Here is a 230,686-nt window from a genome sequence, read left to right as displayed (position 1 = left end):
CCAGGTATCCTGCGTCGACATAATTTTCGGGCAGGTACGACTCGATCGTATAGCCGGCGGTAATCCAGGTTACCTCGCTACTCAATTGATCGAGAATCTGGTATTTGGCGCATTTTCCGGACCGGGTTTTTACCGGTACGTCACCATTCCAGGTGAAGTCAAGATCTCTGTCGACGACGACGAATGAATTGCGGTTGACTCGAAGCATTTCGATCGCATCCTTCGTTTCCCACTCTTCAGGATAAACGTCATTGTCTGCACCGAAATGCGATAGTACCGATCCGTCATAAAAACAGAACGCGTAGTGAACATTTTCTACCCAAAGCTCACGGCCATGTTCCTGGAGTAAGCGGTCGAGCCAGAATTTCAAATATATCCGGTCCGATGGCCCTTCGACCCAGATCAGGGCATTCGCCTGCATGATATCGGCGGCCTGAACACCGAGTTCTTCCAGAAGCCGCAGAGCTGATCCACCATCGGATGGTTTCCCGGAGCTCAGTACACTGTGAATGTTCTGACCATCTACGTGAAACACCGACACTTCTGTCTGACGGGCGAGCGTGGAGGAATTCCAGATGAAGGGATTCTGGAATACGGCCGAGTGAGACGAAATAAATAACTGCAAATTCCGATCGACGCTGATCTTTGCGAGTTCGGCCGCGAGGAGCCGTTGAAGCCTGGGATGCAAATGTGTCTCCGGCTCTTCGATCACGAGCACAGAGCCGCAAGCTTTTGAGCGAGCCCATGCCAGCAGGCCGGCAGCGGCCTTCCAGCCGGAAGGGAGCAAATCGAACTGTACCTCGTGTTGTTGATTGGCTTCCGCGTCGAAAGTCAGACCTACGGTTTTCTCGCCAAGCAGATTGATTCCAGCAACTCCATCTTTGGTCGAGATGCCTGGTAGCTCACTCGAAATGACATGCAGTTCATTCACGAAATGCTGATCGCAGACGGTTTGGGCTGGCCCTTCCCAGTAGAACACTTCGATGGGCGCCTTGCTCAACGTATTTTTCATTCTGGAAAGATCTTCCGCCGAAAAGCCGGAAGATTCGAACCGAGGGTACGCCTCTCCAATGATTTTCTCCGAGGTTGATCGATCGAAAACACGAACGATCAAGTCGGAAGCGTCGCGTTGATATTGGCAATGCACAGCGATGCTGTTTTCGAGGGTTATGTCGAACGAGTGAAACGCCTTGCTGTTCAGTACATCGCGCTTCAGTCCGCGAAAGACTTCCGGTTCACTCAGTGCACGAACTACGTCGAGCACTGTGGATTTTCCGGATCCATTTCTGCCGCAAAAGACGTTGATCTTACTGACCTGCGCAACTGGCATTTCGTGGAACCCGTCGTCGGAGCCGAATTGATCCGCGAATCGCGAAATTGAAAAATTGATACCGCGTACCGCGCTGATTTTTATTGATGTGATGTGCATCAGTTTTCAAATTAAAGGAAAGTTGACTGGCGGCGTATCTACTGTGGTTGAAGCGAAAAATCGTTTCAACATACGTTTCTTAACGGTTCGGCAGTGAAGAAGCTTTAGGCCGGCCCAGGTGATCCTTCCTCGGCGGGAAAGCGTCGTTCGCAGAGACTGCTCTTGCGCAGCGTCATAAACCGGTTTGGCTAGTCGACTCGATAACGGCCGATTCCGTCTCCCCGCAATGGAAGACCGCAGACGTATTCATCTATCCGTTTCCCTACGTCCAGCAAACATCTTCCTTGCCACAAAGCTTTCATTTTATGAATGTAATCTCGACCGGCTTCAATCGGCTCAATATAGATACGGAGATATCAAAATGCTCGACAAGAAGAAGATGTGCGTGGCCATTGGCTTGACGCTGGCGCTTGCCGCCTGCGGCAGCGACGATATTACGCCACCGAGTTCCAGCAACACCACGCCTCCCCCTGCCACGCCGCCGGCTCCCCAGGTCACTCAACTCTTTAGCGAATCCATCGCTCCGTACCCGAGCTGGGGCAACGTGCCCATCGTCGGTACGGGCTTCGGTTCAGCGATGACGTCGGCGCCCAACAAGCCCGGCTTTTTCTACGGCATGACCGATCGTGGCCCGAACGTGACCGCGCCCGACGGCACCAACAAGATCGAGCCGTACCTCGCGTTCCAGCCGGCGATCGCGCTGTTCCAACTGGTCGACGGCAAGGCGAATGTCTCGAAGGTTATCGGTCTTGCGCTCGCCGACGGTACGCCGATGAACGGCCGCGTGAACCCGGAAGCGACCACCGCCGAAATCATCTATGACGTGAACGGCAACGTGCTGCCGACCAGCGCGGCCGGCCTCGATCCCGAAGGTCTGGTCGCGATGGCCGACGGCACCTTCTGGGTCTCCGATGAATACGGTCCGTACATCGTCCACTTCGACGCAACCGGCAAGGAAATCTCGCGGCTCAATCCGTATTCGACCGCAACGACCGGCGTCGACGTTGCGCTGCCTGGTGAGCTGAAGAAGCGCAAGCCGAACAAGGGCATGGAAGGTCTGACGCTGACGCCGGACGGCAAGTATCTGGTCGGTATCATGCAGTCGCCGCTGGACAAGAACGGCACCGCCGCGGTTGCGTCGGGCAAGGGCGCGATCACGCGCGTCGTCAAGGTTTCGCTGACCGATCCGGTCAACGATGTGCACGAGTACCTGTATTCGCTGCACACCAACGGCGCGGGCAACCCCGAGGGCCAGGCGGTCAGCGAGATCACCGCGATGCCGGACGGCACCTTTATCGTCGACGAGCGCGACGGCAACTTCGAGGGCACCGTCGACGGTACGGCGACCGGCAAGGCGAAAGCCGACAAGAACCTGTGGAAGCTGGACCTGAGCAAGGCCACCGACGTCGGCCCGAAATCCGCGCTGATCGGCACGACGATCGCGGGCGGCGTGGTCGCGTACGACTCGACCAACGGCCTCACGGTGGGCGGCAAGACCGTCGAGGACATCGCCGGCACGGTCGACGCGCCTGCCGCGGTGCAAGCGCTCAGCACCGCCGGTATCACCGTCGGCACCGAGGGCCTGTTCCTCAACTACGCGGCGCTCTTCACGTCGATCGATCCGAAGGGTATGTACTTCGGCCACGATAAGGTCGAAGGCGTGGCGCTCGATCCGGCCGATCCGACCAAGGTGTATATCTCGAACGATTCGGACTTCGGCATCACCGATGAGCCGAGCACGGTGCCGATGGCCACGTCGTCGAGCCCGTTCCCGCCGAGCGAGAAGTTCCTGCCGGATGGCAAGACGCAGGACTTCGGCGAAATCGTGAAAGTCGATATGACGCAGGTGCCGGCGAAGTTCAAGCAGTAAGTTAGTCGCTGGTACTGACAGGAAAAAGCGCCTGGGGGGAAACTCCCGGGCGCTTTTTTATCCACGATTGGTGGCGCACAGGATTCGAGGCGCATAATCGGCCTTTCGAAGGATGCCGCCACGACGCCCACCTTCGTTATAACCACAAAACTTTTTCGCTGGATGTGCCGGCGCGCCGCACTGCTTCTCGCATTTCTTCCGTTATTCGCAAGGAGTGAATCATGAAGCTGAAGGACAAAATCGCACTTGTCACCGGTGGAACGTCAGGCATCGGTCTGGAAACCGCCAAACTCTTCCAGCAGGAAGGTGCGACGGTCATCGTGACCGGCACCCAGGCGGCGCATCTGAAAGACGCCGCGCAGGCTCTCGGCAACACGGCGATGGCGCTGGCAGTCGATCTGCGGGACGTCGCGCAAATCAGCCGCGCGGTCGCGGATATTGTCGATACTCATGGCCGAATCGACGTGGTGTTCGCCAATGCCGGCGCCGGAAAAGCGGCCCCTCTCGATGCAGTCACACCTGAACAGATCACCGAGCAGTTCTCACTGAATTTCAACGGTGTCTTTTTCGTCATCCAGAAGGCGGCTCCGCACATGCCGAAAGGCGGTTCGATCGTCGTCACGACGTCATTTCTGAACGAAGTAGGTACGCCCGGACTGTCGATTCTGTCGGCGACCAAAGCGGCGGTGCGCTCTCTGGTGCGATCGGCCGGTGCCGAGCTTGCGCCCCGCGGCATTCGAGTCAACGCGGTGAGCCCAGGGCCGATCGAGACGCCGTTCCATAGCAAGCTTGGGCTGTCGGAGAAGCAGCTCGCGGATACCGGCGAAGCCATCACTTCAGCGGTACCGCTGAAGCGCTTCGGCCAACCGCTGGAGATTGCGCGAGCCGCGCTGTATCTCGCCAGCGACGATGCGTCGTTCGTGACCGGCACGGAACTCGTTGTCGACGGTGGGCTGACCCAGATCTAAGGACGTGGCGCGCCATGGACGATTCAGATGTGAACCTTGACCGTTTCAGTACGCTTTCCGACGGCATTTTCGCGGTCATCATCACGATCATGGTTCTCGCGCTGAAAATTCCCACGCGCAATGATGCGGGCGCGTTGCTCGATCTGTGGCCGGACCTCGTCAGCTACGTTGTCAGTTATGCGTTCATTGCGGTCGTGTGGCTGAACCATCATCACGTGTTCAAACATGCGGATTCGCTCACGGGTTTATTGGCATGGTCGAACTTCGCGAATCTTTTCTGGATCTCGTTTATCCCCTTTACGACGGCATGGCTGGCATCGAGCAGGGTCGCCACCGTGCCGTTGACTGCATACGCAACCGTCTTTCTGCTGGTCGAATTGACGTACATGGTTCTGATGTACGAAAGCTTCCGCCAGCGTCCTTCCGACGATGCATCGACGCTGCGCCGGCGACGCATGCAATGGATCAGGGCCTGGATCATGGTGGCGGTATTCGCCTTTGCGGCACTCACTTTCTTCCTTCCCGCTCTTGTACGAATGGCTCTACTGGGAGCGTTTCTAATCCTTCATACGCAAGCGGATCTGCTCGCGAAACGCAAGCGCGCAGGTGACAGCGCTTCGAAGGAACAGGGGCGAGCAAAACGCGCTCGTCCTACTGGCGGGGACGGTCGCTGATCATTCGTCGGATCTTTACGTGCAACGTCCCCGTCTGTGACAACCAGCGCTCTGGCCAACGCTCCGCTTAGCTCATTCCAGCTCGACGCCCTTGAGTTCAGGAATCAGCGTGACGGTCGCGATCACATCGATCACATAGATGCACGCGAGTGCCGCAATGGCAGTACCGAACGAGTAGAAACTCGCGACCGCGCCGATCGCGAGCGGCCCGAACCCGCCGACTGCGCGGCCGATGCTCCACAACACGTTTTGCGCGGTGCCGCGTGCATGCGTCGGATACAGCTCGGCCATCAACGCGCCGTAGCCGCCCATCATGCCGTTCACGAACACGCCGACCACCATGCCGCCGATCAGCAGCGCATCGGGTGTCGTCAAGCGCGAGTACACGAACACCATGATGAGCGCGCCGAGCTGGTACATCACGAACGTAGGCTTGCGGCCGATGCGGTCCGCGAGTTGCCCGAAGATCCAGATGCCCACCAGCATGCCGAGAATCGAAGCGGCGGTCCACGTTGCCGACTTCGCGAGCGTGAAGCCGAACTGCCTCGTCAGATATCCGGGCATCCAGATGATCAGGCCGTAGTACCCGAAGTTCTGCACCGAGCACATGATGATCATGCCGATGCTGCGCCTGGTGGTCTGCGCATCGCGGAACAGCGTCTTCAGCGGAAACTCACGCCGCTTGCGCGCCGCGCTCTCGATGAAGATCTCCGACTCGCCGATCGCCTTGCGGATCGCGAACGACAGCACCGCGGGCGCGAGACCGACCAGGAACATGCCGCGCCAGCCGAGACGCGGCAGCAGAACCGGTGTCACCAGCGCGGCGATCAGCACGCCGATCTGCCAGCCCATGCCGACATACGACGATACGCGTCCGCGCTTGTCCGCCGGCCACGCCTCGATGGCAAGCGCCATGCCGATGCCGAACTCGCCACCGAGCCCCAGCCCCGCGACGAAGCGATACGCGAGCAGATCGTAATAGCCTTGCGCGAACGCACACAGACCCGTGAACACCGCAAACAGCAGGATCGTGTACGTGAGCACGCGTACGCGGCCGAGATAATCGCTCAGAATTCCGAAGCCGATGCCGCCCGCGACGCCGCCGACGAGCGTCCACGTGACGAGCGATCCGGCTTGCGCGGACGTGAGCCCCAGGTCCGCCGAGATCAGGCTCAGCATGAAGCCGAGGATCAGCAGATCGAAGCCGTCCATCGCGTAGCCGGAAATCGACGCGATCAGCGCGCGGATATGCGGCGGCCCGAACAGGGACTTTTCCTGCGTGCCCGGCATCGGGACGCTCTGGTCAACGTGATGATTCATCGTGTGGTCTCCCCGTGTGCGACCTAGTTGAGTGCGTCGGGATCGTGAGGTAGCGGCGCGCCGGCGCCGGTACGTTCGACGATCAGCCCGTAGTGTTCCGGACGGCGGTGTTTCGCGAAGTTGAACACGTGTTCGCGGAAGGTGTCGCCCAGCGCGAGATCGACGTTGACGAAGATCACTTCGTCTTCTTCGGTCATGCTTTGCGCGGCGATCTCACCAGAAGGTGCGACGATCACCGCGCCGCCGATCATATGAAAGCCGTCTTCCTTGCCGCATTTCGCGGCTGCGGCGATCCACATCGCGTTCTGATAGGCGCTTGCCTGCAGTGTGATCAGATGCGTATGCATGCGCAGATGCACCGGCTCCGGCCAGTGAATATTCAGCGACGGCGTGTTGTAGCCGAGTACGCCGAGTTCCGCGCCTTGCAGCGACATCGCGCGCCACGTCTCCGGCCAGCGGCGGTCGTTGCAGATGCACATGCCGACTTTGGCGCCCATCGTCTCGACAACCGGAAAGCCCGTATTGCCCACTTCGAAGAACTTCTTCTCCAGATGCTGGAACGGTGCGTCCGGCTTGTGATCGGCGTGGCCCGGCAAATGCGTCTTGCGGTACTTCGCGACGATCTTGCCGCCATCATCGACGATGATCGACGTGTTGAACGCCTCGCCCTTCGCGGTCAGCTCCGCATAGCCGAGATAGAAGCCGATGCCCGCTTCGCGCGCGGCGTCGAATAGCGGTTGCACGTCCGGGTTCGGCATCGTGCGCTCGAAGAAACGTTCGATGGCGGCTTCTTCGGTCATCCAGTAGCGCGGGAAGAATGTCGTCAGTGCGAGTTCGGGAAACACGACGAACTTCGCGCTGCGCGACTTCGCTTCCTTCAACATATCGACCAGGCGCCTGACGACGGCCTGACGATCGTCCGCGAGATGGACCGGTCCCATTTGCGCCACCGCGAGACCGATTTTGCGTGACTTGCTCATTGTTTCCTCTTTCGTTTTCAGGTTCAGTTCTGACGATCGGAGTAGCCGAAGCCTGCGTGAGCATCGGCGGTGCCGTCGGCGAGCGCGCGGAAGAACTGGCCGCGCGCGGAGATTTCACGTTGGTTCTGGAACGGCAGCGGCGTGCCGCGTGCGATGAAGCGACCGCTGCCGGGCGCCGCATCGAATACACCGTCATCGACGATCACGCGGCCCGCGCTGACCACCGTGCGCGGCCAGCCGGTCACTTTCATTCCTTCATAGGGGGTATAGCCGACGCGGTCGTGCAGGCCAGAAGCCGTGAGCACCACTTCGTGCGTGGGGTTCCACACGGCGATATCCGCGTCCGCGCCTGTTTCGATCAGCCCTTTGCGCGGCGCGATGCCGTACATGCGTGCGTGATTCGTCGACGTCAGCGCGACGAATTCCGGCAGCGTCATGCGCCCTTTGTTCACGCCCTCGGAGAACATCAGCGGCAGACGCGTTTCGAGCCCGGGCATGCCGTTGGCCATCTGCTTGAAGGTGGTCTGCTCGCCGTGCGGCAGCTTGCCGGTATGGTCGTAGCGATACGGCGCATGATCCGACGATACGGTTTGCAGCACGCCGTCTTTCAGCGCGGTCCATAGCGCTTCTTGCGCGGCCTTGTCGCGCAGCGGCGGGCTGCAGCAATACTTGGCGCCTTCGACGCCGGGCAGATCCATCGCGTCTTCGGTAAGCAGCATGTAATGCGGACACGTCTCGCCGTAGACCTGCGCGCCCATGCGCTGCGCGGCGCCGATCGTTGCGATCGCATCCGGCGCCGACACATGCACGATCAGCACCGGCACATCGAATAGCTTCGACAGTTGAATCACGCGATTCGTCGCTTCGGATTCGGCCAGCGCGACATGGCTCGTCGCGTGATACTTCGGCGCGGTGCGGCCGCTTTCGAGCAGCTTCTGCGACACCCATTTGATGACGTCGTTGTTCTCCGCATGCACCATCACGAGCGCATTCTCGCGCGAGGCGAGCGCGAGAACGTCGAGCATCTGATAATCGTCGATCTTCAACTGGTCGTAGGTCATGTACACCTTGAACGACGTGATGCCCTTGCGGATCTGCTCGACGAGGTCTTCCTGCAAGGTCTTTTGATCGGTTTCGGAGACGATCAGGTGATAGCTCCAGTCGATCACCGACTTCTCCGCGGCGAGCGCCGTGTACTCTTCTGCCACCTGCCGGAGCGAATGTCCGCGATGCTGCGCGGCGAACGGCACGATCATCGTGGTGCCGCCGCAGGCTGCCGAGACGCTCGCCGAGTACCAGTCGTCGGCACCCATGATGCCCATGCCCGAACGCTGCTCGACATGGCAATGCGTATCGATGCCGCCGGGCAGCACGTACTTGCCGGTCGCGTCGATATCGCGCTTGCCGGCGGGCAGGCCGCGCTCGACCGCGACGATGCGCTCGCCGACGATGCCGACGTCCGCTTCGAACACTTTCTTGTCGGACGCGACGAGGCCGTTGCGTATCGTCAGGTCGAATTGATCCATTGAGTTGTTCATCCGCTTGATAGTCAGAGTTGTGCCTGAAGCGACGCAGATTCGCTGCGTGCATCGAACCACCAGCCGACGCAGGCGCGTGCGAGTGCGTCGGTCGGATCGATGGCGGGCGCATCGAGCGACACGCCCGCGAGCGCCACGGGGATTTCGGTGCAGGCGAGCAGCAGCGCATCCGCGCCGGCTGCGATCAATGCGCGGGCCGCGTGTGTGAGCAGCAGGCGGGCTTCATCGATGCGTCCGCCTTTCACCGCGTCGATCGCGGCGGACACGTGCGTGGATTGCAACGCATCGTCCGGCGTGATGGCGTCGATGCCGTGCGAGGCTAGCTGGTCGTGATAGATGCGCGCCTGCAAGGTCGCCCGCGTCGCGAGGATGCCGACTTTGCGCGCGTCGGGGCACTGGTGCAACAGCGCATCGACGGCGGCTTCGCCGATATGCAGCACCGGCAGCGCGGTTGCTTTCGCGAGCCGCGCATGCCACACATGGGCGGTGTTGCAGGGGATCGCGATGGCCGCGCATCCGGCGGTTTCGAGCGTGCGCAGTCCGTCGAGCAGATGCGGCCACGGCGCGTCCGATCCGGCGAGAAACGCGCTGCTGCGATCCGGCACCTGCGGCACGTTGTGCACGATCACCGGCATATGTTCCTGATCGGATTGCGCGGGCGTTGCCTGAATCAGCTTGACGAGAAAGTCCGCTGTCGCGAGCGGGCCCATGCCGCCGAGCACGCCGAGCCGTGGCAGCGCCGTGACGGTGTCATTCATGCGAGACCTCGCTCGCGGCAGATCGAGAACGCCAGCGACGCGGCCGTCGAGCACGGATCGATGACGGGCACGCCGACAGCACGTTCGATCTCGGCGCGCAGCGGTGTCATGCCCGCGCAGCCCAGCACGATGACATCCGCGCCGTCTTCGTCGCGCAATGTGCGACCTGTTGCAATCAGCTTGTCGAGCGCGATATCTCGGTTGCCCGATTCGTCGACGCCGAGATTCACCGCGCGTTCGCCCGCCACCAGATTCGCGATACGCGCGGCATGGTAAGCGCGCCAGTGGCGCGGCATGCCGTGCGTGCTGGCCGCGATGACGCCGATGCGCGAACCGCGTGCGAGCGCCACGGCCATCGCGGCCGCACCGATGCCGATAACCGGCTTGTTCGTCACTTCGCGCGCGGCATGCAGGCCGGGATCGCTGTAGCAGGCGATCACGAATGCCGCTGCGTTTGCCTCATGGCGCGCGACGTATTGCGCGACGGCGACCGCGGCGCGGTCCGAATCGCGCTGCGTTTCGATGCCGCCTTCGACGGCATGGAGCGTCTCGAACGCGGCGGGCGCGTCCTGCTCGACGCACAGCGCGCGCACGGTTCGTTCGATCTCTCGCGTAACGTCGGCGAGGCCGTTGGGGTTCAGAAAGATGATGGGATCGGACATGGCTCGATGAAGGAATTCGACCTTTTACCGAACGATACGCACGCCAAAATCCGCCGTGAAATAGGCCAAATTTGGCATCCCATAGACTGAATGCATGGATGACTCGTTTACCTCGTTTACACTGCGAACCATGCCATTGCCACCGGTTTTCACGCTCAGCCCATGAACTACGACGAGGAAGTGCCCCACACACGCGCGATGAGCTTGCGTCAGATCGAAGTGTTCCGCGCGATCATGATGACCGGTTCGATCAGCGAGGCAGCGCGTTCGCTCTATGTGGCGCAGCCCTCCGTGAGCCGCGTGCTGCAGGTGACGGAAAGCCGCCTCGGTTTTCTGCTGTTCGAGCGCATGCGCGGGCGCCTGTATCCGACGCCGGAAGCCAAGCGCATTTTCGAGGAAGTGCTACGCGCGTATGAAGGTATCGAGCGCGTGGAGAGTCTTGTGCGCTCACTCGCGGACGGCTCCAGCGGCAACCTCAATATCGTGTGCAGCCCGAGTCTCGGCGTGCACCTGGTACCGCTCGCGATCGCCCGTTTTCATGCGGAGTTTGCGCATTTGCGCATCACGTTCGAACCGCTGACGCACAACCATCTGGTGCCGCGCGTGCTGTTCGGCAAGGGCTATATCGGCGTGTCGATGTTCGAGGTCGAACATCCGAATATCGTGACCGTGCCGCTGGAGAGTGGGCGAGTGTGCTGCGTGGCAAAGAAGGGCACGCTCGGGCGGCGGCGTACGCTCGACCCGAAGCAGATCGCAACGATGCCGTGGATCGACTACGAGCACGACACGCCGCTCGGGCGCATCGTCGGCAAGGTGTTTGCGAATACGCGCCGCCCCGCGCCGGTCGTGCGGGTGCGCTCGGCGATCAGCGCGTGCACGCTGGCGAGAGAAGGCGTGGGCGTGGCGATCGTCGATCCTTTCTGTATCGATGCGGACATGCGGGCCGCGCTCGACGTGGTGCCGCTGCACGCGGACGCCGATCACCGGCTGACCGCGAGCCTGCTGTATTCGCATGTGGAACCGCTGTCAGGCGTCGCGCGCCGCTTCGTCGAGATCCTGGATGGCGTGCTGAAGCAGCATCTCGCGACGAAGCGGTCGGCTCGGGCGATGTGACGCACGGCTTGGTGTCGCCAATCACGGCCTTGAGCTACGTCTGCTTGCGCAAATGCTCGACCAGCAACTGCGTCGGCACATTCAGCGTATGCCTGTCGCCGTTGAAACACAGATGCAGAAAACGCCGCGCCCACGGCTCGTTCAGCGGTCTCGTTTCAATGCCGGCGAAGTTCTGCTGATGACGTTCGAGCCAAGGCTCCGGCAGCACCGAAATCCCCATCCCCATCTCGATCATGCAGCAGACCGCCTCGTTGCCGCTCACCTGAACGCGCCGCGAAATCTGCTGATCGAGCCGGGCCGCCGCGGCAAACAGCAGCGTGCTCATCGAGCTTTCGCTGCGCAGACAGACAAACTCGAACGGCAGCATCTCGGCGAAGGTCAGGCTCGACCGCGCCAGCAGTTCGTGTCCCGGCGGCAGCACGGCCAGCAGCGTCTCTTCGTGGTACGGCACGGTGCTCAGGCCGGTCGCGGTGAACGGGTCGCCGAAAATGCCGATGTCCGCCTGACCGTCGGCGACCAGCTTGATCGCGTGCGGACTCAGGCTGTCGGTGAGTTCGACGCTGACACCCGGATGCAGCGCTGAAAACGCGCGCAGCTGGCGCGGCAGATACTGCGTGACGACCGCGATACTCGCGGCGATCCGGACCGTGCCGCGCACTTCTTCCGACAGGTCCGTCATTTCCACTTCGAGCTGTTGAATGTTGCGACGAATCGTATTGGCGTGGCGCAGCAGGACATCGGCGGCGCGCGTTGGTTCGAGCCGGGTGGGGCGCCGCTCGAACAGCCGCAGATTCAGCATCGCTTCGAGGTCGGACATCCGCTTGCTGATCGCCGACACCGCGATATGCTCGCGCGCGGCGGCTTGCGTGAGGCTTCGCGTCTCCATCACGGCGACGAACAGTTGCAGCGTGTAAAGGTCGATTCTCATACGGGTTCCTGCCCGAACGCCGGCCGCCAGTATCAAGGCGTCCGGATCGTTTCAATACCGGCGGCGAAACGGGGAGCGGCACTGCGGGCATCAGTGCTTTCCCCAGGCATTTCGCGCCGAAACGGTGCAATGGGCATCGCGCGGGGCCTGCAAATATCGCGCGAGCGGACCGTGCCATTTTACGCCGGCGTGTAATGCCATCAGGCGTTTGGCCGCGATATAGCGGCCGCAGGCGCGGCACGGCGCCCGGCTCGCGCGCGCAGCGAGCCTCGCCGATCGACAAGCCCCCTTCTCCAAACAGAAATAGCGAGCGCGTGTCGCTGTTTTTAATATCGATGCCAGAACACAGGCGCCCGACGGATGGCGCGAGTGCATCGAATCTAATCATGGAGACACGCGATGAAGGTTGCGGTATTGCCGGGCGATGGTGTGGGCAAGGAAATTATTCCCGAGGCCGTCAAGGTTCTGAAAGCCGTCTCGAAGGGGCGCTTCGAACTTGAACTCGAATACGGCACGATCGGCATGAGCGGTGTGGAGGCCACCGGCAAGCCGCTGCCCGATGAAACGCTCGCGATGGCGCAACGCTGCGACGCGATTCTGTTCGGCTCGGTCGGCGGTCCCGAATACGAGCAGTGGCTGCGCAAGAACAAGGTCCGCTCCGGCTTGCTGCAACTGCGCAGAACGCTGGGACTGAACGCGAATCTGCGCCCCGTGCGGCCGATTCCGGCGCTTGCGTCGGTGTCGACGCTGAAGCCCGAAGTGATCGACGGCCTCGATCTGCTGATCGTGCGCGAACTGTCGAGCGACATCTATTTCGGTGAGCCGCGTGGTCCGGTGGAAAGCGCGAGCGGCGAGCGCGAATCGATCAATACGATGCGCTACCGCGAATCCGAAGTGCGGGCGATTGCGCATGTCGCGTTCAAGGCCGCGCAGCGGCGCAACAGGAAAGTGTGCTCGGTCGACAAGGCCAACGTGCTCGAAACGATGCAACTGTGGCGCGACGTGATGACCGAAGTCGGCCGCGAGTATCCGGACGTCGAACTCACGCATCTGTACATCGACGCGGCCGCGATGGCGCTGTTGCGCGCGCCGACGCGCTTCGACGTGATGGTCACCGGCAATATGTTCGGCGACATTCTGTCCGACGAAGCGGCGATGCTGGCGGGCTCGCTCGGCATGATGCCGTCGGCGTCGCTCGCGCCGGACGGCAAGGGTCTTTACGAGCCGATCCACGGCTCGGCGCCGGACATCGCTGGGCGCGACATCGCCAATCCGCTCGCGACGATTCTTTCCGCCGCGCTGCTGCTGCGCTACACGCTCAAGCGCGACACCGAAGCGGATCTCGTCGAGGACGCGGTGCGCCGCGTGGTCGCCGCGGGCACGCGCACCGGCGACATCATGGAAGCGGGCTGCACGCAGGTCGGCACACGCGCGATGGGCGATGCGGTCGTCGCGGCGCTCGCGGGCTAACGGCCATGAACCGTTCCGCGTTGATCCAATCCGCGCTGCCCGGCGCGCGGGCGGCGCGCGCAGCTTCCGATACGCGTCGCGCCGACGCGTGGCAGGCACCGGCATCCGCGCCGGCCAGCGCCGCGCTGTCGTTCGAAAACGTCACCTGCACGTTCGTGCATGGCACCAGCAAACAGCGCTATACGGCGGTCGATAACGCGACGTTGAGCATCGCGCCCGGCGAGTTCGTGTCGGTGGTCGGGCCGACCGGCTGCGGCAAGTCGACGTTGCTGAACATGGCCGCCGGACTGCTGTTTCCGTCGTCGGGGAAGGTGCTGAGTTTCGGCCGCGAAGTGACCGGCATCAACCGCCACGCGACCTATCTGTTCCAGGGCGAAGCATTGATGCCGTGGCGCCGTGCGATCGACAACATCTGCGCGGGTCTGCAATTCGCCAACGTTGACCGCGCCGAAGCGCGGGAGCGCGCGGAACTGTGGCTGACGCGCGTCGGTCTCGCGGGACACGGTCACAAGTTTCCGCACCAGATGTCGGGCGGCATGCGCAAGCGTGTCGCGCTCGCGCAGGCGCTGATTCTCGATCCGCCGCTGATCCTGATGGACGAGCCGTTCAGCGCGCTCGACATCCAAACCCGCCAGCTAATGGAATCGGAGCTGCTCGCGTTGTGGCAGGCCGATCGCAAGTCGGTGCTGTTCATCACGCACGATCTCGATGAAGCGATCGCGCTGTCCGATCGCGTGGTCGTGTTGTCGGCGGGGCCGGGCACGCGTCCGATCGCCGAGTTTCCGATCGATCTGCCGCGTCCGCGCGAGGTGTCCGAGATTCGTAATTCGGAGCGTTTCGTCGCGTTGCATACGCAGATCTGGGACGTTCTTCGTGATGAGGTGCTGAAAGGCTATGAACAGAGCAAACGCTGAATCGATGCAAAGCGCGGAGAGCGTCGCGCAGCGCCCCCGCGAGGCGCGGCCCAAGCGCGATCTGATGCTGCTGTGGCGCCTGTTGCTGCTCGCGGCGTCGCTCGGCCTGTGGCAACTGCTGGTGAGCGCCGGCGTGATGCCGGTGTTCTTCTTCGGCGATCCGGGGCCGGTGTTCGTGCAGGTATGGGAATGGTTTCGCACCGGCGAGATCGTGCCGCATCTGTGGGTGACGCTGGTCGAAACCGTGCTGTCGTTTCTGGTGGGGACCGGCGCCGCGGTGATCGTCGGGCTCGCGCTGTCGCTGAACGACTTTCTCGCGCGGCTGCTCGATCCGTTCATCAAGGCCGCCAACGCGATGCCACGCGTGATCTTCGCGCCGATCTTCGCACTGTGGTTCGGCCTCGGCATCTGGTCGAAGGTGGCGCTCGGCACGACGCTGGTGTTCTTCATCGTGTTCTTCAACGTCTTTCAGGGCGTGCGCGAAGTGAGCCCCGTGGTGCTCGCGAATGTGCGGATGCTCGGCGCGAACCGCAGTCAGATGCTGCGCTATTTGTATCTGCCATCGGCGGCGAGCTGGGTTTTTTCCAGCCTGCACAACGCGGTCGGCATGGCGTTCGTCGGCGCGGTGGTGGGCGAGTATCTGGGTTCGGCGCGCGGCATCGGCTATCTGATTCTGCAGGCGGAAGGCACGTTCGATATCAATGCGGTGATCGCCGGCATCGTCGTGCTGACCATCTTTGCGCTACTGATCGACACGCTGGTGACGCGCATCGAGCGGCGCCTGCTGATATGGCAACCGGCGGCGGGCAAGGCTGAAAAAGCGCGCGCCGATAACTGAGTGTCGACAATTAACGGAGACCGATAGTGACCACCCCGCAAGGCAAAACCTTGTTCGAGAAGATCTGGAGCCGTCACGAAGTGGCGCGTGACGACACCGGCCAGAGTCTGCTCTACATCGATAGAAACCTGATTCACGAAGGCTCGCGCAATCCGTTCCAGGTGCTGGCCGCGAAAAATCTGAAGGTGCGCAGGCCCGATCGCACGTTCGCGATGCCCGACCACTACGCGCCGACCACCGGCCGCACGCTCGACGATGTGGCCGGTCCCGAACGGCTCGACATGGTCACGTCGCTGACGCGCAATACGCAGCGCGAAGGCATCGTGTTGTTCGGCATGGACGACCAGCGGCACGGCATCACGCATGTGGTTGGGCCGGAGCAGGGGCTGAGTCTGCCGGGCATGACGATCGTCTGCGGCGACAGCCATACGTCGACGCATGGCGCGCTCGGCGCGCTGGCGTTCGGCGTCGGTGCGTCGGACGTCGCGCATGTGCTGGCCACGCAAACCGTGTGGCAACGCATGCCACGCACGATGCGCGTGACGATCGACGGCGAACTCGGCCGCGGCGTCAGCGCGAAGGACGTTGCACTCGCATTGATCGCGAAGATCGGCGCATCGGGCGCGACCGGCCATGTGATCGAATACACCGGCAGCACGATTGCGGCGATGTCGATGGAAGGGCGCCTCACGCTGTGCAATCTGTCGATCGAGGCGGGCGGCCGGGCGGGAATCATCGCGCCGGACGAAACCACCTTCGCCTATGTGAGAGACCGGCCGTTCGCGCCGGCGGGCGACGAATGGACTCGGCGACTGGCGCAGTGGCGCACGCTGTTTAGCGATCCGGATGCCCGCTTCGACCGCGAAGTGCACCTCGACGCGAACCGTATTGCGCCGATGGTCACGTGGGGCAATAGCGTCGAAGATGCACTGCCGATCACCGGCGCGGTACCCGACCCGGCGACGGTCGACGACGCCGAGCGCGTCGCGGTGATCGACAGCACGCTCGATTACATGGGCCTGCATGCGGGAGAACCGCTCGCCGGCGTGAAGATCGACTACGCGTTCATCGGCTCGTGCACGAACGGGCGCATCGAAGACCTGCGTTCGGCGGCGGCAATCGTCAAAGGCAAGCACGTATCGGCCGGAGTCACTGCGCTGGTCGTGCCGGGCTCGGCGCAAGTGAAGCGCGCGGCCGAAGCCGAAGGGCTCGACCGCATCTTTCTCGACGCAGGGTTCCAGTGGCGCGAGCCGGCCTGCTCGATGTGCCTCGCGACCAACGGCGACACCGTGCCGCCCGGCGCGCGCTGCGCGTCGACGTCGAATCGTAATTTCGTCGGCCGGCAGGGGCCGGAATCGCGCACGCATCTGATGAGTCCGGCGATGGCCGCCGCGGCCGCGATCACCGGGCATCTGACCGACGTGCGTCAATTTCTCTAAGGAGCCGTGCATGCAACCGTTCTCGCGCGTCGAAGCCGTCGCGCTGCCTATCGCCGATTCGAACGTGAACACGGACCAGATCATTCCCGCGCGCTTTCTGCGCAAGCAACGCGCGGACGGCTTCGGCCAGTATCTGTTCCATGATCTGCGCTTCGACGAACAGGACCATGAGCGCGCCGAGTTCGCGCTGAACCGGCCGGCCTGGCGCGACGCGAAAATCATCGTGGCCGGCGCGAACTTCGGCTGCGGATCGTCGCGTGAAATGGCCGTGTGGGCGCTGTCGGACTACGGCATTCGCGCGGTCATTTCCACGAGCTTCGCCGATATCTTCTTCAATAACTGCGTCAGAAACGGCGTGCTGTGCGTGGTGTTGCCGCACGATGCGGTCGCTTCGCTGCTCGCTGCGCTCGAACACGAACCGGGCATGCAACTTTCGATCGATCTGGAGCGTCAACTCGTCAGTGCGCGGGACACGTCCTGGCACTTCGACGTCGATCCTTTCAATCGTAAATGCCTGTTGCTCGGACTCGACGGTATCGATTACACGTTGCGGTTCGCCGACCGCATCGCCGAGTTCGAAGCGCGCGAGCGCGCGCCGTCCTGACGCGCGCGGCTGTACCGCTTGCACCTACATTAAATAAAAGGAGACATTGACATGACAGGCATCTACCGAACGCTGTGCTGCGCGTTGCTGACGCTCGGCATCGCCACGGCCAGCCACGCACAGGGCGCGCTCGAGAAAACCCATCTCGCGATCGCGACCACCGGCTCCGTGATTTCCTACTATCCGTTCGAAATCGCACTCGCGAAAGGCTATTTCAAGGACGAAGGGCTCGACGTCGACCGCAGCATGTACGCGGGCGGTCCGCAGACCTTGCAGGCATTGCTCGGCGGCAGCGCGGACATGGTCGTCAGCGCCTATTCGAATACGCTGACGATGGCCGCGCACGACCAGCACGTGCAGGCGTTTGTGCTGATGATCAAGTACCCGGCCTTCGTGCTCGGCATCACGAAGCAGGGCCAGCAGAAATACACGTCGCTGAAAAGTCTCGCCAGCATGAAGATCGGCGTGACCTCGCCGGGCTCCAGCACGAACATGATTCTCGATGCAATCGCGACGCGTAACGGCGTCGATCGCAAATCGTATTCGGTGATCGGCGTCGGCGCGCAGGCGGGCGCCATCGCCGCGGTCAAGCAGGGGCGGCTCGACGCGCTGGTCGGTATCGATCCGACCATCACGATGCTGACCGATTCGAACGATCTGAAGGTGGTTGCCGATCTGCGTACCGGCAAGGGCGTGATGGATTCGGTCGGTAGCAGCACCTATCCGGAGGGTTCGGTCATCTCGACGAGCGAATTCATCAAGAAGAATCCGCATACGGTGCAGGCGGTCGTCAATGCGATGCTGCGCGCGGAGAAATTCCTGCAAACCGCGACGCCCGAGCAGATCGCCGACGCCTTGCCGAAGTCGTATCAGGTCGGTGATCGCGCAACCTATCTGAAAGCGATCGAACATACCCGCTCCGTCTATTCGACGGACGGCCGCTATGACCCGAAGGGCACCGAAGCGGTGCTGAACGTGCTGGCCGCGGCGGACCCGCAGATCGCGCAGGCACGCAGCAAGATCGACCTGCCGTCGACGTACACGAACAAGTTCGTGGACGCCGCAACGGTGAAGAATCCCTAATTCATCCATCTGGAGACGATTCGACATGCAGCATCCGAACGCATTCAAGACCGCGATCGCGGCACGCCAGCGGCAGATCGGTTTGTGGCTGAGTATGGCCGATAGCGTCGCCGCCGAAATCTGCGCGACCGCCGGCTTCGACTGGTTTCTGATCGATGGCGAGCACGCGCCGAACGACCTGCGCACGATCCTGTCGCAGATGCAGACGCTGGCCGCGTTTGGCGTCGAGCCGGTGGTGCGTCCGCCGATCGGCGAGGCATGGCTGATCAAGCAGTTGCTCGATGCGGGCGCGCGCTCGTTGCTGGTGCCGATGGTCGATACGGCGGAGCAGGCGCGCGAGCTGGTGTCGATGACGCGTTATCCGCCGCACGGCATTCGCGGTGTCGGCGCGCGGATGGCGCGTGCGTCCGGGTACGGCTCGCGCAGCGACTACATCGCGAAGGCCAAAGATGAAATGTGCCTGCTGGTGCAGGTCGAAACGGCATCGGCGTTGGGGCAGATCGAAGCGATCGCGGCCGTGGAGGGCGTCGATGGCATTTTCGTCGGGCCGTCGGATCTGGCGGCATCGATGGGGCATCCGGGCAATCCCGCTCACCCCGAAGTGCGCGCCGCGGTGGAGGACGCGTTGCGCCGCATCGCCGCGGCCGGCAAACCCTCGGGCATCGTGTCGTTCAACGCGGACGATACGCAGCGCTTCATCGATCTCGGCACGATGTTCGTCGCGGTCGGCGCCGATGCCGCGATTCTTGCCGATGGCACCCGCGCGCTGGTGAAGCGGTTCAAACACGCGTCGCAATAAGCGGGGTGCCAGCGATGACTGCCGGCAACACCTCCAATGCAGCGTCCGGTTCCGCCGCGCCGCACGCCACGGTGCGGCCCGAATGGCTTGCGCTGCGCAACGAAGCGATCATCGAGCCGGAGCGGCTGATCGTGGATCCACATCATCACTTGTGGGACCGGCCGGGCGCGCGTTACCTCGCGCTCGATCTGCTCGACGATGTGACGAGCGGCCACCGCATCGCCGCGACCGTGTTTATTCAAAGTCGCTCGATGCTGCGCGCGCACGGCGATCCGGCGTTCGCGACGCTCGGCGAAGTCGAGTTCGCGAACGGCGCGGCGGCGATGGGCGCATCGGGCATCTATGGCGACACGCGGATCTGCGCGGGGATCGTTGGCGCGGCCGACCTCGCGTTGGGCGACGCTGCCGCGCCGGTGCTCGAAGCGATGGTCGCGATATCGGGCGGCCGCTTGCGCGGCATTCGCAATTCGATTGCGTGGCACGATGACGCGTCGGTCGCGTCGACCACCGCGCGCACCAGCGCCGGCATGTTGCTCGATCCGAAGTTCGCTCAAGGCGCTGCGCTGCTGAGCGACTACGGGCTCGCGCTCGACGTTTGGGCCTATCACACGCAACTCGACGAATGCTACGAACTGGCGCGCCGCATTCCGGATGTGACTGTGGTGATCGACCACTTCGGCGGCCCGGTCGGCGTCGGACGTCACGCAGCGACGCCGGACGCGCATACGGCGATGCTGGCCGACTGGCGTGCGTCGATGCAGCGTCTCGCGTCGCTGCCGAATACGCGCGTGAAGCTCGGCGGCGGCGGGATGCCGGTACTCGGCTTTCATCTGGATAGAGACGAACTACCGCCCGCGTCCGAGTTGCTCGCCGATATCCTGACGCCTTACGTCGAGACCTGTATCGAGTTGTTTGGTGTGACCCGCTGCATGTTCGAAAGCAACTTCCCGGTCGATAAGGGAATGTTCAGTTATCACGTGCTATGGAACGCTTTCAAGCGAATTGCCGCTAGCGCGTCCGAAGACGAAAAACGCGCGCTGTTCAGCGAAACGGCCGCCACCACATACCGGCTCGAAGTAGCCGGATAGGAGACAGGATCATGAATCGAGCTCGTCTTGCCGTCGTCACGGCCGCGCTGCTGGCCACCCTGTTGGGCGCACAGCGCAGCGAAGCCGCGCCGCCGCTGGAGAAAACGCATATCGACATCGCCACCGTCGGCGCGGTGATGGGCTATCTGCCCGTCGACATCGCGATCAGCAAGGGCTACTTCAAGGACGAAGGGCTCGACGTCGAACGCAGCATGTTCCCCGGCGGCCCGAAAGTGCTGCAATCGATGCTCGGCGGCACCGCCGATTTCGGTTCCAGCGCGTATTCGAATACGCTGACGATGGCCGCGAAGAACCAGAAGGTCGTTGCGGTTGCATTGATGGCGCGTTATCCGGGCTACGTGTTCGGCATTTCGAGCAAGAGCGCGGCGAAATTCAAATCGATGAAGGACCTGAGCGGCATGAAGCTCGGCGTCACGTCGCCGGGTTCGAGCAACAACCTGGTGCTCGACTATCTGGCCTCGCAGGCGGGCGTCGATCTGAAGAGCTTTTCGGTGATCGGCGTGGGCGCCGAAGCGGGCGCCGCGGCGGCGGTGCGGCAAGGGCAGATCGACGGGCTGATCAGCGTCGATCCGGTCATCACGATGCTGACCGACAGCCACGATCTGAACGTCGTCGCCGATATGCGCACGGCCGATGGCGTGAAGGCCGCGCTCGGCACGTCGCAGTATCCGGAAGCCGCGATCCTGACCACCGCCGATTTCATCGCGAAGAATCCGCATACGGTGCAGGCGGTCGTCAATGCGATCGTGCGCGCGCAGAAATTCCTGCAAACGGCGACACCGGAAGAAGTGACCGCCGCGCTGCCGGTGTCTTATCAGCTCGGCAACCGCCAGGCGTTTATCGCCGCGTACAAGAACTCGCATCCGATCTTCTCGACCGACGGGAGGTTCGATCCGGCTGGTCCGGTGTCCGTGTTCAACATCCTGTCGAAGTTCGATAAGGACCTGGCCAACGCGAAGGGGCGCATCGATATCCCGTCCACGTATACGAACCGCTTTGTCGACGCGGCACCTCATTAGGCCCTTGCCATGCACATCGTCAAGATGCCCCATGTGCCAGTGCGACCCGAATGGCTCGCACTGCGCAGCGAAGCGATCCTCGAACCCGAGTTGCCGATCATCGATCCGCATCATCATCTGTGGGATCGCGCGGGCAGCCGCTATCTGATTCATGAGCTGTACGACGATCTGAACAGCGGTCATCGGATCGTCGCGACGGTCTTTATCCAGAATCGCGCGATGTTGCGCAAGGACGGGCCGGAAGAGATGGTGCCGGTGGGCGAGGTCGATTTCGCCAACGGCGCGGCGGCATTCGGCGCGAGCGGTCTGTATGGTAATGCGCGCGCGTGCGCGGGCATCGTCGCCGGGCCGGACTTGACGCTCGGCGATCGGGTCGAGCCGGTGCTCGAAGCGATGCAGCGCATCGCCGGGCCGCGGCTCGTCGGCGTGCGCAATGCGCTCGTGTGGCATGCGAGCCCTGAAGTGCGTTCGAGCACGATGTCGCCGCCACAGGGGCTGATGGCCGATGCCGCGTTTCGGCGTGGCGTGGCGGCGCTGGAACGCTTCGGTTTATCGCTCGATATCTGGGCGTATCACACGCAGCTTGGCGAGATTTACGACCTGGCGCGCGCCTGCCCTGGCGTGACGATGATCGTCGATCACTTTGGCGGCCCGGTCGGCACTGGCCCGCATGCGGCCGATATGCAGGCCACCTTCGACACATGGCGCGCCGATATGAGGCGGCTCGCCGCGCTGCCCAACATTGTCGTGAAACTCGGCGGCGGCGGGATGCCGGTGCTCGGTTTCAACTTCGAGCGCGAAGAGATGCCGCCGGCCTCCGCGCAACTGGCCGACGCGTGGCGCGGCTATGTGGAAACCTGCATCGAACTGTTCGGCTGCGAGCGCTGCATGTTCGAAAGCAATTTCCCGGTCGATAAAGGCATGTTCAGTTACGCGATCCTGTGGAACGCGTTCAAGCGGCTGGCCGCGCATGCGTCGAGCGCCGAGAAAGCCGCGCTGTTTCACGATACCGCCGCGCGCATCTATCGCCTGGCACCAGGCGCGGGGCAATGAATCTTCCTTTGAATTTTCCTCATCCCACTCTCCCACTCAGGAATCCGCCATGAAGGATTTGCAGTCAGCACTCGTTCGTCCGGAGTTGCTCGTTCCGCTCAATTTCATCAATGGAGAATGGCAGCGCGCGCTATCGGGCGAATCATTCGCGGTTCACAACCCGGCCACGGGCAAGCTGATCGTCAACGTGCCCGATAGCCGCGCCGAGGACGCTCGCGCGGCCACCGATGCCGCGTACCGTGCGTTCCCGATCTGGGCGGAGAAATTGCCGAAGGAGCGCGCGGCGATTCTGCGCAAGTGGCACGAAGCGATCGTTGCCAATGGCGAAGATCTCGCGCGGCTGATTTCGTTGGAGCAGGGTAAGCCGCTGGCTGAAGGGCGAGGCGAGGTCGCTTATGGCGCGTCGTACGTCGCGTGGTTTGCCGAAGAGGCGTCGCGCATCTACGGCGACATCATTCCGCAGCAGCAGCGCGGCAAGCGGATGAGCGCGGTGAAGGAGCCGGTCGGTGTGGTCGCCGCGATCACGCCGTGGAATTTCCCGCTGGCGATGATCGCCCGCAAGATTGCGCCGGCCCTCGCCGCCGGCTGCACGGTCGTCGCGAAGCCCGCGGAAGACACGCCGCTGACCGCGCTCGCGCTGGTGCGGCTCGCGCAGGAAGCCGGCGTGCCGGCTGGCGTGATCAATATCGTCACCGCGTCGCGCGACCATGCGGTGCCGGCTGTCGGCGACTGGCTCGCCGATGCGCGCGTGCGCAAGATTTCGTTCACCGGCTCGACCGCGGTCGGCAAATATTTGGCGCGCGAATCGGCGGGCACGCTGAAGAAGCTGTCGATGGAATTGGGCGGCAATGCGCCCTTTATTGTGTTTGACGACGCGGATCTCGACGCGGCCGTGAATGGCCTGCTGGTGTCGAAATTCCGCAATGGCGGACAGACTTGTGTGTGCCCGAATCGTGTGTATGTGCAAGCGGGTGTGTACGAGCGCTTCGCCGATCTGCTGACCACACGCGTTGCCGCGCTGAAAGTTGCGCCCGCCACCGATGACGCCGCGCAGATCGGTCCGATGATCAACGCCCGCGCGCTCGACAAGATCGCGCGCCACGTCGACGATGCGCTCGCGCACGGCGCGCGCGTGCTGACCGGCGGCAAGCGTCTGAACGAGATGGGGCCCAACTATTTCGCGCCGACCGTGCTCGCGGATGCGACCGCGGACATGCAGCTGTTCAGCGAGGAGACCTTCGGGCCGGTGGTACCGCTGTTCCGTTTCGACGACGAAGCCGAGGCGATCGAAGCAGCCAACGCGACACCGTTCGGGCTCGCTGCGTATTTCTATAGCCAGGACCTGCGGCGTATCGATCGGGTGTCGCGGCTGCTGGAGTCGGGCATCGTCGGCGTCAACGAAGGCGCGATCTCGAGCGAGGCGGCGCCGTTCGGCGGGGTCAAGGAATCGGGCTACGGGCGAGAAGGGTCGCGTTATGGGCTCGATGACTATATGTCGCTGAAGTATGTGTGCCAGGGTGGTTTGTAGCCGGAGCGGCGGGGTGATCCCCGCTGCTGTCCTGTGACTGACACGGCTGTTGAGCCGTGTCATCCGTTATTCGTCAATCGCTATGCGTCGCCTGAATCCTGTTGCGTGCCGCCATTGCGTTCTATCTCACGCCGCGTTAGTTCCTGAGCGCGGCCTTCGAGCTTGCTCATCAGCACTTCGAGCTGGCGCGCTTCGTCGTCGCTCAGACAGGCGGCGAATTCCACGTTGTATTGGCGGCCGGCCGCATGTGCCTGCTCGTAGGCCGCCTTGCCTGGCTCGGTGAGCCGGAGCGCAGACACGCGCTTGTTCGTCGGTAGCCGGGTATTGGCCAGCAAGCCGCGTTTGACGAGCTGCGTCACGCAGCGGCTCGCGATCACCGTATCCAGCCCGGTCAGTTCCGCCAGCCGCGTCAGGCTCAGGTCGGGAAATTGGCCCACGAACGCCAGAATGCGCCAGTCGCGCCGGCTCAGGCCGATCTCGCGGCGGAACATCAGCCCGACGCCCTGAACCGCGATGCGCGTCAGATTGTGCAGCCGGTACAGCAGGAATTCGTCGATATGGCCGGGTTGTTTCAGGCGCGGCGTGGAGGGTGTTGGGGGCGCGGGGGCCTTCTTGGATGGCGCGGCAGGCGCGGAGGATGAGCGCGGCACGGGTCGATCGTCCGGGAAAGTAGAAGGCCATTATGCGCGATTGTGCAACCGCACATACGTTTGATTAGGTCAATCGTGCCGCCGTTCTCTAGCATCGAAGGCATTTACGTTTTCGATTCCATCCGGACGGTATCCCATGACAGCTATCCGCAACGTGCTTTTCATCATGTGCGACCAGTTGAGGCGCGATCACCTCGGCTGCTACGGGCATCCATATTTGCGCACGCGCAATATCGACGCGCTGGCCGCGCGCGGCGTGCGGTTCGATAACGCGTTCGTCAGTTCCGGCGTGTGCGGGCCGTCGCGCATGTCGTACTACACCGGCCGCACGATGACGAGCCACGGCGCGAACTGGAACCGCGTGCCGCTATCGATCGGCGAAATCACGCTCGGCGAGTACCTGCGCCGGCATGGCCGCTCGCTGGCGCTGGCCGGCAAGACGCACGTGCGGGCCGATATGTCGGGCATGGAGAGGTTCGACATCACGCGCGATAGTGCACTCGGCGCGCGGCTTTCGGCGGGCTCGTTCGTTGAGCTAGACCGCTACGACGGCCATCATGAGCCGGGCAGTGAAAGCGGCTATCCCGCCTGGTTGCGCGCGCACGGTTACGCGAGCGAGCGGCCGTGGACCGACTACGTGATCAGTGTCGAAGACGACGCCGGCGAAGTCCGCTCCGGATGGAAGATGAGCAATGTGCGCTGGCCGTCGCGCGTCGCGGAGCCGCACTCCGAAACCGCGTACATGACCGATCAGGCGATCCGCTATATCGAACAGCAGGGCGATGAGCCGTGGGCGCTGCATCTGTCGTATGTGAAGCCGCATTGGCCGTATGTCGCGCCGCGTCCGTACCATGACATGTATTCGCTCGATCAGTGCCTGCCGCTGGTGCGGCAACGCGCTGAACTCGACAACGCGCATCCGGTGCTGGCCGCTTATCGGCAGCACGAGGAGAGCGTCAACTTCGCGCGCGATGAAGTATCGAATACGGTGAGGCCTGTGTACCAAGGCTTGATTCAGCAGTTGGACGATCACCTCGGTCGCGTATGGGAAACGCTCGACAAGCTGAACCGCTGGGACGATACGCTGATCGTGTTCACCGCCGATCACGGCGATTTTCTCGGCGATCATTGGCTGGGTGAGAAGGAGCAGTTTTACGACACCGTGCAGCGCGTGCCGATGATCGTCTACGATCCGTCGCCTGACGCGAACGCGACGCGTGGAACCTCGGAGGCGCGGTTCACCTCGTGTATCGATGTGGTACCCACCGTGCTGTCGGCGCTTGGATTGCCCGCGTATGAAGAGCGGATCGAAGGTAAATCGCTGCTGCCGCTGATGCGCGGTGCGCTAACGCATGAAGACGGCTGGCGCAATTACGTGGTCTCCGAACTCGACTACAGTTTTCGCGGTGCGCGTTTGACGCTCGGGCGTGCGCCCGGCGAATGTCGCGGCTGGATGGTGCGCGATGCGCGGTGGAAATACGTGCACTGGCTCGACTATCGTCCGCAGTTGTTCGACCTCGAAGCGGATCCGGACGAGTTCGTCGATCTCGGCGCGGATCGCACGCATGATGCGGTGCGCGCGCGGATGCATGCGAAGCTGGTTGATTGGCATGGTTCGCTGAAACAGCGGGTGACGATTGATGATGCGGGTGTCGAGATGCATACGAATACGCATAAGGATTGGGGGGTGTTTTTTGGGGAGTGGTGAGGGGAGGCTTGAGGCGCGTTCGCGTTTAATTGAATACGTCGACGTTTTTTATCGCCGCGATTGTCGTTATTCGTGGCGCTCGGCTTCATGTCGCCAACCGGGTTCATGCAAGACTGGTCTGTGGCTCAGCGGACATAGGACGCGGCTGCATGGCCCGGGCTTTCGGGCGGCGAAAACTTTGTCGCGGCTCTCGCACTCGCTGGCCGCACGCGGAATGTCTATCGATGGTAACGACAACACCGTAAGCGATATCGATGGCCACGCCAGAAAGCTCAAGGCTCCTTCAAGTAATCCCCCTGGCGGGTAGTCCCGGTAACACAAATCCCCGATTGTTATAGACCGAGCCGCGCTGGCCGGATAACGGCTCTGTTTGATTCAGAACAAAGCCGCTTCTCTCTTTTCGGAACTCTCCTAGAGACGCGTACGCCGGTACCGCGTTACGTTCCCGCGTACCCACACGATAGAGAGGAGACAAAATATGTCCGAGAGGATGCGTCCCGCAGCGGAGATAGTTGCGGAAATGAAGGATCACTTCGTAGAACAATTTGAGGGCGCAGACGGGCGCGAGTGTTTTAGATGTCGCGTCACGTTCGACATATTCAAAGCGTTTCCCGATGTACCTGCCGCCAGCACGATGCACCGTAAAACCGGCGAATTGATCCCAATCGGTTCTATTAAGGCTCTTCCATCCGGTCACGATATGAGGCAGGCGTTGGGCGAGATCGAAGGATGCCGCTGTCGTGATCGACCGACAGGCCCGTTCGATGAACGATTCACCATCAAGGATTACAACGGCAACCCTGTATCGGATAGGAGATACAGGATTCTCGCCGAAGGCAAAGAAATCTGTAGCGGAAAGACAAATGCAGCGGGGCAGACTTCTCGCGTTACAACGCAGGGATTCAAGTTTCTTACGATTGAAGTGGAGCGCTAGGAAAATGAACGACAACACGGAATGGGTGACTCTCGATAACACTGCATTTACGAACACGACGCCGGGTTCAAATAGGGATGTCACGATTTATACGACCCCTGTCTGCCCAAATATGACTAATAAGGAGTTTCGCAGGCAGGCTATGCGGGCGCGCGATATCGGCGTTTTGTTGATTAGGGAGCGGATGGTAGCCGTGGCACGTTGGGACACACAGGAGCGGGACCGTGCCGAAATTTATTTCGCTCGTGCAGATGAAGAGATCCGAAGTACTTTGGCTACCGGCCTGCCGCGCCTGCTCGCTGCGATGCAGGAGCTTGTACCAGAAAAGATCGTGCGATGGGATAGCGAAATGAACCGAGGCCTTACATGCTCAGTTGCGCCAGATAGCGGAGTCAATCATGCCGCAGTGTGCAAACCGGATTCCGAAAAGCGCGTTATCGCTATCTATTCGAAGTTTTGTAGCATCTCACTTGGCGAGTTGTTTCACGAGTGCAAGATCAAGACCTTGATTCACGAGTGCACCCATTATACGGATACATTTAATTCGACCGATGAGGTCTATGCGGATACTGAATCAGGAGCAAAGTATTTTGCAAAAAATCATCCTGATGTCGCGATCAAAAATGCAGACAACATAACCGGCTACATCGCAACATTCGATGGGCGAATAATCAAATGAGTAAGAAGAAAAAAATGAGAGGCAGTGTTGTGATCATGGCGCTGGCCATTTCGGTCTGTCTTAACGGATCGGCCGGCGCATGTACCATCGGAGAGGAAGCAGAGATAGAGTTGCCACTCAATACAACTGCGCTGACCAATGCAAACAGAATCGCAATTGAGGATGCTGTAATTGAGGCGAGAAACTGGCCTGACGTCAGGATTCAGGCGGTGATCATGGCCGGCGCATACACTGTAGAGCGTAATCTGGATCGGTTGAAAGAAGACCGGGCCAAAAACGTCATGATATATTTGCAGCAGCTTGGTATCAGAAGTGAAGATATTCTGATCGAGAAGCATACTTTCACGGATGAAATGGTCGAGAAGCGCCCTGATGGAGCACTCAGTTACCGTCAGGTCTTCGTAGAGTTCAAGCCGATCTGTAACGGCAGCTGCGCATGGATGTGCAACGATCCCAGGGTGACGCCACGCACCAAGGTTATCAACCCATGAAAACAATGAAGACTTGATCGGGTTGTGCGAACGGGGAGGGGATCCGTAGGTTCGAATCCCTCTCATAATCCGGTGCGAGGATATGGGCGGCCAATCATCCACAGAAGGCGCTCGAAAACGCCGATAGTATCGCCGGATATATAGCCACTTTCGATAAAGAAGTCATGGAGAAGAAATGACATCGTTGTACCGCACAACGATTGCCGCACTGTGCTTATACGCTAGCATTTGCGGTCCGGTTTTCGCCGGGCAATCAATTGACACCGGGGCGAAACATAGGCCATCCAACACTGGATGTCGCTTTATAGAGCACGCGTATTTGCAACTGCCATTCAACGCTACCGCACTTTCGAACGATAACCAGCGGTCAATTGAAAAGGCTGTGAGGGAGGCAAAGAAGTGGCCCGATGTCGGAATTCAAGCCATCGTCATCGCGGGCGCATATATCGGCGAGCGCGATCTGGATGTCTTGCAGGATCGCCGTGGGGACGCGGTGAAAGCGTATCTTCGGAAGCTTGGGATTCCGGGCAAAGACATCTATGTCGAGCCCAAAACTCTGACCGAGGTATTTGCGCGCAAATTGCCCGATGGGACAACGCGTGTTGATCAAATCGAAATCGAGTTAAGCCCAATATGCGAAGACGGCGACTGCCGGTGGATGTGTGACGATCCTCGGCTATGGCCAAATTCGGGGCCTTCCGATATGAAATAACGTGAGCGGAATTCACGATGTCAGCCACCGCCGTCGGTACGACCCGGTGGCTAATCGCTGAGCACTGGCACGAAGCAAGCCATACTCGCTACAACCTCACCCGCCCGAAAACCCATAAACCGCCTCAGGATTCTCCACAAGAATCTTCCTAACAGCGCCTTCACCACCCGCGCAGCGAACCATCCAATCCATCAAAAGCGCCTCATCAGGCCGCGGCTGCGCATTCGGATGCGGCCAGTTGCTCGCCCACAGACACCGGTCGGGATAGCGCTCGGCAAGCGTCCGCGCAAGCACGGCCACATCGTCATAACCCGGCGCGCCAACGCGAGACGTCTCATACGGCGCAGATAGCTTGACCCAGCATTGGCCGCGATCGAGCAGCCGGCATAGCGCGCGAAACTGCTCACTATCCGGCAGCACCGGCTCGAGAAACTTACCGGTATGGTCGATCACCAGCTTGCACGGCAAGTCCTTCAATGCGGCTTCGTGAAGAGGCAACTCGCGGCCGTCGAGTTGCAGATTGATATGCCAGTCGAACGGCGCAATGCGGGCGGCGTCGGCGTCGAGATCGCGCCATGATGCAAGACCCTTTCCGATCATCATGTAGCGCAAACCGCGAATGCCAGCTTCGTGCAGACCGGCGATTTGATCATCGTCGTGTTGCGGCGGTAGCATCGCAACCCCGCGTGCGTCGGCGCCCAACGCCTTCACCGCGGCCAGCGTGCAGCTATTGTCGAAGCCGTAGCCGCTTGGCTGGACGACGACCGCGCGCGTGAGTGCCAGTGCCTTCTGCACTTGCCGATACGCGCTCACCGGCGCGGGCGGCGGAGTGACGGTCGCGCCCGGCGCGAACGGATAGCCCTCTTCATAGATATGAATGTGGCAATCACATGCGCCGGGGTACATCGTGGCCAAAGCGGAATTCATAGGACGGGATGATGTCATTGGCCGGCCGAGACAGAAGACTGCGTGCTAGTGCTCGCACCGCTCGCAAACCGGCTCAGCCGGCTCGCACGCTCCGCATTGACGGCACCCTCCGGCACGGCCCCACGCAAAATCGCCTCGACCTGCGACACCGTTTCGAGCGCCTGATGTTCGGTCGCCTCCGGCGTGAGACCGCCGATATGCGGCGTCGCGATCACCTTCGGATGCCGTGCGAGAACCCGCGACGGCATCTGATCCGCTTCGCTGCCGACATCCAGCGCGCAGCCCGCCAGATGACCGGCATCCAATGCGGACAGCAGCGCGGCCTCATCGACCAGCTCACCGCGCGCTGCGTTGACGAAGTACGCACCGGGTTTCATCGCGGCGAACGCGTCGGCATTCATCAGATGCGCGGTTTCCGGCGTAGCGGGCGCGAGGCAAACGACGAAGTCGGACGTGCCGAGCAGCGTAGGCAGCGGCACCTGCTGCAGCGTGTCGCTCGGCGCAACTGTCGCATACGGATCGGCAACGACGACCCGCATCCCCAACGCGCAAGCCGCATCGCACAGATAGCGCGAAATTTGCCCATAGCCGATCACGCCCAGCGTCGCGCCGCGCAACTGACGGCCCATCGCGGGCTCGACGGTTTCGCCGCGATGGTAAGCGGCCGCGTAGCTGTCGATGCCGCGTGCCATCGCAACCAGCACGCCGATCACCCATTCCGACACTGCCGGCACGAATCCGGCGCTCGCTTGCGTGACGAGCACGCCGTGCTCGCTTGCCGCGTCGACGTCGATGGTGCGGATATCGACCGCGCAGCGGACCATCGCGGCCAGTTCCGGCAGCGCGGCGAATAGTTGGCGCGGCCCCGGCGTTTGACGATACGCGATGATCGCGTCGCAGCCTTGTGCGGCGTCGATCAGTTCATCGGTCGTGAGTTCGCGGCTTTCGCCGTTCAGCTTCACGTGCGCGAAGGCGCGCAATCGGGCGAGCGCCTTGTCGCCGAAGTAACGCTCCAGCATGTGTTGAGGGTGACTGACAAAAACCGTGTTCATTTGCTGGTTTTCCGGGTTCTGGAATGACGGGACGGAGTCGGTGTGGGCGGCGCCGCGACGGACTCGCGTTCGAAAAGCGATAGCGTGTCGAAGATCTGATCGCCGGTATGAATGCCCGACGCAGGCGGGCGGGTCATCGCGCGCTCGACCATTGCGCGCGCCATTTCCGGCACCGGCAGTTGCACGGTGGTGAGCCGCGGATTCGACAGCGACGATAGAAAGAGGCCGTCCATGCCGACGATCGAGACATCCGACGGCACGTTCAGGCCCGTCTCGCGCAGGCCGGACATCAGACCGAGCGCCATCAGATCGTTGACCGCGACGATGCCGGTCGGACGGTTCGCATCCTTGACGATTTGCAGCGCGAGCTGATGCCCCACCTGGCCGATCACGGAGTCGCCGTATTCGTTCGACGGACCGCCTTCGATCACGCGCGCGTGCTCACGCAAACCGGCTTCGCTCGCCGCGGCATGGAAGCCTTCGATCTTGTCGCTGCGGCTCACGGTCATGCCCGCAAGCGTGACGAACGCGAGTTGCGTATGACCATGCGCGATCAGGTGGCGCGTCGCGATACGCGCCGCTTCGAAGTTATTCGGCGCGACGTGATTGACTTCCGACTGTTCTCCCGGCGCCGAGCGCCGGTCATAACTGACCACTACCATGCCGCGCTGCACCGCGCGCGTCAGGTGGCTTTCGTCGGCGAGCGACGAAATCACGATCACGTGGCGCACGCCGTGCGCGAGCAGGTCCTCGAAAAACGATGCTTCTTTCTCGCGGTCGCGATAGGTGTTACCGATCAGCACGCGATAGCCGTACTTCTCCTGCGCGAACGTTTCGACCTCGCGGGCGATATAGCCGTACATCGGATTCGCGATCGACGGCACCAGCAGACCCAGCAGCGGTGTCTGACCGGTTTTCAGCTGACGCGCGAGCGTACTGGGCCGGTACTGCAGCGCGACGATCGCTTCTTCGACGCGCGCGAGCGTCTCCTGACGCATCTTTTCGGTGCGGCCGTTGAGTACATTCGACACGGTGCTCACCGAGACGGCGGCGTGCCGGGCGACGTCCTGAATCGTGCTCACAAGATCCTCGATAAGGTTGACTTACTTACATCCCAAAGCGGGATGGTAGCCAAAGAGAGAAGCTGGGGACAAGCACCAGCAGAACGAGGACGACGGCCAGCACCGCGAGATATTTCAGCATCGGCCGCGCGACCTGTTCGACGCGTGTGCCGGTGATCGCGCAGGTGGCGAACAGGCCCAGTCCGACCGGCGGCGCGAACAGCCCGAGGCCCATCGCGACGACCGCGACCGTGCCGAAGTGCAGCGGATTGATGCCGAGCTGCTGCGCGATCGGCGTGAGCAGCGGCCCGAAGATGATCAAGGCGGGCGCGCCTTCGAGGATTGCGCCGAACACGATCATGATCAGCACCGACAACAGCATGAAGCCGGCCGCGCCATAGTGCGCGCCGAACGAGATCATCAGACCTTGCAGCTGCATCGGAATCTGTTCGATCGTCAGCGCGAACGACACGCTCGACGCGGCGGCCACGATAAACAGAATGCTGCCGGCCATCGAAGCGCCACGTATGAAGATCCGCGCGACGACCTTCGGCGTCAATTCGCGAAACGCGAGCCAGCCCGCGATCAGCGCATAAACGACCGCGAATGCCGAGACTTCAGTCGATGTCGCGACGCCGGATGTCACGCCCTTGCCGATCATGATGATCATGATGAAGCCGACCAGCGCGCCGCCGAGCAGCGGCACCAGCGGCCGGCGCACGCTGAACGCACGGTTCGGATCGATGCGTCGGCCGAAGATCACCGCCATCACGCCGAGCGACAATGCCAATACCAGCGCCGGCACGATGCCCGCGAGAAACAGCCCGGCAATCGAGATGTTGGCGACGAAGCCCATGATGATCATGTTCACGCACGGCGGAATGGTTTCCGCCATCACGGCGCTGCTCGCGAGCAGTGCGGCGATTTCGTTCGGGTCTTCGCCACTTTGACGCACAGCGGGCATCACCACGCCGCCGACCGCCGCGATATCGGCGAGCTTCGAGCCGGACACGCCCGAGAAGAACGCGGTAGCCGTGATGGAGATCAGCCCGAGGCCGCCGCGCACGCGGCCGAATACGCGCAGCAGCAATTCGATCAGCCGCGACGACATGCCATTCGATTCCATCAGCAGGCCGGCCAGCACGAAGAACGGCACCGCGAGCAGCACGAAGTGATTGGCGCCCGACATCACCTGTTGCGAGTACACCAGCATCGGCAGGCTCGGGTCCGCGAGAAAAAACAGCAGCGCGGAAAACGTCAGCACGAAGCAGATCGGAATGCCGATCACGAGACCGCCGATAAAACCGGCGGCAAGCAGCAGACCCGGCTCGACCGGATGCGCGGGAACGACCATGTCCCACGCGAACAGCGCGACGGCCACCACCGCGCAGCCGATCAGCGTGCCCAGCACGATGCGCCACGAACCGCTGATCGCATTCGCGATCGCGAACAACGTCATGAACAGGCTGCCGATCATCACCGGATAGACGTTGATCCAGCCCGGCAGGCCGCTCGCCGTCGTCTGTCCATACGAATCGGCGAGCAGTAGACATGACGAGAAAAACAGGCTCGCCGACACGCCCGCGATGATCCAGTGTCCGGCGTGAATCGCGGCCGCTTGCCAGCGCTTCGGCAGCAGACTGCGGAACAGCTCGATGCCGACGTGCTGGCTGCGCGCCAGCACCGTCGCGGCGCCGAAGAACACCAGCACGATCATCAGCGCGGACGCGACTTCCTCGGCCCAATCCACCGGATCGTGCAGAAAGTAGCGGTAAATGACCGATACGAATACGACCGCGACATCGGCGGCCAGCACCAGCGCCGACAGATATTCGGTCCATCGCACCAGCCGCGCGAGGCCGGGCCCCCAGCGCGTCCCACGATCGAACGCCATCGCTGGCGCGGCGTGAGCGGTCCCGTCCGGCGTTTGAGTAGTGGGCAGCGCGTTCATCGATCAGGCCCTCGCCGCGGCGATTTCCGAAAACAGCGGCGCGGTGGCCGGATACTGCTTCGCGAAGTTCTGATACAGCGTGCTCTGCAATTGATGACGCACGCTGTCGCGCTCGGCCGGCGCCATCGGGAAGAACGTCATGCCGCGCTCCTTCAGTGCCTTCTCCGCCAGCGCGACTTTTTCGTCCGCGATCGGGCGCTGCTTCAGGCTCGCGTCCTGCACTGCCTTCATAAAGCCGGGGCGCAGTTCGTCGGGAATCTTGCTCATCGAGCGCTTGCCGATCACGACAACGAGCGGGCTGAAGTTGTGCTGGGTTTGCCAGCACGATTTGACGACTTCATAGAATTTGCCCGACAGCACGGTCGCCGGGTCGTGCTCCAGTCCGTCGACCACGCCGGTTTGCGCGGCCATATACAGCTCGCCGAACGGAATCGGCGTGGGCACCGCGCCCATTGCTTTGAACGTTTCGATAAAGGCGGGCGTCGGCAGCACGCGAAGCTTGGTGCCCTTGAATTGCGCGAGCGACTGAACCGGCTTCTTGGTGAACACATTGCGCGCGCCGAATTGCGACGTCCACGTGAGGATCTGGCAGCCCGAGCGGTCCTGCAGGATCTTCGTCAGCGCGGCGCCGACATGACCGTCGAGCACCTTGTTCGCATGCGCGAAGCTGTCGAACAGATAGCCCATGTCGAGCATGCCGATTTCCGGCGCGAGCGTGGCCCAGATCGACGCGCCCGTCACCATCATGTCGATCGAACCGATCTTGACCTGCTGCGCGACGTCGCTTTCATTGCCGAGCTGGTTGTTCGGAAAGTAGTCGACGCGGATCGCGTCGCCGACGTTCGCTTTCAGACTGGCCGCGAAGTTCTGATACCAGACATAGTGCGACGCGTTCTGGTCCGCGACCATCGACGATGAAAAACGCAGCGCGATCGGCGCCGCGGCGCGCGCGAGGCTCGGTAACGAACCGGCCGCGGCGGCGACCGACGCGGCGGAGGTGATCTGTAAGAACTTGCGCCGGGAAATCGAGGGCATGACGTGTCTCCTGGATTTATGTTGTGTGGATAGAACAGCTTGGTGTATCGATATACTAAATCGATACACTAACCGCATGTCTAGGGGTTTTTACGGAGATTTAATGCGGGGGTAAATTGGCTCGAATACATGCGCGCGCAGCTAGTCAGGCTGGACCCTGAAGCCTGTTCCCGTGGTATTCGAGCTTCATATTTACGGCCTGATCGGAGGTCGATATAGTTGAAAGGACATCATCGAAACAGGCCGCATAGGCGCTTGCCGCCCAACGAGTCAGTCCTCACAGGTCGGCGCCGTGCTTTCGAAGTGCTTAGGCAGCATCGGAGACGCGAAGCATGGAGCAGCATGAGCACACGATCCGGCTCTTCGATCATCCGGGCTCGGGCCGGCGCAAGGCCAAGTCCACCCCGAAGGGCCGCACGATCGATCCGCAGGCGGCTCACGAAATCGACACGCTTCTTGCCGGGCGCCCGCGGCGGCGCGATCTGCTGATCGAGTATCTTCATCTGATTCAGGATCAGTACCTGCAGATCTCCGCTGCCCACCTCGCTGCATTGGCGGACGAGATGAGTCTGTCGTTCGCGGAAGTCTTCGAAACCGCGACGTTCTATGCGCACTTCGACGTGGTGAAGGAGGGCGATCCGGCGATCCCGCCTCTGACGATCCGCGTGTGCGATTCCCTGACGTGCGCGATGTGCGGCGCGCAACAACTGCTCGACGATTTGCAGGCATCGGCTGGGCCGCAAGTGCGGGTGGTGCGCGCGCCTTGCGTGGGTCGCTGCGATACGGCGCCGGTCGCTGAAGTCGGCCACAACTTCGTCGACCATGCGACTACTGCGTCCGTGCTCGAAACGGTGCAACGTGGCGATACGCATGTGCATCTGCCGTCCTACATCGAGTACGAAGAGTACGTCGCGGACGGCGGTTATCAGCTGCTGTCGCGGCTGCGCTCGGGCGCGCTGTCGAGCGAAGACCTGCTGAAAGCGCTGGACAACGCCAGTCTGCGCGGGCTCGGCGGCGCGGGTTTTCCGACCGCGCGCAAATGGCGCTCCGTGCTCGGCGTGCCCGGTGCGCGCTTGATGGCTGTCAACGGCGACGAAGGCGAGCCCGGGACGTTCAAGGATCGCTACTACCTGGAGCGCGATCCGCATCGCTTTCTCGAAGGCACGCTGATTGCGGCGCACGTGATCGAAGCGCCCGAGGTGTATCTGTACATCCGCGACGAATATCCGGCAACGCGCGAAATCCTGCTGCGCGAGATCGCCAAGCTGCCGCCTGGCGGCCCGGTACTGCATCTGCGACGCGGTGCCGGCGCGTATATCTGCGGCGAAGAATCGTCACTGCTCGAAAGCATCGAAGGCAAGCGCGGCTATCCGCGCCACAAGCCGCCATACCCGTTCCAGATCGGCCTGTTCGGACGACCGACGCTGATCAACAACGTGGAAACGCTGTTCTGGGTCCGCGACATCGTCGAAAGGGGCGCGGACTGGTGGAAGACTTATGGCCGCAATGGTCGCGAGGGGCTACGCAGTTATTCGGTGTCGGGGCGCGTCAAAAACCCCGGTGTCAAACTCGCGCCTGCCGGCGTGACGATTCGCGAGCTGATCGACGAATTCTGCGGCGGCATGGCCGATGGCCACGTGTTGCGTGCGTACCTGCCGGGTGGCGCATCGGGCGGCATTCTGCCCGCCGCGATGGACGACATCCCACTCGATTTCGGCACGCTCGAAAAATACGGCTGCTTCATCGGCTCGGCGGCCGTCGTCGTGCTGTCCGACCAGGACGACATCAAGGCCGCCGCGCTGAATCTGATGCGCTTTTTCGAAGACGAAAGCTGCGGTCAATGCACGCCGTGCCGCGTCGGCACGGAGAAAGCCGCCGTGCTGATGAGCCGGGACGAGTGGGACCAGGACCTGTTGAACGAGTTGAGCCAGGCGATGCGCGACGCGTCGATCTGCGGGCTCGGTCAGGCGGCATCCAATCCGCTGACGTCCGTGCTCAAGTACTTCACCGAGCTGTTTCCGGCGCGGGAGCCCAAGCCATGAGCACGATCCAGTTCGAACTCGACGGGCAGACCGTCGAAGCCGCACCCGGCGAGACGATCTGGCAGGTCGCCAAACGCGTCGGCACCGAGATTCCGCATCTGTGCTATTCGCCAGAGCCGGATTACCGGGCCGATGGCAACTGCCGCGCCTGCATGGTTGAAATCGAAGGCGAACGGGTGCTGGCCGCTTCGTGCAAACGCACGCCGGCGGTCGGCATGAAGGTGCATTCGGCCACCGCGCGCGCGATCTCCGCTCGCAAGATGGTGATGGAACTGCTCGTCGCGGATCAACCCGCGCGCGCGACATCGCACGATCCGCAATCGAAGTTCTGGAACTGGGCGGAACGGATGGGCGTCACCGCGAGCCGCTTTCCCGCGGCCGAACGCTGGCCGGGCGATGCGAGTCACCCGGCGATGCGCGTGAACCTGGACGCGTGCATCCAGTGCGGACTCTGCGTGCGCGGTTGCCGCGAGGTGCAGATGAATGACGTGATCGGCATGGCGTATCGCGGGCATCACGCGAAGATCGTGTTCGACTTCGACGACCCGATGGGCGAGTCGACCTGCGTCGCATGCGGCGAGTGCGTGCAGGCGTGCCCGACGGGCGCGCTGATGCCATCCGCGCTGCTCGACGACACGCAGACCCGCGTCCACTACGCGGACAGCGAGGTGGACTCGCTATGCCCGTTCTGCGGGGTCGGCTGCCAGGTCACGTACAAGGTGAAGGACAACACGATTCTCTATACCGAAGGCACCAACGGCCCGGCCAACCACAATCGCCTGTGTGTGAAAGGCCGCTTCGGCTTCGACTACATTCACCACCCGCACCGCCTGACCACGCCGCTGATCCGCCTGCCGAACGCGAAAAAGGACTGGGCCGATCAGGTCGACCCGGCCAATCCGTACACGCACTTTCGCGAAGCGAGCTGGGACGAAGCGCTCGATGTCGCCGCGCGTGGTCTCGCGGCGATCCGCGACACCCAGGGCCTGAAGGCGCTCGCCGGCTTCGGTTCGGCAAAAGGCTCCAACGAAGAGGCGTATCTGTTCCAGAAGCTCGTGCGCACCGGTTTTGGTTCGAACAATGTCGACCATTGCACGCGGCTGTGTCACGCATCGTCGGTGGCGGCGTTGACGGAAGGGCTGAATTCCGGCGCCGTCTCCGCGCCGTTCGAAGCGGCGCTGGACGCGGAAGTCATCCTCGTGATCGGCGCGAACCCGACCGTCAATCATCCTGTTGCCGCGACCTATATCAAGAACGCGGCGCGGCGCAATGCGAAGCTGATCGTGATCGACCCGCGGCGCCAAAGTCTTTCGCGTCACGCGTACCGGCATCTCGCGTTCAAACCGGGCAGCGACGTCGCGCTGCTCAACGCAATGCTGTACACGATCATCACCGAAGGCTTGACCGACGACCAGTACATCGCCGAACACACGGAAGGCTATGACGAACTGAAAGAGCGGATTCAGGCTTTCGCACCCGAAAAAATGGAGCCGATCTGCGGCGTTTCAGCAGAGTCGATTCGCGAGGTCGCGCGTCTTTATGCGACGTCCAAAGCGTCGATCATCTTCTGGGGCATGGGCATCAGCCAGCACGTGCACGGCACCGACAATGCCCGCTGCCTGATTGCGCTCGCGCTCGTCACCGGTCAGGTCGGCCGGCCCGGCACGGGGCTGCATCCGCTGCGTGGGCAGAATAATGTGCAGGGCGCGTCGGATGCCGGGCTGATTCCGATGTTCTTCCCGGACTATCAGTCGGTCGCGCGCGCCGATCAGCGCGCACCGTTCGAACAGCTGTGGCGACAGCAACTCGACCCGAAGCCCGGACTGACCGTCGTCGAGATCATGAATGCGATTCACGCGGGCACCATCAACGGCATGTATATCGAGGGCGAGAATCCGGCGATGTCGGACCCCGACCTGCAGCACGCGCGTCAGGCGCTGGCGAAGCTGCAGTTCCTGGTCGTGCAGGATCTGTTCGTGACCGAGACCGCGTTTCATGCCGACGTGATTCTGCCGGCGTCGGCTTTCGCCGAGAAAAGCGGTACGTTCACGAATACGGACCGGCGCGTGCAGCTCGCCCGCCAGGTGATCGATCCGCCGGGCGACGCGCGTCAGGATCTGTGGATCATCCAGCAGATCGGCAAGCGCATGGGACTCGACTGGCACTACGAGGGTCCGGCCGACGTGTTCGCCGAGATGGCGCAGGTAATGCCGTCGCTGCGCAACATCACATGGGAGCGCCTCGAACGCGAAGGCGCGGTGACGTACCCTGTCGATGGTCCCGACGTACCCGGCCACGACATCATCTTTGCGGGGCGGTTTCCGACCGCGAACGGTCGAGGCCGGATCGTTCCCGCTCACGTGCTGCCGCCCGACGAAGTACCGGACGCCGCGTATCCGATGGTGCTGTCGACCGGCCGCGTGCTCGAACACTGGCACACCGGTGCGATGACGCGCCGCTCGAGTGTGCTCGATGCCGTCGAGCCGGAAGCCGTCGCGTTCATGTCGCCGAAGGACATGCGTCGCATGGATCTGCATCCCGGCGACCTGGTGCGGCTCAAAACACGCCGTGGCGTGGTGGAAATCAAAACGCGCTCGGATCCCGACGTACCGGAGAACATGGTTTTCATGCCGTTTTGCTATGCGGAGGCAGCCGCGAATCTGCTGACGAACCCGGCGCTCGATCCGGTGGGCAAGATTCCGGAATTCAAGTTCTGCGCGGTGCACGCGGAACGGGTCGATATTGCGAGTGTGGTCGAGTGATGCGTGTGATCGGACTGGCGGGATGGAGCGGCGCGGGTAAAACCACGTTGATCGCGAAGCTGATCCCCGAGCTGAAACGGCGAGGGCTGAGCGTGTCGACGCTCAAGCATGCGCATCATTCGTTCGACTTCGACCAGCCCGGCAAGGACTCGTATGTTCATCGCGAGGCCGGTGCCACCGAGGTGCTGGTGGCGTCGGGGCGACGCTGGGCGATCACGCATGAACAGCGCGATGACGAAGCGCCTTCGCTGCGCGATCTGTTGCAGCGTCTCGCTCCGGTCGACGTGGTGCTGGTCGAAGGCTTCAAGACTGAACGTCATGCGAAGATCGAGATTCATCGAAGCGATAACGCCAAGCCCTGGCTCCATCCCGGCGATCCCGATATCGTCGCCGTGATCAGCGATGCGGAGCACGACACCGCGTTGCCGCATGCGCATATCGACAACGTCATCGGAGCGGCCGATCTGGTGCTGCGTTTCGCGCTTCCGCTCGATGAAACGCTGGCGCGTCTGTGCGCTACCCGCGAACCTGCCCGGAACTCTCCATGAGCGATGCACGTCATCGGCCGTCCGCCTCTGAGCCCGGACCCAATCCGCTCGCCGCTGGCGAGAACAACATCTCGGTGGAGGCGGCCCGAGCCGCGATCGATGCCGCGATCCATCCGACGACCGATGTCGAGACCGTGCCGATCGCACTAGCAGTAGGCCGCATCCTTGCCGATGACGTCATCTCCCCGCTCGATGTGCCGCCGCACGATAACTCCGCGATGGATGGCTTCGCGTTCGACGGACGCGCGCTCGATGCAACGCAGGCTCTGACGCTGCGCATCGTTGCGACGATGCATGCGGGCGCCGCGCCCGTCGAAGGCGTGGAGACCGGGCAATGCGTGCGCATCATGACGGGCGCACGCATGCCGGCGGGGCTCGATACCGTCGTGCCGTTCGAGCTATGTCGTGTTGACGACGGCGACAACGTCGAAATTCCGGCCAGCGTGATCGCCGCCGGAGAAAACAGACGGTTTCGTGGTGAAGATCTCGCCAGCGGCAAAGCGGCGTTGACCAGGGGACGCGTGTTACGGCCAGCCGATATCGGCCTGATCGCATCCCTGGGTCTGACCACGGCGAGCGTACGCAGGCGACTGCGCGTAGCGGTGTTTTCTACCGGCGACGAGATCGTGTCGCCAGGCCAACCGCTGCCGCCCAACTGCGTCTATGACAGCAATCGCTTTGCGCTGATCGCCGCGCTGCAACGGCTCGGCATGGAGCCGCTCGACTTCGGCCTCGTCGCGGACAATCGCGCCTCGCTGCAGGATGCGATGGCCAGAGCGCTGGAAGACGTCAACGTGATCATCACGAGCGGCGGGGTCAGTGCAGGGGACGCGGACTACACCAGAGACGTGATGACCAGCATGGGCTCGGTCAGCTTCTGGAAAGTCGCGATGCGGCCAGGCCGGCCATTCGCGTTTGGCAAGCTGTCGGGCCGCAACGGGCGCGATGCCTGGCTATTTGCGTTGCCGGGCAATCCGGTGGCATCGCTGGTTGGCTTTTACTCGTTGGCGAGAGAGGCGTTGCTGAAACTGGCGGGTGCGTCCGCGCAGCCACTGCCTTCTCTGGATGCACGTTGCACGGTGGATATTCGCAAGCGCCCCGGGCGCACCGAATTTCAGCGCGGTTTCGTCTGGCTGGGCGACGACGGCAAATGGATGGTCCGCCCGGTGGGATCGCAAGGTGCCGGCATCCTGCGAAGTATGGCCGAGGCCAATGCGCTGATTGTTCTGCCGGACAACCACGGTTCGACGAAAGCGGGGGACTTCGTCAGCGTGTGGCTATTCGATGGGCTGACGTAGGTCGAGTCCCGCTCCGCTATCAAACCGCCAAACTCCAGCAACCGGCATCTGCTGGGGGTAAATCGCACGTCATACGCGTAATTCACGTCCTATAGTTGTTCGGCACGGTTGACGTTGGTCTCACGACAACAAGGAGAAAACGCAATGGCCACCTCCCGCTTTGCTCTGTTGATAGCACGTGTTGTCTCCCGCCGCGTCCACGCGATTGCATTGGCAGCCGGCATCGCCGTGACCGTCACCGCTTGCGGCGGTGACTCGCTGACATCGAACGAGCCGGCCTACGCGACCGCGGCGCGTCCGCAGATCGACGCGTTGCTCGCGGACACGATGACACCAGGCGCGGTCGTTTATGTGCAATCGCCACACGGCGATTGGCTCGAATCGTTCGGTACCGCGGTGAGGGGCACCAGCACGCCGATTCCGACCAACGCGCATTTTCGCGTCGGCAGCGTGACGAAGACCTGGACAGGCACCGTGATTCTTCAACTCGTGCAGGAGGGCAAGCTGGCACTGAGCGACCCCGTCAGCAAGTACATCGCGAACGTGCCGAACGGCGCGAACATTACGATCGAGGAATTGCTGGCGATGCGCAGCGGCCTCTATAACTACTCGACCAGTATCGCGTTCAATCAGACGCTCGATGAGCAGCCGGACAAGGTGTGGACCACTAGCGAACTGCTCGACATCGCGTTTAACCAGCCGCCGTATTTCCCGCCGGGCACCGATTTCCGCTACTCGAATACGAATACGGTGTTGCTTGGCCTGATCATCGAGCAACTGACCGGAATGAGCGCCGCGGATGCAATCAAGGCCCGTCTCTTTACCCCGTTCGGATTGACCGATACGTTTCTTCCGCCGCAGGACAATACTGCTTTGATCGCGCCCGCGCCGCACGGCTATCAGTGGGGCACCAATGTGGAGACGGCTACGAGCGACGCGCTGCCGCCCGCGCAACAGGCCGCCGCGAAGAACGGCACGCTGCAGCCCACCGACGTGACGTCGGCGAACACGTCGTGGGCCTGGACCGCCGGCTCGGGCATCTCGACGATCAAGGAACTGGCGGCCTACGTGCAGCGGATGGTCGGGGGTGGCTATCTGAACGCCGACCTTCAGGCGCAACGGCTCGCGAGTTGCCAGTCGGTTAATCCGTCGGATCCGATGGCCGCGAGTTACTGCCTCGGCCTTGCCAAATTCGGCACGTTTTACGGGCATACCGGCGAGATACCCGGCTTCAATACGTTCATGGGCTACGATCCGGTGACGAAGACGACGATCGTCACGTGGGCGACGACGGCGTCCGCGCCCGATGGCACCGCGACCGCGAATGAGATTGCGCGAATCCTGATGGCGGAGTTGAGCAAGGCAGCGGAGGTGCCGAGCGAAGGGCGGCCTTGAGTGAGTGACTTGCGTTAGCGCGTGGGAGGCGGTTAAGCGGCGGGTGTCAACCACGCCAGGATGCTCTCCAGCACCGCGATAGAACCATCGCCAAGCATCATGCAATGCGGCGCGTCATCGAGCATCAGATACCCGGCGCCGTATAGTTCTGCGATCGCGGCATCCTGACCTTCCGGGTGCCGCAACACATCATCCCGACCCGCGGCGATGACGAGCGTCTTCGAAGGAAGCGCCGCGGGATCGACCGGCACGCGCAACTCATATCGGTCGTTCAACGCGGTCGGACTTTCAGAACATAGAAGCCGGTGAAACCGTTCGGCCCAAACCGGCCGCACGCCGCCGAGAAACCGTTCGATGGCTTCATCGAGCGAGGGTACTGGAACGGGCATATGAATCGCTCGCGACGGCACCTGCATTGCACCGGGCAGGTTGGAGGGAGGCGAGGGCGCGAGCAGCACGATTGCGCTCGCATCGATTCGTGCCGCCGCGCTTGCGACGGCTAAAGCGCCGAGACTGTGGCCGACTACGCACACGCCGTCCCCTAGCAAACTCACCGCTTCATCAACGCTCGTTGCGTAGTCGGCAATGCTAGTCGACAGCGGCAACGCTTCGCCGGCCAGAAATCCATGCCCGGCAAAATCGATTGCAGCGCATCCGATACTGCTGCGGCTGAGTGCATCCATCCACGCGCCAAAACACCACGCGCCGTGGAATCCACCGTGGACGAAAAGCAGTTGCACCGGCGCCGGTCCCGCGACATACAGCGCACCGCCGCTAGCCAGGCGCTGGACCGGCAGCGTGGCGACGAAATCGGGATCGAAACCGTCGACGCCTTGCGTCCCCGCTTGCATCGATTGCAGCCTATGCATACGCCGAATCAACTCGTCACGCGAGCCCGCGCCGCATTCACCATCGAACTCGACCCAGGCCGCAGCAGAATCGCCACCGCGAGAACACTTGCAAGCGCCACACCGCCGGCCAGCGCGAACGCGCTGACGAACGTATGACTCTCCTGCACCAGAAAACCCGTCACCGCCGGGCCGACTATTCCCGCGCAGTTCGCAACCGAATGCACGCAGCCGCCGACACTGCCGAGCTTCGCATTCGGAATCGTGTCCTGAATCACGGCCCAGTACGTGCTGCCGCTCAGATAGAGCGCGAAGACCGCGCAGGCCATCAGCGCGAGCGCGCTCTGCGTGGTCGTGACCATGCCCGCCAGCGCGACGCCGACGCCCGCGACACCGAGGCAGGTAATCAGCACCTGTTTGCGCGCGCGCAACGCATTGCCGGTGCGCCGGAAAAACAGATCGGAAATCCAGCCGCTCAGCGCATAGCCGATAAAGCCCAACACCCACGGCAAGACCGTCGCGAGGCTCATGCTCTTCAGACTCAGATGCCGGTCCATCATCAGGAAGCTCGGAAACCACGTCAGAAAGAAGAACAGGATGTAGCTATAGCCGAAGTACGAAATCATCGCCGCGAGAATCGCGGGCTGGCGGATATAGAAGCCGAGGCTTCTGATCGAGGCCGGGTCTTCGGCAACCGCGCGATCGCTGGCGATCAGTTGCCGTTCGGCTTCCGACGTCTTGCTGTGCTGATACGGTTTGTCGGTGGTCAGAAACTGCCAGAACACCAGCCATATCAAGCCGAGTAATGTGACACCCGCGAACGCGACGCGCCAGCCGAAGGCGACCGTCATCAGGCCGACGACCGGACCGGCCACCGCGCCGCCCAACGGCAGCCCGCAATTGGCAAAGCCGAACGCGGTTGCCGATTCCTTATGCGGGAACCAGTTGTTGACCATCTTGTTGATGGTCGTCGCGAGCGGCCCTTCGGCCATGCCGAAGAACGTGCGCAGCGTCAGCAGCGAGCCGAAGCCGGTTGCGAGTCCGGTCGCGCCGCACAGCAGCGACCAGAGCAGCATCGCGCCCGAGAAGACGTTCTTGCCGCCCCATCGGTCCGCGGCCCAGCCGCCGATGAAATTGAACAGCGCGTAGCCGATGAAGAAGGTCGAGAAGACCAGCCCCAGGTTGGCGGGCGACAGATGCAGATCCTTCGCCACCGCCGGTGCCGCCACCGATAGCGCCGAACGGTCGAGATAATTGATGAAGCCTGCGATGAATAGCAGCAGGACGATACGCCATCGGATGTTTGTCACCAGTCGCTCCTCTCTTATTGTGATTGCCGGATAGGCGGCCCGTAGCGATGCTCTCCGTACATCGTTTATCTACGGACGCGCGTGCCCGTTTGCTTATTTGCGCATTTGCTACTACGCGCTGCTGGCGTTCAACCCGCCGCGGTCTGATACTTGCCCACCGCGGCGGCTTCGAGCATCGCCAGTTGTTCGACGCCGATATCGATGCCTTCGGCCAGTTGCCGATCGTACTGGTTCAACTCGATTTCACCGGGGACGATCACGGGTGCGTTCGGATCGACCGGTGCCGAGCCGTGCAGGATTGCCGCGTAATCGGTCATCCGCGCGGCCAGCCATTCGCTGTTGCCGAGCACCGTCGTGTCGATCAGGATGTAGAAATGACCGAGATTCTGTGGCTCTTCGGGATCGTCGAGCCACGATTTGACATGCGTCAGATACGCGGCGCCGGACAACATGCCGGCCAGCAGATCGACGATCAACGCAAGACCATAGCCCTTGTGACCGCCGATCGGCAGCAGAAAACCGTCGAGCGCGGCCTTCGGGTCGGTGGTCGGCCTGCCGTATTGATCGGTGGCCCATGTCGACGGAATCGACTCGCCGCGCTTCAACGCATTGCGGATCTTTGCGCGCGCAACCACGCTGATCGCCATATCGAGCAGCACCGGACGGCCGGCGGGATTCGGCACGCCGAAGCCGACCGGACTATTGCCGAGCCGCGCGTCGGTGCCGCCCCACGGCGCGATCGTCGTGGTCGCATTGCTGCCGATGATGCTGGCGAAGCCCTGTTGCGCGGCGATGTACGAATACGGCGAAACCGGACCGAAGTGATTGCTGCCGCGCACGAAAACACAACTGATGCCATTGCTGCGGGCGGCTTTCATCGCCACCTGCAACGCGCGAAAACCGACCAGCGGACCAACGCCATTGTCGCCATCGAGCCGGTATAGCGCGGGCGAAACCTGCTCCGGATTGAACGACGGAGTGGGGTTGATGCCGCCGATCCTCAGACGCTCGCCATACGATTCGATGCGGCTCGTGCCGTGCGTGCGCAAACCGAATAGATCCGCGAGGACCAGAATCGTCGCGGCGTCGGTGGCATCGGTTTGCGTCAGGCCGAGTGCGAGCAGTGCGTCGATCGTCAGCCCGGTCAGCCGTTCCTTGCTGACGACGCCGGCGCGTGGTTGAGTGCCAGTCATGAAGTGATCCAGTTGAATGTCGGTTTGTTGTTTGAATTGCCGCGTCCGATGCACGAATCGATCAGGCCGATGCGCGCACGAGCGGATTGCTCAGCGTGCCGATTCCGGAGATGTCGACCTCCACGACGTCGCCGGCTTTCAGGTTCTCCGACGTGCCTTCGGTGCCCATCCAGATCACGTCGCCCGGATACAGCGTCATGTATTTCGACATACGGCTGATATAGGCGGCGACGCCGAAAATCATGCTGTTGGTCGGGAAAGACAGGGTTTCGCGGCCGTTCACACGAACCGTCGTAACCGCCGCGTCGAGGTCGACATCGGTCTCGATCCACGGACCCATCGGCATGAACGTGTCGCAGGATTTCGCGCGCCACAGCGTGCGGTCCGACGCCTGCCAGTCGCGCTCGCTGATGTCGTTGCCGATCGTGTAGCCGAGCACGCACGACAGCGCGTCCGCTTCCGTGAGGCCCTTGGCTTTGCGGCCGATCACGACGACCAGTTCCGCCTCGTACTGGATGCGTTCGCCCGCATCCGCCGGAATCACGATCTGATCGTTGTGCGCGATCAGCGCATTGCTGCCGCGATAGCCGATATCGGCGGCGGGCGGCAGTTTGGGTGTTTCGCCCTTGCTGTTGGCGAGCGCGGTCACGTGCGCCGCGTAGTTGAGACCGGCCGCGTAGAGTGTGCGCGGCATGACCGGACACAACAGACGAACGGATGCCAGCGATGTGCGGACGCCGGTCCGTTCGTAGCCGTCGAAAGGATCGCCGCTGACGGCCTCGATTTCGTCGTTTTCGATGATGCCGTAGCTGGCCTTACCGTCTGCCTCGAATCTTGCCCACCGCATGGAGTCTCCTGAATTCATCGGCGGCGTCGCGGATGTGCGGCGCATTCACCGTCAGGAGATGATCGCGCTTATCGATTGTCGTGATAAGCGCATTTTTTTGTTCGATTGGTGCGTGGTGCGCACGAATGGAAGGGGAGATGCTCTCGCTGTCGATCGTCACCGCTCACCGATTCTCAGCGGCTCCGGAAATCGCCGCGTCAATTCATAAGTGCCCGCAACGGGCCATGCCTGCGACGCGAACGGCAACGTATACGCCTGCGACGGTGGCCACACGCAACCGTCTTCACAGGTGGTTCGCGGTGCAGCGACGAGGTTTTCGCAACCGTGCGCCGCTGAAGACGCGGACACGTTTTTCATCGCGGCCGAAAGGCCGTCGGCGGCGATATAAATGGTCACGTCAGCGCCGTTTCTGACTGCCATGGAAGGACGCGCGGCCTGTTGACGGTAGGTGTCTGGGTCATAGCGAACCAGCGGCGTACCGCTGCAGCCCGCCGCCGCGTATGACAGCACCGACGGCGCGGACCACTGGAAGTCGGTCGCGGACGTTCCGTTGCTGTCGCTTCTTCGTTCGATCGCCGCGAAAATCGGCACGCCATCACTGTCGAGCAGCACGCCGTCGCTGCCGCCGAGCGACGTCAGTCGCCCGACCCGGTGACCTTGCGCGTCGAAAAGCTGAAGATGCCGGGTCCCGTTGTCATCAGATCGATCGCGGCCGTGATGCGCATCGTCGCTATACGATGCTGCCGCCGCGCAGGTCAGAAGCAACGCCACAATCAGCCGACGCATAAGTTCCTCCGAATGGTTGTTCCCGTCGCTCAGTACCTGACCGTCAGCGGTTCCGGATGATGCAAGGTCAGATCGTAGGTTGCCTCGGGGGCCCACTGCGGATTGAAGGGGTTCCCGACCGTGGAGTTCGACGGGCTTGCAATATAGAGCGTGACTGCGGTGCCGCGTCTGATCGCCATCGATGGCCGCGCCGGACACAACGCGCCGCCGCAACTGACGGGCACAACGCCGGTGCAATTCGACTCCGTCGTGCAGTCGGTGGCCATCCAGCGGAATTGCGAAGCGGAAGCATTCGAAAAGTCGTCGTTCGACAAGCGCTGGATTTTCACGAAGACCACCGCGCCATTGATCGTCATGTTGACGCCGAACACCGCATCGAGAGCATCGATCGTGCCGACATAGGCGCCGTTTGCGTCGAATACCGCTGCGACGTGCTCGGCCTGATGATGCTCGTGCATGTCCACGCCGCGTTGGTTTTGTCCGTAAGCGCCTGCTGCCGCGAGAAGCCAGCAGGTCGATGCAATGATGTGCTTCACGGCGCTCATGATGTGTCGCCCTTCAGTACCTTCAGTAATGAGCGCTGAGCGGCTCGGGGTAGTGGCCGGTGAGATCGAACGTGCTCCCGGACTTCCATAGCTCGATCGAATCCGGCTGAAAAGACTGGCAACTATTCAATACGGTCGCGAAGAAAGAACTGACAGGGGTGCTCGCCGATGCGCTATCCGCGGCGATGTACAGCGTGACGTTTGCGCCCGCTCGCACGGGAATCGACGGCCTCACGGGCGCGTAGATGTTATAGAAGCCGTCCGACACACCCAGGTAGCTTGTACCGGCGCAATTCGATGCGTCGAAGTAGACACCGGGCGCGCCCATCCATACCAGCTGCGAAGCGGAATATTCGATGTTCTGCTGGGTGATATCGTTCGGCGGTCCCGTGACCTGGGCGCGAACGACGGGAACGAATACCGGTGTGTGGTCGATCGTCAATACGACGCCGTCCTGATAGCCGTATGACACGATCGGTCCGACCCGTGTCCCGTTACTGTCATACAGCGCCAGAACCGGATCGTCATTGCGCTCGCGGGAATCGTTGTGCGGCGCCTGGTTGCCGCCGCCATAACTCGTCGCAGCCACTGAAAGAAGCAGCCCTGCAAGAAACGACCGGCGCATGCGACCTCCTCGGCGGACCGAAGATTCCGCGGTCGATCCGCATTCCACAACGAAGACTAGGTTGCGCCAACGAATGTTTCAAGCATTCATGTGTAGATAAATTCGCTTCCGTTACTACGCCGACGAAGCAGCGGAACTGATCAAAAGATCGAGGAAATGCTGAGCGGCCACCGAAAGCGGTCGATCCTTGCGCCGTATCACGCCCAGCGTGCGCGCGACTTTTGGATGAGTCAGCGGAATGCTGACTAGAGAGCGATGCCGGTCGCGCGGCAACGCGAGCTGGGGCACCACGCCAATGCCGACACCCGCCTGAATCAGGCTGACGAGTGCGGGCACGTGCTGCACTTCGCAGAACCACTGCGGCGGGCGCACGGTATTGGCGAGCGCGTTATCGATCAGCGTGCGGTTGCCGCTGCCTTGCGCAAGCACGATGTAGTCGTCGTATTGCGCAATCTCCGACCACGTGACCGACGCCTGGCTCGCGAGCGGATGATTGCGCAGACAGGCCAGCACGAACGGATCCTTGCGGATCGGCGTGAATTCGATATCGGGTTCCTGCGTGCCGATATAGGTCAGCCCGAAATCGGCTTCTCCGCGCGCGACCGCGAGAAACACGACCGACGACGTTTCGTCGATCAGACGCACGCGAATACCCGGATAACTGCGGTGATATTGCTCGATGGCGGTCGGCACGAAGAAGCTGACCGCCGACGGCACGCATGCAATCGTGACGAGACCGGTCAGGCGCCGCGCGAGATCTTCCATGCCGAATAGCGAGCTTTCGAGTTCGGCGAGTACATTGCGGGCTTTTTCGACAAACGATCGGCCGGCGACCGTCAATTCCATCTTCCGCGTGGTGCGCTCAAACAGACGCACGCCGAGCGCGCCTTCGAGTTTTTCCACGCGGCGCGATAACGCGGACGGCGAAATGTTCAGCGAATCGGCTGCCGCGCGGAAGCTGCCGAGATCGGCCGATGCAACGAAAGCGCGCAAGTCGGAGAGATCGAAATTCATTGCTGAAGCGGTGGGTTGGGGTTCGGGTTGGTGTTGGCGAAACGATGGCCATGCCGCGCGATGAAAAGGGGACGGCGTCGGCCGCATTGCTTATATCACCGATGGCGTACGGCGCGCAAAAGGCTGCGCGCTAACTTGCGTTCAGCGATGACTGTGAGCAGCAATTGACGGGAATTCGAAATGTTCCTCCGGATCGGGAGAAGTCTTGGACGAACTGACGTAAATCTGGCTGGCGAGATCCTGCGGTCGCATTTTTCTGTGTGACGTCAGCGGATGATCTGCCGGCAGTATGGCGATCAGTGGCTCCTTCGCCAGGACTTTGAATGAGTTCAGGAGAAGACTGGCTGCACAGTGTAATCTCCGCATCCGGTGCCTCCTCGCGGAGGATGCGCAGCGCATGCGGCAACCATATGACTTCCTGCCCCGCGAGGAAGCTCATGGCCAAGATGGGTTTTCCAGGCTGTTCCGCACGCCGTGCGCCGTCGATACCAGCTTCGACTTGAAGCAGCGCCAGACGCGCGTGATCAAGGAATTTTTCCGACAGTAGTAAGCGTCACGCCGTGTGTAGCCGCCGTTGGACGGCTGTCAACAGAGTCCCTTCCTCCGCAACCGCGATGAAACATCGCAGATGTCGAAGCTCCATTGGCTCGCCTGTATGCCTTTGAGGCATAGGTCAAATCATAGAAAGTCTTTGTCATCGAGGCAGGCGATACCTATATTGCAACGGCTGCCGTATCGACGAGCCAAGCGCCCACGTGGAGTTCTCACTGGCGTGGTCACTGCATTCCGAGTGCTCAATCACAGGCCGATTCTTGTACTCGACGCGTTCAGGCGCCAGCAGCAAGGGCGTCGCGCCGAGGGACATTTGGAGATCCATCGCAGCGTTGTCGGAGTGCGCTCCGCTCGCGTGTTTTCAGATGCGTATGAAATAACACTTCGAAAGAAGCCGTCGGCAGCATTCTCGATGTCTCGCGGAGAACCAGCACTTCAATCAATCTCTTATAGGAGGTACCAGCAATGCCTACGATCACCACTCCGGACGGCGTAAAGATCTTCTACAAGGACTGGGGGTCCGGTCAGCCGATCGTCTTCAGCCATGGCTGGCCCCTGTCGGCCGACGACTGGGACGCCCAGATGATGTTTTTCCTTCACCACGGCTACCGGGTGATCGCCCATGACCGGCGCGGGCACGGTCGGTCCGAGCAAGTGGGCACCGGCAACGACATGGATCACTGGGTCGCCGACCTCGCTGCACTGACCGAACACCTCGACGTCCGTGACGCGATCCACATCGGGCACTCCACCGGCGGCGGCGAGGTGGCCCGCTACGTCGCTCGTCACCAGGAGCGGGTCGCCAAGGCAGTGCTGGTGGCCTCGTTGACGCCGAACATGGTGAAAACCGACGCGAACCCTGGAGGTCAGCCGCGGGAGTGGTTCGACGCGGTTAAGTCAGGCATGCTTGGCAACCGGTCGGAGTTTTACCGGGCAGTCCCGGAGGGGCCGTTCTATGGATTCAACCGTGAGGGCGCCAAGCCGTCTGAGGCGGTGATCGCGAACTGGTGGCGTCAAGGCATGGCGGGCAGCGCCCAGGCCCACTACGAGACCGTATCGTCCTGGCTGGAGGACTACACCGACGATCTGAAGAAGATCACTGTGCCGGTACTGGTCATGCATGGCGAAGACGATCAGATCGTCCCGTTCGCCAGTGCGGTGCCCCGCGCGGTCGACCTGCTCGCGAACGGTTCGCTGAAGACATACCCTGGCTTCCCGCACGGCATGCTGACCACCCACGCGGACGTCCTGAACCCCGACCTTCTCGAGTTCATCAAATCCTGACGGGACACCAGCCCGAACCAGAACCAGGCAATTCGAGTGGTGGGCTCCATGGGTGCGCCACTCGACCCGGGCGTCCGCTTACGGGCCGCGATGAGTTGCTCTGCAGTCGTTGGGCCACTGGAATCCCGCGGCGTCAATGCTCATCGGGTCCGTGAATCCGGCCGGATGATGCCGGCTGGTGGACATGGCGTCACTAAAGCTGCGATTCGATCGGCAGAATGCTCAGAAACCAGATGCCCGCCTTGCGCAAACCCGACACGTCGGGCTCGCTGTCGAGCACCTTCACGGTACCGTCGCGCGCGGTATCGATCCACACGATGCTTTGCGTGCCATTCGGATTTGGGCGCAGTTCGAGCCGCCACGCTTCGTAATCCAGATTCGGCTCGACGGTATCGACCACCTGCGCGGCCGCCGGCGGGCTTTCGCAATACACGCCGATCTCCGTGTTGAGTTCGACCGAGCGCGGATCGAGATTCATCGAGCCGATGAAAATGCTGTCACGGTCGAATACGTAAGTCTTCGCGTGCAGCGATGCTTTGGACGAACCGAAGACGTGTTTTTTGTCCTTGTCATCCTTTTTGTCCGCCCCAGGTTTGAGTTCATACAGGCGCACGCCTGCTTTGAGCAGTGCCTTGCGGTAGCGTTGATAGCCGGCGTGCACGGCAGCGACGTCAGTGGCCGCGAGCGAGTTCGTCAGTACGGTCACGCGCACGTTCTTTTGCGTGAGGCCGGATAGCCATGCGACGCCTTCCTTGCCGGGCACGAAGTAAGGCGAGACGACGAGCAACTGCTGCTTTGGCTGAAGCTCCATCGCCTTTAGTTGCGTCATCAGATGACCTTGCGCGTTGCCCGGCGATCGCGTGATCTTTGAGGGATCGTCGTAGAGCAGCGTAGCCTTGCCCCACGAGTACGTGGTGTCCTGCTCCGAATGGATCACCTTCGTGAGCCGCTCGCGCGCATTGACAACGTAAGGGTTGTTTTCCTCGGAGGCGAGATACGTGTCGGACTTTGCGCGCACATCCGCAAGCGCCCCCGCGTCTGCCTTACGACCTATCAGCCGGTCGACCGGGTACGCAGCTTCGGAGTTCCAGTAGAGGTCGAACGCGGTCGATACTTCGCGCACCACGGGGCCATGCACGAACACATCGAGATCGCCGAACGCGACGTTGGTTGATGCGCCGAAATACTCGTCGCCGATATTGCGGCCGCCAAGAATCGCGCCCTCGTTGTCGGCGATCATCGCCTTATTGTGCATGCGCCGGTTCACGCGGAAGAACTCGGTGGCCATCCCGATCTTCTTGAAGGTGCGATTCGCAACTGGGTTGAAGAGGCGGATTTGCACGTTCGGATGCGAGTCGAGCGCGAGCAGCAACTTGTCGTCGGCATTGGTGCCGAGATCGTCGAGGAGGATTCTCACGCGCACGCCGCGATCAGCAGCGCGCATCACGGCGGCGGCTAGTTCGCGGCCCGTCAGGTCGTCGTGCCAGATGTAGTATTGGAGGTCGAGTGTGCGGTCGGCGCCTTCCGCGAGCACGAATCGCGCGACGAGCGCATTGACTGCGTCGGGCAGAAGATGAAATGCGCTTTCGTCTGGGTGCTGCTTCTCTTGTGGCGTGAAGGCAATGCCGAGGCGCGTGTCCTGCGTGTCGGTGATGGCGTGCGTCTGGATGCGGTCGGTCTGCGGCGGCAAGCTCGCGCATGAAGTCAGCAAGGCGAAGGTGAAGGGCACCAGAAAACTTCGCAGGGTGATCATGTGCGCTGCTCCGCAGCGTCGATGCGGCTCAGACTAACGGGGATGATCGTGCTTACAAGCGGAGCGTGGGGACCGTGGTATGGGTGCGCGTCTTATCCATGCGCACGCGCAGGCGGCGGTAGAACGCACCGACTGCAATATCGTTGCCCGACACTGCTCGTTTCACGGACCCGTCCGCGTCCCGGCCAGCAGTAGCGCGACAGGTCTGGCCGGAGCTTCGCCAGACCGGCGTTTCCAACTCCGTACCGGAAACCACCTCGAGCAGGGTCACTGGCCGCCTTCGTGAACCGCCAAGGTGTTCTTCACCGACGTAACGCCGGAAACGTGCTTCGCAAGCTCGCCGGCCTTCTCGATCTGGGCGCTCTCAGGGACATTCCCGGCGAGTGTTATCGCGCTACCTTTGACCAGCACCCTGACGCCCGAGGTGTCGACGCCACCCTTTGAGAGCGCCTGGAGTACCTTTTTGCTAAGCGCGCGGTTCGCTTTTCTAATGTCCGATTTGGATGGAGCCGCCGACGTGGCTGATTCCGTGGACGTGGCGGGTTCGCTGCTTTGTGACCATGCGTTGATGGATGCGACAACGATCAATGTTCCGCCAGCCAACTTGAGCGTTCTCTGTACGTTCATGTCTTTCTCCACTATTGACGCGGTACGGGGCAGACTCGACGCGACTCCCGATGCGCCGCAGGCGTACAGCCCTTCACGTGCCGCAACCCTGCTGTGACGACATCCTGACCCACAATGTAACGGCAAGCGACCACAGGTCTCCTGCACTCGTTGTGCGACCGTATGCTGAAAATAGCTCCCGTTGGGCCTGCGTGCTATGGGACCTTGGTCCCATATTCGAGCGATGCGTCAGACGAATCAGGCACATGCGCCAGATATCTTTTGTGCTCGGCCGTATGGCCGTTGTAGCGGCCTATCGCAAACCTACCGGGACGGCAATCCCGGCAATCTCATCAATTCGGCTTTTTCAGTCTTACGAGCGCGTCTGCAGTCTCACGAATTTCGTTTCCCCGCAGCTGACTCCATGCGCGCGAGCCGATCAATCATCAGGGGAAAAGTGACCGACGCCCGTGTCGAGCGGCGAAGTTTTTACAACCTGTGCCATTTTTAGCGGGTCGTATGTGACTCTCGCGCGAACCCACGCATTCAGCGTCACGGCAGCGCCGCTCGCGGCTTGGGTTCGCACCGACCGGCACGTTCGATGCTTGCGGACCAATAGCGTCAGCGCTTTGCCCGCCAGGGGAGAGGATCATGTCCAGCCAGTCCTATGTGCCATATCGCGATTGCAGCATCGAGGTGCGTGTGACCCTAGCAAAATCGCATGCGCTCGGCGGCATCTCACGGCGTTTTCGCGTGTCGTGGAGCGTCGTATTGCCGGCGCAGCAGAATCGGGAAGTCGCGAGCTTCCCGGAGCAACTCGATTTTCTTTCCGAGCAGCAGGCCTTCAAATATGGCGAGAAGCGCGCGCACACCTTCATCGATTCGGTGATGGCAGCTCAATCCCCTACGCGATTAGTAGTGGAAAAGCACGAGAGTTCCGCGGTGTAGTCGCGGGGGGTGTTTTACGGCAAGACAACGAAAACGGCGCAGGCAGAGTACCGCCAGCGCCGTCTATAACCAAACGCAAATCGCGCAGCGACGCCGCGCATACGCGCACATTTACATCGGCGGAGCTACACCGTCCTTCTCGACCACAACGAACTGACCATCATAGCTACCGCCCTTCGCCGGCGTCGCCACGACGAATACCTTCTTCCCACTCGTCAATTCAGCACGCGTAGCCGGGATTAGCGTGACGACCGGCACCGTCGTCGGCACATTGATCGTATTGCTGCCGCCCTTGTACGAGAGTTTGAGATCGCGCCCGCTGGTGCCTTCGACGACCGTATCCACGTTCGCATTCGTCATCGAGCTGTTCGCGCCAAGGTCCCACGCGTAGTGACCTTCGCCGGTGCCGCGCGCGGCTTCGGGGAATACCAGCACTTCCTTCGCGACCAGCTTGCCGTCGGCTCCCGGCAGCGCCGCCGCGCCGACATACGAGCCCGGCTTGATATCGGCAAGCTGAATCGCCTTCACGGCGTTCACTTTGGATGCGTCGCCGAGGTTGATGGTCACGTTGTCGCCGCTGCGCCGATGAACCGTCAACGTGCTGCCCGACACCGCCACGATGTCACCGCGAATCCGTTCGGGCTTGCCGGCCGGAGATTGAGCGAACGCTGCGCCGGCGAGTGTGAGTGCGACGACGGACGCCGCGAGCTTGAGTCGAATCGACATGGTGTTACTCCGTTGGTTTGTTGCGGTTAAATGAATCTGCGGGAATCTGCGGCTTGCGGCTTGCGGCTCAGGATCCGCCGAACCAGTTGTAGCCCTGGTTTTCCCAGTAGCCGCCGGGAAATTCGTTGGTGACCGTGATCGCGACGATGTGCTTCGGATTCTTGTAGCCGAGCTTCGTCGGCATGCGAAGCTTCATCGGGAAGCCATATTTCGCTGGCAAAACGTTGCCGTCATAAGTGAGCGTGAGCAAGGTTTGCGGGTGCAGTGCGGTCGGCATGTCGATGCTGGTCCAGTAGTCGTCGGCGCAATGCAGCGCAACGTATTTGGCTGTCGTATCGGCAGCGATTCGCGCGAGGAAGTCGGAGAAGCGCACGCCGCCCCATTTGCCGATTGCGCTCCAGCCTTCGATACAGATATGCCGCGTGATCTGACTCTGTTGCGGCAACGCGCGCAGTTCGTCGAGCGTCCAGATACGTTTGCCCTTGACGAGACCTTTAAGCTCCAACCGATAGGTGCTCGCATCGACTTCCGGCACCTGATCGATGTCGTAAAAGGCGTTGAACGGAAACGGCCGCGTGATCATCGAGTCGGGATACGTCGGCGCCAGCTTGCGCGGATCGAACAGCACGCCCTGCGCGCTGTCGTTTAACGACGACACGGTACGCAGCAGGTGATTGACCGACTTGTCGTTCGTCAGGTCGCAGCCGGACAGCAGCGCCAGTCCACCCAACGTCAGGATCCGCTTGCCGAACAGGCGTCGCGACGACGATTGCAGTTCCTTCCGCGCGTCCTTGATGATGGACTCGGTGTCGAGTGTGGGCTTCGATCTGGTCGAATTCATGATTAGCGGCCCCGAATCATCGTGAGCAGCGAACGTGGAACGAGCGCAACCATCACGACGTGGATGACGAAGAAGCCGACGAGTACACTCATCGCGGCGAAATGGACGATGCGTGCGTTATCGAAGCCACCCATCAGCGTGCGCAGAAGCGGGAATTGCACGGGCTTCCAGATGGTCAGTCCCGACAGGATGACCAGCACGATGTCGACGATCACAACCAGATAGGCCAGCTTCTGCACGGCGTTGTACTGACCGAGGTTGCCGTGACCGAGCTTGCCGCGCAGCGCCGCCACGAAATCGGCTATCAGTGTGCGCGGCGTCAGCGGAAAAAGCGTTCTACGCAGTCGTCCGGTGAAGATGCTCAGCACCAGGTAAGCTGCGAGATTGGCGACCAGAATCCACATGATCGCGAAGTGCCACAGCAGCGCGCCGCCGAGCCAGCCGCCTAGCGTGATCGACGCCGGAAAGCGGATCGCGGTGAAGATCGGTGAGGCTTCATAGACCTGCCAGCCGCTCATGCACATCAGAATCACGGCCACTGCGTTGATCCAGTGGAAAACGCGGACCCATACGGGGTGGATAGGGGTGGGGCTCAAAGAAACCTCGCTGGCTTCGCGGTTGAACTGGCGACAAGGATCGCAGGTGCGTCACCGCGGCGGTATCGGTCGAATGACCGATGCGGGGGAAACAGACGTGCTATTTATTCACATTAGCGACTAATAACGAAGGACCGTGGCAATGCAAAACGTTTCTGCAATCCGGGTGCTGGATGCGATCAAGGCGCTGGCGTTCATCGGCGACCTCAGCATGGGGCAGCCGACCGACCACTCGCCGCGCACCGGCTGGCTCGCGGCCCGGCTCGCGCAGGAAGCCGGTCTGGACGACGCGCAATGCGGCGTCGTCAAGGAAGTGTCGCTGCTCAGATGGTCTGGCTGCACGGCCAACGCGGCGGGCTTCTCCGACTGGCTCGGCGACGACATCGGCAGCCGAGCGGCGATGCTCGCGATGCGGCCCGACTGGACCGGCACCGATGAATCGGCCGAACAGGTAGGCGCCGCGATCATGCCGCTCGCCCAGGTGCATTGCGAAGTCTCGGGCGAGGTGGCGCACATGCTCGGTCTGCCCGCCGGCACGCAGGAAGCGCTGCGGCGCATTTTCGAAAGCTGGGACGGTGGTGGTTTTCCAGAGCGCAGAGCGGGGCGCGATGTTCCTGCCGAGGTATTCATGGTCGGCGTGGCCGGAGACCTGGAGATTCTGAGCCGCGTATATGGCCTCGAAAAGGCACAACTGCTGATCGCGCAAAAGGCCGGCCGGCAATACCCGACGGAATTGGCGCGGCTCGCGTCGGCCCGCGCCGCCGTGTGGCTGAGGGAACTCGATGATCCGGCCGCGCAACAGCATGCCGATTCGGCATCGTCGGAGGCGCTGCAACTGGTCAGCGCGCCGGAAATCGTCGCCGATGTGATCGACCTGAAGCTGCCATGGATGGCCGGTTATTCGCGCCGTGTCGCGCAAGCGGCCGGCGCGTGCTGCGCGCGCCTCGGCATGAGCGACGAGGCGACGCGCTGCACCTATATGGCGGGTCTGTTGCATGGCATGGGACGCATGGCCGTGCCCAACGCGATCTGGAACACGGCGGGCGAACTGAGTCGGGCCGCGTGGGAAAAGGTGCGTCTCGTGCCTTACTGGACCGCGCGCGCGGGTAAGCAGATCGAAGGCTTGTCGCGAGAGTCGGAGATCGCTTCGTTTGCGTACGAACGTCTCGACGGTTCAGGTTACTTTCGCGGTAGCGCCGGTGCCGCAATCGGACGGGAAGCGCGCGTCCTTGCCGTTGCCGCGGCGTGGGTCGCATTGCGCTCGGATCGTCCGTGGCGCGCGGCGTTGTCCGCCGCGCAGGCCGCGGCTTTACTCGACGAGCAGGCGCGGGCGGGGCGCTTCGATAGAGAGGTGGTCAATGCGACGGTGTGCGCGGAGGTCGACGATTTTCCGGTATCGAGCGAGCGGGCACGTAGCGCGAAGGCAGGGCTGCTGTCGCCGCGAGAAGTGGAAGTGTTGAAACACATCAGTCTTGGCGCGAGCAACAAGGAAGCTGCCCGCATGCTGGGTCTGAGCCTCAGCACCATCCGCACGCACGTGGAAAGCGTGTTTCGCAAGCTTGAATGCACGACGCGTGCGGCCGCTACGTTGAAGGCTTCGGCGCTGGGGTATATCTAAGGCCTGCTGCTTACGATGGAACGAACGAGCGAACGCTCGTGCGAATGCTCGTCGTTCCACGCGTAAGCAGACCCTCGCGGCTTCAATGTCGCGACACCGAAACAGCCGCCTCCGGATGCGACGCACGATCCCCGCCATAAGCAGCGGCCTTCCGATCTTCGATTACTTCAAGCGACTGCGAGCGCGTCTCGACGCCGAACACCATCACGATCAGCGCCTGCACCACCAGCAACGTCGCGACGCTGAACGCGACATAGCGGATGCCGCCGGCGTGATACATCAGCAGCGTCAGCGCAGGCGCGCAGAACGAAGCAATGCGTCCGAGCACCGCGCAAAAGCCGTTGCCGCGCAACCGGTAGCGTGTGCCGAAAAGCTCCGGGATATAGCAGGCCACCGCCAGCGCGACGATCGTGTACAGGCAGCAAAACAGCAGAAAGCCGACGATTGCCGCGATCCACGGCGAATTCGACAGCGCGTAACACACGCCCATCACCGCGCCCGCGAGCGACGCGATCGCCACGCAACGGCGCCGTCCGAAGCGGTCGGTGCACAACACGCCGATGCCCGCGCCGACCGGTCCGCCCAGCGACATCACCATGCTGAAGCCGAGCGACGAAGAAAGACTCACGCCCTGCTTGAGCAGGAATGTCGGCACCCACGTCACGAAGCTGTAGATCGCGATACCGATCACGATCGAGATCGTCGAGCCGACCAGCGTGCGCATCCGCACCTCGCGCGTGAACAGCACCGACAGCGGCGGCGCGGGCTCGCGCTCGGCCCCCGTCTGCGCGAATTCCGGCGCGCGATAACCCTTGCCGTGCACTTCCTCCTCGATCTGCGTGACGATGCGATCCGCTTCGGTGAGGCGTCCTTCGGTGGCGAGCCAGCGCGGCGACTCCGGCATCGACTTGCGGGCAATCCAGACGAGCAACGCGCCCGCGCCGGAGATAAAGAACATCGAGCGCCAGCCCACCAGCGGAATCAGGAAAAAGCCGGTAAGCGACGACACGAACAGCGCGGCATTGGTGACGAGCGCAAGCAGCGCCGAATAGCGGCCGCGATCGCGCGGCGGCGTGAATTCGATCAGCGTCGAATAGCCGACCACGATCTCCGCGCCGAGTCCGACACCCATGATGAAGCGAAACACGATCAGCCAGTTCATCGACGTGGCGAGACCGCCGGCGATCGATGCGAGTCCGAACACCAGCAGGTTTGCCTGATACGTGAAGCGTCGCCCGAAGCGGTCGCCGAGCAGGCCCGCGAGCGTGCCGCCGACCGCCATGCCGATAAACGTGCTCGAAATGAAATAGCCGTTGAGCGTCAGATTCGACATGCCGTTGTGCACGAGCGCACCCAGCACGGAGCCGGCCAGCGTGATATCGAAGCTGTCGAAGAACATGCCGGCCGCGATCAGCCACAGCATGCGCCGGTGAAACGCGCTGATGGGCAATGCGTCGAGACGCATGCCGATGGATGCCGGTGAAATCACGTTTGTCTCCTGTCTTTATCTTTTATGGCGCGAGCCGTTTCAGCGGGACGGATCCAGAAAGCGCGTGCGCAACGCATCCCACTCGTCGGCGCCCATGCGCTGAAAGCGCTCTTTCGCGCTCAGCGCGGTATTCGAAGCAGGCGGCACGCCGGTTTCCCTCAGCGCGGCAAGCTCGCGTTCGCAGGTCTGCATCACGCTTGCGAGCAGCAGGCTCGGCAGGATTGCGAGCCGATAGCCGAGTGCTTCGAGTTCAGCAAGCGGCATATCCGGACTCTTGCCGCCGCGCACGATGTTGAACAGGCACGGACCTTTCACTTCGCGCACGATCGCGGCAATCTGTTCGCGATCGCGCGGCGCTTCGACGAACGCCAGATCGGCACCGGCGGCGAGCGCGGCGTTCGCGCGCATGATCGCATCGTCGAAGCCATTGACGCCGTTCGCATCGGTGCGCGCGATCACGACGAAGTCCGGATCGCGCCGCGCCGCCAGTGCCGCGCGAATCTTCGCGACGAACTCGGGCACGGCAACCAGTTCCTTGCCGTCCAGATGTCCGCAGCGCTTCGGCGAAACCTGATCTTCGATATGGATGCCGGCGACGCCCGCCTGTTCGTAGGCCTGCACCGCGCGCGTCACGTTCAGCTCGTTGCCGAAGCCCGTGTCCGCATCGGCGATCAGCGGCACCGATGTGCATGCAACGATGCGCGCGGCGTTCGCGACCATCTCCGTCATCGTCAGCAGGCCGTAGTCCGGCAAGCCGTGCGACGCCGCGGTGCCCGCGCCCGTCATGTACAAAGCGCGAAAGCCCGCCTGTTCGGCGAGCCGTGCGGTGATGCCATCGTAGACGCCGGGCGCGGCGAGAAGCGGCCCGTCCTTCAGCATCTGTCGCAGCCGGGTCGTGGCCCGGCCTCGTTGCGAGTCGTTCAAAGTCTCTGTCTCCATGATGCTCGCGCGCGGCGTGCGCGCGAACCATACTACTGTGTTCATGTATCAGGCGGTTTGCGGCTCGCCTTCGAACGGTGCCCACTCGGCCAACGGCATGTTCATATGAGCGGCCTGGCGCTTTTCATAGGCCTCGAACTGCGCGGTGCGATTGCTGCCGCGCAGGCCGCCGCGTACCGCGCCCGCGCGCACGTCGCCGAAATACTCGCGCCAGTTGGGCGGCAGCGGTTGCGCACCGGGTATCGCGAGCCACAGGCGCAGCAGATGCCGCTTCATGTCGAAATCGTCATGATCTTCGAATGCGCTGCGCGAATGGATCGTCACGTAGTTGTTCAGCAACTGCAGGTCGCCGCGTTCGAGCCACATCGAAAAGCAGAAGCGCGGATCGGGCATCAGTTCGTCGAGCAGATCGAGCGCTTCGGTTTGCGCGGCGGTGAGGCGCGGCACCTGCTCGAAATCTTTTTGCGCGGCGATCACGTTCTTGCGATTCAGACGCATCGCAAACCAGTCGGGCTCGTTGCCGACGATCGGGCAGCAGTACCACGGACGCTGCGCCGGGTCCTGCGCGCCCTGATAGCTGTAGTAGAACGGGCCGCGCAATACGTCGGCGAAGTCCGGGCGGCGCCGCGCGATTTCCTCGTAGACGGCGAGCGAACTGACGACCTTGCTTTCGCCGCCGCTGCGCGCGGTGCGGCGGCATAGCAGGCCGACCACGTCGCAGGAATCCATATGGAAGTCCAGCGATGCATTGGTGTTGTAGCCACGGCCATTGGTCGTCTTGTAGACGGAGCCGATGTCGCGCACATCGTTGATCACTTCGCTCGCGCGATTCTGCGTGCGCGCGACGCCCATATGCAGGCTCATCCCCCAGTACGCGAGCCGCGTCTCTTCCTCGCTCCAGCGATCGACCGGAAAGCCTTTGAGCAGGCACATGCCCCAGCGGCCTTGCGTCGTCGCGATCGCGCGTTGCAGCGCGGCGCGTGCGGCGGCGCCGATCGGGAAGTCGTCGGGCGTCAGATCGAGTAGCGGACGGTTCAGCTTCTTCGCGTGCGCGAGCGCGCTTTCAAAGCCGGCGATTTCCTCGGCATCGAGGCGCTGGATCCATGAGTGTTCGCGGTCGGCATCCGCGGCAAGCCAGGCGGCGGGGCGGGATGGGAGTCGGGATGAGGAATTCAACTGCGCTGTCTCCGGTTTCGTCTGTTTAATCGCCGCCTCGCGTGGGGCCCGCGGCATTCGCGGCGTAGCGGGCAAGCGATATCTTGAAAAAAGTATAGGCCCGACGGATAGTAAGAAAAAGTGACGTTATTTGAAGGCCTTGATAAGGATTTTTGATGAAGCTGGAAGCGTTCTCGACCCTCGAAGCGGTGCTCGCGGAAGGCTCGTTCGCGGCGGCGGCAACTGTGATGAACCTGACGCCGAGCGCGGTCAGCATGCAGATGAAGCATCTCGAGCAGTATCTCGGGCAGCCGCTGTTTCATCGCGCCGGCTTGCAGGTGCGCCCCACCGAAGCCGCGCATCGGGTGATGGCGGCGATGCGCGACGCGCTGCACGAGATCGATGCGATGCGCCGGCGTCACACCACGGCGGTCGAGGGCACGTTGCGGCTCGGGCTGATCGAATCGATCCAGCCTTTGCTGTTGCCCGGCACGATGCGCCGGCTGCGCGATCTGCATCCACGGCTCGTGGTGCGTCCGCGCCGCGGCCGCAGCGCCGGGCTCATCGACGACGTGAAGGCCGGGCAACTCGACGCCGCCGTGGTCGCGCAGCCGGAGACCGGGCGCGTGGCCGGGCTGTCGTGGTCGCCGCTGCTCACGCGCGAACTGGTGCTGATCGCGCCGCCGACGGAGCGCGGTGCGACCGCGGCCGACTTGCTCGCGCGCTACGACTGGATTCGCTACGACCGGCAGACGTCGACCGGCGCGATGGCGGCGCGCTACGTGCGCCAGTTGATGCCGGAAAAGCGCAGCACGCTCGAACTCGACACCGTGACCGCGATTGCCGCGATGGTCAGCGAAGGGCTTGGCGTATCGGTCGTGCAGATCATGGACCCGAGCATTTGCGAGCTATACCCGGTCGAGATTCTGCGTCTCGGCAGTTCGTTGCAGATCTCGGTCGTTACGCGCAAGGACGATGCGGACCATCGTGGTTTGCTGGCGCTGCGCGAGGCGATGGAACACGTGGTGAGGGCGAAGCACAGCCAGCGGCTCTGAGGCTGGGCCGCGCGTATTGGCGGCGAGTGAGCACGGCACGCTGCAAACCATACTGCGGATATGCGTGCAACACGCGCGATCCGGATTTATCGACGGCAGTGATTAGTCGATCAAAAAACACTGCTTCACGGCACGAGGACGCTTATTTACACTCTGCGCAGACGGACCCGGCATAGGGTCCGGTATTCGTTCGCGCATTTGTGTCGATCACGCACCCACTCGCATGTCCTTCATCGCAGAGTTCGACGTGAGCGCGACCCGCAGCCGACAAAACCCGGCACCCACGCGAACGACAGGAGACCATCAATGGACAGCGTCAATCTCGAGGTGCTCAAAGCCAGCCAACGCTGGATCGCCGCCGGGCATCGCGTGCTTCTCGTGACGGTGGTGAAGACCTGGGGCTCGTCGCCGCGCCCCGAGGGCTCGATGCTCGTCGTGCGAGACGACGGCGCGGTGACCGGTTCGGTATCGGGCGGTTGCATCGAGGACGATCTGATCGAGCGCGTGCGTCGCGGTGGCGTGACGATGCAGCGGCCGCAGGCGGTGCGCTACGGTATCAGCGCGGACGAAGCGCATCGCTTCGGTTTGCCGTGCGGCGGCACGATCGAACTGGTGCTCGAACCGCTCGATGACGCGAGCGGTATCGCGGCCCTGTGTCGCCGCGTCGAAGCAGGCGAACTGGTTGCGCGCACGCTCGATATGGCGAGCGGCGACGCGACGTTATCGCCGGCGGGCTCGCTTGAAGGCGTGGTGTTCGACGGCAAGCGCTTCATCACGATTCACGGGCCGCGTTACCGCCTGCTCGTGATCGGTGCGGGTCAGCTTTCACGCTACCTGTGCCTGATCGCGACGGGACTCGACTATCACGTGACCGTCTGCGATCCGCGCGAAGAATATACCGACGTATGGGACGTTCCCGGCACCACGCTCGTGCGCACGATGCCCGACGATACGGTGCTCGCGATGCGCCTTGACGAGCGCTGCGCGGTGATCGCACTCACGCACGATCCGAAGCTCGACGATCTCGCGCTGATGGAAGCGCTGAAAACGCCTGCGTTCTATGTCGGCGCGCTCGGCTCACGGCGCAACAACGCGACGCGGCGCGAGCGTCTGAAGGAATTCGATCTGTCCGCTGCCGAGCTGGCGCGTCTGCATGGTCCGGCCGGAATCTATATCGGCAGCCGCACGCCGCCGGAGATCGCGATCTCGATTCTCGCCGAGCTGACGGCCGCGAAGAACGGCGTATCGCTGCCGACGATCCTGCAAGTAGAGGGCGCAAAGGCCGCGCGCGAAATCGCGGCGTCGGCCGATTCATTCTGCTTTGCGTGATCGTGAGAGCGCGCGACGAGCGGTAAATAGGGCCGCCGCCGCGCGCATCTTTCGCACGCGGCAGCAGGCAGGCTCAGTCTTCGTCGAGTTCGTCGACGCCGACCGGCTCATCCTTCGCCGCTTCGGTGAACATCGTGGTGAACTGATCGAGCGTGGCGAGCGTGTCGCGCCCGGTGCGCGTGATCCGATAGAACGACAGCGGCACCTCGGGGCGCAGCGCGTCGACGCGCACGCGATAGCGGTAGCAGATGTGCTCGCAAAACGACGGCATCACAGCAGTGCCGAGCCCTTCCTGCGCCATCGCGATCGCTGTCTGCAGATGATCGACGACGATACGGCGGCTCACCGTCACTTCCTCTTTTGATAGCGTGGCTTCGATCAGCCGTTGCAGCGGATTATCTTTCGGCAGCGTAATCAGCGGCTGATCCTCGAGCGCGGTCCAGCGGATGCCGGGACCATGGCGCGGCGCGCCGGCCGGCGCTTGCGAAATCGCCACGAGCCGGGTGGGGAACAGCGGCGTGCGATCGATACCGGAGAGCTGCGAGAAAAACACCCCGAACGCCGCGTCGAGATGGCCTTCCTCGACCATCTGCACGAGTTCGGACGGGTTGCGGTCGACCAGTTCGATCCGCGCGGCCGGATACACCTGCGAGAAACGCGCGAGCACCGACGGCATCAAACTTGCCGCGATGATCGGCGTGCAGCCGAGCAGCAGCGACGATTGCTTCTGGCGCCCGAGTTCGTTGAGTTCGATGACCGACTTTTCGAGCGACTCGACGATCGACATTGCGGTGGGGTAGAACAGGCGGCCCGCTTCGGTCAGCGACACGGTGCGGGTCGTGCGTTCGAGCAACCGGCAATTGAGCTGCGTTTCCAGTTCCCGGATGATCGCGGAAAGCGCCGCCTGGCTCAGATGCATGCTCTGCGCGGTCTTGGTAAAGCTCGACGCGTTGGCGACGCCGAGAAAAACCTTCAGTTGTTTGAGGGACAGATTCATCAACGACGGTTATGTGTATGTCGGGCGTGGGAGATGCCCGATTCTATCCCGTCCGCCATGACGGCTAGCGGCGGCTACCGGTGCATGCATGCACATGCAAGCGCGGTAGCCGCGAGGCGCGCTTCACAACTCATCGCGCAAACGCGTCGCAAGCGCGTTGAAAACACGTCGCAAGCGCATCACGCAAACGCGTACCGGCCTTCCGCGTCGCGCTTGATCGCACGCCGTTGCGCGGTGTCTTCGAGCCAACGCACCACGTCGCGGCCGTCACGCGTGCCGGTCGCGGCCATCAGCTCGGAGAAGCGCTTCGGCCCGTGTTCGAGCGCCGCTTCCAGCGAATCGAAACGCGCGCCTTGATATGCGGGCGGCGTCGGCACGCGATGCTCCAGATCGCGCTCGGCGCCCGGTGCGAGCAGCGGCAGCGTCAGATCGAAGCCGGCCTTCGCGGTCTTGTTCGTGCCGAGCAGCGACGGGTCGAGCGGCATCGCACGCAGGCTGTCCTGCACCACCAGATCGCGATCGGCCTGGAAGCGCGTGGCGAGCGCCCAGTCCATCTGCTCATCGGAGAACACGTCGATGTCGGGATCGACGACGAACACGTGCTTCACGTTCGCGAGCGACGCGAACACCGCCGCGATCGCATTGCGCGCTTCGCCCGGCACGCGCTGCTGCAGCGCGATGCGCACGTTGAACATGCCGCCGGTCGCCGGGTTCGCGTAGACGGACTTCACTTCGCGCACGGCCGTTTCGAGCGCGCGCCATACGGTCACTTCGGTACGCAGCGCGGCGAGCTGCGCGGTGTCGGTGCGCGCCATCGAGCGTCCGCCGATCGTGCAGGTCTGGAACACCGCGTCGCGCCGATGCGTGATCGCGGTCAGATGGAACAGCGGGTTGGTCTTTACGCCGCCGTAATAGCCGAGGAATTCGCCATACGGGCCTTCGGATTCGGCGTGGCCGCGCTCGTCCAGATAGCCTTCGAGGATGAACTCGGCGTCGGCCGGCACCAGCAGGTCGTTGGTCACGCACTTGACGACGCCCATCGGCGCGCCGCGCAAAGCGGCAACCAGTTCGAGTTCGTCGGCGGGAATCCGCATCGTCGCGCCGACGTGGTCGATCGGATGCGTGCCGACCGCGAAAGCGACCGGCGTGCGCTCGCCGCGCTTCGCATGGCCGATCGCGATCGCGCGCAGATCCGACGGAGCGACCAGGTCGATGCCGGCAGTGCGGCGTCCGCGCAGCATCAGCCGGCGAATGCCGACATTGGTCCAGCCGGTGTCCGGATCGACCGCGAAATCGATCGATGCCGAGATATACGGCGCGCCGTCCAGCTCGTGTTGCAGATGCACGGGCAGGGCGGTGAAATCGCATTCGTCACCGGTCAGCACGACCTGCTGCACCGGCGCTTCTTCACGGCTCACTTCGACGAGTTTGCCCTTCACGCGCAGGCGCTCGCGCACGGTATCGAGCAGGCGCTGCGGCGTCGTATCGAACGCCAGTGCGAGCCGCGAGCGGCTGGCGGCGACGCTGCCAGCCAGCGAAATCGCGCCGCCGGACGGCTTCGCGAACCACACCGCGCGCGGGTTGCCTTCCATGATGCCGGCGATATCACCAAGGTCGACCGGCCCTTCATGGCGTTCGAGTTCGGTGTCGTCGAGCGCTTCGAGAAAGCGGCGCAGGCGGAAGCGTTCGAGGTCGGGTGCGGGCGTGCCGTCGGCGGTAGAGGGGATGGCGGTCTTCGGTCTCAATCTGGGTTCCTCGCGCAGCATGGCTGCGCAGTTTTCTAAGGCATTGAAGCGTCGAGCGAGACGGCGGCGTCGCGCGGAACGTGCTGTTTTGCGCGAATGCCGCCGCGTGAGCGTGTCGTCGGAATCAGAAGCGCGCGGACAGCGCGGTCGCCGCGAGATGCGCGGCAAAACCGCTCGCGCCGCTCGCCGGCATTTCGGGCGCGAGATGCAGGAACTGCTTGACCGCGCGCAGCGTGACCGCGCTGCAGCCGAGCAGCGTTTCCGTGAGCGCCTGCGCTTCGGCGTCGAGATTCGCGGCGGGCACCACGCGGCTCACGAGCCCGGCTTGCAGCGCTTCGCTCGCGGATAGCCGGATGCGGCTTAGCACCATGTGCGCGACGGTCTTCACCGGCACGCGGCCGATCAGCGCGGACATCACCAGCGTCGGCGGGATGTCGCGTTCCATTTCGGGGATCTGGAAGATCGCGTCATCCGCGGCGAGTGCGACGTCGCACACGCCCGCGAGCGCGGCGCCCACGCCGAGCGCTTCACCGCGCACGACCGACACCACCGGCACGCGCACGGCCTTCAGCGCGTCGTACAACGCGAGCGGCGGCGCGGCGACCACGCGGCGCAGCGTTTCGGCGGACGGCTTCGCGTCCTTCGGCGGCATCGGCGACTGGCGGCCCTTGCAGAAGTCGGGGCCGCTCGACAGGATGCGCACGAGCTTCACGTCATCGTCGAGCGTCGTGACGGTTGCGATGATCGCTTCGCTCATCGATGCATCGATCAGGTTGCCGTTCTCGGGACGGTCGAGCACGACGTCCACGAGCGGGCCGTTGCGTTGGATCGCAACGTGAGGGCTGGACATGCTGGTCTCCTTTGCCATCAAGGCGTGTTCATTTGTTCAATCAGTCAATGCTGACGGCGTCGCCGCGGGCGTGCGTGTGGATAAATTCCCACACGACTTTCGGCGTCGCCGGCATCGCCAGTTCTTCGGTGCCGTATTCCTTCAGCGCATCGGCGAGCGCATTGAAGATCGTCGCGGTGGCGGGCGTGATGCCGCTTTCGCCGCCGCCCTTCACGCGCAACGGATTGCCATGCGTCGGGTCTTCGGTCAACTCCAGATTGAGCGGCGGAATCGCACCCGCGCGCGGCATGCCGTAGTCCATATACGAGCCGGTCAGCACCTGGCCCGTGTCGCGATCGAGATAGCAGGTCTCCGACAGCGCCTGGCCGATGCCTTGCGCGAGACCGCCATGCACCTGACCTTCGACGATCAGCGGATTGATCGGCTGACCGACATCGTCGACCGATGTGTAGTTGACGAGCTTCACGATGCCCGTATCCGGGTCCACTTCGAGTTCGCAGATTGCAGCGCCCGTCGGATGCGCGGGCACGCGCGTGTTCACTTCGGCTTCCGCATAGAGCTTGCGGATCGTGCGCTCACCGGACGCATCCGGCAGACCGTCGCGCGCGACGTGGGCGGCGATGTCGAACAGGCTGATTGTGCGAGCCGTTGCATTCGCATCCGTATTCACTTCCGCAAACATGCCGTTCGCAAAGCTCACCTGCTCGGCCGGGATCTCGAACAGTTCGGCGGCCACGCGCTTGCCTTGCGCGACGATCTGCGCGGCCGTATCGACCAGCAGCATGCCGCCGAGACGCATCGAACGATCCGAATGGCTGCCGCCGCCGATGCTGACGAACGCGGTGTCGCCGGTGCGCAGCGTGATCGAGCCGATCGGCACGCCCAGATGCTGCGCGATGACCTGCGCGAAGGTGGTTTCGTGGCCCTGACCGGTGGACTGCGTGCCCGACACGATATCGACGCGGCCTTCCGGCAGCACGGTCAATTCGATCCGCTCGCGCGGCGCGCCGACCGGCGACTCGATGTAGTTCGCGAGACCGATGCCGCGCAGCAGGCCCTTCGTGCGCGACGCCGCGCGACGTGTCTCGAAGCCGTTCCAATCCGCGAGTTCCAACGCGCGCGCCATGTTGCGCGCGAATTCGCCGCTGTCGTAGGTGAGGCCCATCGGGCTGCGATACGGCAGCTTGTCATGCGCGACGATGTTGCGGCGGCGAATCTCCGCGCGGTCGAGGCCGAGTTCGGCAGCCGCGAGGTCGAGCATCCGCTCCATCACGTGATGCGCTTCCGGACGTCCCGCGCCGCGATACGGCGCGGTCGGCACCGTATTGGTCAGCACCGCGCTGATGTGCACGGCGGCGAGCGGCACGTCGTAGACCGTCGTCATGATGCGCGTGCCGTTCGACATCGGCACATACGAAACCGTATGCGCGCCGACGTTGCCGATCCATTCGTTGTCGATCGCGAGAATGCGGCCGTCGCGCGCGAAGCCGAACGTCGCGCGCACGATCTGGTCGCGGCCCTGATAGTCGGACAGAAACGCTTCGCTGCGATCGCTGGTCCACTTCACGGGCCGGCCGAGGCGGCGCGCGGCCCACACCACCGCAAGCTGCTCGACGTAGATAAACGAACGCGGACCGAAGCCGCCGCCGGTGTCGGGGCAGACCACGCGCACCTGCGAAGGCGGCACCTTCAGCGCGGCGGCGAGGCACAGCTTTTGCCGCACCGCGCCCTGGCTGCCCGAAATCAGCGTGTAGACGCCACTGTCGCGATCGAATACGCCGATCGCGCCGCGCGGCTCCATCTGGCAATTGACGACGCGGCTGTGATGGAACTCGCGCTTGAGCACGAGCGGTGCGTCGGCGATGATGCGCCGCGCCGCTTCCCGATCGCCGATCTGCGTCTGAAAGCACAGGTTGCTCGCGGCGCCGTCCCACAGTTGCGGCGCGCCTTCCTGCATCGCATCGGCCGCGTTGACGACCGCGTCGCACACGTCGTAGTCGACGTCGATCAGCTCGCTCGCGTTGCGCGCGGCAAGCAGCGTTTCCGCGATCACCATCGCGATCGGCTCTCCGACGTAGCGCACGCGGTCGATCGGCAGCGGGATATGCAACTGGTTGAAGATCTCGCCGGTCAGCGACGTCAGAAAAGCCTTCTTCGTCGCATCGACCGCATCGATCGGATTGGGGATGTGATCGACGCCCTGATAGCCGTCGTCCAGATAGTCCTGGCCGACCAGCACCGCGATCACGCCGGGCACCTCGCGCGCGGCCGTCACGTCGACCGAGCGCAGTGCCGCATGCGCGTGCGGCGAGCGCAGGAACGCCGCATACAACTGGCCTTCGACGCGCAGATCATCGGTGTATTGACCGTTGCCGGTCACGAAGCGCCGGTCTTCCAGGCGGGGGAGAGGTTGGCCGATCATCGCTTGATGTCCTCCGCCGTGGCATCGGCGAGCGCCGGATACATCTCGTGCGCCGCGTGGCGCACCGCTTCGATGATGTTCACATAGCCGGTGCAACGGCAGATATTGCCTTCGAGCGCGTGGCAAATGCTCTCTTCGTCGAGCTTCGGCGTGTCGCGCAGATGGAAGGCCGCCGCCATGATCATGCCAGGCGTGCAGAAACCGCACTGCAAGCCATGACACTGGACGAATGCGTTCTGTACCGGATGCAGCGGCGCGCTTTGATCAGCGTTGGCGTTCGCGCGCAGCCCTTCGACCGTCGTGACGGTGCCACCGCTCGCCTGCGCGGCGAGCACCGTGCACGACTTCACCGCGACGCCGTCGAGATGGACCGTGCACGCGCCGCACTGGCTCGTGTCGCAACCGACGTGCGTGCCGGTGAGGCGCAGCGTTTCGCGCAGAAATTCGACGAGCAGCGTCTGATCGGGCACGGTGCGCTCGACATCGACGCCGTTCACCCGCAATTGGATTTCAGCCATGATTCACCTTTGTTGCTACACCTGCTTGAGCTGCTTTTAGCGTTGCACTGCTTATTGCACCGTCTATTGCGCGGCGCCGGCCGCGGCATTCGCATCGGCGCTCATCGTCGCGTTGAAGCGCTTGAAGAACTCCGCCGCGAGCTTGTTCGCCACCGACGTGACGAGCCGCGAGCCGATCTGCGCGAGCTTGCCGCCCACCTGCGCATCGGCGACGTAGGTCAGCAGCGTGCCGCCTTCGTCGGCATCGGCGAGCGTGACCGTCGCGGTCATCTTGCCGAAGCCGGCGATGCCGCCTTCGCCGCCGCCGACGATCTTGTAGCCGTTCGGGCCGTTGCGCTCCAGCAACTGCAGCGTGCCCTTGAAGCGCGCCTTCACGGGGCCGACCGATGCGACCACCACGGCCTTGTATTCGTCATCGCTCTGCGCGACGAATTCTTCGCAGCCCGGCACACAGGCTTGCAGCACCGCGGCGTCGTTCAAGCCCTTCCATACCTGTTCGCGCGTGGCGGCGATGGTCTGCGATCCGGTGAATTCCATGCTTGTGTCTCCTGAAAACGGTTAAGCGGCGTCGCGCAATGACTGCGCGAGCAGCGCCCGCAATGAGCGGCGCGTATAGGTTTCGATCAGATGGGCGCGATAGGCGGACGAGCCGTTCGCGTCGTCGGGCAGCACGCTCGCGTCCATCTTCAGGCCGGCGAGCGCGGCTTCGGAAAGGTCCGCGTGAAGCGCCGCTTCGGCTTCGTGCCAGCGGAACACCGACGCGCCCGCGCCGGTCACCGCGACGCGTACCGCGTCCGCGAACTGCGCGATGAATACGCCGACCACCGCATAGCCCGACGCCGGCTGGCGGAACTTCGCGTAGGCGGCGCGCAGCGGCAGCGGATACTCGAAGCCGGTGACGATCTCGCCGGGTTCCAGCGCGGTTTCGAAGGTATCGATGAAGAAGTCGTCGGCGGCGATGCGGCGTTGCGACGTGATCACCTGTGCGTTGAGCGCGAGCACCGCGCTCGGATAATCGGCGGCGGGGTCGTTGTTCGCGACCGAGCCGCCCATCGTGCCGCGATTGCGCACCTGCGGATCGGCGATCACATTGGCGAGCTGCGACAGCGCGGGAATCGCCGCGGCGACCACCGGCGACGCAGCCACTTCCGCGTGCTTCGTCAGCGCGCCGATGCGCAGCACGCTGCCCTGAACGCCGCCGACGTTTTCGACGCTGACGCCGCGCATCGCGTCGATACGCGTCAGGTCGATCAGATGCGACGGCGCCGCGAGGCGCTGCTTCAGCGTCGGGATCAGCGTCATGCCGCCGGACAGCGGCTTGGCGTCCTCGTGTTCGCTGAGCCACGCGAGCGCTTCATCGAGCGTGGCCGCGCGTAGGTAAATGGTCTCGTACATGATGTCTCCTGCCGCCGTGCGCGCCGGACCCCAGCGCGCGGGCGGATTGCCGCGAATTTGCGGCGAGTAGCGGACCGTGGCGGCGAGTGGCCGTCAGGCCTCTTTCAGCCAGTGTTCCAGTGCGGTCGCGAGCGCAACCGGCACTTCGTACATCGGATAATGCCCCGCGTTGGCGAGCGTTTCGACTGTCGCGTTCGGATACCACGCAAGCCACGTGCGATTCATCAGATCAGCCGTGATCGTCGGATCGTGCTCGCCGATGAACAGCTTCACCGGCGTCGCGTTGCCTGCGACGTCGGTCGAAAAATCGCTGGCGGCCCAATGCGGCAGATACCCGCCGAACGCGTCGGCGCGCGAACGCTGCTGCGATTCGCGCGCGAGATGCGCGGTAAAACGCGGTGCGAGGCGATTGCCGGTCGAGAACGCAATGATAGCGGCACGCCGTTCGACGTCGTCGATTGCCGCGCGAAACATCGCGAGGCGCGTGTCATCCATGCGCGAACCGCACGCGGGCACCGGGCACACGCCGGCCATCCGCTCGATGCGTCCGCCCGCGGCGAGCAGCACGCGCTGGATCGCGACGCCGCCCATCGAATGGCCGATCAGACTGAAGCGGTCCCAGCCGAGATGATCGGCGAGCGCGAGCACATCCTGCGCGGCTTCTTCGAAGCTGAACGCGCCATCGCGTTCGCGCGAGCGGCCGTAGCCACGGTAGTCGAAGAACACGTAGGTGAATGCATCCGTGTCGAGCGCGGGCACGAGCGGCTGCCAGTCTTCGGCGCTGCCGAACCAGCCGCTCATCGCGAGCACCTTGCGCGGGCCGTGGCCGATCTGCACGTAGCCGTTGAGTGCTTGTGTCATGCGCGAGTCTCCGTTTCGCGTGCTGAGTGCTGTTCTTGTGCCGTGGGTGCCGAGGATGTGAATAGCTGCGCGAACGCCGGCGCGATACGGCCGTGGCAGGTGCCGAAGCCGATCGACACTGCGCCCGGTTTCGTTGCGCGTGCGCTCAGCACGATCTCGTCGCCGTCTTCGAGCGCGGTGCGCGTTTCGCCGTTCGGCAGACGCAGCGGATCGCGGCCCGCGTTGGTGAGTTCGGTGATGCACGCACGCGAGGCGTCCGACGCGCCGGAAATCGTGCCGCTGCCGAGCAGATCGCCGGTGCGCAGATTGCAGCCGTTGCTCGTGTGATGCGCGACCATCTGCGCGAACGTCCAGTACAGATTGTCCAGATGCGTGTGCGTGATCCGCACGGCGTCACCGCCGGCTTCGCGCAATTGCCGCGTCGACAGATCCGCGTGAAGCTCCAGATGCAATCCGCCTTGCTGCTGATCCTGCACGCCGTGCAGATGCGGCATCAACGGCGGATCATCGGTTGCGCGCGCGACCGGTGCCTTGCGGAACGGCGCGAGCGCTTCGGCGGTGACGATCCACGGCGACAGGCTCGAATGGAAACTCTTGCCGAGAAACGGGCCGAGCACCTGCTCGAACCATTGAATGCTTTTCGCCGACCAGTCATTGAGCAGCGAATAGCCGAAGATATGCGCGTGCGCGGCATCGACGGGAATCGGCTGCGTCAGCGTATTGCCCGCGCCGATCCACGCCGCCAGTTCGAGTTCGAAATCGAGCGCGGGCGCGGGGCCGAACACGATCTGTCCGTTCGCGTCACGATACTGGCCGTGCGGGCGGCGCACGTCGCCGCCGCTCACACGCAGCGACGAAGCGCGGCCGTGATAGGCGATCGGCAGCGATTTGAATGCGGGGGGCAGCGGATCGGCGAGACCCTTGTAGCGGCCGTGCCGTTCGGTGTGATGCAGCGACGTGAGGAAGTCGGTGTAGTCGCCGACTTCGCAAGGCAGCCGCAGCGTCAGCGTATCGACGCGCGGCAGCAGCGCGTCGACATGCTGCTGCATTTGCGCGCGCTGCGGCTCATCGCTCTTCAGCAGATCGGACAGCGCGGCGCGCAACGCGCTTGCGTAGCGCGGCGCCATCGCCATCAGGCGGTTCAGCGTGCCGTCGAGCGTGGCTTCGCACGCCAGCGCCGCATCGCTGCCGGCTGCGAGCAGGCCGCTATCGAGCAGTGCGCGCAAATCGACGACGTGTTCGCCGATCGCAACACCTGCACGCGCAACCCCGTCGCGCTCGAAAGCGCCGAACGGCAGGTTCTGGATCGGGAAGTCGGTATCAGGCAGATTCGCCGATTCGACCCAGCTGCGCCGGGCCGGATCGTGAGTGGCATTGAGCGCGATCATGCGTGGGGCGCCTCCGGTACCGCGCTTTGTCGTTGCCGCGTTTCTTCGTTCCATGCGTCGAGCGCGGGACGCGCGTCGCGACGATAACCGGCCAGCGTTTCTTCCGGCGCGACCGGCACCGTCAGTTCGAGCCGGAAACCGTTCGGATCGAAGAAATAGATCGAGCGCACGAAGTGATGATCGGTGACGCCGAGCACTTCGATGCCGTGATCGGTGAGGCGCTGCTTCATCGTTTCGAGCTGATCGAGCGTCGCGAGGCGCAGCGCGATGTGGTTGACCCACGGCGGCGTGTTCGGCGAAGGCAGCGCGGCCGTATCGTCACCGAGATCGAAGAACGCAATGTTCGAGCCGTCCGCCATCTCGAAGAACAGATGCACGTACGGGCAGTACTCGCCCGTGCTCGGCACGCGGTCGAGGCGAATCAGATGCACCAGCGGCAAGCCGAGGATGTCCTCGTAGAAGTGGCGCGTTTCCTCGGCATTGCGGCAACGCCATGCGAAGTGGTGCAGGCCGAGCACCGGCGGAATGGAATCGGACATGCTGTGTCTCCTTTGCAGCGTGATCAGTCGAGCGAACGTTCGTTGTGCGCTCAGACTTCAACGGCGTCGACGTCGTATTCGAACAGCCAGTTATAGCGTTCCTTCACGCGTTCCTCGCTCCACTCGCGATCGACGTATTCGGCCGCGCCCTCGGCATGCGCGAGCGCCGGGTTGTGGAAACGCTTCGTGTTGGCCGCCGAGCCGCGCACGATGCGCGAGGTCCGCTCCAGACGCAGCGACTCGAAACGCTCGAGCGCATGCGGCACATCACCATGATGACGCGCAACGCAACGCGCGATCAGATAGCCGTCTTCGAGCGCCATGCCCGCGCCTTGCGCGAGGAACGGCAGCGTCGGATGGCAAGCATCGCCCAGCAGCGTTGCGTGGCCCGAACTCCAGCGCGCCATCGGCTCGCGGATCATCAGCGCCCATTTGTACGGTATGTCGATAGCCGAGATCAGTGTGCGCACATCTTCGTGCCAGCCGGAGAAATCAGCCAGACATTCGTCGATCGTGCCGCGTTCCGACCACGATTCGACCTGCCAGCCATCGCGTTCCACCGCGCCGACGAAGTTCACCAGCTTGTTGCCGCGCAACGGGTACTGGATCACGTGTGCGCCGGGGCCAACCCAGTTGGTACCATACGGCGAGCGCAGATGCTCGGGCAGTTTTTCCGCGTCGATCACACCGCGCCATGCCATCACGCCCGAATAGACCGGCTCGTCCGCGCCGAACAGTGCACGGCGCACACGAGAATGCACACCGTCCGCGCCGATCAGCAGATCCGCCTCGAAAGTCTCGCCCGATACGGTTTGCACTTCGACCTTGCGATCCTTCTGCATGATCGACTCGACCTTGTGATCGAGCCGGATCGCGTCGGGACTCAACGCGCGCACCGCGTCGACCAGCGCTTCATGCAGGTCCGCGCGATGCACGGTCAGATACGGGAAACCGTACACGTCGCGCGATGCCGCGCCGAGATCGAACAGCGGCCAGGTCTGACCCGTGTTCCATAGCCGCACGCGTTTGCCGGGCGGCTCGCATGCGAGGCCTTCAAGGCGCTCGCCGACGCCGATGCGGTACAGCACGCGCGTCGCGTTCGGGCTCAACTGCACGCCCGCGCCGATTTCTCCGAGGGCCTTGGCCTGCTCGAGAATAGTGACGTCGAAGCCAGCTTTCAATAAAGCGGCGCCCGCTGTCAAACCGCCGATACCGGCCCCTGCAATGACGATCTTCATTCGACCTTTTCGACCTCTATGGTATTAACTTTGTCTCTTATCGAGAAGATTTATCAATCGATAGATAAATCTTTCAAATGTGGCTTTTTTATGAAGCGAAACCACTTTAAATGAAGGTCGGGGGATTAAGAAGCAAAAGAATTCGAACGGATTATCAATGAAAGTTAATAATGCGAGAGGCGGCGCGCGGGGCTGCCGGCGCGGTTGTTACGTGGCAGTTACATGCCCCAGCGATGCACGACCGACGTCTCGATCCCGAACAGATCGAGCACCCGTCCAAGCGTGTGGTCGACCATTTCATCGAGCGTTTCGGGGTTCGCGTAGAATGCCGGCACCGGCGGGTAGACGATCGCGCCGGCCTCGGTCACGTTGGTCATGCTGCGCAGGTGGCCGAGATGCAGCGGGGTCTCGCGCACCATCAGCACGAGGCGGCGGCGCTCCTTCAGGGTCACGTCGGCGGCGCGCGACAGCAGCCCGCTCGTCACGCCGGTGGCGACTTCCGACAGCGTGCGGATCGAGCAGGGCGCGACGATCATGCCCATCACGGGGAAGGATCCGCTCGAAATGGCCGCGCCGATGTCCGTGTTCGGATAGGTGACGGTGGCGAGCGCGCGCACATCGGCGACGCTGTAAGGCGACTCGTGCGCGAGCGTGACCTGCGCGGAACGGCTCATCACCAGATGCGACTCGATGTCGAGCTGCCTGAGCAACTGCAACAGCCGGACGCCGTAGACGACGCCGGACGCGCCGCTGATGCCCACGATCATGCGCCTGGGCGGGATGGAGCTGAATTGCATCTGTGCTCTCCGGTTTAATCGGTGATGGAATCAATCAAAACGTCGCGGATGTTAGCACGTCGATAAATTTTTTTAGATATGTTAATCACCTTTCTGGAATTAACTAGTGAATACCCTAATCATTCCCTGGGTGAGTCTTCAGGATGTTCTATTGATTGATAAATAACTCGTGATTCAAAACGCGAATTGAACTGGTTAAACTCGGTCCCGCATCGAGCAGAGGGTCGCCGGGTGGCGGTTCGCAGGACTGCGCGGTGCGCGGCGCCGGCACGGAAAGCGGGCCGGTTCACGATAAAAATCATTGGAGACTTGGGTTGAGAAATTGTCTGCTCGTCGGCGGCTGCGCCGCGCTTCTGGCTGGCCCCGCGTGGGCGCAGTCGTCCGTGTCCCTGTACGGCAGCATCGACGTCGGCGTCGATTTCGTGTCGAACTCGCAGGGCAAGCACCTGTTTCAGCAAGCGTCCGGCAAGCGCCAGCCGGACCGTTGGGGTCTTCTGGTCACGGAGGATCTGGGCGGCGGCAACAAGGCGTTCGCGCGGCTCGAATCGGGCTTCGTGACCAGCACCGGCGCACTGATCAATCCGACCAGCTTCTTCAATCGCGATGCGTACGTGGGCCTCTCGAACGACCGCTGGGGCACGCTGAGTCTCGGTAACATCAACGACTACATCTATCAGTACGTCGGGCGACTGAACAATGCGGTGCCGGGCATCTCGTCGTTCTACACGCCGGGCAACCTCGACGGCCTCGCGAATACGCGCGCACTGAACAACTCCGTCAAGTACGAGACGATCAACTATCACGGCTTCCAGGCGGGCGCAATGAACGCGTTCGGCAACCAGGCGGGCGACTTCAGCTCGGGGCGCCAGTACAGCATCGGCGCGCAATACGAGAACTACGGCGCGCAGGTCGGTGTCGCGTACACGATGTCGCACGACCGCACCGCCGATATCTTCGGTACGTTCGGCCTGACGTCGCTGCTCGGCCAGTCGTTGAAATCGGGCGTGATGTTCAATGCAAGCCGTTACAGCACGCTGGCCGCGGGCGCATCGATGAAGATCGGCTATTTCACGCCGCACGTCACGTACACGGGCGTGAAACTCGAGGACGCCAAAGGTTCGACCACGCTGAACAACTATCAGGCCGGCGTGAACATCGATCTGAGCCGCGGCAACGGCTTCTACATCCTCGGGCTGTCGATGAATCACTCGCTGTTTCAGGGGCTGACGGTCAACCAGTACAACGCATTTCTGACCGACTACCTGTCGAAGAGCACGCAGGTGTATATCGGCGCCGGTCTGCAACGCGCGACTGGCCCGGGCGCGCGCGCCGCGCAGTTCGGCTACCAGCCGTCGACGAGCAGCAATCAGACGGTCGCGCGCGTTGGTATTAATCATATGTTCTGACGCGGCGACGGCCGCGATCGGACACCGTGCGGATTGTTCACTTATTTCGATACCTTGATCGCTACTTTTTGATTGAGCCGTTCGGGGACGCCTCTTATATTGGGGCTCCGGCCATGGCGCCGCCATGACGGAGAGGCAGCAGTAACAGTGCAAGCGGGCGCGCCGGGCGGCGCGTCCATCCGCACGGGGTAAATGGGACATACATGCAAGCAGACCGGACTTTGAACATCGCGACACTGGTGGAAGAACAGAAGATAGGACGCTTCGCCGTCGGTCTTCTGTTCTGGTGTTTCCTGATCATGTTGATGGATGGCTACGATCAGACGGCCGTGTCGTTCGCGGCGCCCGCCCTCATCAAGGAATGGCACGTCGCGCGCGGGGGCTTCGGGCCTGTGTTCGGCGCGGGCCTGTTCGGCACGCTGATCGGCTCGTTTATCTTCGGCTATCTCGGCGACCGGCTCGGCCGCAAGAAGGCGATCGTCATCGGCAGTCTTTTCTTCGGCGCGCTGACCTATGCGTCGGTGTGGGCGAGTTCGCTGCAGCAACTGATGCTGCTGCGTTTTCTGGCCGGTATCGGCATGGGCGGCGTGGTGCCGAACGCGGTCGCGCTGGTGGCCGAATATGCACCCAAGCGCCTGCGCGCGACATGGGTCACGCTGATGTTCTCGGGCTTTTCGATCGGCGCCGGTTCGGGCGGACTGGTTTCGTCGGCGCTGATTCATCGCTACGGCTGGTCGATCATGTTCGCGGTGGGCGGTGCCGGTTCGCTGCTGATCGGGCTGCTGGTGATCTTCACGCTGCCTGAATCCGCGAAGCTGCTGGTGATCCGGCAGCGTAATCCGCAGATGCTGCGCAATCTGATCGCGCGCCTGCGTCCCGAACTGAGCATTCCGGCCGACGCGCAGTTCGTGCCCGGCGAAGTGCGCGAGAAAAAGCGCTTCGTGCTGAAGCTGATCTTCTCCGATGGCCTCGCCGCGATTACGCCGCTGCTGTGGATCGTGTTCATCGTGAACTCGATGGCACTGTATTTCCTGCAGAACTGGCTGCCGATCCTGATGGAAGGCATGGGTATCGATCCGCGCGGCGCGAGCCTGATCACGATGATGTTCTCGGTGGGCGGTGTGCTCGGCGGGCTGATTCTGTGCCGCTTCGTCGATCGCCATGGTGTTGCCGCGATCATCTCGCTGCCCGTGATCGGTCTGCCGGTCGTTGCATCGCTTGGTCATGGTTCGTCGCAAGGCTGGTTGATGCTCGCCGTGTTTGCCACCGGCTTTTGCGTGGTGGGCGCGCAATACGGGCTGTATGCGGTGGCCGGCATGATCTATCCGACGTCGTTCCGCTCGGCGGGGGTCGGCAGTGCGATCTCGGTGGGCAAGATAGGCTCGGTGTCGGGGCCGGTGATCGGCGGCCTGCTGCTGGCGATGCATCTGCCGATCACGCAACTGTTCTACGCGGCGTCGCTGCTGTTCCTGATTGCCGCGGTGTCCTCGACGATCCTCGCGCTGCTGTATCGCACGCGCTTCGGCGAACGGCGCGCCGCCGCTGACGCGGCCGCGCAAGCCGCCGCTGAATCGGTATAACGCGCGGCTTAACGAGCGCCGCCGCGCGCTTCGTTATCCCGCCGCTTTGCCATACCACCACGGCGCCGTGCCAAGACGCGCGGCGCCGTGGTGTGATCCCTCGCTGTCAATCCCCGCTCCGTAGTCTCCCATCGATGAGCCAAACCCTCTACGACAAGATCTTCGACGCCCATACCGTGCGCACCAACGCGGATGGCACGACGCTGCTTTATATCGACCGCCATCTGCTGAATGAAGTGACGAGCCCGCAGGCATTCGAATCGCTGCGCCAGGAGTCGCGGCCGGTGTGGCGTGCGCGCGCGAACCTCGCGGTGGCCGATCACAACGTACCGACCACGAATCGCGATCTGGGCGTCGCCGATCCGATTTCACGCATTCAGGTCGACGCGTTGCAGGACAACTGCGAGCGCAACGATATCCTGCACCACGGCATGAGCGATACGAACCAGGGCATCGTTCATGTCGTCGCGCCGGAGCTGGGCAATACGCTGCCGGGCATGACGATCGTCTGCGGTGACTCGCATACGAGTACGCACGGCGCGCTTGGCGCGCTGGCGTTTGGCATCGGCACGTCGGAGATCGAGCATGTGCTGGCGACGCAAACGCTCGTCACGCGACGCAGCCGCACGATGCGCGTGACGATCGACGGTGTGTTGCCGGCGGCGTGTTCGGCGAAGGATGTCGCGCTCGCGGTGATCGGCATGCTCGGCACGGCCGGTGCCACCGGGCATGCAATCGAATTCGCCGGGCCGGTGGTGCGAGCATTGTCGATGGAAGGACGCATGACGCTGTGCAATATGTCGATCGAAGCGGGCGCGCGCGCCGGGCTTATCGCGGTGGATGACACCACGCTCGACTATTGCCGCACGCGCGCGAACGCGCCGCGCGGTGAAGCATGGGACCACGCGCTGCGTGCATGGCGCGAATTGCATTCGGACGACGACGCGCAATTCGACGCCAAGCATGTGCTCGATGTGTCGACGCTGGTGCCGCAAGTCACGTGGGGCACGTCGCCGGAGATGGTCGCGGGCATCGATGCTCGCGTGCCCGATCCCGCCGACGCTACCGATGCGGGCCGGCGCGCCGCATGGACGCGCGCGCTCGACTATATGGGCCTCGACGCGGGCACGCGCATCGATACGATCACCATCGACAAAGTGTTCATCGGTTCCTGCACGAATGGCCGGCTCGAAGACCTTCAGGTCGCGGCTCGCGTGCTGAGCGCGGCGGGCGGGCGAATCGCGCCGAACGTGCGACTCGCGCTCGCGGTGCCGGGCTCGCAGCAGGTCAAACGCGATGCGGAAGCGCAAGGGCTGCACCGGATCTTTATCGCCGCCGGTTTCGAATGGCGCGAGCCCGGCTGCTCGATGTGTCTCGCGATGAACGCCGATCGGCTCGAAGCCGGCGAGCGTGTCGCGTCTACCTCCAACCGCAATTTCGAAGGGCGGCAGGGCGCGGGCGGCCGCTCGCACCTCGTGAGCCCGGCGATGGCGGCGGCCGCCGCGCTCAAGGGACGCTTCGTCGATGTGCGCGAATTGCTTGATCTTGCCGGAGACCGTTGATGGAACCGCTCGTCTGCCATACGGGGCTCGTCGTGCCGCTCGATCGCGACAACATCGACACCGATGCGATCATGCCCAAGCAGTTCATGAAGTCGATCGCGCGAACCGGCTTCGGTCCATACCTGTTCGACGAATGGCGGCATCGCGATGCCGGCTATTACGGCAAGCCGGCCAGCGAGCGCACGCCGGAGCCGGACTTCGTGATGAATCAGCCGCGCTATGCGGGCGCTTCGGTGCTGCTGACGCGGCGCAATTTCGGCTGCGGCAGTTCGCGCGAGCATGCGCCGTGGGCGCTGCATCAATACGGCTTTCGCGTGCTGATCGCGGAGAGTTTCGCGGATATCTTCTTTAACAACTGCTGCAAGAACGGCTTGCTGCCGGTGCGGCTCGACACCGCCACGATCAGCGCTTTGATGGACGCGGTGAAAGCGTCGCCCGGCTATCGGCTGTTGGTCGATCTGAGTGCGCAGGTGGTGGTGGGTCCGAACGACGAACGCTGGGCGTTCGACATCGAGGCGGCATCGAAAACGCTGCTGCTCGAAGGACTCGATGAAACCGGCGCGACGCTCGGCTTTGCCGACGAGATTCGCGCTTTCGAAGCGAAGCATTTCGCGCGTTCGCCGTGGCTTTAATGCGGAGAGCGGTAAACGCGTGACCGCGTTGGGGCTCGCAAATTAGCACGTAAATTAGCGGGCAAACCAGCAAACCAGCAAGCCCTCAGGCAAACCAGCAGCGCTCCCGCCTGCTGGCTCGCCATCGAAACCGAACCTCAGTCCCGCAACTTCACCGGCGTCATCCGCGGCATCAGCAGATGAATGATGCCGAGCGCCACCAGATACGCGAGCGCGCCGACCGCAAACAACGCCCAGTACTGCCCGGTGCGCTGCAGCGTCTCGCCGATCACGCCCGAGTAGAAGAACGAGCCGATCATCCCCGCGACGCCGCCGATGCCGACCACCGTGCCGACCAGCCGGCGCGGAAACACGTCGCCGACCGTGGTGACCAGATTCGCCGACCATCCCTGGTGCGCGGCGGCCGCGAGACCGACCGCGAAAACCGCAAACCACAGGCTCTGGAAGTAGGACAGCGTCGCAATCGGCAGCACGCACACTGCGCAGATCCCCATCGCGACCTTGCGCGCGAAATTGGGCCGGTTGGTGCGCGCCATCAGCCGCGACGACAGCCATCCGCCCGCGACGCTGCCGATCGATGCCATCGTGTAGATTGCGATCAGCGGTAGACCCATATTGCCGATGTCGATATGGCGCGACTCGTTGAGCCATTTCGGCAGCCAGAACAGATAGAACCACCAGACCGGATCGGTCATCAGCTTGCCGACGATAAACGCCCACGTTTCGCGGTATTTGAGCACCGACAGCCAGCTCGCGCGTTGCTCGACGATTTCATCGCGATCCGAATTGATGTAGTCGAATTCTTCCTTCGATACCGACGGATGCTGCGCGGGCGGCCGATAGATCAGCAGCCAGATCGCGAGCCAGATGAAACCCGTCGCGCCGCCGGCGATGAAGGTCGCGCGCCAGCCCCACATCAACGCGGCGATCGGCACGAAGGCCGGTGCGACGATTCCGCCGATCGTCGCGCCCATGTTCCACAGGCCCGTCGCCAATGCGCGTTCCTTCTTCGGAAACCACGTAGCCGTCGTGCGGATCGCGACCGGAAAGTTCGCTGCCTCGCCGAAGCCGAGCAGGCCGCGCACGGCCGCGAAACCGGGCACGGTGGCCGCTACCGCGTGCAGCATCGCGGCGAGACTCCACATCGCCATCGCGCTGCCGTACACCACTTTCGTGCTGACGCGATCGGCGATGCGGCCGAAGATCGCGAGACCCACCGCGTAGGTGACCGTGAACACCATCACGGTCTGCGCATACTGCACCTGATTCCAGCCGATGTCCTTCTGCAGCAGCGGCGCGAGCAGGCCGAGCATCTGACGATCCATGTAGTTGATCGTCGTCGCGAAGAAGATCATCGCGCAGATCGTCCATCGGTATCGTCCAACGACGGTGCCGGCGGCGGACGCCGTATTGGCCTCGATTATTTTCATCCGTGTCTCCGGAAAGTTTTAGGAATGGGTGTACGTGGACCCGTGCGTGCCTTGATGCATCGCTTAATACATCGCTTAATGCGCGGACGCCGGGATGCCTTCGCGCGGGCTCATCCGCGAAAAGAACACGACGCCGGCGGCGACCACCGACATCACCGCGAGCCCGGTAAGCCCGCCTTCGATCGAGCCGGTCTTCTGTTCGAGCAGGCCGAACGCCGCCGGCGCGACGAAGCCGCCGAGGTTGCCGATCGAATTGATCAGCGCGAGCACCGCCGCCGAAATCCGCGCGTCGAGATAGCCCTGCGGAATCGGCCAGAACAGCGACGACGCGGCCTTGAAGCCGATCGCCGCAAAGCAGATCGCGATGAACGAGAAGACCGGGCCGCCCTGGCCGGCCGCGTACATGCCGAGCGCGGCGATCAGCAGCACGCACGCAACCCACGCCTGCTGAAACTTGAAGCGCGCGGCCAGCATCGCGAAGAAGTACATCGCGGCGATCGAGATCAGCCACGGAATCGAATTGAACAGGCCGACCTGCAGGTCGTTGAAGTGGCCCATCTTGCGGATGATGCTCGGCAGCCAGAAGGTCGCGCCGTAGATCGTCAGCGATACCGCGAAGTAGATCAGGCAGAAGATCAGGATTTGCGGGTCGCGCAGCAGCGTCAATAGCGACGGCTTGATCGCATGCGACGCCGAACGTTGGCGCTGTTCCTCTTCGATCTCGCCGACCACCGCGTCCTGTTCGGCGCGGCTCAACCACTTCGCGTCGCGCGGCTTCGAATCGAGCCACAGCCAGATGAAGCCGGCCAGCACCACCGAGAACATGCCTTCGATCACGAACATCCACTGCCAGCCGCGCATGCCGCCGCCTTCGATCAGCATCAGGCCGCCGGAGATCGGCCCGGACAGCACCGAAGCGAGCGCCGAGCCGCTCAGGAAGATCGCCATCGCCTTGCCGCGTTCGTTACTGGGCAGCCATTGCGTGAAGTAGTAGATGACGCCGGGAAAGAAGCCCGCCTCGGCCGCGCCGAGCACGAGCCGCATCACATAGAACGACGTCTCGCCACGCACGAACGCCATGCCGACCGCGGCGAGACCCCACGTGAGCATGATGCGCGTCAACCATACCTTCGCGCCGAAGCGCTGCAGCAGGATGTTCGACGGCACTTCGAAAATCGCATAGCTGACGAAGAAGAGCCCCGCGCCGAGACCATAGGCAGCCGCGCCGATACCCAGATCGGCGCTCAGATGCTGACGCACGAAGCCGATGTTCACGCGGTCGATGTAGTTGACGATGAACATCACGACGAACAGAGGCAGCACGCGCCACTTGATTTTGCGCACCGCGCTCGCCAGCACGCCGGCGCGGTCCGGCCGGGCCGTGTCCGCAATGGGGGTAGTCATCGGGTTGTCTCCTTCATGGCTCCGAGTTGTATCTCGCATGCCGGATGTTCGAGCAGGCCGCGCGCGCTGGTCAGCGGCGCGGCCCGGAAATGCAAACTAGAAAGCGCGGATCAAAGTGCGAATCAGAAGCGCGGGTTCTTGCCGCTGAAGCTCGGGTCGTACTTTTGCATCTGCTTCAGGTCGTCGCGATTGCGCACGCCGCACGACAGGTACTGCGCGTGCAGTTCGGCGAGCCGCTCGCGATCGAGTTCGACGCCGAGGCCCGGCGTGGTCGGCACGCGTACCGAACCGTTGTCGAACTTCACGCGTCCGCCCTTGATCACTTCTTCTTCCTGCCACGGGTAGTGCGTATCGCACGCGTAGGTCAGGTTCGGGATGCTCGCCGCGACATGCGTCATCGCCAGCAGGCTGATGCCGAGGTGCGAGTTCGAGTGCATCGACATGCCGAGGTCCCACAGCTTGCACATGCGCGCGAGTGTCTGCGTCGCGCGCAGGCCGCCCCAGTAGTGATGGTCCGACAGCAGCACCTTGACCGAGCCCATTTCGGCGCCGCGACGGAAGTCGTCCATCGTCGTGATCACCATGTTGGTCGCGAGCGGCAGGCGCGTGTGCTTCGCCAGTTCGGCCATGCCTTCGAGTCCCGGGCATGGGTCCTCGTAGTACTCGAGCAGTTCGTCGAGTTGCGGAGCGGCCGCGATGCTGGTTTCGAGCGTCCAGTTCGCGTTCGGATCGAGACGCAGCGGCATGCCGGGGAATGCGTCGTGCAGCGCGCGCATGCAGGCGATTTCATGCGCGGGTTCGAACACGCCGCCTTTGAGCTTGATGCTCTGGAAACCGTACAGCTCGATCATGCGGCGCGCCTGCGCGACGATCTGCTCGGGGCTCAGACCTTCGCCCCATGCGTCGGGCGCATACGGTTTGTCGACGTGCTCTGCGTACTTGAAGAACAGATAGGCGCTGTAGGGCACTGCGTCGCGCACCTTGCCGCCGAGCAGATCGACGATCGGTGCGCCGACGATCTGCCCTTGCAGATCGAGCATCGCGACTTCCAGCGCGCTGATGACCTTCGGCGCGTTCTTCGCCGAGTGCGAGCCGGGCGCGAGTTCGAATTCGACCGCGCCGGGCGCGGCCTTGATCGTCGCGCGCACACGCTCTTCCATCCGGTTCAGATCGAACGGCGACAGACCGACCACGAGTTCTTTCGCCTGATCGAGCACGTGCAGCATCGGCTCGTCGCCGTAAGTCTCGGAGATGCCGACGCGGCCGTCGCTCGTCTCCAGTTCGAGGATCGCGCGCAGCGCCCACGGTTCGTGGATCCCGGCGGCGTTCAGCAACGGGCCGTCGCGAAAGGCGATCGGCGTAATTCGCAGCTGGGTGATGGTGATGTCGCGAGTCATGGTGGCAATCGGCAGTCGGAGGTGGGGAATGTGATGGAACGGATGGTAAAGCACTAATGTATTAGTGCGTCAGTGGGGTAAATACTGATGCGCCGATCCGGCGAAAATCCGCTGTCAGGCCCGCTGGAAGCGGCTCGCGTCGGCTATAGTGCTAGTGTTTCAGCGGGCGGCGCGAGCCGTTCCGACCGCGTCCACGCTTCAGTTCAAGTCATGAAAAACCACCATTCCCGGTCGGCGGTGGTCCACCGGATCGACCGCTCCCGCCACGCCGCGCCGCAAATCTTCGAGCGGCTGCGCGAAATGATCCTGTCGCTCGAACTGACACCGGGCACCGTGCTGTCGCGCATCGAACTGGCGAACCAGTACGGCTTGAGCCAGACGCCGGTGCGCGACGCGCTGATGAAGCTCGGCGAAGAAGGTCTCGTCGATATCTATCCGCAGCACGCGACGGTCGTCAGCCAGATCAACGTGACGTCCGCGTTGCAGGCGCATTTCCTGCGCCGCTCGATCGAACTCGAAGTGGTGCGCGCGCTCGCGGAGCAACGCGACGCGGTGTTGATCGCGCAATTGCGCGCGACCATCGCCGGGCAGACGCAACTGCTCGATCTGAAGAACTACGAGCAGTTCGCGCTGCTCGACCAGACCTTTCATCGGCAGATGTACGAGGCGGCCGGCGTGCCGCAACTGTGGGATCTCGTGCGCAGACTGAGCGGCCATATCGACCGGCTGCGCCGTCTGAATCTGCCGGTGGAGGGCAAGACGCTCGCGGTCGTGCGCGATCACACCGCGATCGTCGATGCGATCGAAAAGGGCGATGCGAAAGCCGCGCAGGCGGCGCTACGCGAGCATCTGTCGGGGACGCTGAGCCAGGTCGATCAGATTCGCGCGAGTCATCCGAATTTTCTGGCGGATGATTGAGGATAAGGCCGCGTTAGCTTGAGCTGCGATGCGGCCCGACGATGCCCAATCGTGCGATGCGCCGATAGAGCGTCGCGCGCGATATACCCAGCGCTTGCGCGGCCGCGTTGGGCCGCCAACGGCAGTGGGTGAGTGCGGCGATGATCCGTGCGCGTTCGTCGTCCGCGCTGGCGGGTTGCATGGAGCGCTCCGCGCTAATGGCGGAAGCGAGCGGCGCGCCGATCCCTAGCTGATCATCAGGCGCCAGTTGCGCGGCGAAATCCGGCGACACGTGCCGCAACTCGACGCGCGCCGAATCGCAGACCGCGCACGCATAGCGCAGCACATTGCGCAACTGCCGGATATTGCCGGGCCACGCGAACGCGGCAAGACGGTCTGTCAATTGCGGATCGAGCATCAGCACATGACCCGCGGCCTGCGCTTCCTCGTTGAACACCGCATCGATCACATCGCGGATATCGGCGCGCTCGCGCAGCGGCGGTATCCGCAGCGTCGCGCCACTCAGACGGTAGTAAAGATCCTCGCGGAACGAGCCTGCTTCGACCATCCGCGTGAGATCGCGATGCGTCGCGCAGATGATGTCGATATCCACGCGCACCGGCGTATCACCACCGAGCGGCATCACTTCGCCTTCGGCGAGCACGCGTAGCAAACGGGTTTGCAGACCGAGCGGCATATCGCCGATTTCATCGAGAAACAGCGTGCCGCTATGCGCGAGCGCGATCTTGCCGCGCGCGCCGCGGCTGCGCGCGCCGGTGAACGCACCCGGCGCATAACCGAACAGTTCGCTCTCGATCAGCGGCTCCGGAATCGCGCCGCAATTGACGGCGACGAACGGCCGCGTACGTCGCGACCCCGAGTCGTGCACCGCGCGCGCGAACACCTCCTTGCCGACACCGGTTTCACCGAGCAGCAGAATCGGCAGCCGCTTGCCGGCGATGCGCAACGCGACGTCCGCGTTGTGCGCAATCCGTTGATCCTGGCTGTGCAGGAAGCGGCTCATCGTGCCAAGGCTGCTGTCCGCGCGCAGCTCGCCTTGCTTCGTCGCAACGGCCGAACGAGTCGAGCGCTTCATCGGCGCGCGAATACGCGCGTACAGCATCGCGCCGGTCGCGCGCAGCCGTAGCGCGACGATCATGTCGGTGCGCGCGACGTCGTGCAGACGGACGTCCGCGGTGTCGAACAGTTCGTCGATATGGCGCGGACCGTCGAGGCCCGCGATGCTCTCGTGTGCCTTGCGGTTCGCGGCGGCGATGTTGCCGCATTCATCGAAGGCGATCAGCACTTCGGGCTGTGCCTCGACGAAATGGCGGCTTTGATGGCCGAACAGGATCCAGTGCTGCGCCGTTTGATTCAGGAAGTAGCCGTCTTCGATCAGACTCGCGCTTTGCCGCACCAGTTGAAACACGAGGCCCTGGCTGTCGCGGTTGTCGGGCGAGCGGATCGCGGATGCGTCGAGCACGCCGATCAGTTCGCCGGTCGGCGCGAAGATCGGCGACGCGCTGCATGTAAGCGTCGTAAACGCGGCGCGAAAGTGATCGGTCTTGTGCACGACGATCGGCGCGAGATCGGTGAGCACATTCGCGATGCCGCAGGTGCCTTCCTCGCGCTCGGACCAGCACGAACCGATATACAGCCCCGCGTGTTTGAAATCGTTGCGCCGTTCACGATCGATCCGGTAGTCGATCGTCACGCCGTGCGCGTCGGACAGCATCACGCAATAGTCGGCGACGCGAATCATCTCGTGCAGCCGCGTCAGACATTGACCCGATGCGCGCAGAAACGCTTCTTCCTTGCCCTGCACCTCGCGCAGCTCGGCGGACGACAAAACGCGTGGACCGATCACCGAACCGGGATCGAGTTGATACCGCTCATATGAGCGCTGCCATGACGATACGAGACGCGTCGAATTGGCGGGGGCGGGCAGGCGTCCTTCGATAGCCGCGCGTACGCGATCGATGTGCTGCGTTTGAGAAACATAAGGCATGGCCGGCTCCGGACGCGCGACATCGAGTAGGGCGGGTTCCTGTCTTGTAGCACATCCGTCTCGCGCAATCACATTGCGATGCAGCACGTGAGACGGGTGAGACGAATGTCTCAGGTGTGGGCGACACACCGGTCTCATTGCGCTCAGCCATGCCTGGCAAGGCTGTGTGGCTCGCTGCTATGCGCGGCACCGCTTTAGCGATGTCGCGGCAAGTGCTCGTGATACAGATTGAACGACACGGCACTCGTCTGAGGAAAGCGCTCGCGATGCGCGCAAATACGCGTCGAGCCTTTGAGTGCGGCGTCTGCGAAGAATACGCGCGGCACGCGGGCACTTGGCCCGACCTTTGCAGTATGGCTGGCAGAGCGAAGCAAATGCGCATCACCACCACTCGCTTCGCCGCTCGCGAACCCTATTCACATGCATCGGACCTCGGCCACGCACTCAAGCGCGCCCTCGGCCCGACAGGAGACAAGCCAGTGTTATCGCCCATCACCGTCGGCGTGATCGCGAACCCTGCGTCGGGCCGCGATATTCGACGCCTGACCACGCATGCATCGGTGTTTCCGACTTCGGAGAAAGCGAACATGGTCGTGCGCCTGCTCGCGGGCCTCGGCATGTTCGGCGTCGAACGCGTGCTGACGTTGCGCGATAAAACCGGTGTCGCCGCCCTCGTGCTGCGCTCGCTCGAAACCCATGCGGCGGTGGCCGAGCCGCAGCGATGGCCGCAGGTCGATTTCCTCGATCTGCCGATCACCGACAGCGTGACGGATACCCATGCGGGCGTCGCGCGAATGGTCGAGCTGGGCGTCGATCTGATCGCGGTGCTCGGCGGCGACGGCACGCATCGCGCGGTCGCCGCGCATTGCGGTGACGTGCCGCTGCTGACGCTATCGACCGGCACCAACAACGCGTTTCCCGACTTGCGCGAAGCGACGGTCGCGGGCCTCGCGGGCGCGCTTGCCGCGTCGAAGCTCGTGCCGCCCGATGTCGCGTTGACGCGCAACAAGCGTCTGGTGGTTCGTTGTGTTGCAGGTCCGAACAAGGGGCGCGAAGAAATCGCGCTGGTCGACGTGTGCGTGAGCCGGCAGCGCTTCGTCGGCGCGCGGGCGGTCTCCGAGCCCGCGGATATCGAAGCGTTGTTTCTGACTTTTGCGGCGCCGGACGGCATCGGCTTGTCGTCGATCGGCGGCGCGTGGGCTCCGGTCGAACGCAGCGCGCCGTATGGGCTGCATCTGACGTTTGCGCGCGCCGGCGAATCCGGTGTGCCGATCTTCGCGCCGCTGGCGCCGGGCCGTGTCGATAAGGTGACGATGCGCACCTGCGAGCGTTTCGAAGCCGGTTGCTGGACACCGCTCAATACCGAACACGGCACGCTCGCGTTCGACGGCGAGCGCGAGATCGAACTGGAGCGCGACGACCGCTACGAGATCGCGCTCGACTGGGCGGGGCCGTTCACCGTCGATGTCAGCCGCACGCTGCGTTATTGCGCGTCGCGGCAGTTGATGCGCGAAGTGGCCGCGCACCGAACGTAATTCATGCAGGAGGAGCCGACACCTGAAGTAACGCGTGCTGAAGTCGCAGTGACCATTGAGATCAATCTAGGAGACACACCATGTCTGTTTCGACCCAGTTGAGCAAGGACAAGCTGCTGGAGGCGTATCGCAAGATGCGCACGATTCGCGAGTTCGAAGAGCGTCTGCATGTCGAATTCGCTACCGGCGACATACCGGGCTTCGTGCATCTGTATGCCGGCGAGGAAGCCTCCGCGGTCGGCACGATGCTGCATCTGAACGACGCCGATTACGTCGCGACCACGCACCGCGGTCATGGTCACTGCATTGCGAAAGGCGTCGACGTGCACGGCATGATGGCCGAGATCTACGGCCGCAGCACCGGCGTATGCCGCGGCAAAGGCGGCTCGATGCATATCGCCGATCTGTCGAAAGGGATGCTTGGCGCGAACGGCATCGTCGGTGCCGGCGGTCCGCTCGTGTGCGGCGCGGCGCTTGCCGCGAAGCTGAAGAAGACCGGCGGGGTGGGCGTGTGCTTCTTCGGCGATGGCGCATCGAATCAGGGCGTGATCTTCGAATCGATGAATCTCGCTTCCGTGTGGCGCCTGCCGGCGATTTTCGTCGCGGAGAACAACGGCTATGCGGAGGCGACGTCGTCGACGTGGTCGGTCGCGTCCGACAACATCGCCGACCGCGCAAGCGGCTTTGGCATGCCCGGCGTGATCGTCGACGGTTTCGATTTCTTCGCGGTGCATGAAGCGCTCGGCGCGGCGATCGAGCGTGCGCGCAACGGCGGCGGACCGACGCTCGTCGAAGTGAAACTGTCGCGCTATTTCGGCCACTTCGAAGGCGATGCGCAAACCTATCGTGCGCCCGGCGAAGTGCAGAAGCTGCGCGATGAGAAGGATTGCCTGAAGCGCTTCGAAGAGCGCGTGGTGCGCGCCGAAATGCTCAAGACCGACGAGCTGCGCGGCATCGACGCCGAGGTGAAGCAGTTGATCGACACCGCTGTGACGGACGCGAAGGCCGCACCGTTGCCGGGTGCCGACGATCTGCTCACCGATGTCTACGTGTCCTATCCGTAACGCGCACAGCGAACCATTCAATCTTCAACTTTTCATAAGATCGGAGACAGTCATGGCACGGAAGATTACGTTTTCCCAGGCGATCAACGAAGCGCTGAGCCAGGAGATGGCGCGCGACGAAAGCGTCATCGTGATGGGTGAGGACAACGCGGGCGGCGCAGGCGCCCCCGGCGAACAGGATGCATGGGGCGGTGTGCTCGGCGTGACGAAAGGGCTTTATCACAAGTATCCGGGCCGCGTGCTCGATACGCCGCTGTCCGAAGGCGGCTTTATCGGCGCGGCGGTCGGTGCAGCCGCGTGCGGGTTGCGTCCGGTGGCCGAGCTGATGTTCATCGACTTCATGGGCGTGTGCTTCGACCAGATCTTCAATCAGGCTGCGAAGTTTCGCTATATGTTCGGCGGCAAGGCGGTCACGCCGGTGGTGATTCGCACGATGCAGGGAGCCGGCTTGCGCGCGGCCGCGCAGCATTCGCAGATGCTCACGTCGTTGTTCACGCATATACCCGGCCTGAAAGTGGTGTGCCCATCGACGCCGTACGACGCGAAGGGCCTATTGATCCAGGCGATTCGCGACAACGATCCGGTGATCTTCTGCGAGCACAAGCTGCTGTATGGCCGCGAGGGCGATGTGCCGGAAGAGTCGTACGCGATTCCGTTCGGCGAAGCGAACGTGGTGCGCGAAGGCGACGACGCAACGATCGTCACGTATGGCCGCATGGTGCATCACGCGATGGATGCAGCGGACAAACTCGCAAAAGAAGGCATCCAGGTCGACGTGATCGATTTGCGCACGACGTCCCCACTCGATGAAGACACGATCCTCGAAAGTGCCGAGCGTACCGGCCGCGTCGTCGTGGTCGACGAGGCGAATCCGCGCTGCTCGATCGCGACGGATATCGCCGCGCTGGTCGCGCAGCGAGCGTTCCATTCGCTGAAGGCGCCGATCGAACTCGTGACCGCGCCGCATACGCCCGCGCCTTTCGCGGGCGTGCTCGAAGATCTGTATATCCCGTCGGCGGAAAACATCGCCGTGGCCGTGCGGAAAGTAAGGAGCTGAGCAATGCCGATTCACATGATCACGATGCCCAAGTGGGGGCTGTCGATGGAGCAGGGGCAGGTCAACGGCTGGCTGAAGGAAGTCGGCGCAAAGGTCGCGAAGGGCGACGAAGTGCTCGATGTCGAAACCGACAAGATTTCGTCGGGTGTCGAATGTGCGTTCGACGGCGTGCTGCGCAGGCAGATCGCGCAGCAGGGCGACACGTTGCCGATCGGCGCGCTGCTCGGCGTGGTGGCCGACGAAGCGACATCGGACGCCGACATCGACACGGCGGTCGAAGCGTTCCAGCGTGACTTCGTGCCGGCCACCGCCGATACTGCGGACGCGGGACCGCAGCCGGAAAAAATACAGATTGGCGGCCGCACGATGCGCTACCTGAAGATCGGCGACGGCGGCACGCCCGCGGTGCTGATCCACGGCTTCGGCGGCGATCTGAACAACTGGCTGTTCAATCACGCGGACCTCGCCGCACATCGCGCGGTGTGGGCGCTCGATCTGCCGGGACATGGCGAGTCGGGCAAGGCAGTCGATACCGGCAGCATCGATGAACTGGCCGACAGCGTGATTGCGTTTCTCGATGATCGGGGTATCGAGCGCGCGCATCTCGTCGGCCATTCGATGGGCAGCGCGGTGGCGATGACGGTGGCCGCGAAGGCACCGGAACGTGTCGCGTCGCTTGCGTTGATCGCGGGCGCGGGACTCGGCGACGAGATCAACCGCGAGTACATCGAGGGCTTTGTCGAGGGCAGCAGCCGCAACACGATGAAACCGCATCTGCTGAAGCTGTTCGCCGACGGTTCGCTGGTCACGCGGCAACTGATCGAAGACATCGTCAAGTACAAGCGGCTCGAAGGCGTGAACGACGCGTTGCGCAAGATTGCGGCGTCCGCGTTCGAAGGCGGCGTGCAGCGACGCGTCTATCGCGACCGGCTCGATACGCTCGCGCCGCGCACGCTGGTGATCTGGGGCGCGCAGGATCAGATCATTCCGGCCGCGCACGCGCAAGGATTGCCGGCGCAAGTACGGGTACATGTGATCGACGGCAAAGGGCACATGGTGCAGATGGAGGCTGCATCGGAAGTGAACCGGCTGCTCAACGCGTTCTTCGGATAGCCGCGATGGACACCGTGCTTGATACCGCACCCGATACTGCACCCGATACCGACAGCGTCACCGCGCTTGGCCAGCGCGGCAAGCGCAACCGCGACAAGCTCGCGCGCATTCCGGTGAAGATCGTGCCGGCCGACCACGCGAGCGTGTTGCCCAAGCCGCGCTGGCTGCATGCGCGGCCGATGATGAGCGAGACCGTCGCGGGCATGGCGGCGATTCTGCGCGAGCACAAGCTGCATTCGGTCTGCGAGGAGGCGATGTGTCCGAACATCGGCGAGTGTTTCGCGCAGCGCACCGCGACGTTCATGATCATGGGAGGGATCTGCACGCGGCGCTGTGCGTTCTGCGACGTCGCGCACGGCCGGCCGCAAGCACTCGACGACGATGAGCCGGCGCGCCTTGCCGATGCGGTTGCGGCACTCGGGCTGCGCTACGTCGTGGTGACGTCGGTGGATCGCGACGATCTGCGTGATGGTGGCGCCGCGCACTTCGCGCGATGTATTGCGCTCGTGCGCGAGCGCGTGCCGGGCATTCGTGTCGAGATTTTGACGCCGGATTTTCGCGGGCGAATCGAGCGGGCGCTGGAGGCACTGTCCGTTGCATGGCCTGACGTGTTCAACCATAACCTCGAAACGGTGCCGTCGTTGTACAGGGCGGCGCGCGCCGGCGCGGACTACGACGGCTCGCTCTCACTGCTCGCGCGCGTAAAGCAATTGAACGCAACGTTGCTGACCAAATCAGGACTGATGGTCGGCCTCGGCGAAACCGACGACGAACTGCTCGCGACGATGCGAGACCTGCGCGCGCACGACGTCGATGTGCTGACGATCGGCCAGTACCTCGCGCCGTCGCGCTATCACATGCCAGTGCGCCGGTATATGCCACCCGCGACGTTCGACCTGCTGCGCGACGAGGGCCTGAAAATGGGCTTCATCGATGTGGTAGCGGGGCCGCTCGTGCGTTCGTCGTATCACGCGGATCAGGTGGTGCGGACGCGTTGAGATCGCGTTGAGAACACGCTAGTGGTCCTTTTCTTTGCCGGCGCCCCGTATAGCTTGCTAATGGGGCGCTTTTTCTTGCGATGGCAAGCGGCATAGCGGCATAGCCGCACTCAGCGCGACGCCGATCCAGCCATACGCACACGATCAATCTCCATACATTTGGCGTGTCGACTCATAGCCTCGGTCCTATGAACCCATAGCCCCGTCGGCAATTGTTTGAGCGTCTGTCGATCGCTACATTCCTTCACAGCAACGACACACGCGACTCGCGACACACGGCTTCAACCGGCGTCGCCGCGAGCCGCGCCAATCCGCGCATGACGAGGCCCCCGCAGAGGTGCGCCGTCATGCAAGTGGTCACGGACACGATACATAACGAACGGAGACAAGAAGTGCGCCTCTCGATCCATGTCGCGACGCTAACGCTATTAGCCGTCGCGCCTGGCGTGGCCTGCGCTCAGGCGTCGGTCACGCTTTACGGTTCCATTGACGGCAGCTTGCGTTACCTTACGCACGCGGACGCCGCCGGCGACGGACAAGTGCTTACAGGAGGTAAGGGCCTGTACCAGTCGAATCGCTTCGGCTTCACCGGCGTCGAAGATCTTGGCGGTGGGCTCAAAGCGCACTTCAAACTGGAAGGGGCGTTCGATAGCGGCACCGGCGCGCTCGGCACGCCTGGCTCGATCTTCACGCGTGAAGCAACCGTCGGCCTGAGCGGCCCCTGGGGCGATGTGAACATCGGCCGGCAGTTCTCGGTCAGCGCGCGCACGGTGTCGAGTTTCGACCCGTTCAATTTCTGCTATCTGAGCATCACGCCGCTGTCGAAAGATATCGCAGGCACCTCGTCGGATCGCTTCGACAACGATATCCAGTACACCGGCCAGTTCGGCGGCCTGACCGCGCGCGCCGAATATGTGCCGGGCGGCGTGCCCGGCAGCATCAAGACCGGCACCGCGGTAGCGGCCGGCGCGACTTACCGGATCGGCGGCGTGCGCTTCGGCGGGGCCTATACGCAGTGGGACGATTTCGGCGGCCCGGGACTGAACCGCCATCAGGTGAGTGCCGGCGCCGACTATCACCTCGGCTCGCTGCGTGTGACAGGCGGCTATATCGGCGACTGGCAGGACGCGCACCCGGCGGAACTGCTGTCGCGCGATCTGTGGATCGGTATGACCTACGCGTTCACCCCCGCGTTCAACCTGACTAACGCACTCTACCGAACCGATTATGATCAGGGCGGCAAGAAAGGCTCGAAGACGCTGCTGATGTCGGGTATCACTTACGCACTGTCGAAAGAGACACTGCTGTTCGCGGAAGTCGACAATACCCGCTTTACCGGTACCTCGATCGTCAACAGGCAGAGCAATCAGTTCGGTGTCGGCGCCGGCATCAGCAAGCGGTTCTGACAGCAAGTAAGGACGGTTATTTAATGTCGCGACCATCGTGGGCGCGACCTGACGGAGTAAAGATCATGCGTATTCTCGACTCTCATTTCCACTGGTGGCCGCGTTCGATCTTCGAGGCGCTGTGCAAGCGCGAAGGCTATCCGCGTGCTGAGAGCAACGGCAAGAATGGTTATACGTACTGGCGCCAGGAGGGCGGTGTCGCGCGTTTCAATCTGGGAGAGGAATGGTTCGATCTCGACAAGCAGATGGCGCACATGGACGGGCTCGGCTACGAGGTCGACGTGATCGCTTCGATCGGACCGTTCTCGCTGCATTTCTCGGATCTGCCGGTCGAAGAAGGGCGTGAAGCGGCGATGCAGTGGAACGAGGAAATGGCCGGCGCGCAACGCCGCTATCCGGGCCGGCTGTGGGCCACCGCCGCGGTGCCGCTGCGCGACACTCAGGTGGCAATCGAAGTCGTCGATCATGCGATCGGCAAGCTCGGTCTGGTCGGCGTGAATCTGCCTGGCAGCGTCGGCTCGCTCGACCGCATCGATGCGGAAAGGCTTGAACCGTTCTACGCGCACATCGAAAAGCTCGGCGTGCCGCTGTTTCTGCATCCGACCGATTCGATCTTCCCGGAGATTCTCGACGGCTATGACGGCGCGCTGTATCTGAGCCTCGGGCGCGTGATCGACGTCAGCGTGTCCGCGTGCCGGCTGGTGCTGTCGGGGATCATGGAGCGCCATCCGGATCTGAAGATCATCATGTCGCACACCGGCGGCGCGTTGCCGTATCAGGCCGGCCGCATGGACAAGAACGCGAAGAAAGCGAAATTGCCGAAGCCGCCGAGCACCTATATCAAGCGCATGTACACCGATACGGTGTCGCCGCACGAAATGGGCATCCGTTACGCGATCGAGTTTTACGGCGCCGATCACGTGATGTACGGCAGCGACTATCCGTGCTGGGATCCGGCCACCGCGTTGCAGCTGTTCGAGGAAGTCGGCGTGTCGAAAGAAGATCAGCACAGCATCTTCTACGGCAACGCGCGGCGCCTGTTCGGTTTGCCCGACGCCGTCTGAGGATCGCCATGATCGCCACGATCGTCACGCCGGATCGCCACCCGATCGATCTCGAAGCGCTGATCGACGAGCGCAAGCTGGGCCGCTTCCAGATCTTCGTCGCGCTGCTGTGCGCGGCCGCGTTGCTGGTGGACGGCTTCGACACGATGGCGATCGGCTATGTCGCGCCCGCGCTAATCAAGGCGTGGGGCATCGATCGCGCGGCGATGACGCCGGCCTTCGTCAGCGGCCAGATCGGCCTGATGCTCGGCTCGATGATCGTCGGCCCGCTCGCCGACCGGTTCGGCCGGCGGCCGGTGATGATCTTCAGTTGCGCGGCTTTCGGTCTGCTGTCGCTCGCGACGATGCGCGTCACGTCGGTCGGCGAGCTGGCCGCGCTGCGGTTTCTGATCGGCTTCGGGCTCGGCGGCGGCATGCCCAATGCGCTTGCGCTGACGAGCGAGTACATGCCGTCGCGCGTGCGTGTGACGGCGACGATGATCATGTTCTGCGGCTTCTCGATCGGCGCGGCGCTGGGCGGCTGGGCGGTCGCGCGTCTGATCGTCGAACACGGCTGGCAGGTGGTGTTCCTGATTGGCGGCGTGATCCCGCTCGGGCTCGCGGTGCTGCTGGCGCTGCTGTTGCCGGAGTCGCTGCGCTATCTGGCGGCGACCGGCAAACATCCGCAACGGCTCGCGCGCTGTGTGCGCCGTATTGCACCTGAGATCGGCGTAGAAGCCCGCGCTACGTTCGTCGTCAACGAGAAACAGGCGAGCGGTCTGATCGTTCGCGAGCTATTCACCGAAGGCCGCACACGCATGACGTTGCTGCTGTGGACCATCACGTTCATGGTGTTGCTAGCGCTCAATCTGCTCGGTAGCTGGCTGCCGGTCATGCTGCACGATTCCGGGCTGCCGCTCGAAACCGCGGCGGGCGTCACGATCGGCTATCAGGTCGGCGGTGCATGCGGCAATCTGATGCTCGGACGTTTCGTCGACCGGCACGCGCCGTTTCTGGTGCTGGTCATCACGTTCGTGATCGCATCGACGGCGATCGTCTGCCTGGGTCTTGCCGGCACCAATGTTGCGCTGCTGTCGGCGCTGATCTTCGTCGCGGGGTTCTGCGTGATAGGCGGCGTCGGTGCATCGGATGTGCTGGTGGCAACCTGCTATCCGACCGCGATGCGCGTGACGGGTCTTGGCTGGGCGATCGGCGTGGGCCGCTTCGGCGCGGTGCTGGGGCCGACGCTCGGCGGCTTCGCGCTGAAGATGGGCGCCAGCAGCGCGAGTTTCTTTGCGATCGGCGCGCTGCCGATGCTCGGCTCGGCGGCGGCCGCATGGGTGATGCACGCGAGGTCACGCAACGCGGCGCGCGCGGCGCCATCGTTGCATGGACTGTGAGGCCGCGCACTTCGTTTCACTTCATTTCACGTCGCACGCCGCTTGCCCGTGTGTGACGCACAGCGAGAGCGTCAGCCGTGCACCATCTCCGCGTGCCGCACGATTTCGACGAGCCGATCAATCTCCGGCACGTTCGATTTCGGGTTGCGCAGGTAATGCAGCGTCAGATGCATCGGCGGCACGTCGACATCGAGTTCGACGATCGTGCCCGCGGCAATATCCTTTTGCACCGAACGCCGCAGCGAACATGAGATGCCGATACCGGCGATCACCATATTGCGCACCATGCTCATTTCCTGCGCCTGCGACGCGACGACCGGTTCTTCGAGACCCGCGGCGCGCAGCATGTCGGCGATCGTGCGGCCGAAGTACGACGTGTCATACGCGATGATGAACGGGTACTGCGCGAGCGTATCGATCGGGATATCGGTCTCTTTGGCGAGCGGATGATCCGGTGCCGCGATAAACGCGAGCCGGTAGCGGCCCAACGGCTCGGCGGGCAAACCCGGCACCTTGCCGTTGCTGAGCAGAAAGCCCAGATCGACTTGACCGCGCGAGCACAGCGAATGCACTTCTTCGAACGTGCCCGCGAGCGCGATCAATTCGATTTGCGGAAACTCGAGCGAAAACTCGCCCAGCGATTTCGATAGCACCGAATCGGCGACGAAGCGCTGCGCGGCAAAGCGCAGCTTACGTTTGCTTTTCTTCAGATTCGCGGAGATTGCCGTGGTGCGTTCGAGCGTTTCGAGCGCGTACGCGTAGAACGCGCGGCCTGCCGACGTGAGTTGCGGGCTGACGCCTGGGCGGCGTTCGAACAGCGGGCCGCCGATCTTGGCTTCCAGCTCGCGTATGTGAACGCTGACGGACGGTTGCGTAATGTTCAGCGCTATCGCCGCTGCGCCGAAGCCGCCTGAATCAACTACGGCTACGAATACCTGCAGCCCACGCAATGTCACCGGCAACATCTGTCTGTCTCCCGTCTACCTATAACCCATAGCGATCTTACTATGGATCCATAGCCCGATGGCGGATTGCCGGTCTTCGCCGGCCTCCCTTAATGTTTGCTCACAGAACGACAAAACGGAAACGGAGACAACCAGACCCTGGACGGTCGGCCATTCCTGTTCTGCAGTACGGGCGGTGCCGATGCGTGAAGCCATCGCGCCGCTGATCACAATCTGACTATGTGGAATAAGCGATGAATCAAGTTGGTGTGGACATAGGCGGGACATTCACGGACCTTGTGGGCTATCGGGAAGGCGAGCTGTTGCTGGCCAAGACGCTGACCACGCCGTCCAATCCGACGCAGGGCGTGGCGACCGCATTGGAGCTGGCCGGCACGAAGCTGGCCGAACTCGACGAGTTCCTGCACGGCTCGACGATGGCGATCAACACGGTGCTCGAACGCAAGGGCTCGGCCACCGCGCTGATCACGACCGAAGGCTTTCGCGATGTCTACGAGATCGGCCGCGGCAACCGGCCCGACGCGTTCGACATTCACTTCCAGCGCCCGCAGCCGTTGATCCCGCGTCATCTGCGCTTCGAAGTGCGCGAGCGCCTGAACGCGAAGGGCGACGTGCTGATGCAACTCGATGAAGACGCAGTGCGCGCACTCGGCGCGCAACTGGTCGAGCAGGGCATCGAATCCGTGGCGATCTGCTTTCTGCACGCTTACGCGAATCCGCAGCACGAACTCGCGGCGGGCCGCATTCTGCGCGACGCCTATCCGGACCTGTTCGTCACGCTGTCGCATGAAATCCTGCGCGAATTCCGCGAGTACGAACGCACGTCGACGACGGCGCTGAACGCATATGTCGGCCCGCGCGTGCGCCGCTATCTGCATACGCTGAAGTCGCACCTGGACGAGCGCGGTTTTCGCGGTGGCATCCAGATCATGCGTTCGAACGGCGGCAGCATGTCGCTCGCGCACGCGGCGGTCGAACCGGTGTCGATGATGGAATCCGGTCCGGTCGCGGGGATGATCGGCGCCGGGCATGTTGCGAAGCTGCTGGGCATTCGTCAGGCGATCGGCTTCGACATGGGCGGCACGACCGCGAAGGCCACGCTGATCACCGAAGGCATTCCGGCGATCGAGGACGGCTACTACATCGGTGGCTATGCAACGGGTCAGCCGATGCAGTTGCCGGTCGTGTCGATCGTCGAGGTGGGCACCGGCGGCGGCAGTATCGCGTGGCGCGACAAGGCGGGTGGCCTGCATGTCGGGCCGCAAAGCGCGGGTGCCGCGCCGGGTCCGGTGTGCTATAGCCGCGGCGGCGTCGAGCCGACGATCACCGATGCGAATGTGGTGCTCGGACGTCTGAATCCGGGGCGCTTCCTCGGCGGCGGCATGGCGCTCGATGTCGAAGGCGCGAAAGCGGCGCTGGCGAAGAACGTCGGTGAAGGGCTCGATCTGTCGGTGAACGAAGCCGCGATGGGCGTGGTGCGCATTGCCGACTCGGCGATGGCGCTCGCGGTGCGCGCGGTGTCGGTGCGCAAGGGCGTGGACCCGCGCGATACCGCGATGATCGCGTTCGGTGGCGCGGGTCCGGTGCACGCGGCCGCGCTGTGCAAGGAAATCTACATTCCGACGCTGGTGATCCCGAAGCTGCCGGGCAACTTCTCGGCGATGGGCATGCTGCTCGCGCCGTGGCGCCAGGACCTGGTGCGCACGCTCGTCGGTGTGCTCGGCAAGCTCGATCAGCAAACGGTGCTCGCGGCCTTCGATGAACTCACCACGGCAGCCAAGCGCCAACTCGCCGAAGACGAACTCGACGAAAGCAACGCGCAATTCGATTTCGCGGTGGACCTGCGCTATCGCGGCCAGGAGCACAGCATCACGGTGCCGCTCGCCGGTCCCGATGCGCTGTCGCATACGAACACGGCGATGCGCGAGCGCTTCGACGAACTGCACGACCAGCGCTACGGCCACTCGGCGGCGGGCGAAATCATCGAGGTCGTCAATCTGCGGCTGACCGCGACGGTGACGCGCGGCGATGCGATCGACAGCTTCATCAGCGCGCCGTTCGAAGCGAAGGAAGCGCGTGAAGAGCAGGTGCGCGATGTGATTTTCGACGATCCCGAGCGGCCACTGAAGGCACGCATTCTGTGGCGCCCGGCACTTGCGCCCGGCTTTACGGCGGAAGGTCCGGCGGTGATCGAGGAGCCGCATTCGACCACCGTGCTTTTCCCCGGCGACGTCGTGCGCATCACCGAACACGGACACATGGTCGTGTCCATCAAACTGCCCGAAGGAAACCAGCAATGAAGACCCAGCAAACCTCTCTGGCGGCAGCCGCGAAGGCCGTGCCGCGCCGCGCGACGGTGGACCCGATTACGCTCGAAGTGGTCGGCAATTCGCTGATCGCCTACGCGGAAGAAATGGCGCTCGCGCTGTGCAAGTCCGCGTACAACATGATGATTTACGAGGTGCGCGACTTCTGTTGCGGCCTCATCGATACCGAAGGGCGGATGATCTGCCAGAACGAAGGCGGCCTGCCGATCTTTCTCGCGGACCTGGGCATTGCCGTGAAGGACGGCATCGATCGCTTCGGACTCGACGGCTTCACACCGGGCGACGTGATCATCATGAATCACGCCGGCGTGTGCGGGCAGCATCTGAACAACGTCGTCGTGTACACGCCGTGCTTCTTCGAAGGCAAGGTCGTTGCGTTCGCGGCCAACCGCGCGCACTGGGCCGATGTGGGAGGCTTGCGCACCGGCTTCGGTAACGTGCAGACCTATGAGATCTTCCACGAGGGCATCCAGATGCGCTCGATCAAGATCTACGACGCCGGCAAGCGCAACGAAGGCGTGTGGCAGATGATCTCCGACAACATCCGCTTCCCCGAAGCGTCGCTCGGCGATCTGCGCGCGCAGATCGCGGCGTGTCAGCTCGGCGGCCGCCGTCTGGCCGAACTGTATGGCCGCCATACGGTGCAGACCGTCAGCGATTGCATCGAGGCCTCGTGGGACCAGGCGGAAGCCGAGGCGCGCGCGGTCGTCGAGAGCATTCCCGATGGGGTGTATACCGCCGAATCGCGGCTCGATAGCGACGGGCGCCGGCTCGATGTGCCGCTGCGCGTGAAGGTCACGGTGAAGGTCGAAGGCTCGAATCTGACCATCGACTATTCCGACATGAACGAGCAGGTGCCGGGTCCGCTGAACTCCGGCTACTCGGGTGGTTTGTCCGCCGCGCGGGTCGCGTTCAAGTGCATCACGATGCCGCATGCGCCGGTCAACGAGGGCTGCTTCCGCGCGCTCACGCTGATCTCGCCGGAAGGCACGATGCTCAATGCGCGTCCGCCGGCAGCACTCGGTTTGTGGAGTATCGCGTTGCCGACCGTGATCGACACGCTGCTGCGCGCGCTGTCGCAAGCATTGCCCGACTTCGTGCCGGCCGCGCACAAGGGTGACATGGGCGGCTGCTCGTTCTACGGCCAGCGTGAAGAAAACGGCGAGCGCTATGTGCTGATGAATATCTTCGGCGGCGGCTGGGGCGGTCGCGCGAAAGAGGACGGCGCATCGGCTTCGGTGTCGATCTGCCAGGGCGACGTGCGCAACACGCCGGTCGAGTTGCAGGAAATCCGCTACCCGTTCCTCGTTGAATGCCATCAACTGCGCGAGGACAGCGGCGGCGCGGGCGAGCATCGCGGCGGCCTCGGCGTCGTGCTGCGCTACAAGGCGCTGCAAAAGAGCACCGTCAACGTGAACCTCGAACGAATCATCGAACCGCCGTGGGGCGCGAAGGGCGGCAACCCGGGCGCGAGCAACGCGGCATCGATCCGCCGCAACGACGGCTCCGAGCGCTCGGTGACGAAGGAAAGCAATATCGCGCTTGCGGCAGGCGACACGATCACGTTCTGGACTGCCGGTGGCGGCGGCTACGGCGATGCACGCGAACGTTCGCGCGAACGTGTCGAGGACGATCTGCAAAAGGGTTATGTCAGCGCGGCGGGTGCGGTGCGCGACTACGGCGTGCAGGTCGACGAAGAGGAGACGGCTTCATGAGCGCGCAACTTCATCAGGAACGTTCCGGCCGTCTGCGTCGCGCGATGGCCGATGCGGGGCTCGATGTGCTGGTGGTGCCGGGCGACGTGTGGCACAGCGACTATCTGCGTTATGCGCTCGATCTGACGCCGATGGAAGGGCAGGCGATCGCCTGTATCGAACGCGATGGCGCGGCGCAACTGTTCGTCGATAGCGCGGCCGAGGCGGCGCGGTTTGCCGCCGAGCAGCCGGAGGTGCAGGTGTCGTGCTCCGCCGAGCCGCTGGCGCAAGTCGAAGCATGGCTTGCTCGGCGCGGTGTGATGACGTCCGCGTCCGCGTCTTCGGCGAAAGCCACGAAGGCCGCAATGGTCGCACTAGGCGCTGCACCCACGCGCCTCGCTCGCGGTCCGCTCGGCGACGGTATCTCGGCGGCCACCGCCTGGTTCGACCGCTTGATGGTCACGAAGAGCGCGGCGGAAGCCGATGCGGTGGCGCGTGCCACCGTACTCGCCGACGCCGGCTACGAGGTGTTCCAGCGCGCGGCGCGGGTCGGCTGCAGCGAGTACGAACTGATCGGCGAAGTCGAGGGATGGTTTCGCGCACAGGGTTGCCCCGAAAACTTCGTGATTCTCGGCACCGGCGGACGCGAAGTGCGCGGCATGCATCCGCCCGGCGAGCGGCGCATCCAGGCCGGCGATCTGGTGACCACCGAACTGACGCCGTGCGTCGATGGCTATTACGCGCAGATCTGCCGGACGCTGGTGGTCGGCGAGCCGACCGACGCGCAACTGCGCGCCTATGCGGTCTACCAGGAAGCGCTTGCCGCGGGGATCGCGGTGGTGAAGCCCGGCGCGACGCATGGCGACGTCGCGCGCGCGCAGAACGACGTGTTCCGTCGCCACGGCTTGGGTGACTACGTGACCTCGGCCTATACGCGGGTGCGCGGGCATGGCGTGGGTCTGTTCGTCGACGGCGTGCACGTGCTGGAAGACGTCGCACTCGTGCTCGAACCCGATATGACGCTGATCGTGCATCCGAACACCTATCACCCGGAAGTCGGCTACATGGTGCTGGGCGACATGGTGCGCGTGACGGCCAGCGGCTGCGAAGTCCTGACGCGCACCACGCGCGATCTGATCAGCGTGCCGGCCTGAGCGCCTCAATCCAAGGAGTGTTGAAGATGCGTCGAGGTTTGATCAGCTGGTCGCGGGACGAAGTCCCGCAAGCAACACTGGAGGCCCGCGTGGAGCGGTTGCAGCATGCGATGAAGGCGGCCGGGCTGGATGCGGTCGTCGCCTATACGTCGTTCGCGCAGCCCGCGCCGGTGCAGTGGCTCACCCACTTCGTGCCGTACTGGAGCGAGGCGGTCGCGGTGGTGTTGCCGCAAGGCGCGCCGACGCTGCTCGCCGCGTTGACCGAGCGTGTGCATCCGTGGATCCGCGAGGTGTCGCATCTGGCGGAAGTGATATCGGCGCCGAAGCTTGGCGCGAAAGCGGCGGCGTTTCTGAGCGAGCGTGTCGTTGGTGATGTTGGCAAAAGCGATGGCAACAGCGTGCGTATCGGCGTGATCGGCTTCGATACGTTGCCGTGGTCCGTTGGCGGTCCGCTCGTCGATGCGCTCGGTGCCGACAGTCTCGTCGATGCCAGCGCGCTGTACGCGCAACTGCGGCAAACGGCCGATCGCGCCGAACTCGATCTCGCGAAGCGGGCGACCGCGATCGGCGAGGCCGCGCTGCGCGCGATCCCGGCTGGCGCGAGCCGCGCGTCCGAGGTGCTGGCGGCGATCGAAGTGTCGGCACGTCGTGCCGGCGCCGAGGAAGTGCTGCTGCGCATCGCAGCGGATTTCACGCGCGATGCGACGCTGCGGCGTATGGAGGGCGATGCGCCGCTGGGCGAGCGTTACGCGGTTGAGCTGTCGGTTGCCTACAAAGGCAGTTGGGTGCGCGTGAATCGCTGTGTCGCGGCGAATGGCGAGCCGGCATCGTGGCAGTCCGCCGAACAATGGTTGAGGCAGGCGGCTGCGTCTTTAACGGCCGCGCAGACACAGCCGCTTAACGCGTCCGCGCCTGGCGGCGGCACGTTGAACGCGTGGACACTCGAAGCCTGCACGGGCGTGTATCCGCTGTCGATCGTGGCCGCGCACGACTGCGCGCCGGTCGCGGCATTGTCCGCGGGCGGGCTCGCGGTGCTGTCGGTCGAACTCGCGTTGGCGGACGGTCCGTGGCGCGGCAGCGTGCCGCTCGCGCTCGCTGCTGCCGGCGGCCACAGCACGCCGCTCGCGTCATGAGCACGGCGCCGGTGGCCACGTCGATCGACGAACTCGCGAGCTTTGCCGCGTCGGCGTCGGTATCGAGCGAGCCGCATCGCGATGCGATCGGCCTGCAACTGGCCGACTCGGTCATCGCGTTGCTGGCGGGCGCGGCGAGCAAGGAGGGCCGGGCGATCGGGCGCTTCATCGCCCGTACCGACAGCGGCATGCTCGCGGCGGCGGCCAGCCTCGCGGCGACGATGCGGCTGACCGAAGTCGATGACATTCATCGCCCGAGCGCGGTCACGCCGAGCGCGATCGTGTTGCCCGTAGCGTTGGCATTGCGCATGTCGTTCGCGCGTAATGCGGCACCGTCGCTGTTCGCGGATGCGTTGTACGTCGGCGAAGAGGTGGCGATTCGCGTCGCGTGCGCGCTCGGCGGCGTGTCGTTGCTCGCGCGCGGCGGCTGGCCGAGCTATATGGTCGCGCCGCTCGGCGCGGCCGCGACGGCGGGCCGGCTGCTCGGTCTCGCGCCTGAGCGGATGCGTCATGCGCTCGCATTGGCGCTGGCGCAAACGCCGCCGCCGATCGGCCGGGCTACAGGGCATCGTCCGGGCCGCTGGCTGCTGTTCGGTCAGGCGGTGCGTGCCGGTTGCGTTGCGGCGCTGGCGGCGGCCGACGGTATCGACGGCGATGTTGCGTTGCTGAGCGACGCGTGGCTTGCACAGATCGGCGGCGCGAACGCGGATGCCAGCCGCTTGGCCCGCAATGACAGCGATGCTCCGGCGCGGCTGCAAATCAGCGTGAAGCCTCACTGCGCGGCCAAGCAGGCGTTGGCCGCGATTCACGGTCTGCGCGTGCTGCTTGCTGACGGCATCGATCCCGCAAGCGTCGAAGCGGTCGACGTGCAGGTGCCGTCAGCCTACGCGGCGATGCTCGATCGCGAGCCACCGGAGGCTGGGCGGCTCGCCAGTCTCGTCAGCGCGCGCGGACAGCTCGCACTGGCGGCCTTGCAGCCCGCATCGCTCGATGACGTCACGCGCGATGACTTGCGATGGAGCGACGATCTCCGCGCATTCGCCGCGCGTGTTCGAGTAACGGCGGACCCATCGCTCGACCGCCTGTACCCCGGCAAGTGGCCGGCACGCGTGAGCGTGCGCGCGGCCGGCGGCACGCGCGAGATCACCGTTGAAGACAGCCCAGGCGATCCGTCCCTACGCTTCGGCCGTAGCGAGATCGCAGACAAGGCCACACGCATGCTCGGCGCGCATCCGGCAATGAACCTGATCGAAACGGCCCGGCTATCGGCGACAGAACCCGCGCAACTGGATGCACTGTGCGCATATTTTTCGTCTGATCTGAATGGGTCATAGCGTCGGGCCTATAGAGCCATAGCGCAATGGTTGATTGCTTCGACCCGAGCCGTTCCGCTAACGTGTGCGCGTCCGCGCGCGCTGCTTGCGTTGCGCGCGGACCGGATCGCGGGCACCGACACCTCGATAAATAAAGACATTGGAGAAGACAGCATGAACGAAACGACGAACCTCAACGTCGGGACGTTGATCGGCAATCAGCCGCTGCGGTGGCTGCATATTCTGATCGTCGCGTTACTGGCGGCGACGATGGTCGTGGATGGCTACGACATCTTCATGGTCGGGCTGATTCTGCCGGCGCTGTCGCACGGACTGAACGTTCATCCGGCCGCGCTGACCCAGGTATTCGTGCTTCAGCAACTGGCGCTTTTTATCGGCACGCTGATCTCCGGACCGATGCTCGACCGCTTCGGGCGACGCCGCGTGCTGCTGGTCGCGATGCCGGTATTCGCGTTGCTGACGATCGCGACGTCGCAGGTTCGCACGGTCTTCGAACTCGACGTGATGCGCTTTAGCGCGGCGCTCTTTTTCAGCGCGGTGATTCCCGCGACGATCACGCTGGCCAACGAGTTCGCGCCGGCCCGTTATCGGTCGGCGGCGGTCTCGGTGGTGTTCTGCGGCTACGCGGGCGGCAACCTGATCGGCGCGAGCGTGCAGGCGTGGATTCTGCCGTTCGGCTGGCAGGCGGCGTTCTGGGTCGGCGGCGTGCTGCCGTTGCTGCTCGCGGGCTGCCTGTGGTTGTGGCTGCCCGAGTCGTTGCAGTTCCTCGCGATGCGCAACCCGACCGATCCGAAGATCGGCAAGACGCTGCGCCGCTTCGATCCGTCGTTCGTCGCGGTGCCGGGGCAACGCTTCGTCGTGCACGACAAGCTGCCATCCAAACGCCGGCTGTCGCCGCTGATGCTGTTCGCGAACGGCCTCGCGGGCATTACGTTGCTGCTGTGGCTCGCGTATCTTGCGACCGGCATCTTCAGCTACATCAACAATTCGTGGACCACGACGCTGCTGCACCTGACCCGTCATATGCCGATGGAGCACATCGCCGGACTGCTTGCGGTCAGCGCGATTGCCGGCGTGATCGGCACGGCGAGCAGCGGCTTCGTGATGGACCGCTTCGGCGCGGCGCGCGTATTGCCGAGCTATCTGACGGCCGCCGCGCTGACCGTGTGGATCATTGCGACGATGGACGTGTATTCGCAATGGGCGCCCGTTGGTTTCGCCGCGCTCGGCTTTCTGTACAACAGCAGCTGGGGCGCGTTGAATGCGTTTTGCGCGACGATATCGCCGGCCGAAATGCGCGCGACCAGCGTGGCGTGGGCGCATGGCGCATCGAAGGTCGGCGGCATGATCGGGCCGGCGATCGGCGGCGCGATGGTCAGGGCGCAGTGGGATTTCACGCCGATCTTTTTCGTGGCAGGCGGGTTCGAGCTTATTTCGGCGACGGCGGTGTTGTTGCTGGTGACGCGGCGCAGGCCGGCGCCGTTGCCGGCGCGCGCTTAGATTCGCGGAGCGGTGTTTGTTGCTGGCGCCGGGAGCGATGCTTCCGGCGCTTTGTGCTTGATTCGCGTTTGATTTGCGCTCGATTCGCGTTGCCGTATTGGATGGCGCGAATGGAATCTACTGTGCCGCCACCGCCGCGCGTTCGTCTCTAGCGAGCACATGCCGATTCACCGGCCGCGGCAATCCAAGGTTCTCCCGCAGCGTGCGTCCTTCGTATTCGGTGCGGAATAGTCCGCGCCGCTGCAACTCCGGCACCACCTGTTCGGCGAATTCACTGAGACCGCCGGGCAGCCACGGCGACATGATATTGAAGCCGTCCGCGCCTTCTTCCTCGAACCACTGCTGCAACTGATCGGCGATGCTCTGCGGCGTGCCGATCACCTGTTGATGCCCACGTGCGCCGGCGATCCGCAGATACAGATCACGAATGGTCAGGTTTTCGCGCCGCGCGAGATCGAGCAGCAGACGCTGCCGGCTCTTGCCGCCATTGGTTTCCGGCAACTCCGGAAACGGTCCGTCGACCGGATAGGCCGATAGGTCGGCGCCGCCCGACATATTGGCCAGCAACGACAAGCCGACGGTCGGATGAATCAGCTCCTGCAGCGCGGCGAATTTCTCGCGCGCTTCTTCATCGGTGCGGCCGATCACCGGAAAGATGCCCGGCATGATCTTCAGATGATCCGCTTGCCGGCCATAACGCGCGAGTCTGCCCTTCAGATCGCGATAGAACGCCTGCGCTTCGTCGAGCGTCTGATGCGCGACGAACACGACTTCGGCGGTCTGCGCGGCGAGTTCCTTGCCGGCCTCGGACGCACCCGCCTGCACGACGACCGGCGAGCCTTGCGGCGAGCGCGCGACGTTCAGCGGTCCGCGCACCTTGAAATGCTTGCCGCGATGATCGAGCACGTGCATCTTGTCCGGATCGAAATACACGCCGCTTTGCTTGTCGCGAACGAACGCGTCGTCTTCCCAGCTATCCCACAGGCCCGCGACCACGTCGTGAAACTCCTTCGCGCGCTCATACCGTTCGCCGTGCTCGGGATGCTGGTCGAAGCTGAAATTCAGCGCCTCCAGTTCGGTGCTCGACGTGACCAGATTCCAGCCCGAGCGGCCGCCGCTCAGATGATCGAGCGACGCGAATTTGCGCGCCAGGTTATAGGGCTCGTTGAAGGTGGTCGACACCGTCGCGATCAACCCGATGTTGCGTGTCACCACCGATAGCGCCGACAGCAACGTCAGCGGCTCGAAGTGATCCGCGCGCGCGGTGCGCGACAGCGACGGCAGATGGGTATCGCGCACGCTGACGCTGTCGGCGAAGAAGATCGTGTCAAACTTTGCGCGCTCGGCGATCTGCGCGAGTTGCGCGTAGTGCTGGAAATCGAGTCCGCCGCTCGCGTGCGTGTCGGGATGCCGCCATGCGGCGATATGGTGGCCGGTTTCCATCAGAAACGCGCCGAGTTTGATTTGCCGTTTGCCGTTGCTCATCGTTGGTGGTCCGTTCCGTGCAATGCTGCTGGTTTCAAGGTGGATTCCGCGTGTCACCACGCAAGCCGCCATTCGGTAATCGGCGGATGAAGGGGCGGCGCGTGCGGCAGGCCGCCGTCGCTATCGCGTGGCGACGAACCGGGTTCGCCGAACTCGGCCACGATGTCGTCGCGCAAACGGATAAAGCGCGCGTCGCCGCGATCGCGCGGGCGTGGCAACGCGATATTGACGATGCGTTTGATGCGCCCTGGGCGCGGCGCCATCGTCACGACGCGATCGCCGAGATAGACGGCCTCGTCGACGTCGTGCGTGACGAGGATCATCGTGATACGTTCCTGCTGCCAGATACGCTGCAATTCGTTCTGCAGCCGGCCGCGCGTCAGCGCGTCGAGCGCGCCGAACGGCTCGTCGAGCAACAGCACGCGCGGACGATTGACCAAGCCGCGTGCGATCGCCACGCGTTGCGCCATGCCGCCCGACAACTGGTTCGGATACGCATTCTCGAAGCCCGTCAGGCCGACCAGCGCGATGTGTTCCGCGACTGCATCGCGTTTCTCTTTCGCGCTCAATGGTGCATTGCGCAGCGCCGCGAGGATATTCTGCGAAGCGGTGAGCCACGGGAACAGCCGATGGTCCTGAAACACGATGCCGCGTTGCAACGAGGTATCGCGCACCGGTTCGCCGGCGACCCGAATGTCGCCGCTGTAGTCGGTATCGAGACCGGCGATCAGCCGCAGCAACGTCGACTTGCCGCAGCCGCTCGCGCCGAGGATGCTGATGAATTCGCCGGGCTGCACGTTCAGCGTGATGTCGTCGAGTACGTCGAGCGTCTTGCCATGCTGGAGATAGCGCTTGCGCACGTGGCGGATGTCGAGGGTTTCGGAAACCACAGCGTTCATGACAAAGGTCCTTCCTGTAGAAATGAGCGGGTGTAATGGCGCTGGCATCACGACGCGCCGAATGGACGCCGCGCGAACAGAGCGCGCTCGGCGCGGCGCGCCAGCGCATTGAGCGCCCAGCCGGTCAAGCCCACGACGACGATGCCGAACAACACGAGGTCCATACGGAACTGCTCGCTGCCGTCGATCAGCAGATTGCCGATGCCGCTACCCGACACCAGCAGATATTCGGCGCCGAGCGTCGCGAGCCACGAATAGATCAGCGCCAGATAGAGGCCCGTGAAAATCGACGGCAACGCGGCCGGCAGAATCACATGCGCGACCAGTTGCAGCCGCGAATAGCGAAACGCGCGGGCCACTTCGATATAGCTGCGCGGCACCGTGTGGATGCCGTCGCAGGTATGCGCGGTCACCGGCAGCAGCGCGGCCAGCGACAGAAACACGACCTTCGCCGCATCGCCGAGTCCGAACCACACCGAGATCAGCGGTATCCATGCGAACAGCGAGATCTGCTTGAACGTATCGAAGCTCGGTCCGACCATCCGCCGCGCGATGCGCGAGAAGCCGAGCAGGCTGCCAAGCAGCAGACCGCCTATCGTGCCGATCACGAAGCCGCTTGCTTCCCGCGCTAGCGAAGCGGATAGTGCGCGCGCCAACGCGCCGCTTATCGTTTGTTGCCAGCCCGTTTGCAGCACGGCGAGCGGGCTGACCAGCAGGCCGCTTTTGACGACATGCAGTGCGGTGACAGCCGACCACAGCGCGAGCGCGACAACCGGTAACACCAGGCCGCGCGATGCGAGGAAGGCTTTCTTCGCGCGTCCGCTCTGCCGCGATGGTGGCGACACGCAATCGCATGTCGGCGGCCCTTTGCGAGTCGAACGGCTCAGCACACCTGGCAAACGGGGGATCGGAAGAAAGCGCATGAGTTTCCTTTGCAGTGCCCGCGCATCACTCGCGAAACGCGGACGGCCGGCCGCGCCGCAGACGCGCTTCGAGCGAATCGAGCAGATGGTTGACGACGAAACCGATCGCACCGACCACGACGACGGCCGCCATCACCAGATCGAGCTGAAACAGTTGCCGTCCATTGACGATCAGATAGCCGAGCCCTTCCGACGACGCGACGAGTTCGACCACCACCAGCGCGAGCCACGCCTTCGTGAACGCGAGCCGCACGCCGGTCGCGAGCGTCGGCACCGCGGCGGGCAATACCACATGGACGATGCGCTGCCAGCGGCTATAGCCATAGCCGCGCGCGACTTCGTCGAGCGTAGCGGGGGCCTGACGGAAGCCCTGCAACGTGCTCAGCGTGACCGGCACGAGCGCCGCGTGCGCGATCAGAATGTATTTGAGCGGTTCGCCGACGCCGACGAGCAGCAGCAGGAAAGGCAGCCAGCCGAGCACCGGGATCTGCACGACCGCGTTGAAACTCGGCAACACGTACGCTTCAAGTGTTCGCGACAGACCGAGTGCCGCGCCGAGCGCGAAGCCGCCCAGCGTGCCGATGCCGAAGCCGACCAGCACCCGTTGCAGGCTGATCAGCGTATGACTCGCGAGGTCGCCGCTGCGCGCGAGTTCGACAAGCGTGTCGTAGACGCGCGCGGGCGGCGGCAGGATCTGTGGCGCAATCCAGCCGCGCTCGCTGCCGATCGTCCACAGCGCCAGCAGCACGGCCGGCAACAGCCACGGCGCGACGTGCCACGCGGCGCTGCGCAGCCACGCGCGACCAATGCGTCGAGTGCCTCGCTTGCTATTAGCGGTCGTGGCGAGAGGAATCGCTGTATCGCTCATCGCGGCTCCCGTTAGCTGAGCGGCTTGCCGGCCGCGTCGTAGCGCGTCCAGTAGTGGTCGAGCTGTTGCGCGTGCAACGCGTTGTCGAGATAGCGCGGCTCGAACCACGTATCGACGTCGACGGGCTGACGGATCAGCTTCAGTTTCAGCGCATCCTGCGCGACCGCCTTGTAGCGTGCGACGATAAACGGGTCGATCAGCGGCGAGTTGCGCTCCTTCAATGTCTGGTGCGCAAATTCGGCTTGCCACGACGCGTAGCTGACACCGCTTTTTTCCCACAGCTTGAACAGCGCATCGCGGTTGTTTTCATCGGACGACCACTGCGCGCCTTTGACGAATGCATTGACGACGCGCTGCACGATGTCCGGATGAGCATGTTCGAAATCGTCGAGCACGAGCAGATGCGATTGCCGCGTGAATTGCGGGCCGTCGCTCTGCGATTCGTAGACGACTCTGGCGAGCCCCTGGTCGCGCAGCTTGTACACGTGGTAATCGTTGACCGATGCGTCGACACCTTTCGATGCGAGCGCCGCCAGCGCGCTGGCGGTATCGAGATTGATCACACGCAGTTCGCGTTCGTCGAGCTGGTTCGCCGCGAGTGCGTTGTCGGCGACGAGCTGCAGATTGGTACCGCGAAACATCGCGACGCGGCGGCTCTTTAGATCCTTGATCGCATGGATGTCAGAGTCCGGCGGCACGGCGATCTTGATGCCCGCGCGAACGCCGGATTCAAGCAGGATATGTGTCTTCAGACCGTTGGCGCGCGCGAGTACCGACGGTAGATCGCCTTGAAACGCGAAGTCGAGCGACTTGTCGGCGATTGCTTCGTTGACGGCCGGTCCCGCGCCCTTGAAGAACAGCCACTCGACCTTGATGCCATCCGCCGCGAACTCTTTTTCGAGTAACTGCTGCAATTGCACGGTCGCGGCCGGCGAGCCGCCGAACGTCGGCGGATCGCCGGCGCCTTGCTGGGCGACGCCGATGCGAATGACGGATGGTTTATCGGCATACGCGTGAAGCGTGGCGATACTGAGCGCGGCGAACACCGCAAGGGATTTCAGTAGCTTGAAATAGCGCATGGTTGATGTGGTGAAACGAAGTGGGGCGGTGCACTTGCCACAGCGATCGGGCCGCGATTGCTTCGGGATCCGATGCTCGCAGCAGCGAGGTGACAAGTGCAATCGAGTATAGGAAGCTGCGCTCGCGCGCTCCAATAACGAATCGTCGGATCGTTATCGGCGATTGTCATTTGCGCGCGGGACCGCCGCGTTGTGCGCCGGCGGTTGCTCGATAGCGACGCTGCTCAGTTCAGCGCGATGGCAGCGGCCGCGCCGACCGGCGATCCTTCGAGCGCGACCGATTGCCGTCCGTCGGGACCGACCGGCACATCGCCGACGAGCGTCGTGCGATACAGCTGCCGGTCGAAGTCGACATCGAAAATGTCGGTGGGCGCGAGATGCGCGGTGCTGCGGTTGTCCCAGAACGCGATACTGCCGGCCTCCCACTTGAAGCGCACGGTGAACTCGGGCCGCGTCACGTGTTCCCAAAGCAGTTCGAGCAGCGCCTGGCTCTCACGCGGCGTCACGCCGACGATCGATTTCAGAAAGCTCGGACTCACGTACAGCACCCGTTCGCCGGTTTCCGGATGCACTCTGACGAGCGGATGTTCGGTGACGAGTACGCGCTGTTCGACCGCTTTGACGAACGCGTCGGTGCCGGTCGCGCCGGCCGGCGGGGTAAAGCGGTGAATGCCGCGCAAACCGTCGACGAAGCCGCGCAGCGGTTGCGACAGCTTTTCGTAGGCGATCGCCAGATTGGTCCATTGCGTGTCGCCGCCGTATGGCGGAATAGTCACGCCGCGCAGGATCGACGCCCACGGCGGATTGAGCGCGGCGGTCACATCGGTATGCCAGCCGGTCCACGGACGCAATAACGTTTGGCCTTCGAAGCGCGTCGCCTTGCGGTACTTCGAGATCGAGTAAACCTCGGGGTGGTCGTCGACGTGACCGAATACCGGATGCCCGAGCGTCAGTTCGCCGAATTGAGCAGCGAACGCGATGTGCTGCTCATGCGTCAGAAACTGCTCGCGGAAAAACACCACGCGCCATTTCAGCAGGGCCGCGCGAATCTGCGCGACCTGGCTCGGCTCCAGCTTTCGCGTCAGATCGATGCCGTGAATCTCGGCGCCGATATGCGCCGACAGCGGTTTGACTTCGATCGACTGTACTTCCTGCAATGCGGCTGCGCTCATGCGAGGCTCCTGGAAAAGAAACGTGACCGGTCGCGGCTCGTGGGCCGCGGACGTTCAAGTTAAATTCGCCGGTGCATGAAGCCAACCAATCAATGCAGCTAAGAAAATCAGCAAAGCTGTGAATGCCGGAATCGGGCAGGGAGCGGGCGGGGAGTGGCCAGCGCGCGGGCAGCCGCAGCGCGCGAATCGATCAACGCCCTAAATATTTCAGAAAGGCGGCCGATAACAGCTAGGGGAAATTCCTTTCACACAAGAACTACATGCAGAGTACTTACAACCTGGGTCTGGTCGTCGTCTCGCTCGCAGTCGCAACGCTCGCTTCATACACGGCCCTCGACCTGGCCGCCCGTATCTCGACGATGACGGCCGCGCGCACGCGCCAGCTCTGGTTGGCAGCCGGTGCGGCGGCAATGGGAACGGGCATCTGGTCGATGCACTTCATCGGCATGCTGGCCTTTTCGCTGCCGATACCCGTGGGCTACGACTTCACGATAACCGGATACTCGCTGGCCATTGCGATGATCGTGTCGTACTTCGCGATCGTCCAGGTTGCGCGCCCCGTGCTGTCGATCACGCGCCTCATCGCCGGCGGCGTGCTGATGGGCTTCGGCATCGCGGGCATGCACTACACCGGCATGGCGGCCATGCAGATGCATCCCGGCATTCACTATCGGACCGGCATCTTCGTCGCGTCGATCGCGATTGCGATTGCGGTTTCGATGGCGGCGCTGTGGATCGCGCATGCGCTGATCGATTCGAGCCAGCAGCGCGTGCTCAGCAAACGCGTCGGCGCGGCGTGCGTGATGGGGGCGGCGATCGCCGGCATGCACTACACGGGGATGGCCGCCGCGGACTTTCTGCCCGGCTCGGTGTGCGGCGCGGCGCGCGGTGTCGACTCGCAATGGCTGGCGACGACGATCATCCTGCTGACCGTCGCGATCATGGTGGTCACGCTGATTCTGTCGCGTTTCGACGCGCGCGCGACGGCGTTGACGGGCTCCGTGTCGTCGCTGAACAGCCAGATCGTGCGGCTTGCGAATTACGATCTGCTGACGGACCTGCCCAACCGTCGGACGCTGACCGAGCGCATCGAGCGCGCGATCGAGCTGTCGGAGACCAACGGCGGCGGCTTTGCGCTGATGTTTATGGATCTCGACGGCTTCAAGACGATCAACGATTCGCTCGGCCATGTGTTCGGCGACGAAGTGCTGAAGACGTTCGCGCGACATTTGCGGCAATGCGTGCGCAATTCGGATACCGTCGCGCGGCTCGGCGGCGACGAGTTCGTCGTGCTCGTCGACAATCTCGCGGCTCCGCACGAAGCGGCGGATCTGGCCGAAGCGGTGCTCGAACGGATGCGCTCGGGGATCAACGTCGAGAACCAGACACTGCAGGTCATGCCGAGTATCGGCATCGCGATGTATCCGCAGGACGGCAGTTCGGTCGACGAACTGCTGAAGCACGCCGATGCGGCGATGTACGAAGCCAAGCGCGGTGGCCGCAGCACCTATCGTTTTTTCGAAGCCCACATGAATGAAGCCGCGATGCGCACGCTCAAGATCCAGAGCGCGTTGCATGAGGCAATCGGAAAGGGCTATTTCGTGCTGCATTTCCAGCCGAAATTCCACGGCGGCAGCGGCGAGATCGTCGGCGCCGAAGCGCTGATTCGTCTGAATCACCCGGAGATTGGCGCGCTTGCGCCGCTGGACTTCGTGCCGATTGCCGAGCGCTCCGGGCAGATCGTGCAGATCGGCTACTGGGTCGTGCGCGAGACCTGCCTGCAGATTCGCCGCTGGGAAGCGGCCGGCCTGCCCTCGATGAAAGTCGCGATCAACCTGTCGCCCCGGCAGATGAACCAGCCGGAACTGCCGACGAAGATTCGCGAAATCGTCGAGAAGGAAGGCGTGGACTGCGGCCAGATCATGTTCGAGATCACCGAATCGGTGGCGATGCAGGACGCGGCGAAGACCACGGAGATGATTCGCGAATTCCAGGCGAGCGGTTTCGAAATTTCAATCGACGACTTCGGTACCGGCTATTCGAGCCTCGCGTATCTGCAACGCTTTCGCGTGAAGCAGCTGAAAATCGACCGCTTCTTTACGAACGGGCTCGACGCGGAAGGTCCTGAAGGCGGTGCGATCGTGCAGGCGATCATCGCGCTCGCGCATTCGCTCGGAATGGATGTCGTCGCGGAGGGCGTCGAAACGGCCTCGCAATTCGACAAACTGAAGACGCTGGAATGCGATGAGATGCAAGGCTTCCTGCTTGGCAAGCCGCTGACAGCCGATGCATTCAGCGAACTGATGCGCAAACATCTGACCACGGCCTGAATCGGAGGCCGTGCGCATCAAGCCGCGGCACTCCGATAGTCGATTGCCTCAGAGCCAGGTGCCACCCTGGCGCTCATTCGGCTCCTGCGTCAGCGCATCGAAATCGTGAATCCAGTCGAGGTGATGCAGAACCCGCTCGCGTGAGCCGAGGCGCGCATTGCGCTCCGTTGCCGACGGACCATCGGGCAGATGCAGCACGTCGGCGGTGGAGATCGACGCGTACTGCACCTTGCGCGTGCGGCCACGGCGCAGACGTTCGTACCCCTGCTGTGCCTCGCGCCAGTTGCCCGGCCCCGCTTTCGCGAGTTGGTCGGCCAGCACGACCGCATCTTCGATCGACTGATTCGCACCCTGACCGTGGTGCGGCACGAGCGCATGCGCGGCATCGCCGATCAGCGTCACGCGGCCCTTGCTCCAGCGGCCCAGAGGCGGGCGGTGAAACAGGCCCCAACGCTGACTGATCGGCACGGCCGTGATCATCTGCACGACCGCCGGATGCCAGTCGCCGAACAGACGTAACTGCTCGCCTTCGGTGGACGGCATCACCCAGTCGCGCGATGGCCACGGCGACGGATGACGCTCGACGAGCAGGAAGTTCTGATCGCCGTTGTCGCCGATCGGATAGTGCAGCAGATGGCCGCCCGGCCCGACCCAGAACTGGATCGTTTCGGGATCGGGCAGCAGATTCATGCGCTCGGCCGGCACGACGCCGCGAAACCCCGAGCAGCCCGAGTACAGCACGTCGTCGTAGCCGAGCATCCAGCGGCGCGTGATCGAACGCGCGCCGTCGGCACCGATCACCAGGTCGGCGTCGACGCGCTGACCGTTCTGGAACGTCAATTCGACGCGATCCGGATGCTGCGTCAGATCGACGAGCCGATGACTGAGTTTGATGTGCTCGAGACCAACCGCATTCGACAGCAGCGCCTGCAGATCGGCGCGATGAATGCCCCAGTACGAGCCGCCGAATTGCCCGCGATAATCCGGCGCGCCACGATGATGGCCGATCACCTCGCCGCTGCGGCCGTCCCGATAGATCAGTCCGGGGACTTCCGCGCAGACCTTTTCGAAGGCCGCGCGCAGTCCCATCCGGTCGTAGAAGCGCGTCGCGTTGGCCGACAGCGCGACCGCCGCGCCCACTTCGCGCAACTCGTCGGTCTGCTCGTAAAGCTGCGCGTCGATGCCATGCTCGCGCAGTGCGAGCGCTAGCGTGAGGCCGCCGATACCGGCGCCGACGATCGCGATTTTCAGATCCCTCTGCATGACTGTGTCTCCGATGTTCAGATTGACAGGCGGCGCGATGACGCGCGCCTTGGGGATATTCTCGGCAGCGAAAGCTCATTCCACAATAAAATGGCCGCAATCTGCTTCATCACTGAGCGGAATGATCCTCGGAAGGCCAAGCCATGGAACTGGGCGATATCGATCTGAATCTGCTGCTGCTTTTTCACCGCCTGATGCAGGAGCGGCGCGTCGCGAGCGTGGCCGAGCAGATGAACATGAGCCAGCCCGGCGTCAGCAACGCGCTCGCGAAGCTGCGCCGCCGGCTGGGCGATCCGCTGTTCGTGCGCGGGCCGGGCGGCGTGGTGCCGACGCCGTTTGCGCTGCGTCTCGCGGAGCCGGTCGCGCAGGCACTCGCGACGCTGCACAGCGCGCTGAATCCGCTGACCGGCTTCGATCCGCTGCGCGCAACGCGCACGATCACGATCGGTATGACGGATATCGGCGAAGTGGTGTTTCTGCCCGCGCTGCTCGAACGGCTCGCGCGCGAAGCGCCGGGTGTCGCACTCAATACCGTGCGCAACACCGGCGTCGATCTGAGCAGCGAGATGGCCAATGGCCGCGTCGATCTGGCGATCGGTTTGCTGCCGCAACTGAAGGGCGGCTTCTACCAGCGCCGTCTGTTCGATCAGCGCTATGTGTGCGTGTTCAGACGCGGGCATCCGCTCGAAGGCGCACCGCTCACGCTGGCCGGCTGGCGCGAAGCCGAGCATCTGGTGGTGGTGTCGGCCGGCACCGGGCACGGTCAGGTGGAGGAAGCGCTGAAACGGCGTGGTGTGCGGCGCCAGGTGCGGCTCACCGTGCCGCACTTCATGAGCGTGGGCTATATCCTGCAACGCACCGATCTGATAGCGATCGTGCCGGAGCACCTTGCATTGCAACTAGTCGGGCCGTTCTCGCTCAGCGTTCACGCGTTGCCGATGGCTTTGCCGGGCGCGCCGATTCATCTGCTGTGGCATGAACGGGTCCATCAGGACGAAGGGAATCGCTGGCTGCGTGGCATCGTGATCGAGTTGTTCGCCGATGGCGTGACGCAGGCGCGCAAGGCGAAATCCGCGCAGAAGAAGTAGAAGCGCGCGTTTAACGCATTCAGCCGCCCGCTACATCATCGAATGCCTGTTTCAACGTGCTCGCGAGCCTCTGTGCATGCCGCGCATCGACGACATTGGTGAAGCCCATCAGCAGTCCGCTGCGCGATGTTCTCGTCATATACCAGCTACTCAGCGGCTCGATCGCGAGACCTCGTGCTCTCGCCGCGGCGGCGATCGGCTTGTCGTCCTGCCCGGCATTCAGATAGGCGGCGACGTGGATGCCACCGGCCTGCGGCTGCACGTGCAGACGCGAACCGAACATGTCGGTGAGCGTGTCGACCAGGCATTCGCGCCGCGCCGCGTAAAGCGCGCGCATCTTGCGCAGATGACGCGCGAAGTGCCCCTGTGCGATGAATTCGGCGACGGTGCGCTGCTGCAGGATCGGACACGCGCCGGCCAGCTGTTGCGCGATGCTCTGAAAGCGCTCGATCTCCCGCTCCGGCACCACCAGATACGCGAGGCGCAGCCCCGGAAACAGCACCTTGCTGAAGGTGCCGGTGTAAAGCACGCGGCCGTCGCGATCGAGGCTTTTCAGCGCCGGCAACGGTCGGCCGTGGTAGCGGAATTCGCTGTCGTAGTCGTCCTCGACGATCCACGCCTGCTCGCGGCTCGCCCATTGCAGCAGCTCCAGCCGTCGCGGCAGCGACAGCGCGACACCGAGCGGGCTCTGATGCGTCGGTGTGAGCACCGCGAAGCGCGCGTCGTGCGCGCGCCGTACGCCGGCGCCGACGTTCAGTCCTTCGTCGTCGACGGGGACGGGCTTCAGACGCATCCCCATGTGTTCGAGGTAGCGCCGCGCGATCGGATAGCCGGGCTCCTCGAACCAGCCGGCGTCGCCGGGGCGAAGCAGCGCATGGCAGATCAGATGCAGCGCGCCGCGATAACCCGACGCGACGAATACCTGTTCGGCCGTACAGGCGATGCCGCGCGAGATGCCGAGATAGGTAGCGATCTCGCGGCGTAGCGGTTCGTAGCCGGCCGGATCGGGGTAGCCGAGCACGGATGTATCGAGCGTACGCGCGGCACGGCCGGCGAGGCGCGCCCAGCTCTTGTGCGGAAACGCATCCAGTGCCGGCAGGCCCATTTGCAGCGGATGAGGCGTGGCCGACATGCCCGGCGCCATCGATAGCGTCAGGGCGGCCGGTTTGCGCGCCGCTTTGGGCCGCGCTCCGCCCAGATTTTCGAGCCCCTGCGATACCACGGTGCCGGCGGGACCGCGCGCGAGCAGATAGCCCTCGCTGGTCAGCATCTGATAGGCCAGCTCGACGGTGCCGCGCGCGAGATTGAGTTCGCTGGCGAGGCTGCGCACCGAAGGCACGCGGTCTCCCGGCTGCAGCCGGCCCGCGGCAATCGCCTCGCGGTAGCGCCGGTATAACTGCAGGTAGATCGGCTCGGCGCGGTTTCGGTCGAGTTTCCGGTCGAGTTCCAGCAGTGTCAGGTCCATCGTGATGTCCTATTCAATTGCTCATTTCTTGCACCTGTCGGATAGGGCATCATTTTTCTATATTGACGGTTCTGAAACAAGGACCGATTCGATGAGCCACTTTGAACTGACACACGTCGACAGCGACGAACAGCATCTGGCCTGCTTCGATGTGATGCGCGAACTGCGGCCGCACCTGACCGATGCCGCGGCGTTCGTCGCGCAGGTGCGCCGGCAAGCCGCCCACGGCTACCGTTTGCTGGCCGCGCGGCAGGACGGCCGGGTCGTGGCGCTCGCCGGATACCGTGTGACGGAAAACCTGATTTACGGGCGCTTCGTTTATATCGATGATCTGGTGGCGAGCAGCGACGCGCGCCGTCATGGCCTCGGTGCCAAGCTGATCGACGCGGTGCGCGCCGAAGCGAAGAGCCTCGGCTGCGCGTATCTGGTGCTCGACACTGCGCTCGCGAACGCGCTGGGTCAGCGCTTCTACTTCCGGCAGGGGCTGCTGGCCCGCGGGCTGCACTTCGGCCAGGCATTGCAGGTGGAATGAACCATGGCACGACTGCTTTATCTGGAGTGCAGCCCGCACGCCGGGCGCTCCGCCGGCGCACAAATGCTGCGTCCGATCCTCGACGAATTCGAAGCCAAGGGTGTGCGGGTGACGACGAGGATCCTGTCCGGACCCACGCTCGAACCGATTTCGACCCACTACGCGCGAGCGATCACGTCGCCCGGCCAGCCGAACGACAACGCGTTTGCCGGTTCGGAACAATTGATCGGCGAACTCGAACATAGCGATGGCGTGCTGATCAACACGCCGATGCATAACTTCACGGTGCCCGCCGCGCTGAAGCTGTGGATCGATTACGTGCTGCGTATCGGCCGTACCTTCGTTTCCACGCCGGACGGCAAGGTCGGGCTGCTGCAGGACAAGCCCGTGCTGGTGCTGGTGCGCTCGGGCGGCGCCTGCACCGGCGATGACGCGCGGCAACCCGATTTCCTCACGCCTTATCTGCGTCACGTGCTGCACACGATCGGTATCGGCAGCGTGCAGTTCAACTACCTGGCCGGGCGCGAACCGCCGGACCACATGTGGGCCGACGCGCGGCGCAATGTGTATTCCTTTCTCAATCTTTTATCGTCGAACGGAGCATCCGCATGAGTACTCTTCGCTTGCCGTATAGCAAGTTGTCCGCCGAAGCCTATCAAGGCTTTATCGCCACCAAGCATGCATTGGAAAAAAGCAGCCTCGGCAAGGAGCTGATCGAGCTCGTCTATCTGCGGATTTCGCAGATCAACGGCTGCGCGTTCTGCCTGGAGATGCATACGAGGTCGTTGCGTGAAGGCGGCATGCCGACGGCCAAACTCGATAGCGTGGCCGGCTGGCATGCGAGTTCGCGCTTTACCGAGCGCGAGCGGGTTGCGTTGGCCTGGACGGAGTCGCTGGTGGACGTGGGTCATACCCACGCACCGGACGAAGACTTCGAGCCGCTTAAAGCACATTTCAGCGAGACGGAAATTTCCGACCTGTGCTTTGCGATTGCACTGATGAGTGCGTTCAACCGGCTCGCGATCGGTTTGCGGCAATAGGCTCGCGCGAGGCGAGCCAAGCTGATGTGAGCCGAGGGACTTCTACAGGCCCTCGCAACCGAGACGTCGGAGCGAGTCGTCGATCCACGACTTGTCGTCGAATTTTCCCGACAGTGTGTTCTCCAGGATCACGACCTCGTTCGCGCTCTTCTTCGCGGCCATCGCGTAGACCGTCTCGACCTCGTCGTAGGGCACGCAGGTGAAGCCATCCGCGTCGCCCACGATCAGATCGCCGGGCTCGACCACCATGCCGTCGAAAGCCACCGGCACGTTGATCTCGCCGGGGCCGTCCTTATACGGGCCCCGGTGGGTCACGCCGGCCGCATAGACCGGCATGTCGTGCTTGCTGATCCAGTCGGAATCGCGAATCGCGCCGTTGATGATCATGCCGGCAAAGCCGCGCTTCATCGCGTACGACAGCATCAGCTCGCCGATGATCGCGTTGGTCAGATCGCCGCCGGCATCGACCACGATCACATCACCGGGCTGGGCCAGCATCAGCGCCTTGTGCACCATCAGATTGTCGCCGGGCCGCGTCTTGACCGTGAATGCGGGGCCGCACAGCACGCCGCCGGCATGCATCGGACGCAAGCGCGCGCCGCCTGCGCTCATGCGCGACATCACATCGCTGATGCAGGCCACCGGCACACGGGCAAAGCGGTTCGCCACTTCCACGCTGACCGCGCGTTGGCGTTCGAAAATTTTGAATCCGATCGACATGTTGGGTGTTCCTCTAAAGGGCTCGGCACGATCCGGGCCGTGAAATGAAGCGCAGCAGGAGAGTCGCAGCAAAATGAGTCGCGGCAATCAGGCCATCACGCCAGCAGACGGGCGAGGCGCGCGACACCTTCCTTGATCGAACGCTCGTCGGTCGCATACGACAGCCTCAGCGCGTGCTTGCCGGTGCTGCCGAACTCTTCGCCGCGTCTGACCATCACGCCCGCTTGCGCGGCCTTCGCGGCGACGTCGAGCGATGTGCCGAGGTGATCCGGATACCGCAGCCAGAAATAGAACGCGCCGTCGGAGCGTCGGAACTGGATGTTCGGAATTTCACGCAGACACGATTCCATCAGGTCACGCCGCGTCTGGAACACGCGCCGCATCTTCTCCGCATCGTCGCCCGCTTTCAGCAGTGCGGTCGCGCCGGCGAACTGATTGGCCGAGTTGATCGAGCCGTTGAACGTGCGGTGCGCGGTGGATGCGGAGGCAATCAACTGCGATTCGCCGACGAGGTAGCCGAGCCGCCAGCCGGTCATCGCGTATTTCTTCGAGAATGTGCGGCTGACGATCAGGTGCTCGCGCAGGCCAGGTACGTCGAGCGCCGACACGAACGCGTTGTCGTACGTGAGTCCTTCGTAGGCTTCGTCGCACAGAATGACCAGCCCATGGCGTTTGACGATGTCCGCGAACGACGCCCATTCGGCCGGGCTGATGATCGCGCCGGTCGGATTCGATGGGTGGCACAGCACGATCAGTTTGGCGCCCTTCGCATCGTTGTCGATCGCATTGAAGTCGAGTTCGCCGGCTTCATTCCTCGCAAAGCGCTTGACACTGCCGCCGGCCAGATTGATCCCGTCCAGATAGAGCGAGTAGGTCGGGTCTTCCAGCAGCACCACGTCGCCGGGATTGATGAGCCCCAGGATGGTCGCGGTGAGGCCCGCCGAGCCGCCGTGAGTGACGAGAATGTTCTCCGACGAAAAGCCGTTGCCTGCTACGCCGACCGCCGCCTGCAGGATGGCGTTGACGAGTTCGCCGCGGCCTTCCTGCGGCGAATAGTGCGTATAGCCCGATTTGATCGCCTGGATCTGCGCATCGATAACCACTTGCGGCGTATCGAAGTCCGGCTCGCCGATCGCTAGCGAAATTTTGTCGGTGGCGGCCGCGATCAGATTCTTGCTGCGCAGCGACTGACTTCTGACGCGCAGTACCGCGTCGGATGAAATCGAAGGGGAGGGCGGATTCAATTGACTTTCTCCATTTTTCTCGGCACCACGCCGAGAAATTCACGGGTTCTCTGTTCCTTGGGGTTGTCGATCACCTCGTGCGCGGGGCCCTGTTCGACGATGTTGCCGTCGGCCATGAAGACGACACGGCTGCATACTTCGCGGGCGAAGCCGATTTCGTGGGTAACGACCAGCATCGAGATGCCGAGCGACGCAACCTCTTTCATCACGTTCAGCACTTCGTTCACCAGTTCGGGATCGAGCGCGGAAGTGGGTTCATCGAACAGGATCACTTCCGGGTCCATCGCCAGCGTGCGAGCAATCGCGACGCGCTGCTTCTGACCACCGGACAATTCCGACGGATAGGCATCCATGCGATCGGCTAGTCCCACCCGCCGCAGCAATTCGCGCCCGCGGTTGATGGCTTGATCGCGTGGTGTTTTGAGAACGTGCAGCGGACCTTCGATCACGTTTTCCAGCGCGGTCTTGTGCGGGTACAGATTGAAGTGCTGAAACACCATGCCGACTTTCTGCCGCTGTCTGGCGAGGCGCTTGCCGAAGATTTCCCTCAGCGTGTCGCCATGGCGTTCATAGCCGATGTAGTTGCCGCACACCTTGATCGACCCGCTCGTCACCTCTTCGAGGTGATTCACGCAACGTAGCAGTGTGGATTTGCCGGACCCCGAAGGACCGAGAATGGCCACCACCTCGCCCTTCATCACGTCGAGATCGATGCCGTTGAGCACGACCTTGTCGCCAAATCGCTTCTTGACGTTGACGATCTCTACAACCGGCGCTTCAGATTCGGCCATGTTCTTCAACCTTTCCATATATCGCTCGAGCGCTGGATCTGTCATGCCGCATCCAGATTCACGTTGATCTTCGCCGCGCCGGTTTTCTTGTTACTGCTCCGGGTATAGCCCTTGCCGATCGAGCGTTCCAGATAGTATTGGCCGATCGTTGCGACCGTAACGAGCACCAGATACCAGATCGTGGCCACGACGAGCAGCGGCATCACCGCGTAATTGACCGCGTAGATTTCCTGCACGTTGCTCAGCAGATCGCCGCCGGAAATGAACGCGACCAGCGCGGTTGCTTTCAGCAGATTGATGGCCTGGTTGCCGGTGGGCGGCACGATGACCCGCATCGCCTGCGGCAGGATGATCCGGCGCATCGCCTGGCTTTCGGTCATACCCGTCGTGATCGCGGCTTCCCGCTGGCCGGGGTCGACCGACATGATCCCCGCGCGGACGATTTCGGCCATATAGGCGCCGTCGTGCAGCGAGAACCCGACCACGGCGGCGGTGAAGCCCGAGATCACCGCATTGGTCTTCAGCATCACGCCGAAGCCGGTAAAGGGCACGCCGAGAAACAGCACCGGAAACAGCGCGGCGAGGTTGTACCAGAAGATCAGTTGAACCAGCAGCGGCGTGCCGCGGAAGAACCACAGATAGCCGTTCGCGATGGTCACGAAGATGCGGCTTTTCGACAGCCTCATGATCGCGATCACGGTGCCGATGATGATCGCCAGTATCTGGCAGACGATCGTGACCACCAGCGTTACGCGCACGCCGGACAGCACATGCGAATCGAACAGGTAATGGCCTATTACTGGCCACTGCATGTTCTCGTTGTCGGCGAGGCGGAATAAAAACGACAGCAGAAAGACCAGTACCACGAATCCAATCGCGAGCTGGACTGGATGTTTGCTGCGAACAATGCGCAGTTCATGACCGCGCGCGTCATTCATTTCCATGGCAGTGTCCCTTCGCGTCCAGAGCGTTTGGCGCGACCGCCATTGCGTTGACCGGACTGCTCTTGCTAGTGGTGCCCGACGGTGTCCGACGCTACGGCGCGCGCAACTGGCCACACCGTAGCGTTGATTCGACGACTCGCGTCAGTTCTTCGCTTGCATTGCATTGATCGCCGGGCTGTCGACGCGCATTTGCGACACGCCATAGAAATCGACGATCTGTTTGTCGATCCCCTGTTTGGAGATGCCCTCGAACGCGAGTTGCAGCGCCTTGGCGAGCTGCGCGTTGCTCGACTTGACGGCCGCGCCGTGAAGTCCGGATTCGAACAGATCACCGGTCAGCTCGGCCTTGTCGCCGGAGGTCTTCACGATATTGGCCGCGATCGCATAGTCGATACCCATCACGTCGATACGACCAGTGCGCAGCGCGAGGTCCGATGCGCTGGCCGACGGATAGCCCTGCACGGTCACCGCCGGTTTACCGGCCTGCGTGCAGGCATCGGACTGCCGTTGCGCGATCGCGAGTGACAGGCTGCCGACCGGGCCGCCGGCGATCGTGCCGCACAGATCCGCGACCGAATGGATCTTCTTCGGATTGCCCTTGGCCACGATCAACTGCTGGCCGGTCTTCGTGTAGTCGACGAAGGTCACCTGCTTTTCGCGCTCGGGCGTGTCCGAAAAGTCGGACATCGCGACGTCGAGGCGGCCCGAGGTCAGGCCGATCACCATCGACCCGAAATCGGTATTGATGACCTTGATATGCAGCCCCAGCGCCTGGCCGAGTGCCTGCATGAAATCCGCTTCGATACCGGTGATGCCGCCGTTCTCGCGATACAGGTAAGGCGGCAGCGTGGTTTCGCCGCCGATGGTCAGCACGCCTTTTTCCTTGATGTCGCTCGGCAGCGCGGCGACAGCGGCCGGGTTCAGCGCAGCCTTCGAGATTTTCGAATTGAGCACGAAGCCGTCGGCGTTGGTTTCGGCATGCGCCGGGCCGATCGAACCCAGCGACGCGGCGCAAATCAGCGACAGCGCGGAAATTGCCTTGAATCCATTTTTCTTGAACATGGTTACCTGTTGTTTTCAGTCGGGAGAAGTTGCTTCAAAACGATCGAAACATCTAGGGGTTTTCCCTCTGGAGGGGCCTTCATTTGGCAAATCAGCTGGCAAATCGGCGTGCATCTTGTGAAAGCCTATCGGTACAAATTCATGTAAAAAAGCGAATTTTTTAGTTCTGATAGGATCGATTTTTTTCATGTATCGGATTGCCGTCGAATCGGGCGGCAGCGAGCCGATACGGCAGCGGGGAGGGGGAGCGATGATTACGCTAAAGCAGATCGAGGCGCTGTACTGGATTGCGGAGCTTGGCAGTTTCGATGCGGCCGCGTTGCGGCTCAGCACCACGCAATCGGCGATTTCGAAGCGCATCCAGGAACTCGAAAGCCGCTTCGATCTGGTGATCTTCGATCGCACTCGGCGCGCCGCGGTCCTGACGCCGAAGGGCGAGGAGATCCTGCAGTCGGCGCGGCAACTGCTGAACATGCGCGACGGCCTGCTGGTGCAACTGGGCGCGAAGGACGCGATGTTCCGCAGGCTGCGGCTCGGCGTGACCGAACTGACCGCGCTCACGTGGCTGCCTATTCTGGTGGACCGTTTGCGCGAGCGTTTTCCGCAGTTGGAGATCGTGCCGGAAGTGGGGCTCGGCCACATGCTGTACGAACGGCTCGCCGATCACACGATCGATCTGATCATCGTGCCCGACGTGTTCCATGACCCACGCTTTTTCACGCTGCCGGTGGGGACGGTCAGAAATGCATGGATGTACGCCGAGGGCGTGATGCCGGCTAAACGCACGTTCGCGCTGACCGAGATCGCGCAGCAAACGCTGATCGTGCAGGGCAAGGACTCCGGCATGGGCATCGCTTACGGCCAGTGGTTCCGTGCGCATGGCATCGAGACGCCGAAAACCGTCGTGTGCAGCAATCTGCTCGCGCAGATCGGGCTGACCGTGTCGGGGCTAGGCGTCAGCTTTCTGCCGAAGGACTGTCTGTCGCATCTGATCGACCACGGCGCGCTGCGTTCGGCCAACACGACGCCGGCATTGCCGAAGATCCAGTACGCGGCGATGTATCTGCCGACTCAGCAGGTCGATTTTCTCGGCGAAGTGGCGAGGCTATGCCACACGTGCTGCGATTTTTCGCGGCTGGTGTTGCAAGTTTGACGTGTAAATTTGCCGGCGCATCACGTGGGCCGGCATAGCGCTACATGTCGAGAATTCGATGGCGCCGCAACGCGTCGATCTGCCACTGCACGATGCGCGTGCGATGGGCACGCGCGGCGCTGGCTGCCGCGACCGGATCGTTGGCGCGCGCGGCTGTGGTGATCGCGCGCAGAGCGTCCGTCTGCGCATCGGGCCAGTCGATCAGCCGCAACGTCATGTCGCGCACGCGGCGCATCTGATCCCGGCATTCGCCGACGATCTGCGTCAGACGCGGATTGTCCGCGAGCGTCAACAGATGCGCGTAGAACGCGTCGCCGGCCGCGGCCCACGTGGCGAGGTCGTCGCGCTCGAACGCGCGTTCCATGTCGTTGCAGGCTTTGTCGAGCGGTTTCAGGTCTTTCGCCTTCAGGCCCGCGCGGGCGACGGCTTCGGCGGCCGTTGCTTCGAGGCTCGCCTGAACCTGCTGCACTTCCTCGATGTCCGCGATCGATACGCTGCGCACGCGCATGCCGTGCCGCGGCACGATCACCAGCAGATTTTCCTTTTGCAAACGCACCAATGCCTCGCGCACCGGCGTGCGGCTCACGCCGAATAGCGCGACCAGTTCCTGTTCGAGCAACTGCATGCCCGGCCGGAATTCGTTGGACAGGATGCGCGCGCGAATCTGCTGGTAGACCGCGTCGGTCGAGGTTTCGCGCGGCGGTTGCGGTGCCGTGCCGGCAGTCGAAGCGTGAGCCATGTTGTGCGGGCGCTGACCCTGCGTGCGTCGAAAAGGGCGGACCACGCCGACGCCGCATGGGGGCCGAAGGCACGCCGACTGGGCCGTCGCACGACGTGCGACGGCTTCGGCTGATTATACGGGAGCGCGGCGCCGAGCGAATTAACGCATACGCTAATGTCGGCGCCCGGAAAGGAAAAAGTGCCGTGGATACCCGATTCGACCGCGTTTCGTGAACTATGGCGGACTACGGCGGGCTACTTGTTGTCGTCCCATACCTCGTCCGGCACCGGCAAACCGGCGAGGTCTTCCGGCGTCAGCGGGCGGTCCGCGGCGACGTTCTCGCGCTCCAGCATCAACGCGACCTGGCGTGTGTGCTGCGCCGCATGCCACGCGGTGCGCTCCATCACTTCATGCATCGAGCGACGCCCGTAATAGGTGGGCACGTCGTACGACAGCGAGCGGTCCGATTCGCTATCCCACCAGTCGAGCAAACGCTGCCGCACGCCTTCGCCCCAGCGCGCGATGTCTTCTTTCGTCCACTCCGCGGGCGGTTGGTCATCGAACGATTCGAAGCGCAGGTCGATCTGCCGCGCGGCCTCGATCCCCATCTCGGCGACGCGGAAGACATGGAACGTGAGGCCGGCGGGTGTCCGGTTGCGGTTGCGGAACGTCACGCGGAAGTACTCGTCGCCGAACTGACGCGTATAGCGCGCGTTCGCCTCGAGGATGTGAGCGAGCTTGCCGACCAGTTCGGCGGGCGGCAGCGGCGGGTTCGGATCGGTCTTCAGATCGAGAAAACGGATCACGTCGTTGATGCTCTGGCAGAACGTGTAGCGCTTGCCGATCGCGACGACCGGCACGCTGCGCACACCGAGTTCGTAGAGCGCGTCACGGCCTGCTGGATCGTTGTGCACGTCGATCGATTCGTACGCGATGCCGTGTTTGGTCAGAAACTCTTTCGTGCGCAGACACGACGAGCAGCCGGGCTGCCAGAACACGCGAATCCGTGCGCCTGTGGTCGCGCTGGAAGTTTTTTGCGTTGGCGTATTCATGGCTGTCTCCCTCTTTTCCGTTTTCCGTTCGATGCCGTCAGGTGCGATTACGTAACGATAATCCGCCCGTTGCATGCCGCGTAAAAGCAGTGCTTCGTCATGCTGCCATCGCGGTACACGATGACGGTGCATTCCGGCACGCGCGATTCGCTACACTGCGGTGTCCGCGACTTCATCGACCATCGTCATGCCTTCGCTCGATCCTCTGTCGTTACGACTCTTCGTCGCCGTCGCCGAGACCGGCACGATCGCGGCCGCGGCCGGGCGCGAGCACATCGCCGCTGCGGCGGTCAGCAAGCGCATCAGCGAGATCGAAACGCTGCTCGGCGTCAGCTTGCTGCATCGCACGAACAAGGGCGTGGCGCCCACCGACGCGGGGCGTCGGCTGGTGGCGCTCGCGCATCGCGCGCTGCATCAACTCGATGACATCGCGGTGCAGATGCGCGATTACACCGAGGGCGTCAGCGGTCTCGTGCGCGTCGCCGCGAACATCTCGTCGATCGTGCAGTTTTTGCCGCGCGAGCTGCGCGGTTTCGCGGCAAGCCATCCGCAGGTTCGTATCCAGCTTGAGGAGAAGCCGAGTACGCAGGTGGTCCGCGCGCTCGTCGACAATGCCGCCGATATCGGCATTTTTACGGCGGTGCCGCATGGCTATGCAGTGCAGGCGTTTCCTTATCATCAGGATAATCTGGTGCTGGTCGCGCCGCCGGATCATCCGCTCGCCGAGGTTGGATCGCTTGCGTTCGCCGACACGCTTGCACATGAATTCGTTGCGCTGCCGCCCGATACCGCGATCAGCCAGCAGTTGACGCGCGCCGCGCACGAGCACGGTCAGCCGGTGCGCATCCGCATTCAGGTCACCGGCTACGACGCGCAGTGCGTGATGATCGCCGCCGGTCTCGGGCTCGGCGTGATGCCGGAAGCGGTTGCGAGGCAACGGGCGGGCAACGACGGGCTCGCGATCATCGCGCTGACCGACGCGTGGGCCGCGCGCGATCTGCTGGTCGGCGTGCGTTCGCTCGATGCGTTGCCGGTCGCGTGTCGCGCGCTGGTTATGCATCTGGCTGGCGTGTGAGGATGGCGTGAGCACGGGATGAGCAATGCGCGACTCGCAGCGATTGCACGGGGGAGCGCGGTGCTAAGATTGCCCGCACACTGCGCATCGTGGCGATGCGCTTCGAAAGAGGACAACATCATGTGTGCGTCGCGCGCGACACCGCCGGCCCGGCCCGCGAAACGACCAGCAAGCGGCACCGCGAGCCGCGCACCCGCGCGTGCGGCGAAAACGGCGAACGCGCCTAAAGCCGCGAAAGCGCCGAAGGCCGCAAAGCAGGCGCCCATCGCGCCACACCGGCCTTCCACGCCGGAACCGGAGCCAACCGCCACCAACAACCCCACCACCCGCAACCTCGCCGACGCGCGCCGCACCCGCTCGACCGACACCGCCTACCGCGAGCTGCGGCGCAAGATCATCGAAAGCGAACTGGCACCCGGCACGCAGGTGCTCGAACAGGAACTCGCGCTGATGCTCGGTTGCAGCCGCACGCCGATTCGCGAGGCCGCGGTGCGGCTGCAAAGCGAAGGGCTCGTGCGGATCGTGCCGCGCCGCGGCATTCGGATCGTGCCGGTGTCGATCTCCGATATTCGCCATATCTATGACGTACTGATCAGCCTCGAATCGACCGCGGCGGGCCTCGTGGCCGCACGCCGCGACGCCGACCTCGCGCCTCTCGACGACGCCTGCGCGCGCATGACCGATGCGCTCGCGAGCGGCGACATGCTGGCGTGGGCGCAGGCCGACGAAGAGTTTCACGAGACGCTGGTGGCGCTCGGTGGCAACACGCGTCTGATGCAACTGGTGATGAATTGCCGCGACCAGGTGCATCGCGTGCGGCGTCTGACGCAGCGCGTAAAGCCGCACCCGCAGCCGGCCAAATCGATCGAGGAGCACCTCGCGATCGTCGCCGCGATCCGCCGCGGCGATGCGGCGAGCGCAAGCGGCCTGTATCGCGCGCATCGCGAACGCGGCTGGCGCGATCAAACCAATGTGCTGATGCAGTTCGGTATCCAGCAGGCCTGAAACAACGTTTCGTCTTCCTGCTTTCCCGCCTTCGCCTCCCGACGAGCGGGTTAACCTGCACGCGATTGTCCTTTCCTTAGCCGCAAATAACGCATACATTAATTTACGCGTTTCGTTACCGGAAACGCGTCGCGCGGCGCTGTTTCCGACTCGGCGCAAGTGCCGCGGCCACACCACAACAAAACGGCTCGACCGTGACTACTGGATGGAGACACATACGATGTTGGCGATTCGTCGATTCGCGCGAAGTATCTGTCTGACGGCTGCGTTCGCGGCCACCGTTGCCGGCGCTGCGTTCGTGCAGCCCGCGCAGGCCGCGCCACTCACCGTTACGCACTGGGGCGACGGCATGTACGGGGTGCCGTTCGCGGTCGCGCTGGAAAAGGGCTTTTTCAAGGAGCAGGGCGTCGACGTCACCGGCTTCATCACGTCGGAAGGCGGCGGTACGACCGTGCGCAACGCGATGGCCTCCGATATTCCGTACGGCGAAGTGGCGCTGCCCGCGGCGATTTCCGCAATCAAGCAAGGTGTCGATCTGACCATCGTTCACGGCGGCGTGCAAAGCCTCGCCGATCTCGTGTGGGTCGAGACGAAGAACGGCACGATCACCAACATCAAGCAGATGAAGGGCAAGACGATCGGCTACAGCAGCCCGAAGTCGACCACCGACACGATCAGCACGATTGCACTCGATCGCGCTGGGCTCACGGGCCAGGTGCAACGCAAACCGGTAGGCAGTTCGAGCGGCATGCTGACGTCGTTGCAGCAGGGCGCGGTCGACGTCGCGTATATGACCGAGCCTGCCTTTAGCGAGAAGCAGGACATCGTGAAGATTGCGTTCCGTTCGAGCGATATCGTGCCGAACGAAACGCAAACCGTCGGCGTAGTGCGCACCGATTATCTGAAGGCGCATCCCGAGGTGATTCGCGGCATCATCCTCGCGCGTCGCAAGGCCGTGCAGTACATCGCCGCGCATCGCGAAGAAAGCGCGCAGATACTCGCGCGCCAATACAAGATGGATCCGAAGATCGCACTGTCGGCGATCAACAATGTGCTCAACGCCGATCCGAAGTACTGGAGCGAGGGCAGCTTCGACATGCCGAGCATGGACGAAGTGCTAAAGGGCCTGCTGCTCGTCAAAGCGATTCCTCCCGGACCGTTCGACTGGTCGAAGATCGTCGACCAGTCGCAGCTGCCGGCGGATTTGCGCTCGAAAGGCTGAGGTCGCGATGAGCGCATTCGCCAGCAAGGGCGCGCGCATGTCGGTCGTGCCGGGGCAGCCGTCGCGCGGCGACGGCGAGCGCATCGAGGCACGTCTGACCGACGTCACGCGCATCTATCCGGGCAGCGGCGGCAAGCCGCCGTTTCACGCGCTCGGCCCATTGAGTTTCGAGTTGCGTGCCGGTGAGTTCTTCTCGGTGGTCGGACCGTCCGGTTGCGGCAAGTCGACGTTGCTCGACGTGCTGGCCGGACTCAATCCGGCGAGCGGTGGCAAGGTCGAATTCGAAGGGCGCGAGGTCGGGCGGCAGGTGCCCGACGGTGTCGCGGTCGTGTTTCAGGAAGACGCGAGTTTTCCGTGGCTCAACGTGTTCGACAATGCCGCGTTCGCCGCGCGTCGCGCGGGCATCCCGGACGGCGAAGTGCGCGAACGGGTCGAGCACGCGCTGTCGTTCATGGGGCTGAAGGCATTTGCGAACGCGTATCCCGCGCAACTGTCCGGCGGCATGCGTCAGCGCGTGTGCATCGCGCGCGCGATGGTGGTGCGCCCGCGCCTGTTGCTGCTCGATGAGCCGTTTGGCGCGCTCGATCAGCAGACCCGTCTGCTGATGGGCGATGAAACGCTGAAGCTGTGGCGCGACACCGGCGCGACCGTGATGCTGATCACCCACTCGATCGACGAGGCGGTGCTGCTGTCGGATCGTATCGGTGTGATGTCCGCGTGTCCGGGCCGCTTCATCGCGACGATCGAGACGAACTGGCCGCGCATGCGCGATAGTCAGATCGCCACCGATACGCGCTTCGGCGAACTGACCGCGCAAGTGTGGGGCCTGCTGCGCGGCGAGGCGATGAAGGCGCTCGGGAGCCAGACATGAGCGTGGCCGCGCGCTGGCGTATCGGTATCGTCGTCGCTTTCGTCGTGCTGCTGGAGATCGTTACGCGCATGGCGTGGATCAATCCGGTGTCGTTCATTCCGCCCTCGGCGATGGCGGCGAGCGCGTGGAATCTGCTGATCTCCGGTGAGTACACCAGCGACATTCTGCAAACGCTCGGCAGCGCGCTGCTCGCGGTGGCGCTCGCGGTCGTATTCGGCTTCTTCGGCGGCGTCGTGCTGTTCCGGCTGCCGCGTCTGCGCCGCGTGCTCGATCCGCTGCTGCTGTCGTACTACGCGGTGCCGGTGTTCGTGCTGTATCCGATCCTGATCGTGATCTTTGGACTGAACCGCTGGCCGCTGGTCGGCATCGGCTTCATCTTCGCGGTGGTGGCGATGGCGGTCAATACGCTGAACGGGCTCGAACGCGTGCCGCGCGTGATGCTAAGAACCGCGCGAGTGTGCCGCATGAGCACGTTGCAGGAGATCGGTCTGATCACGCTGCCGGCGAGCCTGCCGTATGTGTTCACCGGCATCAAGCTGACCGTCGTCTATGCGTTTATCGCGGTGGTGGCCGGCGAATTCGTGTTGTCGGGTTCCGGCTTCGGCTATCAGATCGCGTTCGCGTACAACGCGTTCGACAATCCGACGATGTACGGCCTGATGCTATTGATGCTGGTGTTCGTCGGCACGCTCAACGGCCTGTTGCGCGCGGCGGAAACGCGTCTGTACCGGCGCATCCGGCGGGAGGGCGCATGAGCACGATCGTCGTTTCGCACACGTCGCGGCCGCGCCATGCGCGCCGCTGGCTCGATGGCGTCGTGCTGGTCATCGTGCTGCTGGCGCTGTGGCAGATCGTCAGCGAACTGCTCGGGCCGACCGTGGTGACCACACCGTGGCGCACATTGTTGCGCGCGGTGCGCATCGTCAGCGATGTCGATTTCCCCGAAAGCCTGCGCGTGACGTCGATCGCGTTCGGCACCGCGTTCCTGATCTCGGCGGTGGGCGGCGTCGTGTGCGGCCTGCTGCTTGGCGCGCGGCGCCTCGCGGGCGAAGTCGCCGAACCGCTGATGATGGGCTTCTATTCGATTCCGAAGGTCACACTCTATCCGGTGGTGCTGCTCGCGTGCGGTCTCGGACTGTGGGCCAAGATCGTGTTTGGCGTGATCCACGGCATCATCCCGATCGCGCTGTTCACGATGAATGCGGTGCGCAACATGCCGCCTATCTACACGCGCGCCGCGCATACGTATCGGCTCGGGCCGGCGGAATTCGCACGGCACATTCTATTGCCCGCGTGCCTGCCGGAAGTGGTTGCGGGGCTTCGCATCGGCTTTTCGCTGACGCTGCTCGGCACGCTGATCGGCGAGATGTTCGCGTCGCAAAGCGGCATCGGCCGTTTGCTGATGATCGCGATGAACCGTAACGAGACGAGCACGATCATGGCGCTCGCGCTGATGCTGTTCGTGTTCGCGACGGTCGTCAATCTGCTGTTTCTGGCCTGGCAAAAGCGGCTTGCGCGCGACGCATAGCGATCGGTTTGGTGGCTCATGCTGGTGATTGATTCTAGCGGTCGATGCATGAGCCATGCCGTTGCGCCATCACGGAGATTCGCATGAACACCATCGATTCGCCATCTTCCAGCAGCACGCCTCGCACACTGTTCGACAAGCTGTGGGACAGCCACGTGATCGCGCATCTGGCGAGCGGCATCGACCTGTTGCAGGTCGACCGTCATCTGCTGCACGAACTGACCGGCGTCGAAGCAGTGCGCGTGATGGAAAAGCGCGCGCTCGCGGTCGACAGCCCGCACCAGACCTTCGCGACCATCGATCATGTGATCTCGACGCAACCCGGCCGCCGCGCCGGCGACGCGGACTGGAGCACCGAGATGGTCGACGCGATGCGCGCGCAGATGACGCATCACGCGATTCCAATCTTCGATATCGGCGCGCGCGGCCAGCAGGGCATCGTGCACGTGATCGGGCCGGAGTTGGGCCTGTCGCTGCCCGGCACGCTGCTCGTCTGCGCGGATAGCCATACCTGTACGCATGGCGCGATGGGTTCGCTCGCGTTCGGCATCGGCTCGACCGAGGTGGTGCATGTGCTCGCGACGCAGACGATTCGCCAGAAGCGTCCGAAGACGATGCGCGTGCGTTTTAACGGCAGGTTGCGCGAAGGTGTCGGCGCGAAGGACATGATCCTGTATCTGATCGGCCGGGTCGGCGCGGCGGGCGGCACCGGCTACGCGGTCGAATACGCGGGCGACGCGGTGAGCGCGCTGTCGATCGAGAGCCGGCTCACGCTGTGCAACCTGACGATCGAGATGGGCTCGAAGTTCGGCCTCGTTGCCCCCGACGACACGACGTTCGCCTATCTGCATGGCCGCCCGCATACACCGCGAGGCGACGCGTTCGATCGGGCCGTGGCCGACTGGCGCGCGCTCGCGAGCGACGACGGTGCGCGTTTCGATCGCGAGATCGATATCGACGCCGCCGAGATCGGCGTGCACGTGACGTGGGGTACGAGCCCCGAGCACGTCGTGTCGCTCGATCAGTGCGTGCCCGATCCGGATAGCGTCGCGGATGCGGGCAAACGCGGCGCATGGCGTAACGCGCTCGACTATATGGGCGTGAAGCCTGGCCAGCATCTCGGTGAGCTGAGCATCGACCGCGTATTTATCGGCTCATGCACGAATAGCCGCATCGAAGATCTGCGCGCGGCGGCCCGGGTCGTGAACGGCGCGCACGTCGCGCCGAACGTGAAGGCGTGGGTCGTGCCGGGCTCGCTGACGGTCGCGCGAGAGGCGCATGAAGAGGGACTCGATACGGTATTCGTCAATGCGGGATTCGAATGGCGCGAGCCGGGTTGCTCGATGTGCGTCGGCGCCAACGGCGACATCGCGGCGCCGGGCGAGCGCTGCGTGTCGACGTCGAACCGCAATTTCATCGGACGGCAGGGACCGGGCGCGCGTACTCATCTCGCGAGCCCAGCGGTGGCTGCCGCCAGCGCGATCGCTGGGCGCATCGTCGCGCCTACCCCTTCGATCGTATCGACGCCTGGAGCACAACGATGAAAGCCGTCACGCTGATTCGCGGCGCTGCCGCGCCGCTGTTGCGCAACAACGTCGACACCGACCTGATCATCCGCATCGAGCGGATCTCGCAACTGAAGCGCGGCCAGCTCGGCCCGTGGCTGTTCGAGACGCTGCGTTATCAGGGCGTCGGGCCAGAAAGCGGCGAGCGCGGCGACTTCATCCTCAACCAGCCGGCGTTTCGCGAGGCGCGGATCATCCTTGGCGGGCAGAACTTCGGTTGCGGCAGCTCCCGTGAGATGGCGGTGTGGGCGCTGGAGGAGCAAGGTATCGAGTGCGTAATCGCGCCTTCGTTCGGCGACATTTTCTACAACAATTGCCTGCAAAACGGCCTGCTGCCGATCGTGCTCGACGCCGCGCGTATCGCGACGCTCGCCGATGCCGCGAAGAGCGGCGCACCGTTCGAGGTCGATTTACGCAAACTGGAAATCCGCGCGCCGGGGCTCGAACCCGTTGCGTTCGCATTCGATGCCGCGCAACAGGCCGCGCTGCTCGAAGGCCTCGACGAGATCGACCAGACGTTGCGGCTGCGCGAGCAGATCGACGGCTTCCGCGCGGCCGACCGGCAGTCGCGTCCGTGGGCATGGCCGACGGACGCGCGCTAAGCCGATTCGATGATTTGATGATCGCAAATCGAAGCATCCACTTCATGCAAGGAGAACTGTCTTGAGCCGCTCAGCCCGTTTTCGCGCACTGTTTAAGCAGTCCGCGCCGTTCGTCTGCCTCGGCGCGCATGACGCGCTGACCGCCAAGCTCGCCGAAAATGCCGGCGCAAAGGCGATTTACGTGAGCGGCTTCGCATCGGCGGCGGTCGTCGCCGGCGAGCCGGATGTCGGCGTGCTGACGCAAACCGAAATGTTCGACCATATTCGCCGCATTTGTCGCGTCACGACGATTCCGGTTTTCGCGGATGCGGATACCGGCTATGGCGGCATTCTCGACGTGCAGCGCACGATCAGGCTATGGGAAGAAGCGGGCGCGTCGGTGTTGCATCTGGAGGACCAGGCGTTGCCGAAAAAATGCGGACACTTTGCGGGCAAGCAACTCGTGTCGACCGAGGAGATGCAATTGAAGCTGCGAGCGATGCTGGAGGCGAGGCGCGATCCGGACTTCTTCGTCGTCGCGCGCACGGACGCGATTGCGGTCACCGGTATCGACGATGCGTGCGATCGGCTCGAAGCCTACGCCGAGGCGGGCGCGGACGGTCTGTACGCTGACGCGCCGGAAAGTATCGAGCATATGCAGCAATTAACGAGGCGGCTCAAGCACCTGAACAAGCCGATCCTTTTCAACATGGCGCGTACCGGCAAGAGTCCTTATGTGTCGCTGGACGAAGCGTATCGGTTGGGCTTCGCGTACGCGCTGGCGCCGATCGAATCGATGACGGCCGCGCATAAGGCGGTCAAGGAGATGTTCGATATCTTCATGCGGGAAGGTACGACGGAGGCGGTTGCCGATCGGCTGACGACGTTCGATGACTTCAAGCGGTTTATTGGTTTGCCGGAGGCGGTGGAGACGGAGCGGCGGTTTGCATTGAACGTGAAGTGAGGACCGCGTCCTGTTATAAGGCGAAGCACGCTTCGCCGAAGAAGGGCGAACAGGCTGCGTCGCGCGGGGACCACAAGCTGAACGAAAACCGTGTCGTTGCGTATCTGCCAAGCGACCCCATTCCTACCAGGAAGAGCTTGCTGAAAAACGTGCTTGTGGGACCGCTCAGGTTCGACAGGCACGTGACCACTTTCGGAGGCTGGTAAATATTCTGGCGGCAGGAAGAACCAAGAACCAGGCACCTCGGCAACCGGTGCCCGCATCACCGCAGTTTCTCCAGACAGTCAAACTCGTTGAACTCCGCGCGGAGACCTGCCGCCATCGACATGATCCGCGCGCTCTACGGCCATTCAGCACGTCGGCTATCGGCTCATCCATTGATTTTTTTTCGGCTTGCAAGAACTGGGACTTGCCGGTAGTCTAAATATGTAGACTATGCGCGCAAGCAGACTTGCGCCGTGTTATTTGCCGCGCGTAGCTAGCCGGAAATGCCGCTCGCTCGTGTCGATATCAGCGAGCCCGCGGTACGTTTCCGCGACGGCGTTCGACCAGTGCTCGTGATGTTTGCTACCGGAATTCCAGTTGCGCCGGGCCGCCAGATTTCGGGGGAAGGTAGCGGGCCTGCCGTTTTGCGGGGCATTGGCATCGCGGCACTCCTTGTTGTCGGATCGTTCTGTTTATCTCGCCCCTGGCGAGCTCGCGGGCTGTATTGCGAAGGTTTGGGTACGTAGAAAAAGTGCCGCTGTAATGCTCGCGTCGTCTCCTTGTAAACGGCCTTGTCGCGGGCACGCGTTCTAAAAAAATAGATTATTGAATAGATGGTCGATGAGACCTTCGGCGGAGCCTGATGGCTCGGGGATACTCATGGAAGCAAATATGGAATCGTCGGTAGCGCAGACCCCTGAAGGCGAGCGGGAGCAGGTGAGTGCCTATGCGTGGAAAGTCCTCGCCGGTTCGGCCATCGGTTACGCGATGGACGGGTTCGATCTGATCATTCTCGGGTTCATGATGCCGGTTATCACGGTGTCGCTGGGACTCACCAGCGCGCAAGGTGGCGCGCTCGTCACGTGGACGCTGATCGGTACTGTGCTGGGCGGCTTTATCTTCGGTGCATTGAGCGATCATTTCGGGCGTGTCCGTGTATTGGCGTGGACGATTCTGGTCTTCGCGATCTTCACGGCCCTTTGCGCATTCGCCCGAGGTTTCTGGGATCTTCTCACCTATCGAACCATTTCCGGCATTGGTCTGGGTGGAGAGTTCGGTATCGGCATGGCGCTTGCCGCCGAAGCCTGGCCGGCCAACATGCGCGCGCGCGTATCCTCCTATGTCGCCCTCGGCGCGCAATGTGGCGTGCTTCTGGCTGCCGTGCTGACGCCGCTTCTTATTTCCCATATCGGCTGGCGAGGGATGTTCGTGATCGGCGTGGTGCCGGCCGTAGGCGCGTGGATCATGCGTCGCAAGCTGCACGAGCCCGAACTGTTCACTCGTACCGCCCGCGCCGAGAGAAAGAAACCGAACACATTCAGGCTACTGGTTGCCGACGCCCGCACGACTCGCGTCAGCATCGGGATCGTCATACTGTGCGCCGTGCAGAATTTCGGCTACTACGGAATCATGATCTGGCTACCCACGTTCCTGTCGAAACAAATGGGCTTTTCGCTCGGTAAATCAGGCTTGTGGACCGCCGTAACGATCCTTGGGATGATGGTTGGCGTTTGCATCTTCGGAAACCTCGCCGACCGCATTGGCCGCAAGCCAACGTTTCTGCTTTATCAACTCGGCGCGGTTGTGATGGTACTGGTTTATGCGCGCCTCAATGATCCCACTGTCATGCTTTGGGCTGGCGCCTTGATGGGCATGTTCGTCAACGGGATGATAGGCGGTTACGGAGCATTGATGTCCGAAGTCTATCCGACCGCGGCGCGTGCTACCGCGCAGAACGTTCTGTGGAATCTCGGCAGATCGGTGGGTGCTTTCGGTCCGGTCGTGGTCGGTTCCCTCGCATCCCGCTACTCGTTTCAGATTGCAATAGCTTTGCTGGCGAGTCTCTATGTGCTCGATATGATCGCGACACTATTCCTGATTCCGGAGCTGAAGGGTAAAGCCCTGGATTAAAGTGGTTCATGGCAGATCGAAGGATATCGAGCCGCCCGCCGCGATTCAATGACGCGATGTACGTTGCTTGCAACGAACGAAGCACCGCAAGCGTGGCTTGCCACTGGCGCCACGCCGCTCCTGCCAATGACGAGGCCGCAATGGTCATCGTCGCGCCGCCCCGCAATGCAGTCATGCCCGCGCGGGCGGCCTTCGCGCTTGATTATCGTGAAGCCATTGCGGCGGATTGCCTAAGTGCTTTCGTGATCAGGAGCGAGTCCCCAAAACCGCGGGCCGGTAATCCGGCGCCTCGTGTCGACGAGGCGCACGACGGCGTAGTGGGTTCGGCCGGTATTCCGGGCGCGGCAAGATCAACCATCGCGGCAGGGTAACGATTCAGGCGGGCAGTCGCCCGCCGGTGCTTCAGAACTTGTGACGGATGCCGACGCGGAAAAGCGCCTGGCGGTCATTTGACGAGTCACCCTGCAGTGAAATGTTCGCGACAGCCGGTGCGCCTAACGAGTTGGTCCCGCGCGCGAGCTGATAAGCGGCAGACAGATAGACATCCGTACGTTTCGAGATCAGATAATCCGCAAACCCCTCAACCTGGTGATACGTCTGGTCGCCGATGTCTCCCGAGACCGCGTTGCCCTTCATATAGTTGTAGGCGAGCCCCACGAACATCGTCGGCGTGAACCGGTACATTCCGTTCACTTCCACATCGTTGAACGTCGCCGTCGCTCCATTGAAGTTACCGATGTTCCCGTAACGGATGTTCGAATAGACAGCCGCGAGCAGCATTCGACCGAAGTTGTACGACCCACCGATGCCGGCAACCTGCCATGACGTTGCAGGATGCGCGCCGCTCAGGTAGCCCGAATTGATGGAGCCGAAAATCGACGTGCTGGTTGGCGCGACGGCGTTTGCGTTGCCATTCAATGCGCCGCCGATGCTGGAAGGATTCTTGAACATCTGATAAGCCACACCCAGGGCCAGCGGGCCACGGTGGTAGCCGGCGCCAAGCGAATAGCCGCTATTCTGTGATACCGAGCCGGCGATTCCGCCGACCATGACCAGTCCGCCGAAAGTCAAACCGTTCAGGTCCGGGGACGTGTACTTGATCGAATTGTTCATGCGGTAATTGTGTGCCGCATTGTCGAGATCGCCCGGGTGACTCAATGCATTGCCGTAGTCGGCCAGACCGAAGGTGAACGATCCGACGTAATCGGCGATGCTGTCGTACTGCCGGCCTAGCAGGATGCCGCCGTAGTGCCGGCTGCGCAGGCCGACGTAGGCCTGGCGCCCGAAGGGCGTGTTGCCTTGTCCAAACGCGCCGGAATTGATGTTGATGCCGGATTCAAGAGCGAAGACCGTACTTAGCCCGTCGCCGAGGTCTTCGACTCCGCGGATACCCCAGCGACTGCCCCATGGGCCCGAGAGCGAATCGAGGTTCCACAGTCTGCCTCCAACGTTGTGGCCGTTCACTACGTTTTTGGCATTGGTGTTGAATTGAAGACCCTCGTCGATAACGCCGTAGAGGGTCACGCTACTCTGTGCATAGGCGGGCAGCGCAAATGCCGCGAGAATCGCTGCCGCCATTGAATTTCTTTTCATTTGTATTTTCCAATTTTAATGATTTGGAATGCTCATGCGTTTGCCGAAACTCCACCCATTTGGAACAGTCGCAAACCTGTTGCTTCGCGGAATGATCGAAGGTTGAAAATTCAGCTGCCCTCCGCCGAATGCGCTTTCTCTGCGCGCGGTGAGGTCAACGGCCGTATCACCCGTTCCACGAATTGATGCTGCCATCGTTCAAAAAAAACGACAATGATAAAAAAATATATAACGATGTCGCCCAAAAGCCCGAACGACACGCGTTGTCGGATCTTTCTTTTCCTCTTATAGCCCGGACGCTATAATCTGATTTATTTTTGTATACAGGACGAATAGTGGCGAAACGCGGCCCAAAAGTTGAGCCAGCACCCGTCTCAGTGGACTTTGCGGACATCGGGGAGCGCCTGCGTGCGTATCGCCTGGGCAAAGAGCTCCGCTCCGACGACATTGCGGATAGATTGAACATTTCCCGCGCCGCGGTGTACAAGCTCGAGCGCGGCGAAATCGTCAAGATAGAAACACTAGGCCGACTCGCCAACCTGCTTGGTGTCAGTCTGCAGAATCTGCTCGGTATCGAGGCCGAGTATCACAACAACGCGGTCAGCTATTTCGAGCGGATGCGCCAGTTGGAGAGTCGCTGTGTCCGAGTGCTGGCGAACTTCGATCCGATTTCTTTCCTGCTGACGTCGCGGGCCTACAGCGGCTTCCTGCGGAAGATGCTGGAAGAAAACGTGCCGGAAGCGTTGGTCGATGACGCTTCGAAGTATCAGGTCGACAGGGTGCTGGAAATTCTGAGCGAGCGCAGAAAGAGCTTCGAGGCAACACGCCCTGGTGTTTTGAGCCTGATCGGACTGCGTCAAGTCGAGCAGTTCCTTCACCATGGTCTGGTCGGTAAGTTGAATCTGCCGCCCGGTCAACAGCTCGAACGTAAGATTGCGGCTCGCGATGAAGTGATGCACATGATCGAGTTGATCGAGAGCGAGCCCGTCGGCATCCAGATCGGTATCGTCAGCGACAACGTGCCGAACGAGAATTTCCAGATCTTCGAAGAAGCTGGCAAAACGCATGTCGCGGTGTCGCCATTCCGCCTGGGCGAGATGCCCAATATACGAAGTGGCATCGCGACGATCACGACATCTCCGGATGCGATCAACATGTACAGAGGGCTGATCCAGCAGCTTTGGGCGGGAGCGGCGAAGGGCAAGGAGGGCGCCGCGCTGCTCCGTGAACTGCTGCAGCGCTCCTGATCCGGATACCTGCGCGGCAACCTTTAGCGCTGCAGATAACGGTTGTACGGAACCGGATGCGCCCATGCCCTGCGCTGAAGTTCCGCAAAAAACGGCGACAGCCTGTCGGAATCGGCCCGTAGCCGATCGAGTTTCTCGATGACTGCCGGCATGAGGCGCGTCATGTCCTCGATAAGACCTGCTTCGTTGACGCAGGCCGATTTCCCGTCACGCACAACCTGACGGCCGTCGACCCAGACATGCCGCACCGCGCGGCCGGTTTCCGCAAAGACGATCTGGCGGACCACGCTATGCAGCGGCCGGTACGCCGGATCGTTCAGGTCGAGCGCTACGAGGTCCGCTCGCATTCCCGGCTCGATGGCGCCCAGTTCATCGTCCTTGCCGGCGCTGCGCGCGCCGCCGGACGTTCCGAGCCTCATCGCTTCGGCCGCGAGGGGCGCCGCTTCGTTCGGGTCGCTGATCCCGCCCAGCAGGCAGTACATCTTCATCACGGGAAACATGCTGTGAATGTCCGAGCAACTGCAATTGTCGCTACCAAGCGCAAGTCGAACATCGAGGTTCCGGTATGCCGCGATGGGCGCAACCCCATTGCGCAGCCGCAGGTTGCTGAGCATGTTGAGAACCACGCCGGTGCCGGTGCGCGCCAGATGCCCGATCTCGGCGTCATCGGGCCACACGCCGTGCGCAATGTTGACGTGCGGGCCAACGAGACCATGCTCCTCCATGTAGCGGATCACGGAGCCACCGTGCTGCGCGAAGTGCCGCTGAGCGAATATGCGCTGTGAGCGCGACTCGTACACGTGCGTGTAGACGGGCAAGCGATGTCTGTTCGCGAGTTCGGCCATTCCCGCAAGCAATTGCGGTGAGCAGCGCTGCGGCGCCGATGGGCTGAGCGCCCAGATCACCATGCCATCCCGGTCGCCCACCCGCGACAATTGCTTTTCGACAAATGCCAGTTGCCCTGCGGGCTCCTCGGCGTGTTCGCCGACCAGTGCATGGAGTTCCGGCGGTACCACTTCTCGCGCATCGAGGATGGTCGCGAGCTGCGAACGGTCACGCACCGTGATCGAATAAACGACGCGCAGTCCGGCTTCGCGATACGCATCCAGGATCGTGTCGACGACGCGATCCTCCATCGGCGCGAACGAGCTGAAATCCTGCACTGTAGTGACACCGTTGCGCAGGGCCTCGATCGCGCCAAGCAGCGTGCGCAGGCGGATTTCCTCGAGGCTGCGATGATTGGCGATCGGCCCGGCGATCAATCCCCATTGCTCGAGCGGCAGCGATTCGAAACAACCCTTCGCCAGTACGTCATGCGAGTGATAGTGAGCGTTGACGAAACCCGGAATGAGCAGATGGCCGGCCAGGTCGATCACCTCGGCGTCGCTGCGCATGTTTGCTGCCAGTGGACCAATTGCCTGAATTCTGCCGTCGACGACCAGCACGTCGGCGACCGCCGGCTTGTCGAGGTCACCGTCGTGCCGGAACACGCGAGCACCGGATAGCAGTAGAGGTTTCATTGCGTTGTTCATGTTTATGCCTCGTCGAGATTCGCCACGCTCAGGGCCTTGCGTGAGCGTGCGTCCAGCAGGCCCGATCCGACGACCAGCAAGGCGGCAAGCCCGAGGATCGTCGCGGCGATCGGCTGCTGCAGAAAGATCAGATAGGACCCGTCGCTGATTTCGAGCGACTGATGGAACGAGGTCTCGGTCAACCCGCCGAGCAGCAGTCCCATCACCAGCCCGACGACAGGAAATCCGTATCGCCGTGCCATGAAACCCACCACGCCGAAGATGACTGCCCACGCGACATCGAGGAAGCTCTGGTTATAGGCGTAAGCGCCGATCAGGCTGACGACCAGCAGGCACGGAACGAGCAACGGGGCGGGCGCAAGCGTGATCAACGCGAGCCATCGCGCGAACAGCAGACCGAACACGGTAAACAGCACAGCCCCGACCAGCATGCCGGCGAAGAACCCGTAGACGAGGTCGGGCTGGCTGGAAAACAGCATCGGGCCAGGCCGCAATCCGTGAATCGTGACCGCCACCAGCACCAGCGCGGTGCCGCCGCTGGCCGGAATGCCTAGCGTCAACGTGGGGATCAGCGCCGCATGGACGCATGCGTTATTGGATGCTTCCGGAGCGATGATGCCTTCCGGCGCGCCCTTGCCGAAACGTCCAGGCTCGCGCGCGACCCGAGTTTCGAACATGTGCGCGAGCAGGTTGGCGGTGACCGCGCCCACACCGGGGATGACGCCGCAGATCACACCGATGAGCGAGCCGCGAGCGAGCGCGGCGGGGTGCCTGAATACCTCGCGGACACCATCGGACAGACGGCCGTGCAACTGGCCGCTTTCGGAGATCTTGCCGCCAGCCACCATCAGATGCATCAGTTCCGCGACCGCGAACAAACCAATCAGCACCGGGACGAAGCCGATCTTCGATTCGAGCTCGACAAAGCCGAACGTGAAGCGCGGATACCCGAGGACATCGTCGGTGCCGACGAAACTGATCGCGAGGCCCAGTGCGCCCATCAACAACGCCTTGCTGGTGGAGCCGGTCGATGCGGCGGCAACGACGCACAGGCCGAGGACCGCCAGCGCGAAGTTCTCGGCCGGTCCGAAATGCAGCGCGACCGCGGCAAGCGGCTTCGACGCGGCGATCAGCGTGAACGAGCCGACCAGCGCACCGATAAACGAGGCAGTGATGGAGATGCCCATCGCGACGCGCGCCTTGCCTTGACGGGCCATCGCATAGCCGTCGAACGTAGTCGCCGCCGATGCCGGATCGCCGGGAACATTGATCGTAATGGCACTGATCGAACCGCTATAGGTTCCCGCGACATGGATGCTGGCCAGCATCAGCAGGCCAGCCAGCGGCTCCATGAAGAAAGTGAAGGGGAACAGGATGGCCATTGCCATTACCGGTCCCAAACCCGGAATCACGCCGATCCACAAACCAAGCAGCGTGGACAGTGCGATGACCTCCAGGTTGTGCCATTGCAATGCGGTGACGAGGCCGTTGAGAAGGAGATGCAACATAGTGCTCACCACCCTTGACGCATGAACATGGTTGAATCAGTTTTCGCAAAATGGATCGGATCGGCCGGCATCGCAATGCGCACCGCAGCGCAAAACTAGTGGGCAAACAACGCGGGCTGCGGAACGGTGATATTGACGACGGGGAAAAGCAGGCCGACAGCGAGGGCCATGCCGAGCGTGACGAGCAGAATAAGAAAATAGCGGCGATATCCGAGCAGAAGCGACAGTGCCGGAATGGCCAGAATCGTCGCCATCCAGAAGCCCAGTGCCCAAAGCACGACGCCGTACAGCGGCGGCACGATCAGTGCCAACGCCAGCCGCCTCGGGGCAATCGGCTCCGGCGCCCGCGGCGGCTTTTTTTCGCGTCCGCGAATCTGCGTCGCGATGGCGAGCCTCACACCGATCGCGGCAACGATCAGCGGAAAGAGCCGTGGGTCGGCCGGGTATGACATCGCCAGGCCGAACTGGATCACGAACACCAGTCCGATCACGCCCACGAAAATGCGCTCGCCGAGGGCCGGAGCCGGATGCCGGTTTTGCTGGGACATGGTGTTCGCTTACCCGAGCAGATCGCTTTTATATTCGTCGACCAGCGCATACAGGCTCTTGATCGACTGCCGCAGCTCCGCCGGAGTAATCGGCGCGATGAAAATGCCGAGCTTCTTTTGCGCCTCGATCGCGGCCGGGTCGGCCAGCGCCGCGGCGAAGGCGTCGGAGAGCTTCTTGATCCGGTCCGCGGGCACGTTCGGGCCGGCGTTCGCATAGATCACCTCGTTGACCGGCACGATGTCGTAACCGCATTCTTTGGCGGTGGGAACGTCCGGCAGAGCTGGATCGCGCCCGTTGCGAAAGACGACGAGGAAATTCACCGTGCTCGACCATTGGACCGAAGTCGAGCCGCCCATCGCGGCATCGACATGTCCGCCGGCGACGGCCGCATAGGCCGGCGCGGCGCCGTCGAAATGAACCAGTTGCAGTTTCAGGCCAAACTGCTTGTTGAGTATCGCCATCTGCAAGTGGCTCGGACCGCCTTTGCCGAGCGTGCCGATCGTCACCTTGCGCGACTTTGCCGCGTTGACGAGATCGGCGAATGTCTTGAACGGCGAATTCTTCAGCACGCAGATGTTGAACGCATTGCGGAACCAGCCGTATACGGGCTGGAATTCCGCAACCTTGTATTCAGCGCCGTAGATGACTTCGCCGAGCACCTCCTCGGGGCTGGCTTCAGTCATGATCGTCAGTCCATCGGGGTGGGCGCGATAAAGTTGGGTGCGGGCGATACGGCCGGATGCACCACGCACGTAATCGACGGTGCTGGAAAATCCATGCTGTTTGAGGAACGGCTGCAGCGCACGCGTCGATCCGTCGATCAGGCCACCGGGCGCCTGATAGATGACCCAGCGCAGATCGTGCTCGGGATAGGTAGAAGCAGCAAAGCTGACGTTGCGCGTCAGGGCCGCCATGGCGCCTAGCGCGGTGGCTCCCTTCAGCAGGCGACGGCGCGACAGAAGCAATTTGGTCATGATTCGATTTCCGGTCGAGAAAACCCGTGCAACGATTCTGGAGCGTTGACGGTAGAGGTCGGGGCTTGCCTGGGGCTCAACGATCGCGCTCGATCGCACGATCGTAGGCGAGCTTCGCCAACGCAATGTCGCAAACGGCCATGCCCTGCACGATGGCTAGAACGATGCCGTTGCCGGTGCGAGGCTGGTTGCTCGACAACAGCTCACCCAACGTCGCGTCGACTCGTTGCTCCATTCGTTCGCGTGTGATCTGTCCGGATTCAATCCAATGAGCGCCGTTTCCGGCATTGCAGACGAAATCAATTTCGTCGACAACGAACTTGTCCGCGGCCTCGAGCACGTCGACGTCGAACTCATGCTGGCCGCCGAGCGAGCAGACGAGCGCGCCGGGTTTGAGATCGGTCGCCTTGAAGAGGCGCTCGTCGGCATCGGACAACGTCACCACGATGTCCGCCGCGGCCACGGCCTCGGCAATGCTGTTCGCCGCGGAAAGCTCGTTCGACGTCAGTGCGCTCCATCGCTGCGCGGTGCTACGGGCACGCTCGGCCGAACGCGAGCTGAGAATGATGCGAAGGCCCGGGAACTGCGAATCGACGATACGAACGAACTGCTCCGCGATTCGCCCGGTTCCGATCAGTGCGAGTGTCGATGCCGTGGGTGCAGCCAGCTTGCGGCAGGCGACCAGCGCGCTCGACGCCGTACGCAACCTGTGCAACCAGTTCTCTCCAACGAAAGCGATGGGCGCCGCGGCGTCGAGACTCATCAGGTAGACATAGGAAGTACCATCGCCCAACAAAACATTGGAGTCGGCAACCAGCCGAAATCCGGCGACGTTCAGATTGTCGAGAATCGCGCCTTTGGTTTTGAACGTCGCCTGAGCGCCCGCGACACTGGCGAGCGTCATGGCCGACGGCTGCGACACCGACGCTCTTCCGCAGGCAACGTCCCGATAGCACTGCTGGATTACCTCGAATGCGTCCGCGCAATTCACGAGGGTTTGAACTTCCTGGTCTTCGATGATTTTGATCATTTGTGGTTTATCGATGTGTCAGTGCGAGCGGCACCAGGGTGAATCGCTGCTGCGTGCGGGCCAGAGGTTCGAGACGCGATCTGGTCGTGGCCGCCCCACGGGGTTTCGCTTGCGGAGATAACAGCCAGTACTCCGCCTCCCATCGGCGCTTGATGTTCCGCGCCGCCGGACACGAACATTCGCGTGTCACCCAGCAGGGATCCCAACACGCCTGAGGCAGCCGCTCTCATCTGCTTGTCGGGATCGACTTCGCTGGAGAACACGGTGGTCCGGTTGCCGCGTAGTTTTCCGTCGGCGGCAAGACCGGCCTTCAGGAAGACGGCCGCGAGATGGCCGCCGGATTTCATTCGACGGACGGCCTGGAATGGCTCGCCGGAAGTTCCGGCGATCACTGCCGCCATGCTGTCGACGTCCAGCAAATCGGCGAACAGACCGCTTCGAACACTCTGGTGTTCACCGGGACGATTGCCGAGCACGATGATCTCGGTGCGCGCGGTCTCGGTTCCGGAGAACACCATCGCGCGACGCGAGTACAGATCGGCGCGTCTGCCGATTGCGGCACTGTTGGCGGCATCGGCTGCGATCTCGCCGAGCGCGACGCCGATGCCGAGCGCCGCCGCGGCTCTGGCCGCCGAGGATCTGTTGGCACGCTCGCGCGCCTCGGCAGGCAAACCGGCGGCCATTGCGTGAGTAAGCAGAGGTGATTTCGCGAAGACCAATGCAACGTCTTTCGCGCCGATTCCGGCATCGGCGATTGCTCGGTCGACAGTGGCGCGAGTAATGGCGATGTGTCGATCGTTGACGAGATCCGACGGCGCCATCGGATCGGAATACGCCATGCCGAGCGCAAGTCCTTCGATACCGTCATCGCGCTCGGGCATGTCGACAAACAAATATCCGCCCGGCGTGATGATCCCTTCACAACCCATCGACAGAATCACCTGGCACGGCGCGGTGACGTTCGCCCGCTCCAGCGCGGTCTGTATGGCCAGCGTCGCGAGCGAGCGTCCGAAATCGTTAACCGTGGCTGTCCCTTCGGTTTTGGCGATGATGGCGAGCCGCGACGCTCTTCTGGCATCGATGCTTTCCAGCACGGCTAATAACGCCGCGCAGTCTGCCGGCGTCGACATTTCAAATCGAATTACACCAATACTCATCCGCCCGATCTCCTTCCCGTATCAACGACGCACCCGCGAGCGAGGAGGTGTGCGCCGGTCTTCTCATCGGGCGGCACGCCGCTGTTTGTGCATATTTTTTAGATACTGGATATTTTATGAGACTATGTCAAGCAACCAAAAAAGCTGCCGCGCCGGCCTCGCGTACTGTCCAACGTAGTGCCCGTTTGCCGCTGCTCGTCTGCCTGCTCGCGTGTGCTCCGGCGGGCCAGATTCGTACAGCATGCCTGCGTCAAAAATGAATGGGGAATCTCATTGACATGCATGCTGTTGCATCGATAGAAGCGGTGCTGGCGCGCTCAGTGTTTGAGCGCGCGGCCCTTCGTAAGCTGGGTCTTTTTTGACAGATATTGCTAATCCGCGTCGATGAAGCTAATCTTTTTTTTTAGAAAAAGGTGACGACATGGACTTACTTCTTGCGACTGTGTGGCTGGAACGCGATCGGGCAGGGTTCTCGGAACTCCGGGAATTCGCGAAGCAATGCTGGTCCGGTGCTCAACGCGCCGAACGCGACTCCGCGGCGCTTGTTTTGCTGGCCGAGCGTATCGCCGAGTTCGTCGATATGCATGCGGATACCGCTGTCAGTGCGGAGCTCGTCCATGAGTTTTTGATGGAGATGCGAGCGCACGCAACCGCGCTGAAGAAGGCAAGTGGTGAGTCCGATACCGCATTTGTCGACGCACTCAACAATTTTGCCGCTCATCGAGCGTCCCTAAAGTAGTTTGCATTGCGTCGGGCGTAAGGAGTTCTCGGTCAGTCGTCGCGAAGACGACTGACTATCCTCGCGAGTTTTACGTCCGCCTCGGCGGAACCGTTGGCAGAAAGAGTCGGTCGCTACCCCTCGTCTTTGGTATCGGGGATGCCGGAACACCTTGCGATCGTATTATTTTATAGATTAATGCAAATATTTGACTATAAATCTGGCGTTATTACCGTGATCGCGTGGTTCCCGCGTTGAGGCTCGGCGAGAAACGGATCCTCAGCGTGGTCGCTCATCGTCAATGCCCGATTGTCGTCGGCTCAATTTAGTGAATGACAGATTTATGGAAATCGTCGATCTCGCCGAACTTGCGCGAAAGCTGTTCGATGACATTCGAGCACTCTCATTCGATGGTGTAGGCATCACCCGTGATAGCTATGGAAGTGGCGAGACCGCCGCGGCGAACTATCTGCGACGATTCGCCGAGGAGCAGGGCCTGCGCGTCGAGGTCGATCGTGCCGCGAATCTCGTCTTCAGCCTTTCGGGCGTCGGCCCGGAACAGCCGGCTGTCTGGGTTGGATCGCATATGGATTCCGTTCCGCGGGGAGGCAATTTCGACGGTCTGGCGGGGATCGTGGCGGGGCTTTTGTGTCTCGTTGCACAAAAGCAAAGAGGCATGGGATCACAAACCGCATTGCGCGTGATTGCTTTGCGCGGCGAGGAGAGCGCCTGGTTCGGCAGGGCATATGTCGGTTCCAGCGCGATATTCGGCAAGCTTTCCGCGGACGACCTGCAGCTCAGGCATCGAACCTCGGGCCAGGCACTTTCAGGTTACATGGAAGACGTTGGAGCCGATACCGTCGCTATCGCGGCCCAGCAAGTGTTGTTCGATAAAACGAAGGCAAAAGCCTACCTGGAATTGCATATCGAACAGGGACCGGTGATGGTCGCGCGCAAGATTGCTCTCGGCATCGTACCCGGCATTCGCGGTAATGTCAGACACAAACGCGTGACCTGTATCGGGCAGGCCGGCCACTCCGGAGCGGTACCCCGTTGGCTGCGGCACGATGCGGTATTCGCGGTAGCGCAGCTTATTACTCGCCTCGATGAGCATTGGCGCGCGTTGCTCGAACGGGGCATCGACCTGGTTGTCACGGCCGGAATCATTGAAACCGATCCAGCTGTTCATTCGATTTCTCGCATTCCCGAAACGGTCAATTTCAGCTTCGAGGCGAGAAGCGAGTCTCGGGAGACACTGGAGAGCTTCTATCAGCTCATGCGGAGCGAGTGCTCGTCGATCGCCTGCGAGCGAGGTGTGACATTCGAATTCGACCGGGCCATCGAGTCCGCACCGGCAGTCATGGACAAACGAATCTGCGAGGCGTTCGAGCGCGCATGCGATCACATCGGAATACGTTGGGAGACGGTTCCCAGCGGCGCAGGACACGACGCATCGTTGTTCGCAAATGCCGGCATTCCCAGCGGCATGCTGTTTATCCGAAACGACAACGGATCCCATAACCCGCGCGAAGCGATGGAAATCGATGATTTCATGCTCGGCGTACGCGTGCTTGCTCGCACTATCGAGTGTCTTTGACGACTGGCATTGATTGAGGAACCTTGATGACTCAATCGATCACCATTCGTCGCCCGGACGATATGCACCTGCATCTGCGTTGCGATGAGATGCTTCGCACCGTATTGTGCTATTTCAATTGTCGAGTCGATCTGGTCGATTGCGAAAGCTCGACTTGCCTGCTGCGGCGATGCCGATACACCGCCTGCGGCCACGCGAAACAATCCTTCTGAGCCACCCTCGCATCGGCAGGCACGGCCCGTCGCCGCGCCATCCTGCATCAGCCTGCTCGAACCGGCGATAGCGCCGGCGTGATGGTGTCGCAATGTGGTTGCGATGTCGCATCGGGAGCATCGGGCGACGCGTTGAGAGCGGCGCCAGTGCTCGCGATGCCATTAACATCCATTGACAGACAGGTGCGAATCCGTGCGAATCCGCCGACGCCGTCGAGCCGAAGCGAAGCGAGGACTTCGCATCCGGCTTCGGCAAGCGCCGGCTGGAATGATCACGGCGTGCCTGTTCGACGTTGGCGAGACGCAAGCCATCAACGCTAAGGACATTCCGGATGAACGACACCGCGACGACCGATCTCACCGGTGCGCTTGCGCATTTCGCCTCGACGCTCGACGTGCGTGACGTTCCGGACGGTGTGAAAGCCGACGCCCGCCGTCTGCTGCTCGACTCGATCGGCTGCATGTTGGCGGCGACCCACACGCGTATCGCGCCGATCGCCTACGGTATGGCCGATTTTCTCGGCGCCGGCAACCTCGCTTCGATTGCCGGGCGGCGCGAGCGCGCGAGTCTCGCCGCCGCGCTGTACGCGAACGGACGGCTCGCCAACTGCATGGATCTCGACGAGACGTTTCCCGTCGGCCATCACTTCGGCGTTGGCGCGGTCGTGGCCGCGCTCGCGCTCGGCGAAGCGCGGCGCGCCACCGGCGCGCAACTGCTGCAGGCGTTGATCACCGGATACGAGCTCGGCGGGCGCGTCGCGAGCGCCAGCGGGCCGCCGATGTTCATCGAGGACGGCTTCGTGACGGGCTATCCCGATCTGTACAGTTTCGGCGCATCGGTGGTATTCGCGGCCGCGGGCGTCGCAATCCAGCTGCTGGGCCAGGACGCTGCGCTCGCGCGGCAAACGCTGGGCATCGCCGGATCGAACGCGCCGCTGCCGGTGATGAGCAAATGGTCGGAGTCGCCCGACCTGCCGGACTGCAAATACGCGGATGCCGGATGGGCGTCGCTGGCTGGTGTGTTCGCCGCGCAATCGGCGGCGCTCGGCGCGACCGGCTTCGGTACGATCTTCGACGGCGATCGCGGGTTGATCCGCATGTGCGGCACCGAAAGCTTCGATCCCGATACGCTGATCGGCGGATTCGGCTCGCGCTGGATGCTTTCCGACATCACGTACAAGCCGTGGCCGACGTGCCGCTGGACGCATCAGCCGCTGACCGCGCTCGACTGGGCCGGCCACGGTGCCGGTGTCGATGTGGCGAAGATCGCGTCCGTGCTGATCGAAACCAACGTGCTGCTGTGCACGCCGCGTTTTCGCAATCCGACGCCGCGCACGTTCTGCGCGCGCCAGTTCAGCATCCCGCATGCGGTCGCGATGCTGTTGCTGAACGTGCCGGTCGGTCCCGCGTGGCTCGACGAACGTCAGGATGACGACCCCCGCGTGGTCGCGCTGCGCAACAAGGTCACCGTGTCGCATTGGGACCGCGCGAACGCGTTCTCGCAGCACATCGTGCACGGTCAGGTGCGCAATATGCCGGCGCGCGCCACGATCACGCTGACGAGCGGCGAAACCTTCACGGCGGAAACGGAATTCGCGCTGGGCGACCCGTGGGAGCGCGATACCGCGTGGTCGGACGAAGATGTGATCGCGAAATTTCGCATCGCCTGCGGCCTCGACAGCGCGCGTGCCGATGCACTGATCGAGGCGGTGATGAACGTCGACACGCTGAGCGATATCGAGCCGATCGTCGGCGCGTTACGCGTGATTTGACGGCGCGGCTTCCGCGCAAGCAGACGCAAGCGAACGCGAGCCGACGCAAATGTCGCGTGCCTCGCCGCACACGATACGCGGCGCACCTGGCGCACCTGGCGCATCGCGCGGCGCATTCGGAGCGACAGTACGCGATTCTGGTCAGGCACTATCGATTCATCCAACGATTCATGACTTCTGCCCGAGGTACAGCGCATATGCAATATCTGACTGGCAAGCCGACCATCCCCGAACTGATGCGCCAGCGTGCGCGTGAACAGCCCGAGCACGTGTACTGCACGTTCGAAGGCCAAAGCCTCACGATGTCGGAGCTGGACCGGCGCACGGACGCGCTTGCCGCTGCGCTGCTCGCAACCGGGCTCGAACGCGGCGACCGCATCTGTCTGATGCTGCCGAATTCGCTGGAACATGTGCTGCTGTTTTTCGCGTGCATCAAGGCCGGGCTCGTGCAGGTGCCGGTCAACGTCAAGCACACGGGCGCATCGTTGCAATTCCTGCTCGAACATTCGCAGCCGAAAGCGTTGATCGCCGATACGGCGCTCGCCGCGCAGGTGCTGCCGGTGCTCGACGACGTGCATCTGTCGCAGGTGTTCTGGCATCGCGGTGTGCCTGACGGCGCGCCCGCCGCGCATCGCGATCTCGAAGCGCTGCTCGTGCAGCGCGACACCGCCGCGCTGCATGGCGGTCCGCAGCCCGACGATCTGCTGTTTCTGACCTACACGTCCGGCACGACGGGCATGCCGAAGGGGGTGATGGTCACCGAGAAAATGGTGCGCGCCACCGCGCTCGGCTGCATCCTGATTGCCGATCTGAAGCGTCATGACGTGTTTTATCTGTGGGAGCCGTTCTATCACGTCACCGGCAGCGAAACGCTCGTGATCGGCATCATGGAACCGATCACGCTGGCGATCGCCGCGCGTTTCAGCGCGTCGCGCTTCTGGGACGAATGCCGCGCGTGCGGCGCGACGCATATGCACTTTGTCGGCGGCGTACTGCAACTGCTGCTGCGTCAGCCGCCCTCGCCGCAAGACCGCGACCATCGGGTGCGGATCGCATGGGGCGGCGGTTGCCCGGTGCAGACGTGGAACGTGTTTCAGGACCGCTTCGGTGTCGAGATTCGCGAAGGCTACGGCATGACCGAAACCTCGAGCTTCGCGACCATCAACCTCGACAACAAGATCGGTACAGTCGGCACGGCGATCCCGTGGTTCGACGTGCGCGTGGTCGATATCGACACCGGCGAGCCGGTCGCGGCGAACGTCGAAGGGCAGGTCGTCGTGAAGGCACTCGAACCGGGTCTTCTGACGGCGGGTTATTTCAACAACCCCGAGGCGACGCGCGGGCTCGTCCTCGATGGCTGGCTGCAAACCGGCGATCGCGGCTATCTCGACGACGAAGGCCATCTGATATTCAAAGGCCGCATCAAGGATTCGGTGCGGCGGCGTGGCGAAAATATTTCGGCGTGGGAAGTGGAGCGCGTCATCAATGCCCATCCCGAAGTCGAGGAGAGTGCACTGGTTGGCGTCGTCAATGAGTTCAACGACGAGGATCTGAAAATTTTCGTACGCCGCTCGACCGGCGCGACGCTGAACGAGCGCGACCTGATCGCGTGGTGCAAGCCGAAGATGCCGTCATTCCAGGTGCCGCGCTTCGTCGCCTTCGTCGACGCGTTCAGCAAGACGCCGTCGGAGCGCATCCAGAAGAAGGAATTATCGAAATCGATCACCGATTGCTGGGACGGCGAGAAGGCGTGAGCGCCGCCCAGCATCGCTTCCGTTTACCGGTACGAGCGAGCGGCGGCCAACCGGCCCGACCTCTCACGACCTGACTTACACGATCCGAGCGAGACCTCACATGACACTTGACGACGACCAGGCCGCGCGCATTGCCGAATGCGAATTGAACGGCACACTGCGCTGGTATCTGCATGCGGGCATTCATAGCATCGTGCTGCGCGAAAAAGGCGAGGAGGTAGCGAGCGAAGTCTGGCGGCGGCTAATGCTCGGCCAGCAATCGGACAAGTATCTGGAAGGCGCGCGCAAGTGCGGCATTCTCGATACCGAACCGCCCGCTGTGCGCGCCGCCAAGTATCACTATCTGAGCAACACGATCGGCGGCTTGCGTCTGCACTACATCGAGGAATCACCGAAGAAGGTGTGGATACGCTATCTCGCGCCGCTCGGCTCGTACCCTGGCATGGCCATGCTGATGGCGCCGATCGCATTACGCCGGACCATCCTGTCGACATGGCATCCGCGCAATGGCGAACTGATGGGTTGTCCGCGGCTCGGCTGGGTGCTGACGAAAACCGTCGCATTTGGCGAGCCATACGACGAAGGCTATTTCTACGAATACGACCACGATCTGAAACCCGAAGAGCGTGTCCGCTTCGAGGCGGTGTCCGAGTCTCCCGAATTCGATCCGGCAAAAGCGCCGCAACTGCCTGAAGGGCAGTGGTCCGCGTTGCGTCTCGCGCGAGCGTCGCGCAACTATGCGACAGGGTATCTGGACGAACTGGTCGGCGTGTTGCGCGCGATGTTCGGCGAGCGCACCGCTGCCTATCTGTGCGAGACCGCGGCGGCGTGCGTGGCGGTGCAGTTCACTCCGGCGCTGTGTGACGCCGCGTCGGTGACGGGCAACGACGTTGCCGCGGTGGCCACGCTGTTCACGCGCCTCGCGGTGGCATGCGGACAGTCCGTCGAACAGCGGCAGATCGCGACGGGCCATCTGACGCTGAGCGTCGCCGGCCCGAAGCCGTTTCTGAATATGCCGACGCTCGCGCTGCGCGAGGCGTTCTTCCAGCTTCAGGTCGTGGCCACGCGCATGCTGAATGGCCGCATCGCCGTGAGCCGCGCGGAGACCGGTACCGGACACGATCTCACCGAGGTCTGGGAGATCCGCGATACGGGCCGCTGGCTCTGGTGAGCGCCGTGTGCGCCTTCGTTTTCATTCGATCAACGACGTCGCTTCAGGGAGCAGCAGATGGACCAGCAGTCTATTTTCAACGCGTTGCATATGACGGACGCGGTGTCCGGCGGCGACCTCGAAGTTCGCTCGCCGATCAATGGAAAAGTGATCGGCAACGTCGGCACGCATGATGCCGGTGCCGCCGATCGCGCGCTTGCCCGCGCGCACCGCGCGTTTCTGCAATGGCGCACGGTGCCCGCGCCACGGCGCGGACAGTTGATTCGCGCATTCGGCGAGGCGTTGCGTGAAAACAAGGACGCGCTCGGCCGGCTCGTGACACTCGAAACCGGCAAGATTCTGACCGAGGGGCTCGGCGAAGTGCAGGAAATGATCGACATCTGCGATTTCGCGGTCGGCCTGTCGCGGCAGTTGTACGGTTTAACCATCGCAAGCGAACGTCCCGGCCATCGCATGTCGGAAAGCTGGCATCCAATGGGCGTGTGCACGGTGATCTCCGCGTTCAATTTTCCGGTAGCGGTGTGGTCGTGGAATGCCGCGCTCGCGCTCGTGTGCGGCAACGCGGTGATCTGGAAGCCGTCGGAGAAGACGCCGCTTACCGCGCTCGCGGTCAAACGGATTTTCGACGCGACGCTGGCGCGGTTCGGCAGCGACGCGCCCGAAGGACTCGCCGATGTGCTGATCGGTGGCCGCGCACTCGGCGAACAGCTGGTCAGCGATCCGCGTTCGGCGATCGTCAGCGCGACCGGCAGCACGGAAATGGGCCGCAACGTGGGTCTCGCCGTTGCAAAGCGATTCGGGCGTTCGATTCTCGAACTCGGCGGCAACAATGCGGGCATCGTGTGTCCGAGCGCCGATCTCGATCTGGCGTTGCAGGGCATTCTGTTTTCCGCGGTCGGCACGGCCGGGCAACGCTGTACCTCGCTGCGCCGCCTGTTCGTTCACGAGTCCATCTACGACGGCGTGGTGGCGCGTCTAAAGGCCATGTACGGCAAGGTGGCGATCGGCGATCCGCTGGATCCCGCTGTGTTGATGGGACCGCTGATCGATGCGCGCGCCGTCGACTCGATGCAGGCCGCGCTATCCGAAGCGGCGTCGCTTGGCGCGACGGTGACGGGCGGCAAGCCGGTACAACCGTCCGGCTGCGCGGGCGGATTTTTCGTGCAACCGGCGCTCGTCGAGATGCCGAAGCAGCAAGCGGGGATGCTGCGCGAAACCTTCGCGCCGATCCTGTACGTCACGCGTTATCGGGACTTCCACGAAGCGATCGCCGCCAATAACGCGGCGTCGCACGGACTCGCTTCGTGCGTGTTCACGACCGATGTCAGGGAAGCGGAAACTTTCCTGAGCAGCGTCGGCAGCGATTGCGGTATCGCCAACGTCAATATCGGACCGAGCGGTGCGGAAATCGGCGGCGCATTCGGGGGCGAAAAGGAAACGGGCGGTGGGCGCGAATCGGGATCCGATGCGTGGAAAGCCTACATGCGGCGCGCGACGAACACCGTCAACTATTCGACCACGCTCGCGCTCGCGCAGGGCATCCAGTTTTCGGTAGCGGGGTAGAACATCGCCGAGGCCTTCGGTCCGCGAAGGCCTCGATCGTGCCCGCCTCAACTGCGGTAATCGGTGCCGACGTTATCGATCAGCCGCCTGGCGGCCTGCCACGCAAGTTCGGCCAGTTCGGGCGAGTCTTCGCGCACGTACTGGCTTGCGGTTACGCGGCACACTTCCGGCGATGGAATCGTGAGTGCGGAGCCGCCCGCGAGCGCCTGAACCTGGGCCTGACACGCGCGCTCCAGGAAGTAGATTTCCTGGAATGCGTCGGCGGCGCTCGACCCCGCCGCGAGCAGACCGTGATTGCGCAGAATCATCGCCTTGTGTGGGCCGAGATCGCGAACCAGCCGTTCACGCTCGGCGAGATTCAGCGCGATACCTTCGTAGTCGTGATACGCGAGCTTTTCGTAATACTTGAGCGCGTGCTGGCTGATCGGCAGCAAGCCGTGCTGTTGCGCGGACACGGCGATACCGGCGGCGGTATGCGTATGGACGATGAAATGCAGGTCGGGCCGCGCCATATGAATCGCCGAGTGAATCGTGAAGCCCGCGGCGTTGACGCGGCACGACGCGGGGTCGTGCTTCGCGCGGGGATCGATCGCGCGGCCCTGATAGTCGATCTTGACGAGATCGGAGGCTCGCATTTCGTGAAACAGCACACCGTGGCGGTTGATCAGAAACGACGGTGTGTCGCCCGGCAGGCGCGCCGAAATGTGCGTGTCGATCAGATCGGTCATCCGGAAGTGCGCGACGAGACGATACAGTGCGGCCAGTTCGACGCGAACGGCCCATTCGGCTTCATCCGCGAGTTCGTGAGTGGGCGAATCATGCACAGCTTCCATGGGGTTTTCTCCGGTAATCGATGCGTTCGTTGGGGGCGGTCTATGCGGTGCGGGAGGGGCCGCGCGTGCGCTTCGCTATCAATAGCCTTGCGCGGCGTCCATGACCGCGTCGGGCATCACGCCCTGCCGCAGCAACAGCATGTTTTCGGCAATGCGGCGCGAGCCGTACTCGATCGAGGTCGGCCCCGCCGCATGTGGCGTGACGCGCACGCGCGGGTGTTGCCAATAGCGGCTTGCGCTCGGCAGCGGTTCTTCGACGAATACGTCGAGCGCGGCAGCGGCGATGTGTCCGCTATCCAGTGCGGCAAGCAACGCATCGTCGTGCAGCACTTCCCCGCGCCCCATGTTCACGAGGTATGCGCCGGCGGGCAGCATGGCGAGTGCCTTCGCATCGATGAGACCCGTGGTGGCGGGCGTGGGCGGCAGCACGCACACGAGGATGTCGGTGCGGTTCAGAAAGGCTTCGAGCTGATCGTCGCCGAAGAAGCTTTGCACGCCGTTCAGCGCTTTTTGCGTGCGGCTCCAGCCCGCCACGTCGAATTGCAGATCGCGCAGGCAGCGCGCGGTGTATTCGCCGATCGCACCCATGCCGAGGATGCCGATGCGCCGCGTTGCGTTGGGCGGGTACGGCGGCCGATGCCAGATACCCGCGCGCTGCTGTTCGAGATAGCGGTCGTAGCCGCGATGAAAATGCAGCACCCAGTGAATCGCGTGGCAGCTCATGTCGAGGCTCAACGTGTCGTCGGTCAGCCGTACGATCGGCACGTGCCTCGGAAGCTCGGGATCGCGCAGGATATGCGAGACCCCCGCGCCGATCGAGAAGATGCCCTTCAGGTTCGGATAGCGTTTCAGTTCGCCGCATGGCGGCATCCATACCATCGCGAAGTCGATGTCCTCCGCGTTGCCGATGTCGGGATACACGCGCATGTCGAATTCGCCGAGCGTTTGCGTCATGCGCTCGCGCCACGCGGCGGCGTCGCCGTCGGACCAGATGAATGCAACCGTGGGCGGCGCGGCGGAGCCGGTCCGGGGAATCGAAGCCATGACGAAACGTCCTTGATAGCAGGGAAGAAGGGAGGCGGTTCGAGGCACCGCCGCGCGCCGTTATGCGAATGCGGAAGCCAGATGCGTGGTGACCAGATGCGCGCGCATCTCGGCAACCGCGATCTCGGGGTTGCGCCGCGCCATCGCGTCGAGAATGCGTTGATGCTCTTCGTTCGCGCTGATGAGCCGAGGCAGATTCCGCGCGAACAGATTGCGGATCATCGTCACGCGCTCGTGCACACCCGTCAGCATTTCGTACAGGACCTGATTGCGAGAAATACGCGCAATGTCCAGATGAAATTCCGAGTCGAGCCGGTTGAACTCGTCGACGTTCCTGCGACGAATCATCTTCGCCATATGGTCGATGCGTTCCTGCAAACGTTCGATGTCTTCCTGCTGAAGATACGCAATGGCCTTGATGCAGGTCTGACATTCGAGGCATTCGCGCGCTTCGTACAACTGCAGCAGATCGTCGTAGCTCATCTGGCGCACGACATAGGCGCGCCCGTCCCGTTCGAGCAGACGCTCTTCCTGCAGACGCATCAATGCCTCGCGAACCGGCGTGCGGCTCGCGCCAAACTGTTCGGCAATGCCGCTTTCGTACAGGCGCTCGCCGGGCTTGATGCGCGCGCTCAACAGCGACTGCTTCAACTGCTCGAATACGCCTTCGCTGCGGCGCGGCACGACAGGCCGGCGGCGCATGCGCGTGGCCTGTGTCGGGACGACGATGCCGGTGGTATCGGACTCATGCATGCAGCAGATTCTCCGCGGAATACGTTTCGGGTTGGTGGAAAAAATGTATACCTAACAAAGATGACGGTCAATCTAAAGAAAAGACCGGAACGAAAACCTCGTAATTTTGACGCGTTTAGGCGCACTTCCATGAACACCGACGGGCATCTACCGGTTGACAACTTTATTTTGGGAACAATAACGTATACCCAATAGGCGTCGGTGCGATTGCGCCGCGCGAATTTCATCGAGCTGCATCAACCAGGGAGTCGCATCGTGCGCGAATCATTGAGCAGGCTGGAGGGAGGCGAATACGACGTCGCCATCATCGGTGGGGGGATCAACGGTGCGTCGGCGGCGCAGCATCTGGCGTCAGCGGGCTATTCGGTCGTGCTGGTCGAAAAGAACGATTACGCGTCGGCCGCATCGAGCCGTTCGAGCCGCATCCTGCACAGCGGCCTGCGTTATTTCGCGCCGTCGAAGACCTTGTGGGAGCATGTTTTCCAGCCGCGGCGCTTCGTTGGGCGCGTGCGTTCCGCGATCGAATCGATGACGGCGATGGGCCAGCTGGTGTCGACGATGCCCGAGCGGTTCATTCCGCTGAGCCTGATGATGCCGGTGTACCGGAACATGCCGTATTCAGGCTGGCACGTCGATATCGGTGTAAAGGTGCTGGGCTTTTTCAATCGCTTCGGCGTGCCGCTCGTGTACAAACGCTATCGCAACGGCCGATCGACACCTCCCGCGATGGCGAAATGGTTTCGCGACAACGGCGACATTACCGACTTCACGGTGTTCATGGATTACTCGATCCGCTGGCCCGAGCGAATCTGCGTCGACGCGGTCATGGATGCGCGCCGGCTCGGCGCCGTGGTGCGCAACTACACGACGATGGAGCAGTTGAGCCGCACCGCGGACGGCCGCTGGTCGCTCGCGTTGCGCGACACGCTCGAACCGGCGCAGACGGCCACGGTCACGGCGCGGCTCGTGCTCAATACGGCGGGGGTGTGGATCGATGCGCTGAACAAGGCCGCGGCGCAGGGCACCGCACCGGCGCGGCGCGTGATCGCCGTCAAGGGCATCCATATTCTCGTGCGCTTGCCGGACGACTTCAAAGGCGAAGGGCTGGCTTCGCTGAACCGCGAAAACGAAGCGATCTTCTGCGTGCCTTGGGGCGATCTGCACTACATCGGGCCGACCGAAGTCGTCTATCACGAGAATATCGACGACGTGACGCCCGACGAAGAAGGCATCGAATTTCTGATCGACGAAGCGAACCATCTGCTGCCGGGTATCAACCTGAGCCGCTCCGACGTGTGCTTCGCGTGGGCGGGCGTGCGTCCGATCACCTACGATCCGCGCTATCCGAAAGGACGGCGCCTGCCGTTCAGCGTATTGCACGATCTGGCTTCCGATGGGTTACCCAACGTACTGACGCTGACGTGGGGAACGATCAATCTGCACCGCGTGTCGGCCAATCACATTCTGAAGGCGGTCAAGCGCAAGCTGAAACCTTCACGCGGGCAGGCCGCGCTCAATGCGGGGGCGAGCCGCTTCAAGGGCGGCGATGCGAACAGCGCGGTGTTTCCGGACGAGCCGTCGATTTCGCTCGACGATCTGGTTGATGCCGCACGAAACGAAGACGCGACGAATCTCGTCGATCTTCTGTTCAGACGTACGCATCTCGGCTGGCGTCACGCGATGACGCGCTCGGCGATTCGCCGTGCCGCGCGGGCGGTCGCGCCGGAATTCGGCTGGAGTGCGCGGCAGATCGACGAGCAGGTGGACGCGTTCGTCACGCATATGAAGGTGCGCCACCTCGTCGACGTGACGGACGACGAAACGAACCTGCCCGCCAGCACGGCGCGCATTTCCGGCGAACCGGCCTAGCAGCCGGCCGCGGCCGAACACGAGCGGGCGCGACCGGGCACAACCGGTTGCGGCTGGCTGTCAGCGATTGTGCGCGCGGCCGTGGCGCCGCCGGTGGGCTTTGCGAACCGCCGGCGCGAGTGTCGCATCAGAAACGGGCGCCGTCGCAAACAGACGCGCGGCGGCCGATTTTGAACACCTATCATCGCTTCATGCTCGCTTGGGCAACGTCGTTCACGCAACACTATTGATCGAGGCCAACGATGGAAAAGTCGGGAAAGGCAAACAACGAGATTCGGGCTTCGGGAGCCGGACGACGGTCGTTTCTGCGCAAGGCGGGTGCAGCAGGGCTGGCCGCGTTGAGCGCGCCCTATGTGATCACGCGCTCCGAAGCGCAGGAAGACAAACGGATCATCGTGCCGTCTTATGGCGGCTCCTATGAGGAAACGATTCAGCAGGTCTACGCGAGGCCATTCAAGCAGGAGACCGGCATCGAAGTCGTGTTTTCAGGGGTGCCCGATCTGGCCAGGCTGAAAGCGCAGGTGATGAGCGGCCGCCCCGAGTGGGACGTATTCGAAGGCGCGGGATCGTGGGGCCCGGCGGGATCGCAGCAAGGACTCTTCGAACCGCTGGACCGTTCGATCGTCACGCAGGCGGAAGCCGTGCTCGGCAAAGGCGACTATGCTCGCTTTTACCGTTGGGTCGGCGTGCCGGCATGGAACACCAAACATGCGAACGGAGGCGACACGCCCAAGACGTTTGCGCAGCTTTGGGACACGAAACGTTTTCCGGGCCGCCGTACATTGCGCAATCGCGCCGACATGGTGCTCGAACTCGCGCTGGTGGCCGACGGTGTCGACCCGCAAAAGCTCTATCCGCTGGACGTCGATCGTGCGTTCAAGGCGCTCGCGCGTATCAAGCCGTTCGTGCCGAAGTGGGCGGAATCGACCAACCAGTTGACCACGCTGCTCGCGACCAACGAAGTCGACTTCGGCTTCGACTACAACGCGCGCGTGGAGTCGGCGCGGGTGGCGGGCCTGCCGCTTGCGATGTCGCTGGAGCAGACGATCATCGGCAATGAAACCATTGGTGTCGTCAAGGGAACCACGCGCAAGGCCGCGGCGATGAAGTTCGTGGCGTTCGTGCTGCGCCCCGACCGGCAGGCCGAGTTTTCGAACAAAAGCAGTTATTTGCCCGGCAATCCAGCGGCGATGAGCCAGGTGTCCGCGGATGCGAAGAAACTGCTGCCGGATCTGAGCCAGCACAATCACATCTACCAGGACGACGAATACTGGGCAAGCCGCACGACGGAATTGCAGGTGCGTTTCTCACAGTTCCTGTTGAGCTGAACGCGAAGCGACCGTGCGCCGGACCGGGCCGGACCCAACGCGCGTGTGACCGGCAAGTCTTGCAGCAACGATCTTTCACGGGACCGGAGCAGGGGTTTTGCATGGGATCGGAGTAAGAGCTTTGCATGGGATCGGAGTAAGCGCTAAAGCGCCAACTCCGATCGACACAGGAGACCGATGAATGGCGACTGACAATGCGTTCGACCTGACCCGCGCGGCCGCGCCACCCCATGCGCGCGCGCGGCGTACCCGCGATACGACCGGCACGGGTGCGCTGCTGTTCGTGTTGCCCGCGCTGGTGCTGATGGCCGCGGTGTTTCTCGTGCCGGTCGTCTACGTGCTCGGCTTGAGCATCTATCGCGACGGGCACTTCACGCTGGAGGCGTTCGCGCACCTGATCTCGAACGGTCTGTTCGTGCAGGTGCTCGGCACCACGCTGACCATCGCCGTCAGCGCGACGCTGGTGAGTCTCGTGCTGGCCTATCCGGTGGCGATGCATCTGGCGCGTCAGTCGCCGCGGCGGCGCGCGGTCTATACGTCGCTGGTGCTGCTGCCGTTCTGGACCAGTATTCTCGTCAAGAGCTACGCGTTCACCGTGATTCTCGGCCGGGCCGGCCTGATCAACAGCGCATTGCACTGGATGTTCGGCAATGGTCCGCAGCTGGAGCTGATCTTCAACCGGACTGGTGTGATGATCGGTATGTCCAACTACCTGGTGCCGTTTCTGGTGTTCCCGATTCTGTCGAATCTGCTGGCTCAGGACCGCAACCTCGTTCAGGCAGCCGAAGCGATGGGCGCAGGCGCGTTCCGGACATGGTGGAAGATCACGCTGCCGCTCAGCCTGCCCGCGGTGGCCGCGGGCGCGCTGCTGAGTCTCGTGATCTCGTTCGGTTTCTTCGTGACGCCGGCGCTTCTGGGCGGCCCAAAAGACATGATGCTCGCGAACCTCGTCGATCTGTTCACGCACGAAGCGCTCGACTGGAATACGGCCGCGGCAATCGCGGTGCTCATCCTGCTGATCAGCGCGGCGCTGGTGGCGATTCTGTCCCGCGTGCCGGGCGCAACCGGGAGGCTTGGCAAATGACGTCATCGATGCTGGGCCGCATGGGGACGTGGCTGGGCGGGATCGCGCTGTCCGTGCTCGCGTGGGCGATCTATATCTTTCTGGTCGTGCCGAGTCTGCTCGTCATACCGATGTCGTTCGGCGGCCGGGACGAACTCACATTTCCGCCGACTTCGTTTTCGTTCTACCTGTATGGGCGTTTCTTCGATTCGCCGGTGTGGACGGGGGCGCTTTCCGAAAGCCTGATCGTCGCCACGCTGAGCGCGTGCATTGCCACGGTGCTCGGCACGTCCGCTGTGTACGGTTTGCTGCGCGGCAAGTTTCGTGGACAGGAAGTCATCGCGTTCGTGCTGATGAGCCCGATGCTGTTCCCCGCGATCATCGTCGCGTTGGGCACGTATCTGTACTTCGCGCAGCTTGGCCTGAGCGGCACGACCGCGGGGCTGGTGCTCGCGCACTCGACGCTCACGCTGCCGTTCGTGATGGTGACCACGGCCGCCGGCATGCGCCAGATCGATCCGAACGTCGAGCTTGCCGCCGACACGATGGGCGCGTCGCGGCTTCGCGTGTTCCTGAAAGTCGTCGTGCCGCAGATCATTCCGTCGATCGTGTCCGGCGCGCTGTTCGCGTTTCTGATTTCTTTCGACGAAGTCGTGATCGCGTGGTTCATCGCCGGCACCGGCGCGACGACGCTGCCCGTCACGATGTACTCCAGCCTCAAGATGGAGGTGTCGCCGATCATCGCGGCATCGGCGACGATGCTGTCGGTGGCGTCGGTGTCGATCTGCGTGGTGTCGGCGATGCTGCGCAAGCCCGGGCACGATGCCGTCGCGCATTGACGAACGCGCTGCCGAACCCGGCCGGACAACAGCTGCAACACGACACGCAACAGGCTAAACACAACGTCTTGCGCAGGAATACCACATGGAACTCGCATACAAGGCAGACATGAAGCAGTTGGAACCGGGCGGCGCACGCGTCTCTCGCGATGGCGTTGCCGGATCGGACGCGACTGTTGCGCCGATTCTCGAAGTACGTGGCGTAACCAAGCGATATGACGACACCGAGGTGCTGCGCGCGGTCGACCTGAGTATCGCCGAAGGTGAATTCGTGACCTTGCTCGGCCCGAGCGGATCCGGCAAGACGACCCTCCTGAAGATCATGCTCGGCGCGACCACCCCTTCCGAGGGCACGCTCGTGCTGCGCGGGCGCGACATCACGAACGAGCCCGCGCGCCGGCGCGGCATCGGCATGGTGTTCCAGAACTTCGCGTTGATGCCGCATATGACCGTGTTTCAGAACATCGCGTTTCCGCTCCAGGTGCGCGGCGTATCGAAACGGGACATCGAATCGCGCGTGCATGAAGTGCTCGAACTCGTGCGCCTGCCTGATCTCGCGCGCCGCAAGCCGAAGGAACTGTCGGGCGGGCAGCAGCAGCGCATCGCGATTGCGCGTGCGCTCGTGTATCGTCCGCCGCTCATTCTGATGGACGAGCCGCTAGGCGCACTCGACAAAAAGCTGCGTGAGCAGATGCAGTACGAAATCAAGCGCCTGCATGAAACGCTGAAGCTGTCGATGGTCTATGTCACGCACGATCAGGAAGAGGCCCTGACGCTGTCCGATCGCATTTGCCTGATGCAGAACGGTCGCATCTGCGAAGCGGCCAGGCCGGCGAGCATCTATGCGAAGCCACAAAGCCGCTTTACCGCCGATTTCTTCGGCGCGACCAATCTGTTTACCGGCGTCGTAACGGAGCAGGCGGGCCGTGCCGTGATCACGGTGCCCAGCTGGCCGGATCCCGTATGCGCCGAGCCTCGCGCGGCGGCCATGGCCGCGAGCGGCGCACGCGCGAAGATCAACTGGATGGTGCGTCCGGAGCGGCTGCGCCTGCTGGAACCGGGTCAGCATGACATCAACGAGGTCGAAGGTATCGTGCAAAGCGTTGTGCTGTCGGGATCGATTACCCGCGTGAGCGTGCGCATGCAACACGGCGCGGAGATCGTCGTGGCGCAACTGACCGATCAAAGCGCGGTGGCGATCGAGCGCGGTGCGCAGGTGCGAGTCGGCTGGCCGCAAAACGCCACCGTGATGCTCGATAGCGACCCCACGGCGAGCCCGGGCATCAACTCATGAGGAGCGCGGCCGGCGCGTTCGCAGCATGCTTGCAGCTGAGAAACTGGCGTTCGTCGGTTGGCGAATGGCCGAAGCTGGTGCGATAGACGCGCGCGAAGTGGCTGCTGTTGATGAAGCCGGTTGCCACCGCGATTTCGGCGATCGACAGCGCGCTTTGACGCAGTAGCCGCTGCGCCTGTTCGAGCCGCACGGCGATGTAGTGATCGCGAAACGACAGGCCCAGGTGCGAGCGGAACAGACGTTCGAGCTGCCGCACCGACAGTTCGACGATCGACGCGATTTCGTCGCGGCCGATCGGATCTTCGATGTGGTGTTCGATCAGCTCGAGCGCGTGCAGCAGCTTCGGATGCTTGATCTGATAGCGCTGTTGCATGCTCATGCGCTGCGGGCGTCCGCCGAGACGCACCTCGGTTTGCAGCAGCCAGTCGCCGACGGCGACCGCGAGCGCATGTCCGTGATCTTTCTCGATCATCGCAAACAGCAGATCGAGCGGCGCGATGCCGCCGGCGCAGGTCCAGCGGTTCCGATCGATTTCGAACAGCGTGCGGCGCACGTCGATTTGCGGGAATTCCTCGCGGAAAACCGGCATGTGCTCCCAATGGATCGTGCAGCGAAAGCCGTTGAGCAGGCCCGCGCGCGCGAGCATGTAGGCGCCGCCCGAGACGCCGCCGAGAATCGTCGGTGTGAGAGCGAGACGGCGCAGCCAGTTGTCGAGCTTCTTGTCGTGGAAGGCTGCGGGATTGCCGCCCGCGCAGATCAGCAGAATGTCGAATTCCACCGGATCGCCGACGCGAAACGTGGGCTCGATCGTCGCGCCCGACGAGGACAGCGCGGGTTCGCCCGTCAGCGTAACGTACTGGACGCGATACAGCTCGTGCCCCGATAGCGCATTCGACGCGCGCAAAGGTTCGATCACGCTTGCGTACGACATCATCGCGAAACCGGGAATCAGCAGAATACCGATATTGCGTGCGGGCCCGATGGTCTCGGGCGTGCCGTCGATAAAGGGTGCGACGGACGCATCGCGCCGCCGCGCGCCGCGCCGCGATGACCTCGCGGAGGGCGTGGATATATCGGATGGAGAATTCGCGGGGCGGGCGTTGGCGGGAGCGGGCGTCATGAAAGGATCGATAGAGTCGTAAGCCTTGTCGTGGCGCGATGCGTGCGACGCATCGCGATCGGATGACCATGAGCGCATCATCCGGGCGATGCATCGATCGTAATGTGTCTAAAAGCGTTTGGGTAGTTGCGGCAAACACGCACTTACCCCAAGCGCCTGGTGCGGCGCGGTACTGCGAGCGCTAGAAGCGATGACGCAGGCCGATGCGCGCAACCGTCTGGATGCCGCTGCTCGACGCGCCGGCGCTTCCGAGGATGTTGGCCGTTACGCCGCTGCCGCGCTGATGGACGCCCTGAAAATAGACATCGGTGCGCTTCGACAGCAAATAATCGGCCAGCACGCCGAATTCATTCCAGTGTCCTGACGGATTGCCGGCGCCGCCGTGTTTGGTGAAGTTCGTATAGTCGTACATCGCGCCGAGCATCAACGATGCCGTGAGCGAGTAACGCGCGTTGAATTCGATGTTGTTGAAGCGCAGCGAACTCGATTGATACGCGCTCGGGCTGACGGCGTTGCCGACGTATGAATTCGTATAGGTCAGGTTGAAGATCGCCGGACCGAACGAATAACCGGCGCCGGACGCGAAAATGCGCTGCTTCGCCGCGGTGAACGTGGCATCGCCGGTGACACCGCATGCGGCGGCGGTGCCGCCCGCGACCGCGCCGCCACACGACGTGCCGGGGTTGGTCATGTCCATATATCCCGCCGCCAGCGTGAACGGGCCGTGCGTGTAGCGCGCCGCGACACTCCATGCCCGGTTGTCCGCGAAGCCGGTCGAATTGCTGAACGCGTACATGCTGCCGAACGTCAGCCCCGCGATATCGGGACTCGCGTACTTCACCGCATTGTTGATGCGATAGAAGTCGTCCATGTTGTCGTTATCGAGCGGGTGCGTGAAGAGAAGGCCGCCCCAGCCGCCGTTCGACGTGAGTGTCGCGACATAGGAAATCAACGGGTCGTACTGGCGGCCGAGCGTGACCGTGCCCCAGCGGTTCGACGACAGCCCGACATACGCTTGCCGGCCGAACAGACGTCCGCCTTGCTGGAATGTGCCGTTGCTCAGATTGAAGCCGCTCTCCAGTACGAATTGCGCCGCCAGGCCGCCGCCCAGATCTTCGTTGCCGCGCAATCCCCAGCGGTTGCCCTGGATATCGCTGCCGGCAAGCTGCCACGCGGAATGGCCGCCCGTATTGCTGGTATAGGTCAAGCCCTCGTCGATGACGCCGTAAAGCGTGACGCTGCTTTGCGCATGGGCGGCGGTGCCGAGGAGCAGCGACGAAATCAATGCAAACGCGGACTTCTTCATGGGGGTCTCCCTGTGGCGGAAGCTATAAAAGGTAGTAGAGCCTGCTATTCGATGAATGGATTGACTTGCTGTCGAAGCAGACGCTTGCTATGGCTGCTTCGATGCTGCCTATGTTAGTGACGCAAAAATTGGCAGCGCGCGCCTGTTCGCGACAGCTTCGCTTGCTGATGCGCCATTTCGCGCGATTCGAATAGATGTCTTATCTGGAGTGTTTCAGGTCGCACATGGAACGACCGGCGCCGATTTCGTTACGGCACAATCTTCACGTCAATGTTGGCAATACAACGAAGCGCCGCTGCAAATACAAATCGCTGCGTGCGACGCCAGTTCGAATGCAGACCCTCCACGGTTTTCCACGCTGCCCATGTCTTATTCGCTGCTCGACCTATTCAGGGAATCGCTCACACGGCATCGCGGATGGCGGCCGACATGGCGCGATGCCGAACCCAAAGCGGCTTACGACGCAATCGTGATCGGCGGCGGCGGGCATGGTCTCGCGACCGCGTATTACCTCGCCAGAAACCACGGACTGCGCAATGTGGCGGTACTGGAAAAGAGCTGGATCGGCTCGGGCAACGCGGGCCGCAATACGACGATCATTCGCTCCAACTACATGCTGCCCGGCAACGAACCGTTCTACGAACATTCGATGCGGCTTTGGGAGACGCTCGAACAGCAGGTCGGCTACAACGCGATGGTGAGTCAGCGGGGCGTGTTGTATCTGTATCACTCGGATGCGCAGCGCGATTACTTCGCACGTCGTGGCAATTCGATGCGGCTTGCCGGCGCCGACTCCGAACTGCTGCCGCGCGAAGAGGCGCAACGCATGCTGCCGTTCGTCGATTTCGACAACGAGCGCTTTCCGATTCAGGGCGGTCTGTTCCAGCGGCGCGGCGGCACTGCGCGGCACGATGCGGTCGTGTGGGGTTATGCGCATGCGGCGAGCAAGCTTGGTGTCGACATCGTGCAGAACTGCGAAGTCCAGGGCTTCCTGATGGAGGGCGGCCGGGTCGCTGGCGTGCAGACATCGCGCGGACCCATTCGCGCGGCGCGCGTCGGTGCCGCCGTCGCAGGGAGTTCATCGCGTCTCGCCGCGCTCGCGGGCCTGCGTCTGCCGATCGAGACGCACGTCTTGCAGGCATTCGTATCCGAGGCGATCAAACCGCTGGTGCCGGGCGTCGTGGCCTTCGGCGCGGGGCACTTCTATCTCAGTCAGTCGGACAAGGGCGGCCTCGTATTCGGTGGCGATCTCGACGGCTACAACTCCTATGCGCAGCGCGGCAATCTGCCGGTGCTCGAAGACGTGTGCGCGGGCGGCATGGCATTGATGCCGGGGCTAGGACGCTTGCGCATATTGCGCGGCTGGGGCGGACTCACCGACATGTCGATGGACGGCTCGCCGATCATCGATGCGACGCCGGTCGACGGTCTCTATCTGAACGCGGGATGGTGCTACGGCGGATTCAAGGCGACCCCCGCGTCGGGATGGTGCTTCGCCCATCTGCTTGCGACAGGCACGTCGCATCCGCTGGCGGCTGCCTATCGCCTCGATCGTTTCCGTACCGGGCATCTGATCGACGAACGGGGCGCGGGCCCCCATCCCAACCTTCATTGAGAAAGGCTCGGCCCGACGGCCGCGACAAGCAATGAGAATCCACTGTCCGTTTTGCGGCTCGCGCGATTCGAGCGAGTTCATCTACCAGGGGGACGCCACGGTGCAGCGACCCGATCCGGATGCGCCCGACGCGGAGCAGCAGTTTTTCGAGGCGGTTTATCTGCGGACCAATCCTGCGGGCCCGCACGAAGAGTACTGGTATCACGCCGCGGGTTGCCGCAGCTGGTTGCGCGTGCAACGCGACACGCGCACGCACGAGATCGGCCGTGTCGCGTTTGCGTCTGGCGAGGCGCGCGAACGCGCTGCCGCGACCGTCGCCGCCGCTGGAATCTCGCGATGATGCGCGCGCCGGACGAGTCTTCCACCGGCCACACGAGGCGGCTTGCCGGCAAAGGCTCGGTGAATCGCGAGCGCGTGATCCGCTTTACGTTCGATGGCCGCGAGTACACCGGATTCGCCGGCGATACGCTCGCTTCCGCGCTGCTGGCGAACGGTGTGTCGCTGGTCGGCCGCTCGTTCAAATATCACCGGCCGCGCGGCATCCTGTGCGCGGGCAGCGAGGAGCCGAATGCGCTGGTCGAACTGCGCACGGGGGCGCGCCGGGAGCCGAATACGCGAGCGACGATGGTCGAACTGTTCGACGGTCTCGTCGCGTTCAGCCAGAACCGCTGGCCGTCGTTATCGTTCGATGTCGGCGCTGTCAATTCTCTGTTCGCGCCGCTGCTGGTCGCCGGCTTCTACTACAAGACCTTCAAATGGCCCGCATCGTTCTGGGAGCGTCTGTACGAGCCCGCGATCCGGCGAGCGGCAGGTCTGGGCCACGCGGCGCATGCGCCCGACCCCGATCGTTACGAGCATGTCAATGCGTTTTGCGATGTGCTCGTGATCGGCGGCGGGGTGGCCGGATTGAGCGCGGCATGGGCGGCCGCGCAGGCCGGCAAACGGGTGATCATCGCCGACGAGCATGCGGCGCTGGGCGGCCAGTTGCTCGGATCGAACGAGACCATAGCGGGCGTCGCCGCGCAGCAGTGGCTGCTCAGGATGCGCGAGTCGCTCGACGCATGCGGGCTCGTGACGGTGCTGCCGCGCACGACCGTGTTCGGCGTCTATGACGGGCATACCTACGGCGCGGCGCAACGTGTCGCCGATCACGTCGCGGTGCCGCTCGCGGGCGAGCCGCGTCAGCGGCTATGGAAAATCGTCGCGCCGCGCGCGGTACTCGCGAGCGGCGCGATCGAACAGCCGCTCACGTTCGCGGGCAACGATCGGCCGGGCGTGATGATGGCGGCCGCGGTTCGCATGTATCTGAACCGCTTCGGCGTCGTTGCCGGTTCGCAGCCCGTCATTGTCACCACCAATGAAAGCGGCTGGCGCCTCGCTGAGGATCTCGTCGAGGCGGGCGTGCGTCCGGTTGCCGTGATCGATCTTCGCGCCGAGGTGCCCGAGGCTGACCGGGCGGCGGCGGAACGTGCCGGTCTGCGGGTGTTAGCCGGCGCGCGGGTATTGTCCGCGCAGGGTGCGCGGCGAGTCCGGAGCGTGACGCTGCTCGACGCGTCGGGCCGGCGCATCAAGTTGTCGTGCGATCTGCTGGCCATGTCGGGAGGCTGGAATCCCAGCCTCGCGCTGACCACGTATCTGGGCGGCAAGCCAGTCTGGTCGGAGACGCTCGGCGCGTTCGTCGCGCCGGATGTCTTGCCGCCGGGCATGGTGCTCGCGGGCGCGGCCAATGCGCTGTTCGACACGGAGGCGGCGCTCGCGGGCACGAGCGCCGCGCAGCGCACGGCGGCGCACGTGGCACCGGCTGCCGTTGCGCACGCGGCCAGACCGACGGCGCCACGCGCATCGCTTGCCCAGGTCGAGAATCGCCCGCTGCTGCTTGCGCAGGCGTTCGGCAACGGCAAGGCGTTCGTCGATTTCCAGCACGACGTGACCAGTGAAGACATTGCGTTGGCGCATCGGGAAGGTTTCCGCTCGGTCGAACATCTGAAGCGTTATACGACCCTTGGCATGGCGACCGATCAGGGCAAGCTGTCGAATATCAACGGCCTGGCACTGATGGCCGCGTGCTCGCGGCGCGGCATCGCGGGAATCGGCACGACGCTCGCGCGTCCGCCCTATACGCCGGTCTCGATCGGCCTGCTCGCCGGCGCCGATCGCGGACGCCATTTCAAGCCGACGCGGCTCACGTCCGGTCATCGCTGGGCTGAAGAAAACGGTGCGACGTTCACGACGAGCGGGCAGTGGCTGCGCGCGCAATGGTTCGCGCGGCCCGGCGAGACCGATTGGTTGAGCAGCGTGATTCGCGAAGTGAAGGCGGTCAGAGCGGGTGTCGGCGTCTGCGATGTGTCGACGCTCGGCAAGATCGACGTGCAGGGCAGCGATGCGGCCCGTCTGCTCGATCGCGTGTACATCAATATGTTTTCGACGTTGCCGGTCGGCAAGGCGCGCTACGGCCTGATGTTGCGCGAAGACGGTTTCGCTTTCGACGACGGTACGACCGCGCGTCTCGCCGACGATCACTACGTGATGTCGACGACCACCGCCAACGCCGCGCGCGTGATGCAGCATCTGGAATTCGCGTGCCAGGTGAGCTGGCCCGATCTCGATGTGCAACTCGCGTCGGTCACCGAGCAATGGGCTCAATACGCGATCGCCGGACCGCAGTCGAGAGCGGTATTGCAGCAACTGCTCGGCGATGCCGTCGATCTTGGCGACGAAGCGTTTCCCTATATGGCATGCGGGGAATTCGTGTGGCGCGATCTGACTGTGCGTCTGTTCCGGCTGTCTTTTTCCGGCGAACGCGCTTATGAGCTGGCCGTGCCGGCGCGTTACGGCGATGCGGTGATCCGCGCGATCATGCAGGCGGGCGAGCATTTCGGCATCACGCCGTATGGCATCGAAGCGATGAGCGTGATGCGCATCGAGAAAGGGCACGTTGCCGGCAATGAACTGAATGGAACGACCACGGCCGCCGATCTGGGAATGGGCCGGATGATGTCGAAGAAGAAGGATTTCATCGGCGCGGTGCTGTCGCGCCGCGCGGGCTTGACCGACGCATCGCGCGCGGCGCTGGTCGGCTTGCGGCCGCTCGATCCGGCCAGCCGGCTGCGCGCGGGCGCGCATCTGCTGGCGCCCGGCGCCGCCGCGACGATGGACAACGATCTCGGCTACATCACGTCGGCTGCCTACTCACCTCAGTTCGGCCACTGGATCGCATTGGCGATGCTCGTGCACGCGGCGCAGCGGCTCGGCGAACGTCTGCGTGTGTTCGACGCGGTACGGGGCGCGGACGTCGAGGTCGAAGTGTGCTCGCCGGTCTTCATCGATGCAGAGGGGGCGCGTTTGCATGCATGAGCCGATTCTCAAAGCCGTTGCTCCGTTCGACGGCGTCGCGCTGCCCACCGGCGCGATTCGCGCGATCGACCGGGACGGCTGCGGCATTGCGCTGATCACCGCACGCCGTGGCCGGGAAAACGACGTATTGCGCGCGCTCGCCGCGGACTTCGGCATCGATCTGCCCGATGCGGGGAAGTGCGCGCGCCAACGCGGCATCGTTGCGGTCGCCACCGCTCCGCGGAGCTGGCTGATCGTCGCGGAGCAGCGTCCCAATCGCCTCGCCGCCGATCTGAAGCAAAGCGTGCGCGATGCGGCCAGCGTCGTCGATCAGAGCGATGGGTATGCGTTGCTGCGCCTGTCCGGCATCGCGGTGCCCGCGCTGCTTGCGAAGGGCGTATCGATCGACGTGTCGAACGACGCGTTTGCCGTCGATAGCGCGGCCTGCACGCATCTCGCGCATATGAACGTCACGTTCTGGCGTTTGCCCGACGACCCGGCGCAAGGCCCGACGTTCGAACTCGCGCTGTTCCGCAGTTTTGCCGCGAGTCTCGCGCACTGGTTATCGGAACACGCGCCACGCGAGCACCGCGTCGATCCGACTCGATCTGACCACCCGTTTGGAGCCGTTTCGTGAACGAAGTTCGTTATGCGTTGACCTTGCATTGTCCCAATCGTCCGGGGATCGTCGCCGCCGTGGCTTGCGCGCTGTTCGACAACGGCGGCGATATTCGCAACGCGCATCAGCATGATGACGGCGAAACGCGGATGTTTTTCGCGCGCCTCGAATTCACACTGCCGGATGCGGACGGCGAGAACGAGCTGCGTGAACGGCTTGCCGCGGTGGCGGGCGAGTTTTCGATGCAATGGGCGCTGCGCCGGCTCGATGTCAGGCAGCGCGTGCTGATCATGGTGTCGCGTTTCGATCATTGTCTGGCCGATCTGCTTTACCGCTGGCGCATCGGCGAACTGCCGATGGATATCGTCGGTATCGTGGCCAACTACCCGCGCGACGAATACCGTCATCACGATTTCGGTGAGATCCCGTTCGACTATCTGCCGGTCACATCGGCGAACAAGCTGGAGCAGGAGGCCGCGCTGATGCGCATCGTCGACGCGCGGCGCGTGGACCTGGTGGTGCTCGCGCGCTATATGCAGATTCTGTCGGACGATCTGAGCCGCGGCCTGTCCGGACGCTGCATCAACATCCATCATTCGTTTCTGCCCGGATTCAAGGGTGCGAAACCGTATCATCAGGCGTATGCGCGGGGCGTGAAGCTGATCGGCGCGACCGCGCACTATGTGACGTCGGATCTCGACGAAGGTCCGATCATCGAGCAGGATGTCGAGCGGGTCTCGCATATCGACAGCGCGGACGTGCTGGTCAGAAAAGGGCGCGACATCGAGAGACGGGTTCTGTCGCGCGCGGTGGCGTGGCATCTTGCCGCGCGCGTGATGGTCAATGCGGGGAAAACCGTCGTCTTTCCGGACTGAAACCGGATTCGTGGAGGTCGTCATGACGACAGCAATCGCGGCGGCAGCGAAGCCCGTCATTCTCGACGGCACGGCGACTGCCGCGCGCCTGATGGAAAAACTCTCGCGCAAGGCGAGCGAACTCGCGCGCGAACCGGGTTTTCGCACACCGGTTCTCGCGACGATCCTGGTCGGAGACGATCCGGCTTCGGCAACCTATGTGCGGATGAAACGCGACGCATGCGGCCGCGTGGGTCTCGACTCGCGCGCCATCGTATTGCCGCAGCACACCAGCACGGCGCAGCTGCTGGCCGAGATCGATGCACTGAATGCCGATCCCGACGTTCACGGCATTCTGCTTCAGCATCCGGTTCCTGAGCAGATCGACGAGCGCGCGTGTTTCGACAGGATCGCGCTGCGCAAGGATGTCGATGGCGTGACGAGCCAGGGCTTCGGTCTGATGGCGCTCGGCGAACCCGCATTCGGTAGCGCGACGCCGGCGGGCATCATGACGCTGCTCGAAGCGTACGGCATCGAACTGACTGGGCGCCGCGCCGTCGTGATCGGACGGAGCCCGATTCTGGGCCGGCCGATGGCGCAAATGCTCGTCAATGCGAATGCGACCGTGACGTTGTGCCATTCCAGAACCATTGCGCTCGACAGCGAAGTAAGTCGCGCCGATGTCGTGGTGGCCGCGGTCGGCAAACCGCATTTCGTGCAAAGCGGCTGGATCCGACCGGGCGCGGTCGTGGTCGATGCGGGGTTTCATCCGGGGCGCGTCGGCGACGTCGAGCCCAGCCAGCTCGCGGCGCGCTGCAGCGCCTATACGCCGGTTCCCGGCGGCGTCGGACCGATGACGATTGCGACGCTCGTCGCGCAAACGCTGCAGGCTGCCGAACTCGCGTGGCAAGCCGGCCGGCGCAACGCCAACGCATCGCGCTGATTCCGGCGCGGCGCGATGCCGGCCGTGCCTCACCGGCGACGTCCGGCACTCAATTCGCAAAGTTATCCTTGACGGTGCGCGGCGAGGTCCAGCGCAGCAGATTCATCCACGACCCGGCCTTGTCGTTGGTGCCGCTTGCGCGGCCTCCGCCAAAGGGCTGTTGACCGACCATCGCGCCGGTCGGCTTGTCGTTCACATACAGATTGCCCGCGGCGTGCATTAGCACCTGTTCCGCCTGCATCAGCGCGATGCGGTCATGGCAATAGATCGAGCCCGTCAGCGCGTATGCGCTCGTACGGTCGATCAGCCGCAGCGTGTCGTCCCACGCGTCGTCTTCGTACACGAACACGGTGAGCACGGGGCCGAACAGCTCGTCGTGCAGCAGCGCGTGATCGGGATCTCTCGTGACGATCAGCGCGGGATCGACGAAATAGCCCGTATCCGCGCAATGCGTGCCGCCCGCGACGATTTCGAGCGCACTATCTTCCCGCGCGGCGGCAAGGCGCTGCGTGATACGGTCGAACGACGCGCGGTCGATCAATGCGCCCATGAACGTATCGGGCGATGCCACGTCTCCCACTTCCAGCGTGGCGATCCGGTCGCACAACCGCTCGCGCAGCCTGGGCCACATGCTGCGCGGTATATACGCACGCGAGGCCGCACTGCATTTTTGCCCCTGATATTCGTAAGCGGCGCGGACCAGCCCCTCGGCGATCGGCTCCATGTCCGCACCGGGGTGAGCCAGTACGAAGTCCTTGCCGCCGGTTTCGCCGACGAGCCGCGGAAACGACCGATAACGCCCGATATTGGCGCCTGCTTTCGCCCACAGTGCCTTGAACACCGACGACGAGCCGGTGAAGTGCAGCCCCGCGAAATCGCGCGACGACATGGCCTGATCGGTAATCGCGGCGGCATCGCCAGGAACGAAATTGATCACGCCGTCGGGCAAGCCTGCCTGCTGCAGGATTCTGAAAAAGCGATAGTTGGCGAGCACCGATTTCGGCGAAGGTTTCCACACCACGCCGTTGCCCATCATCGCCGGTCCGCAACTGAGGTTCGCGCCGATCGCGGTGAAGTTGAAGGGCGAGGCTGCGTAGACAAAACCTTCGAGCGGACGCCATTCGCAGCGATTGCCCGCATTTTTGGTGGAAAGCGGCTGTTCGCCGGCGATGCGCTGCGCGTGCCATGCGTTGAAGCGCAGAAAATCCATCAGTTCGCAGGCAGCGTCGGGATCGGACTCGCTGAGCGTTTTGCTCTGGCCGAGCATCGTGGCGGCGTTGAGCGAGGCGCGATGCCGCTGACCGACCAGCGCGGCGGCGCGCGAAAACACCGCGGCGCGGCTCCACCACGGCAGAGCGGCCCATGCGCGGCTTGTTTCGGTCGCGGCCCTGATTGCCGTATTCACGTGCTCCGGCTGCGCGCGATGCACGCGCGCGAGCACCCGTGCATGGTCATGCGGACAGCGGACTTCTTCGATATCGCCCGAGTAAATTTCCTGGCCGCCGACGATAGCCGGAATCTCGATCACATCGGTTGCGCGCAGTTCGCGATCCAGCGCATTGCGTTCGGGCGAACCCGCGCCATACGGCAACGCGATTTCATTGTCCGGCATCGGCAGAATGGGGGATTCGTTCATAGGTAGCGGAGCCTCGGAAATGAATTGGCGCATGCCGTCGGACAGATGACGTTCCGAGTGTGCCGACCGCGAAAAGCGCTGGCAAGACGATGTGGCGCGCGTACCGGCGAATTGTCGCGAAGAGGCGCGAGACAGACGCATCTGGATGATGCGCGCTCGCGAGTCGCGCGTTCTACTATCCTCACCACGTTACGCGGTGAACGGCACACGTATGCTCTATCTGAACGCGGCGCATATCGACGAACTCGAGCTGGATTGCAACGATATCGAAAGTGCCGTGCGCGCGACGTTGCTGCAGTTGCACGACGGCACCACGATCGCGCCGCCGCGCGTGGTGATGCAGACCGCGGCGAGCGCACGCTTTATCGCGTTTCCCGCGCTGCTCGCGGCGCGCGGTATTGCCGGTGTGAAGTGGCTGTCGCTGCGTGCCGGCGCGGCGCCGGGCGAAGCGGCGCAGACCAGCGCGCTGCTGCTGCTCGGCAACGCAACGACCGGGGCGCTCGAAGCCATCATGGACGCGCGTTGGATCACGTTGATGCGCACCGTGGCGGTGTCGTTGATCGCCGCACGCACGCTGGCCGATCCGCATAGCCGGCGCGTGGCGTTCATCGGTTGCGGCATGCAGGCTCGCGCGCACGCGAAGTGGCTCGCGCGCGCTTTCCCGCTTTCGCGGGCCACCGTGTACAGCCGCCGCGAGGCGACGGCCCGCGACTTCGCATCGGAACTGACAGCGCCTGGCATCGAGAGCGCGGTGGCCGCGTCGGCCACCGCGTGCGTTGCGGATGCGGACATCGTCGTGTCCAGCGCATCGACATCGAGCCCGAATGGACTGCGCTGCGATCCAAGGGCGTTGAGCGAAGGCAGTTTCGTATCGCTGGTCGATCTGGGGCGCTCGTTCGACTGGACGGCGGCAAATGGCTTCGCGACATTCGCCGTCGACGATCCGGCGCAATACGAAGCGCTGGCGCGCGATAAACATCTGCCGCTTTATACAGGAGGCGCGCCGCAGTCGCTGACGGCGTTGATCGACGCGAGGCAGCGCGATAGCACGATCCGCTTTGCCGGGCCCGCGGCGTTGATGCCGACCGGCCTTGGCGCCGCGGATCTTGCATTGGCCGCGTTGCTGCGTGAAAAGGCACTGAAACAGGGCGTGGGGTTGAGTCTTCCGGATTCCGTCTGCTGATCGATCAGGTCGAGTAACGGCAGCACCTTATTCGTGCCCGGCGTCCACCTCGCGGTAGCACGCACACTATCACCCGGTTGCCGCGTTCATCGACGTGCCGCGGCGTGTCGCAACCACTCACGCGAAGCGCGCGCGGCGTTCGCCGGCGAGCGCTTTTACTACATGCGCAAACCCGCAATGTACTTCGCGCGCGGGCGCAGCAGAAAAGCCTGCGAACGCTGCTCAAGCACATGCGCAACCCAGCCCGCGGTACGGCTGATGATCCACACGGCGGTCGCGGTGCCGTCGGGCAACCCGAGTGCGCGCGCCAGCACGACGAGTGCGATCGCGACGCCCGGACGCATCGACAGCCGCTCTTCGGCGAGTGCGAGAAACGCGAGCGTCGCGGCGGTATCGGGCGTGGCCTGCCGCAGCGCGCGCACCTGTTCGAGAATCAGATTGGCGCGCACGTCGCCTTCCGGATACAGCGGATGGTTGAAGCCGAACAGGCTTGCGCCGACCTCGCGCACCATCTGCAAACGCGACGCGGTGTCCGGATTGGCGATGTCGCGCAACAGCAGCGTTTCGACCTTCTCCGTGGCGGTGCCCGTCGAAAAACCGACGTGCGAACTGATGCCCGCGGCGACGCAGTTGTACAGATCCGCATTCGTCGACGCCGCGACCCGCGCCGCGAACGTGGCCGGAGCGAGTTCGTTGTCGGCGAGCACGTCGAGCGCGCCGTTGACGGCAAACACCGCATCGGGCGTGCAATTGCCGCCCGCCGCGCGCAGCAGATAAGCGGCGATGCTCTCGCCGCGCTCGCGCATCACGAACGCGCGCTCGCGGCTCAGGAAGCCAAGGCATCCGGCCATCGTTTGCATGACCAGGCGCGCGGCCTGCACCGCGCTGCCGTCGGAAATTTCCGCCGCGCCGCGCCCCTGCATGCCGAGCGCGAGCGGCACCATGCCGAGCAGGTTCGCAATGTCGCCGCCGTCGAGCTTGCCCGCGTACGCGTCGAATAGCGGCAGCACCGCGTGCGGCGTGTCGAGCACGCCCCATGCGCTGACACCGTCCTGCCAGACGCCGGTCATCAGCAGTTGAGACACCGATTCGAACGACGAGCCCGCTTTGGCCATTTCCACCGCCGAGCGGTTGCGATACAGCGGCCCTTGCGACGTGATGTGCGTGATACCCGAGGCCAGCACCGGCTCGCCCCAGCGCATCGTCGATTCGGCCGATGCGGCCTTTGCCACGCGCCCGCGCTTGCGGCTACCCACCCGCTCGACGTCGGCGCGCACGTACAGGCTGCGGCGCCCGTCGTCGTGCGGCGCGGTGCCGATCAACCCGCGGCTCACATACGAATAAAGCGTGGCCGGCTTGATATTGAGCCGGGCCAGCACTTCCTCGCGTGTCATCAGATCTTTAGTCGTCATTCAGTCAATGTAATCAATATAAAACGGAATGGTCAGAGGCCGGAGCGAACTGAACGTCAGTCTATCAGAATGCCGATGAAAGCTAGATTTTGCTGGGCTTTCGGGCTCTCTTGAGGCACTTGGCATTTTTATATTGATTTGAAATATCAATCTTGATCGATCAAATGCCGGAGAGTAATTTTCAGTCCTCGATTCCATTTCCGCACTGCGCCGCGAAGCCACGTGTTTCGCGAGCGGTGCCTTGAGGAGACTTTCCGATGCATGACCTCCGACGCGAATTCGACGACGCGCAAGCGAGCTTCGTCGATCAGACCGGCCAGCGTGCCCGCGACAACCACTACTGGGCCCCGGTGATCGTCAGCCGCGAAGCGATCGACGCCGAAGTCGAACGCCTCGCTTCACTGCCGAAACCGCAAGACGGCCGGCGCCATTCGTTGATCGTTCATCCGTCCGCGCGCGCAGGCTCGCCTGGGCTCGCGCCTGGCATTCAGGTGTCGCTGCAAGTGTTGTTGCCCGGTGAATCGACCGAGCCGATGCGCCACAACGCGACCGAGGTGAACTTCTGCATTCGCGGCGGCGGCTCGACGCGCGTCGCGGGCCGCACGATCGCGTTCCGTCAGTACGACGTGTGGAATCATCCGGCCTTCGTTGCGTATGCGCATACCAACGATACCGACGACATCCAGGTGCGCCTCGTCTATTCGAATACGCCGTTGCTGCAGCACATGGAAGTGTATGTGCCCGAGTACGGCGTCGAACTCGAAGCACCGACTGAAACGGTTAGCTCGCACGTAAGCGATGACCCGAAGCGCCGCAATCCTTTCGGTATGTTCCCGATCGGCGAAGACGGCGGACTGTTGATGCCGTACGAAACGCTGATCAATCCGCAGGTGATCGAATCGCATCCGCTGCATTTTCCGTGGCAGCAGGTGAAGGCCGAACTCGACAAGCTCGAAGCGCTCGGTAGCGATTACGTCGGCCGGCGTCTGTACATGATGTACAACCCGACTACCGGCCGCACCAACGGCATCACGCCGAACTTCTTCGCGACGATGACGATCCGTCCGCCGAAGATCGTCGACCGTCCGCATCGCCACGTGTCCGCGGCAATCAACTACTACTTCTCGGGCTCGGGCTACAGCATGGTGGCCGGCAACCGCTACGAGTGGAAAGCCGGCGACCTGATGCTGTCGGCGCCCGGCTGGGCCGTGCACAACCATGCGTCCTACGACGATTACGTGTACGAGCTGACCATCCAGGACCAGCCGCTGAACATCTACATGCAGTCGTTGCTGTGGCAGGAAAGCATGAAGGAGCCGCCGGCGCTGCTCGGCACGCAAAGCGGTTTCTCGACCAATCGCGCGAACGCCGCGAAGGCCGCATAACACGCCACCACGCGTCACCACGCGTCACCACGCATCGTCACATCGTCATCAAGGGAAGTGCAATCATGCGCGACATTTCATCGCTGAAGGGCTCGATCACGCCGATCGTCACGCCCTTTCGCAACCAGGCCGTCGACTACGAAACCTATGCGCGGCTCGTCGACTGGCAGATCGTCAGCGGCGGTCACGGCGTGCTCGTGAACGGCACGACCGCCGAGCCGAGTCTGCTGACGGTGGCCGAGCGCAATCGTCTGGTCGACGTCGCGCTCGAAGCCGCGGCGGGCCGCGTGCCGGTGCTGGCCGCGACGGGCTCGCAATCGCATGCGGAAACGGTCGAGCTGACCGAGCACGCGGACAAGGCCGGCGTCGACGGCATGCTGATCGTCACGCCTTACTACATCCGTCCGCCGCAGCGCGGGCTCGTCGAGTACTACGCGGACATCGGCGCACGCACCGAAAAGCCGCTGTTGATCTATCACATTCCGGGGCGCGCGGCGGTCAGCATGGAACTCGCCACCGTGAAAGCGATTCGCGAGCGCGTGCCGAATCTCGTCGGCATGAAGCACGCGGTCAACGACATGGGCTTCGTCACGCACATGCTCGACGAGTTCGGTCCCGACTGGCGTGTGTTCGTCGGTCTCGAAGAGTTGAGCTTTCCGATGCTCGCGGTCGGCGCGTGCGGGCTGATGAATGCGGTCGGCAATCTCGCGCCGCGCAAGGTCGCCGAACTGGTCGAGGCGGTCGAGCGCAACGATTACGCGGCGGCGCGCGCACTGCATTTCGCGCTGTTCGAGCTGAATCAATCGGTGTTCTACGACACGAATCCGATTCCGATCAAATACATGATGAAGCGCATGGGGCTGTTGCCGGCCAACGAACATCGCCTGCCGATGATGCCCGCCACGCGCGAACTGGAAGCACGGCTCGACGGCGTGCTCGATCGTGCGGGGCTAATCTGAGCGCGGCAACGTGAACCGCAACGTGAACCATAACGCGAACAACAACCCACGGAGACACCGATGAGCGACAGGATTCCACGGCTGGAGATGGCCGACCTGCGGCCCGATCTGGCTGCTTATCTGACGCCGCGCGTCGAGCGCCTGCGTTATCTCGGCGAGCTGTTCAAGTGCGCGGGCAATGCGCCCGGCGTGATCCTGAACTTCATGCATTTCACCGATGCGTTGAAGGACGCGCTGCCCGACCGGCTCACCGAACTCGGCGCGCTGACGGTGGCGAGCTTCATGGAGAACCGCTACGAGCGTCATCAGCATGAACGCCTGAGTGAGAAGCTCGGTTTTCCGCGCACGTGGATCGCGCAGATCAACCAGCTCGATCCCGTCGCGGCGAGTGAGTTGAACGACGTCGACAAGGCAGCGCAAATCTACGCGCTGAAAGCGCTGCGCACACGCGGACTCGATGTGCGCGACGAGTTCGACGCGTTCGCCCAACTCGTCACGCCCGCCGAAGCGATGGCGTTCGTGATGCTGATCGGCCGCTATGTGACGCACGCGCTGGCCGTCAACACGCTGCGGCTGACGCCGCCGGTGCCGTCGATTTTCGAGGATCAACCATGAACGCGATGAACACTCCGGTGTGGATTTCCGAGCAGCAGATCGTGTCGCTGATGAATCTGTCGGGCGCGATCGAAGCGCTCGAAGCCGGCCTCGCGCAACAGGCGAGCGGCGCGGCGCGCAACATGGGCAAGACGCATGTTGCGTGGGGGCATAACAATCTGCACGCGATCGGCGCCGCGTATCAGCAGGCCAGCATCGTCGGCACCAAGACGTGGGCGCATACCGAAGGCGGCGCGTGTCCGCTGCTGATTCTGTTCGATAGCGCGAACGGTCAGTTGAAGGCGATTCTCGAAGCGTTCGCGCTCGGTCAGATGCGCACCGGCGGCATTTCAGGTGTCGCGACGAAGTGGCTCGCGCGGGCCGATGCCGACGTGTTCGCGCTGATCGGCACCGGCAAGCAGGCGCTCGCGCAACTGGCCGCGGTGGCCGCGGTGCGTCGGCTGAAACTCGTGCGCGTGTATAGCCCGACGCCGGACAAGCGGCGCGCATTCGTCGAGCGGGCGCGCGACAAGTTCGACATCGAGATCGTCGAGGCCGCGTCGGTGGAAGCCGCGGTTGCCGATGCACCGATCGTCACCACGGTGACGCGCGCGACCGAAGCGTTTCTGTCCGCGTCGATGCTTGCGCGCGGCACGCACGTCAACGCGGTCGGCGCAATCACCGAAGAGCGCATCGAACTGGCCGACGATGTGTTCGCCCGTTGCACGCGCGCGGTCGTCGACGATCTCGGCGCGGCGCAGCGTCTGTCGACGGAGTTCGTACGCGCATACGGCGCACGTAACGCATGGAACGAAGTGAGCCCGCTATGCGATGTGATCGCGCAACAGCAGGCCCGTACCGCTTCCGACGACATCACCGTGTTCAAGGCGATGGGCATGGGCGTGTCGGATCTCGCGCTCGGCCTGCGTCTGTATGCGCTCGCGATCGAGGCGGGGCTCGGCTTGCCGTTGCCGCAGCCGCGCCGCGAACCACCACGCCTCAACTGAGGCGAGCCGAAGTGAGCTGAACCAGCCTGAACCGCCGAATCGGCTAACCGGCGGTCAAGCCAACCGAAGACAATACCACTCGTGATTTCACGGGCTGGTTTGTCGACGTTCGGCAACGCGCGCCGCGCTGTCGATCGGGGGAGGGCGACCCCATCCCCACAGACGAATAGAAAAACTCAGGAGACACTCCAGTGAAGAGACGCTTTACTCTCGCAGCACTCTCGATGTCCTGCGCGATCGCGCCTTGTGCCTATGCACAAAGCTCCGTGACGCTGTATGGCATCACTGATGTCGGTATCGAAGTGGCCAATCACGTGCCCGGTCCGAACGGTACGTCCGGCACCGCGGTGCGCATGCAGTCCGGCAGCCTCGCGGGTTCGCGCTGGGGCTTGCGCGGCGTCGAGGATCTCGGCGGCGGCATCAAGGCGATATTCGATCTCGAAAATGGCTTCTCGCTGAACAACGGCACGCTCGGCCAGGGCGGCCGCATGTTCGGCCGCAAAGCGTACGTCGGTGTGAGTACGCGTTACGGCGAGCTGACGCTCGGCCGGCAATACAACCTGCTGTACGAACTGATGTTCGTGTACGACCCGTTGCAGTTCAATCCGAGCTATTCGGCGCAGGGCTACGATGCGACGCTGGTCGGCCGCGCCGATAACTCGGTGCGCTATCTCGCGCGTTTCTCCGGCGTAACCTTCGGCGCGTTGTACAGCTCGGGCTTCGATTCGACGATCGCCAACGGCGCGCAGGTGCCGGGGCATTCGAAGGTCGGCCGCGAATACAGCTTCTCGCTGCAATATGCAACGGGCCCCGCGAATGTCGGTGTCGCCTATGACCAGATGCAGGGCACGTCGATCGCGACGCAAGACTACACGCAGATGCGCGTGGTCGGCGGCGCGACCTACGCATTCGGACCGGTCAAGGCGTACGTGGGCACGCGCTGGCTGAACATCCGCAACACGTCGACGCTGCAAAGCTCGCTGCTGTACTGGCTGGGCACCTCCTGGCAGGTCAATGCGCCGTTGACGATCTCGCTCGGCGGCTATCAGGAGCGCATTCGCGGCACCGGCCAGAAGGCCACCAGCGGCGTGCTGCTCGCCGACTACTTCCTGTCCAAGCGTACGGATATCTACGCCGAAGCGTCTTACATCAGCAATTCCAAAGGGCTGAACATCGGCGTGCGCGCCATCGGCGACGTGACGACGGGCAGCAACCAGACCGGTGCCATGATCGGCATCAAACACAGCTTCTGATAACGGAGAACAACATGGCTCAACACAAGGTGTCGATGCCGGCGGGGCGTATCGACGTGCGCCAGGAACTGGAGGACGCGCGGCTCGGCGGCTTTCATATACGGCTCGGTATTCTGATCTCGCTGATCCTGCTGTTCGACGGCTACGACCTGTACAACTCGGCCTATATCGTCCATTACGTGGCGGGGCCGTGGGGTTTGTCGCCGACCCGTATCGGCATCATGCTGTCGAGCGGGCTCGCCGGATTCGCGGCGGGCTCGGCCGTCAGCGGCCTGCTCGGCGACCGCTTCGGACGGCGCAGCATTCTGCTGCTCGGCTGCTGGGGTTCGGGCGCGATGAGTGTCGCGATCGCACTGTTCGCGCACAGCCTCGCGTCGTACATGGCGCTGCGCATCGTGATGGGGCTCGCGCTCGGCCTGCTGATGCCGCTCGCGATCACCTATATCAACGAGATCGCGCCGAAGCGTTCGTCGAATGTGTTCACGACCGTGTTCTTCTCGCTCGGCTGGGTTAGCGGCTCGTCGTCGGCGGGGCTGATCGCGGCGTGGCTCACGCCGCATTACGGCTGGCAGAGCCTCTATTACATGGGCGGCGCCGCGCTGGTGTTCGCGCTGGCGATTCAACTGTGGCTGCCGGAGTCGCCGCGCTTTCTCGCCAGCCGCGGCCGTTGGGACGAAGTGAAGCCGCTGCTGTACCGCTTGCGCCCGGAGCGCGCGGCAGTCTATGACGCGGGGCAGTTCGCGTCGGGTGGTCCGCTGTCGCGCAGAAGTCCGCTCGCGCTGCTGTTGTCGCGCGAGTACCGGCTGCGCACGCTAAGCTTCTGGGCCGCCGGCTCGTTGAGCCTGTTCTCGGCTTACGGCCTGTCGGGCTGGCTTCCGACGATCATGCTCAAGCGCGGTGAAAACCTGTCGTCGAGCTTCGCGTATGGCTCGCTGTTCGCCGGCATGGCGGTGGTCGGCGGGCTGGTGTCGGGCTACGTGTCGGACCGCGTCGGCGATCGGCGCCGAGTGATTTCAGCGTCGTATGTGCTCGGCGCGGCGACGGTCGCACTGCTCGCCTGGGCGACCGACCGCACCACGACGATGATCGCCGTGGCCGGCGCGGGCGCCTTCGTGGTCGGCTCGCAGATCGTGCTGAACAACCTCGTCGCGGCCGCCTATCCGACCGAGATGCGTGGCACGGGCGTCGGCGTGTTTCTCGGGCTGTCGCGCGTCGGCGCGATGTTCGGGCCGGCCGTGGCGGGCATTTTGCAGCAGTTGTCGGGCGGCCCCGGCGTGATGTTCGCGGCGATCGGCGTCGCGGTGCTGATGACGGCGATGCTGGTGCTGACGGTCGGGCCTTCGCAGCCGCATGTCGTCGTCACCAATGCACACTGAAACTCGCGCACTGAAACCCGCGCATTGAAACCCACACGTTCAAACGCGCGCACAGAGGGGTGCGCGCGGAAACATCCATTCAATTTTTCATACCGAAGAGAGTCGATATGTCGAAACTAAGCCTGAGCCTCGCCGTCAGCGATTACGACCACGTGCGTGACCTCGTCAGTGGACGCGTGCAGCCTGAAGGCATCGAACTGGTGCCGTCGGTGCTCAATGTCGAAGAGATCTTTTATCGCACCACGCATTTCCAGGAGTGGGACGTTTCGGAGATGTCGTTCGGCAAGTTTTCATCGCTGCGCTCGCAGGGCGATGACCGGCTCGTCGGCCTGCCGGTGTTTCCGTCGCGCTCGTTTCGGCAGTCGTCGCTGTATGTGCGCCGGGATGGTCCGGTGCGGCGCCCCGAAGATCTGCGCGGCAAGCGCATCGGCATCCCCGAGTGGGCACAAACGGCCGCGATCTATTCGCGCGGCTGGATCGCGCATTCGCTCGGTATTCCGCTGTCCGAGATCGAATGGGTGCAGGGCGGCGTGAATCAGGCGGGGCGCAAGGAGAAAGTCAACGTGCGCGTGCCGGAAGGTGTGTCGTATCGCGCGGAGCCGGGCCATTCGCTGACCTCGCTGCTGCTCGACGGCAAGCTCGATGCGGTGCTGAGCGCGCGGCCGCCCGAGCCGGAGCGCGAACGCGCGGACGAGATCGTGCGGCTTTTCCCGAGCTTTATCGACAGCGAGCGCGAGTACTACGAGGCCACGCGCATTTTTCCGATCATGCATCTGATGGTGATGCGTCGCGACACCTTCGAAAAGAATCGTTGGATCGCGGGCAATCTGGTCAAGGCGTTCGAGGAAGCGAAGCGCAACAGTCTGCACCGGCTCAGCGATATCACCTGTTCGCACTTCCCGCTGCCATGGATGCCCGCGCGTCTGGCCGAAGCACAGGCACTGTTCGGCGCCGACGTGTGGCCCTACGGACTGGAGCCGAACCGGACCACGCTCGAAGCGTTTCTGAAGTTCGGCTATGAACAGGGCGTGTGCCATCGTCTGCTCAAGCCGGAAGAGTTGTTCGCGCCCGAGACGTTGAGCGCGGTGCGCGTGTGAGCATGCTGCAACATAATGGCGACATGTCGGCATGAGCGGGAACGGACGATGATTACACTTCGCAAGACAGGCAGCTTTTTCGTCGGCGGGCGGCGCGTGAGTGTCGCGGGGCAAACGCCGTATCAGGTGACGTTATCGTCGACGGAGACGCGCGAATACGATCCGAACGGCACGTACTGGATCGAGGCCGCGTACGTGCAGTATTTTCTGCAGGCCGCGCCGCGCTACGAGGTGCCGCTCGTGCTGATGCATGGCGGCGGCCTGACGGGCGCGATGTGGGAAGACACGCCGGACGGCCGACCGGGCTGGCTGCAACTGCTGCTGGAAGCGGGCGTGTCGGTGTACGTGGTGGATAACATCGAGCGCGGGCGCGCGGGCTTCTGCGCGCTCGACGGTGTGTGGCCCGATCGTCCGCTGTCGCGCAGCGATGAGGAGGCCGCGCAGATTTACCGCTTCGATTATGCGGGCCACCGGTTTCCATCGGAGGCGATGCCGGGCCTGTCGGCGCAAACCGTGCCGCGCTGGCCGAGCACGCGCGGCTTGCAGCAGCAGGCGCTGATCGAAGTCGTCAAGCGTATCGGTCCGTGCGCGCTGCTTGGCTTCAGTCAGGGTGGCGGTCTCGTATGCGGCGCAGCCGGTATTGCGAGTGAGGCGCGCGATCTGGTGCGCGCCTGCGTCGCGCTCGAACCGCACGGCGTGCCGGCTTCGTTCGAAGGAGATCTGGCCGGCAAGCCGGCGCTGATGGTGTTCGGCGATTTCATCGAGCAAAGCGCGCATTGGCGTGCGCTTGCCGATCATGCGGATGCATCGATCGCGGCGTGGAATGCCGCCGGCGGACAGGCGGAGCGGCTTGATCTGCCCGCGCTCGGCATCCGTGGCAATACGCACATGATGATGATGGACACGAACAGCGAACAGGTGTTTAAGGTCGTGCTCGACTGGCTCGGCCCGCGCATCGCATCGGCTGGTTAAAAGCGTCTTGCCGTTGGAATCTGTCTAACGTATCGCCCGCAGCGTCTTGTTAAGGCGTCGCGGGAATCAACTGCCTGCTTCAGCGCACCTCTGCGCATCGCACCGCCGTCGCGGACCTATCGACCTCCACAATATTGACTGCGTACAATCCGTCGCACGGCATCAGCCGTCGCAACGTGTAGTTGCGCGCATGCCGGAGACTCATCCAGCGATAGTTCCATCAATCCCGGACAGCAAAAACATGCTTCAGAACCGGCCCGACAGCGCAGACCAGGACAAAACCCAGCCGCCACCATTTCGCAGTCAGCTCGTATCGCGTCTCGACCTCGTGACGCTGCGGCTCTTCATCGCGGTCGTCGAGGAAGCAAGCATCGCGAAAGCCGCCGAGCGCGAGCACCTGGCGCCGTCGGCGGTCAGCAAGCGTCTCGCGGATCTCGAGCTTGCGCTGGGCGCGCCGCTGCTCGAACGGCATCGTCGCGGCGTCACGTTGACGAGCGCGGGCGAAGCGCTGCTCAGTCATTCGCGCCGTATCCTGCGCGATCTGACGCGGCTCGAAAGCGAGATGGCGGAATTCACCGCGGAGTCGAAGGGTGCACGCGGACATATTCGCGCGTCGGCCAACGAGTCGGCGCTGTTCGGCTTTTTCCCGGACGCGCTGGGCCGTTTCATGCGGGATTACCCGAACGTGACCGTCGAACTGCGGCCGGATACCAGCACCGGCGTCGTTCATTCAGTGCGCGAAGGCGCGGCCGACCTCGGCATATTCTGGGGCGACCAGCCGGTCGACAATCTCGACGTGATGCCGTGCTATGTGGACCGGCTCGTGGTCGTCGCGCCGGCCAATCATCCGCTCGTCGGGCGCCGCAACCTGCGCTTCGAAGAACTGCTCGACCACACGTTGATCATGCAGGAGCCGTACAGCTCGATCCAGACGCTGGTCGAGCGCCTTGCCTGCGAAGCGGGACGTACGTTGCGATCGCGCATCCGCGTGGCCGGCTTCGACGCGGTGTGCCGGATGGCTCAGGCGGAACTCGGCATCGGCGTGGTGCCGGACTATTTCGTCACGGGCCGCGCGGCCGCGATGCACATCGCGGAAATTCCGCTCGACGAGCCATGGGCGAGCCGGCTGCACAAACTCTGCATCCGTCAGGGCGAAGAGTTGCCGACCGCGACGCGCGTGCTCGTCGATTTCCTCACCACCTGAATACACGCGTACCTGAGCGCGTACCGGCGCGCATACCCGAGCGCACGGCTGCCCGTTGCGATGCATCGCAGCAACGTCAGCCATCGCGGTTCACGCAGCGTGTGTTCCGAAATACGTCTTCAGCCGCATTTTTGTCGCACGCAGACTGAGCTCCATCGATACCGCCCATCCGGCGGCACCTCACGGAGCCTGTGTGATTTCCACTTCGACACCCGCGCGTACGCTGTTCGACAAGCTGTGGGAACGGCATGTCGTCCACGCGCGCGATGACGGGCATACGCTGATCTACATCGACCGGCACTACGTCGGCGACGACCTGCCGCGCGACACGTTCGACACGCTCAAGCGCAAGGGTCTGCGTGTACGGCGGCCGGACGCGACGTTTGCGATGGCCGACCACTACGCGCCGTCACGCGGCCGCTCGATTGCCGATGTCGTCGATGCCGAGCGGCGCGAACTCGTCGAAAGCCTGATTCATTTCACCCGCGAGCAACACGTGTCGATGTTCGCGCTCGACGATCCGCGCCACGGCATCGTGCACGTGACCGGTCCGGAGCAGGGGCTGACGCTGCCGGGCATGACGGTGGTGTGCGGCGACAGCCATACGTCGACGCACGGCGCGCTCGGCGCGTTCGGCTTCGGCATCGGCGCATCGGAAGTCGCGCACGTGCTGGCGACGCAAACGCTGTGGCAACGCCGTCCCGAGACCATGCGCGCGTCGTTCGTGGGCCGGCTTGCCGCCGGTGTCACGGCCAAGGATCTCGCGCTTGCGATGATCGCGCGGATCGGCGTGGCGGGCGGCGTCGGGCACGTGGTCGAGTACGCGGGCGAGGCGGTCAGCGCGCTGTCGATCGAGGCACGCATGACGCTGTGCAATCTGTCGATCGAGGCCGGTGCGCGCGCCGGTCTGATCGCCCCCGACGACAAGACGTTCGCCTGGCTGCGCGGCCGCGAGTTCGCGCCACAAGGCGCCGAATGGGATGCCGCGGTGACGCAATGGCGGAGCTTGCAAACCGATGCCGGCGCCACGTTCGCGCGCGAGGTGACGCTCGACGCGGCACGCGTCGCGCCGATGGTGACCTGGGGCACGAATCCTTCGCAATCGACGCCGATCGATGGCGCGGTCATCGATCCCGCCGATCTCGACGATGCGGCCGAGCGCGAGCGCACGCTCGCGGCGCTCGACTATATGGACTTGCGGCCCGCGCAGCCCATCGAAGGCGTCGCGGTCGATCGCGTCTTTATCGGCTCCTGCACCAATGGCCGCCTCGAAGATCTGCGCGCCGCGGCAGCGGTACTGGGTGGCCGGCGCGTTCGCGTGCCGACGCTGATCGTGCCGGGTTCGCGCGCGGTGCAGAACGCGGCGATCGCGGAAGGGCTCGACCGCGTTTTTATCGCGGCCGGCGCCGAGTGGCGCGAGCCCGGCTGTTCGATGTGCCTCGCGATCAACGGCGACGAAGGCCGCTCGGGCGAGCGGATCGCGTCCACCACCAACCGCAATTTCGTCGGACGCCAGGGACGTGGCGTGCGCACCCATCTGATGAGTCCCGGCATGGCGGCGGGCGCCGCCGTAACGGGCTTTATCGTCGACTATCGGGAGTTGCTGCGCGATGCAACCGCTGACCACGCTTGATGCCGTCGCGGTGCCGCTGCCCGCCGCCGACATCGATACCGACCAGATCCTGCCCGCGCGCTTCATGCATGCGCGCCGCGACGACTATGGACGCTACTTCTTCCACGATCAGCGCTTCGATCCGCAGTCCGGCGAACTGCGTCCGGACTATGTGTTGAACCGCGCCGGCTATGCGCACGCGCAAATCCTCGTGACCGGGCCGAACTTCGGCTGCGGTTCATCGCGCGAACAGGCGGTGCACACATTGGCCGACTTCGGCATTCGCGCGATTGTCGGCACCACGTTCGGCGACATCTTCTTTACCAACTGTCTGAAGAACGGCGTGTTGCCGGTGCGGGCCGATGCCGCTTTCGTCGCGCACGTGAGCGCGTTGTTGCGTGGAGATAGCGCGGCGCGCGTGAAGGTCGATCTGCCGGCGCAACGCGTGATCGCACCCGATGGCGAGACGGTTTCGTTCGACATCGATCCGTTTTCGAAGGAAGCGCTGCTCGGCGGTCTCGACGAAATCGACATCACGTTGCGGCTTGCCGCGCAGATCGACGACTTCGAGCGCCGTCATGGTGTCGTCCGCGCGCCGATCCCGAACGCTTCGTAGCTCAACACAGAACCGACCAGAACTGATACAGGACAACAAAGGACGATCCATGAAAATCGCAGTGCTTCCCGGCGACGGGATTGGCCCCGAAGTGACGGCTCAGGCGCTCAAGGTGCTGGACGTGCTCATCAGCGAAGGCATGCCGCTCGAATTCGAGCACGCGCTGATCGGCGGCTGCGCCTATGACAGCACCGGCCACCCGCTGCCGCCCGCAACGCGGCAACTTGCTCACGACGCCGATGCGATCCTGTTCGGCGCCGAAGGCGGCTTCGAGTATGAAGCGCTGCCGCGCGGCCTTCGTCCCGGCGACGCATTGCTGACCTTGCGCGAGGAACTGCAGCTGTTCGCGAACTTCCGGCCGGTGGTTACGTATCCGGAGCTGCTCGGCGCGTCGCCGCTGAAAGCCTCGCATATCGACGGACTGGACCTGCTGATTCTGCGCGAACTGACCGGCGATCTGTATTTCGGCAGCCCGCGCGGCGTGAGCGTCGAGAACGGCATACGCGTCGGCGTGAACACGATGCGCTACGACGAAACGGAGATCCGGCGCATTGCGCACGTCGCATTTCGCACCGCGCGCAAGCGTCAGTCGCGCGTGTGCTCGGTCGACAAGGCCAACGTGCTCGAATCGATGGAGCTATGGCGCGACGTGATGGAAGAGGTCGGCCACGAGTATCCCGATGTCACGCTCGAACACCTGTATATCGATGCCGCGGCGATGTCGCTGCTGCGCACGCCCCGGCATTTCGACGTGATCGTGACCGGCAATCTGTTCGGCGACATCCTGTCGGACGAGGCGTCGATGCTGACGGGCTCGATCGGCATGTTGCCGTCGGCATCGATCGGCGAGGGCACGAAGGGGCTCTACGAGCCGGTGCATGGCTGCGCGCCGGACATCGCCGGCAAGGACATTGCGAATCCGCTGGCGTCGATTCTGTCCGCTGCAATGATGCTGCGCATGAGCTTCGCCGACGATGCGGCGGCCACGCGTATCGAACGCGCGGTGCGGCGGGTGCTGGCGTCCGGCTATCGGACCGCCGATATCGTCGAGGCGGGCACGAAGCGCGTCGGCACTGCGCAGATGGGCGATCTCGTCGTCGCCGCGATGTCTTGAAGAACGCGTACACAGCGTCGAACCGGACAGCAGGGAGGAGGCCAACATGAGCAATGACCGCAAACCGCTGGTGCGTTTTCGGGGCGTCGCCAAGAGCTACGACGGCGTCAATCGCGTGGTCGATGGGCTCGATCTGGATATTTACGAGGGTGAATTTCTGTCGCTGCTCGGGCCGTCGGGATCGGGCAAAACCACTTGCCTGATGATGCTGGCGGGCTTCGAGTCGCCGACCGAGGGCGAGATCTGGCTCGGCGACACGCTGCTGAACGTCACGCCGCCGCACAAGCGGAACATCGGCATGGTGTTTCAGAACTACGCGCTGTTTCCGCATATGACGGTCGCGCAGAACGTCGCTTATCCGTTGACGGTGCGCAGAGTCGGCGCGGCGGAGAAGCAGGCTGCTGTCAAACGCGCGCTCGACATGGTGCAAATGAACCAGTACGCCGCGCGCCTGCCGGCGAGTTTGTCGGGTGGCCAGCAGCAACGTATTGCGCTCGCGCGCGCGTTGGTGTTCAACCCGCGTCTCGTGTTGATGGACGAACCGCTCGGCGCGCTCGACAAACGGTTGCGCGAGCACATGCAGATCGAGCTGAAGGATCTGCACAGCAAGCTCGGCCTGACCTTCGTCTACGTGACGCACGACCAGAGCGAAGCGCTGACGATGTCCGATCGCGTCGCGGTGTTCGACGCCGGCAGGATTCAGCAGATCGACCGCGTCGATGCGCTCTATGAAACACCGGGCAACGGCATCGTCGCGAATTTCGTCGGCGATACCAATGTGTTCGTCGGCCGGCTGTCGTCGCTCGATGGCGAGCGCGGCGAAGTTGCGCTGCCCGGTGGTGAATTGCTGGTGGGCCGGGTGATCGGCGCACCGCGCGTCGGCGATACGGTGCGCGCCTGTGTGCGTCCGGAGCGTATCGCGCTGGGCGAACGCGCAGGCGCGGAGAACTGGACGGCGACCGTGAATGCGATGCGCACGCGCTCGGAAGGGACGCTGTATTTCGGCGACCACGTGCGGTTCCGCTTCTCGCTGGCTGGGCAGGCTTCAGGGTTCGTCAAGGTGCCGCTCGATGACGCGGACCTCGGTGGCATAAAAAACGGCGACGCGGTCGTACTGCGTTTTGCCGAACAACACGTGCGGATCTTCGCATAACGCTTTTTCAGTCAATCGGAGTGGACATCATGCGTAATACTCAATGGGTCGGCGCAGTGGCGGTCGCATGCGTACTTCAATCGCTTTCCGGCGGCGTGTTCGCGCGCCCGCTGTCCGTCGTGAACTACGGCGGAACGCTGGCCGATGCGCAGCAAGGCGCCTTCATCGCACCGTTCAAGGCCGCGACGGGCATCGACGTGACGGCGTCGTCGTATTCGGGCGAACAGGCGAAGGTCAAGGCGATGGTCGACGGCAAGCAGGTGAGCTGGGATGTCGTCGAGGTCGAATCGACCGACGTGGGCCGCGGTTGCGACAGCGGCATGTACGAACACATCGACTGGTCGAAGATTCCGGAAGGCAGCCAGCTCGATAAGGCGGCGAAAACGCGCTGCGGCGTGGGGGTTTTCGCGTGGGCGAATACGTTCGCGTACAACACGAAGCAGTTGAAGACCGCGCCGACCGGTTGGGCGGACTTCTGGGACACGAAGAAATTTCCGGGCAAGCGCGGGATGCGTAAAACCGCGCGCGGCAACCTCGAATTCGCGCTGATGGCCGACGGCGTGAAACCCGCCGACGTCTACAAGGTGCTTGCCACGCCGCAAGGTGTCGACCGCGCGTTTCACAAGCTCGACGAACTGAGGCCCAACATCCAGTGGTGGGATGCGGGCGCGCAACCGGCGCAGTTCCTCGTGTCGGGCGATGTCGCGATGTCGACCGTGTTCAGCGGGCGCATCATCACCGCGCAGAAGACCGGGCAGCCGCTCGACATCGTATGGAACGGCGCGATCTCCGACTACGATTACTGGGTCATTCCGAAAGGCTCGCCGATGAAAGACGACGCGCTGAAGTTCATCAACTATGTGAGCGGCGCCGGCCCGCAGGCCGCGTTCCTGGCGAAGCAGCCAGGCGGCCCGGCCAATACCAAGGCGCTCGCGATGATGTCGCCCGAGCAGCTGAAAAACCTGCCGAACACGCCTGAGCATGCAAAGGTCGGCGTCGTGAACGACCGCGAGTTCTGGGACGAGCACGGCGACGATCTGGACCAGCGCTTCGCCGCGTGGGCGGCGCGCTGAACGGGTGACGGCCATGGCGAATCCGTCGGGCGCTAGCGAGGTGGGCAGCGTGGTCGACGCGGCGGCGCTGCCGCTCGCGGCCGCACGCCCGCGCGCCGCGCGGGTGCCGCGCTCGCGCGGCGACGTGGGCGGGGCGCTGCTGTTGATCGCGCCGCTTGCGCTGTTCATGCTGGTGTTTTTCGTGGTGCCGATCGCGAGCCTGTTGACGCGCGCCGCCTGGGACCCGACGGTTGCGACCGCGTTTCCGGGCACGGCGCGCGCGCTCGCCACGTGGCACGACACGCCGCTGCCACCCGCTGCCGCGTTTGGCGCGCTGTCGGCCGATATCCTCGCGGCCGATGATGCCGGCACGCTCGGCGACGCATCAGACCGCTTGAATCGCGACGAACCCGGCATGCGGCAATTGCTGTTGCGCACGCGCCGTCATCTGGACCATCTTGCTGAGAGCGCGGGGACGTCGGCGGTGACCCGCGACCCCGCCGCGATCCAGGCGGATCTGATCGCCGCCGACGCTCATTGGGGCGAGCCGCAAACGTGGCAGGTGATCGCGCGCGCGGTGCGGCCTCTGACGGCTGTCTATCTGCTGCGCGCGGTCGATGGCCGCCTCGACGCGTCGGGCAGCATCGTGATGCAGCCGCCCGATCAACGGGTGTTTCTGCCGATCCTCGGCCGCACATTCTGGATCAGCGCGGTGGTGACCGCGTTGGTGGTCGTGTTCGGCTTTCCGCTTACGTACTGGATGAGCCGGCTGCCGGCGGCGAGGCAACGGATCGTGCTGATGGCGGTGCTGATCCCTTTCTGGACCTCGATTCTGGTGCGCATTGCCGCGTGGATGGTCGTGCTGCCGCGCGAAGGGGTGATCAACCGGCTGGCGCTGGCGATGCATGTCGTCGATACGCCGCTCGATCTGCTCTATAACCGCACGGGGGTTGTCATCTCGATGGTGCACATCCTGATTCCGTTCATGGTGTTGCCGCTGCACGCGGTGATGCGAGGCATTCCGCCGACCTATCAGCGCGCGGCGATCTCGCTCGGCAGTCATCCGTTCAGCGCGTTCTGGCGGGTGTACGCGCCGCTGACTGCGCCTGGTGTCGCGGCGGGCGCATTGCTCGTGTTCGTCAGCGCGCTCGGCTACTACATCGCGCCGGCGTTGCTCGGCGGCGCGGGGGATCAGATGCTCAGCTATTACATCGCCTATTTCACCAATACGTCGATCGACTGGGGGCTCGCCGCCGCGTTGAGTGTGCTGCTGCTCGTCGCGACCGCGCTGCTGTTCGTCGTCTACCGGATGCTGATGGCGGGGCGCCGGCACGTGTTCAGGGAGGTCGCCGCGCCGTGAGACTCGCCGTGAAACTTATACCTGCTTTCGAGCCTTCCGTTGGCTTGCCGGAGAAGATCTGGTACGTCGCGTTGCGCGTGCTGTGCTATGGGCTGCTTGCTTATCTGGCGCTGCCGATCCTGGCACTGGTGCCGTTGTCGTTCTCGGCGGATTCGTTCCTCGTGTACCCGGTGACGCACTGGTCGCTGCACTGGTATCGGGTGCTGTTCACCTCCGACATCTGGTGGCGCGCGATTCGCAACAGCTTCATCGTCGCGCCGAGCGCCACGGTGCTGGCCACGTTGCTCGGCACGCTGTGCGCGCTCGGACTCGACCGCGCGAGCTTTCCGGGCAAGCGCCTGTTGACCGCGGTGATTCTGTCGCCGCTGGTGGCGCCGCTGGTCGTGGTTGCTGTCGGCATGTACCTGTTTTATATGCGGCTGCATCTGGCGGGCACGTTCATCGGGCTGATCATCGCGCATGCATTGCTCGGTGCGCCGTTCGTCGTGACCACGGTCAGTGCGGTGTTGAAGAACTTCGACAGGGCGCTTGTGAATGCAAGTTTGAGTCTCGGTGCGGCGCGTGTGGAGACGTTTTTTCGCGTGACGTTGCCGTTGATTCTTCCCGGCGTGCTGTCGGGTGCGTTGTTCGCGTTCGCGACGTCGTTCGATGAAGTCGTCATTACGCTGTTTCTGGCCGGACCCGATCAGGTGACGATCCCGCGGCAGATGTTCAGCGGGATTCGCGACAGTATTACGCCGACCATCGTGGCGTTGGCGACGATTCTCGTGGTGTTTTCGACTTCGTTGCTGGTGGTTGGGGAATGGTTGCGGCGGAGGGGGGCGGGGGGACGGTAGGGGGGCTGTTTAAAAATGTCGCGGAATGAGCCGTTGCTGTCTTTCGACGGATGCGAGGCCTACGGCAGTTTGCAGACTACCGCGGCCATTCGGGCGACGTCTCGACCGGTTTGACGTTTATGCCGTCACTTTTTGAGAAAGCGCGCGCGCATCGGCTTTAGCACGAACAGCGCGAGCGCCGCGGTGCCGATGTCCAGCGTGATCGCTACGTTGAACACGGGCACCCAACTTCCCGCATGCTGATGCAGGAGCGCCGCGAGTGGCCCGCCGAAGATCGAGCCGATGCCCTGCGAGATGTAAAGCCAGCCGTAGTTCTCGGTGGCGTGGCGGGTGCCAAACGTATCCGTGAGCGTGGACGGGAACAGCGAGAAGATCTCACCCCAGCCAAAGAACACCACACCCGAAAGCAGCACGAACAGCACGGCATTGTCGCGCGTCAGGAGCCACAGCGCCATCGCCACGCCTTCCAGCCCGAATGCGACGAACATCGTGTTTTCGCGGCCGAAGTGATCGGACACCCAGCCGAACAGCGGACGCGTAAGGCCATTCGTGAAGCGATCGATGGTCAGCGCGAGCGGCAACGCGGCCATGCCGAACACGACGACCTTCGTGATGCCGAAGTCTGCCGCGAAGGTTGCCATTTGCGAGGTGACCATGAGGCCCGAGGTGGACATCATCGTCATCATCGCGAACATCAGCCAGAAGAGCGGCGATCTGATCATCTGCGAAGGACGAAGGTTCGGCACGCTTGAGGCCGCGTCAGCCGATGCTTTCGCCGGCGCCACATCGCGCGGTACGCGCAGGCCCTGCGACGCGACGAAGCCCACGATCGCGAACGCAATGCCGTAAATCCATAGCGTGGCGTCGATGCCGCGCGCCGCCAGCGATGCCGAGATCGGAAACGTGGTCACGATCGCACCCATGCCGTAGCCCGCTGCCACCGCGCCGGCCGCGAAGCCGCGGCGGTCCGGGAACCAGCGCACCATCAACCCGACCACACCGACATACACGATACCCGTGCCCAGGCCGCCGACGAGACCGTACGTGAGATAGAGCATCGTTGTGCTCGTGGCCATCGACGCGAGCACCCAGCTCAGACCGGACATCACCGTGCCGAGCGAGATCAGGATACGCGGACCGAAGCGGTCGATCAGCTTGCCCTGGAACGGCGAAAAGAAGGTCTGCAAGATGATGAGCAGCGAGAAGGTCACCTGCAATTCCGGCAGCGGCACGCCGAGCTTTGCCGACAGCGGTTTGGTCAGCAGCGTCCACACGTATTGCGGGCTGGAGATGGCCATCATGCAGAGCAGGCCGAGGCCGAGCTGAAGCCAGCGATTATGTGTCGCGGCGGCGCGCGCGCTTGCGGCGGCATTGTCGTGCATCGTCTGGATGCGTGTGTTCATATGCGTTCCCCGGTTACCTTGCGAATCAGAAGAATGAGAAATGCCCTGCAGTCCGACGAAACGCCGGACCGGACGTGAGACAACATTTCATGGTCGATGCAGCCTGAGGCGTTACCAGCCCGCGGCGGCGCCGTCGCTGCGCGGATCGCTTCCCGCTTCGAACAAGCCATCGGGATAGCGAACGATTGCGCCTGCATGGCCCATCGCTTCGTCGTAGGCGGCGAGCACTTCCACGTCGTGGCCGAGCGCGCGCAACGCGTCGATGGTCTCGGCCGGGAAGCGTGCTTCCAGCTTGAGCGAATCGGTGGACTGGCCCCAGGTGCGGCCAAGCAGCCAGCGCGGCGCATCGATCGCGGCCTGCGGATTCCAGCCGAAGCGCGCGATGCGCGAGAACACCGCGCTTTGCGACTGCGGCTGGCCATCGCCGCCCATGTTGCCGTAGACCATCGTGCGGCCATCGGCGAACTGGGCGAGCGCCGGATTGAGCGTGTGGAACGGGCGGCGGCCCGGCATCAGCGGATTGAGCGACGATGCATCGAGCGAGAAGCTGCAGCCGCGGTTCTGCCAGTTGATGCCCGACTGCGGCAGCACGATGCCGCTGCCGAACTCGTGATAGATGCTCTGGATGAAGCTGACCGCGATACCTTCGTTATCGATGACACCCATCCAGACCGTGTCGCCAGGGCCACGGCCTTTACCCCACGGCGCGGCGTGCGACATCGACAGCTCGCTCGCCATCGCGTCGAGTGCCGCGTGCCCGAGCTGCGTAACCGGATCGATTCGCATATGGTCCGGATCGGTCACGTGTTGGTCGCGCACCTTGAAAGCGAGCTTGGTCGCCTCGACGCACGCATGTACGAACTCGGGGCCGAGCGGGTCCATGTCGTCGGTGAGCACGCGATCCAGCACGCCGAGAATCAGCAGCGAGACGAGTCCTTGCGTCGGCGGCGGCATGTTGTAGACGGTGCCGAGCGTGTGCTTGAGGGCGAGCGGAGCGCGTTCGCGGGCGCTGTGCCGTTCGAGATCGCCGAGCGTGACGAGTGTTTCCAGCGACGCGAGATCGCTCGCGATGCTGCGCGCGAGATCGCCGCGATAGAAGTCGTCGAGACCGGCATCGGCGAGTTGTCGGAGCGTGGCGGCGAGACGTGCGTTGACAAAGCGCTCGCCGCTGCGCGGTGCGCTTGAATCGGGCAAGAAGGTTTGCGCGAAGCCCGCCACGCTTTCCAGTTCACCGCGCTTGCTTGAGATGCACTCGGCCTGGCTGCGCGTGACGGGAACGCCGCTCTGCGCGTAATGAATGGCGTCTTCGAGTAGTCGCGCGACGGGCAAGCGGCCGCCGAGCGTGTCTTTCGAGAAGCGCTGCGCGAAGTCCCAGCCGGACACGGTGCCCGCGACCGTGTTGGCCGCGAGCGGACCGCGTGCGGGAATCGCGCTCAGGCCCAGCGCGCGATACGTTTCGATGTCGGCGCGCATCGCCGCCGCGCCGCACGCTTCGATGCCGATGGGCGCGTAACCGGGGCGCGAGATCAGCCAGAAGCCGTCTCCGCCGATGCTGTTCATGTGCGGATAGACCACCGCGATGGTCGCGGCGGCGGCGATCATCGCCTCGACTGCGTTGCCGCCTTCACGCAGGACGGCGAGGGCGCTTTGTGATGCGAGCGAGTGCGGCGCGACCGCCATGCCGCGCGATCCGCGTGTGGGATTGAGTGTGTTGGCCGCGACGTGCGCGTGTTCCAGAGGCATTGACGTTTCCTTGTATACAACGAAAGGAGTCAACGCGAGATCCGTGCCAAGGCATGGTGGAAACCCTGATCAAGCTTGCCGGGTAAGGCTTTCAGCGCTGTCTCAGCGAACCCGGAGCGACGGCAGGTTACGTCGTCAGATGGTGCGCCGAGGCCTCGCCGGTGCGCGCGCGGTGGCTTCACGCCCTGCTGCGGTGCGCGCGGCGAGCAGGCGTTGCATGGTGAGGCCGCGCACGCTGGCCTGGCTGCCGCCAATGTGACGCGACACGCGTTCGACGCTCAGGGCGCCGTCGCCGCGGCGAATGGCGTCGAGAATGGCGGCGTGCTCGTCATACGTTTCTGCGATGCCGTCGCCGCGTACGAGATCGAGTCGACGCACGACACGAATGCGATCGGTGACGCGCTGCATCGTCGAAGTCAGTTCGTCGTTGCCCGCGGCCGCGACCAGCGCATGGTGAAATGCTTCGTCCAGCTCGACGAGCTTGCGGCCATCGGCGATGCGCCGCGCGCGCCCGACGTTCCAGACGCGGTCGAGCGCATCGAGCAGGAGCTGCAGTCCGGGCGGCGGTGTTTCGCTGTTGCAAAGCTTCCGCACGGCGAAGGTTTCGATCATCTGACGCATCTCGTAGAGATCGTCGAACCGCTTGTTGTCGATCGGCACGACTTCCCAGCCGCCGCGCACATAACCTTGCATCAGGCCATCGCTTTGCAGGCGCTGCAGTGCTTCTCGCGCGGGCGTGCGCGAGACCGCAAAGCGTTCGGCGATGGCGCCTTCCGTGAGCCGGTCGCCCGGCAGAAGGTGCATGTCGAAGATTTCGTCGCGCAGGGCGTAGTAGACGCGATCCGCCCGTGTGAGCGTCGCGTGTGGCGCGATAGCAGGGCGCTCGTCGGGCGTCATGTTCAGCTTGATGTCTGGCATGACCGAAGAGCTTATCAAAGGAACGCGCGTCGCAAAAAACGCAGGCCGCCGGCAAGCGGGAAAAATCAGGGCGCGTCGGCTTCGCTTTCGTCCTGTGCGAGCAACTGGCTGTCGGGCAGCCGGAAGGGCACGAGGTCGTCCGAGTGGTTGGCTTCCACCAGCCGGATCATCTGGAGCATGAAGACATCCCGCTCGACGGGCGACAGATGCTCGATGGTGCGATCGTGCGCGCGCTGCACGGCGTCGGCCATCTTTCTGACCAGACGCTTGCCCGCGGGCGAGAGCCTGACGAGCCGCAGCCGCTTGTCATGGGCGGCTTGCGTGCGGGTCACGAGCCCGCGTGCGTTGAGTCGCGGAATGACTTCCGCGACGCTGGAGCGCTCGAGTCCGACTTCGATGGCAAGCGAGTTCTGATCCATCTCGCCGAGCGATTCCAGCGCGGTGAGCAGACTGTATTGCACCGGCGTGATGTTGAATTCGCTCGTTTCCTGCACGAACAGGAACGTGTGGATCTGATGCATACGGCGGATCAGAAAGCCCGGCCGCGAAAACAGCGGCGAGCGCGCTTGCCGTTCCGCAAGCTCTGCACGAATGCTTTTGATGTCGATGTGATCGGTGACAGTGGTTCGCATGTAAGCGACTCGGAAGAAAGAGGGGCGAGCGAAAGACGCTTCAATGCGCATTCTAGGCCGAATTCATCGCCGGTCGCAAATATGAGGTACACCAACGAGTCACCATAACAATGCATCGCGCTTGCACATGGTGCGGGCATGCTCCGGCTGTGTCCGAGTTGGTGCGAGGCGTGAATGGAGAACTCCGTGGTACGGCACGCATCTACAACCGATGCATCCCGATAACTCCATGATTGAAAATGGAAAATTCGACTATTCATGCGGTGATGAAAAATCGGCACACAATTTGCGGTACACCACGCATCTTCCAACTCGCCTATCGCACCGTACATGTCACAAGTTCTGCTGAAAGGGGGCCGCGTCGTCGACCCGGCCCAGAAGATCGACGCCACGCTCGACGTTCTGGTGGACAACGGCATCATCGCCGGGATCGGCTCCGATATTGCGGTTCACGCGCGCCAGGCGGAGGTGCTCGACTGCAGCGGAAAGCTCGTGCTGCCGGGCCTTATCGATACGCACAGCCACGTCTATCAGTACGTCACGGGCCGCTTCGGCCTCAACGCGGATCAGTGCGGCGTGCAATCGGGCGTGACGACAATCATCGATCAGGGCGGACCAAGCTGCATCACGATTCCTGGCTTCCGGCATTACGTGGCGGAACGCTCGGCCACGCGCGTGCTGGCCTTCATTTCCGCTTACCTCGTTGGCGGGCTCGAAGGTCACTACTACCCGGACCTGTATCGCCCCGAATGTCTCGACGTTGACGCAACCATCAAGTCGATCCGCGCCAATGCCGATCTGGTCAAGGGCATCAAGGCCCACGCTGAAATCGGCGGCTTCGCGCGCTGGGGTCTCGACGTGATGAAGATCGCCGCGAAGATCGGCCATGGCGCTGAACTGCCGCTGTATATCCACTTCGGCCAGCTGTGGCCGAAGCCTGAAAGCGGCGGGCTGCCGGTGCAAGCCGATTCCATCTTCAATCAGGTGGTCGAGACGCTCAAGCCCGGCGATATCCTCGCGCATCCGTTCAGCCGTCATCCGGGCGGCTTCGTCGAGGAGAACGGGCAAGTGCATCCGCTCGTGCATGAAGCGGTCGCGCGTGGCCTGAAGATCGACGTCGGTCATGGTTCGCATTTCAGCTTCAAGACGGCGCGCATCGTGCTCGATGCGGGCGTCGTGCCCGACACGCTCGGCGCCGACATGCACGGCTACAACACGCACGTACCCGCGCCCGCCGGCACGCCCGACAGCCATCCCGACGAGGAACACTCGTTCCTCGGCCGCACGCAGTTCAGTCTCGTCAGCGCGATGACCAGCATGCTCGCGCTCGGCCTGCCGCTGCAGCACGTCGTCGCGATGGCGACCTGCAACGCAGCGAAGATGGTCGGCATGGAAGATCAGATCGGCTCGCTGCAAGTGGGGCGGGGCGCGGACATCAGCGTGCTGGACGACCGTCGTGGCCGCTGGATTCTGGAGGACAACGAAGGCACGCAGGTCATCGCCGAGCGCATGCTGTCGCCGCTTTTCTGCCTGCGCGACGGCGTGCGTCACGACGCTGTCTCACCGACGCTGCCGCTCGCGCGCGCCGCCTGAGAACGCGAGGCTCATACGATGATCAAACGGCCCCACACACGCAGCGACATCCATCGTCCGCAAGGCATCGGCGCCTCGCTGACCCGCAAGGAAGACGAACGCTTCATGCACGGGCGCGGTGAATATGTTCCCAACATTCGCATGGTCGGCATGGTTGACGTGGCATTCGTGCGCAGCCCGATTGCGCATGGCCATATCGTCGGGATCGAAAAGCCGGAAGCGCACGCGCACGCCGTCTATACGCTCGCCGATCTGGAGGGCGTGAAGCCCATCGTAGCGAACTCGGGCCTGGCGGGCTTCAAAAGCTCGCAGCAACCCGTGCTCGCGAGCGGCAAGGTGCGCCAGGTCGGCGAAACCATCGCGATGTGCGTGGCGGCGACGCGCGCCGCGGCCGAGGATATCGCCGCGCAGGTCTTCGTCGATTTCGAGGAACTGCCCGCCGTGGTCGACATGCTCGACGCGCGTCGCGAAGATTCAGCGCTGGTGCACGAGCACTGGGGCGACAACGTGTTTCTCGAAACCTTCGTCGATGCGAATCCCGACGTCGATCTCGACGCCATTCGCCGCGATGCGCCGATCCGCGTGCATCGCAAGTTGCGCACCGCGCGCCAGAGCATGGCGCCGATGGAAGGGCGCGGCGTCGTCGCGCACTGGGACCGCCGCCTGTCGCAACTGATCGTGCATACGTCCGCGCAAATGCCGCACATCACGCGCACGGGACTCGCGGAATGTCTCGGCCTCGACGAAGGCCAGGTACGCGTGATCGCCCCCGATGTCGGCGGCGGCTTCGGTTACAAGGGCATTCTGCTGCCCGAGGAAGTCTGCTGCGGCTGGCTCGCGATGCAACTGGAAAAGCCGGTGCGCTGGATCGAGGACCGCCGCGAGCAGCTCACCGCGAATGCGAATTGCCGCGAACACGATTACGACATCACCGGCTATGCGGATCGCGACGGCCGCTTGCTCGCGGTCGAATGCAATGCGCACGTGGATTCGGGCGCGTACTCGTCATATCCGTTTTCAGCGTGCCTGGAAGCGGCGCAGGTCGGCAGCATTCTGCCGGGACCGTACAAGATGGATCGATTCCGCTGCCGCACGTGGTCGGTCGCAACCAACAAGCCGCCGATTCTTCCCTATCGCGGCGTGGCGCGAACGGGAGTGTGCTATGCGATCGAAACGATCATGGATGCAATTGCGCTCGAAGCGGGTCTCGAACCTTACGAGGTACGTCTGCGCAATCTCGTGCAGCCGCACGAGATGCCCTACGACAACATCACGAAAAAGCATTTCGACAGCGGCGACTATCCCGAGGCAGTGCGCCGTGCGATGGCCGCAATCGACCTGCCCGCGGTGCGCGCGCGTCAGCGGCGCGGCGAGCCGGACGGCAGGCGCATCGGCTTCGGCATGTCGGTCTTCTGCGAGCAGGGCGCGCACGGGACGTCGGTGTATCACGGCTGGGGCATTCCGATGGTGCCGGGCTACGAGCCCGCTGTGATCCGCCTCACGCCAGACGGCGTGCTCGAAGTGCGCGCGGGCGTCCATTCGCATGGGCAGAGCATGGAGACCACGCTCGCGCAGATTGCCCACGAAGTGCTCGGCATCGACACGGACCGCGTGCGCATCGTGCTCGGCGACACGGGCGTCACGCCGTACTCCACCGGAACGTGGGGCTCGCGCTCGATCGTGATGGCGGGTGGAGCAGTCGGCCGCGCTTCGAAGGAACTCAGGGAGCGGTTGATGAAAATCGGCGCGCATCTGCTACGGGAACCCATCAGCGAAGTGCGCTGGGAAAGCGGCGCGGTGGTCGGTAAGGCGGGGCGGCGCACCTTGCGGGAGATCGCGCGCACGTGGTATCTCGCGCCGCAATTGCTGCCGCCCGACGTCGACCCGCGCGGCCTCGAAGTCTCGACGTCCTATCAGGCAAAACGCGATTCGGGCACCTTCAGCTATGCATGTCATGCCGTGGTCGTTGCGGTCGATCCGGCGCTCGGCCAGACCGAAATCCTCGATTACGCGATCGTGGAAGACGGCGGCGTGCTCATCAATCCGATGGTCGTCGATGGACAGGTTTACGGCGGCGCGGCGCAAGGTATCGGCACGGCGCTCTATGAAGCCATGCCCTATAGCGAGGACGGCCAGCCGCTCGCTTCGACGCTCGCCGACTATATTCTGCCGGGCGCGACAGAGGTGCCCGCGATTCGCATCGAACACATGGAGACGCCGGCGCCTTATACGGAGTTCGGGCAGAAGGGCATCGGCGAAAGCGGGGCGATCGGTCCGCCCGCCGCGCTCGCCAATGCCGTCAACGATGCATTGCGCGGACTCGGCGTGCGTATCGACCAGTTGCCCATCACGCCGCGTCTGATTGTCGAAGCCCTCGCGAGGCCGCGTGCGCGGCAAGCCGATACGCGCAAAGGAATGCCCGCATGAAAGCCGCTATCTACGATTATGCAAAGCCGGCAGCCTGCGATGAGGCGATCGCGCTCATCAGTCCCACGGAAGGCATGGGCAAATTCGTGGCAGGCAGCCAGTCGCTTGGACCGATGATGAACCTGCGGCTTGCGCAGCCGGAAATGCTTGTTGATCTGCGCGCCATCGCGGCGTTGCGCGCATGCTGCGTCGAAGGCGAAACCGTCACGCTCGGCGCGTGCGTCACGCATGCGGAGATCGAGGACGGCAAGGTCGAAACCGGTACGCGTGGGCTCATGGAATATGTCGCGGGCGGTATCGCCTATCGCGCGGTGCGCAATCGCGGCACGCTCGGCGGTAGTCTCGCGCATGCCGATCCCGCTGCCGACTGGATCAATACGATGTGCGCGCTCGATGCAACCTTTCTCGTCGCGGGGCCGGGTGGCGCGCGCACGATCGGCAATCGCGCGTGGATGGCGGGCGCATTCACGACCGCGCTGGAACCGGACGAGATCCTCACAGGCGTGCGCTTTGCGCGGCTCTCGCCGACGGCGCGCTGGAGCTACTACAAGGTCAACCGGAAGCCGGGCGAATTCGCGGAGGCGATTGCCGTGTTCATCGACGACGCAGCACGCGGCGTGTGCCGTGCGGTAATCGGCGCTATCGATGCGCCGCCTTACGCAATCGACGATGCCCGCGTGTTGCTGCGCGACGCCGATCCGGACACAGCGTGTTTCGATGTACATCTCGAAGCGGCGGGCATCGAAGCGGATAGCTACGAACATGAAGTGCATCGCGTCGCGCTCGTGCGCGCGGCGGCGGGCATTCGCAATCAGAACGGGAAAGCATCATGAACGGCGCATTCATCGAGACAATTGAACTCGTCGTCAATCACGTTCCCGTCGCGGACCGCGTCGAGCCGCGCACCAGCCTCGCGGATTTTCTGCGCGAGCAGCGCATGCTGTGCGGCACCAACATCGGCTGCGAGCAGGGCGTGTGCGGCGCATGCACGATCGACGTGGACGGTGTGCCGACACGCTCCTGCATCACGCCGGCGATCAGCTGCGCGAGCAGTGCGGTGCGCACCATCGAAGGCTTCGACGACGACCGGACCATGAATGAGCTGCGCGCCGCGTTCACGGCCGAGCACGCGCTGCAATGCGGTTACTGCACGGCGGGCATGCTGGTGACCGCACGGGATATCGTCACCCGCCTGCCCGACGCCGATGACGCGCGTGTGCGTCTCGAACTATCGGGCAACCTGTGCCGCTGCACCGGATATGTGGGCATCGTGCGCGCAATTCGACGAGTGCTCGATGCGCGCCTTGCGCTCACGGCCGCCCCGGCGCCGCTTGCAGTGACTGCCTGAATCATCGAATACGGACCGACGCACTATGGAAATCGAACAAAGCTTCACCGTGCCTTATCCCCGCGACGCCGTGTGGGCGCGCTTTCACGATACGCCCGGTATCGTCGCATGCCTGCCGGGTGCATCGCTCGCGACGCCCGTCGACAATGGGATGCTCAAGCTCGCAATGACCGTGAAGCTCGGGCCGATCGTCGCTTCGTTCGCAGGCGACGGTGAAATGAAGCTCGATGACGCTCAGCATTGCGGCAGCATCACCGGAACCGGCGTGGATCGCAAGAGCGCGTCTCGCGTCAAGGGCGTGGCGTCGTTCGCGCTCGGAGAGACGCAGGCGCGCGAAACGCGCGTCGACGTGAAGGTGGATTATGCGATCAGCGGCAGCCTCGCGCAGTTCTCGCGAGGCGGCATCGTGAAGGAACTGGCCACGCGTTTGACCGAGGCCTTCGCGGACAATCTCAAGGCGAAGCTGCAGGAAGCGGGCGCGGCGGCTAGCAGCGACGCTGTCCAAAGAGAGCTTGCGCCCGTCGTGCCGGAAGCCGCTGCAACGGCGTTGCCCGATCCTGAAGCCGACGTGCCCACGCCGCGTGTGGAAGCGCGGCCGGCCAACGCGCCGCTCGATGTCGGCAACCTGTTCTGGAGAATCCTGTGGTCGCGCCTGCGCGGACTCTTCAGCTTCGCAAGCCGCTGACCATGCGCGCCAACGATGCTAACGTGCTGGCCCTAAGCCGCGTGCATGCGGTCCGTCCGCAATGGCGCGGCGTCGTGGCGGCGTGCGACGCGGTGCGGCTTCCGGACTTCACGCTGCTGCACGCGGGGCCTTCGTTCGACGATCCGCGCAAGCCTTCGGTGCCCGTGCGCTCGTCGGCGGTCCTGTGCTGCCTGTACGAAGGCTGGGCGAAGGACGAAGCTCAGGCCGAACGCCTGATCGAGCAAGGCGACGTGCGCCTCGAATGTGCGCAGGCGTATGGCGTGGTGACGCCGCTCGCGGCTGTCGTTTCTCCGCGCACGATGCTCGTCGAAGTCGCGGATGCGAACGATCCCACGGCCCGCGCGTGGTCGTTGCTCGGCAGCGGCGCGGGTCCGCAAATCCGTTTCGGCAGCCGCGATGTACGCATACTCGAACGCATGAAGTGGCGTGACGCGGTGCTCGCGCCCGCGCTCGACGAAGCGCTCGCGCGAGGTCCAGTCGATCTGCTCGCACTGGCGCGAGCCGGTCTCGATAACGGCGACGACCTCCATGCGCGCACCACGGGCGCGACCGCCGCGTTGCGCGCGCTGCTCGCCTCGCGTCTGGATCATGGGGAAGTCGACGCGATGCTGGCGCAGACGCCGCTCTTTTTTCTGACGCTCTGGATGGCCGGATGCGCGCTGATGCTGTCGGCGGCCGCGAGCGATGGACACTCCGCGTCGACGCTCGTCGTGGCACTGGCGGGCAACGGAGAACGCGTGGGTATCCGGCTCGCGGGCGCCCCGTCGCGCTGGGTTACCGCCGCTGCGCACGCGCCGGAGGGGCCCCGCATCGATCCACAACAGCAGACAGCCGCCGCGTTGCTCACGGGCGACAGCGGCGTCATCGACGCGGCAGGTTTCGGTGCGCAGGCGCTCGCGTTCGCGCCGGAATCCGCGCAAGCGTTCGAGACATACCTGCCGGCGGGGTGGCGCGATCGGCAAGCGCGCATCCATACAGGTCCACATCCCGCGTTCGACGGATTGCCCGGAGTGCTGGATGCGGCGCGTGTGGTTCGGGAAGGTATCGCGCCCCTTGCCGCGATTGCAATGATCGGCGCCGACGGACACGCGGGCTTGCTGGGCCGAGGCCTTTACGCGGCCCCGCCCGAACTCTTCGCGCGCGCACTGACCACACTATCGGGTGATGCCGTATGAGCGTAGAGCCGGTTAACGATCCCGAGACGCTCGCGGCCGTCGAAGCCGTATCCGATCAATACGAGCTCGCGCTCACGACCAACGATGTTGCCGTGCTCGACACGCTCTTCTGGAACAGCACGCATACGCTGCGCTTCGGCGCGACGGAAAACCTGCATGGCTACGAGGCGATCCGCGATTTTCGTGCGCAGCGCCCGGGCAAGGGACTGATGCGCACGATCGTGAGTCGATCGGTGACGACCTTCGGGGCGGACTTCGCCGTCACGAACATTGCGTTCACGCGCGAAGGCGAGGCGCGCATCGGGCGGCAGTCGCAGACGTGGATACGGATCGACGGGCAATGGCGCGTGGTCGCGGCGCATGTCAGCTGGATGGACCCGTCGTGATGCAAAACGATCTGCTGCAGCCGGGGCTGCACGGGGCCTTCGTTGCCGACGGCTTCGATGCGTTGCCTGCCGGCGCGCGGCCGCTGTGCTCGGGCGACAAACTCGCGGGCCTGCGCATCGCGGTGAAGGACGTGTTCGATATCCGCGGGCTTCGTACGGGCAGCGGCAATATTGCATGGCGCGACGAACAGCCGGTCGCCGCCAGGACGGCGCTGGCTGTTCGCGCGTTGCTCGAAGAAGGCGCGCAATGGATCGGTAAAACGGTCACCGATGAACTGACCTACAGCCTCGCCGGCGTGAACGCGCACTATGGCACGCCCGTCAATCCCGCCGATCCCGCGCGCATTCCGGGCGGATCGTCGTCGGGATCGGTGGTGGCCGTGGCGGCGGAGCACGCGGACATCGCGCTCGGCACCGATTGCGGCGGCTCGGTGCGGTTGCCGGCGAGCTATTGCGGCGTGTGGGGCATGCGGCCCACACACGGGCGCATCGCGACGGACGGCTGTCTCACGCTTGCGCACAGCTTCGACACGGTCGGCTGGTTTGCGAGGGACGCTCGCAGGCTCGCCGATGTGTTCGAAGTGCTGGCGCGCAGCATCGTTATGGAGCGCGACGAACCGTTCGGCCTGCACGTGCCGCGCAACCTGCTTGCCTGCGTCGATGCGCCGGTGTTGGCGCGCTTCGAAGCATCGCTGCCGGCACTCGGCGACGCGGTGACGTTCGTCGAGCCCAAGGCGTCGCTTGCCGATTGGGCTCAGGCATTTCGCGTGCTGCAAGCGGCGGAAATCGCGCAACGCTATGGCGCATGGGCGCACGAGCACGCCGCGAGCCTTGGGCCCGACGTCGGCGCGCGCTTTGCGATGAGCCGGACCGTCACCCGCGAACAGGTCGCCGACGCGCAGCGCGTTCGCATAGAAGCGATCCGCGCGATGGCCGATGCGCTGCCGCAAGGCACGTACTGGCTCGTGCCGACCGTGCCCGGCATCGCGCCCCGCGCGGATGCTTCAGCGGAAGCAGTCGATCGCGCGCGCTCGCGCTCGCAGCAGATGCTGTGCGTCGCGGGCCTCGCAGGCCTGCCGCAAGTCAGCATGCCGTGGACGAGCTTCGAGGGCGCGCCCGTCGGCTTGTCGCTGATCGGCGCGCGCGGCTCGGACGAAGGTGTGCTGCGCGCCGCACGCGCGGTGCACGAAGCCATGCGGTAGTCTCGCCGGGACGTTGCCTGGCGATGGATGAGCAAAGCGGTTCTCCGATTGAAGCACACCAAAAGGAACGTCGATGACGAAGCACTTGAGCGAAGCGCAGGTTGCGCATTTCAAACAGCACGGCTATGTCTACCCGATGCGCGCGATCAGCGCGGAAGAGGCCGCGGAATATCGACGCATCGTCGAGCAATACGAGGCGTCTTCCGGCGAGGACGTCAACAAGACGCTGAAAATCAAGGGTCATCTGGCGCTGCCCGCTATCGTCGAGCTCGCGCGTCATCCCGTCATTCTCGATGCTGTCGAAGATCTCATTGGGCCGGACATCATGCTGTTCGGCGCGTCCATTTTCGCGAAGAACGGACGCGATCCGCGTTATGTGTCGTGGCATCAGGACTCGACCTATTTTGGGCTCACGCCGCATGAGGAAGTGACGGTGTGGGTCGCGCTCACACCCGCGAATTCGATCAACGGTGTGCTGCGCGTGCTGCCCGGTTCACACAGCGGCCCTGATCTGAAGCACGTCGAAACCTACGCAAAGGACAACATGCTCGCGAAAGGGCAGACGCTTGTCGGTATCGACGAGAACCTCGCCGTCGAAATGCCGCTGCAGCCGGGTGAATTTTCGATGCATCACGAACGCACCGCGCACAGTTCGTTGCCGAATCGTTCGGATGACCGACGTATCGGCTTCGCATTCTTCTACGTGCCGGCGCATGTCCGCTCGGCCTCGGGCCGGCGTCGCGCGACGCTCGTGCGCGGCGTCGACCGCTTTGATCACTGGGACGCCGACACGCTGCCCGAATACGATTGCGATCCGCGCTCGATGAGCGAACTCGCGCAAACGTGGGGCAAATATAAGGACGGTGAAGTGAAGCAGGCAGCGGACATGGCCGCACCGCAATGAATGACGCCGCCCTGAATCGCAACGCTCGACACGCTGCGATTCAGGGTTCGCCTCAGGCGAGCTTCGAGGTCTCGCTGCAGTCGTCGGCCGTCTGATGCGGCGCGCGAAAACGTGCAAGAAACTGCCGCGCGCGCGGCGTTTGCGGCGCGCTGAAGAACTGCTCGGGCGGCGCTGTCTCGACGATCTGGCCCGCATCCATGAACACGATCCGGCTTGCTACCTGGCGTGCGAACTCCATCTCGTGCGTGACGATCACCATCGTCGCTCCCTCTTGCGCGAGCGAACGCATTACGTGCAGCACTTCGCCGACGAGCATCGGGTCGAGCGCGCTGGTGGGTTCGTCGAACAGCAGGATGTCGGGCTTTATCGCGAGCGCGCGCGCGATGCCCACGCGCTGTTTCTGCCCGCCCGACAGCCGCGACGGGAACGCATCCATCTTGCCCGCGAGACCGACGCGCTCCAGCAGCCGTTGCGCTTCCGCACTCACTTCGTCGCGCGATCGACCGAGAACATGCAAAGGCGCTTCCATCACGTTCTGCAGCACCGTCAGATGCGGCCACAGCGCGAAGTGTTGAAACACCATGCCGATGCGCGCACGCGAACGCGCGAGTTCGGCGTCGCTCATCTTGATGGACGAGCCTTCGCGCACGCCCATGCGCCGGTTTGACACATGGACCGTGCCCGCGTCGGGAATTTCAAGCCAGTTCACACAGCGCAGCAGCGTCGACTTGCCGCAACCCGAAGGTCCGAGCAGGCACACGGTCTCGCCCTTGTGCACGGTGAGCGACACGTCGCGCAGCACTTTATTCTCGCCGAACGACTTCGAGATACCGTTGAGTTGCAGGACTGTTTCGGTGCCCGGCCGCGCCGCTTCGCCGGAAAGGCTGGACGATGGCCCGGCTGCATCGGCTGCGCGCATGATGGTGGGCGGGACGTCGTTCGAAATGTTCATGCTCTGCGTTCCTCGGCAAATCTCGAGAGTAAGCTGCTGCCGCTTTCGATCACGAGGCAGATGGCCCAGTACAGCAGCACAGCCGTGACGAACGCGGCAAACGGAATGAAATAGGTTGCCTGAATGCCGTTCATCTGATGCGTGAGTTCGCCGACTGCGATGACCGTGAGGAACGCGCTGTCCTTGACGATCTGCACGAGCTGATTGCCGATCATCGGCAAGGCGACCGTGAAGACCTGCGGCAGGATGATCCGGCGAACCAGACTGAAGCCATGAAAGCCATAGGCACGCGCGGCTTCGATCATCGGCGTGGGCAGACCGGCCCACGCACCGCGTAATAGCTCGGCCATGTAGGCGGCGTTGTAGAGAATCAGCGCGATGGCGCCGGCCCACCAGTTCGACAGACGAATGCCCGCCGTGGGGAGGCCGAAATAGATCAGATAGACGAACAGCAGGAAGGGCGCGCAGCGCATCGCGTCGACATAGAGCATCGCGAGCCGCGCGATTGCCGGGCGTTTCGACATCAACGCGGGCGTCAGCAGCGCGCCGAGCACGAGCGAGGCGACCGCCGCCACCGCAAGCATACCGAGTGTGTCGAGCAGGCCGGACAGCACGTCCGCGCGCTGTTGCCAGACGATCAGGAAGTCCTCCGTCATGTGCGAGCCTCCACGGGTTGGCGGCGCTCGATGATGCGTTGAGCCTTGACGAGCACGAACACGATCAGCCCGTAAAGCACGAGCGCAAAAACGAAGGGCGGTAATGGATCATAGGTGCGGGCGCCGACGCGCAAAGCCGCGCGCGTGATCTCGACGATGCCGATCACGGCGACTGCGGGCGTCGACTTGATCTGCAAGGTCATTTCGTTGACGAGGCCCGGCAGGCTTGCACGCCAGATCTGTGGCATCACGATGCGGCGAAAGCGCACTGTCCGCGGCATCGCGAAGGCGAGCGCCGCGTCATATTGATCGCGCGGAAAGTTGATCAGGGCCGCGCGCCATATCTCGCAGTTGAATGCGGCGGTGCTGATGGTGAGTGCGAGTATCGCGGCCGGTGTCGGATCGAGCGAGATGCCGAACTGCGGCAGCGCAAAAAAGATCAGCAGCGTGAGCGTCACGGCCGGACATGAGCGGATGAGGCTCACATAGCCGACGACGATGCGGTTCAGGAACGGCACGCGTGCCCAGCGGATCAGTGCGAGGCCGAGCCCCAGCGGGACACCGAGCACGATGCTGACGACCGAAAGAACCACGGTCGCCAGCGCGCCCTGAGCGATGCTCCAATAGTCGAAGGCGTTCATCGATGCGGGAGATCACGAAGACGTCAGTTGACCGACGGCGGCATGTCCTTGTAGCTCGCACCGAGCCACTTCTGTTGAAGCTGGTACATCTCGCCGCTCTTGCGCAGTTCGAGCAGCGCGGCATCGACCATCTTCAACACGTCGGTGTTGCCCTTTTTCACGGCCCACGCGATATAGGTCGGCTTGCCGATCGCCTGACCGACGGTGAACACATCCGGCCGGGTCCTGGCCAGCGAGTTCAGACTGATCTGCGTGTTGGCGACAGCGTCAACCCGACCGACGCCGAGATCCTGATAGGCCTCCGGATACGACTGGTATTCGATGATCTGCTTGATGCCATTTCCGCCATGCTTCTTCTTCAGCTGTTCGTCGAAGAGCTTCAGGTCCGCGAGCATGGCGCTGCCTGTTTCTGCGCCGACTACCTTGCCGACGAGATCGTCCGGGGTCTTGATCGGCGACCCTTTTTTCGTTGCATAGAACGTGATGGCTTCGCAGGTCGGGGAGGCGAAGTCAAAGGTCTTCTTGCGTTCTTCGGTGACGAGCACGGCGGTGAGCGCCATGTCGTACTTGCCGGTGGTCACACCGGGCAAAATGCCGGACCACGGCATGATCTGCTGTTTCACGTCGACGCCGATCTTTTTGCGCACCAGCGCGAGGAGGTCGTTGTCATAGCCCGTGTTCTTGCCGTCAGCCACGAACTCGAACGGGTTGTAGTCGTCCTCGGTTGCGACGCTCAGATAGCCGCGTGCCTTGATTTCTTCGGTGCTGGCAGCGTGCGCCGCGTGAACGATGCCGAAGGTGGCGACGAGCGCAAATGCACATGTGCGCAGGAACGTGACGGCGGTGCGCTGTTTCGACTGAGCAGAATCGCGGCGAGTGAGACGGACGGACATGAAGAGCCCCTTTGATAGTGGTAGCAACCGCGCGCGCAACGCTTCTTGCGCACCCGATCAGCGAAGATGAGCGATCGAATCGCAAATTTGTTTGGATACTGACGATTCTGCCTTTGAATATGCAAGGGGTATGCCAACGATCTGTTTCTCCGCGAGCGACGGATGCAGCGGGGCATAAGGTCAAAAAAGGGTGTTGCCGCAAAAATACGTGGTGCACCACGCATGTTTTAAAAGCCTTGTATTCGTGCATCGGCGCACCGAGTTGCGACATACGATACGGGCAATCCTCGGATTGCTTACCGAAAGGCAGATCCGCACGGAATTCAGCGGGTGGGATCATCGTCCGGAGGGAAATGCGACGTATGCTGACGAACATCGCGCGCAGCGCATCGACGATCAGCATGCAAAGCAAACGGAACGCTCAGCACATGGACGCTTTAACGACAACTGGCCTTGCCGACGACAACGACACGGAGCCGGTACTCAAATGGCGCGACACGGCGCTCAGTCAACGGCCAGGCTTTCTGATCCGGCGGCTGCATCAGATTCACGTGGCTCTCTTCATGGAGGAGTGCGCGGCCGAAGGCATTACGCCGGTGCAATACAGCATTCTCACGGCGCTCGAGCAGTTGGGACCTTCGGAGCAGGTCGTGCTGTCGCGCGCCGTGGGGTTGGATCGCGCGAACACGGCGGATGTGATCGCGCGGTTGGCGCAGCGGCGCTTCGTGCAGAGCCGTGTGTCGCGCACGGATCGGAGGAAGAAGATCGCGGAGTTGACTGGCGTGGGACATGCGCTGCTCGCACGGCTGGAGTCACCCGTCGCGCGAGCGCACGAGCGAACCATTGCCGCGCTGCCAGTCGAGGAGCGCAAGACGTTTCTCAGGCAACTGCTGCTAGTCCAAAAGAGCAACGAACTTAGCCGCACGCCCGTTGTGAGCCTGACCGATGGCTGATACCGATAGCCGGAGTTGTCACGTTGCCGGGCTGATCGCGTAACACGCGGCGATAAAAACTCTTCTCGCGGATTTCCGATCAGCAGACGCATTCTGCAAGCGGACCAGGCATCGGTCTCTCGCTGGCGAAGCAGCTCGCAGAGATGCAGGGTGGCAGCATCACCGCCGAGAGCGAGGTTGCCGGCCGGGGAAGTACCTTCACTGTTCGCCCGGCGGTGGCTGCCACTGATCCGCCAGGTGAGCTCCCAGTCGCAGCACAGTTGCACGTGGTCTCGCCCGGTCGCCCTCTGCGAGTGCCCGCCGCGAACAGGGTGTCTGCATTGGTTTGCTACGGTCATTGGGATGCACCCTGCTAAACTCGTTCCGATCGGTCTTTCAGTAAGTCAATCATGAAGAGTAGTTCAAAAGGCGGCCTGGTCTATTCGACCGATGGCGGACGGATGTGTCCCGAGTGTAGACGCGCGCTCGCGGAGTGTGCGTGCAAAATGGTCGCCAAGGCGGAAACGGCAGGTGATGGCGCGGTACGGGTAACCCGTGTGACCAAGGGCCGCGGCGGGAAAAGCGTGACGATCGTTAAAGGGCTGACGCTCGATCCTGTTGACTTGGCGTTGCTCGGGAAGCGGTTGCGTACGGTCTGTGGTTCCGGCGGCACGATCAAGAATGGCGTGATTGAAGTACAGGGGGACCATTGCGAGCAGATCATCGAAGTGCTCAGAAAAGACGGCCACGCTGCGAAGCGGGCCGGAGGTTGATCGCGCGAACAGGTGATGGACCGCGTGCGGCCCGGAACGGTCCTCCGGTGGCTCTCAAGCTTGCATCCAATGTCGGTTTGTGACCGTCAAGCGGTCGACCGTGCGCGCCGACATTCACGTGGCTTCGACTGTCACGTCATCGCCAACGATGACGGCAATTTCGATCCGCATAGCCTTGGGCAAGACATCCCCACGCCAAGCTTCGATGTCAGTCGCGCGCGGACGGGCGCCCGTTTGCGGCGCTTGAGGAATTCCCCGTGGTGGACGCGCGCGAAGGCTGCTTCTTGAACGCGGCGTAGACAATGCGGCCGAGGCCTTCTCCGGGCCGTTCGACGTAACGTCGCGAGAGCGCTGCCACGACGATCGTCGTGCAAAGCGTGACAACTGTGAGAACGACCAGAGACGCCAACGGATGCGCGCGTACCTGTGCGGTTCCGAAAGCGTCGACGACTAGCGGGGTCAACGCGAAAAGAATAGGGAAATGCAGTACATAGACGCTGTAGGAGATGTCACCAACAAATGCGAACGGCCTGGTTTCAATTGCCCGCATCGACCTTCGGCTTTCGTACAGGCAATATACAGCGACGAACGAGACTAGCATCTCGATGTTCTCGGCGGCTTTCATATCTATGCCGAGCCGGTCCGCCGCCATTTTCGATAACAGCAGCGCAATCAATGCGAGAGCAGCCATGGTGCGGTATGGAGCATCGCCCGCGCGCGGCAGGAAAGGGATGGCGGCGCCGAGGCCGAAGGCTAACGCATAATGAACACAAAACACTCTTGGGATAGGCGCCAGAGCCAACAGCGAAACACAGGCGACCAACGTCAACCTCTTGCGTGGATTTCGGGCGAGCAGATAGAAGACTGGAAATACGAGCGAGTAAAACAACTCGACACGCAAGGTCCAGAGCGGTCCGTTCAGGTGTACGTAGAGGCCCAGCATGGAAAGCACGATGTGCTCCGGGGTGGGCGTAGACGGATAAGCTTGCGTTGCTGCCCACGCGCTATAGAGGCCGGAGTCAAACGCCTGTGGTGATCGGATCAAATGCCAGAGGCATAGCGTGAGCACGATGGAAGCCCATAAGGCCGGATAGATCCTGAAAAAGCGCCGCACGTAAAATTTTTTGATCGAAGGCGCTTGTTGCGTTGGACCATTTGACAGCGACACGGCGAGCACGCATGCGCTTAATACGAAAAACATCTGAACGGCGCCCGATCCATTGAACAATCCGCCAATAAATTGAAACGAAGATAGAAGTGAAGGGTCTCTGGCAAATAGGCGCGGCCAGTCAAGGATGTTCCATACGTGCGCCATTACAACGATCAAGCATGCGATACCGCGCAACGAAGTGAACGCTTCGATATTTCTGCCTGGGGGTGCTGGACGCACTGACATGTCGGTAGTCATGGCCACGGCTTGGCCTCCGGGCGGCATGTCCATGTTCTAAGTGTTTGCAGGCACCGGCCGCCAGGAAATCGAAAAGATCTCGCCTAAGAATAAGTCGATGGTGGGACGCGAAAGCCGGTTCGTCGAAAACACTCTACTGATTGGCGCGATCCAACCGGCAGTGTTATTCAGCGATGAAGGCTGTTCGCGAAGTTCTGTTTTTTGTCGTGAAGGACCTGACCGGCCGTAATGGGGCGGTGCCCTTTTGCATGCGGCGCGCAACCGCACCGATCGCCACGCTCGGTCTGGGGACGCAGTGTCATATGATTTTGGTCCGCACGGCGTGTGGGCGATGCCTACGGAGGCGACTCATCCGATACTGAGGTGGCAACTCGAACCCTGAGGGAGACCGGGCACCGGTGCGTCAAGCCGGTAAGGTGCGGCATAAACGGGGGAGCGGGCGCATCGAGTGAGCGGACGACCTTCACGCAGTGGCGCCTGGATCGGAGAGCGTCCGCGCTGAAGCTGTGCCCCCACTGCATGACCCAGCCGAGCGGCAGAAATTAGCCGCCTTCGGCCGCGCGCCCCGCAAGAAAGCAAAACCATTTGCTAACCGGCGAGATGTTGAATGCACCTTTGACTGCACGCAAACACGCGTTATCGGTGTTCGCACGGCTGACGTCCAGAAAGCGCGCAGGGCAGGTGTCACCGACTCGCGCGACAGAAACCGTGCCAACCTCAAAATCATCGGTGTCCCACTACGAAGCTACGAAACCACCGCCATGATCCGCCGCATCATCAACGCGAATGACGTTGTTTTTCCACCTCACCCCCACACCGCCGCCATCCTCAACTCTCCCCTGGCGACCACTGCCACACCGTCGCCCCCCACGCACTTCCCTCAATGACCGGCATGATCTCGCCAACATTGAAGTACCGTCGACTCCCTTTCTTCGCCGGCGTCTGCCACCAGCCCGCCTCCGGGCACGGGCTACCGCCGGCAACATTCTGCCGAGTGCGTTCATGCCTGTCCGGTTGAGGAACGATCGCCGGAATCTCCCGCAACGCCGGCGCATCCGGCAGATCAAATCGAGCGACCCACGCGCGCGCATTCTTCGCGTCCGCACTCGGCAAATCCGGAATATGAGTGTGCAGCGCATCGGGTTTCGGGTCGCGCAGCACACGCAGCACGCCGTTCACAAAAACGTAGGGCTCCGGCAGGCCCTCTTCGGGAGCGCCGAGGCGAGGGAACTCGCCAGCCCGAATCAACAGGCACGCATTGACGCGTTCGACGCCGATATCCGCGCGATCGAGCCTGGCCCGAATCGCGGCCTCGCCGCCGAGGCGTTCGATAAACAGTTCGCCGAGTATCGTGTACCAGTTCACACCTTTGATGAACCCCCAGCGGCCCACCTTGGCGCCCGGGCGCAGGTCTTCGTACACGGCCGTCATGTCGTCGGTCGATTCGCCCTCGTAAGAGACCGGGTCATATTCACGGCTTTGCAGGTGCGCGGTGCTGTCGATTTCCAGCCCGCTGAAGCGTGACGCGAGCGCCCATTCCTGCGGCATGTAGCGGTGATAGCTGAACGCGAGGACCGGAGCAAGTCCGCCGTATCCGCCTCGCACCACGAGCTTCTCGCATACGAAGCGCAGGAATGTCTCGTATTGCGCGAGCCCCTCGTCGGTCGTGACGAGCTCCATCGGCACATTGAATTTCAGCAACGACAGACCCGACTCTTTGCCCTTCGGCACTCTCAGACGCCCGGTTGGCGACACGTAGTCCTGCGGTATCGCGATGCCGGTCAACGTCTGGATGTTGTAGTCCGCGGCCGTGTCCTGATCGGTTGCGCTCGAACGCAACACGCTGACCTGCGAATACGACGGCGTATCGGTGATCGCCCGGCGGATTTTCTCCACGCCCGCGGCGTTGCGCTTCGAGAATTTCCCGAGGTCCGCATCCTTGCCGCCCTTCAGATGTTCGCCGAACAGTTCGTCGAACCGGTCGAAGCAGGCAAGGATTGCTTGCCGCACTTCGGGCTGTGAGCCGCGTTCGAAAAACACGGTGCCTATGACCCCCGGCACCACACCCATGCGATTGTCGGCCAGCCGGACTCCCAGGTCTTCGCGGTAGCGGGACAGTGCCTGTAGCGGAGTCAGCACGGGAGTGGAATCGCGAAGAGTCATGGAGCTATGCCTGTCGTGTGGTTTTGTGTAAGTGGAATGTCGAGCGTGCGGTCAAAGCGCGGTCAAACTCAGGCCGCCTGCGCCGCCGCGCTGACGCCGATTGCCGTAGCAAGGCCCGCGAGCGCTTCAACCGACGCGGTGGCGATCATCGCGACCAGCGCGGCAAGCGCCGCCAGCAATTCCTCGGGCAGGAGCACGATGATAACAACGGCGGCAACCACGATCGTCACGACGAACAGCACTGCCTTGCCGATACCTTTAAGTACCGTCAGACCGACCTGCGCCCAGTCGATCTGTTTGAGAACCTGCCACGTCAGATCGGTCAGCCGCACGATTTCCTCCCATGCGGCTTTCAACTGCGCGGCCGTATATTTGTAGAGTACCTTGCCTTCTTCGCTGACATAGGTCCACGTCGCGCTCGCCTTGTCGGCGATCCAGTGTCCCGCGGTGAAGAGCCACGGCGCATGCTGATGCAGGAACGCGCTGGTTTCCGCCGACACGTACGCATAACCGTGCTCGACCGAGTCCCAGATCGCGGTGACAGCATCCCCGGCCTTTTGCCACCAGTCCTCGTACCAGACGGGCTGGGGAATCGCCGGCACGGTGCGAACGGGCGCTCTCAGACGCTGCTTCTCATCCTCGGTCTTCGGCGCCGGGATGGGGGCGGGTACTGGCACTCTCTGCAGATCGCCGTTGCAGTCCGTCACATCGATGACCGTCATGCGTGTTTTGAAGTCGCCAGCAATCGCGCGGTACGCTTCCTCCTGGCCGGCTCCCCAGTTATCGCCGGGAAACTTGACCTCCACGAGCCGCAGCATATTGTCGACGTGTGCTCCGCCTTCCCGATCGACGGTGCCGCGACCCGGCCAAAGAATGGCGCTGCTCTTTGCGATGATCACATCGGGACGCCGAAGAAGCCCCGGTATGCCTCCCGGTGGAAACGGGTTCAGGCTGCGCCGCCGCTCGGTCCCATGAGGTTTGACGTTGCTGAGGAACGGTATCGGCGCAGCGAGGCCACCCGTCGACACAGAGGGAGACATGTCGAAGCTGACCTCGGCCTTGTACTCGAACAGCCATCCGGCCGCCACTTCCTGGGCGATCATCGGCGCACTCATCGCGGCCTGCATCATCATCCGATAGACGATCGAGCCATCGCGCAGCTTGACCGGAATCACCTTCGGCGTTTTCAACGCAAACTCGATCTTTTCCTGCAGGTAGCCTTTCGTTCCCGGCGGCAATGCAGCGTATTCGGGAACGCGTTCCCGAATCGTTTCGCAGCTTCCAGCAGGTTGAAGCGTTCCACTCATGGCATTCCCCCGTTCATTGGCCTTGTGTCGCCTTCGTTCACGCGTCGCCGGCGCTCACGCGCTGCCTTCATTCACGTCCGTCTTGTAGTCCGCCCAGATATCCGGCTGCCCGCCGCCTGCAAACTGCCACGGCTGCGTATCGACCTTGTCCTGCTGCAGCGCCTTGAGATTGACGCCCTGCGCGCTCGGCGTGTACACCGGCATCGTTTCGCCCAGATCGTTGGTATGGCCGGCGAGCGTGCGTCCCGAAGGCAACTGCATCTGGTACGGATGCTGGACAAGCGGCGCGCCATCGGCCGTGCTCTTCAGAACGTACTGCGCCTGATACGGCGGCTTGAACGGCTGCAACGGATAGGGCTCGCTGACAGGACCCGCGAAGCTGTGCTGCGTGCCCTTGAAATCGAGCTTGCCGGGCGCGTGAACATTGATGTCGCCGCCCTTGATCTCGATCGTCGCGCCGCCCGACGACAATTTGATGCCTTCCTGAGCGGCGATTTCGATGTTTCCCTTGATCGCGAGCAGCTTGATCACCTGCTGCGCGATCGCCTCGATGTTGTCGTCCTGCGCCTGGATCTGCACGGGCCCCTTGCCGGCAAATACCTTGACCCCCGCGTTCTGCGCGAACAGGCTGATCTTCTCGACCGCGCCGGCCACAAGCGACTTGCCCGCCGCGAGGAACGTGCTCATGCCACTCGCCACGTTGATGTGACGATCCGCGCCCGCATGAATGGAATCTTTCGATGACAGCCCGATGCCGGCCGGACTGGCGAGCAGCATGATCGGCTTCTGGAATGCATTGGCGTTGCCGGTCCCTCCGCCCGCGGTGAGGCCGGCCGCCGTCGAGCCCGCCACACTGTGCTGCGTCGCGTCGGCGAAGTCCTTGAGCGCATCGTGGCCGGGTTTGAGCGACTCGGCCTGTAACTGCTCGCTCGCGTCCGACAGCGTCGACAGCAGGCTTTCCGAATTGACCATCTGCTGCTGCGCTTCTTGCGCATCGAGCGGCTGGCTGCTGGCCGGCTTCGCATGCGTGCTCACATACATGCCGAGATTCGCGCGCACCGCGCCCCACGAATCCGTTTTCAGATCGAAGCCGGAGCCGAGATAGCCGCCGCGCGAGTTCCCGCCCTGGTCGATCAGGTACCCAAGGTGCAGTAACGAAACGCCGTCGGCACCACTGTTGAGCAACTGCGTACGAGTCTGGCCCGTCGCGTCGTCGAGCACGAATTGACTGTAGTTCGAGCCGTTGTATTCCTTTGATTTGAAGCCCGAGAAAATGCCGTGCGAGTGCCACGCCGGCTGCACCTTGCCGTTGTAGAGCCGATGCAGCACGATGGGGCGATCGCAATCGCCACCGACATAGCCGATCAGCACTTCCTCGCCCACCCGCGGCACGTGAACGCCGCCGTATCCGGCTCCTGTGTCCGACTGCGCGGTCCGCACCCAGCACGACGCGCTTTCATCACCGGGGTTCTGCCGATCCCACATGAAGAAGATCTTGATCCGGTTCAGCTCGTCGGTGTAGACCTCTTCGCCCTTCGGACCCACGACGATGGCCGTCTCGAGATGCACGACAGGCTTCGTGTGTTCGAACGGGCTGCGATACGGCACGGTGGTGCGCTGTGCCTCGATCTCGACCAGATAGAAGCCGGTGCTGCCGTCGGCGTGCGGGACGTTCAGCGAGTCGTCGTCGCTTCGTTCCGCCTGCGCCTGCTGCAACTGCTTTTTCAGGCTGTACGGGTAGATCGGCGCGTGGTCGGAGACGGGAAGATTGTTCTCGATGTAGCGCCATACCTTGATCGCCACGAATTTCCGCTGCTCTTCAGCATCGCGGTCATGCTCCGGATGACCGGTCAGTTCGAACGCACGTCCGGCGTCGATCGCGCGCACACCACCGATGCCGAAGAAGCGCTTCGCACGCGACTCCCACTCTTCGATGCGGATCGTCGACAGGTGATCGCCGCGCTCGCTCTTCGGAAACGTATAAGCGCCGGTGTATTCGTACACTTCCGCCTGCGACGGCAGATCGCCCTGATCCGGCCTCGCCTTGACTAGCGTGCCCTTCGGGTTCGTCGGCAACGACGGGTTCTTGTAGTCGAACGTGCGCGTCGCGTAGGCGGCGCTTTGCAGCGTGCGCGAGCCGGCCCACAGGCTCAGCGCGTCGACGTCGGTGCCGCTGGCGCTCACGTCCGACCGGTAATAGCGCACCGGCGCGATCGAATCGACAGACTGAAGATTGTCGGTGATGACGAACGTGTGCGATTTTCCGTCGGAAGCATGTCGCCAGAAGCCGAACAGTCCTTCCTCCTCCATCAAGCGGTGAGCGAAATTCCAGTCGGTTTCGCTCTGCCGGATGTACGAACGTGACGGCAGCGTTTTCGTCAGCGCGAACTCGAAGCGGCCCTTCGCCTGCGGATGTTCATTGAAGAGATCGGTGAGCACCGCATCGACCGCCTTGTCCTGCCAGATGCGCATGTCGCGGCGCAGCCGCAGATAGTGCAGCCATGAGGTGAAGGTGACCTGATAGCTGGTCGTCTCGCCGTCCGTGCCGAGGCATCGCGCCGACTGGATGTAGCCGTTCAGCGGCAGGTATGAGCCGTCGGCCTGCTGGATCCACAGCGTCATCGATTGCGACATCAACTTCTTGAGTTCGAGGTCGCTTGTCGACGACGCGAGATCGATCGCGACATTGAAGTCGCGGCCGAGCTCGGCATACGTGACGGCGCGCTGCGGCAACAGCGTGTTGTCGGGCAAGACAGGTATATCCGCCTTGAGCAGACGGTTACTCTGGATCACGCCGCCACTGATGGCTTGAGACAGATCAGACAGGTTCATTTTCGCGCTCTCGCAAATATCTTTTTGCGGAAAGTTCAGCGTGCACACCGGACGTCGATGATCTGGGCCGGCGCGGGTCCTCCATGGCAGATGCTGATCGCATATAGCCATGGCACGATGTGTCGCAAGTAAATTGGTACCGCGCGAAGGTGACATATTGAAGTTCGCAAGCTGCCTGTTACGCAATCTCACAATTTCAGGCCGATACGGGGATCGCATCGCGATCGGGCGACGGCAGCAATGTGAATTGCATCGGGAATTGCAACGGGAATGGCGGCGCGAAATGCTTGCGGGTGTGCTGTCGCGGAGCGGGGGAGCAGGGCTTCGGCGCATCCCCGCAGAAAAACCGCACGCGCGCACCTTTATCGCGTGATGCGCTGCGTGCGGAGTGACACCTCAGTGGTCCGCGTCCTCGAATGGCAAACGCCAGACGGTCACGGTGTTCGTGTTGTCATCGACTGCCGCAAAGTGCACAAACCCATGCTTGGGCTGCCCGAACGCGATGCCGAACGGACCATCGACTGCCGGGTCGATGGAAAACTGCGCGACGAAGCGGCCCTGCGGCGTAAATTCGACGATTTCGCTCGGATGCTTCGGATCGGCATTGACCGCGTCGCCGTTCGCGACGAACAGATGGCCGTTCGGTCCGAGGGCCATTCCAAGCGGGCCGCGCAGATGGTTGTTGTCCGCGTAAATCAGCACGCCCTTGCTGCCGTCGTGTTGCGAGCTGCCCGCGCCGGAGACAGCGAAGATCTCGTTGTCGGCGGTCGACGCGACATACAGCACGTCGCGTTGCGGATCGTAGGCAAGTCCCGTGGGGCCGAGGACCAGCGCTGACGGATCGGAGCGAAACGTGTAGCCGGACGCGATCTTCGTGGCGCGGTTCAGATGGACGCCGTCGTCGTCGATGCTAACGTCGAGCCTCGTGACGGTGCCATCCAGCACGTTGGACACAAAAACCTTCGCATGATCGCCCGCATCGAAGATCGTCAGATCCCAGGGACCGTTGATCTTTGCCGCCGCGGGCATCCATTCCGCGATTTGACTGCCATTTCGATTGATCACCAGCAGCGAACCCGCCGTTGGGGACGTACCGTCCTTGGTCGGTACATTGCCGACCAGTACGAAGCCGGCTCTGAACACACCGAGCGCGGTGCTCAGACCGAGACGCGCCGGACCCTGGAAGAACGTAACCGGATTGCCATGCGGCACGATCTTGACGATGGTGGTGCCTGCAGGTTGCCTGCGCTTTGCGAGTTGTTGAAATTGGACACGAGCAGGTCGCCTGTGGCGATCGTGCCGTAGCCGGGGAAACCATCGGGCACGAACGCGACACCATACGGATTGAGGTCACCGTTGGCGGGCACGGTCGATGACGTGATGGACGCGGGCGGCAACAGCGCCGTGAGGTCATCGGCCATCGCGCTGCCCGCGAGAGAAAGCGCGACACTGGTGCCATATAGCGTGGTCAGCAGCAAGCGTTTCAGCGCGCGGCCTTTTCCACGGGCCACGCGGTGGCAGGGTTGCCAGCCGAACATCGGAGCAAGACTTTGCATGAGGGGATTCATGACTTCGCCTCCACGAATGCCGCGGGGCGGGCGCGTCTGTTGTCGCTGCACGCATCACGCGCCGGCCGCCGCAAGCGAATTTCGCCCGTGTCCGCGAAACGGACACTAGCACAGCAGTCTTGCGACTCGAACGCGGGTCGCACAGCGTCGGCAGCAGTCGGGCGAAT

The 230,686-nt window shown here is 63.3% G+C and carries 204 protein-coding genes and 1 pseudogene (1 of these 205 running past the window's edge); 115 read left to right on the top strand and 90 right to left on the bottom strand.

What is annotated here, in order from left to right:
* A protein-coding gene (locus tag L0U82_RS38400; RefSeq protein ID WP_233839055.1) for an ATP-dependent nuclease crosses the window boundary here: on the bottom strand, positions 1–1,429 show its 5' portion. Its footprint begins 173 nt before the window's first position; the window shows 1,429 of its 1,602 coding nt (coding positions 1–1,429); its start codon is at positions 1,427–1,429; the stop codon falls past the left edge of the window.
* Positions 1,430–1,790: 361 nt separating this feature from the next.
* On the opposite strand from L0U82_RS38400, the gene L0U82_RS38395 reads away from it, so the two are divergent.
* The 3 genes from L0U82_RS38395 to L0U82_RS38385 all read left to right on the top strand — a co-directional run bounded on the left by L0U82_RS38395 (position 1,791) and on the right by L0U82_RS38385 (position 4,941).
* On the top strand, positions 1,791–3,299 hold the full coding sequence (locus L0U82_RS38395) for an esterase-like activity of phytase family protein (RefSeq protein ID WP_233839054.1): 1,509 nt from the start codon (positions 1,791–1,793) through the stop codon (positions 3,297–3,299).
* A gap of 221 nt (positions 3,300–3,520) precedes the next feature.
* Complete coding sequence (locus L0U82_RS38390) at positions 3,521–4,267, top strand: SDR family oxidoreductase (RefSeq protein WP_233839053.1); 747 nt, start codon at positions 3,521–3,523, stop codon at positions 4,265–4,267.
* 14 nt (positions 4,268–4,281) lie between these two features.
* Positions 4,282–4,941, top strand: coding sequence for a TMEM175 family protein (locus L0U82_RS38385; RefSeq protein WP_233839052.1), 660 nt, complete (start codon positions 4,282–4,284; stop codon positions 4,939–4,941).
* 72 nt (positions 4,942–5,013) lie between these two features.
* On the opposite strand, the gene L0U82_RS38380 is transcribed toward L0U82_RS38385, so the two are convergent.
* The 5 genes from L0U82_RS38380 to L0U82_RS38360 are packed head-to-tail and all read right to left on the bottom strand — an operon-like array spanning position 5,014 to position 10,199.
* On the bottom strand, positions 5,014–6,231 hold the full coding sequence (locus L0U82_RS38380) for an MFS transporter (RefSeq protein ID WP_233839396.1): 1,218 nt from the start codon (positions 6,229–6,231) through the stop codon (positions 5,014–5,016).
* Between the two features lie 53 nt (positions 6,232–6,284).
* Entirely contained in the window at positions 6,285–7,241 is a 957-nt protein-coding gene (locus L0U82_RS38375) for an N-carbamoyl-D-amino-acid hydrolase (RefSeq protein ID WP_233839051.1), read from the bottom strand.
* A gap of 23 nt (positions 7,242–7,264) precedes the next feature.
* A complete protein-coding gene (gene hydA, locus L0U82_RS38370; protein WP_233839050.1) occupies positions 7,265–8,767 on the bottom strand; it encodes a dihydropyrimidinase in 1,503 nt (500 codons plus the stop codon).
* A gap of 23 nt (positions 8,768–8,790) precedes the next feature.
* Positions 8,791–9,537 carry an aspartate/glutamate racemase family protein gene (locus tag L0U82_RS38365; protein WP_233839049.1) on the bottom strand — a complete coding sequence of 249 codons (747 nt, stop codon included), beginning with the start codon at positions 9,535–9,537 and terminating at the stop codon, positions 8,791–8,793.
* The gene (locus tag L0U82_RS38360) at positions 9,534–10,199 is read right to left on the bottom strand and encodes an aspartate/glutamate racemase family protein (protein WP_233839048.1); all 666 of its coding nucleotides are present in this window, start codon (positions 10,197–10,199) and stop codon (positions 9,534–9,536) included. Before L0U82_RS38360 ends, L0U82_RS38365 begins: the two co-directional genes overlap by 4 nt.
* Positions 10,200–10,361: 162 nt before the next feature.
* Between L0U82_RS38360 and L0U82_RS38355 the strand changes: the two genes are divergently transcribed.
* A complete protein-coding gene (locus tag L0U82_RS38355; protein ID WP_233839047.1) occupies positions 10,362–11,312 on the top strand; it encodes a LysR family transcriptional regulator in 951 nt (316 codons plus the stop codon).
* A gap of 34 nt (positions 11,313–11,346) precedes the next feature.
* Here the strand turns inward: L0U82_RS38355 and L0U82_RS38350 are convergent, their stop codons facing one another.
* Positions 11,347–12,240, bottom strand: coding sequence for a LysR family transcriptional regulator (locus L0U82_RS38350; protein WP_233839046.1), 894 nt, complete (start codon positions 12,238–12,240; stop codon positions 11,347–11,349).
* Between the two features lie 399 nt (positions 12,241–12,639).
* Between L0U82_RS38350 and leuB (L0U82_RS38345) the strand changes: the two genes are divergently transcribed.
* The 11 genes from leuB (L0U82_RS38345) (at position 12,640) to L0U82_RS38295 (ending at position 24,096) form a co-directional block, all read left to right on the top strand.
* Positions 12,640–13,710 (top strand): 3-isopropylmalate dehydrogenase, encoded by a 1,071-nt coding sequence (gene leuB, locus L0U82_RS38345; RefSeq protein ID WP_233839045.1) that lies wholly within the window; start codon positions 12,640–12,642, stop codon positions 13,708–13,710.
* Positions 13,711–13,715: 5 nt separating this feature from the next.
* Positions 13,716–14,624 (top strand): ABC transporter ATP-binding protein, encoded by a 909-nt coding sequence (locus L0U82_RS38340; RefSeq protein ID WP_233839044.1) that lies wholly within the window; start codon positions 13,716–13,718, stop codon positions 14,622–14,624.
* A gap of 64 nt (positions 14,625–14,688) precedes the next feature.
* A complete protein-coding gene (locus tag L0U82_RS38335) occupies positions 14,689–15,462 on the top strand; it encodes an ABC transporter permease (RefSeq protein ID WP_233839394.1) in 774 nt (257 codons plus the stop codon).
* A gap of 26 nt (positions 15,463–15,488) precedes the next feature.
* The gene (gene leuC, locus L0U82_RS38330; RefSeq protein WP_233839043.1) at positions 15,489–16,901 is read left to right on the top strand and encodes a 3-isopropylmalate dehydratase large subunit; all 1,413 of its coding nucleotides are present in this window, start codon (positions 15,489–15,491) and stop codon (positions 16,899–16,901) included.
* A gap of 10 nt (positions 16,902–16,911) precedes the next feature.
* Positions 16,912–17,505, top strand: a complete 594-nt coding sequence (leuD, locus tag L0U82_RS38325) for a 3-isopropylmalate dehydratase small subunit (RefSeq protein ID WP_233839042.1) — start codon at positions 16,912–16,914, stop codon at positions 17,503–17,505.
* A 51-nt stretch (positions 17,506–17,556) separates the two neighbouring features.
* Complete coding sequence (locus tag L0U82_RS38320; protein WP_233839041.1) at positions 17,557–18,588, top strand: ABC transporter substrate-binding protein; 1,032 nt, start codon at positions 17,557–17,559, stop codon at positions 18,586–18,588.
* Between the two features lie 25 nt (positions 18,589–18,613).
* Complete coding sequence (locus L0U82_RS38315) at positions 18,614–19,387, top strand: aldolase/citrate lyase family protein (protein WP_233839040.1); 774 nt, start codon at positions 18,614–18,616, stop codon at positions 19,385–19,387.
* A gap of 14 nt (positions 19,388–19,401) precedes the next feature.
* Positions 19,402–20,475 carry an amidohydrolase family protein gene (locus L0U82_RS38310; protein WP_233839039.1) on the top strand — a complete coding sequence of 358 codons (1,074 nt, stop codon included), beginning with the start codon at positions 19,402–19,404 and terminating at the stop codon, positions 20,473–20,475.
* Positions 20,476–20,486: 11 nt separating this feature from the next.
* Entirely contained in the window at positions 20,487–21,515 is a 1,029-nt protein-coding gene (locus L0U82_RS38305; RefSeq protein ID WP_233839038.1) for an ABC transporter substrate-binding protein, read from the top strand.
* A 9-nt stretch (positions 21,516–21,524) separates the two neighbouring features.
* The gene (locus L0U82_RS38300) at positions 21,525–22,568 is read left to right on the top strand and encodes an amidohydrolase family protein (RefSeq protein WP_233839037.1); all 1,044 of its coding nucleotides are present in this window, start codon (positions 21,525–21,527) and stop codon (positions 22,566–22,568) included.
* A gap of 49 nt (positions 22,569–22,617) precedes the next feature.
* Positions 22,618–24,096, top strand: coding sequence for an NAD-dependent succinate-semialdehyde dehydrogenase (locus tag L0U82_RS38295; RefSeq protein ID WP_233839036.1), 1,479 nt, complete (start codon positions 22,618–22,620; stop codon positions 24,094–24,096).
* A gap of 80 nt (positions 24,097–24,176) precedes the next feature.
* Here L0U82_RS38295 and L0U82_RS38290 read toward each other — a convergent pair whose 3' ends face one another.
* Positions 24,177–24,746, bottom strand: a complete 570-nt coding sequence (locus L0U82_RS38290; protein WP_233839035.1) for a MarR family winged helix-turn-helix transcriptional regulator — start codon at positions 24,744–24,746, stop codon at positions 24,177–24,179.
* A 136-nt stretch (positions 24,747–24,882) separates the two neighbouring features.
* Between L0U82_RS38290 and L0U82_RS38285 the strand changes: the two genes are divergently transcribed.
* The 6 genes and pseudogenes from L0U82_RS38285 to L0U82_RS38265 all read left to right on the top strand — a co-directional run bounded on the left by L0U82_RS38285 (position 24,883) and on the right by L0U82_RS38265 (position 29,270).
* Positions 24,883–26,454 (top strand): sulfatase-like hydrolase/transferase, encoded by a 1,572-nt coding sequence (locus L0U82_RS38285; RefSeq protein ID WP_233839034.1) that lies wholly within the window; start codon positions 24,883–24,885, stop codon positions 26,452–26,454.
* A gap of 10 nt (positions 26,455–26,464) precedes the next feature.
* A pseudogene (locus L0U82_RS40060) lies at positions 26,465–26,592 on the top strand (IS3 family transposase); the annotation flags it as partial.
* A gap of 340 nt (positions 26,593–26,932) precedes the next feature.
* Positions 26,933–27,388 (top strand): hypothetical protein, encoded by a 456-nt coding sequence (locus L0U82_RS38280; protein WP_233839033.1) that lies wholly within the window; start codon positions 26,933–26,935, stop codon positions 27,386–27,388.
* 4 nt (positions 27,389–27,392) lie between these two features.
* On the top strand, positions 27,393–28,067 hold the full coding sequence (locus L0U82_RS38275; RefSeq protein ID WP_233839032.1) for a M35 family metallo-endopeptidase: 675 nt from the start codon (positions 27,393–27,395) through the stop codon (positions 28,065–28,067).
* A complete protein-coding gene (locus tag L0U82_RS38270) occupies positions 28,064–28,558 on the top strand; it encodes a hypothetical protein (RefSeq protein ID WP_233839031.1) in 495 nt (164 codons plus the stop codon). Before L0U82_RS38275 ends, L0U82_RS38270 begins: the two co-directional genes overlap by 4 nt.
* 175 nt (positions 28,559–28,733) lie before the next feature.
* The gene (locus tag L0U82_RS38265) at positions 28,734–29,270 is read left to right on the top strand and encodes a hypothetical protein (protein WP_233839030.1); all 537 of its coding nucleotides are present in this window, start codon (positions 28,734–28,736) and stop codon (positions 29,268–29,270) included.
* Between the two features lie 96 nt (positions 29,271–29,366).
* Here L0U82_RS38265 and L0U82_RS38260 read toward each other — a convergent pair whose 3' ends face one another.
* Genes L0U82_RS38260 through L0U82_RS38240 form a run of 5 tightly spaced genes read right to left on the bottom strand, consistent with a single transcriptional unit; the run spans position 29,367 to position 35,296 of the window.
* A complete protein-coding gene (locus L0U82_RS38260; protein WP_233839029.1) occupies positions 29,367–30,197 on the bottom strand; it encodes an amidohydrolase family protein in 831 nt (276 codons plus the stop codon).
* A gap of 14 nt (positions 30,198–30,211) precedes the next feature.
* Complete coding sequence (locus tag L0U82_RS38255) at positions 30,212–31,249, bottom strand: hydroxyacid dehydrogenase (RefSeq protein WP_233839028.1); 1,038 nt, start codon at positions 31,247–31,249, stop codon at positions 30,212–30,214.
* Entirely contained in the window at positions 31,246–32,331 is a 1,086-nt protein-coding gene (locus tag L0U82_RS38250; RefSeq protein ID WP_233839027.1) for a LacI family DNA-binding transcriptional regulator, read from the bottom strand. Before L0U82_RS38250 ends, L0U82_RS38255 begins: the two co-directional genes overlap by 4 nt.
* Positions 32,332–32,356: 25 nt before the next feature.
* Complete coding sequence (locus L0U82_RS38245) at positions 32,357–34,204, bottom strand: TRAP transporter large permease (protein ID WP_233839389.1); 1,848 nt, start codon at positions 34,202–34,204, stop codon at positions 32,357–32,359.
* 60 nt (positions 34,205–34,264) lie between these two features.
* Positions 34,265–35,296, bottom strand: a complete 1,032-nt coding sequence (locus L0U82_RS38240) for a TRAP transporter substrate-binding protein (RefSeq protein ID WP_233839026.1) — start codon at positions 35,294–35,296, stop codon at positions 34,265–34,267.
* Between the two features lie 332 nt (positions 35,297–35,628).
* Here L0U82_RS38240 and L0U82_RS38235 point away from each other — a divergent pair, with 332 nt between their 5' ends.
* The 5 genes from L0U82_RS38235 (at position 35,629) to L0U82_RS38215 (ending at position 43,341) form a co-directional block, all read left to right on the top strand.
* On the top strand, positions 35,629–37,338 hold the full coding sequence (locus L0U82_RS38235) for an NAD(P)H-dependent oxidoreductase subunit E (RefSeq protein WP_233839025.1): 1,710 nt from the start codon (positions 35,629–35,631) through the stop codon (positions 37,336–37,338).
* The gene (fdhF, locus tag L0U82_RS38230) at positions 37,335–40,100 is read left to right on the top strand and encodes a formate dehydrogenase subunit alpha (RefSeq protein WP_233839024.1); all 2,766 of its coding nucleotides are present in this window, start codon (positions 37,335–37,337) and stop codon (positions 40,098–40,100) included. Before L0U82_RS38235 ends, fdhF begins: the two co-directional genes overlap by 4 nt.
* The gene (gene mobB, locus L0U82_RS38225) at positions 40,097–40,648 is read left to right on the top strand and encodes a molybdopterin-guanine dinucleotide biosynthesis protein B (RefSeq protein WP_442793720.1); all 552 of its coding nucleotides are present in this window, start codon (positions 40,097–40,099) and stop codon (positions 40,646–40,648) included. The genes fdhF and mobB overlap by 4 nt, the downstream gene beginning before the upstream one ends.
* Positions 40,645–41,946 carry a molybdopterin molybdotransferase MoeA gene (gene moeA, locus L0U82_RS38220; protein WP_233839023.1) on the top strand — a complete coding sequence of 434 codons (1,302 nt, stop codon included), beginning with the start codon at positions 40,645–40,647 and terminating at the stop codon, positions 41,944–41,946. The genes mobB and moeA overlap by 4 nt, the downstream gene beginning before the upstream one ends.
* A 144-nt stretch (positions 41,947–42,090) precedes the next feature.
* Positions 42,091–43,341, top strand: coding sequence for a serine hydrolase domain-containing protein (locus tag L0U82_RS38215; protein ID WP_233839022.1), 1,251 nt, complete (start codon positions 42,091–42,093; stop codon positions 43,339–43,341).
* Between the two features lie 32 nt (positions 43,342–43,373).
* Here L0U82_RS38215 and L0U82_RS38210 read toward each other — a convergent pair whose 3' ends face one another.
* The 8 genes from L0U82_RS38210 to L0U82_RS38175 all read right to left on the bottom strand — a co-directional run bounded on the left by L0U82_RS38210 (position 43,374) and on the right by L0U82_RS38175 (position 50,509).
* Entirely contained in the window at positions 43,374–44,210 is an 837-nt protein-coding gene (locus tag L0U82_RS38210; RefSeq protein ID WP_233839021.1) for an alpha/beta fold hydrolase, read from the bottom strand.
* Positions 44,211–44,218: 8 nt separating this feature from the next.
* The gene (locus tag L0U82_RS38205) at positions 44,219–45,499 is read right to left on the bottom strand and encodes an MFS transporter (RefSeq protein ID WP_233839020.1); all 1,281 of its coding nucleotides are present in this window, start codon (positions 45,497–45,499) and stop codon (positions 44,219–44,221) included.
* A gap of 128 nt (positions 45,500–45,627) precedes the next feature.
* A complete protein-coding gene (locus L0U82_RS38200) occupies positions 45,628–46,692 on the bottom strand; it encodes an Ldh family oxidoreductase (RefSeq protein ID WP_233839019.1) in 1,065 nt (354 codons plus the stop codon).
* Between the two features lie 61 nt (positions 46,693–46,753).
* The gene (locus L0U82_RS38195) at positions 46,754–47,539 is read right to left on the bottom strand and encodes a fumarylacetoacetate hydrolase family protein (RefSeq protein WP_233839018.1); all 786 of its coding nucleotides are present in this window, start codon (positions 47,537–47,539) and stop codon (positions 46,754–46,756) included.
* Positions 47,540–47,695: 156 nt separating this feature from the next.
* Positions 47,696–48,325 carry a hypothetical protein gene (locus L0U82_RS38190; RefSeq protein ID WP_233839017.1) on the bottom strand — a complete coding sequence of 210 codons (630 nt, stop codon included), beginning with the start codon at positions 48,323–48,325 and terminating at the stop codon, positions 47,696–47,698.
* Between the two features lie 29 nt (positions 48,326–48,354).
* Positions 48,355–48,870: a hypothetical protein gene (locus L0U82_RS38185; protein WP_233839016.1), complete on the bottom strand. Its 516-nt coding sequence runs from the start codon at positions 48,868–48,870 to the stop codon at positions 48,355–48,357.
* 22 nt (positions 48,871–48,892) lie between these two features.
* Positions 48,893–49,495: a hypothetical protein gene (locus L0U82_RS38180; protein WP_233839015.1), complete on the bottom strand. Its 603-nt coding sequence runs from the start codon at positions 49,493–49,495 to the stop codon at positions 48,893–48,895.
* Between the two features lie 114 nt (positions 49,496–49,609).
* Entirely contained in the window at positions 49,610–50,509 is a 900-nt protein-coding gene (locus tag L0U82_RS38175; RefSeq protein WP_233839014.1) for a LysR family transcriptional regulator, read from the bottom strand.
* Between the two features lie 1,017 nt (positions 50,510–51,526).
* Here L0U82_RS38175 and L0U82_RS38170 point away from each other — a divergent pair.
* Positions 51,527–52,345, top strand: a complete 819-nt coding sequence (locus L0U82_RS38170; protein ID WP_233839013.1) for an alpha/beta fold hydrolase — start codon at positions 51,527–51,529, stop codon at positions 52,343–52,345.
* Positions 52,346–52,538: 193 nt separating this feature from the next.
* On the opposite strand, the gene L0U82_RS38165 is transcribed toward L0U82_RS38170, so the two are convergent.
* Both L0U82_RS38165 and L0U82_RS38160 read right to left on the bottom strand, forming a co-directional pair.
* Positions 52,539–54,098 (bottom strand): phospholipase D family protein, encoded by a 1,560-nt coding sequence (locus L0U82_RS38165; RefSeq protein ID WP_233839012.1) that lies wholly within the window; start codon positions 54,096–54,098, stop codon positions 52,539–52,541.
* A gap of 267 nt (positions 54,099–54,365) precedes the next feature.
* Entirely contained in the window at positions 54,366–54,725 is a 360-nt protein-coding gene (locus L0U82_RS38160; RefSeq protein WP_233839011.1) for a BON domain-containing protein, read from the bottom strand.
* Between the two features lie 630 nt (positions 54,726–55,355).
* Here L0U82_RS38160 and L0U82_RS38155 point away from each other — a divergent pair.
* A complete protein-coding gene (locus L0U82_RS38155) occupies positions 55,356–55,652 on the top strand; it encodes a hypothetical protein (RefSeq protein WP_233839010.1) in 297 nt (98 codons plus the stop codon).
* A 111-nt stretch (positions 55,653–55,763) separates the two neighbouring features.
* On the opposite strand, the gene L0U82_RS38150 is transcribed toward L0U82_RS38155, so the two are convergent.
* The 3 genes from L0U82_RS38150 to L0U82_RS38140 all read right to left on the bottom strand — a co-directional run bounded on the left by L0U82_RS38150 (position 55,764) and on the right by L0U82_RS38140 (position 57,815).
* Positions 55,764–56,378, bottom strand: a complete 615-nt coding sequence (locus L0U82_RS38150) for a hypothetical protein (RefSeq protein ID WP_233839009.1) — start codon at positions 56,376–56,378, stop codon at positions 55,764–55,766.
* Between the two features lie 67 nt (positions 56,379–56,445).
* Entirely contained in the window at positions 56,446–57,219 is a 774-nt protein-coding gene (locus L0U82_RS38145) for a molybdopterin-dependent oxidoreductase (protein WP_233839008.1), read from the bottom strand.
* 2 nt (positions 57,220–57,221) lie between these two features.
* The gene (locus L0U82_RS38140) at positions 57,222–57,815 is read right to left on the bottom strand and encodes a cytochrome b/b6 domain-containing protein (protein WP_233839007.1); all 594 of its coding nucleotides are present in this window, start codon (positions 57,813–57,815) and stop codon (positions 57,222–57,224) included.
* Between the two features lie 142 nt (positions 57,816–57,957).
* Here L0U82_RS38140 and L0U82_RS38135 point away from each other — a divergent pair, with 142 nt between their 5' ends.
* On the top strand, positions 57,958–59,433 hold the full coding sequence (locus L0U82_RS38135; protein ID WP_233839006.1) for an HD domain-containing phosphohydrolase: 1,476 nt from the start codon (positions 57,958–57,960) through the stop codon (positions 59,431–59,433).
* An 82-nt stretch (positions 59,434–59,515) separates the two neighbouring features.
* On the opposite strand, the gene L0U82_RS38130 is transcribed toward L0U82_RS38135, so the two are convergent.
* Genes L0U82_RS38130 through L0U82_RS38120 form a run of 3 tightly spaced genes read right to left on the bottom strand, consistent with a single transcriptional unit; the run spans position 59,516 to position 63,037 of the window.
* Positions 59,516–60,922: an MFS transporter gene (locus L0U82_RS38130; RefSeq protein ID WP_233839005.1), complete on the bottom strand. Its 1,407-nt coding sequence runs from the start codon at positions 60,920–60,922 to the stop codon at positions 59,516–59,518.
* A gap of 39 nt (positions 60,923–60,961) precedes the next feature.
* Entirely contained in the window at positions 60,962–61,906 is a 945-nt protein-coding gene (locus tag L0U82_RS38125; protein ID WP_233839004.1) for an isocitrate lyase/PEP mutase family protein, read from the bottom strand.
* Between the two features lie 3 nt (positions 61,907–61,909).
* Positions 61,910–63,037 (bottom strand): TauD/TfdA family dioxygenase, encoded by a 1,128-nt coding sequence (locus L0U82_RS38120; protein WP_233839003.1) that lies wholly within the window; start codon positions 63,035–63,037, stop codon positions 61,910–61,912.
* Positions 63,038–63,192: 155 nt separating this feature from the next.
* Here L0U82_RS38120 and L0U82_RS38115 point away from each other — a divergent pair, with 155 nt between their 5' ends.
* Complete coding sequence (locus L0U82_RS38115) at positions 63,193–64,071, top strand: LysR family transcriptional regulator (protein ID WP_233839002.1); 879 nt, start codon at positions 63,193–63,195, stop codon at positions 64,069–64,071.
* A gap of 306 nt (positions 64,072–64,377) precedes the next feature.
* Positions 64,378–65,400, top strand: coding sequence for an XdhC family protein (locus L0U82_RS38110; RefSeq protein WP_233839001.1), 1,023 nt, complete (start codon positions 64,378–64,380; stop codon positions 65,398–65,400).
* 73 nt (positions 65,401–65,473) lie between these two features.
* Here L0U82_RS38110 and L0U82_RS38105 read toward each other — a convergent pair whose 3' ends face one another.
* The 12 genes from L0U82_RS38105 to L0U82_RS38050 form a co-directional block, all read right to left on the bottom strand.
* On the bottom strand, positions 65,474–66,397 hold the full coding sequence (locus L0U82_RS38105; protein WP_233839000.1) for a LysR family transcriptional regulator: 924 nt from the start codon (positions 66,395–66,397) through the stop codon (positions 65,474–65,476).
* A 179-nt stretch (positions 66,398–66,576) separates the two neighbouring features.
* Complete coding sequence (locus L0U82_RS38100) at positions 66,577–68,142, bottom strand: UbiD family decarboxylase (protein WP_233838999.1); 1,566 nt, start codon at positions 68,140–68,142, stop codon at positions 66,577–66,579.
* A 124-nt stretch (positions 68,143–68,266) separates the two neighbouring features.
* Complete coding sequence (locus tag L0U82_RS38095) at positions 68,267–68,992, bottom strand: enoyl-CoA hydratase/isomerase family protein (RefSeq protein WP_233838998.1); 726 nt, start codon at positions 68,990–68,992, stop codon at positions 68,267–68,269.
* Between the two features lie 40 nt (positions 68,993–69,032).
* Entirely contained in the window at positions 69,033–71,414 is a 2,382-nt protein-coding gene (locus L0U82_RS38090; RefSeq protein WP_233838997.1) for a xanthine dehydrogenase family protein molybdopterin-binding subunit, read from the bottom strand.
* A complete protein-coding gene (locus tag L0U82_RS38085) occupies positions 71,411–71,932 on the bottom strand; it encodes a (2Fe-2S)-binding protein (protein WP_233838996.1) in 522 nt (173 codons plus the stop codon). Before L0U82_RS38085 ends, L0U82_RS38090 begins: the two co-directional genes overlap by 4 nt.
* Positions 71,933–71,995: 63 nt before the next feature.
* The gene (locus tag L0U82_RS38080; protein WP_233838995.1) at positions 71,996–72,469 is read right to left on the bottom strand and encodes an SRPBCC family protein; all 474 of its coding nucleotides are present in this window, start codon (positions 72,467–72,469) and stop codon (positions 71,996–71,998) included.
* Positions 72,470–72,490: 21 nt separating this feature from the next.
* On the bottom strand, positions 72,491–73,327 hold the full coding sequence (locus L0U82_RS38075; protein WP_233838994.1) for an FAD binding domain-containing protein: 837 nt from the start codon (positions 73,325–73,327) through the stop codon (positions 72,491–72,493).
* A 93-nt stretch (positions 73,328–73,420) separates the two neighbouring features.
* Positions 73,421–74,188, bottom strand: a complete 768-nt coding sequence (locus tag L0U82_RS38070) for an alpha/beta fold hydrolase (RefSeq protein ID WP_233838993.1) — start codon at positions 74,186–74,188, stop codon at positions 73,421–73,423.
* Entirely contained in the window at positions 74,185–75,576 is a 1,392-nt protein-coding gene (gene fahA, locus L0U82_RS38065; protein ID WP_233838992.1) for a fumarylacetoacetase, read from the bottom strand. The genes L0U82_RS38070 and fahA overlap by 4 nt, the downstream gene beginning before the upstream one ends.
* Complete coding sequence (locus L0U82_RS38060) at positions 75,573–76,115, bottom strand: VOC family protein (RefSeq protein WP_233838991.1); 543 nt, start codon at positions 76,113–76,115, stop codon at positions 75,573–75,575. Before L0U82_RS38060 ends, fahA begins: the two co-directional genes overlap by 4 nt.
* Positions 76,116–76,165: 50 nt before the next feature.
* Complete coding sequence (locus tag L0U82_RS38055) at positions 76,166–77,353, bottom strand: FAD-dependent monooxygenase (protein WP_233838990.1); 1,188 nt, start codon at positions 77,351–77,353, stop codon at positions 76,166–76,168.
* A gap of 218 nt (positions 77,354–77,571) precedes the next feature.
* Positions 77,572–78,150 carry a UbiX family flavin prenyltransferase gene (locus L0U82_RS38050; protein WP_233838989.1) on the bottom strand — a complete coding sequence of 193 codons (579 nt, stop codon included), beginning with the start codon at positions 78,148–78,150 and terminating at the stop codon, positions 77,572–77,574.
* 314 nt (positions 78,151–78,464) lie between these two features.
* Here L0U82_RS38050 and L0U82_RS38045 point away from each other — a divergent pair, with 314 nt between their 5' ends.
* The 4 genes from L0U82_RS38045 to leuD (L0U82_RS38030) all read left to right on the top strand — a co-directional run bounded on the left by L0U82_RS38045 (position 78,465) and on the right by leuD (L0U82_RS38030) (position 83,330).
* The gene (locus L0U82_RS38045) at positions 78,465–79,556 is read left to right on the top strand and encodes a porin (RefSeq protein WP_233838988.1); all 1,092 of its coding nucleotides are present in this window, start codon (positions 78,465–78,467) and stop codon (positions 79,554–79,556) included.
* A gap of 203 nt (positions 79,557–79,759) precedes the next feature.
* On the top strand, positions 79,760–81,136 hold the full coding sequence (locus L0U82_RS38040; protein ID WP_233838987.1) for an MFS transporter: 1,377 nt from the start codon (positions 79,760–79,762) through the stop codon (positions 81,134–81,136).
* 134 nt (positions 81,137–81,270) lie between these two features.
* A complete protein-coding gene (leuC, locus tag L0U82_RS38035; protein ID WP_233838986.1) occupies positions 81,271–82,698 on the top strand; it encodes a 3-isopropylmalate dehydratase large subunit in 1,428 nt (475 codons plus the stop codon).
* Positions 82,698–83,330, top strand: coding sequence for a 3-isopropylmalate dehydratase small subunit (gene leuD, locus L0U82_RS38030; protein WP_233838985.1), 633 nt, complete (start codon positions 82,698–82,700; stop codon positions 83,328–83,330). The genes leuC (L0U82_RS38035) and leuD (L0U82_RS38030) overlap by 1 nt, the downstream gene beginning before the upstream one ends.
* A 137-nt stretch (positions 83,331–83,467) precedes the next feature.
* Here the strand turns inward: leuD (L0U82_RS38030) and L0U82_RS38025 are convergent, their stop codons facing one another.
* The 3 genes from L0U82_RS38025 to L0U82_RS38015 form a co-directional block, all read right to left on the bottom strand.
* Positions 83,468–84,760: an MFS transporter gene (locus L0U82_RS38025; protein ID WP_233838984.1), complete on the bottom strand. Its 1,293-nt coding sequence runs from the start codon at positions 84,758–84,760 to the stop codon at positions 83,468–83,470.
* A gap of 75 nt (positions 84,761–84,835) precedes the next feature.
* Positions 84,836–86,164: an MFS transporter gene (locus L0U82_RS38020; protein WP_233838983.1), complete on the bottom strand. Its 1,329-nt coding sequence runs from the start codon at positions 86,162–86,164 to the stop codon at positions 84,836–84,838.
* A gap of 122 nt (positions 86,165–86,286) precedes the next feature.
* A complete protein-coding gene (locus L0U82_RS38015; protein ID WP_233838982.1) occupies positions 86,287–87,561 on the bottom strand; it encodes a glucarate dehydratase family protein in 1,275 nt (424 codons plus the stop codon).
* A gap of 210 nt (positions 87,562–87,771) precedes the next feature.
* On the opposite strand from L0U82_RS38015, the gene L0U82_RS38010 reads away from it, so the two are divergent.
* Positions 87,772–88,479 carry a GntR family transcriptional regulator gene (locus L0U82_RS38010; RefSeq protein WP_233838981.1) on the top strand — a complete coding sequence of 236 codons (708 nt, stop codon included), beginning with the start codon at positions 87,772–87,774 and terminating at the stop codon, positions 88,477–88,479.
* 13 nt (positions 88,480–88,492) lie between these two features.
* Here L0U82_RS38010 and L0U82_RS38005 read toward each other — a convergent pair whose 3' ends face one another.
* Positions 88,493–90,466, bottom strand: a complete 1,974-nt coding sequence (locus L0U82_RS38005; protein ID WP_233838980.1) for a sigma-54-dependent Fis family transcriptional regulator — start codon at positions 90,464–90,466, stop codon at positions 88,493–88,495.
* Between the two features lie 479 nt (positions 90,467–90,945).
* Here L0U82_RS38005 and L0U82_RS38000 point away from each other — a divergent pair, with 479 nt between their 5' ends.
* The 8 genes from L0U82_RS38000 to L0U82_RS37965 all read left to right on the top strand — a co-directional run bounded on the left by L0U82_RS38000 (position 90,946) and on the right by L0U82_RS37965 (position 100,082).
* Positions 90,946–92,001, top strand: coding sequence for an ATP-NAD kinase family protein (locus L0U82_RS38000; protein WP_233838979.1), 1,056 nt, complete (start codon positions 90,946–90,948; stop codon positions 91,999–92,001).
* An 80-nt stretch (positions 92,002–92,081) separates the two neighbouring features.
* Entirely contained in the window at positions 92,082–93,065 is a 984-nt protein-coding gene (locus L0U82_RS37995) for a thiamine pyrophosphate-dependent dehydrogenase E1 component subunit alpha (RefSeq protein WP_233838978.1), read from the top strand.
* A 52-nt stretch (positions 93,066–93,117) separates the two neighbouring features.
* Positions 93,118–94,122 (top strand): alpha-ketoacid dehydrogenase subunit beta, encoded by a 1,005-nt coding sequence (locus tag L0U82_RS37990; RefSeq protein ID WP_233838977.1) that lies wholly within the window; start codon positions 93,118–93,120, stop codon positions 94,120–94,122.
* 3 nt (positions 94,123–94,125) lie between these two features.
* On the top strand, positions 94,126–95,235 hold the full coding sequence (locus L0U82_RS37985; RefSeq protein WP_233838976.1) for an acetoin dehydrogenase dihydrolipoyllysine-residue acetyltransferase subunit: 1,110 nt from the start codon (positions 94,126–94,128) through the stop codon (positions 95,233–95,235).
* Positions 95,236–95,240: 5 nt separating this feature from the next.
* Positions 95,241–96,233 (top strand): lipoyl synthase, encoded by a 993-nt coding sequence (gene lipA, locus L0U82_RS37980; protein ID WP_233838975.1) that lies wholly within the window; start codon positions 95,241–95,243, stop codon positions 96,231–96,233.
* Positions 96,234–96,625: 392 nt separating this feature from the next.
* The gene (locus tag L0U82_RS37975; RefSeq protein WP_233838974.1) at positions 96,626–97,639 is read left to right on the top strand and encodes a porin; all 1,014 of its coding nucleotides are present in this window, start codon (positions 96,626–96,628) and stop codon (positions 97,637–97,639) included.
* Between the two features lie 65 nt (positions 97,640–97,704).
* Complete coding sequence (locus tag L0U82_RS37970) at positions 97,705–98,703, top strand: amidohydrolase family protein (RefSeq protein WP_233838973.1); 999 nt, start codon at positions 97,705–97,707, stop codon at positions 98,701–98,703.
* 8 nt (positions 98,704–98,711) lie between these two features.
* Positions 98,712–100,082 (top strand): MFS transporter, encoded by a 1,371-nt coding sequence (locus L0U82_RS37965; protein WP_233838972.1) that lies wholly within the window; start codon positions 98,712–98,714, stop codon positions 100,080–100,082.
* 71 nt (positions 100,083–100,153) lie between these two features.
* Here L0U82_RS37965 and L0U82_RS37960 read toward each other — a convergent pair whose 3' ends face one another.
* Positions 100,154–101,047, bottom strand: a complete 894-nt coding sequence (locus L0U82_RS37960; RefSeq protein ID WP_233838971.1) for a LysR family transcriptional regulator — start codon at positions 101,045–101,047, stop codon at positions 100,154–100,156.
* A gap of 233 nt (positions 101,048–101,280) precedes the next feature.
* Here L0U82_RS37960 and L0U82_RS37955 point away from each other — a divergent pair, with 233 nt between their 5' ends.
* From L0U82_RS37955 to L0U82_RS37930, 6 genes are all read left to right on the top strand, one after another.
* Positions 101,281–103,347, top strand: a complete 2,067-nt coding sequence (locus L0U82_RS37955; protein ID WP_233838970.1) for a hydantoinase/oxoprolinase family protein — start codon at positions 101,281–101,283, stop codon at positions 103,345–103,347.
* The gene (locus L0U82_RS37950) at positions 103,344–105,089 is read left to right on the top strand and encodes a hydantoinase B/oxoprolinase family protein (protein WP_233838969.1); all 1,746 of its coding nucleotides are present in this window, start codon (positions 103,344–103,346) and stop codon (positions 105,087–105,089) included. Before L0U82_RS37955 ends, L0U82_RS37950 begins: the two co-directional genes overlap by 4 nt.
* On the top strand, positions 105,086–106,222 hold the full coding sequence (locus L0U82_RS37945) for a M24 family metallopeptidase (protein WP_233838968.1): 1,137 nt from the start codon (positions 105,086–105,088) through the stop codon (positions 106,220–106,222). The genes L0U82_RS37950 and L0U82_RS37945 overlap by 4 nt, the downstream gene beginning before the upstream one ends.
* Before the next feature lie 26 nt (positions 106,223–106,248).
* The gene (locus L0U82_RS37940) at positions 106,249–107,355 is read left to right on the top strand and encodes an aminopeptidase P family N-terminal domain-containing protein (protein WP_233838967.1); all 1,107 of its coding nucleotides are present in this window, start codon (positions 106,249–106,251) and stop codon (positions 107,353–107,355) included.
* Positions 107,352–108,689 (top strand): MmgE/PrpD family protein, encoded by a 1,338-nt coding sequence (locus L0U82_RS37935; protein WP_233838966.1) that lies wholly within the window; start codon positions 107,352–107,354, stop codon positions 108,687–108,689. Before L0U82_RS37940 ends, L0U82_RS37935 begins: the two co-directional genes overlap by 4 nt.
* Positions 108,690–108,842: 153 nt before the next feature.
* Positions 108,843–110,189: an MFS transporter gene (locus L0U82_RS37930; protein ID WP_233838965.1), complete on the top strand. Its 1,347-nt coding sequence runs from the start codon at positions 108,843–108,845 to the stop codon at positions 110,187–110,189.
* Positions 110,190–110,306: 117 nt separating this feature from the next.
* On the opposite strand, the gene L0U82_RS37925 is transcribed toward L0U82_RS37930, so the two are convergent.
* The 6 genes from L0U82_RS37925 to L0U82_RS37900 all read right to left on the bottom strand — a co-directional run bounded on the left by L0U82_RS37925 (position 110,307) and on the right by L0U82_RS37900 (position 116,615).
* Positions 110,307–111,674 carry an LLM class flavin-dependent oxidoreductase gene (locus L0U82_RS37925; RefSeq protein ID WP_233838964.1) on the bottom strand — a complete coding sequence of 456 codons (1,368 nt, stop codon included), beginning with the start codon at positions 111,672–111,674 and terminating at the stop codon, positions 110,307–110,309.
* A 53-nt stretch (positions 111,675–111,727) separates the two neighbouring features.
* Positions 111,728–112,573, bottom strand: coding sequence for an ABC transporter ATP-binding protein (locus tag L0U82_RS37920; protein WP_233838963.1), 846 nt, complete (start codon positions 112,571–112,573; stop codon positions 111,728–111,730).
* A gap of 47 nt (positions 112,574–112,620) precedes the next feature.
* Positions 112,621–113,496 carry an ABC transporter permease gene (locus tag L0U82_RS37915; RefSeq protein ID WP_233838962.1) on the bottom strand — a complete coding sequence of 292 codons (876 nt, stop codon included), beginning with the start codon at positions 113,494–113,496 and terminating at the stop codon, positions 112,621–112,623.
* Between the two features lie 25 nt (positions 113,497–113,521).
* A complete protein-coding gene (locus tag L0U82_RS37910; RefSeq protein ID WP_233838961.1) occupies positions 113,522–114,364 on the bottom strand; it encodes an ABC transporter permease in 843 nt (280 codons plus the stop codon).
* Between the two features lie 11 nt (positions 114,365–114,375).
* The gene (locus L0U82_RS37905; RefSeq protein ID WP_233838960.1) at positions 114,376–115,443 is read right to left on the bottom strand and encodes an ABC transporter substrate-binding protein; all 1,068 of its coding nucleotides are present in this window, start codon (positions 115,441–115,443) and stop codon (positions 114,376–114,378) included.
* A gap of 224 nt (positions 115,444–115,667) precedes the next feature.
* Positions 115,668–116,615 carry a TauD/TfdA dioxygenase family protein gene (locus tag L0U82_RS37900; RefSeq protein WP_233838959.1) on the bottom strand — a complete coding sequence of 316 codons (948 nt, stop codon included), beginning with the start codon at positions 116,613–116,615 and terminating at the stop codon, positions 115,668–115,670.
* A 260-nt stretch (positions 116,616–116,875) separates the two neighbouring features.
* Here L0U82_RS37900 and L0U82_RS37895 point away from each other — a divergent pair, with 260 nt between their 5' ends.
* A complete protein-coding gene (locus L0U82_RS37895) occupies positions 116,876–118,945 on the top strand; it encodes a putative bifunctional diguanylate cyclase/phosphodiesterase (RefSeq protein WP_233838958.1) in 2,070 nt (689 codons plus the stop codon).
* A 48-nt stretch (positions 118,946–118,993) separates the two neighbouring features.
* Here the strand turns inward: L0U82_RS37895 and L0U82_RS37890 are convergent, their stop codons facing one another.
* On the bottom strand, positions 118,994–120,208 hold the full coding sequence (locus L0U82_RS37890) for an FAD-dependent monooxygenase (protein ID WP_233838957.1): 1,215 nt from the start codon (positions 120,206–120,208) through the stop codon (positions 118,994–118,996).
* Between the two features lie 143 nt (positions 120,209–120,351).
* On the opposite strand from L0U82_RS37890, the gene L0U82_RS37885 reads away from it, so the two are divergent.
* Positions 120,352–121,296 (top strand): LysR family transcriptional regulator, encoded by a 945-nt coding sequence (locus tag L0U82_RS37885; protein WP_233838956.1) that lies wholly within the window; start codon positions 120,352–120,354, stop codon positions 121,294–121,296.
* A gap of 19 nt (positions 121,297–121,315) precedes the next feature.
* Here the strand turns inward: L0U82_RS37885 and pdxR are convergent, their stop codons facing one another.
* Positions 121,316–122,761, bottom strand: a complete 1,446-nt coding sequence (gene pdxR / locus L0U82_RS37880; protein ID WP_233838955.1) for a MocR-like pyridoxine biosynthesis transcription factor PdxR — start codon at positions 122,759–122,761, stop codon at positions 121,316–121,318.
* Between the two features lie 91 nt (positions 122,762–122,852).
* Between pdxR and L0U82_RS37875 the strand changes: the two genes are divergently transcribed.
* The 3 genes from L0U82_RS37875 to L0U82_RS37865 are packed head-to-tail and all read left to right on the top strand — an operon-like array spanning position 122,853 to position 124,333.
* A complete protein-coding gene (locus L0U82_RS37875) occupies positions 122,853–123,293 on the top strand; it encodes a GNAT family N-acetyltransferase (protein WP_233838954.1) in 441 nt (146 codons plus the stop codon).
* A 3-nt stretch (positions 123,294–123,296) separates the two neighbouring features.
* Positions 123,297–123,905: an FMN-dependent NADH-azoreductase gene (locus L0U82_RS37870; RefSeq protein ID WP_233838953.1), complete on the top strand. Its 609-nt coding sequence runs from the start codon at positions 123,297–123,299 to the stop codon at positions 123,903–123,905.
* The gene (locus tag L0U82_RS37865; RefSeq protein ID WP_233838952.1) at positions 123,902–124,333 is read left to right on the top strand and encodes a carboxymuconolactone decarboxylase family protein; all 432 of its coding nucleotides are present in this window, start codon (positions 123,902–123,904) and stop codon (positions 124,331–124,333) included. The genes L0U82_RS37870 and L0U82_RS37865 overlap by 4 nt, the downstream gene beginning before the upstream one ends.
* 42 nt (positions 124,334–124,375) lie before the next feature.
* Here the strand turns inward: L0U82_RS37865 and L0U82_RS37860 are convergent, their stop codons facing one another.
* The 6 genes from L0U82_RS37860 to L0U82_RS37835 form a co-directional block, all read right to left on the bottom strand.
* A complete protein-coding gene (locus L0U82_RS37860; RefSeq protein WP_233838951.1) occupies positions 124,376–125,053 on the bottom strand; it encodes an RraA family protein in 678 nt (225 codons plus the stop codon).
* Positions 125,054–125,148: 95 nt separating this feature from the next.
* Positions 125,149–126,297, bottom strand: coding sequence for a pyridoxal phosphate-dependent aminotransferase (locus L0U82_RS37855; RefSeq protein WP_233838950.1), 1,149 nt, complete (start codon positions 126,295–126,297; stop codon positions 125,149–125,151).
* On the bottom strand, positions 126,294–127,088 hold the full coding sequence (locus L0U82_RS37850; RefSeq protein ID WP_233838949.1) for an amino acid ABC transporter ATP-binding protein: 795 nt from the start codon (positions 127,086–127,088) through the stop codon (positions 126,294–126,296). Before L0U82_RS37850 ends, L0U82_RS37855 begins: the two co-directional genes overlap by 4 nt.
* Before the next feature lie 41 nt (positions 127,089–127,129).
* On the bottom strand, positions 127,130–128,032 hold the full coding sequence (locus L0U82_RS37845; RefSeq protein WP_233838948.1) for an amino acid ABC transporter permease: 903 nt from the start codon (positions 128,030–128,032) through the stop codon (positions 127,130–127,132).
* A gap of 141 nt (positions 128,033–128,173) precedes the next feature.
* Positions 128,174–129,094, bottom strand: a complete 921-nt coding sequence (locus L0U82_RS37840; protein ID WP_233838947.1) for an ABC transporter substrate-binding protein — start codon at positions 129,092–129,094, stop codon at positions 128,174–128,176.
* A 15-nt stretch (positions 129,095–129,109) separates the two neighbouring features.
* Positions 129,110–129,283, bottom strand: a complete 174-nt coding sequence (locus tag L0U82_RS37835; protein ID WP_233838946.1) for a hypothetical protein — start codon at positions 129,281–129,283, stop codon at positions 129,110–129,112.
* On the opposite strand from L0U82_RS37835, the gene L0U82_RS37830 reads away from it, so the two are divergent.
* Positions 129,282–130,247 carry a LysR family transcriptional regulator gene (locus L0U82_RS37830; protein WP_233838945.1) on the top strand — a complete coding sequence of 322 codons (966 nt, stop codon included), beginning with the start codon at positions 129,282–129,284 and terminating at the stop codon, positions 130,245–130,247. The genes L0U82_RS37835 and L0U82_RS37830 overlap by 2 nt on opposite strands.
* Before the next feature lie 40 nt (positions 130,248–130,287).
* Here L0U82_RS37830 and L0U82_RS37825 read toward each other — a convergent pair whose 3' ends face one another.
* Both L0U82_RS37825 and L0U82_RS37820 read right to left on the bottom strand, forming a co-directional pair.
* Positions 130,288–130,986, bottom strand: a complete 699-nt coding sequence (locus L0U82_RS37825; RefSeq protein WP_233838944.1) for a GntR family transcriptional regulator — start codon at positions 130,984–130,986, stop codon at positions 130,288–130,290.
* Between the two features lie 236 nt (positions 130,987–131,222).
* Positions 131,223–132,020 (bottom strand): glutaredoxin domain-containing protein, encoded by a 798-nt coding sequence (locus tag L0U82_RS37820; protein WP_233838943.1) that lies wholly within the window; start codon positions 132,018–132,020, stop codon positions 131,223–131,225.
* 187 nt (positions 132,021–132,207) lie between these two features.
* Here L0U82_RS37820 and L0U82_RS37815 point away from each other — a divergent pair, with 187 nt between their 5' ends.
* The 11 genes from L0U82_RS37815 to L0U82_RS37765 all read left to right on the top strand — a co-directional run bounded on the left by L0U82_RS37815 (position 132,208) and on the right by L0U82_RS37765 (position 143,317).
* Positions 132,208–133,095, top strand: a complete 888-nt coding sequence (locus L0U82_RS37815) for a LysR family transcriptional regulator (protein WP_233838942.1) — start codon at positions 132,208–132,210, stop codon at positions 133,093–133,095.
* A gap of 120 nt (positions 133,096–133,215) precedes the next feature.
* The gene (locus tag L0U82_RS37810; RefSeq protein WP_233838941.1) at positions 133,216–134,100 is read left to right on the top strand and encodes a GntR family transcriptional regulator; all 885 of its coding nucleotides are present in this window, start codon (positions 133,216–133,218) and stop codon (positions 134,098–134,100) included.
* A gap of 220 nt (positions 134,101–134,320) precedes the next feature.
* Complete coding sequence (locus L0U82_RS37805; RefSeq protein ID WP_233838940.1) at positions 134,321–135,322, top strand: ABC transporter substrate-binding protein; 1,002 nt, start codon at positions 134,321–134,323, stop codon at positions 135,320–135,322.
* Between the two features lie 7 nt (positions 135,323–135,329).
* Complete coding sequence (locus L0U82_RS37800) at positions 135,330–136,193, top strand: ABC transporter ATP-binding protein (protein ID WP_233838939.1); 864 nt, start codon at positions 135,330–135,332, stop codon at positions 136,191–136,193.
* The gene (locus L0U82_RS37795) at positions 136,190–136,948 is read left to right on the top strand and encodes an ABC transporter permease (protein WP_233838938.1); all 759 of its coding nucleotides are present in this window, start codon (positions 136,190–136,192) and stop codon (positions 136,946–136,948) included. The genes L0U82_RS37800 and L0U82_RS37795 overlap by 4 nt, the downstream gene beginning before the upstream one ends.
* Positions 136,945–137,721: an ABC transporter permease gene (locus L0U82_RS37790; protein ID WP_233838937.1), complete on the top strand. Its 777-nt coding sequence runs from the start codon at positions 136,945–136,947 to the stop codon at positions 137,719–137,721. Before L0U82_RS37795 ends, L0U82_RS37790 begins: the two co-directional genes overlap by 4 nt.
* 83 nt (positions 137,722–137,804) lie before the next feature.
* Entirely contained in the window at positions 137,805–139,265 is a 1,461-nt protein-coding gene (gene leuC, locus L0U82_RS37785) for a 3-isopropylmalate dehydratase large subunit (protein ID WP_233838936.1), read from the top strand.
* Positions 139,262–139,888, top strand: coding sequence for a 3-isopropylmalate dehydratase small subunit (gene leuD, locus L0U82_RS37780; RefSeq protein WP_233838935.1), 627 nt, complete (start codon positions 139,262–139,264; stop codon positions 139,886–139,888). The genes leuC (L0U82_RS37785) and leuD (L0U82_RS37780) overlap by 4 nt, the downstream gene beginning before the upstream one ends.
* Before the next feature lie 61 nt (positions 139,889–139,949).
* The gene (locus tag L0U82_RS37775) at positions 139,950–140,831 is read left to right on the top strand and encodes an isocitrate lyase/PEP mutase family protein (RefSeq protein WP_233838934.1); all 882 of its coding nucleotides are present in this window, start codon (positions 139,950–139,952) and stop codon (positions 140,829–140,831) included.
* 864 nt (positions 140,832–141,695) lie between these two features.
* Complete coding sequence (locus tag L0U82_RS37770; protein ID WP_233838933.1) at positions 141,696–142,946, top strand: MFS transporter; 1,251 nt, start codon at positions 141,696–141,698, stop codon at positions 142,944–142,946.
* A 140-nt stretch (positions 142,947–143,086) separates the two neighbouring features.
* The gene (locus L0U82_RS37765) at positions 143,087–143,317 is read left to right on the top strand and encodes a hypothetical protein (RefSeq protein ID WP_233838932.1); all 231 of its coding nucleotides are present in this window, start codon (positions 143,087–143,089) and stop codon (positions 143,315–143,317) included.
* A gap of 31 nt (positions 143,318–143,348) precedes the next feature.
* Here the strand turns inward: L0U82_RS37765 and L0U82_RS37760 are convergent, their stop codons facing one another.
* On the bottom strand, positions 143,349–144,539 hold the full coding sequence (locus tag L0U82_RS37760; protein ID WP_233838931.1) for a porin: 1,191 nt from the start codon (positions 144,537–144,539) through the stop codon (positions 143,349–143,351).
* 377 nt (positions 144,540–144,916) lie between these two features.
* Between L0U82_RS37760 and L0U82_RS37755 the strand changes: the two genes are divergently transcribed.
* Positions 144,917–145,786 (top strand): helix-turn-helix domain-containing protein, encoded by an 870-nt coding sequence (locus L0U82_RS37755; RefSeq protein WP_233838930.1) that lies wholly within the window; start codon positions 144,917–144,919, stop codon positions 145,784–145,786.
* A 23-nt stretch (positions 145,787–145,809) separates the two neighbouring features.
* Here the strand turns inward: L0U82_RS37755 and L0U82_RS37750 are convergent, their stop codons facing one another.
* Positions 145,810–147,180: an amidohydrolase family protein gene (locus L0U82_RS37750; RefSeq protein ID WP_233839384.1), complete on the bottom strand. Its 1,371-nt coding sequence runs from the start codon at positions 147,178–147,180 to the stop codon at positions 145,810–145,812.
* Between L0U82_RS37750 and L0U82_RS37745 the strand changes: the two genes are divergently transcribed.
* Positions 147,142–147,291: a hypothetical protein gene (locus L0U82_RS37745; RefSeq protein WP_233839454.1), complete on the top strand. Its 150-nt coding sequence runs from the start codon at positions 147,142–147,144 to the stop codon at positions 147,289–147,291. The two genes, L0U82_RS37750 and L0U82_RS37745, sit on opposite strands and share 39 nt — an antisense overlap.
* 29 nt (positions 147,292–147,320) lie before the next feature.
* On the opposite strand, the gene L0U82_RS37740 is transcribed toward L0U82_RS37745, so the two are convergent.
* From L0U82_RS37740 to L0U82_RS37720, 5 genes are all read right to left on the bottom strand, one after another.
* Positions 147,321–148,826 carry a tripartite tricarboxylate transporter permease gene (locus L0U82_RS37740; RefSeq protein ID WP_233838929.1) on the bottom strand — a complete coding sequence of 502 codons (1,506 nt, stop codon included), beginning with the start codon at positions 148,824–148,826 and terminating at the stop codon, positions 147,321–147,323.
* Positions 148,827–148,921: 95 nt separating this feature from the next.
* A complete protein-coding gene (locus L0U82_RS37735; RefSeq protein WP_233838928.1) occupies positions 148,922–149,323 on the bottom strand; it encodes a tripartite tricarboxylate transporter TctB family protein in 402 nt (133 codons plus the stop codon).
* Between the two features lie 60 nt (positions 149,324–149,383).
* A complete protein-coding gene (locus tag L0U82_RS37730; RefSeq protein ID WP_233838927.1) occupies positions 149,384–150,448 on the bottom strand; it encodes a Bug family tripartite tricarboxylate transporter substrate binding protein in 1,065 nt (354 codons plus the stop codon).
* Positions 150,426–151,379 carry a hypothetical protein gene (locus L0U82_RS37725; protein ID WP_233838926.1) on the bottom strand — a complete coding sequence of 318 codons (954 nt, stop codon included), beginning with the start codon at positions 151,377–151,379 and terminating at the stop codon, positions 150,426–150,428. The genes L0U82_RS37730 and L0U82_RS37725 overlap by 23 nt, the downstream gene beginning before the upstream one ends.
* Entirely contained in the window at positions 151,376–152,536 is a 1,161-nt protein-coding gene (locus L0U82_RS37720) for a ring-opening amidohydrolase (protein WP_233838925.1), read from the bottom strand. Before L0U82_RS37720 ends, L0U82_RS37725 begins: the two co-directional genes overlap by 4 nt.
* 421 nt (positions 152,537–152,957) lie before the next feature.
* Between L0U82_RS37720 and L0U82_RS37715 the strand changes: the two genes are divergently transcribed.
* From L0U82_RS37715 to amaB, 6 genes are all read left to right on the top strand, one after another.
* Complete coding sequence (locus L0U82_RS37715) at positions 152,958–153,275, top strand: hypothetical protein (RefSeq protein WP_233838924.1); 318 nt, start codon at positions 152,958–152,960, stop codon at positions 153,273–153,275.
* A gap of 322 nt (positions 153,276–153,597) precedes the next feature.
* Positions 153,598–154,851: an allantoate amidohydrolase gene (locus tag L0U82_RS37710; protein WP_233838923.1), complete on the top strand. Its 1,254-nt coding sequence runs from the start codon at positions 153,598–153,600 to the stop codon at positions 154,849–154,851.
* A 544-nt stretch (positions 154,852–155,395) separates the two neighbouring features.
* On the top strand, positions 155,396–156,835 hold the full coding sequence (locus tag L0U82_RS37705) for an MmgE/PrpD family protein (protein ID WP_233838922.1): 1,440 nt from the start codon (positions 155,396–155,398) through the stop codon (positions 156,833–156,835).
* 197 nt (positions 156,836–157,032) lie between these two features.
* Complete coding sequence (locus L0U82_RS37700) at positions 157,033–158,589, top strand: class I adenylate-forming enzyme family protein (RefSeq protein ID WP_233838921.1); 1,557 nt, start codon at positions 157,033–157,035, stop codon at positions 158,587–158,589.
* Positions 158,590–158,689: 100 nt separating this feature from the next.
* Positions 158,690–159,760 carry a hypothetical protein gene (locus L0U82_RS37695; protein ID WP_233838920.1) on the top strand — a complete coding sequence of 357 codons (1,071 nt, stop codon included), beginning with the start codon at positions 158,690–158,692 and terminating at the stop codon, positions 159,758–159,760.
* 57 nt (positions 159,761–159,817) lie between these two features.
* A complete protein-coding gene (gene amaB / locus L0U82_RS37690) occupies positions 159,818–161,323 on the top strand; it encodes an L-piperidine-6-carboxylate dehydrogenase (RefSeq protein WP_233838919.1) in 1,506 nt (501 codons plus the stop codon).
* Between the two features lie 47 nt (positions 161,324–161,370).
* Here amaB and L0U82_RS37685 read toward each other — a convergent pair whose 3' ends face one another.
* The 3 genes from L0U82_RS37685 to L0U82_RS37675 all read right to left on the bottom strand — a co-directional run bounded on the left by L0U82_RS37685 (position 161,371) and on the right by L0U82_RS37675 (position 163,953).
* Positions 161,371–162,156, bottom strand: coding sequence for a class II aldolase/adducin family protein (locus tag L0U82_RS37685; protein WP_233838918.1), 786 nt, complete (start codon positions 162,154–162,156; stop codon positions 161,371–161,373).
* 78 nt (positions 162,157–162,234) lie between these two features.
* Complete coding sequence (locus L0U82_RS37680; RefSeq protein WP_233838917.1) at positions 162,235–163,200, bottom strand: 2-hydroxyacid dehydrogenase; 966 nt, start codon at positions 163,198–163,200, stop codon at positions 162,235–162,237.
* A gap of 60 nt (positions 163,201–163,260) precedes the next feature.
* Positions 163,261–163,953 (bottom strand): GntR family transcriptional regulator, encoded by a 693-nt coding sequence (locus L0U82_RS37675; protein WP_233838916.1) that lies wholly within the window; start codon positions 163,951–163,953, stop codon positions 163,261–163,263.
* A 255-nt stretch (positions 163,954–164,208) separates the two neighbouring features.
* Here L0U82_RS37675 and L0U82_RS37670 point away from each other — a divergent pair, with 255 nt between their 5' ends.
* From L0U82_RS37670 to L0U82_RS37650, 5 genes are all read left to right on the top strand, one after another.
* Complete coding sequence (locus tag L0U82_RS37670; RefSeq protein WP_233838915.1) at positions 164,209–165,822, top strand: FAD-dependent oxidoreductase; 1,614 nt, start codon at positions 164,209–164,211, stop codon at positions 165,820–165,822.
* A 242-nt stretch (positions 165,823–166,064) separates the two neighbouring features.
* Entirely contained in the window at positions 166,065–167,150 is a 1,086-nt protein-coding gene (locus L0U82_RS37665) for an ABC transporter substrate-binding protein (RefSeq protein ID WP_233838914.1), read from the top strand.
* Positions 167,151–167,331: 181 nt separating this feature from the next.
* Positions 167,332–168,234 carry an ABC transporter permease gene (locus L0U82_RS37660; protein WP_233838913.1) on the top strand — a complete coding sequence of 301 codons (903 nt, stop codon included), beginning with the start codon at positions 167,332–167,334 and terminating at the stop codon, positions 168,232–168,234.
* On the top strand, positions 168,231–169,052 hold the full coding sequence (locus L0U82_RS37655) for an ABC transporter permease (protein ID WP_233838912.1): 822 nt from the start codon (positions 168,231–168,233) through the stop codon (positions 169,050–169,052). The genes L0U82_RS37660 and L0U82_RS37655 overlap by 4 nt, the downstream gene beginning before the upstream one ends.
* An 85-nt stretch (positions 169,053–169,137) precedes the next feature.
* Positions 169,138–170,346, top strand: a complete 1,209-nt coding sequence (locus tag L0U82_RS37650) for an ABC transporter ATP-binding protein (protein ID WP_233838911.1) — start codon at positions 169,138–169,140, stop codon at positions 170,344–170,346.
* Here L0U82_RS37650 and L0U82_RS37645 read toward each other — a convergent pair.
* Both L0U82_RS37645 and L0U82_RS37640 read right to left on the bottom strand, forming a co-directional pair.
* Positions 170,336–171,466 (bottom strand): GlxA family transcriptional regulator, encoded by a 1,131-nt coding sequence (locus L0U82_RS37645; RefSeq protein WP_233838910.1) that lies wholly within the window; start codon positions 171,464–171,466, stop codon positions 170,336–170,338. The genes L0U82_RS37650 and L0U82_RS37645 overlap by 11 nt on opposite strands.
* Positions 171,467–171,647: 181 nt before the next feature.
* Positions 171,648–172,772: a porin gene (locus L0U82_RS37640; protein ID WP_233838909.1), complete on the bottom strand. Its 1,125-nt coding sequence runs from the start codon at positions 172,770–172,772 to the stop codon at positions 171,648–171,650.
* Between the two features lie 364 nt (positions 172,773–173,136).
* Here L0U82_RS37640 and L0U82_RS37635 point away from each other — a divergent pair, with 364 nt between their 5' ends.
* Genes L0U82_RS37635 through L0U82_RS37610 form a run of 6 tightly spaced genes read left to right on the top strand, consistent with a single transcriptional unit; the run spans position 173,137 to position 180,136 of the window.
* Complete coding sequence (locus tag L0U82_RS37635) at positions 173,137–174,387, top strand: sarcosine oxidase subunit beta family protein (protein ID WP_233838908.1); 1,251 nt, start codon at positions 173,137–173,139, stop codon at positions 174,385–174,387.
* Between the two features lie 31 nt (positions 174,388–174,418).
* On the top strand, positions 174,419–174,727 hold the full coding sequence (locus L0U82_RS37630; RefSeq protein ID WP_233838907.1) for a sarcosine oxidase subunit delta: 309 nt from the start codon (positions 174,419–174,421) through the stop codon (positions 174,725–174,727).
* Complete coding sequence (locus L0U82_RS37625; RefSeq protein WP_233838906.1) at positions 174,724–177,741, top strand: sarcosine oxidase subunit alpha family protein; 3,018 nt, start codon at positions 174,724–174,726, stop codon at positions 177,739–177,741. Before L0U82_RS37630 ends, L0U82_RS37625 begins: the two co-directional genes overlap by 4 nt.
* Entirely contained in the window at positions 177,734–178,357 is a 624-nt protein-coding gene (locus L0U82_RS37620; RefSeq protein ID WP_233838905.1) for a sarcosine oxidase subunit gamma, read from the top strand. Before L0U82_RS37625 ends, L0U82_RS37620 begins: the two co-directional genes overlap by 8 nt.
* Complete coding sequence (gene purU / locus L0U82_RS37615) at positions 178,354–179,214, top strand: formyltetrahydrofolate deformylase (protein WP_233838904.1); 861 nt, start codon at positions 178,354–178,356, stop codon at positions 179,212–179,214. The genes L0U82_RS37620 and purU overlap by 4 nt, the downstream gene beginning before the upstream one ends.
* Before the next feature lie 22 nt (positions 179,215–179,236).
* On the top strand, positions 179,237–180,136 hold the full coding sequence (locus L0U82_RS37610) for a tetrahydrofolate dehydrogenase/cyclohydrolase catalytic domain-containing protein (protein WP_233838903.1): 900 nt from the start codon (positions 179,237–179,239) through the stop codon (positions 180,134–180,136).
* Positions 180,137–180,185: 49 nt separating this feature from the next.
* Here L0U82_RS37610 and pruA read toward each other — a convergent pair whose 3' ends face one another.
* Entirely contained in the window at positions 180,186–181,772 is a 1,587-nt protein-coding gene (gene pruA, locus L0U82_RS37605) for an L-glutamate gamma-semialdehyde dehydrogenase (RefSeq protein ID WP_233838902.1), read from the bottom strand.
* A gap of 211 nt (positions 181,773–181,983) precedes the next feature.
* Here pruA and L0U82_RS37600 point away from each other — a divergent pair, with 211 nt between their 5' ends.
* Entirely contained in the window at positions 181,984–182,955 is a 972-nt protein-coding gene (locus L0U82_RS37600) for a hypothetical protein (protein WP_233838901.1), read from the top strand.
* A 158-nt stretch (positions 182,956–183,113) separates the two neighbouring features.
* Here the strand turns inward: L0U82_RS37600 and L0U82_RS37595 are convergent, their stop codons facing one another.
* Positions 183,114–184,349, bottom strand: coding sequence for a citrate/2-methylcitrate synthase (locus L0U82_RS37595; protein WP_233839381.1), 1,236 nt, complete (start codon positions 184,347–184,349; stop codon positions 183,114–183,116).
* 275 nt (positions 184,350–184,624) lie between these two features.
* Here L0U82_RS37595 and L0U82_RS37590 point away from each other — a divergent pair, with 275 nt between their 5' ends.
* From L0U82_RS37590 to L0U82_RS37515, 16 genes are all read left to right on the top strand, one after another.
* Entirely contained in the window at positions 184,625–185,752 is a 1,128-nt protein-coding gene (locus tag L0U82_RS37590) for a cupin domain-containing protein (RefSeq protein ID WP_233838900.1), read from the top strand.
* 65 nt (positions 185,753–185,817) lie between these two features.
* Positions 185,818–186,711, top strand: coding sequence for a 4-hydroxy-tetrahydrodipicolinate synthase (gene dapA / locus L0U82_RS37585; RefSeq protein ID WP_233838899.1), 894 nt, complete (start codon positions 185,818–185,820; stop codon positions 186,709–186,711).
* 60 nt (positions 186,712–186,771) lie between these two features.
* Positions 186,772–187,326 (top strand): hypothetical protein, encoded by a 555-nt coding sequence (locus tag L0U82_RS37580; protein ID WP_233838898.1) that lies wholly within the window; start codon positions 186,772–186,774, stop codon positions 187,324–187,326.
* A complete protein-coding gene (locus L0U82_RS37575) occupies positions 187,323–188,312 on the top strand; it encodes an ornithine cyclodeaminase family protein (protein ID WP_233838897.1) in 990 nt (329 codons plus the stop codon). The genes L0U82_RS37580 and L0U82_RS37575 overlap by 4 nt, the downstream gene beginning before the upstream one ends.
* A 191-nt stretch (positions 188,313–188,503) precedes the next feature.
* Positions 188,504–189,565 (top strand): porin, encoded by a 1,062-nt coding sequence (locus tag L0U82_RS37570; RefSeq protein WP_233838896.1) that lies wholly within the window; start codon positions 188,504–188,506, stop codon positions 189,563–189,565.
* Between the two features lie 14 nt (positions 189,566–189,579).
* The gene (locus L0U82_RS37565; RefSeq protein WP_233838895.1) at positions 189,580–190,941 is read left to right on the top strand and encodes an MFS transporter; all 1,362 of its coding nucleotides are present in this window, start codon (positions 189,580–189,582) and stop codon (positions 190,939–190,941) included.
* Between the two features lie 107 nt (positions 190,942–191,048).
* Positions 191,049–192,038 (top strand): 4,5-dihydroxyphthalate decarboxylase, encoded by a 990-nt coding sequence (locus L0U82_RS37560; protein ID WP_233838894.1) that lies wholly within the window; start codon positions 191,049–191,051, stop codon positions 192,036–192,038.
* A gap of 48 nt (positions 192,039–192,086) precedes the next feature.
* The gene (locus L0U82_RS37555; RefSeq protein WP_233838893.1) at positions 192,087–193,010 is read left to right on the top strand and encodes an alpha/beta fold hydrolase; all 924 of its coding nucleotides are present in this window, start codon (positions 192,087–192,089) and stop codon (positions 193,008–193,010) included.
* A gap of 241 nt (positions 193,011–193,251) precedes the next feature.
* Entirely contained in the window at positions 193,252–194,214 is a 963-nt protein-coding gene (locus L0U82_RS37550) for a LysR substrate-binding domain-containing protein (protein WP_233838892.1), read from the top strand.
* A gap of 193 nt (positions 194,215–194,407) precedes the next feature.
* Entirely contained in the window at positions 194,408–195,847 is a 1,440-nt protein-coding gene (gene leuC / locus L0U82_RS37545) for a 3-isopropylmalate dehydratase large subunit (protein WP_233838891.1), read from the top strand.
* Entirely contained in the window at positions 195,825–196,442 is a 618-nt protein-coding gene (gene leuD / locus L0U82_RS37540; RefSeq protein ID WP_233838890.1) for a 3-isopropylmalate dehydratase small subunit, read from the top strand. The genes leuC (L0U82_RS37545) and leuD (L0U82_RS37540) overlap by 23 nt, the downstream gene beginning before the upstream one ends.
* Positions 196,443–196,491: 49 nt before the next feature.
* On the top strand, positions 196,492–197,556 hold the full coding sequence (gene leuB / locus L0U82_RS37535; protein ID WP_233838889.1) for a 3-isopropylmalate dehydrogenase: 1,065 nt from the start codon (positions 196,492–196,494) through the stop codon (positions 197,554–197,556).
* 46 nt (positions 197,557–197,602) lie between these two features.
* Positions 197,603–198,709 (top strand): ABC transporter ATP-binding protein, encoded by a 1,107-nt coding sequence (locus L0U82_RS37530; RefSeq protein WP_233838888.1) that lies wholly within the window; start codon positions 197,603–197,605, stop codon positions 198,707–198,709.
* Between the two features lie 29 nt (positions 198,710–198,738).
* Positions 198,739–199,782, top strand: a complete 1,044-nt coding sequence (locus tag L0U82_RS37525; protein ID WP_233838887.1) for a polyamine ABC transporter substrate-binding protein — start codon at positions 198,739–198,741, stop codon at positions 199,780–199,782.
* A gap of 13 nt (positions 199,783–199,795) precedes the next feature.
* The gene (locus L0U82_RS37520) at positions 199,796–201,121 is read left to right on the top strand and encodes an ABC transporter permease (RefSeq protein WP_233838886.1); all 1,326 of its coding nucleotides are present in this window, start codon (positions 199,796–199,798) and stop codon (positions 201,119–201,121) included.
* A gap of 8 nt (positions 201,122–201,129) precedes the next feature.
* The gene (locus tag L0U82_RS37515; RefSeq protein WP_233838885.1) at positions 201,130–201,957 is read left to right on the top strand and encodes an ABC transporter permease; all 828 of its coding nucleotides are present in this window, start codon (positions 201,130–201,132) and stop codon (positions 201,955–201,957) included.
* A 125-nt stretch (positions 201,958–202,082) separates the two neighbouring features.
* Here the strand turns inward: L0U82_RS37515 and oxlT are convergent, their stop codons facing one another.
* The 4 genes from oxlT to L0U82_RS37495 all read right to left on the bottom strand — a co-directional run bounded on the left by oxlT (position 202,083) and on the right by L0U82_RS37495 (position 206,653).
* A complete protein-coding gene (gene oxlT, locus L0U82_RS37510; RefSeq protein WP_233838884.1) occupies positions 202,083–203,360 on the bottom strand; it encodes an oxalate/formate MFS antiporter in 1,278 nt (425 codons plus the stop codon).
* Positions 203,361–203,471: 111 nt separating this feature from the next.
* Positions 203,472–205,103 carry a gamma-glutamyltransferase family protein gene (locus tag L0U82_RS37505; protein WP_233838883.1) on the bottom strand — a complete coding sequence of 544 codons (1,632 nt, stop codon included), beginning with the start codon at positions 205,101–205,103 and terminating at the stop codon, positions 203,472–203,474.
* A gap of 135 nt (positions 205,104–205,238) precedes the next feature.
* On the bottom strand, positions 205,239–206,021 hold the full coding sequence (locus L0U82_RS37500) for a GntR family transcriptional regulator (RefSeq protein WP_442793719.1): 783 nt from the start codon (positions 206,019–206,021) through the stop codon (positions 205,239–205,241).
* A 65-nt stretch (positions 206,022–206,086) separates the two neighbouring features.
* Positions 206,087–206,653: a MarR family winged helix-turn-helix transcriptional regulator gene (locus L0U82_RS37495; RefSeq protein ID WP_233838881.1), complete on the bottom strand. Its 567-nt coding sequence runs from the start codon at positions 206,651–206,653 to the stop codon at positions 206,087–206,089.
* Between the two features lie 330 nt (positions 206,654–206,983).
* Here L0U82_RS37495 and L0U82_RS37490 point away from each other — a divergent pair, with 330 nt between their 5' ends.
* The 9 genes from L0U82_RS37490 (at position 206,984) to L0U82_RS37450 (ending at position 216,394) form a co-directional block, all read left to right on the top strand.
* Entirely contained in the window at positions 206,984–208,246 is a 1,263-nt protein-coding gene (locus tag L0U82_RS37490) for an amidohydrolase/deacetylase family metallohydrolase (protein ID WP_233838880.1), read from the top strand.
* An 18-nt stretch (positions 208,247–208,264) separates the two neighbouring features.
* The gene (locus L0U82_RS37485; RefSeq protein ID WP_233838879.1) at positions 208,265–210,673 is read left to right on the top strand and encodes a xanthine dehydrogenase family protein molybdopterin-binding subunit; all 2,409 of its coding nucleotides are present in this window, start codon (positions 208,265–208,267) and stop codon (positions 210,671–210,673) included.
* Positions 210,670–211,506, top strand: coding sequence for an FAD binding domain-containing protein (locus L0U82_RS37480; protein WP_233838878.1), 837 nt, complete (start codon positions 210,670–210,672; stop codon positions 211,504–211,506). Before L0U82_RS37485 ends, L0U82_RS37480 begins: the two co-directional genes overlap by 4 nt.
* Positions 211,503–212,021 (top strand): (2Fe-2S)-binding protein, encoded by a 519-nt coding sequence (locus L0U82_RS37475; protein WP_233838877.1) that lies wholly within the window; start codon positions 211,503–211,505, stop codon positions 212,019–212,021. Before L0U82_RS37480 ends, L0U82_RS37475 begins: the two co-directional genes overlap by 4 nt.
* A gap of 25 nt (positions 212,022–212,046) precedes the next feature.
* On the top strand, positions 212,047–212,706 hold the full coding sequence (locus L0U82_RS37470; RefSeq protein WP_233838876.1) for an SRPBCC family protein: 660 nt from the start codon (positions 212,047–212,049) through the stop codon (positions 212,704–212,706).
* A gap of 2 nt (positions 212,707–212,708) precedes the next feature.
* On the top strand, positions 212,709–213,902 hold the full coding sequence (locus L0U82_RS37465; RefSeq protein ID WP_233838875.1) for a DUF1116 domain-containing protein: 1,194 nt from the start codon (positions 212,709–212,711) through the stop codon (positions 213,900–213,902).
* Positions 213,899–214,288 (top strand): oxalurate catabolism protein HpxZ, encoded by a 390-nt coding sequence (gene hpxZ, locus L0U82_RS37460; RefSeq protein WP_233838874.1) that lies wholly within the window; start codon positions 213,899–213,901, stop codon positions 214,286–214,288. Before L0U82_RS37465 ends, hpxZ begins: the two co-directional genes overlap by 4 nt.
* The gene (locus tag L0U82_RS37455; protein ID WP_233838873.1) at positions 214,288–215,490 is read left to right on the top strand and encodes an amidase; all 1,203 of its coding nucleotides are present in this window, start codon (positions 214,288–214,290) and stop codon (positions 215,488–215,490) included. The genes hpxZ and L0U82_RS37455 overlap by 1 nt, the downstream gene beginning before the upstream one ends.
* A 73-nt stretch (positions 215,491–215,563) precedes the next feature.
* Entirely contained in the window at positions 215,564–216,394 is an 831-nt protein-coding gene (locus L0U82_RS37450) for a phytanoyl-CoA dioxygenase family protein (RefSeq protein WP_233838872.1), read from the top strand.
* Between the two features lie 52 nt (positions 216,395–216,446).
* Here the strand turns inward: L0U82_RS37450 and L0U82_RS37445 are convergent, their stop codons facing one another.
* The 4 genes from L0U82_RS37445 to L0U82_RS37430 are packed head-to-tail and all read right to left on the bottom strand — an operon-like array spanning position 216,447 to position 219,536.
* On the bottom strand, positions 216,447–217,346 hold the full coding sequence (locus tag L0U82_RS37445; protein WP_233838871.1) for an amino acid ABC transporter ATP-binding protein: 900 nt from the start codon (positions 217,344–217,346) through the stop codon (positions 216,447–216,449).
* Positions 217,343–218,002 (bottom strand): amino acid ABC transporter permease, encoded by a 660-nt coding sequence (locus L0U82_RS37440; protein ID WP_233838870.1) that lies wholly within the window; start codon positions 218,000–218,002, stop codon positions 217,343–217,345. The genes L0U82_RS37445 and L0U82_RS37440 overlap by 4 nt, the downstream gene beginning before the upstream one ends.
* Positions 217,999–218,643 (bottom strand): amino acid ABC transporter permease, encoded by a 645-nt coding sequence (locus L0U82_RS37435; protein ID WP_147238241.1) that lies wholly within the window; start codon positions 218,641–218,643, stop codon positions 217,999–218,001. The genes L0U82_RS37440 and L0U82_RS37435 overlap by 4 nt, the downstream gene beginning before the upstream one ends.
* Positions 218,644–218,666: 23 nt before the next feature.
* Positions 218,667–219,536: a transporter substrate-binding domain-containing protein gene (locus L0U82_RS37430; RefSeq protein ID WP_233838869.1), complete on the bottom strand. Its 870-nt coding sequence runs from the start codon at positions 219,534–219,536 to the stop codon at positions 218,667–218,669.
* 362 nt (positions 219,537–219,898) lie between these two features.
* Between L0U82_RS37430 and L0U82_RS37425 the strand changes: the two genes are divergently transcribed.
* The 3 genes from L0U82_RS37425 (at position 219,899) to L0U82_RS37415 (ending at position 221,241) form a co-directional block, all read left to right on the top strand.
* The gene (locus L0U82_RS37425; RefSeq protein WP_233838868.1) at positions 219,899–220,489 is read left to right on the top strand and encodes a MarR family winged helix-turn-helix transcriptional regulator; all 591 of its coding nucleotides are present in this window, start codon (positions 219,899–219,901) and stop codon (positions 220,487–220,489) included.
* A 71-nt stretch (positions 220,490–220,560) separates the two neighbouring features.
* Positions 220,561–220,845, top strand: coding sequence for an ATP-binding protein (locus L0U82_RS37420; protein WP_326489810.1), 285 nt, complete (start codon positions 220,561–220,563; stop codon positions 220,843–220,845).
* 33 nt (positions 220,846–220,878) lie between these two features.
* A complete protein-coding gene (locus tag L0U82_RS37415; protein WP_233838867.1) occupies positions 220,879–221,241 on the top strand; it encodes a translation initiation factor Sui1 in 363 nt (120 codons plus the stop codon).
* Between the two features lie 208 nt (positions 221,242–221,449).
* On the opposite strand, the gene L0U82_RS37410 is transcribed toward L0U82_RS37415, so the two are convergent.
* The 6 genes from L0U82_RS37410 to L0U82_RS37385 all read right to left on the bottom strand — a co-directional run bounded on the left by L0U82_RS37410 (position 221,450) and on the right by L0U82_RS37385 (position 230,519).
* The gene (locus L0U82_RS37410; protein ID WP_233838866.1) at positions 221,450–222,649 is read right to left on the bottom strand and encodes an acyltransferase family protein; all 1,200 of its coding nucleotides are present in this window, start codon (positions 222,647–222,649) and stop codon (positions 221,450–221,452) included.
* An 828-nt stretch (positions 222,650–223,477) separates the two neighbouring features.
* Positions 223,478–224,812: a type VI immunity family protein gene (locus L0U82_RS37405; RefSeq protein WP_233838865.1), complete on the bottom strand. Its 1,335-nt coding sequence runs from the start codon at positions 224,810–224,812 to the stop codon at positions 223,478–223,480.
* A gap of 68 nt (positions 224,813–224,880) precedes the next feature.
* Positions 224,881–225,987 carry a VRR-NUC domain-containing protein gene (locus L0U82_RS37400; RefSeq protein ID WP_233838864.1) on the bottom strand — a complete coding sequence of 369 codons (1,107 nt, stop codon included), beginning with the start codon at positions 225,985–225,987 and terminating at the stop codon, positions 224,881–224,883.
* 186 nt (positions 225,988–226,173) lie between these two features.
* Positions 226,174–228,951, bottom strand: coding sequence for a type VI secretion system Vgr family protein (locus L0U82_RS37395; RefSeq protein WP_233838863.1), 2,778 nt, complete (start codon positions 228,949–228,951; stop codon positions 226,174–226,176).
* A gap of 396 nt (positions 228,952–229,347) precedes the next feature.
* Positions 229,348–230,163, bottom strand: a complete 816-nt coding sequence (locus L0U82_RS37390) for a hypothetical protein (RefSeq protein WP_233838862.1) — start codon at positions 230,161–230,163, stop codon at positions 229,348–229,350.
* Complete coding sequence (locus L0U82_RS37385; protein WP_233838861.1) at positions 230,109–230,519, bottom strand: hypothetical protein; 411 nt, start codon at positions 230,517–230,519, stop codon at positions 230,109–230,111. The genes L0U82_RS37390 and L0U82_RS37385 overlap by 55 nt, the downstream gene beginning before the upstream one ends.
* Positions 230,520–230,686: the final 167 nt, after the last annotated feature.

Origin of the sequence: Paraburkholderia sp. ZP32-5 (assembly GCF_021390495.1) — a bacterium.
GTDB lineage: Bacteria > Pseudomonadota > Gammaproteobacteria > Burkholderiales > Burkholderiaceae > Paraburkholderia.
Note: the sequence above shows the minus strand (reverse complement) of the source record. Positions and strands in the feature narration are given on the sequence as shown.

Excerpts from the sequence above, each read along its gene's own strand:
- L0U82_RS37900 (WP_233838959.1), bottom strand. The coding sequence starts at position 116,615 with ATGAGCGCAGCCGCATTGCAGGAAGTACAGTCGATCGAAGTCAAACCG.
- L0U82_RS38200 (WP_233839019.1), bottom strand. The coding sequence starts at position 46,692 with ATGACTGGCACTCAACCACGCGCCGGCGTCGTCAGCAAGGAACGGCTG.
- L0U82_RS37685 (WP_233838918.1), bottom strand. The coding sequence starts at position 162,156 with ATGGAAGCTGTGCATGATTCGCCCACTCACGAACTCGCGGATGAAGCC.
- L0U82_RS37740 (WP_233838929.1), bottom strand. The coding sequence starts at position 148,826 with ATGTTGCATCTCCTTCTCAACGGCCTCGTCACCGCATTGCAATGGCAC.
- L0U82_RS38245 (WP_233839389.1), bottom strand. The coding sequence starts at position 34,204 with ATGGCGTTCGATCGTGGGACGCGCTGGGGGCCCGGCCTCGCGCGGCTG.
- L0U82_RS37745 (WP_233839454.1), top strand. The coding sequence starts at position 147,142 with ATGGCCGGCCAGGTCGATCACCTCGGCGTCGCTGCGCATGTTTGCTGC.
- L0U82_RS38145 (WP_233839008.1), bottom strand. The coding sequence starts at position 57,219 with ATGAATTCGACCAGATCGAAGCCCACACTCGACACCGAGTCCATCATC.
- L0U82_RS38355 (WP_233839047.1), top strand. The coding sequence starts at position 10,362 with ATGAACTACGACGAGGAAGTGCCCCACACACGCGCGATGAGCTTGCGT.
- L0U82_RS38275 (WP_233839032.1), top strand. The coding sequence starts at position 27,393 with ATGAACGACAACACGGAATGGGTGACTCTCGATAACACTGCATTTACG.
- L0U82_RS37795 (WP_233838938.1), top strand. The coding sequence starts at position 136,190 with ATGAGCGTGGCCGCGCGCTGGCGTATCGGTATCGTCGTCGCTTTCGTC.
- L0U82_RS37660 (WP_233838913.1), top strand. The coding sequence starts at position 167,332 with ATGGCGACTGACAATGCGTTCGACCTGACCCGCGCGGCCGCGCCACCC.
- L0U82_RS38360 (WP_233839048.1), bottom strand. The coding sequence starts at position 10,199 with ATGTCCGATCCCATCATCTTTCTGAACCCCAACGGCCTCGCCGACGTT.
- L0U82_RS37645 (WP_233838910.1), bottom strand. The coding sequence starts at position 171,466 with ATGACGCCCGCTCCCGCCAACGCCCGCCCCGCGAATTCTCCATCCGAT.
- L0U82_RS37875 (WP_233838954.1), top strand. The coding sequence starts at position 122,853 with ATGAGCCACTTTGAACTGACACACGTCGACAGCGACGAACAGCATCTG.
- L0U82_RS37410 (WP_233838866.1), bottom strand. The coding sequence starts at position 222,649 with ATGACTACCGACATGTCAGTGCGTCCAGCACCCCCAGGCAGAAATATC.
- L0U82_RS37990 (WP_233838977.1), top strand. The coding sequence starts at position 93,118 with ATGGCACGGAAGATTACGTTTTCCCAGGCGATCAACGAAGCGCTGAGC.
- L0U82_RS37815 (WP_233838942.1), top strand. The coding sequence starts at position 132,208 with ATGCCTTCGCTCGATCCTCTGTCGTTACGACTCTTCGTCGCCGTCGCC.
- L0U82_RS37575 (WP_233838897.1), top strand. The coding sequence starts at position 187,323 with ATGAACGCGATGAACACTCCGGTGTGGATTTCCGAGCAGCAGATCGTG.
- L0U82_RS38115 (WP_233839002.1), top strand. The coding sequence starts at position 63,193 with ATGAAGCTGGAAGCGTTCTCGACCCTCGAAGCGGTGCTCGCGGAAGGC.
- L0U82_RS37910 (WP_233838961.1), bottom strand. The coding sequence starts at position 114,364 with ATGAGCGATACAGCGATTCCTCTCGCCACGACCGCTAATAGCAAGCGA.
- L0U82_RS37940 (WP_233838967.1), top strand. The coding sequence starts at position 106,249 with ATGCGTCGAGGTTTGATCAGCTGGTCGCGGGACGAAGTCCCGCAAGCA.
- L0U82_RS37810 (WP_233838941.1), top strand. The coding sequence starts at position 133,216 with ATGTGTGCGTCGCGCGCGACACCGCCGGCCCGGCCCGCGAAACGACCA.
- L0U82_RS38335 (WP_233839394.1), top strand. The coding sequence starts at position 14,689 with ATGCTGCTGTGGCGCCTGTTGCTGCTCGCGGCGTCGCTCGGCCTGTGG.
- L0U82_RS38025 (WP_233838984.1), bottom strand. The coding sequence starts at position 84,760 with ATGAAAATAATCGAGGCCAATACGGCGTCCGCCGCCGGCACCGTCGTT.
- L0U82_RS37580 (WP_233838898.1), top strand. The coding sequence starts at position 186,772 with ATGAGCGACAGGATTCCACGGCTGGAGATGGCCGACCTGCGGCCCGAT.
- L0U82_RS37765 (WP_233838932.1), top strand. The coding sequence starts at position 143,087 with ATGGTCATCGTCGCGCCGCCCCGCAATGCAGTCATGCCCGCGCGGGCG.
- leuD (WP_233838890.1), top strand. The coding sequence starts at position 195,825 with ATGCAACCGCTGACCACGCTTGATGCCGTCGCGGTGCCGCTGCCCGCC.
- L0U82_RS37490 (WP_233838880.1), top strand. The coding sequence starts at position 206,984 with ATGTCACAAGTTCTGCTGAAAGGGGGCCGCGTCGTCGACCCGGCCCAG.
- L0U82_RS37935 (WP_233838966.1), top strand. The coding sequence starts at position 107,352 with ATGAGCACGGCGCCGGTGGCCACGTCGATCGACGAACTCGCGAGCTTT.
- fahA (WP_233838992.1), bottom strand. The coding sequence starts at position 75,576 with ATGATCGCGCTCAATGCCACTCACGATCCGGCCCGGCGCAGCTGGGTC.
- leuB (WP_233839045.1), top strand. The coding sequence starts at position 12,640 with ATGAAGGTTGCGGTATTGCCGGGCGATGGTGTGGGCAAGGAAATTATT.
- L0U82_RS38380 (WP_233839396.1), bottom strand. The coding sequence starts at position 6,231 with ATGCCGGGCACGCAGGAAAAGTCCCTGTTCGGGCCGCCGCATATCCGC.
- L0U82_RS37640 (WP_233838909.1), bottom strand. The coding sequence starts at position 172,772 with ATGAAGAAGTCCGCGTTTGCATTGATTTCGTCGCTGCTCCTCGGCACC.
- L0U82_RS37840 (WP_233838947.1), bottom strand. The coding sequence starts at position 129,094 with ATGTTCAAGAAAAATGGATTCAAGGCAATTTCCGCGCTGTCGCTGATT.
- hydA (WP_233839050.1), bottom strand. The coding sequence starts at position 8,767 with ATGGATCAATTCGACCTGACGATACGCAACGGCCTCGTCGCGTCCGAC.
- L0U82_RS38135 (WP_233839006.1), top strand. The coding sequence starts at position 57,958 with ATGCAAAACGTTTCTGCAATCCGGGTGCTGGATGCGATCAAGGCGCTG.
- L0U82_RS37820 (WP_233838943.1), bottom strand. The coding sequence starts at position 132,020 with ATGAATACGCCAACGCAAAAAACTTCCAGCGCGACCACAGGCGCACGG.
- L0U82_RS38005 (WP_233838980.1), bottom strand. The coding sequence starts at position 90,466 with ATGCCTTATGTTTCTCAAACGCAGCACATCGATCGCGTACGCGCGGCT.
- L0U82_RS37725 (WP_233838926.1), bottom strand. The coding sequence starts at position 151,379 with ATGATCAAAATCATCGAAGACCAGGAAGTTCAAACCCTCGTGAATTGC.
- L0U82_RS37960 (WP_233838971.1), bottom strand. The coding sequence starts at position 101,047 with ATGTTGCCGGTGACATTGCGTGGGCTGCAGGTATTCGTAGCCGTAGTT.
- L0U82_RS38105 (WP_233839000.1), bottom strand. The coding sequence starts at position 66,397 with ATGAATCTGTCCCTCAAACAACTGAAGGTTTTTCTCGGCGTCGCCAAC.
- L0U82_RS37945 (WP_233838968.1), top strand. The coding sequence starts at position 105,086 with ATGAGCGCGCAACTTCATCAGGAACGTTCCGGCCGTCTGCGTCGCGCG.
- L0U82_RS38190 (WP_233839017.1), bottom strand. The coding sequence starts at position 48,325 with ATGCGTCGGCTGATTGTGGCGTTGCTTCTGACCTGCGCGGCGGCAGCA.
- L0U82_RS37405 (WP_233838865.1), bottom strand. The coding sequence starts at position 224,812 with ATGACTCTTCGCGATTCCACTCCCGTGCTGACTCCGCTACAGGCACTG.
- L0U82_RS38175 (WP_233839014.1), bottom strand. The coding sequence starts at position 50,509 with ATGAATTTCGATCTCTCCGACTTGCGCGCTTTCGTTGCATCGGCCGAT.
- L0U82_RS38090 (WP_233838997.1), bottom strand. The coding sequence starts at position 71,414 with ATGATCGGCCAACCTCTCCCCCGCCTGGAAGACCGGCGCTTCGTGACC.
- L0U82_RS37705 (WP_233838922.1), top strand. The coding sequence starts at position 155,396 with ATGAACGACACCGCGACGACCGATCTCACCGGTGCGCTTGCGCATTTC.
- L0U82_RS38385 (WP_233839052.1), top strand. The coding sequence starts at position 4,282 with ATGGACGATTCAGATGTGAACCTTGACCGTTTCAGTACGCTTTCCGAC.
- hpxZ (WP_233838874.1), top strand. The coding sequence starts at position 213,899 with ATGAGCGTAGAGCCGGTTAACGATCCCGAGACGCTCGCGGCCGTCGAA.
- lipA (WP_233838975.1), top strand. The coding sequence starts at position 95,241 with ATGGACACCGTGCTTGATACCGCACCCGATACTGCACCCGATACCGAC.
- L0U82_RS37700 (WP_233838921.1), top strand. The coding sequence starts at position 157,033 with ATGCAATATCTGACTGGCAAGCCGACCATCCCCGAACTGATGCGCCAG.
- L0U82_RS38165 (WP_233839012.1), bottom strand. The coding sequence starts at position 54,098 with ATGATCACCCTGCGAAGTTTTCTGGTGCCCTTCACCTTCGCCTTGCTG.
- L0U82_RS37655 (WP_233838912.1), top strand. The coding sequence starts at position 168,231 with ATGACGTCATCGATGCTGGGCCGCATGGGGACGTGGCTGGGCGGGATC.
- L0U82_RS38015 (WP_233838982.1), bottom strand. The coding sequence starts at position 87,561 with ATGACTCGCGACATCACCATCACCCAGCTGCGAATTACGCCGATCGCC.
- leuD (WP_233838935.1), top strand. The coding sequence starts at position 139,262 with ATGAAAGCCGTCACGCTGATTCGCGGCGCTGCCGCGCCGCTGTTGCGC.
- L0U82_RS37480 (WP_233838878.1), top strand. The coding sequence starts at position 210,670 with ATGAAAGCCGCTATCTACGATTATGCAAAGCCGGCAGCCTGCGATGAG.
- L0U82_RS37520 (WP_233838886.1), top strand. The coding sequence starts at position 199,796 with ATGGCGAATCCGTCGGGCGCTAGCGAGGTGGGCAGCGTGGTCGACGCG.
- L0U82_RS37560 (WP_233838894.1), top strand. The coding sequence starts at position 191,049 with ATGTCGAAACTAAGCCTGAGCCTCGCCGTCAGCGATTACGACCACGTG.
- L0U82_RS37430 (WP_233838869.1), bottom strand. The coding sequence starts at position 219,536 with ATGTCCGTCCGTCTCACTCGCCGCGATTCTGCTCAGTCGAAACAGCGC.
- L0U82_RS37790 (WP_233838937.1), top strand. The coding sequence starts at position 136,945 with ATGAGCACGATCGTCGTTTCGCACACGTCGCGGCCGCGCCATGCGCGC.
- L0U82_RS38180 (WP_233839015.1), bottom strand. The coding sequence starts at position 49,495 with ATGCGCCGGTCGTTTCTTGCAGGGCTGCTTCTTTCAGTGGCTGCGACG.
- dapA (WP_233838899.1), top strand. The coding sequence starts at position 185,818 with ATGCGCGACATTTCATCGCTGAAGGGCTCGATCACGCCGATCGTCACG.
- L0U82_RS37590 (WP_233838900.1), top strand. The coding sequence starts at position 184,625 with ATGCATGACCTCCGACGCGAATTCGACGACGCGCAAGCGAGCTTCGTC.
- leuD (WP_233839042.1), top strand. The coding sequence starts at position 16,912 with ATGCAACCGTTCTCGCGCGTCGAAGCCGTCGCGCTGCCTATCGCCGAT.
- L0U82_RS38375 (WP_233839051.1), bottom strand. The coding sequence starts at position 7,241 with ATGAGCAAGTCACGCAAAATCGGTCTCGCGGTGGCGCAAATGGGACCG.
- L0U82_RS38305 (WP_233839038.1), top strand. The coding sequence starts at position 20,487 with ATGAATCGAGCTCGTCTTGCCGTCGTCACGGCCGCGCTGCTGGCCACC.
- leuC (WP_233838986.1), top strand. The coding sequence starts at position 81,271 with ATGAGCCAAACCCTCTACGACAAGATCTTCGACGCCCATACCGTGCGC.
- L0U82_RS38235 (WP_233839025.1), top strand. The coding sequence starts at position 35,629 with ATGGAGCAGCATGAGCACACGATCCGGCTCTTCGATCATCCGGGCTCG.
- L0U82_RS38280 (WP_233839033.1), top strand. The coding sequence starts at position 26,933 with ATGTCCGAGAGGATGCGTCCCGCAGCGGAGATAGTTGCGGAAATGAAG.
- L0U82_RS38350 (WP_233839046.1), bottom strand. The coding sequence starts at position 12,240 with ATGAGAATCGACCTTTACACGCTGCAACTGTTCGTCGCCGTGATGGAG.
- L0U82_RS37850 (WP_233838949.1), bottom strand. The coding sequence starts at position 127,088 with ATGGCCGAATCTGAAGCGCCGGTTGTAGAGATCGTCAACGTCAAGAAG.
- L0U82_RS38390 (WP_233839053.1), top strand. The coding sequence starts at position 3,521 with ATGAAGCTGAAGGACAAAATCGCACTTGTCACCGGTGGAACGTCAGGC.
- L0U82_RS38340 (WP_233839044.1), top strand. The coding sequence starts at position 13,716 with ATGAACCGTTCCGCGTTGATCCAATCCGCGCTGCCCGGCGCGCGGGCG.
- leuC (WP_233838936.1), top strand. The coding sequence starts at position 137,805 with ATGAACACCATCGATTCGCCATCTTCCAGCAGCACGCCTCGCACACTG.
- L0U82_RS37885 (WP_233838956.1), top strand. The coding sequence starts at position 120,352 with ATGGAACTGGGCGATATCGATCTGAATCTGCTGCTGCTTTTTCACCGC.
- L0U82_RS38080 (WP_233838995.1), bottom strand. The coding sequence starts at position 72,469 with ATGGAATTCACCGGATCGCAGACCATCGCCGCCACGCGCGAACAGGTA.
- L0U82_RS38125 (WP_233839004.1), bottom strand. The coding sequence starts at position 61,906 with ATGAACACAGTAGTATGGTTCGCGCGCACGCCGCGCGCGAGCATCATG.
- L0U82_RS37635 (WP_233838908.1), top strand. The coding sequence starts at position 173,137 with ATGTCTTATTCGCTGCTCGACCTATTCAGGGAATCGCTCACACGGCAT.
- L0U82_RS37610 (WP_233838903.1), top strand. The coding sequence starts at position 179,237 with ATGACGACAGCAATCGCGGCGGCAGCGAAGCCCGTCATTCTCGACGGC.
- L0U82_RS37470 (WP_233838876.1), top strand. The coding sequence starts at position 212,047 with ATGGAAATCGAACAAAGCTTCACCGTGCCTTATCCCCGCGACGCCGTG.
- L0U82_RS37675 (WP_233838916.1), bottom strand. The coding sequence starts at position 163,953 with ATGCATGAGTCCGATACCACCGGCATCGTCGTCCCGACACAGGCCACG.
- L0U82_RS37485 (WP_233838879.1), top strand. The coding sequence starts at position 208,265 with ATGATCAAACGGCCCCACACACGCAGCGACATCCATCGTCCGCAAGGC.
- L0U82_RS37845 (WP_233838948.1), bottom strand. The coding sequence starts at position 128,032 with ATGGAAATGAATGACGCGCGCGGTCATGAACTGCGCATTGTTCGCAGC.
- L0U82_RS37495 (WP_233838881.1), bottom strand. The coding sequence starts at position 206,653 with ATGCGAACCACTGTCACCGATCACATCGACATCAAAAGCATTCGTGCA.
- L0U82_RS37665 (WP_233838914.1), top strand. The coding sequence starts at position 166,065 with ATGGAAAAGTCGGGAAAGGCAAACAACGAGATTCGGGCTTCGGGAGCC.
- L0U82_RS37830 (WP_233838945.1), top strand. The coding sequence starts at position 129,282 with ATGTATCGGATTGCCGTCGAATCGGGCGGCAGCGAGCCGATACGGCAG.
- L0U82_RS37525 (WP_233838887.1), top strand. The coding sequence starts at position 198,739 with ATGCGTAATACTCAATGGGTCGGCGCAGTGGCGGTCGCATGCGTACTT.
- L0U82_RS38040 (WP_233838987.1), top strand. The coding sequence starts at position 79,760 with ATGCAAGCAGACCGGACTTTGAACATCGCGACACTGGTGGAAGAACAG.
- L0U82_RS37565 (WP_233838895.1), top strand. The coding sequence starts at position 189,580 with ATGGCTCAACACAAGGTGTCGATGCCGGCGGGGCGTATCGACGTGCGC.
- L0U82_RS37435 (WP_147238241.1), bottom strand. The coding sequence starts at position 218,643 with ATGAACGCCTTCGACTATTGGAGCATCGCTCAGGGCGCGCTGGCGACC.
- L0U82_RS37440 (WP_233838870.1), bottom strand. The coding sequence starts at position 218,002 with ATGACGGAGGACTTCCTGATCGTCTGGCAACAGCGCGCGGACGTGCTG.
- L0U82_RS37930 (WP_233838965.1), top strand. The coding sequence starts at position 108,843 with ATGAACGAAACGACGAACCTCAACGTCGGGACGTTGATCGGCAATCAG.
- L0U82_RS37500 (WP_442793719.1), bottom strand. The coding sequence starts at position 206,021 with ATGCCAGACATCAAGCTGAACATGACGCCCGACGAGCGCCCTGCTATC.
- L0U82_RS37425 (WP_233838868.1), top strand. The coding sequence starts at position 219,899 with ATGCTGACGAACATCGCGCGCAGCGCATCGACGATCAGCATGCAAAGC.
- L0U82_RS38055 (WP_233838990.1), bottom strand. The coding sequence starts at position 77,353 with ATGAAGATCGTCATTGCAGGGGCCGGTATCGGCGGTTTGACAGCGGGC.
- L0U82_RS37860 (WP_233838951.1), bottom strand. The coding sequence starts at position 125,053 with ATGTCGATCGGATTCAAAATTTTCGAACGCCAACGCGCGGTCAGCGTG.
- L0U82_RS37890 (WP_233838957.1), bottom strand. The coding sequence starts at position 120,208 with ATGCAGAGGGATCTGAAAATCGCGATCGTCGGCGCCGGTATCGGCGGC.
- L0U82_RS38195 (WP_233839018.1), bottom strand. The coding sequence starts at position 47,539 with ATGCGGTGGGCAAGATTCGAGGCAGACGGTAAGGCCAGCTACGGCATC.
- L0U82_RS37620 (WP_233838905.1), top strand. The coding sequence starts at position 177,734 with ATGCATGAGCCGATTCTCAAAGCCGTTGCTCCGTTCGACGGCGTCGCG.
- L0U82_RS38110 (WP_233839001.1), top strand. The coding sequence starts at position 64,378 with ATGGACAGCGTCAATCTCGAGGTGCTCAAAGCCAGCCAACGCTGGATC.
- L0U82_RS38295 (WP_233839036.1), top strand. The coding sequence starts at position 22,618 with ATGAAGGATTTGCAGTCAGCACTCGTTCGTCCGGAGTTGCTCGTTCCG.
- L0U82_RS38320 (WP_233839041.1), top strand. The coding sequence starts at position 17,557 with ATGACAGGCATCTACCGAACGCTGTGCTGCGCGTTGCTGACGCTCGGC.
- L0U82_RS38300 (WP_233839037.1), top strand. The coding sequence starts at position 21,525 with ATGCACATCGTCAAGATGCCCCATGTGCCAGTGCGACCCGAATGGCTC.
- L0U82_RS38270 (WP_233839031.1), top strand. The coding sequence starts at position 28,064 with ATGAGTAAGAAGAAAAAAATGAGAGGCAGTGTTGTGATCATGGCGCTG.
- fdhF (WP_233839024.1), top strand. The coding sequence starts at position 37,335 with ATGAGCACGATCCAGTTCGAACTCGACGGGCAGACCGTCGAAGCCGCA.
- leuB (WP_233838889.1), top strand. The coding sequence starts at position 196,492 with ATGAAAATCGCAGTGCTTCCCGGCGACGGGATTGGCCCCGAAGTGACG.
- L0U82_RS37915 (WP_233838962.1), bottom strand. The coding sequence starts at position 113,496 with ATGCGCTTTCTTCCGATCCCCCGTTTGCCAGGTGTGCTGAGCCGTTCG.
- L0U82_RS37600 (WP_233838901.1), top strand. The coding sequence starts at position 181,984 with ATGCTCTATCTGAACGCGGCGCATATCGACGAACTCGAGCTGGATTGC.
- L0U82_RS38155 (WP_233839010.1), top strand. The coding sequence starts at position 55,356 with ATGTCCAGCCAGTCCTATGTGCCATATCGCGATTGCAGCATCGAGGTG.
- moeA (WP_233839023.1), top strand. The coding sequence starts at position 40,645 with ATGAGCGATGCACGTCATCGGCCGTCCGCCTCTGAGCCCGGACCCAAT.
- L0U82_RS37805 (WP_233838940.1), top strand. The coding sequence starts at position 134,321 with ATGTTGGCGATTCGTCGATTCGCGCGAAGTATCTGTCTGACGGCTGCG.
- L0U82_RS38255 (WP_233839028.1), bottom strand. The coding sequence starts at position 31,249 with ATGAACACGGTTTTTGTCAGTCACCCTCAACACATGCTGGAGCGTTAC.
- pruA (WP_233838902.1), bottom strand. The coding sequence starts at position 181,772 with ATGAACGAATCCCCCATTCTGCCGATGCCGGACAATGAAATCGCGTTG.
- L0U82_RS37625 (WP_233838906.1), top strand. The coding sequence starts at position 174,724 with ATGATGCGCGCGCCGGACGAGTCTTCCACCGGCCACACGAGGCGGCTT.
- L0U82_RS38170 (WP_233839013.1), top strand. The coding sequence starts at position 51,527 with ATGCCTACGATCACCACTCCGGACGGCGTAAAGATCTTCTACAAGGAC.
- L0U82_RS38075 (WP_233838994.1), bottom strand. The coding sequence starts at position 73,327 with ATGTACGAGACCATTTACCTACGCGCGGCCACGCTCGATGAAGCGCTC.
- L0U82_RS37550 (WP_233838892.1), top strand. The coding sequence starts at position 193,252 with ATGCTTCAGAACCGGCCCGACAGCGCAGACCAGGACAAAACCCAGCCG.
- L0U82_RS38070 (WP_233838993.1), bottom strand. The coding sequence starts at position 74,188 with ATGACACAAGCACTCAACGGCTACGTGCAGATCGGCCACGGCCCGCGC.
- L0U82_RS38050 (WP_233838989.1), bottom strand. The coding sequence starts at position 78,150 with ATGCAATTCAGCTCCATCCCGCCCAGGCGCATGATCGTGGGCATCAGC.
- L0U82_RS38095 (WP_233838998.1), bottom strand. The coding sequence starts at position 68,992 with ATGTCCAGCCCTCACGTTGCGATCCAACGCAACGGCCCGCTCGTGGAC.
- L0U82_RS37750 (WP_233839384.1), bottom strand. The coding sequence starts at position 147,180 with ATGCGCAGCGACGCCGAGGTGATCGACCTGGCCGGCCATCTGCTCATT.
- L0U82_RS38285 (WP_233839034.1), top strand. The coding sequence starts at position 24,883 with ATGACAGCTATCCGCAACGTGCTTTTCATCATGTGCGACCAGTTGAGG.
- L0U82_RS37985 (WP_233838976.1), top strand. The coding sequence starts at position 94,126 with ATGCCGATTCACATGATCACGATGCCCAAGTGGGGGCTGTCGATGGAG.
- L0U82_RS37530 (WP_233838888.1), top strand. The coding sequence starts at position 197,603 with ATGAGCAATGACCGCAAACCGCTGGTGCGTTTTCGGGGCGTCGCCAAG.
- L0U82_RS37395 (WP_233838863.1), bottom strand. The coding sequence starts at position 228,951 with ATGAACCTGTCTGATCTGTCTCAAGCCATCAGTGGCGGCGTGATCCAG.
- L0U82_RS37475 (WP_233838877.1), top strand. The coding sequence starts at position 211,503 with ATGAACGGCGCATTCATCGAGACAATTGAACTCGTCGTCAATCACGTT.
- L0U82_RS37865 (WP_233838952.1), top strand. The coding sequence starts at position 123,902 with ATGAGTACTCTTCGCTTGCCGTATAGCAAGTTGTCCGCCGAAGCCTAT.
- L0U82_RS37595 (WP_233839381.1), bottom strand. The coding sequence starts at position 184,349 with ATGACACGCGAGGAAGTGCTGGCCCGGCTCAATATCAAGCCGGCCACG.
- L0U82_RS37555 (WP_233838893.1), top strand. The coding sequence starts at position 192,087 with ATGATTACACTTCGCAAGACAGGCAGCTTTTTCGTCGGCGGGCGGCGC.
- L0U82_RS37835 (WP_233838946.1), bottom strand. The coding sequence starts at position 129,283 with ATGAAAAAAATCGATCCTATCAGAACTAAAAAATTCGCTTTTTTACAT.
- L0U82_RS38160 (WP_233839011.1), bottom strand. The coding sequence starts at position 54,725 with ATGAACGTACAGAGAACGCTCAAGTTGGCTGGCGGAACATTGATCGTT.
- L0U82_RS38215 (WP_233839022.1), top strand. The coding sequence starts at position 42,091 with ATGGCCACCTCCCGCTTTGCTCTGTTGATAGCACGTGTTGTCTCCCGC.
- L0U82_RS38210 (WP_233839021.1), bottom strand. The coding sequence starts at position 44,210 with ATGCATAGGCTGCAATCGATGCAAGCGGGGACGCAAGGCGTCGACGGT.
- L0U82_RS38020 (WP_233838983.1), bottom strand. The coding sequence starts at position 86,164 with ATGACTACCCCCATTGCGGACACGGCCCGGCCGGACCGCGCCGGCGTG.
- L0U82_RS37825 (WP_233838944.1), bottom strand. The coding sequence starts at position 130,986 with ATGGCTCACGCTTCGACTGCCGGCACGGCACCGCAACCGCCGCGCGAA.
- L0U82_RS37920 (WP_233838963.1), bottom strand. The coding sequence starts at position 112,573 with ATGAACGCTGTGGTTTCCGAAACCCTCGACATCCGCCACGTGCGCAAG.
- L0U82_RS37415 (WP_233838867.1), top strand. The coding sequence starts at position 220,879 with ATGAAGAGTAGTTCAAAAGGCGGCCTGGTCTATTCGACCGATGGCGGA.
- L0U82_RS38085 (WP_233838996.1), bottom strand. The coding sequence starts at position 71,932 with ATGGCTGAAATCCAATTGCGGGTGAACGGCGTCGATGTCGAGCGCACC.
- L0U82_RS37800 (WP_233838939.1), top strand. The coding sequence starts at position 135,330 with ATGAGCGCATTCGCCAGCAAGGGCGCGCGCATGTCGGTCGTGCCGGGG.
- leuD (WP_233838985.1), top strand. The coding sequence starts at position 82,698 with ATGGAACCGCTCGTCTGCCATACGGGGCTCGTCGTGCCGCTCGATCGC.
- L0U82_RS37680 (WP_233838917.1), bottom strand. The coding sequence starts at position 163,200 with ATGGCTTCGATTCCCCGGACCGGCTCCGCCGCGCCGCCCACGGTTGCA.
- pdxR (WP_233838955.1), bottom strand. The coding sequence starts at position 122,761 with ATGGACCTGACACTGCTGGAACTCGACCGGAAACTCGACCGAAACCGC.
- L0U82_RS38310 (WP_233839039.1), top strand. The coding sequence starts at position 19,402 with ATGACTGCCGGCAACACCTCCAATGCAGCGTCCGGTTCCGCCGCGCCG.
- L0U82_RS37465 (WP_233838875.1), top strand. The coding sequence starts at position 212,709 with ATGCGCGCCAACGATGCTAACGTGCTGGCCCTAAGCCGCGTGCATGCG.
- L0U82_RS38010 (WP_233838981.1), top strand. The coding sequence starts at position 87,772 with ATGAAAAACCACCATTCCCGGTCGGCGGTGGTCCACCGGATCGACCGC.
- L0U82_RS38150 (WP_233839009.1), bottom strand. The coding sequence starts at position 56,378 with ATGTCGATTCGACTCAAGCTCGCGGCGTCCGTCGTCGCACTCACACTC.
- L0U82_RS37905 (WP_233838960.1), bottom strand. The coding sequence starts at position 115,443 with ATGCGCTATTTCAAGCTACTGAAATCCCTTGCGGTGTTCGCCGCGCTC.
- L0U82_RS37385 (WP_233838861.1), bottom strand. The coding sequence starts at position 230,519 with ATGAATCCCCTCATGCAAAGTCTTGCTCCGATGTTCGGCTGGCAACCC.
- L0U82_RS37450 (WP_233838872.1), top strand. The coding sequence starts at position 215,564 with ATGACGAAGCACTTGAGCGAAGCGCAGGTTGCGCATTTCAAACAGCAC.
- L0U82_RS37970 (WP_233838973.1), top strand. The coding sequence starts at position 97,705 with ATGCGTATTCTCGACTCTCATTTCCACTGGTGGCCGCGTTCGATCTTC.
- L0U82_RS38060 (WP_233838991.1), bottom strand. The coding sequence starts at position 76,115 with ATGTCCGATTCCATTCCGCCGGTGCTCGGCCTGCACCACTTCGCATGG.
- L0U82_RS37870 (WP_233838953.1), top strand. The coding sequence starts at position 123,297 with ATGGCACGACTGCTTTATCTGGAGTGCAGCCCGCACGCCGGGCGCTCC.
- L0U82_RS37720 (WP_233838925.1), bottom strand. The coding sequence starts at position 152,536 with ATGAGTATTGGTGTAATTCGATTTGAAATGTCGACGCCGGCAGACTGC.
- L0U82_RS37965 (WP_233838972.1), top strand. The coding sequence starts at position 98,712 with ATGATCGCCACGATCGTCACGCCGGATCGCCACCCGATCGATCTCGAA.
- amaB (WP_233838919.1), top strand. The coding sequence starts at position 159,818 with ATGGACCAGCAGTCTATTTTCAACGCGTTGCATATGACGGACGCGGTG.
- L0U82_RS38395 (WP_233839054.1), top strand. The coding sequence starts at position 1,791 with ATGCTCGACAAGAAGAAGATGTGCGTGGCCATTGGCTTGACGCTGGCG.
- L0U82_RS38185 (WP_233839016.1), bottom strand. The coding sequence starts at position 48,870 with ATGAGCGCCGTGAAGCACATCATTGCATCGACCTGCTGGCTTCTCGCG.
- L0U82_RS38315 (WP_233839040.1), top strand. The coding sequence starts at position 18,614 with ATGCAGCATCCGAACGCATTCAAGACCGCGATCGCGGCACGCCAGCGG.
- L0U82_RS38265 (WP_233839030.1), top strand. The coding sequence starts at position 28,734 with ATGACATCGTTGTACCGCACAACGATTGCCGCACTGTGCTTATACGCT.
- L0U82_RS37995 (WP_233838978.1), top strand. The coding sequence starts at position 92,082 with ATGTCTGTTTCGACCCAGTTGAGCAAGGACAAGCTGCTGGAGGCGTAT.
- L0U82_RS37695 (WP_233838920.1), top strand. The coding sequence starts at position 158,690 with ATGACACTTGACGACGACCAGGCCGCGCGCATTGCCGAATGCGAATTG.
- L0U82_RS37455 (WP_233838873.1), top strand. The coding sequence starts at position 214,288 with ATGCAAAACGATCTGCTGCAGCCGGGGCTGCACGGGGCCTTCGTTGCC.
- L0U82_RS37955 (WP_233838970.1), top strand. The coding sequence starts at position 101,281 with ATGAATCAAGTTGGTGTGGACATAGGCGGGACATTCACGGACCTTGTG.
- L0U82_RS37925 (WP_233838964.1), bottom strand. The coding sequence starts at position 111,674 with ATGAGCAACGGCAAACGGCAAATCAAACTCGGCGCGTTTCTGATGGAA.
- L0U82_RS37770 (WP_233838933.1), top strand. The coding sequence starts at position 141,696 with ATGGAAGCAAATATGGAATCGTCGGTAGCGCAGACCCCTGAAGGCGAG.
- L0U82_RS37950 (WP_233838969.1), top strand. The coding sequence starts at position 103,344 with ATGAAGACCCAGCAAACCTCTCTGGCGGCAGCCGCGAAGGCCGTGCCG.
- L0U82_RS38240 (WP_233839026.1), bottom strand. The coding sequence starts at position 35,296 with ATGCCCTCGATTTCCCGGCGCAAGTTCTTACAGATCACCTCCGCCGCG.
- L0U82_RS37445 (WP_233838871.1), bottom strand. The coding sequence starts at position 217,346 with ATGAACATTTCGAACGACGTCCCGCCCACCATCATGCGCGCAGCCGAT.
- L0U82_RS37710 (WP_233838923.1), top strand. The coding sequence starts at position 153,598 with ATGGAAATCGTCGATCTCGCCGAACTTGCGCGAAAGCTGTTCGATGAC.
- L0U82_RS38365 (WP_233839049.1), bottom strand. The coding sequence starts at position 9,537 with ATGAATGACACCGTCACGGCGCTGCCACGGCTCGGCGTGCTCGGCGGC.
- oxlT (WP_233838884.1), bottom strand. The coding sequence starts at position 203,360 with ATGAACACACGCATCCAGACGATGCACGACAATGCCGCCGCAAGCGCG.
- L0U82_RS37895 (WP_233838958.1), top strand. The coding sequence starts at position 116,876 with ATGCAGAGTACTTACAACCTGGGTCTGGTCGTCGTCTCGCTCGCAGTC.
- L0U82_RS37760 (WP_233838931.1), bottom strand. The coding sequence starts at position 144,539 with ATGAAAAGAAATTCAATGGCGGCAGCGATTCTCGCGGCATTTGCGCTG.
- L0U82_RS37630 (WP_233838907.1), top strand. The coding sequence starts at position 174,419 with ATGAGAATCCACTGTCCGTTTTGCGGCTCGCGCGATTCGAGCGAGTTC.
- L0U82_RS37505 (WP_233838883.1), bottom strand. The coding sequence starts at position 205,103 with ATGCCTCTGGAACACGCGCACGTCGCGGCCAACACACTCAATCCCACA.
- L0U82_RS38260 (WP_233839029.1), bottom strand. The coding sequence starts at position 30,197 with ATGAATTCCGCTTTGGCCACGATGTACCCCGGCGCATGTGATTGCCAC.
- L0U82_RS37715 (WP_233838924.1), top strand. The coding sequence starts at position 152,958 with ATGGACTTACTTCTTGCGACTGTGTGGCTGGAACGCGATCGGGCAGGG.
- L0U82_RS37650 (WP_233838911.1), top strand. The coding sequence starts at position 169,138 with ATGGAACTCGCATACAAGGCAGACATGAAGCAGTTGGAACCGGGCGGC.